This is a genomic window from Paenibacillus sp. JT22N1 (genome assembly GCF_059692155.1).
Genome location: NZ_JCAUAW010000006.1, coordinates 173,014 through 394,505 on the forward strand (window position 1 = coordinate 173,014; position 221,492 = coordinate 394,505).

The following is a 221,492-nucleotide window of genomic DNA, read 5'->3' on the forward strand; positions in this document are numbered from 1 at the left end:
TCTTGTTGATCGCCGCCGTCGTTGGGTTCGGCGAGACCGGCAGCACTCTTTCCCCAATCAATGCATTGGCGAAAGAGGATTTGCCGGCGCTGAAGGCGCCGAACAGGGCGATCGTGAACGTCCGCTGCCGCAGACGTTCCGATTTCTCGCGCATGGAGCGCGCGATTGACCTCATCGACGGCAGGCCCTCGATGAGGCTTGAGGCCGCCTGCAAATCGGCGGCCTTGCGCTCCATGCGCTTACCGTGTTCACCCGAGGTGAACGCGGTAGGCGCTGACGCTGCCTCCGCAGGGGCAGCTGTAGTGCCTGCGGCCGCCGATGCCGTGGCAGCGGCCTGCAGGATCGTGCCCATGGAGGTCACGTGTAGTCCCCCGCTCAGCGGGCTGGCTGCCGTCTCCTCCATGGCCTTGTACTGCTGCGCAGCCGGCAGCGCCGGCGCAGACGGTCTAGGCCAGCTGGCCATGCGCAGCAGCTGGGCCTCTGCCTCCGCCTCGGCTTCCTCGAGGCGCTGCAGTTCTCGACATGCGCTGAGGCGGACGCCCAGCGCCTCAAGCTCTGCGGCAAGCGCATCAGCCGCTTGCACAGACCCTTCGCGGACTGCAGCCGCGATCAGATCAATCACCGCAAACGCCTGTTTGCGGTACTGCTGTTTAATATCAGAGGACACCTGCTTCATGTAGTTGAGCGTATATTCACCACCGAAGGTTGCGCCAGCATTCACTTGTGCTGCAAGCCACTCTGTCGTTACGTCAAACTTCAGTGCTTCGATTTGCGCTGTAAGAGCAGGATTATGCTGCCCATACTCCTGAGCAGCCTTTTTCAAAGCATCCCTCAGATGCCAATCCAGCTGCGCTTCTACCTGCTCAGCCAAATCCGCCTGAAACGCACCTAAGCGTTTCTCCGTCTCCAGAGCTGTTTGCGCAGCTCGCGAGAAAAAGCCTACCTTGAACCCGGGCTTTCGGCTCTCCAAATACGCATGAGCCTGATCCCTGGTCAAAGCTGGTGTTATATTGGCATTCTCGATAATCATGCCAACTTCCTTACGGAGGGCTGCCGTTAACGCTTCGGGCCGTCCCTTCACTGCCGCAAGCTCTTCCTGCTTCGCAGCAGCTTGCGCCTGAACCTCCTGCACGTCACCTTCCTGGCTGATTTGCTCCATAAGCTCCGCTTTCTGCGGCTCATGCTGATCAGCCAACCACTTGCCGTGCTCTGCTGCAAGATAACGCGCGGATGCGTCGATGCTGAAGCTTCGCAGATCATCACCGCGCTCAATCAAACGACTTAGGAGCCATTGCAGCTTCGCATACTCATTATGCGGATGGCTCGGCTCCTTCATGGTCACGAACAGCAAATCATCCGGCTCGATGCCCCAACTCAAGAAAGCTTGCTTCGTCCCCTCCTGATACTGTGCAAAAGGCAGCTCCCATTCTTTGTGCTTATCAATCATATTTACAACCAAGTAGAGCGGCTTACCCCACTCCTTCATCTTCTTCGTAAACGCGAGATTGACTTCGGATTGAACATGGTTGTAATCCATGACATAGAAAACTACATCGGCAAGATGTAAAGCGGACTCCGTAGATTGATGATGAGCGTCATCCGTAGAATCAATCCCAGGAGTATCAAGCAGTGCCGTTTGACTGCCCAGAAATGGAATCGGATACGTAATTTCTACCGTTTCAATATCGGTACCGTTGACGCAATACGCTTCTAATTCTTCGAGCGCAATCGTTTTCGGTTTTCCCAGATTATTTGCTGTACCATCCTTCATGCGATGCGTAACATGAGCACCCGGTGATCCATTACGAATACTCACGATGTTTGCACTTGTTGGAATCGGGCTAGAAGGAAGCAAGGCGTGCCCACAAAGCTGATTAATCAGGGTCGATTTCCCCGCTGAGAAATGACCGCAGAACGCTATATTCATTCGTCCAGCGTCTATTTTATCAAGCAGCTGACCTAGCTTGCTTGCGTTGTCGTAATCCCCTTTTGCTTGCAGATTAACCTGCATGTTTCTGATCGCATCCGGCATGACCGAGATGCTTATATCCACCATTTGCGTCATTCGTCCATTCCGCTCCTTATGATCCGTTCTTCTATCCAAACATAACCAAGGATAAACGACTCCGTCGTCCTTCAGGACGAGAGCGTTTGTCAAGGTAGATGCGAAGCAAAAGTATAAAACTTATACTTTCTTATCTACAGAAAAAAATCTCCCAAAGGGAGATTTAGGTTTTAGGACATTACTGCATTTTCTTTTTCCGGCAAGAAAATCTCAAAGACATCGCGATGCTGCAAAATCGTAATGTCGGAGTCTTTTACTTTCATAACCACGACCTCGGATTTCGTTTTCATCTTGTCTATGTAATTCTGAGGAACTTCACCGGATTCACTGACTGTTACACCTTCAATGACTTTTTCCTCATTATCGGCTAGGGGCGTGTTAATTACTTGCTCATAAATATCGGAGAACAGTTCAAAGCTATTGGTGTATACGGCGATGCATTTCATTTCAAATCCCATCCTTTGTCTGCATATCATTTGTTTGTAATAGTTTTCCTAGTTGCACTTGGTTTCATACGTTTCTTGCCCTCACGACAATTGTCCAGCAATGGACATATCGTACACTGCGGGTTCTGAGCTTTGCAATGATACCGACCGAAGAATATAAGGCGATGATGCGTTTGTGTCCACTCTTCACGTGGAACCTTCTTCATCAGCTTCTTTTCAACTTCAAGTACCGAATCGTCCCAGCCAACTAATCCTAGTCTTTTGGAGACTCGCTCAACATGGGTGTCTACCGCAATAGCAGGTACCCCAAAAGCGTTCGATACGACGACATTTGCCGTTTTGCGGCCTACGCCGGGCAGTTCGACCAAGTGTTCGTGCTTCTCTGGAATTTCGCCTTCAAACTTGTCCAGCAGCAATTGACACAACTTTTGAATATTGCTTGCCTTATTTCGAAATAATCCGATCCGTCGAATGTCTTGCTCCAGTTCCGTAAGTGGAACGGCCAAGTAATCTTCAGGACGCTTATATTTCTGAAATAAATCCAATGTCACCTTATTCACGGTTTCATCGGTGCATTGAGCCGATAATAATACAGCAATCGTTAATTCAAACGGATTACTGTGGCGCAGCTCGCAATGTGCATCCGGAAAGAGCTCACCGATTGTATCCAAAATATGCCTTACTAACTTCTGTGTCATGTCTTTACTTCCTTAGGGTCGTAATAATCTCCAGTGTAGCGAATTGTAGCGTTAGAATCAATGCTTGAAAGCGTCAAAATGCGAACATTTTCTAAATAATTGCCATATTTATTTTTTTAATTAGAAAAAAAACCGCCTGCCTTAGAAGTCAAGCTCCTAATATACAGACGGATGAACTTAATTTTCGTTCAAATTTATTTCTCAATCTCAACAATTTTATCGTCTAACACATAAAGAGTTACTTGATCTCCAGCAGTAAAGGATGATGCCGACACAACATCAGTTCCTTTATGGAAATAGGCTCTTGGGAAAATACTATAAGCGGTTTTTTCTCCGGAGCTTGTAGCTTTGAAGTAAAATTGGTTCACGACGTTATTATAATTATCCACTTCCCGTTTAGATCCTACAGCTACTTGAATAAGAAGTTTGTCATTGGCGTCTTTCATCACTTGTACACGATCGCCCACTTTGATGGAAGTGAAACTCCATGCTACGCCTCCATTAAGTTTAACGTCATAATTGCTGCCTGCGTTAATCACTTGACTTTTTCCTGAGAAATCTTGAACGGTTAAGCTCGAGCTAGCCGCATTCACCGCTGTAACCTTACCTCGCACAGGACTGATCAGCTCTGCTTTTACAACAGCCAGACCTTTGAACGTCAGCTTCACATAATCATCAATAGCAAAGTCTGAAATAGAACCTACACTTTGATCCGCTTTGACGATTGGAACACCATCCAGGGAAATGACATACGAAGTGTTCGACTGATCCGTTACAGTAATTTGCTTGCTGTTCACATTAGATAAAATTGTTTTATAGAGTGCCGTTTTACTCGTTACAATTTTCGTGACAATCCCCTGATCGAAGCTTAGTAATAGACTAATATTATCTCCAACTTTTAGATCTGACAGTGTGCTGTTAGGCTTATTTGCAAGCTCAACCTGTGGAGCGTAGTTAAGCTTGAACGTCAAGCTTTGACCGCTGTCCGTTTTCAATGTTATATCATTCGTTTGTAAATTTAATTGCGTTAATGCGCCATCCAGTTGGGAGGACATTTTAATTTGCGTTACAGCATTTTTCGAAACTAATAAATCAACATACTTACCTGCTGTGAAGGTACTGTTGAAACTCGAAAACGGAAGTGTTGTTCCGGCATAGGAAATAGAAACAGTATCAGTCATTTTATAAACATGCGGATTACCAGTATTATCGGTCACGGTTAAGTATTTCGAAGTTGGATTGTAGCTATCAATTTTTGCGAAATATAAATTATCAATGGAACGATTCGTTACCGTAATTAATGTAACCTTATTATTCAGTACATCCAGCTTGAGTTGATCTCCAGGTGCAAGATCGTAAATGCTTGCTGTTGTTAAACCATTAATACGCACCTGAACATTGTCAGCTAATAAATAGGCAGCTAAAGACGCACCTGCCGACTTCGTGATGGTTAAATATGTTTTGTCATCACTCAAATCTTTGAGTGTACCCTCAACACTTACACCGACATCCGCTTGCTTTTTAATTACAATCTTCACAATTTCACTGTTCTTAACCGTATACTCTACCGAATCTCCAACGTGAAGTGAATTGATATCTACGAGGCTGTTATCTGGTAAAGTCGCAATCAAATTGCTTGAGAAACCATACGTTTCAGGCTGCCCTGATACGGTGTCAAGAAGCGTAATTTGCATGGCATCTTTATTAATCGTCTGAATCGTGCCATCTACTGTTTTATTAACGGGCACTTGCTTAACTATGATGGACGTATATTTATCGGATTTGACGATCTTGCTTTTGCGCAATTGAATCGTACTACCATTCACGATAGAAGCTAGGCTCAGGCCTCGTCCTTCCGTATCAGTAACAGCGACATCTGGCGCTAAATCATAGCTTTCAAAGTCATCCAATGTAGCCTTGAGGTTAGTCATATTCAATTTCAACAGTTTGCCCTCATGGATATCAAGCTGAAGCTCATCACTAATGATTTCAACATAATAGGCTGTTCCATTCACTTGAACGAGCGAAACTTCAAACGTTTCTTGCAGCATTTTTGCAGCTATCGCCGAATCACTTTTATTACCATAGAACACCGTGTTCGGTGAAAGTTTATATGTACTCGTATTCCCGTCTTTATCCATAAGGCCAATTGTGCCGCTCGTTAAGCTTGTCATATAGCCTTTCACAGCACGTGAAGGCAATGTAGCTAGCTCCTTTTGCGAGCGACTTAAAAAAGCTGCCATTTGAGCACGCGTGACTGCCCCTTTAGGTTGGAACGTGCCATCTTCAAAGCCATCAACTACCTTCAAAGCTACAGCTGCATTAACAAAGCCCAATGTTGAGCTGCTAATGTCATTATTATCTTTGAAAGCCGTTGGTGTAGACGATAAGCTTTGTGCGGTGGTTGCCTTACCGATAGCACGAATCACTACTTCAGCTACCCATTCTCTCGTTGCCTTCCGCTGGCCCCATTTATCTTTGGACTTATCACTTTGGCTTCTAACTTTCTCTTCCTCGTTGGAGATTAAGCCTTTCTGGAGAGCAATAGCTACATAATTACGCGCGTAGTTATCAACCAGCATGAAATCTGGAAACACCGTTGCTGTCGTCATTGCGTCTACTTCGCCTTGCAAGCCCATCATACGAGTAGCCATAATAAGGACATCTTGCTGTGAAACCGAGTTCTCTGCCCGATAAGCCCCATCCTCGTAACCTTCAATAATGCCTTCCAAAGCAAGTTTGGATATATGTCGAATACCCCAATAGTCCGATTTCACGTCAGGGAAAGAAAGCTTTACATTACTTGTTGATGTCGTATTTACTGACTCTGCTGCCAAAACTGGCGTCCCCGCCAGGCTTGTAATAATTAAAGAGCTAACAATTGCACTTGCTAATTTCTTGTTTCTCATCGTTGATTAAGACTCCTCTGCTACTACATTTAATTAGGTCGTTTAATTGGATACGGAAGCTCTAGATGCCCCATTAAGCTATCCACTTGTTTGCCGTTTTTCAGTACATATAAAGACTTCACTTCTGGAAATTGAAACACGGTTTTCTTCAAAGCTTGTAAGAATAACTCCTCACCCGGAGCGCCTAATTGCGTTTTGGGACCAAATTTGAGATCAAGCTTTAATTCACCCTTAGCTTTATCAAACGAAGTGCTTGTGAATGTAAGATCATCAAATAAAGGAATCGCTTTAGGATCATCACTCTTTTTGAGTGCGTTTAGTGCGGCTGCATACACGTCAGCGTCCTGTTTGTAGCTGATTGTGACTTCTTTTTCTATAAGTTTCATTTCGTCCTGATCACTGTAATAGGCTTTGACCTTTTTTTGCTTTAAAGGTTCTGGTGTTGCTGTTGGGGTTGGTGCAGGACTTTGTACCACCGTTGTAGGGGTCGGCGCAATCGTAGCTTGCGGTGTTGCTCCACCTACGAGTTGACCTTTCTGACCGCAGGCGGTTACAGACAACGTGATGGCACTTACAAGAAGCACCCCATGTAATAGGCGACTTGTTTTGGTCATCTCACTCACTCCTTAGCGTTTTGCCTAGCAAAACGAACTTCGAAAGCATACGTTTAAAGCTTTCGTCTCTTATTTGAGGTTCAGGTATTCTTTGATGGCAGCAACGATAGAAGCCGCTATTTTGTCTTGAAAAGCTTCCTTGTACATGGCAGATTCATCGTTCTTATTGGACAAATACCCCACCTCGACCAGAACAGCCGGCATTGTCGTTTTCGTGATGACCCTGAAATCAGCTTGGCGTACCTTACGATCAGGAAATCCAGCAGCGGCAACCACATTTTTGTGGATGACATTAGCAAAAGCTAAGCTTTCCGGTCTGTTATAATACGTTTCTGTTCCCGATACCGAAGCTTTGGCGCTATTCCCGTGAATCGATAGGAAAAGATCTGTTTGATTGTCGTTCCCGAAAGAAACCCGGTCATCCAATGGAATGAACGTATCATCAGAGCGAGTCATAAGGACGTTTACACGTTTGTCCTGAACAAGAAGCTTCTCTACCTTCTTCGCTGTAACGAGTGTAAAATCCTTCTCATGCTTGCCAGTAATGGATAATGCACCAGGATCATTATCCCCGTGCCCTGCATCAATCACCACGGTTAACTGATGCTCTACTATCGCGGCTGTCCATTGATTCGTAAGCTTAGAAGGCTGAACGCGATAGTCAGCTGGACCTTTCAAATCCAAAATAATTCTCACCGTAGCCGGGTTATCAGCAAAGTTAGAAAAGCGCACTTTCGCAACAAGAGGATGCTTAGATGGCAGCTCCCCCGCATTATTTACAAGTAATTTCTGGAGAGACGGATCTAAAGTTGTGTTAGGGAAGTCAAACACGATGCGATTCGGGTTCGATAATTTCATCATAGTCGGAACTAAAGAGCCGTCTTTCGCGGCTACGGCTAACTCCTTCTCAGATAGCACTATCGAAGTCAACAAATGGGCATTAGGATCGGGTGTAATCGTTCCTGGATCTGTACCTGTACCCGGCACCGGCGGTTTTGGAGGCGTTACTTCGCCATGATTGTTGTCATCTACAACATCGATGGGTCCTGTGACTGGTTTGGAATCGGAATCATCTTTTTTGAACATATGAACGGAAGAGGTTAAAGAGTCCCATTTAAATTCAATACCCAAAAGTTGACCAATGAAACGAAGTGGAAGCATCGTGTTGCCTTTTTCGATGATTGGCGCTACTTCCAAACTTTCCTTCTTGCCTTTAATCAGGGCCGTTTTACTGTCAATAACCAATTGAATGTTCATATCGCCTTTGACGATGGTTACCTTACGTGTGGGTTCATCCCAACTCACCTTGGCACCAATTTCTTCAACGATAATCCTTACAGGTACAATCGTATTACCACTTACTATACGGGGCTGGACTTCGTTAGAAACCAGCTTTTTTTCATTCATATAAAGCTTAATTCCACTGGGGGATTCGGCTCCCATCGCATAAGTAGGGAGAAGCAGCATGCAAACTAGCAGCATTAAACAAAATGCAGGAAATTTCATCATTCACCTCTATGTAATGTCGGAATTGGGGTCGTAAATTCATACTCTTTAAATCTATCTTTTAAAAACTACCAGCAACGTGTCCATTGTACCAATATAATCATATGCCCGACAGCAAAACCTCCGTCCAATCGACAATCTAGTAATCTATTAGACGCGGAAAACTGCCAAAAGTTGCAAAAAAAGAAGAATAAAAAAACCTAGCCAAAAGCTAGGTCTGAGTTCATACAACTAGAACAAAAAAGACGCAACCAATGCAAGAGCTCATTGGATTGCATCTACTATGATCACATATTATTTATAAGCCAAACGTTTTTGATGAGCTTGCTCATATGCTGTGATTTTCTCTTCATGTTGAAGCGTTAAGCCGATGTCATCCAAGCCTTGCAGCAGGAACTGACGACGGTGCTCATCCAAATCAAACTGAATTTTCAAGCCGTATTCATCAGTGAGAGTTTTGTTCTCAAGATCGACATTCAGCTTGTAGCCTTCATGCTTCGCTGTACGAGCGAACAAATCATCTACTTGCTCTTCCGTTAGCTTGATTGGCAGAATGCTATTTTTGAAGCAGTTGTTGTAGAATATATCCGCATAAGACGGCGCGATAATGACGCGGAAGCCGAAATCTTGAATAGCCCAAGGTGCATGCTCACGGGAAGAACCGCAGCCGAAGTTCGCTCTAGAGAGCAGAACAGAAGCTCCTTGATAACGATCTTGGTTTAATGGGAAGTTCTCGATAACCTTGCCCGCCTCATCCCATCTCCATTCGAAGAAGAGGAATTGACCGAAACCGGAACGTTCAATTCTTTTAAGAAATTGCTTAGGAATAATGGCATCTGTATCTACATTCACGCGATCTACAGGACCGACTAGGCCTGTATGTTGTTTAAAAGCTTCCATATTTTCATTCTCCTTAAAGTTTTGCTTTAGCAAAACTAGCATCGTAAGCATTGCCTTAATCAGCCCAAATTAAGCTTGTTGGTATTCTTTGATTTCCCAATCACGAACGTCGTAGAAATGACCTTTGATTGCTGCAGCAACAGCCATTGCTGGAGATACGAGATGCGTACGTCCACCGCGGCCTTGACGACCTTCGAAGTTACGGTTGGATGTCGATGCACAGCGTTGACCTGGTTGCAGAACGTCTGGGTTCATGGCCAAACACATACTGCAGCCCGCATCACGCCATTCGAAGCCAGCACCCTCAAAAATTTTGTCCAAGCCTTCTTTTTCAGCTTGAATTTTAACACGACCGGAGCCTGGTACAACGATTGCTGTAACGCTTGGATCTACCGTGTAACCTTGTGCAATTTTAGCTGCAGCACGAAGATCCTCGATACGACCATTTGTACAAGAACCGATGAAAACATAATCAACTTTAAGTTCAGTCATTGGTGTTCCTGGTGTTAAATCCATATATTCAAGCGCTTTTTCAGCAGCTTTACGTTCATTTTCTGTTTCAAAGCTTTGCGGACCCGGAACTAGTGATGTAATACTCGTCCCCATTCCCGGGCTAGTTCCCCAGGTCACTTGCGGAATCAAAGAATCAGCATCAAACTCCAGCACCCAGTCATACGTAGCGCCTTCGTCAGTAACAAGGTTAGACCATTCTGCCACTGCAGCGTCAAAGTCAGCACCTTGTGGAACGTATTCACGACCACGCAGGTAGTTAAATGTTGTTTCGTCAGGTGCAATAAGACCTGCTCTAGCTCCACCTTCAATGGACATGTTACAAACCGTCATACGCTCTTCCATGGAAAGACCACGAATCGCTTCACCGGTATATTCAATAACATAACCAGTTGCAAAATCCGTACCGTATTTAGCAATAACGCCAAGAATCAAATCTTTCGCAGTTACGCCTGGTTTCAGATTGCCTGTAATGCGTACTTCCAATGATTTCGCTCTGGATTGTTGCAGCGTTTGTGTAGCAAGAACGTGCTCCACTTCACTCGTTCCAATACCGAAAGCAAGTGCGCCGAATGCGCCATGTGTCGAAGTGTGGCTATCGCCGCAAACGATTGTTTTACCTGGATGTGTAAGTCCTAGCTCAGGTCCCATAACGTGTACAACCCCTTGGTCAAGGCTGTCTAGGTCGAACAACGTAACGCCGAAATCACGGCAGTTTTGTGAAAGTGTATCAATTTGTTGTTTGGAAATAGGATCTGTAATGTTGAAACGATCCTTTGTTGGTACGTTATGATCCATCGTTGCAAACGTAAGATCTGGTCTACGAACTTTGCGACCCGATAAACGAAGGCCTTCAAAAGCTTGCGGTGAAGTTACTTCATGTACCAGCTGCAAATCAATATAGATTACGCTGGGCTTGCCTTCTTCCTGGTTAATAACGTGATTATCCCAAATCTTCTGAAACATTGTCTTTTTACTCATATCCAGTCACCTCTTGTCATTATCCGCTCTAATTGTTAATGTCTTACCCTCATAACGTAGTTTAGCACGGAAAACGTCATAGTTCCAAGATATAATAACTATAAGCTTCATAGATTATTCCTATAGGATGATTCGAATTTATAAAAGGTGGTTAGTATCTTGCATAAGCAATTATGACAATTTGAAAAAGGATGTGTTACTATGCTTTGGACAATTTTCGTTGTAATTCTCGTCTTGTGGGCTTTAGGAATCGGGTTTGATATCGGAGGGAATTTAATCCATCTTCTGCTCGTTTTGGCCGTCATATCATTGGTATTCAACTTGGTTACAGGTAGAAGAGGCAGTTAACATTACATATTAGATAATCCTATTTAATTTAAAAAGCAGTTTGTGGATTTTGTCCGCAGACTGCTTTTGCTTGTACCTCTAAACACGGTTGCTCATCTATTGAGTGTCCTCGATCGGGGTTTTCTTATATCAAAGCTTAAAATCTGGTATATTATCTTTAGTGCTTTATAGGTTGTACCAATAAAACTAGCTATGATTATTACATATCAGGAGATGAACCCTACGATGGAATTACGTCAACTTCAATATGCGATTCAAATCGCGATCGAACGCAATTTCTCTCGCGCCGCGGAGAAACTTCATATTGCACAGCCTTCCCTAAGCCAGCAGCTATCCAAGCTAGAGAAAGAAATCGGCGTCCTTCTTTTCCAACGCAGCACCAATTCCGTTGAGCTTACTCACGCTGGTTCACTTTTTGTTGAAAAATCACAAAAAATCCTCGACATGGTCGAGCAGTTGAAGAAAGAAATGGAAGACATTTCGCAAATGAAAAAAGGGCGCCTTGTAGTAGGCAGTATGCCAATTACGGGCTCAACAATCCTGCCCTTCGTTGTTCCTGTCTTCCAAGCTGCTTATCCGGATATTGAAATCACACTCGTTGAAGAGACATCCTCTAACTTAGAAACACTTACGATGAATGGGCAAACCGATATCTCGCTGCTCTCCTTGCCTTTGCGAGAGGATTCTCTCGTTTACGAGACTTTGCTGGAGGAAGAAATCGTCCTCGCGGTACCTCCACTGCATCGATTAGCAGCAAGTAAGGAACCTATTCGAATCGAACAATTAGAGAAGGAAGCATTCATCGCTTTGAAAAAAGGGCAAGGATTTCGCAAGCTAACACTTGACCTATGCCAAAAAGCAGGCATAACACCCAATATTGTCTTCGAGTCCAGTAATATGGAAACGGTTCAGTCCCTCGTCGCTGCAGGCATGGGAATCGGTTTCGTCCCTTATTTAATTTCAAAAAGAAGCTTCAGTGAATTATCACCCATTCACCTTACCCTTGAAGGCAGACCTACTCGCACACTCGTTATTGCCTATCGTAAAGGCAGGTACATTTCTAAAGCTGCCGAAGCTTTCGTTTCCACAATGAAAGAGGTTATGCGAACAATCGGTTAGCACAAGGAGGTATTACCTGCAATGAACAAAACTCAACGGTTAATTCAGTTGATGATGGCAGTAAACGAACGTATGCAGTTCACGACAAAAGAGATGGCCGATGAATTCGGAGTCTCAGAACGCACGATGCACCGCGATTTACAGGAGCTGAGCGAGCTGGGTATGCCGCTGTATACCGAATTTGGCCCACATGGGGGATATCGCTTATTAAAGAAGCGGATGCTCCCTCCGATTCTGTTCTCCGAACAAGAGGCTGTTGCGATGTTCTTCGCCTTTCAATCGCTCCAGTATTATGGAGCGCTCCCTTTTGCAGCAGAATCGGCATCGGCTCTGAATAAGTTCTATCACTATCTCCCTACAGATACGAAGGTGAGAATCGATGCCCTTAAAGATCGAGTATCCTTCTGGACGCCTACGCGAACGCAAGGTTCCCCTTATTTGGAGCAGCTTTTGGAAGCTTCTATTGATGAAAGGCCTATACGCATAACCTACGCCTCCAAAGATGGGACCACAGAAAGAGTCGTGCAGCCAATTGGCATTTACGCGTCCAATGGTTACTGGTATTTCCCCTCCTATTGCTTTCAAAAAGATGGATTTCTCTTATTTCGCACAGATCGTATACGTAGCTTGGAACGAGCCGAAATCGAACATCCAAGTAAAAGTTTCAAACACTACACGATTGGTGACTGGCTATTAGCAGGTCATGAGCGTGAGGCAGGTCCTAAGACAATAAAGCTCCAGGTGAAGCTGACTCCAGCTGGTGTTAGATCTTATGAACGAAGCAATGGAATCGACGGTAACGTGGAACTACATGACGATGGCAGTGGACTATTAGTGACAGACATGCATCGAAGCAATTTATCGTACTTTTCGAAGTATTTTCTCAGTTTGGGTGCCGACGCCCTAGTCGAAGAGCCCTTAGAAATGGTGAATTGGATTCGGGAGCAAATTCGTGCCATGCAGTATGCATACGGCTATGAATTGACTTGAAATGCGGATTCAATTTATCCGTTGTGATGGTGGGCACCTTACATTCAGATGCAGATAGTGCATCTATTTTGCACTATTTCGGCGTAATCGAGAGTATATATGCAAAAAATACATATAAATGAGTGAATATATTGAAATTCTCTCGAAAATGGACATATTAGATGCACAAAATACATCAGTTCTGCAAAAAATGATCATTCAATCATTTTTTGATGTACTTTTTACATCTATTATTTTGAATCTTCTACATACCTTCTCATTTAAAACATCCTCTCCTTGAGTTGTTCAATACATCTCTCCAGCACGAAATACTATGACAAGAATTGTCGTAGATTCGATGTAACATTAAACTGAGCAGACGAAGCGAATGATGCTGCCAGTTTTTCTAATGAAAAACTCTAAGCTCATGCTTACGATGCCAGTTTTCTGGCAAAAAACTCTAAGGAGGCACAATTATGCAAACAAAAAACCTACAAGGAAGGATTGCCTTGGTTACCGGTTCCAGTCGGGGCGGCGGCCGCGGTATTGCGTTAGCACTTGGGGAGGCTGGAGCGACTGTCTACGTGACAGGACGCAGCACCAGAGCGAAGTCCACGAGAACAGATCTCACGGGTACAATTGAAGATACCGCTGAAGCCGTTACGCAGCGCGGTGGATTAGGAATCGCCGTTCGTTGTGACCATACCATCGACGCTAATGTCAAAGCTTTATACGAACGCATTAAACAAGAACAAGGAACACTCGATATTGTGGTCAATAATGCCTGGGGCGGTTACGAGGATTATGATGATGTCGATTTCTCCGTTCCCTTTTGGGAGCAGCCGATGACGCGCTGGGACAAAATGTTCGAGGCAGGACTGCGTGCTCAGATGGTTTCAAGTCGGTATGCGATGTCCACCTTTTTTCTCGAACAAAATCGTGGTCTACTGATTAATACAGGCGTCTACTCTGACATTGGCGGCGATTATCCTATCAATGTTTTTTATGACACGGTGAAACGAGCGGTCACGAATATGACGCGCGCCATGTCTCAAAATTTGAAAGCAAACCATATCGATGTAACCGCACTTACTTTAGCACCTGGCTGGATGCGTACGGAAGCCGTTTATAAGCATTATGGCTTAGAACCAGGTGATCCTGATTTCATGAAAGTCGATGCACTTCATACGACGGAATCTGTGGAATATATCGGTCGCGCCGTTGTCGCTTTGGCATCCGATCCTCATGTAAGTCAAAAGGCAGGTCAGCTTCTTGAGGTAGGTACCCTAGCAGAACAGTATGGCTTCACGGACATCGATGGCAGACGGATACCTCCGTTCCGGGTTTAAGCCGTTCGAATTCGATTACTTCATAAACCATTTTTGAATAAAATTCGGCGGTTGGATGCGGCAGTTGTGAAAAGCTGCAATTTTCCAATCGCCTTTTTCTTTTACTATCACATTCGTATTGATGGAATCTCTGTTCTTTGGCGCTTTTTTCTGCCATCTGAGTTTAATAGCACCAACACAATGAGCAACAGCTATGTCGGGGGATAGAAATCGGATTTGTATTGAACCGCCATCCACCATTGTTGAACCTCTTAACACACCATCAAACAGCTTCTGATGAATTTCCGTAATGTCTTGGCGCCCCTTTATATGCTGTCCGTTGAAGGTTACATAGTCAGCATCTTCTGTAAAACATTGCCCGAACGCTTGCCCATTATGCTCATTCCAAGCTTTGCCAAGCGCCTCGAAAATAACGAGTATTGCTTTCTTGTCTTGTTCCTTAACATCCACCATCACTAGCCTCATCCTCTCTTTAAATTTGTTCTCACTGTTTACCGAAACGCTTGCTTTTAGTGGGAAAGTCAATCCGTTCTTCGTTTCGTTTTACCGGATTCGGCACTTTCGCGGGACATCGGTCTGTTATTTGTTTCATTTTACTGGATTACGGCACTTTCACGGAACGTCGATCCGCTATTTGTTTCGTTTTACCCGATTACGGCCCCATTGCGGAACGTCATTCCGCTATTCTTTAAAAACCGAAGTATTTTCACCCCGTTTTGGCTAAATAACGACTCGTGGTTCCCTCTGGCGTGAAAAACGAGTATTTCTTAAGAAATAGCGCCCTCTGGTTCCGCTAAATAAATAAATAAATGAATGCATCCCACCACACAGCTCAATTTTGACATAACAACCTCTTAAAGAAATCGCTCTAGAGTAGGAAATAATCCCAGTCCACAGACCGATTACATAGCAAATTGATGAAATTCCAAAGATCCCCCTAACCCTTTGAGCTCCGAAAGCATATGATATATAAATAAAACTTATCCATTACCCAATAAAAAATGATAAAAAGATAGCATTGGCCCAGGAGGCGGAAACCATGACATTATTAAGAGCAATTGAGCAGACATTCTGTAAATTGCAAGAACCTTCATTAGAACAACTGAAAGCAGCTCTTCAATCCTTAGACAACTTACTTCATGAGGTACCTGTTTATAAAACAGAACCCAAACATTTACCCTATGGTCGGAATGTCGTTTATAGCACGAAAGATCTAGAAGTTATTGTGATTCACATACCTGCTTCGGAAGCAACGGCGATTCATAACCATGGCTCGTCCATCGGCTCCGCTTGTTTAGTTGAGGGAACGTTAGTCAATACCAAGTACCGTTTGGACTCAGAAGGCTATCCCGTCGCCCAAACAGATGACTATATTGGGTCAGGTGAATATTTTGAAGCTCCTTGCGAGCAAATTCATCAGTTAAGCAACCCTTTCCACGAGCCTGCTGTTTCCATTCATGTATATAGCCCGCCTCTCCAGGGAGTAACGCGCTACTTACCTTACAGCGAAATCTTGGATTATGTCATCTAAAAAAAAAGCCCCCTGTAATCACGTCAATCGACGTTCTCACAGGGGGCTTGGTATTAAAATTGAAGTGAATTCTCAATAAATGCTTTCAATTCGGAAATTGGCATCCGTTTTTGTTCCATTGTATCACGATCACGAACCGTTACTTGACCATCAGTCTCGGACTCAAAGTCGTATGTGATACAGAACGGTGTACCGATTTCGTCGTGGCGACGATATCTTTTACCAATAGAACCTGTATCATCATAATCCACCATGAAATGCTTCGCTAGATCGGCAAATACAGCCTGCGCGCCTTCATTCAACTTTTTGGAAAGCGGGAAAATAGCGGCTTTAATCGGTGCAAGTGCAGGATGGAAGTGCAGAACCGTACGACTGTCGTCACCTTCAAGCTTTTGCTCTTCGAAAGCATCGATTAGAAGCGCTAACGTAACGCGGTCTGCGCCAAGAGAAGGCTCGATGCAGTAAGGAATGTAACGCTCGTTTGTTTCTGGATCAATATAGTTGAAGTCCGCACCAGAGTGCTCCATGTGCTGTTTTAAGTCAAAATCCGTACGATCCGCGATACCCCAGAGCTCGCCCCAGCCGAACGGGAATTTGTACTCGATATCCGTCGTTGCATTGCTATAATGGGACAATTCATCGTCGTTGTGATCGCGAAGGCGAAGGTTATCTGCTTTGGCACCTAGAGACAACAGCCAGTTATGGCAGAAGCTTCTCCAGTACTCGAACCATTTCATGTCCTCGCCGGGCTTACAGAAAAACTCAAGCTCCATTTGTTCGAATTCACGTGTACGGAACGTAAAGTTTCCTGGCGTGATTTCGTTACGGAAGCTTTTGCCGATTTGGCCGATACCAAATGGCAGCTTTTTACGCATCGTGCGTTGAACGTTTTTGAAGTTGACGAAAATCCCTTGTGCTGTCTCAGGACGTAAGTAAACCACGTTGGTGCTAGCTTCTGTTACACCTTGGAATGTTTTGAACATCAGGTTGAACTGACGAATGTCTGTGAAATCCTTGCTGCCACAGTCCGGACAAACGATGTTGTGCTCAACGATAAGCTTCATCATATCGTCAAAAGTCATGCCATCAACGATAATTTCGATATCTTTCTCAGCCAGTTTATTTTCAATCAATTTATCCGCACGATGACGAGCTTTACAGCTTTTGCAATCGATCATTGGATCGTTGAAATTACCTACGTGGCCGGATGCTACCCAAGCTTGCGGGTTCATCAGAATTGCCGCGTCAAGACCCACGTTATAGGGAGATTCTTGAATAAATTTTTTCCACCAAGCACGCTTGATGTTATTTTTCAGCTCGACACCAAGCGGACCGTAATCCCATGTGTTAGCTAAACCGCCATACACTTCTGAACCTGGGAATACAAAACCTCTGTGCTTCGCTAATGCTACAACTTGATCCATAGTAACGCTCATTGTTCATTCGCTCCTTCAGCTTCTCGTTTATAGGTCAATGACCTTTGACGACCTTTTGGATATGAGCAGACGCAAAAAAAGCTCAGCATCCAAAGGCATCAAATAATGCCTAGGGACGAGAGCCTTACGCACCCGCGGTTCCACCCTAGTTGATACACCCATAAAAGAGCGTATCCCCTTTATCGTATTGGCTCCGGATAGCCTTTTCCTTGAGCTTCAATCTGGGCTTTCACCGTCCCCAGCTCGCTGAACTTGAAGTTGTTCAAGTACTATTCATCCTTCACAGCCACAATTGATCATTCAATTGGCTTTAGTTTACAGAAAAACCGACAAAAAATCAAATAGGTGCAGGTACATTTTTATTTAGACTAATACAAATGTGGACGGCGGTCTTCAAAGACCGGAATTTTAGCGCGAACACGCACAACTTCCGTCAAGTCGATGGTTGCATGCAAAATCGCTTCGCTCTCATCGCCTTCCACCAGTACTTCGCCCCAAGGATCAATAACCATCGAGTGCCCAAAGAAATTCGTCGTTCCACTAGTCCCAACACGATTACAAGAAACGACATACATCTGATTCTCAATGGCTCTAGCCATGAGCAGCGTACGCCAGTGGTGCAAACGTGGGTGCGGCCATTCCGCAGGTACGAATAAAATCCTTGCCCCATCCAGCGCTAATTTACGCGCAAGCTCAGGGAAACGAATGTCATAGCAGATCATCGCGCCAGCCGGAACGCCTTCAAGCTCAAATCGGCCAAGCTGGTCGCCGCTATGTAGATACTTTTCCTCGTCCATAAGACGGAACAAGTGGATTTTGGAATACTCAGCTGTTTCCGCACCTTCGCGATCAAACGCATAAATCGTGTTAAGAACATGATCGTCTCTTTTATCAGCAATGGATCCGCCGATGATATTGACACGATGGTTCCGGGCAAAATCACTCAAAAAGGCTTTCGTCCTAACACCGTTAGGATCAGCTAACTGCTGAATCTCGGTTAAGGCGTAGCCTGTATTCCACATCTCAGGAAATACGATCACATCCGGCTTTTGATCTCCACTAACCGCTTGATGTAGAAGCTTCTCCAATTGAGCAAAGTTCGTATCGGGTTCACCGATCAGAATATCCATTTGAATAAGTGCAATGTGAAGTAATTGTGATTCGGACATACTATGATGACTCCTTTCGGGCGGCAGATTACCAATATCTCTCTATAGTAGTCTAATTTAAGTTTGAACTCAATGAAACTCACGAAGGTTTGAACGCTTTGGACTGTCCTCTTGCTATACTTAAAGTCTCCCAATGATGATTGGCCCAATGTTTACTGAGAAGAACGATTTGCCCCACATGGTAACCGTAATGAGACACTTGGCGCTGAATGGCTTGCAGCACAGAATGCCCTTCCCCTCGAATTTGAACGGTCCTAAGAACATCATCCGGCGTGAGTGCGTGCAGTGTATCAAACAGAACCTTCCAGCCTTCCTCCCAAAAGGAAATAAGCTCATCCCGCGTGTATTGACTGCTTTCAAATTCATCGTCTCGCTGCCGTGTTTCTTTTTCCCCATCCGTTGTTAAAAAATCTGTCCACCGTGACAACATGTTCCCGTGCATGTGCTTAATCAACAATTCTAACGAATTCGACTCCTCATCTAACGTAAGGTAAAAATGAGCATCTTCCGTTTGCGCGAATGCTTTATCCGCTAGCTTCTTCATATTTTCAAATGCACGTATGGATTCCTGCAAAAAAACTTGCGTCACTAGTGTGTTGTCCGACATGGTCTTCAGCACCTTTCCGTAACTAATGAACTAACTTTATGATATTGACCGCTCGATGTAAAATCGATTATTTTCATCACTATGAAAAAAAGATTAATCATGTTACATTAAGGTTATTAATTAAAATCCCGACCTCCGGAGTGTGAATTAAATCGTGACAAAAACATCCCCAACAACAAGCCCATTTACGATACAGCCTGCTGAACGTATGAATGGACTTCCAACTCAATTTTTTGCAACACTCGTACGCAAAGCAAATGAGCAAATTGCTGCGGGTCATGACGTCATTAATCTCGGCCAAGGGAATCCTGACCGCCCTACGCCTCCGCATATCGTGTCATCCATACAAGAAGCGGCTGCTAATCCCTTGTATCATAAATATCCGCCCTTCAGCGGATTTCCATTTCTGAAACAAGCCATTGCTCAAAGGTATAAGGAGGATCACAACGTAGATCTTGATCCTGAAACGGAAGTTGCGATTCTTTTTGGCGGTAAAACAGGACTAATCGAGATAGCTCAATGCTTGCTTAATCCGGGAGATGTATGTCTGGTTCCTGATCCTGGCTACCCGGATTACTGGTCCGGGGTTGCTCTTGCCGGCGCCGAAATGGCATTCATGCCCTTGCGAGAAGAAAACAACTTTCTACCTGACTACTCACAGCTCAAAGAATCCGATTTGAACCGCGCGAAGCTGATGTTCATTAATTATCCGAACAACCCAACAGGTGCTACGGCTCCCGCTTCCTTTTATGAAGAAACGGTCGAATTCGCGCACAAACATGGTGTTGTCGTCGCAAGTGATTTCGCCTATGGTGCGATAGGTTTCGACGGTAAGAAGCCGGTCAGCTTCCTGCAGACCCCAGGTGCCAAAGAAGTAGGTATCGAGTTCTATACCCTCTCCAAAACGTACAATATGGCTGGCTGGCGTGTTGGGTTTGCCCTAGGGAACCGAGAAGTTATTCGCCTTATTAACTTGATGCAGGATCATTACTACTGCTCGTTGTTCGGCGGTATTCAAGTGGCGGCTGCAACAGCTCTCACAGCCTCGCAAGATTGTGTTACTGAGCTGCGTGATGTATATGAGAGCCGCCGCAATGCTCTTTATGCAGCTCTTTCCAATATCGGCTGGCATGCACGCCCTTCACAGGGGTCTTTCTTCTCTTGGCTGCCCGTTCCAAAGGGACACACCTCACAAAGTCTTGCCGATTTGCTTCTGCAAGAAGCGAAGGTTGTCGTCGCACCAGGCGTTGGCTTCGGAACGCACGGAGAAGGCTATGTAAGGCTTGGACTCTTATCCTCTGAAGAACGATTAGCAGAAGCCGTGCAACGAATCGGTAAGCTGAATCTATTTGGATAAGCAGAAAATATGGAGGCTGCTGCTTCTTTACAAACGCTTGTACAGCGTGCTATTCTAGATAGAACCAAAAAAGGAAGTCCTCAAAAACTTCTATATCGCAATGTTATGATGGGAATAGTAGGAACCGTTAAGCACGTAAACAGAGAGTAAGCTCCATAGACTGAGAGAGCTTGCCGTGAACCGACTCCGAACCCGCCCCTGAACAGTCAACGATGAGTTGAACAGTGCCCTGCTGTTATTTAGGGAATCTAGAGTTGGGTGCAGCCGCCATAGGTGTGCGCCAATCTAAGGTGGTACCGCGGAAGCTACAGACTTTCGTCCTTATGTTATGAGGACGGGAGTCTTTTTTGTATCTACATACATGTAAATCAAAGGATGGGATCGTTATGACTCAGCGAATCGTCGTTAAAATCGGCAGCAGCTCTTTAACTTCAGATACCGGTGGCCTCAATCCGGATAAAATACGTTTTTTCGCGTCGGAGCTGGCGCAATTGAAGCAGGACGGTCATCAAGTCCTGCTGGTCACCTCCGGCGCAGTTGCCGCAGGCTTCACCTCCCTTGGCTACCGCACGCGGCCCAAGGTATTGCACGAGAAGCAGGCCGCAGCCGCTGTCGGCCAAGCGCTTCTCATGCAGGCGTACCACGAAGCATTTGCGTCCCATGGCATCAGCGTGGCGCAAATTTTGCTCACTAGGTACGACTTCTCTAACCGCAAGCGCGTGCAGAACGCGCTGATGACGGTCGACGAGCTGCTGCAGCGCGGCGTTGTGCCGATCATTAACGAGAACGACACCGTCGCGGTGGATGAACTGAAATTCGGCGACAATGATACGTTGTCGGCCTTGGTAGGCAATTTGGTCAAAGCGAACAAATTGATCATCATTACGGATATGGACGGCCTATACACGGACGATCCCCGCAAAAACGCGAACGCGCAGCGTATCGATCGCGTGGACGCCATCAGCGATGAGCTGTTCAGCTTCGCTGGAGGCTCTGGAAGCGCAGTCGGCACCGGGGGCATGCGCTCGAAGGTCGAAGCCGCCCGCATCGCGATGCGCGGGGGCGTGCCAGTGTTCATCGGGCGCGTACTCGAGCCCGGTGATTTGCCGCATGCCGTGGATGGCAGCGGCAAGGGCACGTACTTCGACACGGCGCTGAACAACCTGCCGGTGAAGAAACAATGGGTCGGCTTCCACTCGCTGCCCCAAGGACAAATCATCGTTGACCAAGGCGCCAAAATGGCCTTGCTCAGCGGTGGCAAGAGCTTGCTTCCTGCCGGCATCACGGGCGCTGCAGGGGACTTCCACCCCGGCGACGTCGTCGAGGTGCTCAGTATCGAAGGCGCGCTGCTAGGACGCGGCGTAGTCAACTATGCGGCTTGGCAAGTGCAAGCCGCAGCAGGGCTATCGACCGACGAGGTCCAGAAACGTGTGGAAGTTGCCCGAATCGAAGTCATTCACCGTGATGAATGGGTTCCTTTAACCTAATGAAGAAAGCGAGGCTCTCCCAACTATGAGACAACAACGATTGCTTAACCCAACCCTACGTGACGTTCCGGGAGATGCAGAGGCCGCCAGCCATCGACTGATGCTGCGTGCGGGATTAATACGACAGCTCTCCAGTGGTATCTACTCCTATTTACCCTTAGGTCTTAAAGCCCTGCAAAACATACAACAAATTGTCCGAGAGGAAATGGACGCAGCGGGCGCACAGGAAATGCTAATGCCAGCTCTTCACCCTTCCGAACTGTGGAAGGCCTCAGGCAGATGGGACGTCTATGGTCCCGAGCTAATGCGTCTAGAAGATCGGAACGGCCGAGAGTTTGCACTAGGAGCTACCCATGAGGAAGTCATCACGACGATCGTGAAGGACGAGATTCATTCCTACAAGAAACTGCCTGTCACGCTATATCAGATTCAAACGAAGTATCGCGATGAACGTAGACCACGATTCGGTCTGCTGCGCGGACGAGAGTTCCTCATGAAGGATGCCTATTCCTTCGACCGTACGGAAAACGGGCTAGATGCTAGCTATCAAAGTATGTATAACGCTTATGTTAACATTTTCACACGATGCGGCTTGCAGTTCCGAGCGGTTGAAGCCGATTCCGGCGCTATCGGCGGTACAGATACCCATGAATTCATGGCCCTGGCTGATGTTGGTGAGGATACAATCGTCCACTGCACCGCCTGCCAATATGCAGCGAATATTGAAAAAGCAATCGGAACGGTACCGGAACAACGGAAATCCGAGCGAGTGGATACCATTTTACCTGCTTCGCAACCATTGAAAGTTCACACACCGCAAGTGAGTAGCATCAAACAGCTTAGTCAAATTCTACAAATAGATGCCAATCAGATTATTAAATCTGTTGCCTTACAAGCAGATGGAACGCCAGTTATTGTTCTCCTGCGAGGCGATTATGAATTAAATGAGATCAAGCTGAAGCAAGCCATTGGGGCTGCCCAGGTTTCCATGCTTTCCGAAGATGACATAGAGAAGTTAGGATCCATTGCCGGATTTATAGGTCCAATTGGACTCCAGAATGTGAGAATCTTCGCTGATTCTTCTATCAAGGGCTTGAAGGATGCTGTCGTCGGAGCCAATGAGCCAGATTTCCATTTGGTGAATGTGGAGGTCGAACGCGATTTAGGACCTATATCTTATCATGACGTACGCAATGTCGCCCAAGGTGAGTTATGTACCCATTGTGGGCACGAGCTCTCTTTTGCGAAAGGGATAGAGCTTGGCCACGTATTTAAGCTCGGCACCAAATACAGCAGTTCCCTTGGCGCAACATTCAGCGACGAGAACGGGGTTTCCGAGCCCATCATTATGGGCTGTTATGGCATTGGTGTCTCACGTGTGCTAGCTGCCATTATCGAGCAAAACTATGATGAACGAGGCATTATATGGCCTGAGTCCATTACGCCATTTTCCATTCATCTTCTGACCGTTCATGTTCAGGATGAAATTCAAATGAAATTATCCGAAGAGATTTATACAACGTTAATTAGGGCAGGATACTCCGTCCTATGGGATGATCGGGATGAACGTCCTGGCGTTAAATTCAATGATTCGGATCTGCTCGGCTTCCCTCTGCGAATAACAGTCGGCAAGAAAGCAAATGAGCGTGTAGTAGAATGTAAAGAACGCCGAGACGGCAGTCAATATGAACGATCTGTAGAGCATATACTTACGCATTGCCATTCCTTATTCCAAACAGGAGGTCGATCTTCCCATGAGTGAAGTCGTTCAAAAATCTAAATTAGCCAAACAAGCTGCCCAGACGATGGGTAATCTGACAACTGAACAAAAGAATGCGGCACTCCTCCTTATGGCAGATAGCCTTGTAACGGAGCAGCAGGCGATTATCGAAGCGAACGCCAAAGATTTGCAGCGAGGCAAAGAATTAGGTACAAGTGCTTCCCTACTAGACCGTTTAGCCCTAAATGAATCTCGCATCGCAGCGATCGCTGAAGGTCTGCGCCAAATAGCCGAGCTCCCAGATCCTGTTGGGGATACTTTGGAAGCATTTGAACGTCCAAACGGTCTGCGCATTCGCAAAATCCGTGTGCCCCTTGGCGTGGTTGGCATTATTTATGAAGCAAGACCTAACGTGACCGTTGATGCAGCTGGTTTGTGTCTCAAGACAGGCAACGCAGTCGTTTTGCGAGGCGGTTCTTCCGCTTTATTTTCCAATGAGAAAATCGTTGAGGTTCTACACGGTGCATTAAGACAATCAGCCATTCCCGCTGATGCACTTCAATTGATTCTTAGTGCAGACCGCAGTTCTGTAGATGAAATGCTGAAATTGAATGGTCTCATCGATGTGCTCATTCCAAGAGGCGGGCATTCACTTATTCAAAATGTTGTCAATAACGCCTCTGTTCCTGTCATTGAAACAGGTGCGGGTGTATGTCATACTTTTATAGATGAAAGTGCACAGCTCGATATGGCCGTTCGCATCGGTATCAATGCCAAAGCTCAGCGTCCTTCTGTTTGTAATAGCATGGAAACTTTACTTGTGCATGAGTCTACTGCAGAAAAGCATTTAAGTGCCATTGCAGAGGCTTTCAAAGGTGCTCATGTAGCGCTCAAAGGTAACGAAAGAGCTCGTGAGTTAGTACCTAGTATGCAAGTTGCCGAAATTGAAGATTGGAAAACCGAGTATGGGGACTACATTCTTAACATCAAAGTTGTGAAGGATCTCGATGAAGCCCTTGCTCACATTCGTGAATACGGGACGATGCACTCCGAATGTATCGTGACGGAAGATGCGGCCAATGCCGAAAGATTCTTACAGGAAGTTGATGCAGCGGCTGTTTATCACAACGCTTCGACTCGTTTCACCGATGGTTTTGAATTCGGCTTCGGAGCGGAAATCGGCATCTCCACCCAAAAGCTTCACGCTCGCGGACCGATGGGTCTACCAGCGTTAACTTCAACCAAATACCGCGTTCATGGAAGCGGACAAATACGCGAATAACGATTCTAAATTCAAGGAGGAATGTACGATGTCCACTACTTTATCCCAAACCAAAATTGCCTTTGTCGGCGCTGGTTCGATGGCGGAAGCGATCATCCGCGGACTCATTGAAACAAAAGTCGCTGATCCCCAAAATATATATGTGATGAATCGCTCGGATCAAGACAGGTTAGCTTTTCTAAGATCGGAATACGGTCTGCAGGCAACGTCAGACCCGTTAACGAAGGAAACCTTTCTTCGTGTTGCCGATGTCGTCGTTCTCTGCATGAAGCCTAAGGATGTGGAGAATGCCTTCGCCGAGCTGCAGCCGCTTTTGAACGAACAGCAGCTTCTCGTTTCGGTCATTGCTGGGCTCTCTATCGCAAAAACAGAAGCACTGCTGCAAACCAATATGCCGATTGTTCGCACGATGCCCAATACGTCCAGCACAATTGGTCTAGGCGCTACAGGAATGAGCTTCTCTTCCAAGGTCAATGCTACATTCAAACAAGTTGCTACTCAAATGTTTGAAGCCGTTGGTACTGTAACGATCGTGGAGGAAGAGAAATTAGAAATTCTGACAGGTGTATCCGGCAGCGGTCCAGCCTATGTCTACTATTTCATGGAAGCCATGATCAAAGCTGGCATTGAGGGTGGTCTTTCCGCAGAAGATGCACATCAATTAACACTTCAAACGGTGCTCGGAGCCGCGCATATGGTTCAGCTTACGCAAGAAAATCCTGCTGAGCTTCGTCGCAAGGTCACATCGCCAAATGGGGCAACGCAAGCTTCTATTGAAGCGTTAGATCGTTTTCAGTTTAGCGAAGCTATCTCACAAGCGGTATTTCGTTCTGCGGAGCGAGCCAAAGAAATGGGCGAACAAATTGCTGCGCCAAGCCCCGTAGTGAAATCCTCCTAATTTCAAGAGGTTTAATTCTATCTAAAGCAGGTGAATGTTTACGATGAACGCATATTGTCTAGCCACCTATCGGAGTTTCGATGAGAAAGCCGATTTTCATAAAAAAGCAACAAGCATCGCTGTCGGCCTTACGGTTGGCAGCTGGACCGAACTGCCGGAAGCGCAAAAAGCGCAAATGGAGAAGCATTTAGGGAAAGTCATTTCGGTTGAAGTCCATGAACCCGCTCTGGGAGAAACTATTTCAAACCGCTATGCCGATATCACAATCGCATATCCAGATATTAACTTCAGTAGGGACATCCCTGCCTTGTTGGTTACTGTATTCGGAAAACTGTCGATGGACGGCAAAATAAAACTAATTGACTTATCCTTCTCATCTGACTTCTTATCTGGCTTCTCCGGTCCCAAATTCGGTATGCAAGGTGTGCGAGAGCTCCTTGGTGTGCATGATCGCCCCTTATTAATGAGTATCTTTAAATCAGTTGTCGGGTATGAGCTTCCAGCCCTGCGCGAACAATTTTATTTGCAAGCAGCCGGCGGTGTAGATCTCATTAAAGACGATGAGATTCTATTTGAAAATCCATTAACACCATTGGAGAAACGGATCGAGATTTGCCTGGAAGCAGCTGCACAAGCCACCAAGGAAACAGGTCAAAAGCTGCTCTATGCTGTCAATATAACCGGACCTACATCCAAGCTTGCAGCCCAAGCCAAGAAAGCAATCGGAGCTGGAGCTAACGCTTTACTATTTAATGTATTAGCTTACGGTTTCGATACGCTGCATGAATTAAGCTCCGATCCAGAGATAACGATTCCCATCATGGCTCATCCTGCAATGGCAGGTGCGACTTATCCGTCACCGCACTATGGCATATCCGCTTCTGTGCTCCTTGGTAAGCTCATGCGTTTGGCCGGAGCAGATTTAGTGCTGTTCCCTTCTCCTTATGGCTCAGTCGTTATGCCTAGGGAAGAGAACATGGCAATTAAGCACGCGCTTCTAACAGATGATTTACGAAAAGATTACACCTATAACGCACCTGCCGATGTACAATTGAAACTAGCTTCAAGCTTTCCAGTCCCTTCCGCAGGCATTCACCCTGGACTTGTCCCGCTTATTCTGCGTGATTTCGGTAAGGATGTCATCGTCAATGCAGGTGGAGGCATCCATGGACATCCACTCGGTACGATTGCTGGTGGGCAAGCCTTCCGTCAGGCGATTGATGCAACTATGCAAGGAATTACACTTCAAGACTACGCCCGAACACATCCAGAGTTACAATCAGCTATCGATACTTGGGGGACTCCAGAATGAGTAAGGAACGCATTATTTTTTGCGACTTTGACGGTACCATTACCGTGAACGATAACATCGTTGCCATCATGAAGCATTTCAATCCAGCTGGTTGGGAAGCAATCGTAGAACGAATTTTGGACAAAACTATTTCGATACGCCAAGGTGTTGGTGAGATGTTCGCCCTCCTCCCTACTTCCCGTAAGGATGAGATTGTCGAATATGCGATCAATAACGCAGTGATTCGTGATGGATTCAAAGAATTCGTAGATTATTGCAAAGAACAGAATATCAAGCTTTTGATTACGAGTGGCGGCATCGATTTTTTTATCTATCCACTGCTGAAGCCCTTTGCTATCCCAAGTGAGCATATCTATTGCAATGCCAGCACATTTGAAGGAAACGCTATTGAGATTTTATGGCCAAATCGTTGTGACGAACATTGTAAAACTGACTGTGGGATGTGCAAAACAAGCATTATTCGCTCTTATGACGCTAATCAATATGAGCGAATTATCATCGGTGATAGTATTACGGATTTCGAGGGTGCTAAGCTGGTCGATACGATCTTTGCTCGCTCTCATCTCATCGATATGTGTAAGCAGCTAGACTATCCATATCACCCATTCGATACTTTCTTTGATATTATGAAGCAATTGGAGGCTGAACCTGTAGTATGAGTATTTTACTTGAAGAGAAGCAGCGTGCATTCGCTGATTTGCGTGATATTAAAGCTAATTTAGCGGCAAGAGGATGGTTTCCTGCAACGAGCGGCAATCTGTCTGTTCGTGTGGGCGGCTTCGAGCCTGACGCATTCACATTCGCTATCACCTCAAGCGGTAGAGATAAATCCGTTCAAACACCTGAGGATTTTCTACTCGTGAATGAGAAAGGGCAACCGACGGAAGCTACAAGCCTGAAGCCATCGGCAGAAACCTTGATCCATAGTGAAATCTACCGTTTAACAGGTGCAGGCGCCATTTTTCATGTACATACGATATTCAATAATTTAATCTCTGAACTGTACTGGGAACGTAAAAGCATACCCGTAGACGGTGTTGAACTTATTAAGGCATTCAATATTTGGGATGAAGAAGCTCAGATCGAAATTCCCATTTTACCCAATTATGCTGAAATCCCTCGCATCGCCGAGCTGGTGGAAGGTGCGATTGTTCCGCGAATTCCTGGTATCGTGCTGCGTAAGCATGGCATTTATGCCTGGGGAGCGAATGCTTTTGAAGCTAAGCGCCATCTCGAAGCGTTCGAGTTCCTTTTCGAATATGTATACCGCTCGCACTTGCTTCATAAAGGAAACTAATATCTTTTTTTGAATAAAAAATTAAAAAGTCAGATCCTAGCCCAAATGGGAGAGGTTCTGACTTTTTTTGTCTCATAGAATCACTCAAGATGGGTAAAACTACTTTTACTTGTTAAATCCGTTTGCAAAGGAATACACATACGCCTATGTTCTCAGTCATTAATACAAGTTTATTTCTGCTTCTATTCATCTCATATGTATATGTTAAAAAAAACATGAATCTCTTCGAGGTCTTAGTGTATTGGTTCTGGGTCTCACTGTTCGGAGAAGATTTTTCTGAAATTGTAGTAACCAATTTACAGTTGATTGTGCCTTATCGCACTTACCAAATATTTTGGGATACAATGTTCTATTATTTATTATTATTTCCTATGTCCATGATTTGGTTTCTGCATTTTTATTTAAAAATGAGCCGTAAGTGGCAGCGCCTGATTCTCACTAGTGTTTATACCCTTATATTAGCTAGCATGCATATCATTATGGAGCTTGCTGGTTATGTATATATCGTGCACTGGAAATTTTGGTGGTCTTTTCTTGTGTGGCTAACTTTTATCGTTTCTACAGTGGGACTCATGTACGTACTTCGATGGTTGAAAGGTAGGGACAAACAACCTGTATGATCTTAATTCCACCGATTACTTTTGATGCAAACGAAGGCTTTGCTACGATCATTATGATCGCTTTGATCCTGCTATATTGCATGCTTCCTAAGCGAATTCCACTTCCCATCTCACTGCTTATTATGATTTTCAACTCCTATTTGGGACGAGCCGTCGATAATATCTTGTCTTCCTCATACCCTTATAATGTGTATGATATTATGGATACCCCAAACTATGATTTGTTTGATTTTCTGCTTTACACGATTCCTTTTCCTTTAGTTGGCTATTTCTTTGTGTATTTTTATGACAAGTATCCAATTCGTGCTCCTTTTCAGTTTGTACATATCCTGGTTTGGTCGTTTGCCTCTGTTGGCTTTGAATCTCTTGCTGTCACCTTTTCGGTGTTTCAGTATTATGGTTGGCAGCTTATCTACTCGTTTCCTGTCTATCTCTTTGCCTTCGGTTTGAATACAGTCCTATTCACACTAGCTAAAAAGCATTACAAAAACTGGCAGCCCCAATAAAAAAACGTCCCATTTTCTACAGTTGAGAACTGTGAGAAAACTAGGACGTTTTTCTATTTTATCTAGATTGTCGAAATCGCTGCGAATATTCCTTGGCTTGGTCCACAGTCGCCACTCGATTGCGGCTCCATTCCAGTAATATCCGGTCAATATAACGGAAGTGTACTTTACCTGCAAATACAGCTTCTTTAAGAGCTGTCATAATGAGCTCTTCTTTGTACATATCCTTATCCAGCCAACCGCTGATTGTTTCCAGCTCCATTGGAGTTAATGGACGTGCAAATTCTTTTTCGAATGTTGTATAAATATTTTTGGCACTCTCATCAGACGGAATGGATGCGCGGATTGTGCTTAACTCAGCAATCTGCTGCTCGGCAACCCGTTTGGCTAATTTTTGGTATAACGGCGTAAGATTGTATCGTTCACTGCGTATCCCTGTTATTTCTGCTGTATCCTCATCGATCGCGATGAACTGCTCATGAATCAATTTCTGCAAGCTAGCAATGACCAGATCTGGTGAAGCTGACATGCGGAATTGAATCTCATCCGTGGTTGGAAAGTCGTTCTTTTCTTTTTCCAGAAATGATATCAAATGAATCAATGTCATGACTTCAATTTCACTCAACTGAAGGGCGCGGTAATTTTTGAGAAGAAGGCTTGGGACTCCAACATTCCCTTCCAGAAAGCCGGCCACAAGGACAGCTTCTATCTGCTGCTGTGTACTAGATTGTATACTCATCCGATCCCCTTTCTACCCATGGTCGATAAACCCAGTTACGGGTACAGACGGTATAAGAGACGAGGAAATGGAATCGTTTCGCGCACGTGATCCAAACCACAAATCCAAGCAACCGTACGTTCCAGTCCAAGTCCGAAACCGGAATGCGGCACAGTGCCATATTTCCGAAGATCAAGGTACCATTGATAGGCTTCTTTGGAAAGCTCATGCTCCTGGAAACGTTGCTCCATTAGCTCAGGATCATCAATCCTTTGGCTGCCTCCAATGATTTCTCCATACCCCTCAGGCGCAATCATATCGGCACAAAGCACGACTTCCGGACGGCTAGGATCAGGCTTCATGTAGAACGCTTTAATTTCTGTCGGCCAATGTGTAATGAAAACCGGTGTTTCATATTGAGCAGCAATCGCTGTTTCATGCGGAGCGCCGAAATCCTCGCCCCATTGGAATTCATGACCGTTCTTTTGTAAATAGTCTACAGCCTCATCATATGTAATTCGCGGGAAGCTGCCTTGAATTTTCTCCAACTTCGTTGTGTCTCTCTCTAAGGTTTCCAGCTCATCTCCACAATTTTTGAGCACGGTTTGAACGATATAAGAAACGAATTGCTCCTGTACTTCCAGATTCTCGACATGATCGACAAAAGCCATTTCCGGCTCAATCATCCAGAACTCGATAAGATGTCTGCGTGTTTTGGACTTCTCTGCACGGAATGTTGGACCGAAAGAGTACACACGGCCAAGTGCCATCGCGGCTGCTTCCATATAGAGCTGTCCACTTTGTGTAAGGAAGGCATCTTCATCAAAGTATTTGGTGTGAAATAAATTCGTTGTTCCCTCACATGAGGAAGGGGTTAGAATCGGTGGATCGACCAAATGGAAGCCACGCTCATTGAAAAATTGCTGAACGGCTTGAATAATTTGGGCACGAATCACGAGCACCGCACGCTGACGCGGACTCCTAATCCACAAGTGGCGATTATCCATCAAGAAATCAACGCCATGCTCTTTCGGTGTTATTGGATATTCTTCCGTCACTTGGATAATTTCAACGCCTAGGACATCAAGCTCATAGCCGCCTTTACTCCTCGTATCCTCTTTCACTTTTCCTGTTATGTAAAGCGAGCTTTCTTGCGTTAGCTTAGAAGCAGCTTCCCAGACGTCTTCACCTACATCACTTTTGACTACGACACCTTGTATATATCCGGAACCGTCTCTTAGTTGTAAAAACTGAATTTTACCACTTGAACGTTTCTTGTTTAGCCAACAGCCAATGGTAACCGACTCGCCGACATGATGTTTAACTTCGCTTATCGTACATTTCATTCTGCTTTTGAACCTCCTTAAAGTTTTCGTAAAAACCTAACTTCATACTTATATTCAATAAAATTCCGAAACCTCGGCCTACTGAACACTTCTATATTGTACACTATTTCCATGAGAAAACCTCTATCAAGACCATTCAAAATCAGACCGTTTGTGACTGAATGAGTCCAAATGTATCTCGAGCGATCACCCACTCCTCATTCGTTGGGATCACAAGCACTTCCACTTTCGACCCTTGCTTCGTAATCAGTCGCTCCAGACCTCGACCCTTGCGGTTCGCTTCTTCATCGAATTCAACACCGAGGAATGTCAGGCGTTCGCAGACCTTTTTACGAAGCAGCTCGGAATTTTCTCCGACGCCAGCTGTAAAAACAATCGCATCGATGCCATTCATAGCCGCGGCGTAAGCACCTATGTATTTGCGAAGCCGATACTCATACATCTCAAAAGCAAGCGCGGCGTTCTTATCTCCCGCCTCCAGTGCTTCAACGATCTCCCGCATATCGCTGGAGATCCCCGAGATCGCCTGCAGCCCGCTGTGCTTATTCAGCATGGAGCTGATCTCGCCCAGCGTCAAGTCCTCCTTGCCCATCGCATAGGGCACGATGGCCGGATCGAGATCGCCGCTGCGCGTGCCCATCATCAGCCCTTCGAGCGGTGTCATCCCCATGCTCGTATCCACGGACTTGCCGCCCATCACGGCGGCGCAGGAAGCTCCGTTACCGATGTGACAGGTAACGAGCTTCAACTGCTCCAGCGGGCGGCCTAGGAAGGCTGCGGCACGCTCGCTCACGTAGTTGTGCGAGGTGCCGTGGAAGCCATAACGGCGCACCTTGTGCTTCCGGTACAGGGCCATCGGTACCGGATATAGGTAGGCGTGCGCCGGCATCGACTGATGGAAGGCGGTGTCGAAGACGACGGCCTGCGGTACGCCCGGCATGTTCGCCTCCACCGCTGAGATGCCGAGCATATGCGCCGGATTGTGAAGCGGCGCCAAATCGAAGAGCCGCTTGATCTCCTTCTTCACCTCGTCATTAACGAGGACGGAGTTCTTGAAGGATTCGCCGCCGTGAACGACTCGGTGACCGACGGCGTCGATTTCAGACGTGGACGCCAGAACGCCGTGTTCAGGGTGCACCAGCAACTCAAGCACTTTGCGAATAGCTGTTGTATGCTCTAGAATCTCCCTAACTTCATGAACTTCTGCTTTCCCCGTCGGTTCATGTGTCAATATTGCCGTTTCCATCCCGATTCGCTCTACCTTGCCTTTGGCGAGAACGGCTTCATTTTCCATTTGGAAGAGTTGGTATTTAAGCGAAGAACTCCCTGCATTTATAACGAGAATATTCACAAACGATCACCATCCTTGTCATAACGGAAAAAGCCTTCTCCTGTTTTGACTCCTAGATGCCCCGCTCGAACCATTTGTTTCAATAGGAAGGACGGACGGTACTTCATGTCCCCATAATCGCGGAACATGCCTTCAAGTGCTGCATGTACCGAATCTAACCCGAATCGGTCACACATTTCCAGAGGACCATATTTGAAATCATAACCGATCCGCATGGCATTATCGATATCCTCAGCCGAAGCTACTCCTTCGGACAGCGTGTGCAGCGCTTCATTGATCAATGTGCAAATAAGCCTTGTTGTAATGAAGCCAGGCGACTCCGTGACCTTAATACTTTTCTTTAAAATAAGCTCGTCCACAAAACGGCGGGTTTGTTCGAAGGTTTCGTCCGACGTTTTCATCGCTCGGATAATTTCGACGAGATCAATTTTCGCCACGGGATGCAAAAAATGAAGTCCAATCACACGTTCGGGTTTCGTGGTAACCGCCGCAATCTCAGTCACGCTAAGGGTGGATGTATTCGTTGCTAAAATAATGGCTGGCGAACAAATTTGATTCAGTTGAAAAAATACATGCTTTTTAGCATTCAAATCTTCCGAAATCGTCTCTATAACCATATCGCAAGCAGCCATATCTTGTAGTGAATCAGCTTTTCTGATTTTGGCTAAAATCAGCTTTTTTTCCACTTCTGTCAATGACCACCGTTCTATTTGCTTATCTAAGCTGACCGTAATCTGTTCCATGGCTCGATCGAGCTTATCTGTTGTTTTTTCAACGAGTAATACGTCCAAACCACGGGCAGCGAGCATTTCTGCAATCCCCTGTCCCATCGTTCCCCCACCGATTACACCTATTGTTTTGAATACCATGCCACGTTTCTCCTTCTCCCACGCTGCGTTCTTAACCAACAACCCTACCTCATCTCGAAAACCCAATCATATCATACAATTTTTGTTCCCCAATTTCATTAGTATACACAAAACATTCGCCAGATTATCTCAGCTTTGACACAATTCCAGCACATCACAAACACATTATCGATATAACTTTGTACCAAGCAGCTCCCATCAAGGGGAATCCCAAGTTATCCACAACTAGTTATTGAGCATAATTACAATACGAAAAAAACCGCCGGCCACAAGGCCAACGGTCAACTTATGCACTCTTTGAAACAGAATCATCAAACAATTTTCGGAATGTGTCACCAGAAAGAACTTCTTCCTTCATCAAAATTTCAAAGGAATGTTCGAACACACTACGCTGCTGTTCTAACAGCTCCTTGGTGCGAATCATGAGGGCATCAAGGATGCTCGTATTCTCTTTCATGAGCTGATCCTTCGTCACCATATCGCGGTCAATGATACCGAGGGAAGTAAGTCCGGAATCCATCATATTACGAACCATGGAAAGTGACTGCTCGAAATCGTTACGCGAACCTGTACTGCGTCCACCATAGAAGATTTCTTCAGCCGCGGCGCCGCCGAGAGCGATCATGATCTGCTGCTCAATATAATCCTTGGTGTATAAATAATGATCTTTAGGCGGATTATGACGCACATATCCCAGCGCTTTCCCCCGCGGACTAACGGTAACCTGAGAAACAGAGCCAGGGCGAACAATTTCAGCAACAATCGCGTGACCTAATTCGTGATAAGCGACCCGCTCTTTTTCCTCTTGCGCCGTTTCCTTATCCGTTCTTTCCCCCATCATCACTTTATCAATCGCGGAAGCTAGATGGTGCTGTTCGATAGCCAGTTTATCTTCTCGCATGGCATAAATGGCGGCCTCATTCAGAACGCCCTCTAGCTGTGCACCAGAGAAACCAAAGGTTTGATCAGCGATCATATCCAAAGAAACGCCTTGAGCCAGCGGTTTATTTTTTACATGAATATCGAGAATGGACAGACGCCCTTTCTTATCCGGTAAGTCCACTTCAATATGACGGTCAAAACGGCCAGGACGCAATAAAGCACTATCGAGAATTTCTTTGCGGTTCGTTGCTGCAATGATCAAAATACGGGGAGCATCATTCGTATGAATACCATCCATTTCAGTTAATAGCTGGTTCAGCGTCTGATCGTACTCACGATGTTGACCGCCATCCCGTTTACCGCCGATAACATCAATCTCATCAATAAAAATAATCGCATTGTCTTTGCCTTCTTTAACAGCACGTGTTCTAGCTTCTTTAAAAAGGTCACGTACACGACTTGCACCGACACCGACGTACATTTCAACAAATTCACTACCTGAAGCAGCCATATAAACAGAATTCGTATAATGCGCGGCCGCTTTAGCCATTAACGTTTTCCCTGTTCCAGGAGGGCCAGTAAGCAGAATCCCTTTGAGTGGACGAATACCTAATTTCTTAATTTCTTCATGCTTGATCAGAAAATCAAGAGCTTCCATCAATTCTTTCTTAGCCCGATCCTGTCCGCCAATCTCATCAAACGTTAAATACGAAGGCGTCCGATTTTTGCTTTTACGATCTCCACCACCAGCAGATATCCCAGCACCGCCGCGGCTTTTAATCATATAAAACAAGGAAACACCCAATACACTAACAAACAGGATAGGTATCACATTTACACCTAGATAAGCTAAAAAGATCAGTAGAACCGGTATAAATCCAATCCCAATTTCTTTATAAATTTTACTCATTCGGCCACACTCCTATCTGGGAAGTTCTAGGTAGCATGATGAATTTGGTGGCATCACCATCTGTCAAACGAATATATACATAGGTTTGATCCATTTCACTATCTACTTTCATAGTTGGAACACCCTCAGCATATTTCTGCAGCGTTGTTGGAATGTCTGCATAATGCTTTGTCTCCATTGCTTGTGCTACCTCAAATAATGCTTTAGACCACCACTGATCCAGTTTCTCAGACGGGTTACTTTTCACATTTATATTCACAGAACGCTTACCGATAATGGATGCACCTTCTTTATGAATACGTTCGACTACATTTCTTAAATTGGCATCTGGGTTTAGACTAACTTCTATGTCAACTTGGTTATTGTCCAGTTTCATCGTTGAGCTCGTTACACCGGGAACCTTGCTAATGATATCAGATAATGGATTCTCCATAGCTAAACTTGTATAAGCGAACCAACCACCGAATAAAACTCCAGCAGATATAACAACACTCATGACGACAGGTAAGAGACGCAGCTTCATCAGTCAACGTCCCCCTTTCTATACGTATTTTATTGCCTCAATTGCTATACGATGAGTATATCACGCGATACACACATTAGCCTTATGAAATGAGTGGAAACAACAAAACTCAGCCTAATGCAGGCTGAGCCGGTACGTATCCATATAGAGTCCATCCTTGAATTTGTAATAATCATAGAAATAGCGTGTACCGCTGTTTTCATTCTTTTTATAGAAAACTTCCCAGACATAGTCATTACCAAGCTTACCTGGCAGCACACGTTCTATTTCAATCTCTGGAGCTTTTTTAAGCACGGTTTCTCGGACTTGCGCTTCGGTGAACGATTCAGCAGTCATCTCAGCGTGTATCCCTTTGTCTGAAACCCAAACGATAACGCCTTGCCCCAGCTTGTCTTCACCATAAACGATTTGAAGTGGTTCATCGCCATAGAAGAAATCCACCTTGGTTGCTTTCGTCATAATACTTTTCTCATAAGCTGTTTCTACCGCTTTGCGCTTATCATCCCAGTGCTCATTCTGAACATTTAAATAAAAGCGGCTAAGCACTACACCAAGTGTCAAAATAATAAATACACCGAATGCTATGATCCTTGTTCGCTTCGCATTCATGAACGCCGCTCACCTCCCCAGACGAACTTACAAGGAATCACTTAGCCAATGAGCTTATTAAAGCATTGTTCAAACTCACGCTTAATTTTTTCTTCATCAAGTGTTAAACATTCACCCTTGCGGACAATCCAATTTCCGTCTACACACACATCAACTACATCTTTTGCACATGCAGAGTAAACAATATGGGACACGAAGTCCGTCTTCGGAAGGAAATGAGGTTGGTCGATATCCAGTGCGATGAAGTCTGCCTTCATGCCAGCCTGCAGTAGGCCTACATTGTCTAACCATACTGATTCTGCACCCATCTTTGTTCCCATTAGAAGCGCTTCTGCCGCAGGCACAGCTAGAGGATCGCCAGAAACACCTTTGTGAATCAGCGCGGCGAGTCTCATTTCTTCGAACATATCCAAGTTATTATTGGAGGCTGCTCCATCCGTTCCAAGCGAAACCTTCACGCCTGCACGAAGAAGTTCAGGAACTCGGGCAACACCACTAGCAAGCTTTAGATTGCTTCCTGGGTTGTGGGAAATACGAACATCATACTTCTTAAGGATACTGATTTCTTCATCTGTGAGATGAACACCATGCGCGATGAGCGTCGGTCTGCTGAACACGCCATGCTTTTCTAAATGTGCAACGGGTCTCAAACCGTATTGATCAACATTCCCTTGAACTTCACGGCTTGTCTCCGACATGTGGGTATGAATGGGCAGGTTTAAATCATGAGCCACTTGAACAATCCGTTCTATATAATCTGGTGGACATGTATAGGGTGCATGTGGAGACATCATGGTCGTGATTCTTCCATTCGCACCGCCATGCCAGTTTTTTGCGAACTCGGTGGCTTCCTTCAATTTAGCATCTTGTACGTCCGGTGGACAAAGACCAATAATACCTCGGGTCAAAACACCGCGCATACCTGACTCTTCAACGGACTTAGCAACTTCGTTCATATGGTCATACATATCTACAAAAGTCGTCGTACCGCCTTTAATCATTTCTAGAATAGATAACTGCGTCCCCCATTTCACATCTTGGGCGCTGAATTTGGCTTCCATCGGCCACATTTTCTCTTCTAACCAAATTTGGAGAGCAAGATCGTCACCGTATCCGCGTAAAAGCGACATCGCTGCGTGACCATGCGTATTCACAAGACCAGGCATATAAAGCTTGTTCGTGCCGTCAATGACTTCGTCATAATTTTCTCGAGGTTCAGGTATTTCCTCACCGATGTATGTAATCTGGCTGCCCTCTATAACCATACAGCCTTTTATAGACGATTTCGCTTCATTATTTGAGATAAAAAAACCGTTCATAATTAATGTTTTTTTCATACTAAAAATCCCTCTCTATGCTCATTCTATTAATGACATTGCTTTTTAAACTTTACATCTTCGGGCTTGTAAAATCAAGGAAGCCAAGTGATGTTAAGAAATTGTAAAATGTCACTGAATTTTCGTTGCTTTCGATGCAATTGTTATGATACTTTTAACTTTGTGAGTTTTTTCTACCATTTGGTCTGTTTATCTTATATATTCGATCAAAAATTAGTACATATAGTAAAATATAGGAGGATTATATGACAACGTTATTCACGAAAAAGAACGAAGTCGATTTCTTGCAACTTCTCATCCGTGCTGCAGAAAACGCATTGCAAACTGCTCAACTATTTCGCACAGCCATGATGGGTGATAAACCGCCTATTGAGTATGTAAAAGCGATTAACGATTTAGAGCATGCAGGCGATTCCATTACTCACGAAATTTTTAAAGGTTTAAACAAAGTATTTATTACACCGATTGATCGTGAAGATATTATGGTTCTAGCCTCCAAAGTGGATGATGTAACAGATGGTATTGAAGCTACAATTGCTCGTTTCGACTATCTTTCTGTATCCCATACAGATTCTTATATGAAAGAGTTTTCTGCTGTCATTGTAGACTCTTGCCAGCATATGCTGGATGCGTTCAAGCTTCTGGCGAAGAAAAAATACATGCAAATTCCTGAGCATACGGTTGCTATTAATTCCCTCGAGAATGACGGAGACCGTTTGATGCGCGAAGGGATTCGCCAAATTTTCATCACACGTAAAGACCTGTACGAAGATTTTAAATTAAAAGAAATCTATGAGCGTTTGGAAGAAACAACGGATGCTTGTGAAGATGTAGCCAATATCCTTGATAGCGTTGTACTTCGTTATTCATAAGGCACATTCGTGTCCATGTTTACGAAGAAAGTTTTCCAAATGGAAAACTCTTAGGAGGAAATCATGTTAACTTATTTAATCGTTATCGTTGTGCTTGCCTTACTTTTTGATTTCATTAATGGATTTCACGATACGGCTAATGCGATTGCAACTTCCATCTCCACTCGTGCATTAAGTCCCCGTGTAGCCATCGCCATGGCCGCCACACTCAACTTTGTCGGAGCCATGGTTTCCTCTAAGGTTGCCAAAACCGTTGGAGGAAGCATAGCGAACCCAGCCAAAATTGAAAATGGCGTTGAAATCGTCATTGCTGCTTTACTTGCGGCTATCATTTGGAACTTGTTGACCTGGTATCTGGCGATTCCCTCATCTTCTTCGCATACACTCCTTGGTTCGCTAGCTGGAGCTGTTATCGCTGGTGCTGGGGTCCATTCGGTGAATTGGAATGGTTTTACTCAAATTATTATCATTTTAGTACTATCGCCCATTATTGCTTTCGCCCTAGGTTACCTAATTATGATTTTGATCAAGTACATCGTTATATGGTCTGGAAATACATCTAGATCGAAGCTAAATCGCATATTCCGTACCTTGCAAATTTTATCCGCGGGATTACTTTCATACTCCCATGGTGGGAACGATGCACAAAAAGCAATGGGGATTATCGTATTTGGTTTGGTCGCAGCCGGTGTTCAAACAGACCTGGAAGTACCTCTCTGGGTGAAAATTGCTGCCGCATTGGCCATGGGACTAGGAACATCCATCGGTGGATGGCGAATTATTAAAACCGTTTCCGGTAAGATTGTTAAAATCGAGCCGATCAATGGTTTTGCCTCGGACTTAACGTCATCACTCGTTATTCAGTTCTCTACTCATTTGGGTAAACCATTATCAACGACTCATGTTATTTCTTCCGCGATTATCGGGACAGGCAGTGTCATGCGCTTCCATGAAGTTCAATGGGGCACGGTTGGACGCATGTTGATCACTTGGGTTATTACGATTCCAATCAGCATCGCGCTCGCATTCTCGATCTACTTCGTTTTATTCAGATTCATTTTCTAAAAATAAAGGCACGCCCCAGGTAATCGGGTCGTGCCTTTTTCTAATCCAAATAATAAGCTAAACTTTGCAATTCTGTTGTAAAATCCGCATGATGCACACGCACTTCGGGAGGAACCTTAATAATAACGGGAGCAAAATTCAATATGGCTTCGATCCCGCATTCTACGAATTGATTGGCTACATTTTGAGCTTCATTCGCAGGAACCGTAATGATGCCGATGCGAACGCCTAATTCAGATAAAACACTCTTCATCTCATGCATCGGTTGAACAATAAGATTGTTGATCGATTCCCCAGCTTTGCTTGGCATTGCATCAAAAACTGCGACAATTTTCATATCATTGCGTAAGTAAGTATTATAATTGCATAAAGCGCGGCCTAGGTTACCCGCTCCAACAAGAGCAACTTGAATATGGCGATCCAACTTCAAGATCTGTCTAATCTTCTCAATTAGATAAGCAATGTCGTAACCGATTCCCTTTTTGCCGAATTCCCCGAAATAAGCCAAATCCTTGCGAATCTGTGCCGGATTCAGATCGAGTTTTTGACCCAAATCCTGCGAAGATACCGTCGATACATTTTTCATTGCAAGTTCATTCAGAAAGCGTAAATAAATGGGCAGCCTCCGAACGACGGCTTCCGATATTTTTTGTGTTTTCAACTCTACGCCTCCCCCATCCACTCTTCAATCCTAGGTAACATTTGCTCGGTCGTCATATGCTCTATCTTCGGACCAGGCAATGAATAAAGGAAGTGCTTGCCATAATACGTATCAATGACACGAGTATCGTAGATGATAACGATGCCTTTATCGGATGCACGTCTGACAAGTCGGCCAAAGCCCTGCTTAAATCGAATGACAGCCTGCGGTACAGAAAATTTCATAAATGGATTCTCATTGCGTTTCTTAATATTTTCACATTTCGCCTCGACAAGAGGATGATTTGGCGGTTGAAACGGCAATCGTATAATAGCAAGACAGCTTAGCGCATCTCCTGGAATATCGACACCCTCCCAGAACGAGCTGGTGCCCAGTAGGACGCACATTTTGTTATCTTGGAACATCCGGGTCAGTTTACTCCGATTGCCGCTGTCAACCCCCTGTCCGAGCACTGTAATTCCATGTGGCTTCAAGAGATCCTTCATGCCGGCATAAATTTGCTTTAGCATACGATTCGAAGTGCACAAAATCAACATACGTCCTTTGGTAATTCGCGCAACATCACTAAGCGACTCAATAAGTGCGTTAATAAAAACAGGATCTCCGGCACCTTTGATCGTCGGGAAGTTCCGAGGAATCACGACGAGAGCTTGCTCTCTATAATTAAATGGAGATGGCAATTGAACGGTTTTTAGCTTGCCCGATTCTTCATCCTCAGGAATGACTAATCCTAATTGATCCGCTGAATATTGAAAAGACTTATTAACAGACAAAGTCGCGGAGGTCAGAATAATACTGTCTTTGGTCTCAAAGAAATGCTGCTGAAGCAGCCCACTTACATCGGTAGGCACCGATACAAGCTGCAGCGACTTCGATTTCGCATAGGTACCCGCTTCCATCCAATACACATAACCCTCATCGGCCATTTTCATAAAAAAGTGCAGGGCATCTCGATGGTTGTACAGTTCTTTTACCGTGCCATTCAAATCGGTGACTAAACCTTGGACCCCAAAAACTTCCTGCATGTCCTTCACTTCATTTAACAATTTATCAAGCGTGCGGAGTAAATCATTCGCATTCAAATAAATATTGTCTTCCATGATCAGAAGCTCTCGCCACTCGGGTGGAAGCGTTTCGGGCTTCATCCGCAGTACGTATTGTGAGTTTTCCGATTGCGAAGGATCGCTCCTAGAAGATAACAGTTCATAGAGCGCTTCGCTGAGCCGATCCCAATCCTCTTTGATTTGCACGATTTTGGGAAAGAGCCCGTCAATGGTTTGACTCCAAGCGGCAGCGCGTTCCGGCTGCTCATCCGATTTCTGCAATCGAAACCGCAGCATCGGTAATTGGCCGCTGCGATTATCTTTATATAGCCATAGCAACGAATGATAAAATGCGGAAGAATGCAGCTCAATACCAAGATGCTTACTGGCCACTTCTTCGAAGTGATGAGCCTCATCAATGACAAGGTGCTTGTAAGACGGTAGAAGGCGGTTCTCAGCCTTCATATCCGTGAAGAGGAGGGAATGGTTCGTGATGATCACATCGGCCGTATTGGCGTCATTCCGAGCGCGATGATAGAAGCATTTCTTGTACCAAGGGCACATGCGATTCAAACAAGAATCGGTGTCACTTGCAACCGAATACCAGAATTGCGCACCCTTATTTCCAAAATGCAGCTCCTCTTCATCCCCATGCTCCGTCTCACTCAGCCATACAACCATTTGCGCTGCCGTGATCGGATCTTCCTTGCCATTCTCGTAATCACGTGTTGTTAGCTTTGTCTCGAATTTACGCAAGCATAAGTAATGACTTCTGCCTTTGAGTACAGCAGCTTTGAAAGGGATAGGGAAAATCTCCTTCAAGAGAGGAATGTCCCGCTCACGGAGTTGTTCTTGCAAGTTAATCGTATGCGTAGAAACAATCACTTTCTTCTCATACTTGATGCCATAATAAATAGATGGTATTAAATACCCTAGTGACTTCCCTGTTCCGGTCCCCGCTTCAATCATCAAATGCTGATCATGCTCGAGTGACTTTTCAACTTCCCGGATCATCTGCTCTTGGGATTCACGGTCTTCAAAGATCTCGAATTTTTCCCGTAAGGCTGTTTTCAAACCTTGATGGAACTCTGTAAAAGAAGAACCTAAACCATCCGCATCGGAGTCTTTGCGCGTATCTTCCTCATCGCCCCAATCCGTGACACCCAGCGTAAATTGCCTGAAATATCGATTCGTATCCAAATCCACACTGGTGATAGACTCTTTGTAGATGCATATTTCATCAAGGAACCAGCCTAAATCGCTGTTGCCGTTTTCGAAAATATGCTGCAAGCGTTGAATCGTTAGAAGTGGCAACCCCAGCAAGCGTTCCAAACAAATAATCCATATGGCTGCCGTTACTTCCGCATCACTATCCGCCTGGTGTGGCCTTTCATGATCAATACCAAATAAACCGGCTACCATGCTGAGTTGAAGACTCGAAATCGATGGAAATAGGATGCGCAGCAAATCCATCGTATCCAGCACACGTCCTGTGAATGGCGGGTATCCTGTTTTCGTCAGTCCTTTTTGTAAAAAGGATAAATCAAAAGCCGCATGGTGCGCCACAAGTACACTATCAAACAACAGCGGGAACATTTCCGCCATGACTTGGTCAAGTGGGGGAGCATCCGCAACCATGTCTTCCGTAATCCCTGTAAGTGTTGTAATCGAAGAAGGTATACTTATCCCTGGTTTGACCAGAGAAGTATACCTGTGAGTAATTTGAAATTGATCTATAATGACGAGTCCAACCTGAATAATTTCATCCGCAGGCTGACTTCCTGTCGTTTCAAAATCCAAAACTGCAAATTTCATGACGTGTATCTTCAATCCTTTCGTCCTGCACTTCTCCTAGCATACCAAATCTTATTAGGAAAAGGGAATACCCAGTTAGCCGCTTCCGTTTTAGGATTCGTCCAAATTGATCAGCGGCTCCATGCAAGAAGGATCAGTGTGATACGCTTTTTGAAAATATTCAAAGGCTTTTTCCATATTTTGATTTTGCACTTGTATGCAGCCCATTGCGTTGTAGGAAATGGCCTTCATCTTGGTATTGTCGGTCAAGGGCAGAAGGAACTTGAAGTGTTGATACGCTTCTCCAAACTCCCCTTTGCGCAAATGACCCATCGCTAAATATACCCTAGCTAGCAAGAAATCCGGCTGCCTTTGAATCAGCACTTGGAATTCTTTGATCGCTTGATCGTACATATAAAGCTTGTAATATCCCTGGCCCCGCATGAATTCATCCGTCTGCTTTCCCGACACATCTAGATCCATCAGCTCATCATGAAGGGTTTGGGTACTCATCGGTACGGCCCCATAAAACTTTCCCAACTTCTCCTCAAAAAGCAGCCACGCTTCGATGAACTCATCGCTCATCGTTTTCAACACCTGCAATTGTTCGTCGAGCTCCGCCTTTTTTTCCACGTCACTATTCGGATATTCTTTTTGGATTTCTTCCAAAACCTCGTTCATTGTGGAAAATAAATGCTTAAACATTTGGCATCCCACCTTTGCTTCGAAAGCTTATCCTCATTCTTTGTAAACAGAGCCGATTTCATGCATGGAAGTGATCCCTCTTAAAGGATGGTGGAATGCTCTTCTTCTTTGAGAAGCTGCGCAACTTTATTATTATCACCCATAATGGCAATCGTTGGTTGATGCTTCTTGGCTTCTTCTTCGGTCATCATCGCATAAGAAATAATAATAACCGTATCACCGGTCTGAACTAACCTAGCTGCAGCCCCATTTAAACAAATCACACCTGTGCCGCGCGGCCCTGGAATAATATAAGTTTCGAGACGTGCACCATTATTGTTGTTCACGATTTGCACTTTCTCATTCGGCAACATACCAACCAAATCGATCAAATCTTCATCAATCGTAATGCTTCCGATATAATTCAAATTCGCTTCCGTAACGGTTGCCCGGTGGATCTTAGCTTTCATCATTGTTCGAAACATGGAGGTCACTTCCCTACTTGTAAAATTAAATTATCGATCAAACGCGTTTTGCCGAATTTAACAGCCAAAGCAATGATAATAGAATTGGTATGATGGCTATTTTCAAAAGGTTCTAACGTCGGATAAGCTAGTACCTCTACATAATCAATAATGGCTAAAGGTGAAGAAGCAATATATTGGCTCACCAAGCCTTCAAGCTCCTGCGGTGTGAAAGTTGTATGTGATTCCACAAATGCCTTTGCTTTCTGTAAGGATTGAGACAAAACTAAAGCTTCCTTACGCTCTTCCACAGAAAGATACACATTGCGTGAGCTCATAGCGAGCCCGTCTGATTCACGCAAAATAGGACATGGAACAATCTCGATGCCGAGATTGAGATCTTGCACCATTTGCTCAATGACAGCAACCTGCTGGGCATCCTTCAGGCCAAAAAAGGCTTGATCAGGCTGAACAATATGAAACAACTTGCTAACGACAGTGGCGACCCCATCAAAGTGTCCAGGGCGTGATGCTCCGCAAAGTCTGGAGGTAAGACCTGTCACACTGACAGTAGTGCGCGTCGGTGACGGATACATTTCGCTTACTGATGGCATAAACACTACGTCAACGCCCGCGGCTTCGGCTAATTGCAGGTCCCGCTCCGTATTGCGCGGGTATCGCTCGAAATCCTCACCTGGACCAAACTGAAGCGGATTAACAAATATACTTAGCACGACAAGTCCACTTTGAGCACGTGCTTTGCGTAGCAAACTAGCATGGCCTTCGTGTAAATAGCCCATAGTGGGTACAAACCCAACAGATTGGTCGTTCTTGCGTCGATAGTCCCTTATGCGAGAACGCAAATCAGCAATTGAATGAATCACTTCCATTGTCTGGATCGCTTCCATGCTTCTCACTTCTCCTTATCGCCGTATAAGTATTCAACAACATCGTTGTCCATATGAAACGTATGCTCTGGCGCAGGGAATGCCCGTGCTTTCACTTCTTTCACATATTCCCCAATACCTGCACGAATAGTTTCCCCTATATTCGCGTATGCTTTTACGAACTTTCTGGCAGCACTGTCAGAACCATACTGGAGAAGATCATGATAAACAAGTACCTGGCCATCGCAATGAATCCCAGAACCGATTCCAATCGTAGGAATCGATAGCTGCTTCGTTATCCATTCAGCCAGTTCATCAGTCACCAGCTCTAAGACCACTGCGAAAGCTCCCGCTTCCTCAAGAGCTTTCGCATCACTGAGCAGTTTCTCTGCTTGTTCGGAGCTGCGTCCTTGTACACGGAATCCACCAAGTTGATGTACGGATTGTGGCGTTAAACCCAAATGTCCGACCACTGGCACACCCGCCTCCGTGATCGCTTTGACGGTTGCCGCAATCTCAACTCCGCCTTCCAACTTAACCGCCTTTGCTCCACCCTCTTGCATTAATCGGGCAACACCACGAAATGTTGAGTCCAAGCTTCCATGGTAAGTCAAGAAAGGCATATCCGCTACAATGAACGTATTTGAAGCTCCACGCACCGCAGCTCGCGTTTGGTAAACCATATCATCCAGTGTGACAGGCAGGGTTGAATCGTAGCCTAGTACTACATTCCCCAGAGAATCTCCTACAAGGATGACATCAATGCCAGCCTCTTCCGCCAAGCGGGCTGAGGGATAATCATAAGCAGTTACCATTGTAATGGGAACGCCATCTTGCTTCATTTTTCTCATCTTAGCTGTCGTAAGCGGCTTACGTTGTTCCATTGTTATCCCAACTTCCTCATATAAAATAAAAAACCTTTTAGCTAAGAGCTAAAAGGATCGCATGCAGAAAGAATCCAATGATCCCTCTGTCTCGGTCCCATAAGGCTCAGAGCAGAATCCAACATCTTGTTTCAAGTCCTATTCCTTTGTAAACAAACTACAATCGTCAAGCTGCAAGTGCAGTTCCTTTAAGGATACCGCCTTGTCTTGCTATTATACCAAATGTTGCTTCCATTTGATACCTTTACTTCAGTTCAATATCTCCGGAATAGATCTTTATTTTCTCTCCAGCTTGCGTTATTACCGTTAATGCACCTGAATCATCCAACGAATCAGCGATGCCTTCAATGACTCCTGAAGGTGTATATGTACGGATTGGACGCTTTAAAGTTACACTGAGAGCCTCCCATAGCAAACGGATTGGGGCGAAGCCTTTCTCCATATAAAGCGCATAGAGATCTTCAAACTCTAAAAGAAAAGCTTGTACCAAACTTTCTCTTGGGATGTCAGCGCCCGATTCAATCGCAAGTGAGGTCGCAATATTCCGAAGTTCCTCGGGATAATCTTCCCTTTTCAAATTTACACTGATGCCAATCCCTGCAACCACATACTTGAGCCGTTCATCTTCCCCACTGCTTTCAAGTAAGATACCACTTACCTTCTTGCCTTTAATAAGAAGATCATTAGGCCACTTAATCCCGATGTCTACCTGGCACACCTTCTGGATGGAGCGACACAGTGCTACCGCACTAAGCAGTGTTAATTGAGGCATGAAATAAACCGGAATGCGCGGCTTTAACACAAGACTCATCCAGATCCCTTTACCGGCCGGAGAATGCCACGCGCGCCCCATTCGCCCTCTTCCAGCTGTCTGTGCCTCTGCCAGCACAATCGTGCCTTCAGGAGCACCTGATGCAATGAGAGCGTGTGCTATCGTCTGTGTAGACTCGACTTCCCCGTAAACATGGATTTTCTGGCCAAGAACCTTGGTTTTCAATCCGCTCAACAATTCGTTCACTTGCCATGAATTAGGCTTGCTCAGCAATCGGTACCCTTTCCGAGGCGCAGCTTCAAATTCATAGCCTGCCGATCGAAGCTCTTCAATATGCTTCCAAATCGCGGTGCGGCTAACGTTAAGTCGGCGGCTGATTTCCTCGCCGGAAACGTAAGCTTCCGGGAACTCTTGGAACAGCTCTAATATACGTTTGTTCATACGAATTCACTCACGATCTATCGGGAATTTATTTGGATGTCAATTCATCTGGTAATACTGCAGTTGTTGTAGTTCGTGCAACATTTTGGAGGTAAATCAGTGTTATTCTATAATCTGTTGTACAATGTACAACAATTTGGTGCTATATAGGCCATTTCGCAACTAATGGGCTCGAAATGTTGTACAAACTGCAACTTCAAGTTGCGAAATAGCCTTTTGCGTGTAAATTGTTGTAGAAAATGCAACATTGGTATCCACTATAGCTATCAAAAGTAGAAAAGAAACCCTGACTTGTTGTACAAAATACAACATCGCTCGAGTGGACGGATACTTAATTCATCATTCAAATTATAAAAAAACCGCGCTGCGCTGCTACTTCGCAGCACGCGCGGCAAGTAAAAGTGATTCTCGCTCGTTCGGGATTTCACCGAGCGCGGTTCGTTCAAGCAGCTGCTGCAGCAGTATGCCCATCCATGGGCCCGGCTGCCGGCCAAGCTCCTCCGCCAAATCCGTGCCGGATATGGCGAGTTCCTTCAGGCTGAAGCAGGGAACCTCCTTCAGCCAAGCATCCCCGCGACGCAGCAGCTCCGGCGCGGTGGTCTGCAGGAAGCGCGCGAGCTCGCCGCGCTGCTCAAGGCTTTGCGGCAGCACGCTCAGCAGCCGCAGTAAAGCGCGGGCAGCGGCTTCGCCGCGGCGCACCGCGCCAAGCTTCCAGACCCGCTCCAGCGGAGCCGGGTCCTGCACTAACGCTAACGCGGCGTCCTGCGAAGCGCCGCTCGTAAGCTGCGCGGCCACAGCCTCGCGCAGGGTCAGCACCGCCACGACCGCTTCGCAATCGGCGCGGGAGAAGGTCAGCTCCTGGAGCGCCGTGCGGACTGTGTCCGCCGGCATCTCCAGAAGCATCAGCAGCATAGCCCAGCGGTCATGCTGCCCTTCAAGCGCGCTGACAGCGTCCAGCGCGTTATCCCACGCGAGCCAGCGCTCAAAAGGCAGCGGCAGCTGCTTTTTGAGGTGCGCCGTGAGGCGGCTCGCCAGCAGTAACCGCACAGCCCTTGCGGGGGCTGGGCCTTCGACCATGCGCTGCAGCTCGCTGCGCACGCGCTCCATAGCGATGTGGCGCAGCAGCGGAGCTTGCGCAAGCAGCGCTTGCCAAGTGCTCGATTCGACCTCCAGTCCATAGGTCGAAGCAAAACGAACACAGCGAAGCATGCGCAGCGCATCTTCGCCGAATCGCTCCCCTGCAGCCCCTACGCAGCGCAACACACCCAGTTCCAGATCCTTTTGCCCTGCAAAAGGATCCAATACAACGCCCGCCGCGTCCATTGCCATAGCGTTCATCGTAAAATCGCGCCGCTTCAAATCCTCCGTCAAATCCGAAATGTATTCGACAGATGTTGGGCGGCGGAAGCCCTCATACTCCGTTTCCTTCCGAAACGTCGTCACCTCATAAGTCCCCTGTGACAGGATGACGGTTACGGTGCCGTGCTGCAGCCCTGTCGGCGCCGTCCGCGGGAAGCAGGACATAACCTGCTCAGGCAATGCTGACGTCGCAATGTCGATGTCCTTTATCGGTCGGCCTAGCACAGCATCACGAACACAACCACCTACAAGATACGCCTCATACCCAGCTTCTGTAAGCTTAGAGAGAACTAAGGAAGCACCACGATCTATTACTTTTATTTTAACAACATCCGACATGTTACTCCTAACCTGCTAACATCCTCTTATTGACAGGACGAAGCTGTAATGCGATGAGATTCTGGAAGCTCTCTTCCCAGCACGCGATAATAAATTTCCTCATATTGAACCGTAGTTATATCATTACAAAATGTATGCCGAGCACGAGTCAAGCAATTCTGCGCCACTTGTTCGTACAATACTTGATTACTAAGCAAGTTAACGACATGTTCGGCCATTTTATCAGTATCCCCAACATCCGCTAAATAGCCGGTTTCACCGTGCGTAATGAGTTCGGGAATCCCGCCGGCATTGGAGCCGATCGTTGGCACCCCGCATGCCATCGCTTCTAGGGCGACTAGACCGAAGCTCTCTTTTTCCGATGGTAGCAGCATCACGTCAGCAAGGGATATCACCTGTGCTACATCATCCTGTTTACCACAGAACGTTACCTTATCTGTAAGGCCAAGTTCCTTTACCTTAGAAATCATTTTGGATAAATCAGGACCTTCTCCCACGAACAAAAGACGCGACGGAATCTGCTTGCTGACTTTTGCAAAAATATCAATAACATCCTGCACACGTTTAACAGGTCTGAAATTAGAAATATGAATAAGAATCTTCTCTTCCGGCCGGGCAAACTCGCCTCTAAGCTTCGAAATATCACGCGGGTAATACACCCGTTTATCGACGAAATTATAAGTTAGATCTATGTCACGGTCGATGTCCAATAATTCTCTTGTTTCTTTGATTAAATCTTTCGAAACCGCTGTAACCGCATCGCTTTCATTAATAGCATAGCGAATTAAGTCAGAAATCGATTGATCCTGTCCCAGAACGGTAATATCCGTTCCATGAAGTGTCGTGACAACCTTGAGCTTACTACCAACCATCTGTTTCGCCAGAAGTGCACATACAGCATGAGGAATGGCATAATGAACATGAAGTAAATCTAACTCTTCCATCTTTGCCACCTGCGCTAATTTACTGGCGAGAGAAAGGTCATAAGGCGGATACCGAAAGACATAATATTGACTGACTTCCACTTCATGATAAAAAATATTTTTATGAAATTTACCCAAACGAAAAGGCATACTGTGTGTAATAAAATGAACCTCGTGTCCTTTTTCGGCAAGCAGCTTGCCAAGCTCAGTAGCGACAACACCTGAACCACCTAAAGTCGGATAACAGGTAATGCCAATCTTAAGTTTATCTTTCATCATGCACCTCTTTTCCGATCAAACGAATCGATCTACCACCAAGGGCAGCTTAGAAACGAAACCTTCTGCATAAGTTAACAAGCGCTTTTGACCTAATACGCGATCTCGAGCTTCCACTCGTTCAATATAGCCTTGATTTAAGGGTGTGGCTACCGTACCTTGACCCGTTATAAATTGTGAGCGGTAAGCGCTCAGCGCTGCAATTTTTTCTTCATAACAATCGGTTACATCCACCATAAGATCAGCTTCATAAACGTCATTTATAAAATAAAAGTACATCTGCTCCACGTTCACAGGCTCAGAATCAGGCAAATACTTGCGAAGCTTAGCGTTAAAAACAGCTTCCTGAACCAACCCCGAACAGGCAACATGGTCTGGATGCCGATCCTGCCAGTAGGGTGCAAATACGATTCTCGGCTTAAATTTACGAATTTCTTGCGTAATACGCTCAATATTTGCCTGTGTGGCAAATAATCCTCGATCCGGTAGTCCCAGATTCGTACGAACCTTCACGCCAAGAATACTCGCAGCCAGTTCAGCCTCCTCGATCCTTGTTTCTACAGTGCCATTAGAGGACATTTCGGCATAGGTTAAATCACAAAGTCCAACCTTAAGCCCACGCTTGGTATGTTTGGCAATGGTGGCCCCCATGCCAATCTCAGCATCATCTGCATGTGCGCCAAATATAAGAATATCGAGAGATTCGCTCATCTTATTCAATACCTGGCTTATATTTATGTACTAACTCTCTCCAACCGAAATCACCGCGATCAAGCGCTCTGACAAGTAGTTCTGCTGTTGCTACATTCGTAGCGCAAGGAATCCCCTGAACGTCACATAGACGCAGCAGAGCAATAATGTCGGGTTCATGTGGTTGAGCCATTAATGGATCTCGAAGGAAAATAATAAAATCCATCTCATTTTGTGCTACCAATGCTCCAATTTGCTGGTCTCCCCCAAGTGGACCTGACATAAATCGATGTACGTCTAATTTGGTGCCATCCATAATCCGCTGTGCTGTCGTCCCTGTTCCATATAACTTATGACCCTCGAATACATGTTCATACGCTGTAACGAAGTTCACCATTTCATCTTTCTTACGATCATGGGCAATTAACGCTATCTTTAACATCTTGTCTTCCACTCCCCTAGGGCTCTTTAATCTATAAAATGCTCGAATCCATAAATCATACCGCTATATGTCATCACTTTACGTACAGCAATGGCAACGCCCGGCATATAGGCTGCACGATCATAGGAGTCATGTCTAATTTTGAGCGCTTGGCCTTGTTCCGCCATAATAACTTCCTGCTGAGCAAAAATTCCAGGCAGTCGGACGCTATGTATTCTAAATCCATTGTAATACCCACCGCGCGAACCTTCAATTGTTTCTTCTTCTTTCGGATTACCTTGACGCATCTCTCCTCTAACTTCGGAGATAAGTTCCGCGGTTTTCACTGCCGTTCCTGAAGGCGCGTCCAGCTTTTGATCCCCGTGATACTCAATAATTTCGAGATTTGGGAAGTATTTGGATGCTTGAGCCGCAAATCTCATCATAAGTATAGCCCCAATTGAGAAATTCGGAGCTATTATTCCGCCAATTCCACTTTCTTGACACTGCTTGTCCAATTCAGCAATAGCTTCCGGCGTAAATCCTGTTGTTCCCATTACTGGGCGAATTCCTAGGCGAATAGCCAAGTTTGTATGTGAAACCGCTGTTTGCGGTCCTGTAAAATCTACTAGAACGTCTGGCCAGGATTCTGTGAGAGCCTGTTCCAAATCATTGCTCATTATAACCCCACATTCTTCAAATCCTACCATCCTTCCCAAATCAATTGGGCCAGAGGAGCGGTTAACCCCCGCCACAAGTTCCATATCGGACTCTGTGAGAACGGTCTTCACGACCTCTCGCCCCATTCTTCCACTTGCACCAATAACGGCTACTCGAATTTTACGATCCATGTTTAGAATATCTCCTTTTTATATGTTTCAAGCCTATAATTTCATCTTTTGCTGATAGAGCGCCGCATGCTGTTTCGCAATTTCATGGTGAGGCTCCAAACGCACCGCTTCCATAATGGTTTGATAGGCTCTCCCATAATCCTTTCGAAAAGCAAAAGCTTCTCCTAGAATAAGATACGCTTCAATAGCCAGAGGATCAAGAGTAATCGCTTCTTTTAGTAAGAAAATCGCACGTTCCGCATGCTCAGACTCGGCACTTAGCTGTTTTTGTGCTTTTTCAACTAATTCTCTTGCATGCAGTACTTGCAGATGATAACGATAAACTTCATTATCTTTAACCAACTCTAATGCCCTTGAAGCATGCTCAATGGCTTTAAACAATTTGTTACTTCTTGCGAAAGTAATCGATAACTTGTAGTGATAGGCAGCATTGTTTGGTTCTTCAGATATCGCTTTTTCAAACCATTTAATGGCTTTTTCAAAATCATGACCAAGTATGGATTCGTACGCTTTCTGTATTTGATTTTCTCCATTCATCTGCCCATCCTCCTCCACCCGAAATCGAGTCTCCCGTTATTGGGGATGGTATAGTTTATGAAGCTTATTTAGTTTCGGTGTTAATTTTGGTCCATCGACCCGCGTCTCTCGTGTTGAATTTATGCATGATTTTTTCGTGTGCTTCCGTCAAATCAATGCCCAATGAGTTTGCGAAACAGATGGTTATGAAAAGAATATCACCGAGTTCGAGCTCAATTGAATTGTCTTCTTCTGTGCTTTTTTTCGGCTTTTCACCGTATGTGTGATTCACCTCTCGGGCTAATTCACCAACTTCCTCTGACATTCTGGCCAGCATAGCTAAAGGACTGAAATATCCTTCCTTAAACTGGGAAATATAAGTGTCAACCTCTTGTTGTATATCTTTAAGAGTACGTTCGGACATGTTCACCCTTCTTTCCATCATCTTCACCGAGCTATCATTACTATGTTAAACTATAGAAGAAAAGTTGACAAATTTTTTTGGTGATACCATCACGTATTTGGAGGAACAGGAATGAGATTTAAAGAACGGTTTGCTGATCGATTTACGAATGTTGTTGCAATTATGATCGGTACAGCTATTTATGCGTTTGGTTTGCACTATTTTGTTATTTCCAATGAGTTAATGGAAGGTGGGGTTACAGGTGTTTCCTTGCTGCTCAAATACGTACTAAACGTGCCACCTTCCCTATCTACGCTGTTAATTAATATTCCTTTGTTTTATATCGGATGGAAAAATTTTGGAAGAGGACAGATGCTATACACCATCTTCGGCGTCGTCTCGTTGTCTTTCTTTCTATGGATCATGGAGCTGCTCATTCGAAAAGAATGGCTGATCCCTTTTCACACCACGCAGGATTACTTTCTAGCGACTTTATATGCAGGTATTACACTCGGGACTGGACTGGGACTTGTCTTCCGTTTCGGTGGCACTACGGGTGGCTCTGATATCTTGGCTCATATCGGCAATAAGAAGAGAGGCTGGAGCGTTGGCCAAGTCATCCTCATTATTGACGTCATCGTCATTGGCTCTTCGTTAATCTATTTACCTAAAGAGAAGGTCTTGTATTCACTTGTTGCCGTCTTCGTAAGCTCTCGTCTCATCGATTATATTTCCGAGGGCGCTTACGCGGCCAAAGCATTTACCATTATTAGCGATCAAGCAACTCAGTTAGCACAAGCCATTACGACGGAACTAGACAGAGGAGTGACTTTATTCCCAGCTAGAGGCGCCTACTCCGGCAACAATAAGGAAGTAGTTTATTGCGTCGTCTATCGTCATGAAACCAGAAGGCTTCGTGAACTCATTCATTCAATGGATCCTAGCGCATTCATCATTATTGGTGATGTGCATGATGTTATTGGTGAAGGATTCAAACAAAAGTAACGCAAAAAGTGGGTCCAGCAGCTGTATAAGCATGCTCGACCCACTTTTATGTTTCACCTATTCTCACTATCTCGCGTTTGCTTAATCGGAACAATATGTCGTCCTGATTGATACATTCTCCATCCCACGAAGGATAGCACACTGACAATAATGAGACCAATACCTAACGACCAGATGATTGGTTGTCTAGGGTCCGTAATTGGCACGAAAGCGATCGCATCCTTGTTCTTCAGAAACAAATCATCCAAAACATGATTTAGATGGTCAAGCCCTGATTCCAATTGTCGAGTCGACATAGGTTGACTATTCAAATTCGTACGGATAAAAGCGAGCAGCGAATCAAGCTTTTCGACGGAAGCGGCATCTCGGCTAATCAGTAAGGACGGATGAATGATGGCAATATGCTGCGACAGCTTACCGAAATTCGCCAACGCCTCCTTCTGTTTATTCGCTTTAACGTCCTCGTTCAGGTTATTCGTATCATTTTGCAGCACTTTATAATATTGCAGCCACATAGGCTGGTTCTTATGTGTTAACGCATCGGTGGCTAGCCGAATTTTGGCGACAGCGACCTGCCCTTCTTCCGGTGAATAGGCTGCGGCATTATAGACCCTTTTCGCTTGTGTAATCGTCTCCGTTAAAGCATTTAACCCCTCAACAGATGTAATCCCCTCGAAATGAATCTTAGGAATCTGATCAGACATTTGCATCAGTTTATTTCTCGCTTCTGTGACTTGACCATCCATGGTTTGTTTGTACATATCATCAGCAATTTGGTTCAGAAACGCTATCCGCTCTACTTGTTCAGGATCTATTGGCTTAGCGGCTTGTCCGTTTGTACTCGTGCTAACTCCACAAGCTGAGCTTATAGTTATAACGGCTGCCAGCAGAAGTGTGGTCGTTAACCATTTCATACCGGAATAATTAAACATGGGACATCCCCTCCTTCACCATCATCATATGGAGGTTTGTCCCAATTTAGACCAGCTGCTATGCGGTTATGTACTTCTTTTATTGCGGATAAGCAGGCATACAATTGCTATCAATATGCCAGTCATGCTTAACCCTACTGTGAACCATTCTATCGTAAGTAGATTGTCATCAAGTTCTCGAGGTAATCGCGGAAAAATCCCTCTTTCATAATCCATGAAGTCGTTCCAAAATGTCCAGATGGCGACAATGATAATAGCCGTTAGCCTGTACCTATACCATCGAACGAATAGCAGCGCTTCCACAGCCATTGCCAAATGGGAAGCTGTCAGCATCCAACCATCCCAGTCGACTGGAACACCCTGCCACGCCCCTGTCCAAATCATGGCAACCGCCCAGATTCCATATTTAAATGAAGTAATCAATGCGAATGCTTCAACAAACCCGCGAATAGCTCGATAAAGCTTATTGGGTTGCTGGTCCAAAGAACGGTCTATAAGCAAGAAACCGATTGATAAAGTGAAAAACAAGCTGGCTGTTGGGCTGTCTGGAACAAAATATACGTACCAAACAGGATAATTAGCAATCGTATCGACCATTTGGGCCCAATACCATTCATAGCCATAAACGGTTCCTAAAAGGTTTGAAATGAAAAACGCCCACAACATCTTTTTGCTAAGCAAAAAATCCTTGCTCCAAAAATAGGAAACGGACAACCCTTGCTGCAAGTAAGCTCCTCCTCTTGTGCGAACTTATCTAAAAAAACCTGACCGCTCTCGCGATCAGGTTTCCTTTTTTATTGAGCTTTTTGTTTGGATAACCATTCAGCAAGTTTATTAATATCAGCATCACTTAAGCCTTTATCAATGTTAGCTTGATATTGCTTACCCATATTGCCTTTACCATTCTTGATAATGCCAAGAATCTCATCTTGGGGATGCTTATCACCAACACCAAGTAAGGCAGGTACACCAGAAGCAGGCATCCCTTTAAGTCCAGCACCGTGACAAGATAAGCAAGTTGCTTTCTTGTATATCTCTGCACCAGGATCATCAGCTGCAACGATAGCTGCGGATTTCTTCGTTTCCTTAGCACCGCCGCCACCAGCTGCACCTTTGTTCGCGTGCATCTCTTCCTCACGCTTAATGTGTTCTGGAACAATGTTTTTCTCTTTCAATTCTACTTGGTAATGAGACCAAGATGTGTACGTCAAATACGTACAAGCGATAAGAGATAAAATCATCAAGCTTGAAGCGATCGGTCTTCTGTAGAAACGGCGCTCTTTACCTGTATCCAAGAAAGGAGCAAGCAGCAAGCCGCCGAAAAGTAAACCAGGTACTACAACCGCACCAAGAACAACATAGTCTCCTGATGTATATGGGTATTTCAATAATTGATACATGAATAAGAAGTACCAATCCGGCATTGGAATGAACGCTGTGTTCTTAGGATCCGCAGGATATCCTAGCGGAGCTGGATCCGACATGACCAGTACTAGCATACCGACCAATACGACTACACCAACCATCCATTCTTTCAACAAGAAGTTTGGTATGAACGCTTCTGATTTCCCCGGATATGCAGAATAATCTTTAGGAATCAGTCGTTGCTCTTGTGATTTCTTTATTACGCGGGAATCTCCCACATAAACGATTTTTTCGTCAGACTTATGACCATGCGCCACGCATTGACCCTCCTTTCAATTATAGCGGTCCGGAAATACCTTGTTTGCGAATCATGAAGAAATGTCCAGCAAGCAAAGCTAGCAGAACGCCTGGCAGGAAGAATACGTGGATGGCAAAGAAACGAGTCAATGTTTGAGCGCCAACAATGCTTCCACCTTGCAGCAATGTTTCAATATATGGTCCCGCGAACGGTACCGCTGCTGCGATCTTCATACCTACTTGTGTAGCGAAATACGCTTTGTTATCCCATGGTAGCAGGTATCCGGTAAAACCAAGACCTAACATAACGAAGAAAATCAACATGCCTACAACCCAGTTCATTTCACGGGGTGCTTTATAAGAGCCTGTGAAAAACACGCGCAGGGTATGTAAGAACATCATCACGATTACTAAGCTGGCTCCCCAGTGGTGCATACCTCTGACAATAACACCGAAAGCCACTTTATGTTGTAAATAGTCAACGCTGGCATACGCGTTGATAATATCAGGTGTGTAATACATGGTTAAGAACATACCTGACAAAATTTGAATGACTGTAATGAAAAACGTCAATCCGCCGAAGCAATATACGAAAGCGGAAAAATGATGAGCAGGGTTTACGTGCTCTGGAACCTCGTGGTCTGCTACATCCCTCCACATTGGCGTAATATCAAGACGTTCGTCAATCCAGTTGTATACGTTTTTAAACATCTGATGCTGACGCCTCCTTATACTCTTGTGTTAGCATGTAGTTGACCCACATAAACGAAACCATTCTCTACTTTGGTCGTGTACTCATCCAAAGGCTTTGGTGCTACTGCAAGGTTCTTACCATCTTGCGTATAGTGAGCACCGTGACAAGGACAGAAATACTGATCTTTGTAAGCAGGATTATCGTTCCAGTTGACTGTACATCCAAGATGCTTACAAGTTGGATTCAACGCAAAGAGCTTGCCGCCGCTGTCTTTGGAAATCCATGCAACCAGTTCAGCATCGCTTTCGTACCATCCATCTACCTGATGAATTTGAAACGTAAACGCTTGTGGAACATTTGTAATTTTACTTTCTTCGACAACTTTAACCCAATCCGCTGCACTCTTCTTTTGAAGGACAGGATCAATAGCAAACCGTATCATCGGTATAATAATCCCGGCTCCCATGAATCCTCCAGCGCCACCAAGGGTGTAAGAAAGAAATTGTCGACGAGACATTTCGCGTTTGGTCCCGGGTTTCTTCCCATGCTGTTCTTCTTTGTGATTGTTATGATCACTCATTCTCAGGTCTACCCTCCTACATTGGCCGAAGTCCGAACCCTCTCGGACGTCAGTTACCTCTATCACGTGTCGTTCGACATTACACTACATAACTAGGACATTACTAATAATAGCCTACGTCTACTAGGTCGTCAAGAATCCATAACTCCTTTTCAGCGGTTGAAAACTCGGCCATTGGACAAATTTTAACGAAATTGTCACAACTTTTTGGAAGCTATAGAAATTAATTTCTCCCCTTATCCTGCACAACTTTTTTTCCATTAATACGCTTATCCGTTTAAAGTTAATCGTTCTGCTGCCATAATTCTTGTACTTGTTTGGAAATGCTTGATTTGATTAGTTCCGATTGGCTCGTCCACTGCTCCATATCGACAGCAATCAACAAATCCGTTTGTTCTGATTTCCAAAGTGCTGCTTCTGTATGTATAGTAAGACCGATTACATAACGGAACCCCATTCTTTTTAAATGAAGTGAGATGGTGTTCAACTGTTCTCTCATATCCGTACCCGTTATGTAGTGAAGCGCTGGATAAGTTACTACTCTGCCCTTGAAAGGAATTTCAATCGTTTCCAGAGCATCACGAAGCTGTTCTAACGCAAGTGTCACTTGTGCAGGATCTTCAAACCCCGCCAACCCCGTCAAAGGAAGTAAACAGGTGTCCAAATACGGTTTCAATTCTGGCCAATCTTGTGCTGATATATCGTTAAACTTCAACGAATCGTCCTCCCCTATTGTTTGCCAAATGTACGCTAGCTATGTAATGTCATGAATCTCATCTTGTACTTTAATCCGTCCTTATCTGACTGTCAATCTGCTCACTCGATTGTTGACCACGCAGCGCTCCAAGCGCTTCCTCCAGATCTTGCTGCTTCACAACCAGATAGGGACTCTCCCATTCACCTTTTAATTGGATGTAGCGAACGGTTGCCGGCTTCAAGTCACGGTAGGATTTCGTAAATGTACGAAGCTCATCAGCTGGAATATCCGTTTTAATGGATCCTCCAATGATGTCAAGTACACCCGCCCAAGCGGTCAAACCATTCAATGTGGTTAATTGATCTAGTAGCTGATTAAGTACTAGCTGTTCTCTTTGATTCCGCTCCATATCTGAGGATCCTGCAGTACCTAAATTGGATTTACGATAACGGATAAAATCTAACACTTGTTTGCCATTCAACTGCTGTTTTCCTTTATTCAGATGAATATCCGTTCCGTCACTATCATCCTGATAGCGCATATCCATATCTACTTCGACGTTCATTCCACCTAATTGATCGACGAGCTTCCGAAAGCCTTCAAAATTAATAACAGCCATATAATCAATTGGAACTTGATAAACATCACTGAACAATCTTTTGGTTTCAAGAAGGGCCGTGTCTCTATTTTTATTGTAATAATAAGCATAGAAATAATTTGCTTTATGAGATCCGTCTAATCCTGACTTATCTGATTCAATCTCCAGATCTCTTGGAATGGATACCACCGTACCTTGATGCGTTTTCGGATTAATACGGAACAGCATCATGACATCCGTATTCAGCGATCCCTCATTACCTTCTCGTTCATCTACTGCCGTTAGAAGGAACGTTAGCGGCTTTTCAATGGGATTGGTTGCTTGCGTAGGTACAATACTTTCTCCATTTAGATTTGATGTTGTCTTTGCTTCAGGCGCAGCAATATGATCCAGCGTCTGATTTAACTTGTTATATAGAAAAGCGGCATACACAGACGCTGCTCCTACAATTAGACCTGTGATCAAAAGAACGGATGTCATTACTTTTCGAATACGGGGATTTTTTATCATTTTTTTCATTCGTTGTCTCCTTATGTTTTGATATTATGTTCTTAATTAATGGACGCGTGGGTCGTCGAATTAGTTCTTTTTTCACTCGATATACAGCAAAAAAGACACGTGAATAAGATTCACATGCCCTTCTTTAACGTGTCTATGGCCGCCACCATATAAGTAATTAACCCAAAGATTGTAAGGTTTTAAGCTCAGATGTAAGAGCTAGGAACGTAGTTTGATCTCCCTTGGCTAAAGCGCGGTCAATCTCTTTGTAGAGATTTTCTTCTTTATATTTGCGTATGGCATTATCCCAAACCATTTCCGCGAAAAGTGCCAGCAGCGCATCGTTAGATACATTCATTTTTCCCATGAGACCTACCTCCAAATGTTGTCCGCGGTTTGTCAGGAGCTTCTTTTTCGCAAAAACATGTTAGTATGTTTCTTGGTGTATGCCAACCCCTTGTGTATGCCCCTACTCCATCATATTCACTCGGTACATTAGCGCTTCATTCAATAGCCCGATTCAATAGGAATGTGTCTTTACCTATCTACTTGAAGTCTTCTTTGAACCGTATACTTTCTTTATCCAGAAAGAGGACAACCTTATCTTCTTCAGCTACAAATGTTCCTTGAATCACTTTCGTTCCGATCTTGGTGACTTGAATAACAGCTCCATTCTCCTGATCTTCCCCGATCCGAATCAGGCCCAAATGCATCATCATTTGCAGAATACGTTGTTCCACGATCGATTCAGAACTATCATAATAGAAGGGTTTAACAAGCTTACAAAGTACGTCTCCTAGTGATGCCATGGTCACCCATTGCCCACCTAGACGGTCTATCCAAGCCACAATGCTTTGGACATTCGGAATCGGATTCTTATAAAGCCGCAGCCAGAACTTATACACTTCTGCTAGGTTTTCTTTCTTACCTTCTACCAGCCGCGCTTTACCCTCTTCAGTTAATCGAAGTGTTTGTGAATGCTCACTAATCAGTTGCCTGTAATAGCAATAATCATAGATGAAAGAAAACCGGTTCGGATACTCTTTAAACATGCGGCCATAGCCGAATCGCCATGTCCCTTTGGATACCATCTCTTCTTGAACCGATAATCGATTGAGAATTTGTTGAAGCTGTCTTTTGTACATAGACCCTTCCGCTGTGAGTGGTATCTCCTGCTCTTGAGAGATGTACGTCAAGAAATGAAATATGTCATCGACGATAAGTAATTGCTCATCACGATATACATTGGGTTCATTTGTTGTTTTCAGGTTTTGTTTAAACTGACCGGTTAGAACATCACTAAATCTACACTTCAGATCTTGCGGGACATGAAACAAAAACTTCGTTTGCTGTGAATAGCCGTTAAACAACCATCCAAGTTTCTTGAATTTAATGATCATATCCCGAGGATTCCATTCCTCCGAATCATCCTTCTGAAATCTTGATTGTTGAACTCTAGCGACAAGTTCTTCAATACTGAAAGCATTGCGAGGATCGAAAAGCAGCGAATTCAAAAACCGAATATCCTCCAAGGCTAAGCCCTGAATATGCTTTTCGAAAATCTCTCTGCGGAGCGCTGTGCTCAAAATCGATTGAATCAATTCATTCTTCGAATGACCATTACACTCACACTCGTAGGTATGAGCAATTCGGCCTAATTCATGGATATCGGCATAACTGAGCATATCCGCTAGGTTCATTTCCATCCTACATCCCCCATTTAGCGAAGCTTTCAGCTCCAAGGTTTCTAGTAACCATTATGGGATTTTTCACCGAAAATATTCCAATTGAAATAAAAAAACATGACTCTTTCAAAAAAGTCATGATTTACTTTATAGCCATTATTCAGTTATAGAATGTAAGTGAGTTAAACAGTTATATAATTGAAGCTCCCAGCCCTCTTCTTGACGAAGTAGAATAGTCAGCGATGTATTCTGTAGAAAATCTTCACTATCCATGCGAAGAACCCTAAGAATCTGTACGATAAATCCACCATGAGAAATTAATAATATTTTCCCATTCGGATAAGCCTTAATCAATTCTTCTTCTAGCTCTGTCCATCGTTTCCATAGATCATCATCCGACTCTTGACCTAGTTCCTGAAGCTTCCAATTGGGCCCCCAGCGCTCTTCTCTTTCTGCAACGGTAGTTCCTTCTACCTGCCCATATTTACGCTCCCTTAGCCTCTTGTCCGTGCGTATAAAGGGTATGCCAGATAAGTCTGAAACGATTTGGGCAGTTTCTCTTGCTCTCATCAGATCACTGCTTATAATACCATCCCAGGTTTCTTTTGCTAATCTTAGTCCAAGTAACCGAGCTTGCTCTCTGCCTTCCTCGGTTAATTCCGTATCTAGCTGCCCCTGCAGCTTTCCAAGACGATTCCATTCTGTACTCCCATGACGTATGAATCCGATTGTTGTCATTTGCTTGCCCCTCCATCATCTCTATAAAATAAAAAATGCTCCTACAGGAGCATTATGCTTTTGTTCGTGACAACCAATTCATAATAATGATTGTAGCAATTAGACCTAGTATCGAAACGACCAGTAAGTAATGTGGATACGAGTGAATAGGTCCTACGTGGAAGCGTAAAGGTTCCATGAAACTAGGATTCAGACTCGCTACCGCGTCTCCCATCTTATGACCATTCATCGATTCAGCACCGCTGGTCTTCAGGGCTTGCGGCGCTTGGAGATCAAACAGGGAGTTATCCGCAGTTGCTATTGAAGATTGCGGCGTTCCATCGTACACGATTGCAAATAAGAAGCTGAATACGAATAAGGCTAAACAAAAAGCAATAACAGCGGTAAGATTCCGTCTAAGCGTGTAAGAGATTGCATACATACGTTCAGAAACTGGAATTCGCCATGACTCATCTTCGTAAATTCGATTCATAACCTTGCCCGAAACCATTGGCTCATAATCAGGCAGCTCACTCTCGATTGCTGCAGTACGAATGAGTATCGTACTTTCTTCCCATATTTGAAATTCTTCTGCACATTCGGCACAAGTTGTTATATGCTCATCTACCGCGGCACGACGCAGGTCATCATTCGGCAAATCCCAATATACTCCAAATAATTCCTGGATCTCACTACACTTCATGCTCTTTCATCCCTTCGATTCTTCGAATATCGGTTCACTGAAATAAGGATCCAGTTGTAATTTAACGGATGCCCTTGCTCTAAACAAGAGTGACTTCACCGAGCTTACCGTTTGGCCTAAAATGTTCGCAATTTCCTGATAATCCATCTGATCGTACTCTCTAAGTATCAAAGCCGATCGTTGTTTCTCTGGTAAACTATTAATAGCTTCGCGAACCATAGACACTTTCTCATTACGCAGCATAGCTTGCTCCGGCATAGCATCAAAGGATGCATGTGGCATTAGTCCACTTTGTTCCAGCGAGACTTGAACACTTTTATTTTTGCGCAGCTCACTCAGAACCGTATTACGGGCAATCGTGTATAACCAGGTTGAAAAGGATGCCTCAATTTCACGGAAAGAATGCAAACTGCGATACGCTTTATAAAAAGTTTCGTTACACAGATCTTCAGCAATGGCTTCCATCTGCGTATTCTTTAACATATGAAATATAAATGCAAGGATTTTACGCTCGTAACGACGCATAAGTTCATTATAAAGTTGAACATTTCCATCCTTGATTTCTCTGATCAATTGGGAATCGGTCATTACGTGGCGGCCCTCCTAACGATCCCGGGTACCACTCCAACTGCTCATACATGTTGTACTGCGGCAGGAGTGAAAAGTTGCGGTTATTTGTAAAAGAATTATGAATTTATGTATGAATAAAATACGAGCCTATAAAACCTTCTTGATTCATCACGAAATTCCTGCTAGATTCGACAATTTGTTCGATAAATTTCAATTTGCAGAGTGTCTGATACACACAACAGACTGTCCTTCCCATTATATAATAAAATCAGAAAAATATGGTACATATGCACAAAAAAAAACCGCCGAATCGGCGGTTGCACTTATGGTGCGATTATCGGATAGGAGTGGAGAGAAACCATACTGTACTTTTATTATATGTATACGGTTTCATTCTGTCAATACTTATTTTGAAAACGTTTACCAACTCATTTTTTTAAGATTGAATGGGTTGTATTTGATGCCTCATGGCTTGTTTAATCAAATTATTTATGGAATGTGGTCGAATGAATGGACTGCCTGCATTGATCCGTGGGATTTGCATAGGATCCGTATCCTTCATAGTTATACCTGGTTTAGTTGTAAAGGCAAACTTAACTCCGGCTTCCTGAAGATATGTAATCGTATGATCATCATAGCTTCCGAAAGGGTACGCATAGGAATCGACGGACTTTGAGCCATTCACTTCAATGAGTTTAGTAAGGCCCGTATGAGTATCGTTCAGAACTCTTTGTTTGAATTCATCGTCTGTTTCTGTTAGACCGTTTTGCGTTATTTTGTTGGTCAACATCGGCTTGCCATTGCTCATTGCATGCAGCGCATCCGAATGACATTGAAAATCGATACCAGCGAACTCTTTTCTCATTTTCTTAATCTCTTCCCTAGACAAGGAAGGTAAAGGTGTTCCTCCTGGGTTGTCCAAATCTTTGGTAATAACGAAATTCACAGCAGGTATTCTCATTTTTTTGAGTATCGGAAAAGCATTGGTGTAGAAGCTTTTGTAGCCATCATCAAACGTAACAAGCACCGCATTATCGGGAATTGCCGTCCCATCTGACTTGAAGCTTTTAAACTCATCCATGCTAATAAAATGATAACCTTTCCGCTGCATAGCTTCCAACTGTTTTTCGAACAGCTTAGTTGAAATCGTAACGGAGCCCTGTACTTGATCATCGATATGGTGATATACCAGTACAACAACTTCATTTGAATAAACAACATCATTTGCTCTTACTAAGGATGGTAAAAAATTCATGAAAGCGATTAACAAAATAAGCATACTTTTCCCTATCAATTGGATCTTCATCACGTTCGCCCCACAATAAAATATGTAATATATATATGAACAGATGTCATTATATCACGAAGCTTTTTCTTTGAGAATCTGTTAACAAAAATAAAATAAGCTGATCCCTTCCCTCTTTTCGAATTACCCAAAAAAGGAAAGAAAACAGCTTATTTAACATACAACTATGAACCTTATACATGTACTGCGTACGGCCCACTGAGCAGCTCAGATGCCCGGTCGGCGTCTTCTTGATTTCGAAAAGAAAGACGCAGTACACCGGGGACATCTTCACGGCTTTCAATAATTTGAATATTGCTTAAATTGATTCTAGCGTTACCGAGTAAGGTTGTAATTTGACCAATAATACCAGGATGATCGGGAATATCAACATAAATATCGAATAAGGACGTAATCATCCCTTTTCTGCGTTCAGGCAATTGACTGCGGAACTCACCTGCAACACGGAATTGTTCAGCGATCCCTTCGCCGTCACTTTGTTCCAACAAACTAATGAACCGCGACATTTCTAGATTCCAATCCTTGAGCAGTTTAAGCAGCACTTCTTTATTGTTAACAAGAATATCGCGCCAAATCATCGGTTCACTGGAGGCGATACGTGTGATATCCCTGAAGCCACCAGCAGCGAGATTTTGATACAACGGATTCGTCTCGTTATAGCCTCTTACTTGATTAACCAATGCTACCGCGATAATATGCGGTAAATGGCTAATCGCTCCCACGATGTCATCGTGTTCACGGGCGCCTACTTGAACAATTTGAGCCTTCGTTTTCTTGAGCAGCTCTGTTAGACGATCAACCTCAGCTTGTGGTGTACCCTCTGCAGGTGTCAGGACATAGAACGCATTTTCAAAAAGGTGCGAGGAAGCTGCCTCCACCCCATGACGTTCGGAGCCTGCCATTGGATGACCGCCGATGAAATAGACGTTTTCCCTGACAAAGGATGCTGCACTCTCAGTGATTGAAGCTTTGGTACTACCTACATCTGTAATGATACAACCATCTTTGAGGGGGAGCTCCACTAACTGCTGGACATATTCCTCTAACATACCCACGGGCACACATAGAAAAATGTAGTCCGCTCCTTCTACAGCTTCAGCCATACTAGTTGTTGCCGTATCGACAACATTCCGTTTAAGAAGTTTTTCAACTGACTTCGGATTCGGTGAGTGACCAACGACTGTAAATCCAGGTTTTCCTTTATAGCATAAGGCGAGTGATCCACCGATCAGCCCTACACCGAATATCGCAATTTTCGTCATGAAATCAACCTTTATGATTTAAATTAGGCCTGAACAGCAACCTCAGCAAGCACCTGTGTTAGAGCGGCAATGAATTTCTCATTCTGTTCGCGCGAGCCAATTGTAACCCGAAGCGACGTTGGGAAGCCCAACATATGACCTCCACGAATGATGATACCTCTACGCAGCAAACCATTAAATACATCTGCAGCTGGCCGGCCAACATTCACCATGATGAAGTTACCATGTGCCGGAAATGCCGTCAGACCCATCTTGTTAAACTCTTCTGTTAAGTAATGTAAGCCAGCCGTGTTCGCTTCTCGGCAGCTTTGGATAAAGTCTTGATCTTTAATCGCAGCAAGCGCAGCGGCTTGAGCAAATCTGGTTGTGTTAAAAGGTTCTCGCACTTGATTAATCGATCGAATAACATCGGGATGTCCGATCCCATAACCAATTCGAAGGGATGCCAGCCCATAAATTTTTGAAAAAGTACGCAATGCTATGACATTGCGGTATTGACCAATTAGTTCAATGCTATCCGGGAATTCCCCCGTTGTGTTGTACTCGCAGTAAGCTTCATCAAGAACGACTAAAACATGATCTGGAACTTTGGCCAAAAACGCCTTAATCTCCGCATCGGTATTCATCGTTCCTGTCGGATTGTTCGGATTACAAATCCAAACAATTTTCGTACGTTCCGTAATCGCAGCAAGCATGCCATCCAAATCGTGTGTACCTTCTTTCAAAGGAACTTCAATGGACACAGCTCCTTCGATTTCACAGTTATGCTTATATTGGGGGAACGTATGTGTAGCCATAACTGATTCGTCACCTTGAACAAGGAAAGCCCGCGCCAGCATCAGAATAACCTCATCGGATCCTGCGCCAAAAATAAGCTGATTCGTTGCCACACCAAGGGACTCAGCAACTGCTTCTGTCAATTGCACAGCTCCCCCATCAGGATACAAGCTGATGTTGGATAATTCCGCTTCTATCGCAGCTTTTACCTTAGGCGAGGAACCGAAAGGATTTTCGTTAGATGCAAGCTTAATCACTTCTGTCAAACCTAGCTCGCGTTTCACTTCTTCAATAGGTTTACCAGGTTGATAGACAGGTAAATGTACAATCGTTTGTTTCGGTTTCATGATAGTCACCTCGTCAATTATATGTCCGAACGTTTTAATTGTCCCACAAAGTTACGAATTTGCAAGAGTCCTTCCGGGTGTGCAGCATCGGCCTCAAGATGAGACAGTACGTTCTCAATCGTTCGTACGATGGCACTTCCTACAACGACTCCGTCACAAAGCTTCTCAAAGCGCTTAACTTGCTCGCGATTGGAAATACCGAAGCCGACGACAATCGGAACACTAGCAGCTTCACGTACCGTTGCAAGGAATTCTTCAATGCCTCCGAAGAATTCGGCACGCTCACCTGTTACACCTAATGATGATACACAGTAGACGAATCCGCGAGCTCCAGCTGCAATTCGCTTAACGCGCTCATTGGATGTTGGCGCAACCAACGGGATAAGATGAATCCCATTAGCTTCAGCAATCGCTCTTGTCTCACTGTCTTCTTCCAACGGTAGATCAGGAATGATAATGCCGCTGATTTCATTCTCCTGCATCGCTTTGAAAATGCGATCGAGTCCAATTTGTAAAACTGGATTATAATACGTAAATAGAATGAAAGGCAGCTTAGAACCTCTGCTTCTCGCCTGACTAGCGACATCCATCACATCAAAGATAGAAATTTTGCGCTGTAAGGCACGTTCAGAAGAACGTTGAATAACAGGACCGTCAGCTAAAGGATCGGAATAAGGAACACCTAGCTCGATCAAGTCAGCACCAGCTCGTTCCATTTCCAGAATAAGCTCTAGAGACGCTTCAAGAGAAGGATCTCCGATGGTCAGGAAAGGAATCATCGCTGTTTCTCCTCGCTCTTTGAGCTCGGCAAATCGACTATCAATACGGTTCATCGCTTATTCCCTCCCCATGCCGAGATAGCTCATAATGGATTCAACGTCTTTATCGCCACGTCCAGATAGATTTACGATAATAATTTCATCCTTCGACATGGTAGGCGCTATTTTTACCGTTTGAGCAATGGCATGTGCACTCTCTAAGGCTGGAATTATTCCTTCCGTGCGGCTAAGCAGCTGAAGAGCATCTAGTGCTTCCTGATCCGTGATCGGATAATACGTTGCTCGTTCAATATCTTTGAGGTAGGAATGCTCCGGTCCAATACCGGGGTAATCCAAGCCTGCTGAAATTGAATGGGCCGGCAGTACTTGACCATACTCATCCTGCAGCAAATAGCTAAGTGAGCCTTGGAAAACACCGGGAGTTCCCTTGGTCATTGTAGCTGCATGTTCCTCGGTATGAATACCGCGGCCAGCCGCTTCCACGCCAATGAGTTTCACTGATTCATCTTGGACGAACGGGTAGAAAATACCCATGGCGTTACTGCCTCCGCCTACACAAGCAATTACAGCATCAGGCAATCTGCCTTCGGTTTCAAGGATTTGCTCACGTGACTCATCGCCAATGACACGTTGGAAATCACGCACCATCATGGGGTATGGATGCGGTCCTGTAACCGACCCTAGGATATAATAAGTATCCTGAACGTTACTAACCCAGTATCGAAGCGTTTCATTACAAGCATCTTTCAACGTACGTGTACCAGAGGTAACAGGAATGACATCAGATCCAAGCAATTTCATACGGAAAACATTTAACTGCTGACGCTTCGTATCTTCCTCGCCCATGAATACTTTACACTCAAACCCCATTAAAGCAGCTACGGTTGCTGATGCAACACCATGCTGCCCAGCTCCAGTTTCCGCAATAATCTTCTTCTTCCCCATTCGTTTAGCGAGAACCGCTTGTCCAATGGTGTTATTAATTTTGTGAGCACCCGTATGGTTCAAATCCTCACGCTTCAAATATATTTTGGCTCCGCCCAAAAGCTCAGAAAGTCGCTCTGCATAATAAAGCGGTGTTGGCCTGCCGGAATATTGCTTTTGTAAGTAGCGCACCTCGGCAATAAATTCAGGATCATCTTTATATTGTTCATAAGCTTCTTCAAGCTCAATCAGAGCATTCATCAACGTCTCAGGTACATAACGGCCGCCGAACTTGCCGAATCTGCCATGCTGGTCAGGTACTTGCGTCACTTTCGAGTCACCCTTTCCACAAATGCTGTAATTTTGGCTATATCTTTTACGCCATCGGTCTCAACGCCGCTGGAAACATCTACGCCATCGGGGTAATAGGCTGTTACTAATTGATCAACATTATCAGGTTGAAGCCCACCTGCTACAAGCAGCGCCACTCCTGCTGAATGCGCCCACTCCTGATAAACAGGAATGCAGTCCCAAGCAAAGGTTTTGCCTGATCCTCCACCATAAACAGGGTCGAAGGTATCCAGTAAAACAGCATCAACAGTCCCTATATAAGGGTCAAGCTGCGCGGCTATATCCTCCAAGCCCGGGATTTTGTTTTCTGTCTTGGAAATCGAAACGGATTTGAACACTTTCACCTGAAAATGTTCACGAACCCATCGGCAAAAATCAGGTGTTTCCTGACTATGCAACTGTACGACATCAAGTGGAGCCACCGCTAGAATGTCGGTTAGCTGATCCTTGCTCGGATTAACGAATACCCCTACGGTTAATGGGATAGATACCCCTTTAGCCTCTTCGGATTTCAAAAAGGAAATCAGTTCTCCAGCCTTCTCTGCCGTAACTTGCCGCTTGCTCGGTGCAAAAACAAAACCGATATGATCTATCGGCAAATGCACGATTGATTTTAACACTTCAACGCTTTGAAGTCCACAAATTTTTACCGTTGGAACCGTCCCCACAGCCATCAAATTCGCCTCTTTCTCCTTCAACTACTTCGCCCTATGAACCCTCGTACCCATCAGATCATGTACGGCCTGCTCAACAATAGGTTGGCGCATGAAATGCTCGCCGATTAAAACGGCTTGAGCACCAACTTGCTGTAAATAAGCCATATCTTTGACGGTAGAAATGCCACTTTCACTGACGACAGTTTTCCCTGCGGGAATGAATTGAATCAATTCCTCTGTCGTACCTAAGTCAGTAACAAATGTTTTCAAATTCCGATTGTTGATACCAATCAATTGAGTATCCAATTCCAGCGCACGTTCCAGCTCCTCACGATCATGGACCTCAACGAGTGCATCTAGTCCAAGATCACTAGCTAAATTGAGATACTGCTTCATTTGATCTGTCGTTAAAATGGCAGCAATCAGCAAAATAGCATCGGCGCCAATCAAGCGCGCTTCATAAATTTGCTTCGGATCAATTGTGAAATCCTTACGAAGTAACGGCACATTCACTGCTTTACGAACGGCCTTCAAGTACTCGTTACTGCCTTGGAAGTAGTCCGCATCCGTCAGAACGGAAATACAATCTGCGCCGGCCCTTTCATAGGCTTCCGCTAAAAGAACCGGTTCAAAATCATCACGAATCAATCCTTTGGACGGGGAAGCCTTCTTCACCTCGGCAATTAGACCCATCGCACGGTTTTTCCGTGTAGTTAACGCTTGTTCAAAGCCTAAACAAGGAGGCAGGTCCGAGATTAACTTCTCTGCATCTTTGATCGAAAATCCGCTCATCGCTTCAACCTCTGCCCGCTTGGTGGCAACAATTTTATCAAGAAACATGGCATAGTTCTCCTGTATATTGGATTAAATCGTTCAATTTTTGTTCCGCACGACCAGAATCAATGACATCAGCCGCTAATTTCACACCCTGTTGAAGGGTTCCGACTTGCCCAGTCACATAAAAGCAAGCCGCTGCGTTAGCAAGTACGATATCGCGATATGGCCCCTTCTCACCAGCAAAAATATGACGAATGATTTCAGCGTTTAGGATCGCATCTCCACCTGCTACATCTTTGATGCTATGTGCGCGTAAACCAAGATCATCCGGAGTAATGAAATAAGTGCTAATAGTGTTAGCCTTCAGTTCCGTTACTTTCGTAGGTGCCGAAATGCTGAATTCATCCAAACCATCCTCGCTTGCGACGACCAATGCACGTTTCAGTCCAAGGGCTTGCAGCGCTTGCGCAATCAGCTCGGTCTTCGTACTGTCGAATACACCAAGCACTTGACGATCAGCGCCCGCTGGATTCGTTAACGGCCCAAGCAGGTTGAATACGGTTCTGAATCCTAGTTCGCGCCTAGGTGCAGCCACATGCTTCATGGATTGATGATACGCTTGGGCAAACATAAAGCAGATCCCTGTTTTGTCTAAACATTTAGCTGCTTGCTCACCGCTTAACGTAATCTTCACGCCAAGAGCTTCAAGGACATCTGCGCTACCGCTTTTGCTCGACATCGCCCGATTGCCATGTTTCGCTACGCGAATCCCGCCAGCAGATGCGACAATCGCTGCCGTAGTGGAGATATTGAACGTCTCTGCGCCATCTCCGCCAGTTCCGCATGTGTCCAGCAGATCATTCTGAAGTACGTTGACCTGAACGGCTTTGCTCCGCATTGCTTCTGCGAAGCCCGTAATCTCCTCCAGCGTCTCTCCTTTGATGCGAAGTGCTGTAAGCAGGCTTCCGATTTGAGCCGGAGTCGCAGCACCATCCATGATTTCAGACATGACGCCGCGCGCTTCCTCACGCGACAAATGACTACCGCTAACAACTTTCCCTAGCGCTTTCTGTATATGAATAAGTCCACTCATGACTAGAGTCTCCTCTCCTTCTCTTCCTTAAGAGTTAACAAAATAATCTTTGTTAATATCGCTAACTGGTCTAGGCTCAGGGCTGAACATGGCCTCTGCCATCCGAATTGATTTCAGCAAAGCTGTCGCTTTATTAACCGTCTCCTGGTATTCACTTTCAGGAACAGAATCCCATACAATACCGGCTCCGGCTTGTACATAGGCTTTGCCATGTTTGAAAATAATCGTACGGATCGTAATACAAGTGTCCAAATTCCCCGAAAATCCTAGGTAACCAATCGCTCCGGCATAAGCACCGCGAGATTCTGGCTCCAACTCAGCAATAATCTCCATAGCCCTCAGCTTCGGCGCTCCAGACACCGTCCCTGCAGGCATACAGGAAAGAAAAGCATCGAAAAAATCTTTGTCCTTTGCAATTTTACCAGAAACGTTAGAAACGATATGCATGACGTGTGAATACCGTTCAATGTCCATGAATGTATCGCACTTCACAGTTCCGAATTCCGATACACGCCCGATGTCATTGCGACCTAAATCAACCAGCATCAAATGTTCAGCGCGTTCTTTCTCGTCTGCCAGCAATTCTTTTTCCAGAGCAAGATCTTCTTCTGGTGTCTTCCCTCTAGGTCTTGTACCCGCAATTGGGCGCGTCTCTACCTTCTCTTCTTCAACGCGAACTAACAGCTCCGGCGATGTGCCAACAACGACTTCATCATCCATTTTGAGCACATACATATAAGGCGAAGGATTCATCGTACGAAGTACTCGATACACTTGCAAAGGCGAAACGGTCGTTTCCATTTCAAAACGCTGCGACAACACGACTTGGAAAATATCACCGGCTCTGATGTATTCCTTCGCTTTATTCACGTTGGCAATATACTTTTCTTTCGTGATGTTGGATCGAATATCACCGAGATCCGGTTCCGATACAATCGGATTGTGAGTCATCGTCTCGGAGCCAAGCGGACGTTTGATCTTCTCGATTGTGGCATCAATTTTCTCACAAGTCGCATGATACGCTTTTACAATGTCAGCATCCGTTGCAAAAGGTTGTACATGCACATTGGCAATCACTTTGATCTGCTGTTTGAAATGATCGAAAACAATGACTTGATCGCAGAACATGAATTGAATGTCATTCATTTGTAAATCATCAATTTGATGAGCTGGGAGATTCTCATAGTACTGAAGCAAATCGTATCCGAAGAATCCGACGGCACCACCTGTAAAACGCGGCAAGTCCGCAAGCTGAGGACTGGAGTAGGATCTCAGATAGGCTTTCAACACATCGATTGGTTTCTCGTCCAAAACCTTATTCTCGGTTTGTGTTTCAACCATGGTTTTCCCATGCTTCGCTTTAATCATCAAGAAGGGATCGCTGCCGATAAAGGAATATCGGGCCCATTTCACGCCGCCCTCAACACTTTCTAAAAGGAACGCACGCGGTTCTTGGTAAAGATGTTGAAATACACGTATCGGGGTTTCAGTATCTGCTAATAAATGGCGCACAACAGGAATGAGATTATAATCTTTAGCCAAACGAATAACTTCTTGAATTTCAGGTGTATACATGGAAACATCCCCTCTCAGCTTGTGCAACTCGTGATCTCAGTGGTGCACAAAACTCTATTCGAATAACAAAAAAACCTCTACCGAAGTAGAGGTTGACTTTAGTACAGTAGAAGTTCAAGAAGAATATGATAAAAGAAGCCATGGCTATGTATGAACAAACAGACGCCCTCGAATAGAGTCGCACTTATCTTCACACAAACCTATGTTACCTTTTCTCATCTCAACTGGGCTAAGCTCTACTCAACTAAATGCTTCTCTACTTACCTAAACTCATCTACTCACACTATACTACCGTGTTGCTTCATTTGTCAATTTAACAATATCAGGTCGCAACGCTTTAGCTTCCTTCAAGTAAATATGGTTGATCTCTGCTTGGCTTTTGGTTGTGTTGACCTGCACCATTAATCGGATACACTTAGGCAATGAGTTCTCAACCGGAACTTCCAGTGAACACATTAGCGGGACAAGTTCCCAACCGATCATCGTGCGAATCGCCCGAGCAGGAAATGTAGCCGTAATATCCTCTGTTACTGTAATGAAAACGGAACAAATATCTTCAGGATGAAAATCATTGGCCTCTACAATTGCTGCAAGCAGTTCATTGGTAGCGGTTAAAATCTCCTGAGCCTCATTGTGTTCAACCGTCGTCGCACCACGAATTCCCCTTAAGAACATCGGCTAACTCTCCCCTTTTAAAAACTCAACAATTTGTCTGACTTGCTCTACCGTAACATCCTTACGGATTTCTACTTTGCCGATTTCCATCGGGATGATGTAGACCATTGTGCCTTCTTTGAATTTCTTATCGTGCATCATCGCGCCCAAGATACTATCCGTATCTAAATGAGATGGAATGCTTACTGGCAATCCGTATTTCTCGAATAGTCCCTTCGTCACCGTATGGATGTCCTCGGCATAACCGAACTGCTGAGCTAGCTTAGCAGCCCCCACCATGCCGATTGCAATCGCTTCACCATGCAGCAGCTCGCCATAACCGGCGACTGCTTCCAAGGCGTGACCAATCGTATGGCCGAGATTTAAGATGGCACGTAAATCATTCTCGCGCTCATCTTGGGATACAACGATAGACTTGACTTTACAACCTATATAAAGCGCATAACTGAGCGCTTCCGGATCTAAGGCCAGCAGCTTCTCCGCATTGTCGTCGCACCACTGCGTGAATTCAGCGTCCCAGATCAAGCCGTGCTTGATCACTTCCGAGAGGCCCGCCTTCACCTGACGCGGCGGCAATGTTAGAAGCAAGTCGATGTCGAAGAGAACGAGCTCGGGCTGGTGGAACGCCCCGATGATGTTTTTCGCCATAGGATGGTTGACCGCGACCTTGCCGCCGACGGAACTGTCGTGGGCAAGGATCGTTGTCGGGATCTGCACGAAGCGGATCCCGCGCATGAAGCTCGCCGCAGCGAAGCCGGCGAGATCGCCAACCACGCCTCCTCCAAGGGCGACGATCGCAGAACTGCGATCGAGGCCCGCCTGGAGGGCGGCGGTGACAATTCCCTCGAGCTGCGCGAGGGATTTGGAGGTTTCGCCTGCGGGCACGACGCAGGCTGTGGCGGCGAAGCCGCCCTCACGGAGCAGCGTCAAGACGCGCTCCAGGTGCAGCGGAGCCACCGTGTCATCGGTGACTACGAGTAAAGGCGATTTGTGGCTAAGCTTCGCCCGGTCAAATAGAGCCGTGATATCGTTAAGAATGCCTTGGCCGATATAAATAGGATAAGACCGTTCTCCAAGATCTACGGTGAGCTCTCTCATATTAGTAGCTCTCCACTTGGGCTAAGAAGTTGGTTAAATTCGCACGAATTTCCTCGATCGAGTCGCCGCCGAATTTATCCAAGAAAGCATTCGCTACTTCCCAAGCAATCACATTTTCCATAATTACGCCTGCAGCCGGGACCGCACAAGTGTCAGAACGCTCAACTTGTGCCGTGAATACTTCCTTCGTATCAATATCAACGCTTTGCAGCGGTTTGTAAAGTGTCGAGATGGGTTTCATCACACCGCGCACGATGATTTGCTCGCCCGTAGTCATACCGCCCTCAAAGCCCCCTGCGCGATTCGTTCTGCGACTAAAGCCATCTTCTTGCGTGTATAGAATTTCGTCATGAACATTGGAGCCTCTACGTTCTGCGGCCTCAAAGCCGATTCCGAACTCAACACCTTTGAAAGCTTGAATGGAGAGTACCGCCTGCGCAATTTTACCATCTAGCTTACGATCCCATTGGACATGGCTACCAAGTCCTACAGGAACGCCTTCAATGATAACTTCAACGATCCCACCAAGCGTATCGCCATCTTCTTTGGCTGCGTCGATCGCGGCGATCATTTTGGCTTCAGCCTCTTTATCAACCACGCGTACCGGAGATTCCTCTGTGATGCGAATAAGTTCATCAACAGTAAGCTCTTGACGCTCTACTTCCACTTCACCGATACGGATGACTTGTCCTGCCACTTTAATCCCGAACTCAGCCAACAATTGGCGCGCTACAGCTCCAGTTGCTACACGCATCGTCGTTTCACGCGCACTAGAACGCTCTAGAATGTTGCGTAAATCTTTTTGATTATATTTGAGTCCGCCGTTTAAATCCGCATGTCCTGGACGAGGACGGTTAACACGACGCTTGCCTTCATTATCCTCTTCAACCGGCTCAATCCCCATTACCGTTGTCCAGTGCTTCCAGTCGTTATTAACAACAACAAGCGCGATTGGAGCTCCTGTTGTTTTGCCATGGCGCACACCGCCTGCAATGGTCGCTGTATCTTTCTCAATCTGCATCCGACGACCACGACCATAACCTTTTTGACGTCTATGTAATTGGAAGTTCAAATCTTCAAAGTTTAAAGTTACATTACTTGGAAACCCTTCAATAATCGCAGTGAGCTGTGGGCCGTGCGTTTCACCTGCTGTTAAATATCTCACAATCTGTTACCCCCTATGAGTTTTGCGAAGCATCACTAGCTTCGTAAGCATACACTTTTTGAGTATTACGAAATCATACTAACTTCGTAAGTATTAACTATAAAGATTTGCTTAGCAATACTAACTTCATAAGCATCCGCTTTTGAATGGTTGCTTTTATCAAACACTTTAGCGCTTTGACGCGCGATTATCTTTTGTCATTATAGTATAGGTACTCGGGTTTGGCAACAGCACAAACGCAAAAACACGCTTCGCACATAAGGGATAATCCCCTTAGCGAGAGCGTGTCACCATCTAGTCATGAGCAAAGATTACCCGTGCATAGGCTGCTTTTGGACGACTCTTGGGAGTTCGGAGAGCTGTGGATCATTCATGAGTCCCACGATTTGTGAGGAATCGACTCCCAAAATCTGCGCACATTCCTGAATGGAGATCATTCCCCTGCGATATGCGGTAATCACTTTGCGTTTGTCCATAATTGCCTCCTAAGAGTTATTGCCTTAGCAATAACTTGCATCGTAAGCGTTACTGAGATTTCCGTAGCGTGAAAACTTGCATGATAAGCATATGTTTCTGCTACATCTTAGTATTGGAATATATGGAAGATCTTATACACCCTTTTTGCGATAAAAGAAAGTATCTGCTGGTTCTAGATCATATTGCCCTGGGGAGAAAATTTGCTCAGTAGAACCAACAAACAATAATCCACCTGGTTTCAGCGCTTTAGAAAATTTCTGGTACAGGACATGTTTTGCTTCTTCCGTAAAATAAATGATCACATTGCGACAAACGATGAGATCATATCCCGTATCAAATGTATCGACAAGCAGGTTTTGCTTTTGAAACTTAATGGATTTTTTCAGATCGTCCGTAATATGATACATCATTTGTTCTTGTCGGAAATATTTCTTTGCGTACTTTTCAGGCACATCTCGCAAAGAACGATCGAGGTAGACCGCTTTGCGTGCTTTTTCCAAGGCGCCATCATCAATATCCGTCGCGTGTAAATGAGCTTCATTAAGCGCTCCTTGTTCGGCCAAAATCATCGCTAGCGTATAAGGCTCTTCTCCCGTTGAACAAGCCGCACTCCATACTTTTAAGCGTCTGTTCTTCTTCAACATCTCGGGTACAAATTTCTGCTCAACGAGCTCCCAACGATTCGGATTCCTCCAAAACTCAGAGACATTAATCGTCATGCGATCCAAAAATTCATAGAATAGTTCTTTATCCTTCATCATCGCATCAAAAAAAGCGACGAACGTATTATAACCACGCTTCATCCGTAGAGTTGTTAGACGTCTTTTCATTTGCGCTTCTTTATAAAGAGCAAGATCAATGGACGTGTGTTCTTTTATCTTTTTAATAAATAACAAAAAATCTTGATCTTCCATGCTGTCCACCCACCCTGGTCAATTTCTGTTGATAAGAAAGTATACTTTTTATACTTTTGCTTCGCATCAACCTTGACAAACGCGCTCGTCCCTAGGGACGACGAAGTCGTTTATCCTGGAGTAACATACATTCTGTAAGCAAATACCAAAATCCTTTATAATACGACAAAAAAAAGAACCCGCATCCGGTAAGATGTCAGGTTCTTTGATTTTTGTGAACTAGATCCATTGTTGAATGACTTTATTGTATACAAATAGCTCGTCCGATTTAAAGAAATTGCCAATTTCGCGCTCAGCGCTTTCTGGTGAATCCGAACCATGAATCAGGTTTAAATGCGTATGTACGGCAAAGTCACCACGTATTGTTCCTGGAGCGGCTTCAAGAGTATTCGTTTTCCCAATCATCATTCGGGATAGAGGAATGACTTGTTCCCCTTGCCACACCATCGCGAATACGGGTCCGGACGTAATAAACGTCACGAGTCTTTCGAAAAAATCTTTACCTTTATGCTCCGCATAGTGAAGTTCGGCTTGCTCCCTCGAAATAACAGTTAGCTTGCTGCCGATTAATTGAAAGCCCTTCTGTTCAAAGCGTTTTACGATCTCGCCTACAAGGCCACGTTGTACGCCATCCGGTTTAACCATCAAGAATGTTTTTTCCATGTAAGGACTTCCTCCTTATAGTTTCCATAAGAAAACTTGTGCATAAACTTACTAAGGTACAATCTATGTATTCTCCACTAGTTTACACTTTTTGGCAGCTTTTCTCAAATCGAAGAACAATACATTAATAAGAACGATTTCCGATAAAATGTGCAATTTCAATTAGATCTTTTTTGGCTTGAACATTTGGCAGTTTGTCCAGTGAAGCTATAGCCTTATCAATATACTTTTGAGAAAGTAAATCTGCTTTATCTATACCTTCACTATTACGGATCATATCCAAGAATCGACTGACATCGGTTTGTCCATCCAGCTTATGTATTCGGTCTAGTTCCGACAAGATGAGCGGCTTTAAGGATGGGTCTTGCATAGCGATCAGGACAGGTATCGTTATGTTTCCTTGTTTGACATCGCTGCCAGGCGGTTTACCGATTTGCTTTTCCGTTCCAATTAAATCCAGAATATCATCCCGTATTTGAAACGCCATACCTACGTTATAACCAAAAGCATACAATTTATTGCTTATCCAGTCAGGTGCATCAGCCGCCATAGCCCCTAATTGGCATGAAATAGCAATTAACAGTGCTGTTTTACGTCTAATCCGTAATAAGTAATCTCGAATTGTTTGCTCTGAGTGGAAAAAGAAACGAATTTGTTCCATTTCCCCAATTGACATCTCCACGATGGCCTTAGACATAATTTGATGGACTGCAGGCTTATGAATTTGAGTAATGACTCCTAAAGCTTTGGCAAAAATATAATCCCCCGTGAACATAGCAATCCGATTATCCCACTTGGATCGGACCGTCAATTGTCCGCGTCTTGTGTTTGCATCGTCAATCACATCATCATGAACAAGCGATGCCATATGAATGAGCTCGAGCGGTACCGCGACATGTTTCATCGTTTGGAGCTGATAGCTCCCAAACTCGCCTGAAAGCAGAACAAAGACGGGGCGAATCCGCTTCCCTCCCGCTTTCAGTAAATGCATTGAAGTTTCTCGAAGCATCGCATGATCTGTGTACACGCTTTCCTCGAGTTCTTTTTCAATTGCAGCTATATCCTTTTTCTTTCTTGTATAGATTTCCATTAGATTTTTCATTCTGTCACCCGTGCGTTCTTTTTCTCTGACCATAACCCAATGCTTACCGGCTTCGGCAGGAAACCAAGCTCATAGCAGTACTTGTAATACGTAGCAAGGCCTTCCCATTGTTCCGATGCAAAATCATAACATAGCGTATGAAAATAATGATGCCAATATTGAGATGTCCCACCAACCGTACTTTGTGCTTCGCGTATCATCTCTTCCGGATTTTGATGTGCTTTGGATTTACTAGCCATGAAGGCCTCAAAAGCCGCTGCAACTAATTCCGGATACTTCTGGGTCGTCTCTTTACGAATCGCCCATACGGCAAATGACATCCACTGTCCTGTCCATTTGGCCCATTCTTGCCCAAGATCCGTAATCATATACGTTTTATTGCGCCAACTCTCTTTAATCGCATCGTCTCCGATCAATAAAGCCCCGTCCGCTTTCTCCATCATCTCTTCTAAATTGGGTTTCGCATACTCATAAGTCGGATTCCCATTATAGAATTTTTGGAGAATGACTTTGAGTAAATTCACCGACGTAGCTGAGGTAGTTGGCAACACAATGTGACCATTCGCAATTTCGCGTAACGGCTTTTCATGGAACAAAAGAATGGAATTCACTTCTCCATAGGCGCTAACTGAAAGATCCGGGTAGAGCACATAATTTTCAAAGGATTCTCCGTAAGCAAAGGAAGAAATGGGCCCCATATCGATGTTCCCAGCAGCCATTTCTTGATTAAGTGAGGTAGGGACTTGTTCAATAATGTCAACCTCAGAGCTATTCATAAGTTCGGGAAAATAATAGTAGATCGGCCAAACGTTTGTATAATTAATCCGGCCAATTCGTATTTTAGGGTCTAGGTTGCTCATTGTTATCTCCCCATCTTCGGTACAAGGAATGTTCAATGTCCATGCTATCCAGCACTTTACCCACCAAAAAATCGACCATCTCATCGATTGAGCGCGGACGATTATAAAAGGCCGGCATAGCCGGAAGCATGCGTACGCCCATTCTCGACAAGGTTAACATGTTCTCCAAATGTATGGCGTGTAAAGGCGTTTCCCTTGGAACCAGGATTAATTTTCTTCCTTCTTTGAGCATCACATCCGCTGTTCGCTCCAATAAATTATCTGATGAACCATGAGCGATCCCTGATAAAGTTCCCATTGAGCAAGGAATAACAACCATGCCCTTGGTCCGAAAAGATCCACTGGCAACGGTTGCCCCAATATCAGCAATTGGATGATAGTTGAAGGAACCTGCGCGTCCGCCAAAATGTTCCTGCAGCATATCTTGGCGTTTGCTTACGTTCCAATCCAATTCATCATGCAGCACTCTCCAGCCTGCATCGGTAACGATTAGATGTACACTTAAACCTTGATCCAGCATTACTTGGCAGAGCCGTACGCCATAGATAGCACCACTAGCTCCAGTGATTCCTACTACCCAGTTCCCGCTCATGAATGCTGACTCACTATCACATCAAGTAACGTGAAGGCAAACATCACTAAGCTCAGTACACCGTTCATTGTGAAAAACGCTGTGTTTAATTTGGATAAGTCTTGCGGTGATACAAGTCGATGTTCTTTATACAGAATAAAATAAGCGATAACGAGGCCAATTAAATAGAACCAACTCAAATGTGTAATGAAAAATAAAGTGACTAAACCAACGGCTGTGAGAACATGCAGGACACGAGCCGTATTCAAGGCAGCCTTGATCCCAAATCTGCTTGGTAAAGAATGCAGACCTTCATTCCGATCAAACTCGGCATCTTGACAGGCATAAATCAGATCGAAACCTGAGCTCCAACATACTACCGTCAAGTAAAAAATGATAGAAGACCATGTAAATTGACCGGTTACGGCAACCCAGCCCCCAAGTGGAGCTAACCCTAATGTCAAACCTAAGACAAAGTGGCAAGTCCATGTAAATCTTTTGGTGTACGAGTAAAAGACAAGAAAAAACACTGCAATAGGCAGCAGTTTCATTGATAAAGAGCTTAAATTAGAGGTTGCCCAGAAAAGCATTGCAAACGAAATAACAATATAAATAATGACCTGCTGAATGGAGATTAGCCCCGCGGGTATAGCTCGATTCTCCGTCCTTGGATTTCTTTTATCAATGGCTTTATCAATCACGCGATTCAAGGCCATCGCTGCTGTTCTCGCTCCAACCATGGCCAGTGTTATCCAACCGATCTGAGCCCAGCTAGGCAGATGTCCATTTAATACGACTGACCCTAGAATTGCTCCCATGAAAGCAAATGGCAATGCAAACACACTGTGTTCAAATTTAATCATTTCTAAAAATATTTTCAATTTAGTAAACATATGCTGACTACACTCCTGATTTCGTTTTCCCCTTGATACCCATATGCAAAGCTGCAACCCCACCTGTTAATGGGTACGCCTGTACATGTTCCAATCCTTGGTTCGTAAAAATAGCAGCCAACTGTTTATGATCCGGAAAATGGATTAATGATTCCGGCAGCCACTTGTACTGCTCGTACTTCTTTACAATTAGCTTGCCCAAAAAAGGCAGTACACGTTGAAAATAAAAATAATAAATAGACTTGAATGGCTGCCAAGTTGGTTTAGAGAGCTCTAAAGACACAACTAGCCCTCCTGGCTTAACGACACGCTGCATTTCACGGATGACTTGCTCCAAATCGGGAACATTACGAAGAGCAAATCCGATCGTTGCGTAATCAAACGTATTGTCGTCAAACGGAAGACTCATCGCATTACCTTGAATTAGCTCAATCTGCTGATCCAAGTGAAGCTGCTTGATTTTCTCTGCACCGTAATCTAGCATGTTTTGGCTAAAATCCAGCCCAACCATCTTACCGCTTCTACTCGCCTGTGCAAGACTGATCGTCCAGTCGCAGGTACCACAGCACAGGTCAATCGCAGTCTCCCCGGGCTTCACGTTCATTTTCTTCATAGTGAATTTGCGCCATGCTTTATGCCTACGGAAGCTTAGGATACTGTTCATAAGATCATATTTGGGTGCAATACTTTCAAAGACAGAGTGAACGAACTCTTCTTTGGTTTTGGGTGTTTTCGTGTTGCTATTTGTTTTTGTCATATTCATCTTTGATGTCACCTCAAATTTCTTCTAGCACTTTGGGCTGCTTTGCTGAGAATCGAAGAAACGGCTCTCCAATGTGAAACAGTTCACTTATTAGTTTATCCGATTCAAGCTGCTGTACCTTGGACTGTAGTTGCTTGCTGTGGGAGTCCAGCATCTGATAAAGCTGAGAAGTAATATTATATTTATGAATGAGTGTACGAAGTCTGGCTTGATCGGATTCTTCTGCATGCAGCTGCTTCCGTTCTTCTTTCGTACCATGCTGCAGAATATGCCAGAATCCCCAGCTGTCTCTGAAATTCGCCGGAGATTCGACGCGGAAAATTTCTTCAAATATTACCTCACACTTTGCATAACTTCTCAGAATATCAGGCCATGCTTGATCATAGACCTCAGACATAAATTCAGAGAAAGACAAAAACAGCTGAGATTTAATTTCCACGGTTAGGTGGATGTAATCTTCTGCCGTCAATTTCAATTGCTTCATTTTCATGTAAATGTTCATCTTGAGACGGTTGACTTCACAGATTGCGTTTGACAACTGTTTAATCATCTCGATCTGGCCTGCCTGAGCAAGGAGATTGTAAAAGCGGGAACTGAAATAATCCCCAGCAAGAACTTTTAGCTGTCTTGATCTTGCCGCCTTTTTCTCTTTGATATCATTGGATGCTGTAACCAAATCGTGGGTATCGAGCGCTAGTTGAACAAGCGACGTAGCTAGCGTATACAACTCGCTTGAAGAACTAAACTTACTGTTTCCGTTCAAGAATGCAAACAACAGACGTGTGCGAAGCACCGGAAAATCGGGCAAGTCTGTGTGAATTTGAATCATATCATACTCTGTGTATTGCTTAGCGATCTCTGGGATCCGATAAGAATTCATGCAAAAGCCTCCGTAACCGTGTGCCAAATCATTTATGTTCAAAACATGCTCAATTCAAGTCATTATATCATAACACGTACATAGAAGCACATTTAATTATAAGGGATATCTTTGCTGCCATTTAGAAGTGTATGTGATTCGAAAACGGTTTTGTAATTGCTGCTCAAGTTGAATTAGGCTGAGCTCATTCGCATTCTTCTCCATATCCTTCCCATTTTCACGCTGTGCAACCATCGCCAGCACAAGCTGTGTAGAAGTTGAATCTTTAACACCCGAATAATCAATGACACGAACCCATATTTGATTTACATTTTTCGTTTTCGTGATCATCGTTTGTGCGATTGTATACAAATCTCGATAGACGGCTGCAGAATCCGCGTTTTTCGGTAAGCTCAAATCAAGCGACATGCGGGAGTTGCTCAGCTCGACTTTGCGAATCCGCAGCTGAAGTGGAACTTGCACCAGTAAATCTACCATATTAATATCTGTGAGCTCCCCTGCGCGATTGCTTGACCAATTATAAGGCGAGCCTAACCCCGTGGATCGATCCATCTTTGGAAGTAAAGATAAACAAACGACCATAATAATAGATAGACCTAACGTCATCACAATACGCATCGACCACTTCATCGAACAAGCACCTCCTACACTTTGCAAGCACAAAACGAATTGACTAAGCTTTCGATAATTCCAAGCCCTATACACCATTCTACAAATAAAAAAAGCAGGCTATGCCTGCTTTAACAATTATAATTATTCTTCTGTGTCAATCGTACCGTACTTGGTCATAATAAGCGCCTTGCCTCTAACCTTTACTGCGGAGGTATGCTCTGTGAACTGAGCAATCATGACTTCGCCCTTGTCCAGCTTTTCTGTATGATGAAAGCGAGTATCTTGACCACGAGTTAGACCGATAACATGTACCCCATTATCCTTGGCTTTAACAACGAAATATTCATTGCCGTTCGTATTCGGATTATTTGATTTATTCGATTGTTCCATTTCCATCCTCCGTTCTTGCCCTAAACTACAATCCTATACTTCATCATGCCAAAAAAAGCATCGGGAAGTCAACCAGCCTCAAATTGTTAGTTCATTGGATGCTGTTTTCGTTCCTTTTTGGTAAAATTTCTTAAAGGTGGTTGGCAGCATGTTTTTGGATCCTAAGCGAATGAGAAAATCAGATAGCTTGACTGTGCCATAAGCAAATAGCATACCAGCGAATACATCAATCAGCCAATGAATTTGTAAGTACAGGGTTGAGAAAATGATTGCCGCGCAGTATGTGACCATCATCGTTTTGAATATACGGTCCTTTTCTCGCAGGGCGAGAAGAAGCATAGCAAAAGAGATAGATGTATGCATACTAGGGAAACAGTTCATTGTAGCGACAAGTAAAGAATTTTCATCCGCAAAAACTCGGTGTAATAAATCAGGCTGTTTATTCACATACCAGACTTCACGTAACAAAATTAAATTGTAGAAGGGCAAAATAAGTGGGAATTGCAGCATGTGACCCGATAATGCATAAGAAAGCATCTTTTTGATACTGCGTGTCCAGAAGCTCCGCACAATGCAGATCCACAAAGATAAAACAAAGCCGTAATTATAAATCCAAACCATCGCTTTATCTAGAAAAGGAGATGCAATCCATCTCGCCCATCCGCCCGTATTCAACGGAATTGCGTTCATATAATCATCCCAATGCCACGGATGTCTGTTATTTTCAAACATCCAATTTGCGACTCTCCACCAGAAACCATTTCCCGTCCCGTAGAAGTAATAAAATACGCCAAGTAATGGAATACCAAATAGGAAGAATCGTTTCCAATCCACGTCAACCTGGTCTTTGCGGACACCTAACAAACATATTAACAACAGGATCCAACATTCCTTACTCCAGTTCCCGACCGTACCGATGCGCCAAACCAAGTAAATAGAAGCGATAATGCCAAACATCGTCCAATCTTGCGATTTCACGAGCGCGTTCAGTTTCAACTTATACAAGACCGTTCCCCCTAAATCTTCTAAGAAGTTCTATCTGTTTTGGAACAAGCCTCTTCATGAGAAAAAGACATCGGACTTTCGATGTCTTTTTCATAATCGGAGTAACACGATTCGAACGTGCGACCTCACCCACCCCAAGGGTGCGCGCTACCAGGCTGCGCCATACCCCGTTTGTAGCTTAGGTTTACTTATTCACTTTTGTAATTATAGTAGGAGATTTTGGAATTGTAAAGGCATTTTCTATTAGCAATAAATAAAGCCGCGACAGCTATTAGCGGTCACGGCTTTGTTGTTATATAACGTTCAATAGTATGTAAAACGCGATTATTGAATGCCATCTTTAAGTGCTTTACCAGGTTTGAAAGCTGGAATTTTGCTTGCTGGAATTTCGATCTCATCACCAGTCTGTGGATTACGTCCTTTACGAGCAGAACGTTCACGAACTTCAAAGTTACCGAATCCAACTAGTTGTACTTTATCTCCGCCTTGCAGCGCTTCGGAAATTGCATCAAAAACAGCATCAACTGCTTTAGTTGCATCTTTCTTGGAAAGCTCAGAGGTTTCAGCAACCTTGTTAATCAATTCAGATTTATTCATGCCATTCACCTCCCCCCAAGATTTCTCACTTCCGTTACTTCCTGTTTTCACCGTTTCTTCAGAAAATATACATTATCCAATGAAAAATCGTTGATTTTCTTAGTAAAAATGAACTTCGAAAGCAGACGAATAAATTTATAGTAATACACTCCGACAGCAATTTCAAGTATCGCTTTCCAATTTATGTGGGTATTTGGGCTATTAAACGACAAAAAACACTCTTTTGAGTGTTTTTTGTCTACATATTTACAAAATTATTGCAATTAAACCGCCAGATCCTTCGTTAATAATTCGGCCAAGCGTCTCTTGAAGTTTATAACGAGCATTGTCCGGCATCTGGGCAAGTTTCCCTTGTATCCCCTCACGAACGATCGAATGAAGCGATCTTCCGAATATATCGGACTCCCAAATTTTAAGCGGATTATCTTCGAAATCCTGCATGAGATAGCGGACAAGTTCTTCACTTTGCTTCTCCGTACCGATAATCGGTGAGAATTCCGACTCTACATCCACACGAATCATATGAATAGACGGCGCTGTAGCCCTTAAACGGACACCGAACCTAGATCCTTGACGGATTAACTCTGGCTCATCCAAAGCCATCTCAGCGAGCGTCGGAGGCGCTATGCCGTAGCCTGTCGTTTTCACCATTTCGAGCGCCTCGGCGAATTGATCATATTCTCGTTTCGCATGCGTGAAATCCTGCATTAACTGAAGCAGATGATCTTTGCCGCGAATTTCTACCCCGACAACTTCGACCAGAATGCGGTCATATAACTCATCGGGCGCAAACAGGTCTATCTCCGCTACACCTTGCCCCATATTAAGTCCAGCCAAAGCGGCTTTATCAATGAACTCATATTCGGCGAATTGACTGACGACTCGATCAACGTCGCGCAAACGTCTAATATCTTGAACCGTATCACGTACGGAAGCTTCGAATTGAGTCCGCAGCCAATGATTCTCGTCCAGAACCATCACCCAGCTTGGTAAGTTCACGTTCACTTCATGAACAGGGAACTCGTAGAGCACTTCACGCAGCACAGAAACCATTTCTTCTTCGCCTGCGCTCGCTACACTCATCGTCACAACAGGGACGTCGTAGCGGCTTTGCAGCTCGCTTCGCAGCTCAAGTGCAGGTTCACTATTCGGTTTCTGTGAATTAATGATGACAATGAAAGGTTTGCCTACTTCTTTCAGCTCATTAATGACTCTTTCCTCTGCCAACACGTACGAAGACCTCGGAATATCAGAAATCGTACCATCGGTAGTTACAACAACACCGAGTGTCGAATGTTCCTGAATGACCTTACGTGTTCCAATTTCAGCTGCTTCCTGGAATGGAATCGGTTCATCGAACCAAGGTGTATTGATCATCCGCGGTCCGTTCTCGTCTTCATAGCCTTTGGCGCCATCGACTGCGTAACCTACACAATCAACAAGGCGAACATTCACATTCAGCCCTTCGGCCACCGAAATTTGGACCGCCGTATTCGGTACGAATTTCGGCTCCGTTGTCATAATCGTGCGGCCAGCAGCGCTCTGCGGGAGTTCATCGGTAGCCCGGATCCTATCCGCTTCACTTTGAATGTTAGGAAGCACTACAGATTCCACAAAACGCTTAATAAAGGTTGATTTTCCTGTCCGGACCGCTCCGACAACCCCCAGGTAAATGTCCCCTCCCGTTCGTTCTGCAATGTCCTTAAAGATATCCACTTTCTCCAAGAGAATCCCTCCTACAGTTTGGTCGTCAACTGACTCTTGTGACGGTAACAATTGACTACTCGTACATTCATTTGGACTAGTAAGAAATATATGTACTTTCGATAGAAATATGATAGATGCGTATAATCTTTTTTTACCGCTCATATTTTATGAAGCACATACGGCTTTCCTTATAGAACCATATTTAGGGGACCTTGACGCTAGATCAAAGTCTCACCACATTGAAAAAATATATGATTGACTTGTATGGGTTATTCTGAAAATTCGAAAAAACCTCTTACAGATTTCTGTAAGAGGTTTCGTCTATTGTTTATTCTGTGGCATAGGCTGATTATTTTGCCATAAATACGGGTAGCTGCGTATAGGTACGAAATACGATTTATTCACGAGAATATCTCGCAAATCCTGATCGGACTTTAAAGAGCTTTCTAACGAATTGCTTTGGATAAGCTGCATAATGTCCATCGCATAATCAATCGCTACATCACCCGTTTGCTTATTCACCAAATAGGATATGAAATTTTTACGATTGTAAACGGACTTGATCTCGGGAGATTTCATGCCAAGCTTATCAAAATCAACATAGTCAAAAGATTCATTAATAGCAATGCCCGAAGGCAGGTTACCATCATGCTTCACCTTATAATCATTGATCTTCTTCTGGACATCCTCCACACTTTGATAAGCAGATAAATCCATCAACTTAACCAATGGCTTTGTTTCCACATCGACCAACACGTAGATAAAAATGCCGCCGCTTTCGAACGCGTTTGCCGGAACTGTACTCAACAGATTGGTTTTTTTCAATTTGCCAAAATCGATCACGTATTTCTCATAGAGGGGCGTTGTCATATCACTATTCTTGATCGGAAGAACGCCGTTCTTTTCGTGGTAGAGATCAATGGCCTGCTGAACTACGGTAATGAACTCCGCCGGGTTAATTTGATTCTCTTTACGCATTTCCTTAGGGTACGCACAACCACTGAGCAGCAGGACTATACAAAGAGTGATACCTACCCATCTACCATGTAAAAGGTTTCGAGCTATTTTCACGACACAATCATCCTATCTTTTTTCTAAAATAAATCGTCTTCCTCCGCCTGCCTCGCAAGTTGAGCACGTATGGCGGCCTTAAGAGGATCTTCTGGCACCGTTACCTGTACGGAGCCAATCACACGGGCCTGACAAGCAAGTCTATAGCCCTCGTCAGCCTGGGTGCCTAGCTTTAACCGTTCATTCACATTCATAGGTGCAAGACCACTAGTATCACTAACCTTCACCTTACACATAAGGCAAGCCGCCTTGGCTCCGCAGCGGGTACGGATGTGAACCTTAGCTTTACGCCCTGCATCGAGCAAGGTCGTTCCAGTTCGAACACTTATTTTTTTGTCATCGGGCCAAAAATGTACTTCTGATCCATTCATCTTGTCCACCTTCTGATAGGCTATCTTCCTGCTATTTGCTTGAATCTATCAAACGTTCCAGCTTCTGCTCAAACTCGCTTCCCCAGCGGTTTCTTTGCATTAAATCGCTTAGCGCCTGCATATGCAGCTCTGGAAAAGCTTTCATGGTTTTCGCAATAGCCTCATACCGATCAGGACGATTACGAAGTAAATTAAAGAGGAGCTCATGGGCTAACGGCATCAATCTAACTTCCTGTTCGTCGATCGTGACCGAATGGCTATGATTTTCCCAAAGATACTTAGCTTCCACCTGGTATGAAGAATGCAGGGCATTAACCCTGAAATCACCAACGACTTCCACAGCATTTCCATCGATCAGATAATGACTTAGGATTGAAGCATAAATGGGGGTTTCACTATAAATCGGTGCATCCACCGAATAATCTACTAAGGAAGTATGTACAGCAGTTACATCGTTGTCATCTACATAGATGTCCAGATCTCTTGGACTTCTTCCAATATCTACGTTTTGTAAAAGCAGTCCGCAGCTTCCACCGATGAGCCATCGTACGTCTGGAACTTGCAATAATTGTGTATGGATGGTTGTAATCGTTGGTAGTAACGGCTCCAGCAGGACCAAGATGCCCACACCTTTCAGGCAGAAATTTTAGAAATAAGGCTTATGTGTAACGGAAATATTTCCGGATTGCTTCACTACACACTGGCAAGCTAACCGATAGCCCTGCTCGATCTCCTCAGGCTCCAAACGGCTCTCTTCTTCATCCGAAGGCAATGACAGCAGTTCCCGGCCTGATGCTACATAACAACGGCATCTAGCGCAAGTACCTCGTGTACACGAAAATCCCCAATCCAAATCTTCTTTGAGCGCGTGGTCCAGAATCGTTAATCCAGTAACCGGCTCTATCGTTTTCTGCGTTTTGCGTGTTTTTAATTCTAACATCGATATCTCGCCTCCAGGTTGCTAAAACAAAGATAGCAGCATGTAAAGTAAAATCGGAATAAATAGGAAAAAAGCAATCACGGATAACACAACACGAAGAACTCCTGTGGTTCGAGTCCTTGCGTAAGAAATTAATAATGACGCGACTACCATGAGTCCGATCGCCACGAATGATGCCCACATTTTGTCTAAACTTGACATAATCTTAACTCCTTATGTATGAAACATTCAAATTGATCACCAGTAAGTATAGCATAGGATGAGAAAAAAAGCATAAAGGGGAACGATCTCCCCTTCATGCTTTTTATTTCTTACCCATCATCATGTTCATTAATTGCTGCATATTGTTGGTATCCAGTTTACTGCTTTTGACCGCTTGAATGATATCATTGACAGTCTCTTCAGATACCTTCACGTTTACTAAACCAGAAACTTGTTTGATGAGTTGGCGAAGTTGAGCTTCACTTTGCAGGGTAGAAGGTTTCACACCACTGGCTAGCCTCTCAATATCTTTTGAAGTAACGGATTTACCCGTTTTCTTTTTCACCACATTTAATACGTCTTTCGAGATATCCTTATTCGACAAATGTGCCGCCTCCCTATACCTTGGATGACTGGATCTTCTAAGGTATAGTATGAATGCGGAAAGGATGTGGTGTAGGCTACTTTAACACATTTGTTGCTGAGCCACTGGCAACCTCTTCAATCTCATGGGTTCTGACGCGCCCCATCAGATCTTGTGCAGCTAGCTGAGGCGACTTCCCATCGAAGAGAACGTTGTATAGCTCATCTGTAATCGGCATGGTTACGTCAAATCTCCGGGACAACTCATAGGCCGCTTTCGTTGTCTTCACGCCTTCTACGACCATCCCCATCTCTTCAAGAACCTCGCCCAGGGGGATACCATTAGCTAATTTATTGCCAGCACGCCAATTCCTGCTATGCTGACTCGTACAAGTCACGATCAGATCACCAATCCCTGCTAAGCCGGAAAATGTTAGCGGATTGGCTCCCATTGCCGTGCCTAGACGAGCAATCTCTGCCAAACCTCTCGTCATTAGAGCAGCCTTTGCATTATCACCAAAGCCTAGACCATCGGTCAGACCTGCGCCTAGCGCAATAATATTCTTAAGCGCCCCTCCAACCTCAACACCGGCAACATCCGGATTCGTATAGACGCGAAAGTAGGAATTAATGAGCAAATCCTGTGCAGCTTCAGCCGCTTCCAGGTCCTGGGCAGCGACTACAACAGTCGTCGGACATTTACGAATAACTTCCTCGGCATGACTTGGTCCGGAAAGTACAACGAGGCGCTTGGGATCTATTTCTGGAAGTTCATCAGTAAGAACCTCAGTCATACGCTTTAGTGTTCCCGTTTCAAAGCCTTTGGTCGCATGAACCACTAAAGTATCCTTCTTCAAAAAAGGGCGCATCCGTGACGCTACTTCACGCATGCCAGATGAAGGTACGACCATAATGATCGCATCTGCATCCTCTACTGCTTCCTGCAGCGAGTTTGTCGCTACGATTAGCGGTGATAGCTCCACATCTTGAAGAAAGCGGCTGTTCCGATGCTTCTCATTTATTTCTTTAACCTGATCCTCATTACGAGACCATAAAAGCACTTGTTTCCCATTATCCGCCAGTACCGAGGCAAGTGCCGTCCCCCAACTTCCAGCTACTAGGACCGATACTTTGTTTGACAAGGTTACTCCTCCTAAAAGTTTTGCTTTAGCAAAACTGGCTTCGTAAGCATTACTGAGTTTTCGTAGAAAACTTGCATCGCAAGATTAACTAAGCCCTTTTCTGACCCAGCTTGTTCTCTTTACCTTGAATAAGCTTCACAATATTCGTGCGATGACGCATAAAGGCAAATGCGCACAGCAAAATGCTAATCCACAAAATTGGCAAAGGTCGGTCCATCCCCCAAATTAGAAAAGGTAAAAGTGCAGTTAGAATAAGGGAACCGAGCGATACGAATCTAGTGACCACAATGATGACGATAGCTGTTAAACCAGCAATTAACGTTGGAATGAAGCAAAGCGTGGCCATAACACCGATGGTGGTTGCGATACCTTTACCACCTCGAAAGCCGAAGTAAACGGGCCAATTATGCCCGACGATGGCTGCTAGCCCACATAATACACGAATCCAGATGTCATCGGGTCCGGGAGCTGCCCATGTTCCAATCCACACAGCAGCAACTCCCTTCAAGGCATCAAGCAAGAGAACTAAGATGGCAGGTCCCTTACCCAGAACACGGAGCGTATTTGTCGCTCCCGCATTGCCACTCCCATGTTTGCGGATATCAATGCCTTTGAACCATTTTCCGAATAAATAACTAAAGCTTATGGAGCCTAATAAATAACCCGCTACAATTGTTATTATCGAAAGCAATGCACAACATCTCCTATTCTTTGTCCGATGATTTCCTACGGCTTAAGATACGAATCGGGGTTCCTTCAAATCCGAAGGCAGCACGAATCTTGTTATCCAAGTACCGTTCATATGAAAAGTGCATGAGCTCAGGCTCATTCACGAAGAGCACAAAGACAGGAGGCTTAACAGCAACTTGCGTTACATAGTTAATACGCAGGCGTTTACCTTTATCCGTAGGAGGCGGATTGTAGGCTACAGCATCCGAAACAACATCATTGAGAAGATGCGTTTGTACACGAAGAGCATGGTTCTCAGCAACTTGAACAATGACAGGCAATAGCTTGTGCAAGCGCTGCGTCGTTTTGGCTGAAACAAACACAATTGGAGCGTAGCTTAGGAACAAGAAATGATCTCGAATGGTTTGTGTAAAATGCTGCATCGTTTTATCATCTTTATCGACGATATCCCATTTATTTACGACAATCACTATCGCTTTTCCTGCTTCATGCGCATAACCGGCAATATGCTTGTCCTGATCGATAATGCCCTCTTGACCGTCGATAACGACGAGCACAACATCAGCACGTTCAATCGCTTTCATCGCACGCATGACGCTATATTTTTCCGTGTTCTCGTAGACTTTACCTCGCTTACGCATTCCAGCCGTATCAATAATAACAAACTTTTGGCCATCCCGTTCAAATGGGGTATCGATCGCATCGCGTGTCGTTCCTGCCACGTCACTTACGATGACCCTTTCTTCTCCAAGAATGGCATTCGTCATTGAAGATTTCCCGACATTCGGGCGACCGATCAACGCAAATTTCACAACTTCCTCGCCGTATTCATCATCTTTTTTGTCAGGGAAAAGTGTACAAACGGCTTCAAGCAAATCTCCGATTCCGATACCGTGAGAGCCTGAGATTCCGATTGGATCACCGAACCCAAGAGAGTAAAATTCATAAATATCATCTTGACGCGCAAGGTTATCTACTTTGTTAACAGCAAGTACGATCGGCTTTTTGGAGCGGAATAGCAATTGGGCAACTTCTTCATCCGAAGGTGTTACGCCCGCTTTGGCATCCACCATAAAAACAATCACATCTGCCTCTTCAATAGCAAGCTCCGCTTGAATACGAACAGATTTGAGGATCGCATCCTCCCCATCAATTTCAATTCCGCCTGTATCAATGACACTGAATGACGTATTGAGCCATTCTCCTACGCCATATAATCGATCACGTGTAACCCCCGGTTTATCTTCTACAATCGCAAGACGATCGCCTACGATCCGATTGAAAATGGTGGACTTGCCGACATTTGGTCGGCCAACAATTGCAAGTACAGGTCTAGCCACTACTCATTCACTCCTTCGAATTCCATGATCAGCCATGGAAAAATACGCAACTTACATCATAACAAAAAAGACACGACTTGGCTAATCTCATTTGAGACTCCGCAAGATATAATGCGGGCACACCAGCTATTTCAGGTATGCTTGACCAAAATCATCGTGCCATTTTTCAAATCGTGAGCATTAGCATCCAATATCTTTTCTAGAGAGAAAGAGACCTTTTGAAGCTCATCTTCCTTATCCACAACGAAGATTGGAGCACCTCCGCCTATTCGTTCCTTCGTCAAGGTTACAATAGCAAGGATTTGCGACATCCTGATTTAGGCCTCCTTCTTTTTGTTAACACCCGCTTCAGACGGCATACGAACAGCACTTTCCAACACGGGCACCCGATGAAGAGCAATATACGTTTTCTCTACATCTTTCTCCTGCAGGAGAAGCAGTATGGCTAATGTGCCAGTATTCATATCCAGCTTAGCCATCGGACGCAATGAAGGCTCTCCTTCATCTCGGTAAGCACCAAACAGGGTTGAAATATCATGAAGAATAGCTTGTCTTTGGCCTAGATGAGCTAACGTTACGCGGGCATTGCGATTTTTGGGTTTAATTAAGAATCCTAGCCCGTGTTCAAGTATTTTGTCACGGGTGTCTGTGAGTCCAACGTTCATGATATAAACCGAGCCGACGAACAGATCCGGTCCATCCATACGAATATCGACAGGTTCGATCTCTGCAATTTTCGCTAGTTTGTTACCTGATTTAAAATAGTTAGCAATCCAAATGGATACAATCCCTGCAACGATCCCCCAATACCATGCAAACAAGATACTGAATAAAGAAGCAAGAAATGCAGAGAAAATAACAAGATAATTTCTCCCCTCGAACACCATTGCTATCCCTTCAATATATGCCGCTCCTCTTGGAACTAACTCTAACTCATCAACTTTGGATAGACTCTGTCTTTCCATATTGCGTACATCGCGAAACTGTTGAGCGGCTAACGATAAGAAGGTGACCGCCGTATAATTTTTGTCCAGCAAAGCAGGGACAGCCACGGCTCCTAGTCCTGCTGCGATGACACCTAGGGAAATATGAATAATCTTACCATGAGGATAGGTCGGATATTGCCTGTAGTCCGTTCTTAGCATATTCAGACGTGCCAGAATGCCAAAAATAACCCCGACGACGATACCTATCGTATAACGGTGCGAATAGAACCAATCCATTACTTCTTCCAGCCTCCTCTTCGGTCCATCCAGCTGCGAATGATACTTCGGCAGCCGTTATAAGCGGATTGAAGGATGATGGTCATCGTTCTTGCCGCAAAAACAGATAGCCACCATTGGTCTTGAAAAGTCGCCTTACCGACATGATGGTAGCCATCTACTGGATGAATTCCCGCCTGATACATATCTCCTAGTAAGTAGCCAATAGATAGTGCTGCGATCTGCTCCCATGCGCTGCGCTGTAAAACGAGAGCTACAACGGCAAGCAATAAGGCCGTATCCCATTCCGAGTTACGAACGATAAGTATGGGGTCCATCTCAAGCAGCTGCTGCAACAAGAAATGAAGGGAACCTAATAATAGGCCGATGGAAAGTAAATGAAGCTTATGTATGAATCCTTTTGTCTTATAGAGAATACCCAGACTGATGAGCAGAACACAGATATAAACGAGCCCCACTTGAACATGCTGGATTGTTACGGTAAATCTTGAAAAAACAATCCATGAGACAAAAAAAAGAAGCATGCCCTTGTGCGATATACTTCTGATGTACAGTTCTTTCCATCCGCTGGCGAATAAGATCAACGTGATACAAAGGAGAATTAGAGACAAATAACCGGAGTTCATAATTGGACCACCCTACCATACATAGGCGATCAGGTGACACACGCCACCGACCTGCCTGCGGATCTTCAGGCTTCCACTCCAACTTGACGAGGGAAGCACCGCTTGATCTATAGTATGGCAATATTTCAATTATTTACTCCGACTGGCTCTTTCTGCATATGAAGTTAAGTTAATACCTCTTGCCCGGCACCACTCTGCCGTTTCACCCATAATGACAACTGGACAATTTCCCAATGCCTGAATCGTATTAGCGCCTAGCGCTGTCATAATAAGAATAAGCCCTTGATGAAGCTCATCAGCAAAATGGTGGAGCGCATCGACTCCCTCGCTGCGCAAAACCCTCAAGAATGCGCCAGCCATACCAACCGCTGAAGCACCAAGGGTTAGAGCTTTAGCCGCTTCCAAAGCGTTCGTAATACCTCCAGAAGCAATAACTCCGCCTCGAGGATAAACCGAAAGTGCCTCTAACAAAGCGATGCTCGTTGGAGTACCCCAATCGTTCAACCATTCCAAAGCCGCTGGACGTCTGGCATTCTCAATGGCGGCGAAATTCGTGCCGCCCGAGCCGCCGACATCCAAAAAGCGGACACCGATGTTCTGCAATTGTTTGGCGTTATCCTTTAGGATGCCAAAGCCAACTTCCTTCACGATGACAGGTACCTGTACATGCCGCACAATAGCTTCAATACGGCTGAGCATGCCCACAAAGCTGCGATCCCCTTCCGGCATAATGAGCTCCTGCATGACATTCAAATGAATTTGAAGCGCATTCGCTTCAATCATATCAACGGCACGGACCGCTTGCTCGGTGGTCGCCTCGCTGCCCAAATTCGCGAACACGATCCCTTTGGGATTTTCGCGGCGAACAACTTGATAACTCGAAGCAACCTCACTGTTTTTAATTGCTGACATCTGGGAACCAACGGCCATAGCCATGCCCTTGTCCCTTGCCAAGATGGCCAAATCGCGATTAATACTTTCCGTCTCCTGAGCGCCGCCAGTCATTGCATTAATTAAAATCGGCGAACTCATAATGAGATCGCCGATTTCTGTAGTTAATGTTATATGATCCGTCGAAGTCTCAGGAAGACAGTTATGCACAAGCTTGATATCAGACAGCCCTTGCTGCCGTGATTGGCCAAGCTCCAGCGCGTAATGGACATGCTCCATTTTGCGTGAAATGCGCATTCTCATGGTCCCCCTAAGCGTCGTATCATTTACTTTTTGAATTTGGAAAGTTTATCGCCAAAACGCTCGCCAAGTGTCATGGACAGACCTTGATTGCTCAAGGACACGTTCTCATTACCAGCAATCTCTTTTTGGTGACTTGCGCTGTTTCCGCGGTCACGATCGCCTCTTGGTTGTCTTTCTCTGTCTGGTTTAGAAGCAGACGGAGCCGCTGCACCAGCCGGAGCTTCTGGAGCTTCTTCTGTATCTTTAATGCTTAAGCTAACGCGTTTCTCAGCCGTATTGATTTCCAAGATTTTCACTTGAACTTCTTGGCCTTCTTTCAATACTTCATGCGGAGTACCGATGTGACGATAAGCAATTTGGGAAATATGCACAAGACCTTCAACACCAGGAGCCACTTCAACGAATGCGCCGAAGGCTGCAAGACGTTTCACTGTACCTGTTACGATATCGCCTGCTTTGAATTCACGATCCACATTGGACCAAGGACCTTCTTGCGTTGCTTTGATGCTCAAGCTGATTTTATCATTGGAAGGATCAAGCTTAAGGATTTGCACCTTCACTTTATCGCCTTCTTTGACTACATCAGAAGCTTGTTCTACATGGTGCCAAGCTAGCTCGGAGATGTGTACAAGTCCGTCGATACCGCCGATATCAATAAACGCACCGAATTGTGTCAAGCGTTGAACAGTACCTTCCAGTACTTGACCCACTTGAAGACCTTCGATGATTTTCTTTTTGTTAGCTTCGAATTCTTCATCTAGAACATCTTTTTGAGACAGGATCACTTTGTTTTTCTCGCGATCGATTTCTTTCACACGAAGACGCAATGTGCGGCCTTTGTAAGAGGAGAAATCTTCAACGAATTGACGCTCAACCATGGAAGCAGGTACGAAACCACGTACGCCGATATCCACAACAAGTCCGCCTTTTACAACTTCAGCTACAGTAGCTTCAATGATTTCTTTGCTATCCAGCTGACCTTGTAGTGACTCCCATACTTTGCTGTTGTCAACAACACGTTTGGAAAGAACCAATGTTTCTTTCGCATCATTAATTGAAACAACTTTCAATTCAACTTCTTGTCCAAGCAATGTTGCTTCAGCATCGGAAGAAAGCTCACGAACTGGGATAATACCATCGTATTTGTAACCGATATCCACGAATGCTTGATCTGCGTCTACCTTAACGATTTTACCTTTAACGGTAGCGCCTTTCTTCAGCACAGCAACGTTATTAAGAGCGTGCTCAGCTTCTGCTTGCGATACGGCTGTTTCTTGTGTTTCTTGTACTTCTTGCGTTTGATCTTCAACTTTTACTTCATCTGACATGGGATTACCCTCCTCTAATTACAACCAACAATAAATAATTTATAAGTCACAAAGCAGTATTATAAGCTTCTACTCTGTTTCAAACAAAACAATAACTTCCATTCGCTTTAAAGATAGTATAATTCCAAGCTTTCGATTCCATACATTCTTGTTAACCTTTGCTATAAGCAGTATGTAATCGGCGAATTTCTTTCATAATAGCTTCCGTTGCCTGCTCCAAATCTTCGGAGCTTGCACCTGCATATGGACTTAGGTCAAGCGGTTTTCCATACACAATCGTCATGCGGCGGAATAAGGAATAATTGCCTATAATAGCCACAGGAACTACGGTAGCTTCAGATTTCAGTGCAAGACTGGCTGCGCCCTTCTTGCCCATCCCCCCGGCGTTGTTGCGTGATCCTTCTGGGAAAACACCCAACATGTTACCATCGCGAAGCAATTGTACCGCAAGTCGGATCGATTCTCTGCTAACGCCACCGCGTTTCACAGGGAAAGCACCGACTCTAGAAATGATGGAGCCCAACACAGGGATATCAAACAGCTCGGCTTTCGCCATGAAATGAACCATACGTTTAAGCGGAGTTCCTAACAATGGAGGATCCAACAAGCTGGTATGATTCCCGCACAGCACAACCGCACCATGTGTAGGGACATTCTCCATACCTAAGGCCCGCATACGGAAAAACAAGGTAAATATAAAACGAAATATGGCCCTGCCGATGCGATAAAGCATCTTATTTGCCACCTCCGACTTTGTCTTTGCAAAGCCCAAGGATTTCGTCCACAACTTCCTCGATGGTCATTGAAGTACTGTCCATTAAAACAGCATCATGAGCTCTTCTAAGCGGTGAAATCTCTCTATCCTGATCCAGTTGATCGCGACGAGCGATGTCCTGTTCGAGTTCAGAGAGCGTTAGGGTGCAAGTCCCGCTGTTTTGCATCTCTTTGAATCGACGCTCTGCTCTTTCCTTTACGCTAGCTGTCAGAAAAACTTTGATTTCAGCATCTGGCATAACATGAGTACCGATGTCGCGGCCATCCATGACTACGCCTTTGGATATAGCCATTTGCTTCTGAAGTGTAACCAGGAGCTGGCGTATAGCTCCGTAGCTAGCGATTTGGGAGACATGATCCGTTATGGCAGTCGTACGGATTTCTTTGGTCACATCGATGCCATCTACGATAACCTGTTGTCCTTCTTCGCGAGGAATGAGCTCAATCTGCATGCGATTCGCCAAGGCAGCCACTTCTTGTTCTTGATCAGGTAGCAGCCCTTCTTGCTGTACTTTCCAGGTTACTGCCCGATACATGGCTCCTGTATCCACGTAAACGAAACCAAGTGCCCCAGCAACTAGCCGCGCAATGGTACTTTTACCGGCTCCAGCAGGACCATCTATGGCAATATTGAACTTTTCCAAGCTGCTGTTCCTCCTAACAATACCTCACAGTACCTTACGAACAAAAAAGCAGGCACTGCCTGCTAATTAATTGAAATTATAGCACATTAAATAGGCATATGCAAAACATGGACGTATATTGGATTGCATCTAGATGTGCCTAAGAGCGCTCTCCCTTCCCATTTTGAGGCCATACATAGGGCTTTCCCTCAAGTGGTTCAACACGGGTAAAATGCTTACGAATGTAGGGAATTTGAAGCATCGCTTGAACACAAATAAGTAAAACGAAAAATACGAGCGTTGTCCGAATGATCACCTTTTCTACCTTCGCAGAAAAGAGGATAAACAGTTGCTCGTATGACTTTTGCTCCTGATCCCTTGACATGAGATGCCCCACCTGCTCATATTGACATATTGCTTGGTAGTATGCCCATGCAGGTGAAATCTCATGCTTACAAGCGGAGAGACTTTTGACTACGTCAAAAGGTCCCTATATTATATTATCTTTTACGGAAATCCATTTGTCGCTCGAAGCAAAAGCGAATTAATTTCTGACGTTCACGATCGGCTATATCAATAAATCTAATCATTGCCAATTGCTTGCCAGTCTCGAGCTGTTTAACGCGGACAACCTCACCAGTAAACGGAATATGCTCAATATTGCCATTCTTGAAGGGTGCAAGTACCCAACATGAAATATTGGCATTCATTCCGATTGGGATGTGTCCGTCACAGATAAATGAAATCCCGCCACCGCCGACATCTTCTGTCACACCAATAAATTGAATTTGATCTGACAATTTAACGGCAATTTCAAGTTCGGCCAGAACCCTTAGAAAACTTCTGCGTTGAACTTGCGTAATGGCTTCAGGCTCTGGTTTACGCAGTTCCACTAAGCGAATCACATCTTCTCTGAAACCTGTAACCGAAGTTGTGAAATAATGCTTTACGCCACCTTGACCTAAATAGAATGTGCTTAATTCATCACCTTGATAAAGCTTCTTGAGTCGGCCTGTTTTCTCATTCAGCGGGATCTCCACGGCAATCACGCTATCTGTTACGTCAGCTATTCGCGACTTGTACTCAATTTTGGATTCTTCATCGTCGATGCTATTCACTTGCATATGTAATATCTGGTTGACTTTAGGAAGCAATTTCTGCACCTCCGAGACGTAATATGTCTTAATTATACCAATGACCTATTAATTATGATAGCAAAAAAAAGAAGCTAGGATTGAACCTGCTTCTTCTCAATGATTATTTCTTTGCCTCAGCTGCTGCTTCTGCCTGTTCGGGGCGAATGGTCTCAATTTTCTCTTCCATCCCGTTCTCACTATTCATATAAACACGATAAAGATTGTTATTCATCTTCCCGATAAATTCATGGCAAAGCACTTCTTCGTCTAATTCATTTTTGATAATCGCCAAAGACTCGCCAGTCACTTCCATTTTCGGGCTAAGCTGCTTACGTGCTTCGGCTGCAGTCATTTTAGGCTGACCAACCGTTCGCTGTTTTTGACCAAATATATAGTCCGTTGCCTGCACGCCAGTAACTTCAAGAGTGTCCAAAGCTACTTTAACACTAACCTGTTGAGGATAAATCGTAACATCCTTTTCTCGCTTAGCGAAAATAATGTTAGCGATATTTTGATATTGATCATAGCTAACAGCGCTCATATCTTTATATTCATGTTGATCTAAGAACTCATTAGCAATATCTCGCGCATGTCTAAGATCAAACTTGGATTCTTTTACGGTTCGCGGTTTCATAAAATAAATGAGATGGCCGCCTTTTTTTGTAAAATCCATCTGAATATCATTTTCACTGCCATCACCGCCTGGAACTACAACACTAAAGCTTTGAAATTCTGGCGCATTGCCGCCATTCTCAACTACTTTCATATTGGTTGTATCATTTACTCCCAGAAACTGCGCTGCTTTTTGTTTAATTTGATCAGCCGTCATATCATTCCCTGACAAAGCGCTAACATCATTTCTTGAAAAAATACTTAAATTTCCAGGCCCCCAGTTTAGTTCCTCATAGGCTCCAACTTTTTTGTCAACGGTTGAAAAGCCATCAATAATCGCATTATCATGGGGTTCATTTTTAGAAGCTAGGGCGACCTCGACGTCCATCCATCGCAAATTTTTGGACAAAACCTTCTCCTGAACACCGCGTATTTCCTTTGTTATCTCGGAGGAATGATCGTAAAGCGCGTTCAACGTTTTTATTTCTTGCTCATTTAGAGGCTGCTTCGTCATGTCACGTACGGACATTCGATAAGAGAAATTAGCCATATTAGCTAAGAAATCTTCCGTTTTATTAAATGGCAGCAGCGTTAGCGGGAGCTGTGTAATATCGCTTTGCGCTTGGCTCGTTAGCCGCCACACATTCACCAGTCCCTTTCGGTAAGAAGGCTCCGAAGTTGCGTTAACAGCCAACGTATTACCAAGCTCTGTATGAAGCTTATCCACATGGAAAGAAAGATCATGGAACGCACGTTGATATTGATTCTCTGCTTTGATCAAAATCGTATTCTTCTCCTGGTGTTCCAAGTATCCCCACACTGAAGCACCAATCAAGGCAATCAAGAGGAATGGAAACATGATGATACTTAATCTTTTATACACGCGACTGCTCCTTTCGTACCCAAACTTGCGCTTAGTTTTTACGTGAGGAGACAGGTTTATACAAGATTGACAACAAAAAGAGGCCAATTCTTAAAGGAACGGCCTCACGCTAATCTTCAGTCTCTACTTCAAAGTCTTGCTCATTGCTACAAATGCACTGACGGAATCCCGTTTCAATTTTTCCTTTTTCTTTCTTGCCCTTCAGCACAAACTTTTCGCCGCATAACCGGCAGCGGATCTTTACTTTGACTCTTGTCGTGGACATGTACACCCTCCCGGTAGTTCCGGGCTTACAGCCAGGAATCGCCATCTATACTGTCCATTATGACCTATTTTAGCTCACTTTAATCTCCTCATCTGCTCTCGCGATGCGTAGTGGGGAATGAGCATTGGCACGGTCAACCCGCCAAATCGTGCGTATCCAGAGAAAAGACATGACTGGAATCATGATCCAAACCCAGTTCGTTTTGAAAATAAGCAAAATATAATCAAACAATCCATGCCACAAAATAGGCAGCAGCAAGGATATCCATAGATACCTCTGCGCTTTGTGTGGAATGAATTTAGCCTTACCCAAATAGTAACCCATCATGACACCGAACAAAGCATGTGCTGAAACAGGCAGCAGAGCGCGGATCATCAATGCAGAGAAAGACGACGCATTAAGGAAAGCATAGATGATATTTTCCAGAGTCGCATAACCTAAGCTTACGGCCACTGCATACACAATTCCGTCATATGGTTCATCAAAGGCTTCATGCCTAAAGATTAAATGATAGAGGATGAACCATTTCAGAAACTCTTCAACGCCACCAGATAGGAAAAAGGCTGAGAGAAACGTACCCTTTCCAAACTCTTCAATCAACGCATTCTGCAGTACCATCGTAGGGTATACAAGCAGAACACCGAACAAGAACATTCGGATAACTAAATGAATCGGTTCCGTTTCGTATCGGTCCTTCAAATAAAAGTACGTTAGCAATGAGAGACCTGGTGCTATGGCTGCCATAATAATTGGCAGAATTTGCAAATGCAGCTCCCCCTTTTCGTTCAATACCATGTAGAACTACAAAACGATTCCATGCGTAATATTAACATTATAGCATTTTCAAATGACTTTTCTATGTCTTATTCGGTGAACAACGCACGATCATTATGGAAAATGAGAGGGATATTCCCTGTTGTGCCATTTCGATTCTTCTTCAAAACAAACGATATGGACTGCTGTTGATCCTCTTCTGTTTCATTAGGCTGCATTATCATGACCACATCTGCTGAAGCTTGCACATTGTCTGGCACGTTATCTTGGCCAAGCTCTAAAGCAGTAGCAGCGATAATAGGGCAATTCCATTCTCTGGACCATTGTTTAAGCGTATAGGCGATAGCAACCTGCTGCTGTTCCCAAGTTAGCAGTGTTACCCCTTTAGCTGCAGGAATACGCTGCAAATGATCAATGAAAATCACGGGCTCTTTTCCAACAACAACTGCAATTCGTTCAATGGAAGCGGCTACTTGATCAAGCGTTGTATCCATCGTACACTCAAGCATCCAAAGCATTTTACTTATTTTTACATACTGCTTGTTAGCTTCTGCTACCAGTTCGGGCTCAACTTTGCCCCCGAGTACTATCTGTGGAGCTATCCCAATAATCCTTGCAATGCTGCGTGCCCATAGTTCGAAATTCGTCATATCCCATGACACAAAAATGACCGGATTCTGCTGAAAAGCAAGTTCATCAGCTATTTGTTTAAGCAGCATGCTCTTGCCAATGGAGCCTGAACCTGCTAGTAAATACAAGCCATTTCCAAAGCCGCCGAAAAGTAAATGGTCCAGCTTAGCAAAGCCAGTCCGAATACTTGCGACTTGACCGCGAAACCGTTTCATATATTCTTCTAAATAAACGGTGCTATTTTTGATATCTGGAGCTACAGGGGCTAGCCTTGTTTCCTCAACGGTTTGATTTACTAGTGCAAGAAATGTCTCAACCGGATTCTGAGCTCTAATGAACAAATCATTAATATCCCGAATGGTTTCGGGCAAATTAATGATATACGTCTCATTGCCCTGTTCCCTTAGTAAGGCTTCTATACGTGTAGAATCCCTTCTTCCGGCCTCATCATTCCCCATGCAAATATAAACCCGTTTACCAGCAAGTAATGACATATGTTGTTCTTTAAACATACCGTTATCTGGTACACAAACAGCTGGCATCTTGGCTTGAGTTAACGTTAGGACATCGAAAATCCCGTTGCAAAGAACGACTTCATCTGAATCTTCAAGTGAGGAATAATTAAATAGATACTGATCTAAACCGTACAAGGGTTTATATTTGGGTTCTCTATTGTCTATCGAGCGTCCGATTAAGTCGACAATTTCGCCATCGTAGTTCCGAATAGGCACAATAACTCTATGCTCGAAGTAATCACCTAGCTGATTCTGATTTACATAGAATCCTATCTTGCCAATTTCAAAGCCGATGCGGTACTGTATAACCGTTTCTTCCGTTATCCCTCTTTTTTGCAAATAAAAATAAGCCTCCTCGCGGAGCTGTTTTTGGTAATAGGCTAATAACCCGTCCAAATCAACAGCAGCCAGAGCAGGCGCCAGTCGTTTGCGATCTATACTAGTCATCTAGGTCTCCCCCATTATCTCTTCGCTAGGTTGATAAATGATCACGATAACCAACAAAACAAGCATCCACAAAAACAATCGTTTTTGAAAATGCTTGTTTCATTCTACATCAAAAAGTAAGGAAGATGACCTTATTTGAAATGACGACAGAGCACCTTAACTGCATCATCTGCAATGATTGTCTTTCCATACTCTTCAAGCACAGCTTGTGTAACGGAAGCGGCTTCGCCGAATTCAGATAAGACAGCAATTAACGCCTGGTATTTCGTTTCTTCGAGGTCAACAGGCTCGAGTTGTAAAATATATTTCCCTTTGTATGAATAAAGGGTACCGCCTTCCATGAGAAGGGGATTAATTACTTTGGATACACGCACTAGGTCTTCAAAATCACGGAAAGCATAGGAGACTAAATCGCTTTGTTCAAGCGTTACTTCCATTTCATACACTTCTTCAGCTTCGTGATCGTCATATGCATCTGAGTTTGCATACAAATCAAGCTTACCTCTGGTCACAATAACAACCATTCCTTGTGCTGGAAGTGCAAACACCTCAACAGCAAGCGGGCCGGACGGGTCAAATCCGAGCTCTGAATAGGCTTGATCCATCATTTCACTAAATAATTCGTGTACTTTGGGAATTTCTCTCCACATGTCGTCCTTTTGAATACCGCGTTCAGTTAAGTCATCGAATGTTAGGAAAATCCGTATCTTATCCTGACTTAAGCGTTCTATTTTCATGATAGGATCCTCCTTTGAGCTTTCCGACTGGAAAGCTTGCATCGAAAGCATGGTCATCTTATTAAAACAGAATATGATAAAAAAACAAAAAGGTGAACCTTTGAGAACGAAAATGGACATGCATCTTGCTTTCGTTTTCACCTATCATGTTAACATTAATTGCGTCCAATTGCACGCGCAAGTTATGTATAAAAAGAAAAGCACAGCCTGAACCTTGAGTAGGCCAGACTGTGCTTAATACTTATGTTCATTGGATAGTCGATGAGCTTTCTTTATTTTCACGCATGATTTCATTGACAGTTGCCTTCAAATGAGGATCTTCTTTCACAATTTTTTCAACTTGATTCAGACCATTCGAGTTTGAAGTCGAGAAACTTTTGGCTGATGAATCTTGAAATGATTTGTTCACAAACGAGTCCTTAGCTTTATCAACCACTTTACCCATCGATTCACTAGACGAGCTGAATGCTGAGAACAACATTGATTTACTTTTACGATTGAGATATATAACCGCCGCCGCACCGGCAATACCGCCGAGCATAAATGTACCTATCTTCATTGGGTCTCCCTCCATGTCAAGTAGTATGAATCCTTCATAGGTTATGCGAGTTTCTAAGAGCGCATACGTTAAGACGAGAGGAAAACAAAGGAGATATGTTATCTGCGAAATGTGGTACTATAAGATATGACCTACAAGTATAAAGACCTGAGGAGAACGAAGGATAATGAACAAAAAAGCCAGTGTACTAATGATGAGTGTCATGATCTTATTAGCTGCCTGCAGTGCGAACCAAACAAAAGTAAGTCCAATCGCAACAACGACGAGCTCTACACCAGTAGCTGTCGCCACAATTACACCGAGCCCTGTACCTTCGGCAACACCCGTTTCAACTCCCGTCCCAACAGCGACAACGCCTGCTCCAGAGGTCGTCAAAAAAGAATATCATATGAACAAAAACTATGACATTGTACCAAACGATCCCAATGGAAACAAAAAGATCGTCCTTTTAACTTTTGATGACGGTCCTAAGGAACAAGCCATGAATCAGGCATTAATCGACATTCTAAAAAAACATAATGCCAAGGCAATCTTCTTCTTGAATGGATATCGAATCAAACAAAAGCCCGAACTTGTCAAACTCATTCATAACAGCGGTAATCCCATCGGTAACCATGCCTGGGACCACGAAAACTTGAAAAGCATGACGAATGAAAAGATTGACCAACAAGTTGATGATGTCCAGAAAATAGTAAAAGAATTAACAGGCGAATCGCCTGTATTTTTCCGACCTCCTTTTGGTTCGGGCAATGATTATTTGAAAGCTAAAGTGAAAGACAATAAGATGCTTTATATGACATGGTCCAATGGTTCATTAGACTGGGATATGACCAATAAAAATAACGATTCCGGTAAAGTGATCGAGAATGTGATGAAACAATTGCATGGCGGTAGCAATATTTTGATGCACGAGCTGCCTTGGACAGTGAAAGCCTTAGACACTTTGCTCACTAAACTTGAGGAACAAGGATATTCTTTTGTAGATCCGAATGCCATTGAGCTAGAAATGAAATGAATAAAGAGCCTTGCATTTCCTACACGTTAGGTGTCGGTGCTGCAAGGCTCTTGTTTGTTTATTAATAACTAATATTCACTGTTCTTGTACTTTCCTCATAGGTCACTTTCGCTCCAAGAGTTTCAGAAAGCAGCCGGACCGGAATCATAGTTGTTTCATGGATGAGCTTAGCAGCAGATTCTGTCGTATGCTCTACACCATTCAAACTATACGCATTTCGGTTCGTATAAAAGATAATCGTCTTGTCTTTCTTTTTATAAACAGCAGCTTTCTGATTGTCGTCCCATTCAACAGTTGCACCTAGTGCCGCGGCAAGGTCTCTAATGTAAAGATACGAAGTTCCCTCTTGAATATATGGCTTTTGCTTCATTGGATACTGGATTAGATCAAGTAGATACTTGTCGTCATTTAATCCAAATGAAACCATGTGAGTGCGGTTTAGCCCGAAATTAGCCATTTGCAAAGTGTAAGCAACAGCATCCTTATGAAGTTTAAGAACACCAACACCAACCCGAGGCTCCGTGCGGAATGTCCATTCTTTCGAATAAGGTCTTGTACTTCCATCTTCCATGATAGCTGTCAATTTGATTTTGGCTTTATAGGTTGTATCCAATTCCAATGGTTTCGAAGGCATTACGATCACTTCGGTATCCAGATGATCATCTTTACCCGGCTCATTCTTCAGTAGTGTCACTGAATTACCGCTCTCATCTTTTAACTCCGCCTCTACCAAACTCACCTTTTTTACTCCGGGCCCGTTTAAGGAAGCCATGATCGGATAACCAACCGGATATTCTGCCTCTGAATGAAGGCGAATCGGATCCGGGGTCTCATGACCATCAAAAACAGTTGGTACGTACACATCATTGCTTCCTGGAGAAACGACCAGTTCTGGTGCAATCCCGTCTGAGAAACCAAATTCAATAACATGATAATCACCGTCTCTAAATACACCGATTTCCACGAGCCCTGGCACCATGAATGGTGAACGATGGTAAGGAGCATCAAACAGACTATCTATAGCCTCAACTAGGGTAACCCGATTATAAGCTACATCCTCACTGCTTGAACGAGAGTAACCGATATATTGTACCCGCTCTCTTAATGACTTACCGATGTAACCAGGCAGCGCTGGGTCCTCATCATGCAAAGAAACAGACGTCCGAATAGGATCGATTTTATTTCGGGATAAATACTGCGCATGCTTCTGTGCCGCTGTATTCAAAGCATTGCTGAATTTAACCTTCGACAGTCCCAATTTAGCCCGATAATCATTGATCGCCCGAAGTCCATCCTCCTGTTCTTTGCTCGTTTCAGACGTTAACGAAACCGCACCATTAATAATAGTAAATTTCCAACTAATTGTAATAGGTTGATAGCCACTGAAAGACAACACTAAACGAGCATTATAGTTCCCAGGTAGTAAATCAGCCGTGGGACGATATACAAATTTAACGGAAACGGGATCGTAGCTAACATTTAATTCTTTATCGTTTAAATAAAAATGATAGCTTTCAGGCGTTTTCCCTTCACTCAGCTCAAGCGTTACTCCAATGTCTGGACGCAAGAGTCCAACATCGCCTTGTGGATAAGACAAGGTTCCATAAGACAAAGCATATGACGGTTTCGCTGACCAAAAGATACTTGAAAATAACACAAATATAATAGCAATTAATTTCACATTAAACATCCATCTTGATATTTGGTTCAACTTCATATCGCTGCATCCTCCTGTTAAAAAGAAACTCTGATGAGAAAACCTTTATTGAGGCCATTCAAAGATGAGCGACCGCGTTTAGATGTAGGTTTTATCGCCAATAAGAAAGCAGTTTTCGGGAACCGAAAACTTATACTTTCTTATGTGGTAAAAAATGAAAGAAACTATGAAACTATCATAGCTTCTCACTTCTTTCATACAACTTAGGCTGATCGGTATATTTTAGTCGTCTACGAATAATATTTAATGCCCCAAACCGTTAAACTAACCACAAGAATAATGAATAACCACAATAAAGTTAGATAGAATATACGCGTCCACTTTACTCGCTCAGAGGGATGCACAGCATTACGCGGCGGTAAATACGTATCGTCCTCCTTTACCTCTATTGGCCTCCGATCAGACCGTAAAGGTGATCTTTCCCCTACACTCATGTGCCCTGTTCTTCCTCCTTGCTGTATCGAAGTATGCAGCCCATTACAAAATCAATGATAAAATGAGCGATTATCGGGGTCCATAGACTCCCGGTTTGAATGTAAATCCATCCCAGACCATAGCTTATACTGAAAACCATTCCTGTCATTAACCAATGCTGCAAATACCGAATATGGATTGCTGCAAACAAGATACTAGTCCAATAAGGGCCCCATGCATGCTGAATCGCCCCTCGAAACAGCACTTCTTCACAAATCGCAACGATGAGAGAAATCAAAGCGATATGCCATACAGGTCGATTCCCGAATAACATTTGATTAATTCCACCGTCGTCTGACACTTCTTTGGGTACCCATCTAGAAATCAAAACATCGATCCCGAGGACAAGTAGAGCAAACAAACTTCCCCATATGAGAATCTTCCAGCCCCCATGAATGGTAAACATGGAAAGAATCTTATGATTGCTCTGAAATAATAAGATGATAATACCGATAATAAGCGTAAGAAGCTGGGTTATGTAAAGATTAAGCAATAATGTTCGGTCATTTAATTCATTTACATCAACTTTCCCGAAGCGAATGTTCTTAAAATCGAATTTTTTCAAGGAAGCAGCCTCATTTCCTCACATATTCCCTTTTATAGCTATTTCCCCTATACTAAGTTAAAAGAAAAAGAGAGAATAAGGAGCTTTAATTATGGATAAACGTCTAACCCGCACTGATTATTTATTCGCCCTCATGTTTATCTTTATGCTTGTTTGTATACTTGGCGCCTTTTTCTATGGTTTAAGAGTCGGCCAGGAGAAATCAGATCAAAAATACGATAAAATATTGCACGCTGACAAGGCTGTCATTCAGGAAATTGGAGCCTACGACCAACAAGTACTCGTATCTTATTACCATACCATCTTTTTGCCCTTTAGGGAATTTCAGAATAAATGGTTTGAGTTGATGAGTCAAATCGAACTAGGCAACTCTACAGTAGATGCCTCTGCCGTTCTTAAAGAGTTGTACAAGCTCGCTGATGAGAAATACAATGAGTTGCAAAAAAAGAGTATGCCGGCTTCATCACCGCTGCTTGTGCAGTCTCACCAAGGTTATCTCAAAAGCCTTAAGCTTTTTGCTGATACATTAAAAAGTTATCAGAACAAGGCCAATGGATTAACTAGCCCACAACTGCTCGATGTCATTCAGAAGGATGCCTACTTCTTGGAAGCGAAAACACAAGCGTTGACGGCTCAGAAAAATTATTTTGATTCCATCGTTGCTTGGAACGGAACGATCGATAACGATATTGAAAATTTTGATCCAAACAATAATGCCAATTTGGATCAATGGCGTGCGATGAACATTAACGTCAAAAATCATTACATAACAGCAAAATTACTTAAAAATAAAGCATTTACTCCTTTTTACCCACAGGATTTGACGATACGTATTGATGAATTCATTGCCTCAGGTCAAGCTAAGAAAATGAACGTGAATGATGTCAATCAAACGATGGATCTGCTGCTAAGTACAAATGCCGTTCGTCCAGGAGACTTTGTCAAAGGGAAATCAAAGTGGTATGCCAACGAACTGCTTCCACAGCTTCCATTTTTCTCAGATGTGAATTAAATGAAAAAGCCGGGCGCAGTTGCGCTCGGCTTTTTCATTTAATCATATTGGAAACCGCGAAACATGGCGACCGCTGCCATCCCTCCATCTACATTAATGACACGGTCAAATCCGTTCTCAAGCAAATACTCAGCAACGCGATAGCTGCGTACACCATGTGCACATACGAGATAAATATCCCGATCCTCTGGCAGCTCACCTAACCGATGAGGAATTTGCTGCATCGGTATAAGCTGTGCTTCTTCAAGATGATAATACTCCCACTCATGAAGTTCCCTTACGTCGATTATGATGCTATCTTTCAGTTCCTGTTGATCCAATGCTTCTAGGAATTTATTTGGATGAATACTCGTTATGTCGATGTCGGCACTTCCTTCCTTACTTGCTGCAAGAGCAATATCTATTTAACGAGTACAATAGCGAAAATCAGGCTAAAATACAAGTGAAATAGCATTGCTTTCTAAGCGTCCTTGCTTTAAAATAAACGAAAAGCATAGGAAAATCAGTCGTTCAAATATCAATTATGACTTTCATGTGAATTTGATTCGACATGTATTGACACGATTTCAAACGCATGGTAATCTAATGAAAATTCTATATCACAGTACAGCGTTGACGGAGCCAAGCAAGTAAAGTAGCTTTCAGAGAACCGATGGTAGGTGCGAATCGGTAGCGAACATTTTGCGGAGCACTCCAGAGTTATTGCATTGAATGAAGTAGATGCAATCGGGATAGGAACACGTTACAGTTCCAGGTCGCAAGACCAATTGAGGCTTCCCGTGCGAATGGGCAGCGAACTAGGGTGGTACCACGAAAGCAATCTCTCGTCCCTTTGGCTACAGACATACGTGTCTGTACCTGAGGGTTGGGAGTTTTTTTTATGTTCATATTCTAAGGAGGGTTCGAATTATGTACAAAGTTCTAGTATCCGATCCAATTAGTGACATGGGAATTCAAATGCTTTATGATGCAGCCGATGTTGAAGTGGTTAAGCAATCTGGTTTATCCGAAGATGAGCTCATTTCCATCATTGGCGACTATGACGCGCTTCTAGTTCGCAGCCAAACCAAAGTAACTGAGAAAATTATGAATGCGGGCACGAAGTTAAAAGTTATTGGCCGCGCAGGTGTCGGTGTTGACAATATTGATTTGGAAGCAGCAACTAAACGCGGTATTATCGTCATCAACGCACCGGACGGAAATACGATTGCTACTTGTGAGCTTACATTTGCCATGATGATGTCAACAGCACGTATGATCCCGCAAGCATACAAGAAAACAGTTGGCGGCGAATGGGATCGGAAATTTATCGGTGTTGAGCTTCGCAACAAAACGCTCGGTATTCTCGGTATGGGACGTATCGGCAGCGAAGTAGCCAAACGGGCTAAGGTGTTCGGCATGGAAGTAATCGGGTATGACCCTTTCTTGACGGAAGAACGCGCTGAGAAAATTGGCGTTAAGCTTGGTACTGTCAATGAAATTGTTGCAAAAGCAGATTTCATCACGGTTCATACACCACTCACACCAGAAACGCGCCACCTGATCTCCAAACCGCAATTCGATATTATGAAAAAAGGTATGCGCCTTATCAACTGTGCACGCGGCGGTATTATAGATGAAATGGCAATGGTTGAAGCGATTGATCAAGGAATTGTAGCCGGAGCGGCTTTCGACGTGTTCGAAGTAGAGCCTCCTCAAAAGGATCACCCTTTCTTGAACAACCCTAAAATTATTGTGACCCCTCATCTTGGTGCATCTACTATTGAAGCTCAAGAAAACGTAGCGATTGACGTTTCTGAAGAAGTTCTTCACATCCTGCGTAATGAACCGTTCAAAAATGCAGTTAACTTGCCGCCTGTACCAGCCAATGTATTGAACAAACTTCAACCGTACTTTGGACTCGGTGAAAAAATCGGCTCCATTCTTGGTCAAATCGCACAAGGCGCTGTTTATGAAATCGTTGTAAACTATGCAGGTGATTTGATTGATGTAGATACAAGTCCATTAACACGTTACATTGTAAAAGGTGTGTTCGAGAACCAACTAGAATCCATTAATATCGTGAATGCCATGCATTTGGCTAAATCACGTGATGTGAATATCGTTGTTCAAACGTCAAACACATCCAGCAGCTTTACAAATCTAGTTACCGTTACCGTAAAAACGAAGCAAGAAGAGAAAACACTTGCTGGCACTTTACTGGCTGGTTACGGAGAACGTATCGTTCGTATCGATCAATATCCAGTTGATTTCGCTGCTGAAGGTAACCTGTTGTTGATTTCTCATAACGACAAACCAGGTATTATCGGCCGCGTTGGTACGCTTCTAGGAAGCAATAATGTGAACATTGCAACGATGCAAGTAGGCCGTAAAGTCATTGGTGGCTCGGCGATCATGGTCCTAACCATTGATAAATCTGCTCCTGCTGAAGTATTGGCTGACCTTACTACACAAGCCGAAATCGTGAATGTTCGTGCACTAACGGTATAACCTAGTGCGATTAGGTAACAAAGTGTTTCACGAACAACAAGATTTTATCTGAATATTCTACAAATTTAAAGGCGTTTGCTGTGAGTTTTCTCAGCAAACGCCTCTTCTTATGTCGAATTTCGTTATTTATAGCTTATTTAAGCTCACACGGTAAAAGTAAAGTAAAGGTTGTTCCCTGTCCTAAAGCACTTTGTACAGTTACACTGCCGTGATGCGCATCTACGATATTTTTCACGATGGCAAGTCCAAGCCCTGTACCACCCGAAGAACCGCGCGTTCGGGCCTTATCCGCCTTATAGAAGCGTTCAAATATGAACGGCAGGTCGTCGGCAGGAATCCCCTGCCCCTCGTCGGAGACCTCAATGCGGATCGCCGGCTGATCCTTGTAGACGGCGGTCTCAGCCTTAATGGCAATACTTGCCCCTGCGGCCGTATGCCGAAAAGCATTGTCGAGCAGATTCGTTAACACCTGCTCAAGCCGATCCTCATCCCCCCGTCCAAGGATGAGGGGCTCCTCAGGCAGCGCAGCGCTTAGCGTGATGCCGCGCTCTTTGGCCATCACCGCGAATTTGCGGTGCATGCGTCTCACCAGGGAGTCGAATTCGACCTCCCCGAAGATCAGCTCGAGATGGCCGGCTTCCATCCGCGCCAGATCGAGCAGGTCACGGACGAGGCGCCCCATGCGGAGCGACTCGTCGTGGATGACCTGCACCAGCTCCAAGCGCTCTTCCGGCGTGGAGGGGATGTCATCAAGCAGGGCTTCGCTGTAGCCCTGCAGCATCGAGATCGGCGTGCGTAGCTCGTGGGACACGTTCGCCACAAAATCCTTGCGCAGCTTATCGAGGCGCTCCTCCTCCGTGACATCACGGAGGACGGCCACGGCGCCGCGCACTTGATCGCTCGTATATAACGGTGTCATCGCGACGGACCACACGCCGTTTTGCACGTGAAGCTTCGTAGCGGCTTCCGATGATTCGTCCACGACCGCTTCAAACAACGGAATCAGCGGCACAGGAATCGGACTCGAGTATGGATTGCTGTAGCTCATTAATCCCCAATCTCCAAGCGCCGTATCCGGTTTGCGGAAGCGCCTCGTCTCCTCATCATCCTCGGACCATTCAATCTTGCTCCACTCTTGCACAATCTTCTCACCTTGCGGATTTGTCAGCATGACAGATCCATTCGCATCTAGCGTGATGACCGCATCGGTCATGCTTCCCAAAATACTGGATAAATGCTCTTTTTCCTGACTAAGAGCTCGGATGCTCTCCTGCATCTTCTCGCCCATGTGGTTAAACGTTTTGGCCAGCTCGCCAATTTCATCCTTGGACTGAATTGGAACGCGGGTACCATATTCCCCCATGGTGATGAAATCAGCTGCTTTCTTCAACTGCTGGAGCGGTCTAGTAATTCGAGAGAATAAGAAGAACGCGAAGAAAGTAGTCATAAGGAAGCCGACTATGGATACATAGATAAACAATCTCAACATGTAGGACTGCGTTGCTTCTAATGATTGTAGAGATTGATACAGCAGCGTTGCACCCACGATGGAGCCTTGAAGATTTCTTAACGGTACGGCAACAACGAGATACTCAGCCCCTGTTTTAATTCGCCCTGTACCTGACTTATTGACTTGTTTGGCTTTCGTCTGCCCTGCGAATACTTGACGGAGCTCCGCTTCCGTGAAAAAATCGGTTACATGGAAACTAGCCAATTCACTCCCCTGTATCGATGGAATAACCATTTCCTTCATATCGGTGGAGATCACCAGCATTTTAGCATCTTGGAAGCTTAGCAGTTCATTACTCAATTCGTAAAACTGCTCATCATACATGTGATGCGAAGCTTCTTCCGAGAATTTGACGGCCATATTCTTCATATTTTTCGTCTGATCATTGGCTTGAGCGAAATAATTTTCCATGTAATTGACAAGAAAAAGACCTAGTATGAGCAGAACAACCCCAACTAGGCCAATAATTGTTAACCAGAGCTTACCTACGACACTTCTGAAAATAAACACGTTATTTGGGCACCTCTAGCTTATAGCCTACTCCCCATACGGTCGTAATCATTGCCGCAGCATCCGGGGATACTTTGTTTAATTTTTCACGGAGTCTTTTTACATGGGTATCAACGGTACGTAGGTCTCCAAAAAATTCATAATTCCAAACGTCCTTAAGTAGTTCTTCACGAGAGAACACTTTATCCGGAGATACGGCCAAATAATGCAGCAGCTCATATTCTTTCGGAGTCAAAGCTACTTCCTGTCCTCCTGCAGTTACCCGATGCGCATCATGTTCGATGATTAGGTTAGGAAATACAATATTGTTGCTCGAACTCGCATCCTTGGACAAGTACGCTGTCGCAGAAGAACGACGCAGTATCGCTTTAACCCGGTAGATGACTTCTCGCGGTGAGAAAGGTTTGACGACATAGTCATCTGCGCCTACTTCAAAGCCGCTAACTCGGTTCGTCTCTTCACCTTTGGCTGTCAGCATAATGACAGGCGTGGACTTCACTTGACGAAGCCGTGCGCAAACTTCAATTCCATCAATACCTGGCAGCATCACATCGAGCAGCACTAAGTCATAGTCAGTATCTGTGGCCATCCGCAGCGCGGTTTCACCGTCTTCTGCCTCTTCAATGATATAGCCCTCTTTTTCCAAATACATTCTGAGAAGTCGACGAATACGTTCCTCATCATCAACAACGAGTATGCTAGCTTTCATTTCCATGGAGCTTCACATCCTTATCTAATTAAGTTCGTATGATTTATACACCTGCATAGGAGTGAAGACCTGCAATGACAAGGTTCACACCCACTAATGTAAACATAACAACAATAAATCCAATAACAGTCAACCAAGCTGATTTCTTACCTTGCCAGCCCTTCGAGAGACGAAGATGTAAAAACACCGCATAGAACAACCAAGTAATTAAGGCCCAAACTTCTTTGGGATCCCAACCCCAGAAACGGCCCCATGCTTCTTGAGCCCAAATCATCGCAAAAATCAATGCGCCTAATGTGAAAATCGGATAGCCGATCGCAATAGCACGATAGCTGATTTCATCCAGGTCTTCCGGGTCCATCCCTTTGACGATGGGTCCTATCGCTGCTCCTAATGGCTTACGCGCAACAACACGTGCGAGTCCATAGAGCAGAAGACCTCCAAGTATCGACCAAATGACCGTATTCAGCTTACGCCCTGCACTTGCACCCTCCATCCAAGATGGAGCAGCAAATAAAGGCTCTGACATACCCAAGAATGGCTTCATTTCTACAAGCTTCGTATCATAAGGCTTAACAATTGGAGGCAATACATAAGTTTCGTTATGAATGCTCGTTTCTTGTTGGCCTTGCGCATTGATCGTGATGACTTCTTTGGAGAAAACGGCTTTATAGCCAGAACCATTAAATGTAAAGATGGAAGCAATGAAGGCGATTAACATTAGAATGAAAAAGATCGTAAGTTCCACGCCTCTTTGTTCACGCTTATCCACTTTGGATGTGCCTTTGTAATCGACAGCACGTAGCAGATACATCAGTCCGCCAGCAAAGCCAACTCCGAAGAAAGCTTCTCCTGTAGCTGCGGTTGTTACATGGATCTTGAGCCAGTAACTTTGCAACGCCGGAATTAAGGGTTGTACTTCACTCGGGAAAACAGAAGCATAAGCAATGATGATAAAGCCAATGGGTAATGCGAATACACCAAGGACAGGTGTGCGATAAATGAGATACACGATCAAGAAGGCAAACATGATCATCATACCTAGAAAAGTCATGAATTCGTACATATTCGATGTCGGAATATGATTACCTTCCGCCCATCTGGTAAAAAAGAAAGTCACGTGACACGCAAATCCAACTAGTGAAGCAATGAAAGCAACAAAGCCCCATTGCTTCGTATGTTGTTCTGGGTCCCGGTTACTCCATTTCCTACCGGTTATCGAGAGGACAAACAATAAAAATGCAGCGAGGTAAACGAAAAAAGCTATAAGTAAAAAGGTGCTGCTCAGTGAGTTAACATTCACCCCTGGTCCCCTCCAATATCTAATGATTTCGGTGAAACTTCCATATTGTTCTTCTTGAGTGCTGCTGCTACTTCATTCCGAAGTCCAAACCAGTTCTTATTCGTATGACCGCCCAAAGTTAACTTCCCGCTATCAATTCGAATCCAGATGCGGCGATGCTGCCAATAGAAGCCCATAATCACACCAATCATGAATATCGCAGATCCTACCCAGATATACGGCATAGCCTTGTCTACGCGAATATTCAGATAGGTTGTATAATTGGCAAATTGAACACCTTCCATGGAGCCAACAGCAAGCTTCAACTTTTGGCTTATTGGGCCGTTAATTGTGTCTTGAGAGAACGTTTCTTTATCTATTTGTCTTGGGAAGTACAGGTAAGGTACACCGTTAGCTGCTAGATCGGGACCTGTGATGCTAAATATAAATGCAGGTGCTTTGGGCTCATTCGACTTGCTGATGGGCTGTCCCTTTTCAAGACCAAACTCGGGGAAGTACCCTTTCAGCATCAGCTTGTAAGGACCTACTTGATATTCTTCCTTAGGATTATTCATCGGCAATTCAAAACTTCCATAAGACTCACCTGTTGCAGGATTGCTGAGTGTGGGCTTCACGGAGATGAGCATTGGTGTAGATTTATAATCGAATTGATAAGCTTGAAGGCCTTTGTAATCAAGCGGATGATTCACGATGATGTTTTCTTTGTGCACTTCGGTAAGTACCGGTTCTTTGGATGAATCGTCACAATTCGCGGAACAATGATACAAAACTGCCTGAGTTTCATAGGTTTTCGGGACAATTTGTCCCTTAGCCTTAATACTTTCTGGCAAATCTTTCTCGTCATAAAGCTCCAACGTGAATTTTTCATTTTTGATGAAATAGGAAGTGTGAGGGATTTGCTTGGTTTCCCCTTCCAGAATACCCATGTACTCATCCATATGCCAGCCTGGAATGCTTCTCATTAACACACCGATCAGAAAAATAATGAGACCAATATGATTGATATAGGGGCCCCAACGGCTAAAACGGTATTTCTCAGCTAGAAGCGCTGTTCCATCTGTATGTACACGGTAATTTTTTTTGCGTAAAAACACACCTAGCTTATTTGTCCATTCTTCCTCATCCGTACCCGGCGGCAGTTCGGCGACAAGAGTCACTTTCTGTCTCGTGAGAAAATTCAAGTGCTTACGAATTTGCTGCTTAGATAACGCGCGATATAATGGCAACACCCGATCCAAACTACAAATGACTAGAGATGTTCCTATCATGAATAGCAGCGTGATGAACCACCATGAACTAAACGTATGGGAGAAGCCTAGAAAGTGATAAATGGTCCCAAGTGTACCATAGTTTTGCGAATAATACTGGGCAGGATCCATATCTAAGAACGTATTTTCTTGTGGAAAAATAGTGCCTACGGCAGATGCGACGACCGTCCAAATAATGATCCATACCGCTATTCTAACCGAGGAAAAGAAATTCCAGACTTTATCCAGCAAAGAAGGGTTGGATTTCTGAGAGCGACGGGCCATACCGTCGTATCGCATTTCCAGTATATCTCTGCCCTCCGTGTCAATCAGCGGATTACCACAAGATTCACAAAGCGTAGTACCTGTGGGATTCTGATGACCACAATCGCATTTGGTGTTGTAGAACATGATGACCTCCTGAAAACTTTAAGCATTCGTTCATTTTAAGATTTGTTAACTAACTTAGCGATCGATTCATCGATAAAAGTCTCAGTCATCTGGCCGATTTTTTTGACGCTCACTTTGCCGTCTGCACCAATAAAGAAGGTTGTCGGATAATCCATGACGCCATACTGCTTACGTACGACTTCTTTGGCATCCAGGAGCACTGGCATATTCAACTTATACTGATCCATAAAGCTTTGAACCGTTACTTTATTCTTATCAACGTTGACCTCTAAGAAAACCACGCCTTCTTTGCTCCATTTATCATATTGCTTTTGGAGAGCAGGCATTTCTTCTTTGCACGGCGGACAAAAAGTTCCCCAGAAATTAATCAAAACCGGTTTCCCTTTATAATCCGATAATTCATGCGTTTTACCATCTAATCCGACCAAGGAGAAATTCGACGCTTTGTCGCCTGTTTGGGGATACTTCTTGCTGTCAGAAGCCGACAAATTCGTAATAATGGTAAACACGCCAATAATAAGCACGACCGCAAAAATCCCAATCTGTACCCATTTCTTATTTGGTCCCACGTATAATCACCTTCGCTTTTTTAACAATGTTAGTTTTTTCACATAGGTTTATACCTTATATTATAACGAAAAGAAGGCCAATTCTTATTGGCCTTTTTGAACGTTATGTGTCTTGAGAGCCTCGTTCCTAAGCTCCTCAACCTCTTTAGGCGTCAAGTGACGATACTTGGCTCTTGGCAAGCCAGTTAAAAAGATTGGACCGAATTTAATTCGTTTTAATTTGATCACTGGAAAGTTGATTGCCTCGAACATACGTCTGACTTGTCGATTCCTGCCCTCGTAGATCGTAATTTGGACGATAGACTCATTCTTCTCCATATTCACATCCGCATATTCAACCTCAGCAGGAGCCGTCATGCCGTCCTCTAACTGTATGCCCGTTTTTAGCTTGTCTAATAACGTTCCGTGCGGTACCCCTTTTACAGTGGCTTGATAAGTTTTAGGCACGTGATGTTTAGGATGCGTGAGTAAATGTGCAAATTCACCATCATTCGTCAGAAGGAGTAACCCTTCCGTATCATAATCCAATCGTCCGACCGGATAAACGCGTTCTCTAATCCCAGGTAAGAAGTCCGTTACTACTTTACGGCCCTCTGGGTCCGTAGCACTTGTAATAACACCTTTGGGCTTATTCAAAATCACATAGATCTTCTTTTGTTGACCAATAGCACGTCCATCAACTCTAATTTCATCTTCTTCCGTGTTTACTTTCACGCCAAGCGTGGTGACGACTTCACCATTCACTTGAACACGTCCCGCTGTGATAATTTCCTCACATTTCCGACGGGATGCGATCCCCGCTTCGGCTAATACTTTTTGCAGTCTTTCCATGATCCGCTTTCACCTCAAGCTAATGATAACGGAGTTCCATGTAAATCTCAAGAGCGATGACATATTGAGATTGTCATTCGTTCACGAGGCACGATGGAATAGTCATTTTAAGTGAAAACTAAAAAGCAAATGATGATAGAAGCTACAAAGCCGACAAAGTCAGAAATAAGTCCTACTTTTAGCGCATACCCAGCTTTCCGAATGCCGATAGCACCGAAATATACCGTAATCACATATAACGTCGTATCCGTACTCCCTTGAACCGTCGAAGCAATGCGGCCAATCATGGAATCTGGGCCAAACTGCTCGATTAGATCTGTTGTAAAAGCAAGCGAGCCCGCTCCAGTAATCGGACGCAGAATGGCCAATGGCAGCACTTCGGTTGGAACGCCAATGCTTTCAAAGAATGGTCGCATCCAGCCGATTAGTAAATCCATCGCACCGGAGGCACGGAAGACAGATATGGCTACCATCATCCCGACTAGATGGGGGATGATTTTGATAGCTGTATCAAAGCCCTCTTTTGCTCCGTCAACAAACGATTCGTAAACAGGCACCTTTCGGTAGGCCGCGAATAAAGGAATGAAGACGATCATGATAGGGATAGCCCATGCAGAGATAAGTGAAACGAAGGCATACATTCGAAATCATCCTTTCAAAGGAGGGATGGGGGAGCGTGACCTTCGATACCATCGATCCACAAAAATAGCCGCGGCCGTCGAAATGATAGTGGCAATGAGCGTTGTGCCAACGATTTCCGCAGGATTTAAAGAATTGTAATTCATCCTAATGGCGATTAACGTCGTAGGAATAAGTGTAATGCTTGAGGTGTTAAGCGCTAAAAGTGTACACATAGCAGTGCTCGCCGTGTCTTTATCGGGATTCAACTTTTGCAGTTCCTGCATCGCCTTAATGCCCATAGGTGTGGCCGCGTTCCCGAGACCAAGGATATTGGCACTCATGTTGGACATGATGTAACCGATGGCCGGGTGATTCTTAGGAACACTAGGGAATAAGAAACGAACCGCCGGCTGCAATAATCTCGCAAGTTTGCTAAGAAGACCAGCATCTTCAGCTATCCGCATCATTCCCATCCAAAAGACCAGCACACTAATTAATCCAAAGCAGACCGTTACTCCGCTCTTAGCACCATCGAAAGCTGCTTGTGTGACAGTTTCTATATTCCCATTAAATGCAGCCACGCCGAACCCAACAACTATAAAAAATAGCCAAATCCAATTCACCATATCGAATGGCCTCCTAAGAGTTTTGCTTTAGCAAAACTGGCATCGTAAGCATAACCTTGAGTTTTGCTTTAGCAAAACTAACATCGTAAGCATAAGCTAAGTTTAATCCGCCCATTGTGATTCCGAGACTGTAAACAGGCTCTGTACTAACAATCTGCATATGTATCCGTAGTGTGAAAGCCATGTTTCTTGATACGCATTACCTTCTTTAAAGGAGAATGTGGATTGACTGGTGGTTTGCAGTAACGGACTTGTAGTATCATAGATGGGTACTGTTTGAATTGACTTCTGGTTGAGTGAAAATTGCAGCGTCCCTCGTTCTGCTAGCCGGTATTCCATAGATGCAGGATCGACTAGTGTTACTTTCCGAGTCAGTTGCGCAGCTTCACCTTCAGCTAATGGATAGGAAAACGTCCTCCCCACGACCAACGGAGTGCCTTCCACGAAATCACCCTTCTTGACAATCGTTTGTAAAGGATAATATTTAAAACCATATTGAAGTAACCGAGCATGATCCCCCCAATCATCCGGATCATTCAGCGTAACAACGGCGAGATGCTGGCCGTCTCTGGTGGCTGATGAGACCAAGCAGCGCTTGGCAAGCTTCGTATAACCCGTTTTCACACCGTCGGCACCTTCAAAGAGAGACAGCATCTTATTCTTATTAAGCCATGAATAATCCCAAGCTTCATTCGGGTTCGGTACTTTCTTGATTTTCGTGGAAACAATGTCTTGAAATACGGAATTTTTTAGGGCATATGCCGTCAGCTTAGCCATATCGTTCGGACTGGAGCGATGACCTTCTCCCTCATCGAGGCCCGAGGGATTCGTGAAATGCGAATGATCCATACCGAGCATCTTCGCCTTCTCATTCATCAAATAGACGAATCCTTCCACACTTCCTCCTATATGCTCGGCGATAGCGGTTGCTGCATCATTTCCAGAGCGCATCATCAGACCATACAGCATGTCGTGAAGACGCATTTCTTCCCCAAGCTTTAGATAAATAGACGAACCTTCTTTGCCAAACGCATTTTTACTAACCTTGACTTTATCCGTCAATTTGCCTTCTTCTATCGCAATGATAGCGGTCATAATTTTGGTCAAGCTGGCTATTCGCATAGGCGTGTCCCCTTTTTCACTATAGAGGATACGGCCTGACTCCACATCAATAAGGGAAGCACCCACTGCATTCGTATGGATGCCAGGCGGTGCTGCCTCCACTTGTCCAAATGGTGCCCACAGTAAACTAATAATCGCACTCCATAATAGGATTAACCTGATTCTTATCTTCATCGTTTTCCCCCTACACAAAAGAACTTGTACCTTTTTGACTAGACAAAACTTTGTACAAGTATATGCTTATGGAATAGGGATATGTCCAAGTCTTCTTATTTACAAAATAGAAATCAGTCGGTATAATGGGAACTAATTTCATACGGAGATCACCGGAGGAGCCTGCCACTGCAGGCTTCTTTTTGCGTTTTTTGGGGTTCTCCTTGAATTTGGACATAATAATTTTTACTTACAAAGTCAGTCAAGCAAAAGCTTACTGCGAGGAGGAATACATGCTAACTTGGGTTGCCTTACTTATTTTTGTAGTGACTTATGCGCTTATTATTTCTGAGAAAGTTAATCGAGCGGTCATCGCCTTACTCGGTGCTGTGATCATGGTATTTGCCGGTATTCTAGATGTTCACAAAGTATTTCAACAATATATTGAATGGGAGACCATCACTCTTCTTATTGGAATGATGATTCTCGTAGGAATTACAAATCAAACGGGTGTATTTCAGTTCGTCGCCATCCGTGCCGCGAAAGCTGTGAAGGGGGATCCCCTGCGAATATTACTCGTACTATCCGTTTTAACTGCTATTGGCTCAGCCCTCTTGGATAACGTAACAACCGTTTTATTGGTCGTCCCTGTCACCATTGCGATTACTCGGATCCTGGAAATTAATCCCGTCCCTTTCTTGATGTCGGAAATCATTGCTTCTAATATAGGAGGTACTGCTACACTCATTGGAGATCCTCCCAACATCATGATTGGATCTGCCAACCCGCATTTAACTTTTAATGCCTTTCTGCTCAATTTAGCACCTATTACGATCCTTATATTCGGTGTAGCTCTTTTCATGCTATATATGATGTATAGAAAGCAGCTGCGACCTAATCCTGCTCTGCAAACTAAACTCTTAGAGCTGAATGAACGCAATTATATCAAGGATAAGCTGCTCATGAAAAAATCTTTACTAATTTTATCACTGACTATTATCGGATTTATGCTTCATGCCATTATTCATGTTGATGCCGCAGTTATCGCCATATCTGGCGCAATTTTACTCATGCTTTTCGGTCTCAAGGAACACGATGTCGAAAAAGCTTTTGATTCTATTGAGTGGGTAACGATTTTCTTCTTTGCTGGCCTTTTTAGCTTAGTCGGAGGTTTACAAGAGGTTGGATTAATTAAATCTCTAGCCATGAAAGCTCTAGATGTAACGGAAGGAGATATCACCACAGCTTCATTATTGATTCTCTGGGGTTCTGGTCTTGCATCAGCGACCATTGATAACATTCCATTCGTTGCTACGATGATCCCTTTAATTAAAGACATGGCCGTAGGGCTTGGACTTGCTGTAGATTCAGAGCCTATCAATATCCTATGGTGGTCGCTTGCTTTAGGGGCTTGTTTAGGAGGAAATGGTACAATTATCGGCGCTTCCGCCAATGTTATCGTTGCCGGACTCGCCGCCAAAGAGGGCAAAGGTTTTAGTTATATAGAATTTCTGAAGGTGGGGGCACCTATAACCCTTGTGTCTCTGGCATTAGCCCATGTTTATATCTATATCCGTTATCTGCTATAAGGGGATAAGACATGAAAAAAGCTGCCCACAAAGGACAGCTCAAACGAAGGCCAATCACTACACAATGAAATTTTGATTCTCGATATTGGTTACATTTGTTCCACTCGTGCCTACAGTGCTGGCAGGTGTCTTGGCTCCTAAGCCTTTGATCATGCTTTGAATTCTGTCAACCACTTGCGGTGCGGAGTCAATGAGGCGTTCAAGAATATGTGTTTGGTTGTCCAGTGGAACAACCTTCACGCCATTCTTGCCCACGACGAGGAAAGCAATAGGTGTAATGGATACCCCTCCGCCGCTACCGCCGCCGAAAGGAAGGGCAACCTTCGCATTCAGCGCATCGCTTCTACCTGCAGAGCCGCCTTCGATTTCAATTTCGGAATCTGTCACGAATTCGCTGCCTCCTGCGGCAAAACCGAAACCAACTTTGGATATCGGCATTATAACACTACCGTCCGGCGTTTCAACAGGATCACCGACAATCGTGTTAACGTCGACCATTTCTTTAATATTTTCCATGGCGACTTTCATGAGGCCTTGAATCGGGTGTTCGGACATGATCGTATTCCTCCTTAGAATTTTTAGCCAGATAAACTGGCATCAAAAGCACAAGCGTCAAAAAGCAATAATGGTTCATTTGTAGAATGCCCTTAGTGGAATATCGTTATGTACAGTTCAAGAAGCCGTTTTAACTCGCGACCTTATCTTCAGTGTCTTCAAAACGATTTGAATCCATGTACGAATACCACCTTTTACTTTGGCCGCTCTGCTAATCAAACGTACTCCTGCAACGACTACAAACCATACGCGGATACGTCCTACAAAACGAAAATCGGTTGAAAATTGCTTTTCATTATATTGCGGAATAACATCGATGTGTGGTTTCGCCGTTAAGTTCACATAGCGAATGGAAAAGCCAAGCAGCGAAGACTTGATTCCCCATATAGCCCCTGTTGTAATCGCTGTTTCAGGTGCATCACCTACGCCTATGCGAGTTATCCATTTCAAATCGGTACACTCGACTTTCGCTAATGTCTGCTTCATCCAATCATAAAGGTTTAATGTATGTACAAGTGCTTCCTTTGCTTGATTGTAAATGTAGAGTATTTTCTCTTTCGTGATATGATCCTTGCTTTCATCTTTAAGCTCGGAACTGGATTTGGTCACGATTTCCGATTTAATCAAAATCCCCTTTGTAAAGCCTTTGAATTGTATGATTGGAATGACATATCGATAGCGTATAAGCCCGAATAACGCCCGCATTTCCACTGATAACGTATCGTTGTCTTTCACTCTGGAGAAGCTGAATTCGCCACGAATGAAACTGGATAAGAGAACGATGATCGCAAAAATGATAAAAAGAAATACAATCCCCAGCCACAACAACTTGGAATCCCTCCTAATATAGGGATCTTTGAGCTATGCTCAAAGTCTCTCTGCTTTGGGATCTTTGAGCTATGCTCAAAGTCTCTCCGCTTAACAAAAAACTCCACCTGCAAGAAAAAGTCTTCTCGTAGGTGGAGTTAGTATGACCTTAAAAAGGAAATGAAATGCATGTGCGGGTACTCATTCAGTTTCATCACTTACATCTTCAAGAGTAATCTGCTTCTGATCTCCGCCTAATCGGTCAAATAATAGACGTGTCTCTTCTTCCAGATCGAAATTCCCTTGGAAGCTCGCCGAATCCGGCAGCTCCGTAATCGAACTAAGCCCGAAATATTCTAGAAATTGCTTAGAGGTTCCGTACAATATCGGTCTACCAACCGCGTCGGCCCGTCCGACTTCCGTTATCAAGTCTTTACCGGTTAAGGTTGCTAAGGCCCGATCGCATTTCACGCCGCGGATCTCCTCAATTTCGACTCTTGTAATTGGTTGTTTATAAGCAACAATGGATAAAGTCTCTAACGCGGCTTGCGATAAGGATGATCGTGAAGGTGAATAAGCTAGTCGTTCATAATAGGGAGCATGCTCAGCTAAGGTTGTTAACTGATAGGCTCCAGCTACTTCCACAATCTGAATGCCACGACCCTTTCGTTTAAACTCCGTTCTCATATCTTTGAGCAGATCACGAACCAAATAAAGATCAAGCTCCATGACTTCAGCCAATTGCTTGGCATCCAAGCCTTCGTCGCCAGAGGCAAAGAGCAGTCCTTCAATAATTGATTTCATCTGTTGGAAATTGAGTGTCAATGTCAGAAACCTCCTCTTTCGCTTGGATGACGATGTCTTCAAATAGCTTGTACTGATAACAAATAACTTTTTTCATTTTCATTAATTCGAGTATGGCTAAGAAAGTCACGACTATTTCTTCACGTGTCATTTCGTAATCGAATAGCTTCGAGAAAAGCAGCTTGCCGCCTTTAACTTTAAGTAAGTCGACTACCTCTCTAATGCGGTCTTTGACGGATATTTCATCTCTTCGAATTCTTGTAACGACATTGCGGTTAGCCAGCTTCCGTAAAGTCCGTTGAAAGGCAAATAAGAGGTCTGCGACATCAAGCCCCTCAACAGGATTCTCGTGAATATCAGGCAGGTAAGACGTTAAATCCTCAGGTTCACGCGTATACACCAGACTACGTTCTACTTCTTTATCCCTAAGCATATCGGCAATCGATTTGTACTTCCGGTATTCAATCAGCTTCGCAACAAGCTCTGCGCGAGGATCTAGAGAGTCGTCCATATCATCAAAATATTCATCAAATTCAATAACAGGAGGCTTAGGCAATAGCATTTTGCTCTTGATAGAAAGAAGTGTTGCTGCCATCACAAGAAACTCACTCGTAATATCCAGCTCTAATTCATGCATTGCTTGCACATAACCCAAGTACTGGTCTGTAATTTCTTTGATCGGAATATTATAAATGTCGAGTTCATTTTTATCGATAAGATGAAGCAATAGATCAAGGGGGCCTTCAAATGCTTCTAACTTATAGGTTACTTTCATTTAGTTCTCCCCCTTGTCATATTGAAAATAGATTCATCACAAACTGCGCGGCAAACGGATAAATATGGCCGAGCGCCCATTGACCAACCGGTGTAATCAGTAAAACAATAACTAGAATAAGTGCATAACGTTGATTACGTGTAAACCAGCCCTGCTTTTTGTAAGGAAAAAGTCCTTTCAAAATATGCCATCCGTCGAGCGGGTAAAGGGGCAGCATATGTATAAGACAAATCATTAAATTGACGATGACGCAGTACTGCAAATAGACTCGCCACTGTTCCACGGTTATGGACTCAGTCCCTCCTCCTACCAAAGCCGGAAGAAAGAAATAGAGCCACCAGAAGAACAAAACGAGCAGCAAATTCGTAAAAGGACCCGCTAAATAAACAAGCGTGTTGGATAGCCTCGGGCTTTTCTTAAATCGTGATTCATCTACCGGTAATTTCTTCGACCAACCATACGGCCCGAAGATGATCATAGCTAGCCCCAAGGCATCTAAATGTGCCAAGGGGTTTAGCGATAACCGTTTGCTTTCTCGAGCTGTACGATCTCCGAGCAGCCAAGCTACCCCCGCATGAGCTGCGTCGTGCAGCGTCATTGCGATCAGAAAAGCGAACAACCTGGGCAGCAGTGTTTCCAGATGATAATAAGAAAGCATTACGAAGTGAATTGCTTCGTCAAATTCGCCATTTCAATCGCTGTTACGGCAGCTTCCCAGCCTTTATTCCCAGCTTTGGTACCCGCACGTTCTACCGCTTGCTCAATGGAATCTGTTGTTAAAACACCAAAAATCGTAGGAACGCCTGTTTTCAGATTAATAGCAGATACACCCTTCGCTACTTCGCTGCACACATAATCAAAATGCGGAGTTGATCCTCGGATTACGGCACCTAGTGTAATAACTGCATCGTACTTTCCGCTTTCAGCCATTTTTTGAGCGATTAGCGGAAGTTCAAATGCGCCTGGTACCCAAGCGATATCTACTTCATCTTCATTTACGCCATGACGTTTCAGAGCGTCCTGTGCGCCACCCAACAATTTGGATGTAATAAATTCATTGAAACGACCTACAACGATACCATATTTCAAGTTTTGCGAAATTAAATGTCCTTCAAAAATGTTAGCCATGGTGAGATTCTCCCTTTCCTATTTGAACAAGTTATTTGATTTAATTAGATTTAAATACCGCTGCCTGAGTCATGAAAACTCAGCATATGGCCAAGCTTGTTTTTCTTCGTTTGTAAATAACTGAGGTTATCAGCTTTACTATCCATTTGAATGGGAACCCGCTCAACCACTTCAAGGCCGTAGCCTTCCAGACCTTTAATTTTGCGTGGATTATTCGTTAATAGACGAAGCTGCGTGATGCCAAGATCTTTCAAAATTTGCGCTCCAATCCCATAATCCCGAAGATCTGGAGCAAAGCCTAGCTTAATATTCGCTTCTACGGTGTCTAATCCCTGCTCTTGCAAGGCATAGGCCTTCAATTTATTGATTAAACCGATTCCGCGACCTTCCTGTCGCATATATAATAATACACCATTGCCCTCTTCATCAATCTGTTTTAATGCGGCATCGAGTTGTGGACCGCAGTCGCAGCGATGAGAATGGAAAACATCCCCAGTCAAGCACTCGGAATGCACGCGTACCAACGTTGGTTTAGAAGGGTCTATTGTCCCTTTGACAAGGGCCACGTGTTCTTTGTTATCAAGCAGGTTCGTATAAGCAATAGCCTTGAAAACGCCGAAGTCGGTAGGAAGTTTAATTTCAACCTCACGTTCAACTAATTTCTCCTGCTGATTCCGGTAATGGATTAAGTCCTGAATCGTGATAATGCGCAAGTCGTGTTTCGCTGCAATTTCCATCAGGTCCGGTACACGTGCCATCGTCCCGTCTTCCTTGATGACTTCACAAATGACTCCTGCTGGGTAAGAGCCACACAAGATAGCTAGATCTATCGTCGCTTCCGTATGTCCAGCTCTGCGAAGGACACCGCCCTTCTTAGCAATCAGAGGAAAAATATGGCCAGGTCTGCGGAAATCCTGCGGTTTTGTTGCGGGATCAATCAAACCCATAATCGTTCTAGAACGCTCATGCGCAGATATCCCTGTGCTTGTATCCTCATGGTCAACTGAAACGGTAAACGCTGTTCCATGATAATCCGTATTCCGAGCGACCATGGGAGGCAGCTCAAGTTCTTGTGCACGTTCTTCCGTTATAGGTGCACAAACGAGTCCGCGTCCCTCTCTGATCATGAAATTGATGACCTCTGGCGTAGTTTTATCAGCAAGTGCGATAAAATCGCCTTCGTTCTCACGATCTTCATCGTCTACTACAATAATGACTTTACCTAGCTTAAGATCATTCAGCGCTTCTTCTATGGTGTTGAAGATTATTTGTGTCATATTCACCTCTCCTTAGAGCTTTGCTTTAGCAAAGCTTTCTTCGTAAGCGTAACTAGAGTTTTGCTTTAGCAAAACTGACTTCAAGTTCCTACATAAAGCCGTTATCGGCAAGAAAGCTCGCGGTTAGCGTACTTTTCTTTTTCCCGTTTCCATCCGAAGATTCAGATGGGCCGAACTTTAGAAGACGCTCCATATATTTGCCTAGCACGTCACATTCTATGTTGACCGTATCCCCGGCCTTTTTATCATGTAGGACCGTTTGAGCAAGAGTATGCGGGATGATGGAAACCGCCACTTCACGATCATTGATATCAACAACAGTAAGGCTAATGCCGTCAATTGTGATGGAACCCCCGGAAATGATATATCGGAAAATGTGATTATTCTCCGGTTCGAACCGGTAAACGACCGCATTTTCTTCGGGTATTCGTGAAAGGATCGTTGCGGTTGCATCCACATGCCCTTGAACAATGTGCCCACCGAACCGGCCATTCGCTGCCATCGCTCGCTCCAAATTCACGCGTGTGCCTGTTTGTAGTTTGCGAAGATTCGTCTTACGGTATGTTTCTGGCATAACGTCCACGGAAAATGAGTCGTTATCAAAGGCTATGACCGTCAAACAGACGCCATTTACAGAAATACTGTCACCAAGGTGGACATCTTCAAGCACTTTCTTGGCGTTAATGGTCAACACCATCGCTTGCCCTTGACTATGAATGCGGCGCATGTGGCCGATTTCTTCGATAATTCCGGTAAACATGCAAGTCCTCCATTCGTTAGCTCTTATAATTCGGATAGCCGGTTATGCAAATATCCGGTCCGAACTGCTCGACCTTGAGTCGGTCGAGCGTAATCGCATCATCCATCTTCGCGAAGCCATCGAAGTTGATGTTTACAGGTGCTGCAGAGCCGCCGCCGATTATTTTCGGCGCAAACATCAGCACCAACTTGTCGATCAGGCGCTGCTCCAGCATGGCGCCGTTGAGCTTCCCTCCACCCTCTAGGAGGATGGAGCCGATCTCGCGCTCGCCAAGCTGCCGCATGGCGAGCGTCAGGTCCACCTGCGGGCCGTCCCCGCAGGTGAGGACCGTGATGCCGTGCGCTTCCAGCGCGGCACGCCGCTCTGCGGGCGCCTTTGCGGTCGCGAGCAGGATCGTCGGCTGACGATCCTGCTCCGTGAGCACCCGGGCGCCCAGCGGGACTCGCAAGAGCGAGTCCGCGACGATCCGTACCGGCTGTACAGCCGGTACGTCGCCGCGCGCGCTCAGCAGCGGGTCGTCGGCGATGACCGTGCTGACGCCGACCATGATCCCCTGGTGCCGATGGCGCAGGGTATGAACGAAGGCACGCGACGCTGGCGACGTGATCCACTTGCTGTCGCCGGTCTGCGAGGCAATGCGGCCGTCGAGCGTGCTCGCAGTCTTCATCGTCACATAAGGCATGCGGGTGACGATGTATTTGTTGAAGACCTCATTCATTGCCGCGGCCTCCTCTGCGAGCAGCCCAACCGCCACGTCGAGACCATGCTCACGCAGCTTAGCGATGCCTGTCCCAGCAACCTGAGGGTTTGGATCAGTTCCAGCGACGACAACCCGTGTCACTCCCGCCTCAATGAGTCGGTCGCTGCACGGTGGCGTCTTGCCAAAGTGACTGCACGGCTCTAATGTCACATATGCCGTGCTGCCCTTAGCTTCCTCGCCTGCCATTTGCAAGGCGAGAACCTCGGCATGGCCATGTCCGCGCTTTAGGTGCGCTCCCATGCCAACAATGCGTCCATTTTTCACAAGGACACACCCTACTACGGGATTAATTCCCGTCTGACCAAGAGCACTTTCTGCCATTTGCAGAGCCAGTCTCATGTAGGCTTCGTCATTCAGTACATGCACGAAGTTCACCGCCTTTCAAGTTCATTCCAAAATTTGAATGCAAAAAGGCCCCACCGTGTATCGGATAGGGGCCAGAGATTGTCTAGATAACACGAAGAAGCTTCATCTATCCATACTTGCCGCATTTTTGATCAAATCAAACAACAACGACGTATCTGCTTCAAAAGACAGACCTGCCGAATTTTTGTTTACGTGAAAAAATGTACAAGCATGCATAGCGAAATCAAATGTTCGCGTTTTCCTTCTCCCATCCAGACTATACTGTCGGTTCCGGAATTGCACCGGATCAGCCGTAGCGAAGCTGTGTGTCAGGTACCGCTAGCTTCAAAACGGGTCACGGACTTATCGAAATCATGTAACGGGTACATGCTATCGAATCACCGCCGGTGTGGAATTTCACCACGCCCCGAAGGTTTTGCATACATATAAAAGTAACTTACAACTAAGAACTAGCTAAAATTACTTTGGTAATGAAAAATTTATCACTCACACTTACAAAAAGCAAGTGCTTTTTTCCTTTTCACATTAATTTCTTACTTTTTCTATGAATTCACTCGGGATTAATTCAAAGAAAGAAACCTATTGATAATAATCAACAGGTTTCTTTTCGATTATGGCAAATTATACTTCTACAACTTCAACTTTCTCCATCAAATCTTTGCCTTTGAAAGCATCGACTAACTCCATACCTTTGGATACTTTACCGAATACGGTGTGCCCACCATCCAAATGCGGTTGCGGTTGGTAAGCGATGTAGAACTGGCTTCCACCTGTATTTCTGCCTGCATGAGCCATAGCCAAGGAGCCGCGCTCATGTTTGTTTGGGTTGATTTCACAGTTGATTTGGTAACCAGGGCCACCAGTTCCTGTTCCTGTAGGACAACCACCTTGTGCTACGAATCCTGGAATAACACGATGAAAAACAAGTCCGTTGTAGAAACCGGAGTTTGCTAATTTTTCAAAGTTAGCAACGGTATTCGGTGCATCGTTTTCGAAAAGATCGATAACAACTTCGCCGCCACCTGCTAGTTTAATTTTTGCTTGTTTGGCCATTTGTGGTCCACTCCTTTAGGAAATAATATCTTATTCTACTATGAAAACTTCCATTTCACAAACTGCACTATATTTCTAACATAATTCTACCCCGACCATGTCCTGTTTGACTGTGAATATGCGCATCCCGCGCTGCGTGAAGTGGATAAGAATGGCTAATAATTGCTTTCACATGGCCATCGGCCATAACCTGTGCGATTTCCTGCGTCGCTTCTGCAGATAGCAAGGTATTGGAAAATTCAGCTCGAATACCTAGCTCACGAGCCTTTTCGGGTGATATTTGTCCTGCGAAGGACAAAAGTACGCCGCCTCTTTTTACAACGGCATAAGAACGTTCTAACGTGTCACCACCGACCGTATCCAATACCATATCCACGTCCTGAACAATGTCTTCGAACTTACACGAAGTATAGTCTATAACTTCATAAGCTCCTAATGCCTTAACCATTTCCACATTCGCTGCGCTGCAAGTCGCTATAACTTGAGCCCCTTGCCATACAGCCAATTGTACAGCGAATGAACCAACGCCCCCTGCAGCACCATGAATCAACACTCGTTGACCCTTCTGGATATTACCATTGACAAATAAAGCTTGCCAAGCCGTCGTTGCCCCTCCAGATATGGAAGCTGCTTCTGTGAAGCTAAGCTCTGGCGGTTTGATAGCTAACCGTTCGATGTCCGTCGTGATGTATTCTGCATACGCACCAGCCGAGCTGCGCCCAAACACTTCTTGCCCTATTTGAAACTTCGTTACATGCTTGCCTACATCTTCAATAATTCCGGCTATCGCCGACCCCGGTATATAGGGGAACTGCATGGGTCGCAGATGTTTGAAAATCCCCTGCCGCTGCTTCCAATCAATAGGTAATACGCCTGCAGCATGCACTCTAATCAGTACCTCATAGTCACCCGGTCTTGGACTTTCAATTGACTCCAATTGCAATTCTTCGACTCCTCCATATTGATGTACGCGTATGGCTTGCATCTTTGACGTTTTCATCCTTATTTATCCCCTCTCTGGTCATGCGCGCTCTTATTTACTTCCTTCTTCTCCTCATTGTAAAATGAAAATTATATAAAATATAATATATCTTTAGTTATCTATTCATATCTTTAAGTATATGGATTAGGGGGCGATATGTGATGGAGATGCTGCAGCTTCATTATTTTCAAACGGTTGCAAAGTTAGAGCATATGACGAAAGCAGCGGAGATTCTCCAAATTGCTCAGCCAGCACTTAGTAAAACCATAGCTCGTTTGGAGTCCGATCTGGGTGTGCCATTGTTTGATCGGCAAGGTCGACAAATTAAGCTTAACCAGTATGGTAGAGCCTTTTTAGTCAAAGTAAATTCGTCTCTTCGTGAACTGGAGGAAGGCAAGCGCGAAGTTGCCGATATGGCTGGTCTGGAGCATGGGCAGGTTTACATCGCGACGACGGCAATAAGCCGTTTTTCGGATCTCTTCGGCTCCTTTGCCACTTCATACCCGTCCATCAATTTTAAACTTACTCAAGCTGCCTCTGAAGAGTCCAAGATGCATCTGTTACTACATGGCGAAGTCGATCTCGCCATCACGTTTTGCTTACCTTCCGACTCCGAAAGCATGGGAATTACAAGTATGCCTTTCTTGACGGAACAATTGTGGTTAGCTGTACCACCAGGTCACCGGCTTATTGGGCGTGAAAGTATTCACTTACAAGAAGCAGCTAATGATGCATTCATCGTTTTAAAGGAAGGACATCGCTTTCGACAGAAAACAGATTCATTGTGCAATCAAGCTGGATTTTCACCTAAAATCATTTGCGATGTTAGTGACTATTCCGCGATAAGCAGCCTGGTTCAGGCGGGAATGGGAGTTTCTTTAGTGACCTCATCTTCAAAAGGTAAAGAAAACGCACCCCATTTACTTCGTATCCACGAGCCTATTTGCGAACGTACTTTTCAGCTTGCTTGGCTGCAGCATCGGTACCTCTCGAAAGCGGCCCAATTGTTCCGTGACTATGTCACCACTTATTTTCCGGACAAAAAGCCTCGAAACTCGAACTGACATTCCATTTCAAGATGAAAAAAACGCAAAGAAGGAAACCCCGTGAAAACTGAGGTTTCCTTCTTTTTTATTTAAACCAATTTAAACGGTCTCACTCATCTGTTTCATTCTTGCAGGAATGATGTCATTACCAACGATGTTATCGAACGTTTCGCGTTTCACGACGAGATCACTTTGACCATCTTTCACAAAGACAACGCCTGGACGGCGGATACGGTTATAATTGCTAGCCATTGCATAATTGTAGGCACCTGTACAAGATACAGCAAGAACGTCACCTGAACTTACTTTTGGCAGGTTCAGATCCCAGATCAACATATCGCCGCTCTCACAGCATTTCCCTGCAATAGATACAATCTCTGTCGGTTGCTCTGTAGCGCGGTTAGCCAACATCGCCTCATACACAGCCTCATACAAAGCAGGACGTGGGTTGTCAGTCATGCCGCCATCTACAGCTACGTATTTCCGCACCCCTGGAATATCCTTTGTTGTACCTACTGTATATAGCGTAGTTCCCGCGTCACCAACGATGCTGCGGCCTGGTTCAACCCAGATTTCAGGCATTGGAAAATCATTACTGCCGAAGTTGTCTTTAATCGCGTCTGTAATAGCTTTAACATAAACAGCAACCGGAAGTGGGCTATCTTCGCTCACATAACGAATTCCGAAACCGCCGCCAAGGTTAATGACCTTGAACGTAACGCCTATTTCTTTACGAACTTGAACGGCAAAGCCAGCCACTTTCTCAGCTGCCATGCGGAAGCCTTCCACTTCAAAAATTTGGGAGCCAATATGGGAATGAACGCCCAATAGTTCCACATTGCTTAATTGCGAAGCTTCTTGAACAGCGCGGAAGGCCGATCCATTGCCCATGTCGAAACCGAACTTGGAATCCGTTTGGCCTGTAGAAATATATTCATGCGTATGTGCCTCAACACCCGGCGTAATACGCAGTAAGATCTTCACCTTTTGGCGCTTCTCTCCGGCAATCGCATTCAACATTTGAAGTTCGATAAAGTTATCTACGACGAAACAGCCGATTTTGGCATCGATCGCCATTTCCAATTCTGCGATTGTTTTGTTATTGCCATGGAAATGAATTCGGTCCGCTGGGAAGCCTGCTTGTAGCGCCGTATACAGCTCACCATCGGAAACAACGTCAAGTGACATTCCCTCTTCATCTACAATTCGGCACATAGCCATTACGCAGAATGCTTTGCTAGCATAAGCCACTTGGAATTTCAGACCGGATGCTTTGAAAGCTTTTACGAATTCACGGCAGCGCCCACGTACTAACGCTTCGTCAAATACATATAAAGGTGTGCCGTATTCAGCAACCAATTTCGTTGCATCAACACCGCCGATTTCGAGGTGGCCTTGGTCGTTTATCTTACTAGTACCATGTAAATACATAGCTTTATTTTCCTCTCTCCCTGAACCATCTTCTTGCTATATGCTGCCAAAGAGGTTAATGTACATTACTATTAAAAGTACCATATGGCATGCGCTTTTGACAATACACGCTTCGACATAAAATCAAAAAAGGACAGGAGAATTCCCTGTCCTTTTTTCTGTTATTTGGATTTTGGTTGACGCGTGCCGTCGATCGGCTTGGTAATACTTAGCCGCGTTTTGCCAGCTAACACCGGACGACGAACCAGGATGGCAAAGAAGCTTTTGGCGTTAAATGGAATAAAGGGCCACATATAGGGTGCATTAAAGGATTTCCTTGTGGCCAACAAAATCAACCATAACGTTGAGCCCACTACAAATCCGGGGACATGGAAGATCGCTACGATGATTAAGAGAGCCAATCTTACTATTCGATTAGCTAGACCCAATTCATAGCTCGGTGTCGCGAACATCCCTATAGAGGCGAGTGCCAAATACAGGATAACCTCATTGATAAAGAGTCCTGTCTTTACGGCGATATCTCCAACAAGAATAGCTGCCACCAAACCCATTGCGGTAGCGAGAGGTGTAGGTGTATGAACGGCTGCCATTCGCATGAGATCAATCCCTATATCCGCTAACAAGAACTGAACCAATAGCGGCAGGGTTCCTTCCTTCTGCGGACCAAGGAATTCTAGTCCCGGCGGCTTTAAAGAAGGATCCATAACCATCATAAACCAAAGTGGAAGCAGAAAAATCGAAGCCATAATGCCTGCAAAACGCACCCACCTTAAATAAGTACCAATGAAAGGCGTTTGTCGATATTCCTCAGCATGCTGCACATGATGGAAAAACGTGGTCGGTAGAATCATGACGCTCGGTGATGTGTCCACAAAAACACATACATGTCCTTCAAGTAAATGAGCGGAGACAACATCCGGCCGTTCCGAATACCGAACCATCGGGTAAGGGTTCCAACCCTTATTCACAATCGCTTCTTCCAGCTGTTTTTCAGCGAGAGGAAGTCCATCGATTTCAACATTCTTTATTTTATCTTTCACGGCTTGAACCAAGTCCGCGTCAGCAATATCATTGATATAAGCCACACAGATATCCGTCTTGGTTCGTTTGCCGATTTGCATGATTTCCAGCTTAAATCTCTCATCGCGAATTCTTCGTCTGACAAGGGTCACATTCAATAAAAGGGTTTCGACGAAGCCATCTCGAGAACCTCGGACAACCCGCTCCAAGTCAGGTTCAGCGATCGAGCGAATGGGAAAACTTTTGGCATCAACCGTAATGCCTGCTGTCTCCCCTTCAATGAAAAACGCCGTTCCGCCCATCAATACTTGTCCTACGATTTCAGACATTTTCTTGTAGGTCTTAACTTGAATGTGCGGAATTAATTTCTCAATGAATGCTTCCAATGTATGATGTGAGACGGATTCTTCATCCGCATAAGTTAGACGTGTAATGATATCGGTTAACACCGTATCTTTGGCAAATCCATTGCAATAGAAAATACCTACTCGCTTGGATCCGAACACCATTTCTCTGAGGACGAGATCAAAGCTTCGATCGAGCCCTACTCGTTCTTCCAGCACCCTTCGAACTTCTCGAATACTTCTGGGGATATCTTCCTGAATTTTGAGTGCCTTCTCTTCCGGCGTCATGTCTGTTATTGGATTGTAAGCAGATAAATTCCCTTCCTCATCTATGGCCAGTTTCTCATTCTGTTCCTGTGGTTTGTTCGATTTGTTCGATTCGATTGATTCATTCGATTCGTTTGGTTCGTTCGAGTCATTCTGATCGCTCCCGTTTCCTTTTTTCACAATAAACTTCACTTGAGCGCCTCCTTCAGCACAGTTAATAAAATAACCATTCAAACAAGGATCCAAATACTTTACCGAAAATCATCGCCATTAGAAGCAAAATCATATAGGATCCCATTCCAACACGCTTGGCAAGAATGGGCAGCACGTTAATGATTTCCGTTAGCGCAGCCGCTAGCATGCCAACAAAACAACCGGCAAATATACCTACCACTGCTGTTCCCATCGGAAAGAGGTGCAATTTAACATCGCTGAAATCAACCCATGTAAATAAGAGTGACCCCATCACAACAGCCGCTTCATAAGCATGTATTTTTGAAAACGAACGTGTGATCTGGGCAAGTCTTGGAATAATATCTAGCACCACGAGAAAAGCGACCATACCGCTGCCAACAGCGATTCCACCAGCTAGCCCGATAAAAGCTGCCAAGAGGGCTTCCCCAAATAGGGTAATCACGCCCGGTCTCCGTCCTCATGAATTTTGATATATTCTTCTGTTATCACATAATGGTTTATATTTTCCTGGTACATGAACATTTCCACTTCCAGCGGGCTTGGTTCTTCATTGAATTTCTTCTTGAACAGATGGTTGAAAAAAATGACCATTCCAACACCAATCCCTAGGGAATAAGGAATTTGCAAAATGAGCGGATGCTCTACTTTTTTCCCTGTCATCAATTCATAAATGCGTTGGTGAACTTCCAACATGGAAACATCCGCATGAAAATTCATGATGGCCAGTCCCGAACCGATGAACAAGAGCAACCAAACCAAGCCGATAAGTATTGGACTTGGCTTTCTTGGATCGGAAATAATCTCGATAAGCACATGAGGTTCTCCGAAATGCTCAATTTGCAGGTGTGGATAAAGATCTTTCACTTTACGAACGATCAGCATCATGTCAATGAGAACGCGATTACCATCCTCTTGTTGAGGATGATGAATGATCATCTCATTCAGCGCTTGCTCATATTCAGGCTCCACGAAAATCTGAGCGATATGATGTAAATACACAACATTCCCTTTGCGAACGCTAGCTTTTCGACGAAGTCGGATGTATAGATATGGTTTTCCTTCCTGGATCATGGTTTCACTCCCCTCAGTGCTTTACCGTGAATCATCCATGTATAGGAGTAGTATGCAAAATCTTTCCTTCCCATAAACACCTGATAAGATGGTAAATTCTCCAGGAATAAAGCGATCTTCGTTAAGGCATAGTAAGATTGAATAACGATAACTTATTCCATATAAAGAAGGTGATAACATGGCAAAATTCGGGTTAACACTAGTTATTATTGGTGCGCTGAATTGGCTCTTGGTTGGGCTTTTCGAGTGGGATTTAGTTTCTGCTTTATTGGGAGGAGATTCTCATCGTGAATCTTCCGGTCTAAGCCGCATCGTGTATACACTTGTCGGCTTATGCGGAATTTACTGCGTGAGATTTTATTCAGACGACAGGCACTCTGCCCGATAAACATGTTCGTGATCGAAAAAGCCGCAAACTACCCAGTGAAGAATTAGGGTAATCAGCGGCTCTTTTTTTTATGCGGTGCGGACTTATCTAACTTGTTCAACCATTAAATATTTTCCGTCTCTATATAGACAAATAACCGTTCCTCCTAGGAGGAACGGTTATCTGTCTCAAAAACCTGTCATTGAGCAATCTGATCTTTAATCGATTGCAAAATTTTCTTTTCCAATCGTGACACCTGCACTTGGGAAATACCTAATCTACTTGCGACCTCGGATTGCGTTTGATCCCGGAAATAGCGGAGATAAACAATGAGTCGTTCTCGCTCCGAAAGCGTTCCAATGGCTTCATTAAGAGCAAGCTTCTCGAACCACTTCTCGCCGGACTCATCCGAGATTTGATCCATTAGCGTAATAGGGTCACCATCGTTCTCAAAGACGGTCTCATGGATGGAAGAGAGAGGTTTATTCGCCTCTTGCGCGAAAACAACTTCCTCCGCCGTTATCATAAGCTCCTCTGCGACCTCTTTGATCGTTGGCAATCTGCCCAGCCGCTTCGACAGTTCGTCCTTCGTCTTGCGAATCTTATTCGCCAATTCTTTGAGGGAACGGCTTACTTTGAGTGTTCCGTCATCTCGAAGAAAACGTTGAATTTCACCGATAATCATCGGTACCGCATAGGTTGAAAACTTCACATCATAAGATAGATCGAATTTGTCTACGGACTTCAGCAGTCCGATACAACCGATCTGGAACAAGTCTTCGGCTTCGTATCCCCGGTTCAAGAAACGTTGAACCACAGACCAAACCAATCGGATATTGCAGCTGACAAGTGTTTCTCTGGCGAGTCCATCTCCGGATTGGCTGAGGGCGATTAACCGTTTGACTTCCGAATCGTCTAAATAACTATGAGAAGCATGTTTCAGATCGACATCCATAGATCAAACCCCTAATTGTATAAAGCTTTTTTAGATTCAATTCGCTTCAACATGTTTATTTTGGTTCCGATTCCGACGGCCGTCACAACTTCTACTTCGTCCATGAAATTTTCCATAATCGTGAAACCCATGCCAGAGCGTTCCAACTCTGGTTTGGATGTATATAGTGGCTGTTTCGCCTGTTCTAAATCAGCAATACCTGAACCCTTGTCTTCGATCGTAATCCGAACCACGTCGTCATCAATTTGCGTCGAAATGGTGATAACACCGTCCGTTCTATTGTTATAACCATGAATAATCGAATTCGTAACCGCTTCAGAAACAACCGTCTTGATATCGGTCAATTCATTCAGCGTAGGATCCAATTGAGAGACGAAAGCAGCAACGGCTACACGAGCAAAAGCTTCATTCTCCGAGCGACTGGCAAACTCAAGTGTCATAAAGTTATGTTCACTCATAATGCAACCTCCAAACTGGACATTGCATTGCGTTCGTTGTCCTGTATAGATACAATCTTGAACATTCCAGAAAGCTCGAACAAGCGGTAGACAGCAGGAGCAACGTCACAAACGACCATTTTGCCGCCTTTACTCGTAATCTGCTTATAGCGGCCGAGAATGACGCCAAGACCTGAGCTGTCCATGAAGGAAAGATCCTTCAAACTAAGGATTAAATGGCGCGTATGCTCTTTGGCAATCGCTTCCTCCATCCTCGCCTTCACAACATCGGCTGTGTGATGATCCAACTCGCCTTTCAATCTAACAATCAGCGCTCTTCGGCCTTGCTCGAATTCAATTTGCAGGCTCAACATGTTCACTCCTCTCAGCTGAGAGACTTTGAGCTTACTCAAAGATCCCGTCATGAAACTTAAGTTTCTACAGCTGAGATGGAATCTCCTGCACCCCGACAAAACTAGAAGAAAACTGCTAAAACTAGAAGAAAACTGCGCTTATTCGCGAATTCTCACCATTAATCCGTATGAAACAGATTCGATGTGGTTCGCTTAAATAGCTTCCACCAAGACGCTTTATCTACTGCAACAGGAGACTCGAGTGGGTATTCAGCAAGCAAACTCTCGCCATTGTAAACAACAATTCTTCCGATAGGTTGCCCCATTGAAATCGGTGCTTTTATGTTTGGATCGAGTTTCAGTTCATGTCGAATCTCCCCAGTCACGGTGCCCTTTTTCATTAAAATACTATAATTTTGCTTCGCAACTAACGGCACTGTCGAAACCTGGCCTTTATTAATCGTAAAATTTCCAAGACTGTCGCCTGACTTAAACAAAGGATAGTTCGTAAATTGTGCAAAAGCGTAATCAAACAGCTTCGTTACTTCAGCATTTCGTGTTTTTGTATTCGGTTCACCAAGCACCACGGCAATGACGCGTAAATTTTCCCGTTTGGCCGTTGCAGATAAGCAGAATTTCGCTACGCTTGTGTATCCTGTTTTCAAACCATCTGCACCGCTGTAGAAGCGCACCAACTTGTTCGTATTAACGAGCCAGAACGGAGATGCCGTTTCTTTTCGTAGATAGTCTTGGTAGGCTCCTGTAAATTTAGTAATCCCCTCATGCTTGAGCAGTTCTCTCGACATGACGGCAATATCACTCGCTGTTGTATAATGATTGGCTACAGGCAGTCCGTTGCAGTTTGAAAAATGGGTGTTATTCATACCTAACTGCTGTGCACGCTCGTTCATCATTTGCACAAAATTCTCTTCCGAACCAGCGATTTTCTCGGCCATTGCCACAGATGCATCGTTGCCAGAAGCCATGGCAATCCCCTTCAACATTTCCTCGACCGTCATCTCTTCGCCAGGCTCAAGGAAAATTTGCGATCCACCCATGGAAGCCGCATATTCACTAACCTTGACCTTCTCATCCATTTTAATGTTGCCTTTGTCGACAGCTTCCATAATGAGCAGCATCGTCATTATTTTCGTAATACTGGCCGGAGGAAGCTTGGCATCCTTATTCTTTTCGGCAATGACCGTGCCCGTGTCTGCATCCATTAACACTGCGGACAGTGCATTCGGTGTCAAATCGACCGAAGGCGCCTTCTTTTCTTCCGCATACGCGGCCGGTATGAGCAGCATCAAACATAGCTGTAAACAGATTAAACTCATTAGCCCTTTTTTTCGCATAGCAATTGTACCCCTCCTGTGATGTATGAAGTGAAAGCCTGACACTTGCAGCTTGAATGACTGCTAATCAGTCTTGACGATTTCCACACAAAATATTCCAAAAGGATGAAAATAAAAAAGGCACTTCCCATGTGGAAAGTGCTTAGGCAATCGTTTGGCATTAAACGATGACATCATAAATTAATTGAACGGGAGCAGGCTTGCTATTCTCGATGCGATAGGCTCCTTGAATCATGGTCTCAACTTCCTTCACATCCTGTTGATTCGCATGAATGGTACAAATGGATTCCCCAACCTGTACCTCGTCACCGATTTTCTTATTCAAAGTAAGACCTACTGCATAATCAATCTGATCTTCCTTCTTGGCACGACCAGCACCAAGCAGCATCGCGGCAATACCGATTTGTTCCGCATTGATCTGATTAATAAAGCCATCTTTCTCAGCGAGCACTTCGAAATGATAAGCTGCCGTCGGAAGGAACTCTGGTTGGTCTACCACGTTCGGATCGCCGCCCTGGCTTGCTATGAAGCGTTTGAATGTCTCTAAGGCCTTACCATTCAAGACAATATCGCGGACAGCCACCTGAGCCTCCTCGAAGCTCTCAAACACTTTCCCTAGCAGCGACATGTAGGCTGCAACCGAGATCGCTACCTCGGTTAACTCCTTATCACCGGTACCGCGGAGTACTTCAATGGATTCACGAATCTCATTTGCATTCCCGATTTCACGTCCGAGCGGCTGCTCCATGTCCGTAATCATGGCGATCGTGTTACGCTTCAATTGCGTTCCGATATCTACCATCGTACGAGCCAAGGCTCTTGCATCGTCCACTGTTTTCATGAAAGCGCCTGAACCGATTTTCACGTCCAACACGATGGCATCAGCTCCGGAAGCAATTTTCTTGCTCATAATGGAGCTAGCGATTAAAGGAATCGAATCTACCGTTGCTGTTACGTCACGAAGTGCATACATCTTCTTGTCAGCAGGAGCTAAGTTACCACTCTGGCCAACGATGGCAATTTTATTTGTATTTACCGCATGAATAAAATCTTCTTTAGACAATTCAATCTGAAAGCCTGGAATCGACTCCAGCTTATCTACCGTACCACCTGTATGTCCTAATCCTCTGCCTGACATTTTGGCAACAGGAATTCCAAGCGATGCAACAATTGGTCCAACGATTAGGCTAATTTTGTCCCCAACCCCACCTGTTGAGTGTTTATCCACTTTAATCCCAGCAATCTCCGATAGATCGATCATTTCTCCTGAGCCTGCCATGGCTAACGTGAGTGCAGAGATCTCTTCACTTGTCATCCCATTGAAGAAAATAGCCATCAGTAAAGCTGACATTTGATAATCCGGAATATCTCCACGTGTATATCCGCTAACGATATACGTAATTTCTTGCTCACTTAGCACTTCACCAGAACGTTTCTTATGAATTAAATCAACCATTCTCATGTGCATTCCTCCTTAAGATTACCTAAGAGTTTTCGTTAGAAAACTTGCATCGTAAGCATGCTCTTCAAAATCGAAAAAAGGGAGCTGCTAGAGCCCCCTCTGATACTATCCATTATTGATTAAGAAACAACTAATTTGGATTTCATCTTAGCATGACCTTCACCACATGGAAGGATACAAATAATTTCATATGTACCTGGTTTGTCAAAAGTTACTTGTTTCGACGGGTTTTCTTTATCAAGCTTAATATCCAACCCTTGAATTTCAATCGCATGAACGCCTTCTTTTAAGGACAAGGAAACTTTTGTAGGCTCTCCACTTTTAATCGTATAATCTGCTGCATCGAACTGCCAGTTAGAAGCTACAATTTTAAGCTGTTGACTTTTGCCAGCGGCAGCCTCTGCTTCCTTAGCCACTTGGCGGTTAGAAATATCTTGAAAGAGGACTCCCAGCCCCAATGCGCCCGCAAGTATAAATAACACAAAGAAAATCCACTTTTGCATGCATATCCCCCTCATAATGTGTTCACTTCATCTATTCTACCTAACATCTTCAGACAATCCCATACATAGTCAGTGGCAAATCCTTGAATATTTTGTGACAAAATTGTGAATGAGTCTATCGTAAAAACATCCCCCTCAGCGGGGGATATCATCATTACTATTGCCCATTTTGTTATAAATTACACACCACTAAGTCTTTCACGTATTTGGAAACCGCCAGCTGATACTGTTTGTTTTTCTCTAAGAAGCGGTTGAAAAGATCGGTCTTTCTCTTTCAGTTCTCTAATATCCCGATTAATTCGGTACATGCAATCCGGGCACAGCTTTTGCCCACGAATCGGTTTCGAGCATGAAGCGCAGGGATAGTTCAAATTCGGATAATCCGAAAGCAGCAGCTTTCCCTCTTTGATCCAAGTATGCATTTGCTCTTGTGAAACACCTGTAGCTTCGCTGAATTGCATATTTGATGAGCGATGATTTTTACGTAGAAATTCAAGACTGCTCGTGAGCATGGAGTCCATGCTTCGGCTGCAATCTGAACATTGGTTTCGCAAATTTTTCTGGAACACTTTCCCGCATCTAGGACAGTTAGCGACCATTAATTGTTGGACTAACATGCTCCATCACATCCTTGTTATGGAATGGGTATCCGTAACTACGGAACCCTCTAATATAGTTCTAATTAACTATATATTAGCATGACTCCCTCCGAATTAATAGGTCTCCAGAAGCTTATTTTCATTAAAAGTTCATAAAAAATGTAGCCAAATTATCCCAGACGAACCTCGCGAACAAAGGCTTTAACAAGAGCGATGAACTTCGGTTTCGTCCGATTGGCTACAGCCACAACCTGCTCATGCGTCAATGGTTCCAGTTCTTCGCCTATCGCCATATCGGTAATGCACGAAATCCCTAATACCTTAAGACCTGCATGCCGTGCTGCAATAACTTCTCCCACAGTTGACATACCAATTGCGTCGCCACCAATTCGAGCTAACATCGTAAGTTCAGCTGGCGTACAGTAGGTTGGTCCTGTAATCCCTGCATAGACCCCCTCCTGCAGCTTCAGCGGCACGCCATCTTCTCCTACGACCGTTTGTGCCAGCTCAAGAGCCAGCTTGCGGTATTCGCGGTTGTACGCTTCCGACATGTCCGGGAAACGAACACCGAGATCAGAATGGTTAGGCCCGATAAGCGGGTTATCGCCGGTCATATTCAAATGGTCGCTAATGACCATAAGATCTCCGGCTTTGAAATCTCGATTCATGCCGCCTGCCGCGTTCGTCATCACAATCGTCTGAACGCCAATTGCTTTCATGACGTAAACAGGAAATACAACCTTTTTCATATCGTAGCCTTCATAATAATGAAAACGTCCCTGCATAACGATGACTTGCTTGCCTTCTAGTGTACCTACAACAAAACGACCTTCATGACCTTCAACGGTTGAAACGGGAAAGTGAGGAACCTCGCTATAATCGATGGCTATGGGCTGCTCAACCTGATTAGCCATATCTCCCAAGCCTGATCCCAAAACTAATCCAATAACAGGCTTAACACTGCCTAAACGCTGCTCAATAAAGCTCGCTGCTTCTTTGATTTTCTCTATGTAAGTCAGTTCCATTTTGTTCTCCTCTTCTAGTTAAAGTGCTTCAATAATGCCTAGTACTAACTTCAAAAACTTAGGCTTTACTTTCTCCGTCGTTTCCATGACTTCTGCATGGGAGAGAGGCTGGTCCAAAATACCTGATGCCATATTCGAAATACAGGAGAAACCAAGCACTTCGATTCCTGCATGACGTGCTACAATCACTTCGGGTACCGTCGACATACCAACGGAATCGCCACCAAGTGTGCGGAACATGCGAATCTCAGCAGGAGTTTCATAGTTAGGACCGAGGAGTCCCACATAGACGCCTTCTTGTAAGTGGAAGTTCTGCGAAGCCGCCACTTCATGCGCTAATTTACGTAGACGTTTGCTGTATGCTTCCGACATATCCGGAAAGCGAACACCTAAAGCAGAATCATTCGGTCCGATAAGCGGATTCCGGTATGTCAAATTCAAATGATCACTTATGACCATAAGATCGCCAACCTGATAGGATTCATTAATTCCTCCAGCTGCATTCGTCACTATCAACGTTTCTACACCTAGTTCTTTCATAACTCTTACTGGAAAAGAAACCGTTTCCGCGCCATAGCCCTCATAAGCATGAAAGCGACCTTTCATTACCAGTACTTGCTTGCCTTGAATAGTACCAACGACCAATTCGCCAGCATGCCCTTCCACGGTAGACACTGGGAAATGAGGGATTCTCGAGTAATCTACAACGATAGGCTGTTCAATAAGATCAGCAAGAACGCCAAGGCCTGAACCTAGAATCAGACCAATTTGGGGTTTAATGTTCGTTTCCTTGCTAATAAAGGCAGCTGCTTCTTGAATCTTTTGAATCATGGACGTATCGGACATGGATAGATTCCTCCTAAGCGATTTCAGTTCACATAAACTGAGTATTTCGTAATCATTTATTTTAAAAGATGTAAGAAGCTCTCTCCTTGATCGGGTGCACTCACGCTGAAATTATCTGCGATAGTTGCTCCCAAATCAGCGAAGGTTCCGCGGATACCAAGCGAAGCAGGTGACTGGAAGCTTGGGCTGTATAGCAAAATAGGCACGTATTCGCGCGTATGGTCAGTACCCGGATGCACGGGATCATTGCCATGATCCGCTGTAAGAATTAATAGGTCCTTCGGTCCTAGACCCGCTTTGAGCTGAGGCACATAAGCATCAAATTCCTCCAGTGATCTTCCATAGCCCTCAGGATCACGACGATGCCCAAACAGCGAGTCAAAATCTACAAGATTCGTAAAAGCCAGTCCTTTGAACGAAGAGCCCAGTACCTCTATTGTCTTCTGAATACCATCTAAATTACTTTTTGTTGATGTGGCTTTTGTAACACCTTCACCATCAAAAATATCATTAATTTTCCCTATCGCAATCACATCAAATCCAGCATCCTTCAAATGATTCATAACCGTAGGCGCTGGCGGCTTCACGGCATAATCATGGCGATTCGGAGTACGTTTGAAAGCACCAGGCTCCCCGAGGTACGGTCTTGCAATTACTCTGCCAACAGCAAACTCATCCTGCATGGTCAACCTTCTGGCAATCTTGCATGCCCGATACAGCTCTTCTAGTGGAATGATATCTTCATGCGCAGCTAATTGAAATACACTATCGGCAGAAGTATAAACGATCCAAGCCCCTGTTTTCATCTGCTCTTCTCCGAGCTCATCTAAAATTTCAGTGCCTGAGGCCGGCTTATTTCCAATGACCTTACGTCCAGTCTCCTGCTCAAATTGAGAAATCAATTTTTCTGGAAATCCATCGGGGAATACATTAAATGGTGTAGTAATTCGAAGCCCCATCAATTCCCAGTGTCCAGTCATTGTGTCTTTCCCAACAGACACCTCAGCCATTTTTCCATAATAGCCATCTGGTGAATCTGTTGCAGGAATCCCTTTAATATCAGCTATGCTCCCTAGTCCCATTCGTTGTAAATTAGGGAGTGCAAATCCGTTTACTTTCTCTGCAATATGTCCTAGTGTGTGAGCGCCACTGTCGCCAAACTGCTTGGCATCCGGTAATTCGCCGATGCCTACGCTATCCAATACAATTAAACATATACGTTCAAAGCGCACTCTTGTCCCTCCAAATCAATTCCTAATGTCATCCACCCTCGATTATCTCACTTCCACCCTATGAATGCAAAACAGCAGCTTCCCCCTAGGGGAAATGCCGCTGTGAGGTTATAATCTCGCTCTTGGGTGTGCAAGGTTGTAAACGTCTTTCATTTTGAGCTTGGTGACTTGAACATACATTTGTGTCGAGGAAATATCGGAATGTCCGAGCATTTCTTGAACAGATCTTAAATCTGCACCATTTTCAATTAAATGGGCAGCAAAGGAATGCCTTAAGGCATGAGGTGTTATCTCATTTGCGATATTCATCTCATTTGCATATTTTTTCAAAATCTTCCAAAACCCTTGCCTTGTCATCCTGGTTCCCAAATGACCGATAAATAAGGCTGCTTCATCCGCCGTTTTTTTTAACAACTTCATCCGATAATTATGTATATAAGTCGTTAAACACCGAATGGCGATTGAACTTATAGGAATATTACGTTCTTTATCCGCTTTCCCCATACAACGGATAAAGCCCATCTGCAAATTGATATCCGTTACATTCAGAGATATGAGCTCTGATACTCGAATCCCTGTCGCATAGAGCAATTCCAGCATAGCCTTATCACGCGCGCCGCTTACAAGCTCAGGCTGCGGTGCTTCGAGGAGCTTCTCTACCTCTCCAATCGACAGCACTTTAGGAAGCTTTTTTTCCAACTTGGGGGCATCCACATAAATACTTGGATCTGAATCCATTACGCGTTCTTTCACTAAATATTGATAAAGTGCTCGAATGGAAACCATATTGCGAGACAAGGTTGCTGATGCTCGTCCGAGCATTTTCAACTGTGATAAGTATCCTGTAATGTGAGCTTTGCCTGAATCTCTCCAAGCTGTGATGCCTTGATGCTGTAGATATTCAACAAATTGCTGTAAGTCTCTTTCATAGGATTCCAGCGTATTCCGCGATAGTCCCCGTTCAACTGACAAAAATCGGATGAAGGATTGCAGGTCATTCGTCATCATGCCGATATACTCCTTCGTTATCATGCCATATCTTCATACCGAATAGCATTCAACGATTCCAGTGAGAAATCCTCTTTTTTACGCTTTCTTTATTCCCCATACCAATAAAATAAACGTAAACGGTCACTCATTTTACCTGTATCCGAAACCGCAGCATGCTCGTGTTGGCCAAACACCTTAACGGACTTTCCCGATGGTGTTCTGTACTTGTTCACAGGTTCAATCCAACCCGTTAGTACAAGCATAACTTGATATAGAATCACAGTCAAAGTCATAAAAAGTAAAATAAAGCGCAAGCGAACAACTAGTTTTCTATATGAAAATATCATAGCCAGTCCTCATTTCTATCCCCTTTTTATGATCAGGATATGAGGCTTGGTCTCTGATTATGACAGATCGGACAACTTCACATATGGCATGCCTAGAGCTTCAGCCACTGCTGGATGCGTTACGCTCCCCTTGTACGTATTCACGCCTAATTGTAGTGCGTAATTAGCAGCTATGGCCTCTGTAAAACCTTTATTGGCAAGCTCCATTGCATAAGGTATCGTCACATTGGTTAACCCCAATGTTGAAGTTCTCGGAACGGCACCAGGCATATTGGCAACTGCATAATGAAGTACACCATGTTTCTCGTAGGTGGGATTGCTGTGCGTTGTCACACGGTCAATCGTTTCAATCGATCCACCTTGGTCCACGGCAACATCCACAATCACAGCACCTGGCTTCATGCTTTGAACCATAGCTTCCGTTACTAATCTTGGAGCTCTCGCTCCAGGGATAAGAACAGCGCCAATTAATAAATCCGCCTTCTGCACAGCACTCGCAATATTATGAGGATTAGACATCAATGTTCGCAGTCTTCCCCCGAATATATCATCCAGAGCTCTCATCCGATCTGCACTCCGTTCAATAATGACAACATTAGCTCCAAGACCTAGCGCCATTTTGGCCGCATTCGTTCCAACGATGCCTCCGCCCAAAATGATTACATCGGCTGGCGGCACACCGGGTACGCCACCCAATAAAATGCCGCGTCCCCCATAGAACTTTTCCAAAAAGTGGGCGCCTATTTGTACCGACATCCGGCCCGCGACTTCACTCATCGGTGTCAAAAGCGGAAGTGAGCCATTTGGAAGCTGAATCGTTTCGTAGGCAATCCCTGTCACTTTCTTACTAAGCAAATGTTCAGCCAAATCTCCTGCTGCAGCCAAATGCAAATAAGTGAACAGCATCTGCCCCTCCCGGAAATAACCATATTCCGCAGGTAATGGTTCCTTGACTTTCATGATCATATCACTGAGCGCCCATACCTTAGCTGCATCCGCGACAATAACGGCGCCTTCTCGAGCATAGTCCTCATCCCCGAAGCCGCTGCCAACTCCAGCTCCAGACTCAACAAGCACTTGATGTCCTGCCACCAAGAGCATACCCGCTCCCCCAGGCGTTAAAGCCACTCTGTTTTCATTGTTTTTGATTTCTTTAGGAACCCCGACTACAATTGGTTGCTGAGTCATAGTTGCTACCTTCTTCCTTTTTATCACTAAACATAATGTGCCATGCTTCTGAGCTAATTATGTGAGTAAATATCCGACTTTCTTATTACCTAGTATATGAAAAGAACACAAAAATGCCTGTATGCACAAGGTGTGCTTACAGGCATTTTCATTGTATAAACAGCTTCTATTCAGAAACTGTTATTTTAGATTTGTCCAATGAGTCCGGTTTTCCTCGATCGTTACAGCGATAGCAAATACCTTGAAAATCAAGTCGATGATCTAGCACTTGAAAATGAAAATCTTGCTCTAACCGTTCTTCCAAAGGTCCGAGCCAATCTTCCATAATTTCATCCACGGATCCGCATTGCACGCAGATTAAGTGATGGTGATGATGACGTGTACTGTCGTCACGTAAATCATAACGAGCGACACCGTCGCCAAAATTCATTTTCTCCAAGATATGCAGCTCACTCAGCAGCTCTAAAGTTCGGTAAACTGTCGCCAGTCCGATCTCTGGGGCCTTGTCCTTCACAAGCATAAACACATCTTCAGCACTTAAATGATCTTGTTCATTCTCTAAAAGTACGCGTACTGTCGCTTCCCGTTGAGGGGTTAGTTTGTACCCTTGGGATTGCAATTGCTGCTTAATCTTCTCGATCCTTGCTTCCATATGCCTCCCCCTCAGAAAGGTGGGCATCCAAGCCCAGTTTTAGCCACTCTTTTTATTATAGGGGGTGCTGACTGACAAAGTCAAACAGAAACATAAGTGGATCTGTTATCCATATAGACCAACAAGCATAGGAGTTACCCATCTCATCATCAATTGCGACATATATCCTTCCCAAAGCGCTGCTCCAAGAAGGAAAACCCCCATCAGGAGAGTAAGTGTTGTATAACGCATAAAGGGTTGGTACATGTTTCCATTCCGACTCATAAAGCGATTTTTGATCATATAGATTGAGAACGCCATAGCCGCTACGCTGCAGAATAGGATAGCCGGAATAACAATCAGATTCTGAGGCGCAACGGAAACAAGTGCAAATAACATGCCCTTCCATGACATTTGGCCGACTAGATATCCAACCGTAAACCCAATTAGCACACCTTTTAGAAAATCCAAAACGAGAATCAATGGCAGCCCGACAACAGACAAACCAAAAAGCCATATCAACAAAATCCACTTCATATGCATGCCAAAAGCTTGAACGAACGATTGCCTGCTGTCAAACTCAGCGCCTTCATTAATTTCATGAAAGAAACTACCCAAATGACGAGTCATTTCTTGTTTTTGTTCCAAAGAAAGTGCATTCACCATCACGGCGCCGAACACGACCCCTATGATGAAAAGTACGGAGACGAATATAAATAGCGGCAAATTGTCCTTCATATATTGTTTCATCGTTAGGTTCCTATTCATCTCGCAGCTCCTTCCTTGTGTCAACCTCTACAAAGACAAGCTTATGAGCGAGAGCTGGAAACTATGAACGATTTTTAACTTTGCCGTACCTACCCCCGCCGCCAACCTCAAGCTGTAAGGTGCCTTCTCGCGCTTTTATAATATAAGATGCAATTTCCTCACCAATTTCACTTGCAAGCTCATCTGGTGTTGTGCGATGCAGTACATTCATTTCCGTTCCGAAACGGCGAAGCAGTTGATCAAGTTTTTTAGGCCCTAGACCTGGGATAAATTCTAGTGGAACTTGAAAATGATACGGAGGTCGATAAGGCGGGAGGTAAGCCATTTCACGGTCCGCTATGTTCAGAATTCGATCCATGACTCCTCTGACGATTTTATTGCTGCCACAGTCGGCACAGCGCTCGGCAGTCGTTTCACTTTCATCCAAAACGGATTCGCATAAGCTGCAATAGGTTCGGTGGTATTTACCTAGACGAGGATTAAGGCCGTAGTTGGCTATTATACCGCGTTCCTCTTGACGATGCAGCGCTTTAACGAGCTCCTCATACGTAGGGGCAGCCAGCCTCATCTCGTTATACTCACGTCCGATTTTACCAAGAGAGTGTGCATCTGAGTTCGTGACGAATGTGAACGGATCAAGCTCTGAAATTAAACCGGCCATATCGGAATCAGCACTTAGACCAAGCTCAACACCAGAGATGCCCTTAAGATCAAGAAGGTGCTCCATCTTAGAAGACGCACTTCCGTACACACTTTTGTGCGGAGTGAAAATATGCGCGGGTATAAGGATACCACCCCTACCAAGCACCTCATCTTGAAGTACACGAGCAGGTACATAAATGCGCTGAGAGCTTAGCTCCACATTTTTCATGTGACCCTTCATCCATTGAGTGAACCCCTGCATCGCCGTAAGATTAGGCATATAGGCAAGCAAATGGGCCGGGCCCATGCCTGGATCGCGCACCTCTATCTCACTGCCCAGCATAATCGTCGTGTCCTGATACCGGATGCCGCCGCCCTCCAACTCCACCATCTCACCCCGATCCAAGTACGTCATGATGTCATCCTGTACAGAAGGCGAGTGACAATCGATAATACCGATGATCTCCATTCCTTTTCTGACGGTAGCTTCCTGTGCAATATTGAAGAAAGTCAGGTCATTCGCAGCACTGATCTTCACCGCTTGTCCCTTCTCTGTTCGACCTATGTGAATATGGAGATCAACATAATAAGCATTCATTTAGATTTGACCCGTTAAAAGATACAACTGCCAGGCGTAGACAGCCATAATCGTCTTAGCATCGCTAATTCGCCCTTCACGTATGTACTGCTGAGCCTGTTCCAAAGTAATCGCTTCACATTCCAGGAATTCATCCTCATCTGGATTCGCATCACCCTTCACTAAATCTTCTGCGATATAGAGATGAATGATTTCATCCGCAAAACCTGGCGAGGTATAGAAGGAACTGATCAGCTTGATATTTTCCGTCCGAAAGCCCGTTTCTTCCTCTAATTCGCGTAAAGCTGCCTTAAGCGGCTCTTCACCGGCATCCAGTTTGCCAGCCGGGATCTCGACCTGACTTTTCTCAAGCGGTTTTCGATATTGTTCCACAACGATCATTTTATCCCCTAGCAAAGGAATAACAGCCACAGCGCCAGGGTGCTTTACGATTTCACGTGTTGCGGTTTCCCCATTAGGTAGTCGAACATGATCCACCTGCAGCGAAATGATTTTACCTTTGAAAATAGGTTCGGTCTTAATGGTTATTTCTTCGAATTTTTTGTGTAATATCATACGAACACCTCATCCTTGTTAAAGTTGGTCTAACTTGTCCCATTCACGCATATCGTTCATTATATCAAAATTTTACCTGAAAAGAGGAAAATGGATATGAAGAGCTATGTAACCGACCGTCAAATTCGACTTGTAGGGAAAGCCTGGGAAATCAAACGTCAATTGCAGCTCATGCTGCAGCAAGGTGGAAATACAATTACATTAATGGATTATGTAACTGGCTTGCACAATCCGCAGCCGCACAAATCGCTTGGAAATAAGCCGGGTCCTGCGATAATCCCCTTCCCATCGAGGTAATGGGCTGTGGATACATGGAAAAAGCTTCAGTGATTTCTGCAATCGATGGACTCGGCATGGCTACAATTCGGTGCAGCTGCAGATTCTGCGCTTGTTTCTGTACAACAGCATTTTCTATCGGATCCAAAAGTGGAAGAGGCACTACAGCCGGACATCTCGCTGCCAGCTGCAGCGCAGTAAGCGTATGATGACTAATGCCCTGATGCCGAATCCTCGAATCAGCAAAAGAAATTCTTGGAATGACCACTGGAATCCCACCAAGAGCGTATACAGCATTTACGAGTTCACCAACCTCAAGACCTGAAAAACCGTATCGGGTATTCGTTCCCACGATGCCTGGCCCCATGGTTACAATGCTAATATCTGCTTTGGCTACATGCTTTGCGGCAACTAATGCGCTAAATTTGTTTACCGCCTCCACCTTACCTCCATAGGCTTGACCATAAGTAATCGTGGTTTTAAGCCATTCCATCCCCTCAAGTATGGCCACATGCTCACTCCATGAGAGTGGAAGAGCACCCCCATCTGTCATGATATAGGCTACCTCCAAAGCACGATCAGATGATTTTCTTTGTTGATGTCGATATCTAATCCAGCACATCACGACAGGCAGCATACTGTGCAATTCTCCCAGTAAGACGGGCATCCCCTCTAGATTCATGTCACCTTGAAACACAGAATGAAACGAGCTGGCAGGCTCTTCAATAGCGAACACACTTCGCTGCATCGGGGTATATTTGAGCTTCATGATGTGTCCATTTGAAGGTTTAGATGCTGAATGGTGATCCGATTTTCGGTCAAGAATTGATATTACGATATGAAATCCCCCTGAACCTAACCTCAACTTCATGGCTGTTACATTTAAATTAACCACGTCCCCAGGACTTAACAAAGGCATAATATCGGTGTAGTGTACAGCGCGCTCAAGCGCACCGCTCCGCATCCATACAGTAACTATCTGAAGTCCCTCTCTGACCGAAATAATATCCGCAACCGTACCCTCATCCCGTATCATCAAGCCAGTTTCCCCTTCCTGGACGTGTCTTACTCGAAGCATATGTGGATTGATTTAGTTTTACCCCACTATATCGGGTGAGTGAATAAAAAAACCGACCAGCCATGCCATGACATTGGCAGACTAATCGGTTCTCTAGAAAATGGTGAATTAAACTTTCGCAGCTTCCTTCACGAGAGCAACGAGTAATTCAGCCGTTTTGACTAAATCACTAATGGCAATATGTTCTTTTGTTGTATGGATTTCATGATAACCAACAGCGAGATTAACCGTTGGTATGCCCATTCCGTTAAAGATATTCGCATCACTGCCGCCACCGGAGTGGAATGTTCGAGCCGTCAATCCCATTGTTGAGAGTGCTCTAGCGGTCAATTGTACAATTGGAGCAGAGTCATCATGCATATAGGAGGCATATACAATATCCGCATTAAACTCACAAGTGGTGCCAGCATCAGCTGCTGCTGATTCGCAAGCTTCTTTCATCGAGGCGATTTGCGCTTCCAGCTTGTGCTGAACGATACTGCGTGCTTCCGCCTCCATTTTCACTTTATCGCATACCACGTTCAAAGGACCTACGCCTGAGAAACTGCCAATATTCGCAGTAGTTTCGCTGTCAATTCGACCGAGCGACATACGCGAAACCGCTTTACTCGCTACTTGGATGGCACTGATGCCATCTTCAGGATTAACGCCGGCATGAGCTGACTTTCCGTGGAAAATAATTTCAATTTCTGCGCGTCCAGGCGCTGCTGTTGCGATATCGCCAATGCTGCCGTTCGAATCAAGTGCGAAGCCAAACTCAGCTTCCATAACACTGCGATCCATGGCGCGGGCGCCTTTCAAGCCGCTCTCTTCCCCTGCCGTAATAACCAATTGAACGCGGCCATGTGGGATGTTTTGCTCTTTTAAAACCTGTATGCCTTCTATCATCGCCGCGATACCGGCTTTGTCATCGCTGCCAAGGATCGTCGTTCCGTCGCTGCGGATATAGCCATCTTCGCCAATTTGCGGCTTGATACCTTTCCCAGGAGCTACCGTATCCATATGAGAAGTAAAGAAAATGGTCGGAATAGCTGCATTGCTGTCAGTTGCTTCAAGTGTACAGATCAAATTTCCTGATCCATGGCCGCTTTTCGCCATCGAATTATCTTCCACGACATGCAACCCTAAACGGCTAAACTTTTCTTTAAGAACGACACAAATCTCCTGCTCAAATCGCGTCTCGCTGTCTACTTGCACAAGGGAGATGAACTCTTCCACCAATCGATTTTGCTGAATCATGTACTTTCCTCCGATACACACTATGAGTTACAATAAAACTGTACAAGCTTTTTTACGAAAAAGGAGTGAATCTTCATTGTTACAGAATAAGCGTTGGTTTAAAATCGTGATTTACCTTATGCTGATCACGATGGTGTTATCAAGCATATTGTTTACTGCGGGATTATTTTTTGATTCATAGTTTAATAAATCTTTGTATCCGCGTTATAGCTTTCTAAATTTTCTTTCACTCTCTGTAAGAACCTGCCACAGATGACACCATCAAGAATACGGTGATCCAGTGACAAACAAAGGTTAACCATCGAACGAACCGCAATCATATCTTGAATAACGACAGGCTTCTTCACAATCGATTCGAAGGTCACAATAGCTGCTTGCGGGTAGTTGATGATCGGATAAGACAGAATCGAACCGAAGGAGCCTGTATTATTCACAGTAAATGTCCCGCCAACCATATCATTCAGCGATAATTTCCCCGCGCGTGTTTTCTTCGTCAATTCATCAATTTCTCTGGCTAATCCTGCGATATTTTTTTGATCCGCTTTTTTGATGACTGGCGTCAAGACCGAATCTTCCGTTCCTACGGACAACGAAATGTTAATATCGCGTTTCACGATAATTTTATCTACGGCCCAGACGGAGTTGATGATCGGGTAATCCTTAATGGCATTGACGACCGCTTTCAGCATAAATGCTAAGTACGTTAAGTTTATGCCTTCTCGGCGCATAAACTCGTCTTTCACTTTATTCCGCAGAACAACAAGATTCGTTACATCGACCTCAATCATTGTCCAAGCATGCGGAATTTCTGTTACACTCTGGCGCATTTTTGAAGCAATGGCATTGCGCATTGGCGTGACATCGATGAAATGCTCATTGCGAGCGTCCAATGAATGTCCTTCCGCTTCAATCAGCGGCGTTTGCGGATTGGCGGATAAATGGATGCCAGAGCTGCGAACAGGCTGGTGAGCCTGCTGCGAATCAACGGGTGGAGCGGTTTGAGGAACAACAGCAGCTGCCGGTTGATTCGTTTGCACTGCGGCAGGAGCTGCATTCGCTCCACCGGAGGCGATGAATTGCTCAACATCCTTACGCGTAATCCTTCCGCCAAGCCCCGTCCCTGCAACACGTGACAAATCTACACGATTGTCTTGCGCAAGCCTGTGCACAGCTGGAGAATAACGACCACGCATGCTTTGGTCTGAGTCTTCCACCAGCGCGGCTCCAGCATGACTAGCAGTTGCAACTCCTACGTTTGATGCTCCGTTAGCTAAAGCTGCACCCGGCTCTTCAATCAAACAAATGGCTTCGCCAACAGCAGCTGTCTCGCCATCGCCGACAATAATTTTTACAAGTGTACCTTCAATTGGTGAAGGCATTTCCGTATTCACTTTCTCAGTGAAAAGCTCACAAAGCACATCGTATTGTTCGATATAATCGCCAGGCTTCTTGAGCCATTTGCCTATTGTAGCCGAAACGAGGCTCTCCGCTAGATGCGGAACCGTAACCTCGGTTAGTCGGCTGTTCGTTTGGTTCATGGGTGTACCTCCTAAGTTCAGGAAATGAGATCTGTAAATTAGAACATAGCAAGCTGGTGCATAGCATCCTTCAGCTTATCTGCATTGAGCAGGAAAAATTTCTCCATGGGTGGATTGCTGCCCACTGCCGGAACGTCTGGACCACAAAGTCTTGCAATAGGCGCATCTAACTCGAACAACATTTCTTCGGCGATAATCGCCGACACTTCTGCTCCAACGCCGCCTGTTTTGTTGTCTTCATGGGCAATGAGCACTTTGCCTGTTTTCCTTGCGGCCTCCAAAATAGCCTCTTTGTCAAGTGGCTGTAGGGAGCGCAGGTCAAGTACGTGTGCGGAAATGCCTTCCTTCGCAAGCTCTTCAGCTGCTTGTAATGCATAATTTACAACCATACCGTAGGCAATGACCGTAATGTCCGTACCCTGGCGCTTGATGTCAGCCTTGCCGATCGGCACGATATAATCGTCATCTGGCACGTCCGCAGATAACGCCAGATAGCATTTCTTGTGCTCGAAGAATAACACAGGATCTGCATCTCGGATTGCTGCCTTCAGCAGACCCTTAGCATCATATGGATTCGAAGGCGCTACGATCTTAACACCCGGCGTGCCAAAGAAAACAGATTCCGGACATTGGGAATGGTATAAGGCACCTGCTCCGGTCGCTCCGTATGGAGCACGAATGACAATCGGGCATGTCCAGTCATTATTAGAACGATAACGAATCTTAGCCGCTTCACTAAGAATTTGATTCGTTGCTGGAAAGATGAAATCAGCAAACTGAATTTCGGCGATCGGTTTCATCCCATACATCGCCGCACCAATTGCCACACCTACGATAGCAGACTCTGCTAGCGGCGTGTCTAGAACACGCTCTTCACCAAACAAATCACGCAGCCCTTTGGTCGTGTTCAAGACACCACCTTTACCAACATCTTCACCTAGTACGAAGACGTTATCATCCTGCTGCATTTCCTCCTGCATGGCAGAGCGGATTGCTTCCAAATATGTAATTACAGCCATAATTTATTGGTCATCTCCTTCCGCGTAAACATGAAGGAGCGTATCTTCCGGTTTTGGATAAGGCGCGAGATCTGCATACTTTGTAGCTTCATTAATCTCTTGCTTTTGCCGTTCCTGAAGGTCACTATCTTGATTTTCACTCCATAGTCCGCATTCCATTAAATATTCTTTGAACTTAAGGATGCCGTCTTTTTGACGGTTCTGTTCAACTTCTTCTTTCGTCCGGTACAGCATGTCATCATCCGACGTTGAATGAGGCATGAGTCGATAGGAAATCATTTCGATGAGCGTTGGACCTTCGCCACGAGCTGCTCTTTCTCTTGCTTCCTTTGTCACCCGATACATTTCTAATACATCACTGCCATCTACTTGAATACCTGGGAACCCATACCCCAGCGCACGATCAGCGATTTTCCCTGCCACTTGTTTATGAAGAGGAACGGAAATCGCGTATTGATTATTTTCACAAACGAAAATAACAGGAAGTTTATGAACACCCGCGAAATTACAGCCTTCGTGGAAATCCCCTTGATTACTTGATCCTTCACCGAAGGAAACAAATGTGACGAAGTCTTGCTTTTTCATTTTGGCAGCAAGCGCGATACCAGCAGCATGCGGCACCTGGGTCGTAACAGGGGACGACCCTGTGACTATATGATTTTTCTTATCGCCAAAGTGACCAGCCATTTGTCTTCCACCGCTGTTGACGTCTTCTGCTTTACAAAAAACCGCAAGCATTAAATCCTTCACAGTCATGCCTACAGATAGTACAAACGCATAGTCACGATAATAGGGTAAGAAATAATCTTTTTGCGCTTTCATCGCAAATGCCATCCCTACCTGACCGGCATATTGTCCCATTCCAGATACGTGAAAAGGTATTTTACCTGCGCGTTGAAGCATGAAAGCTCGCTCATCATATTTAGCAGCAAGACTCATGACTGTATACATACGAACGGCTTCGTCGTCAGACAAACCTAAACTTCTATGTTTATATAGTTGACCAATAGACATGGAGGTTGCCTCCTTTAGAAATTTTAGGTACCACATAAATTTATTACCTGGTCCTAGTACTTGACTCTATATGCTTATTATAAACGCAAATGTTTATGATTACAATTTTTATCCGCTAATTGCAATCCCATCGACAGCCAACATCGCTTCTCCTAATGCTTCCGACAAAGTAGGATGTGGATGGATGGTTTGGCCCACTTCCCAAGGCGTCGCATTCAGTACCTGGGCAAGTGCTGCTTCGGATATGCTGTTAGTCACATGCGGTCCAATCATGTGCACACCCAGAATGTCATTCGTTTCGCTATCTGCGATTACCTTTACGAACCCATCTGTATCTCCATATACAAGTGCTTTTCCAATCCCTTTGAAACTGAATTTGCCAATTTTCACTTTGTGTCCTTGGTCGACAGCCTGTTGTTCGGTCCAACCAACACTAGCTATCTCCGGTCTTGTATACGTACATCTTGAAACGAGATGCGCTTGCAGCTCATGCGGAGTTTGACCGGCCAGGTGTTCAGCTGCCAAAATCCCTTCATGACCGGCCATATGAGCCAGCATGAGTCCTCCAATAACGTCGCCAACCGCATAGATATGTGATTCTGTCGTTTGCATGAACCGATTCACACGAATTGTACCTTTATCTATTTTAATATCTGTATTTTCAAGCCCGATTCCCTCAATATTGGCTACGCGCCCAACAGATACAAGTACCTTATCTGCCGTTAATTCAACAATCTCTCCTTGCTTGTCCGCTTGTAAAGTAACACTGCCTTCCGTCACCTTCACGGAATCAGGAAGTACTTTTGCACCAGTAACCAGGTTAATGCCGCGTTTCTTAAACAAGCGCTCCAGCTCTTTGGAGATATCCGCATCTTCTAAGCTCACTAATCGTTTATCCAGCTCAACTATGGTAACCGCCACGCCGAAATCGCTCAGCATCGAAGCCCATTCTACACCGATCACACCGCCACCGACAATAATGATTGACTTTGGAAGGTTCTCCATACGCAAAGCGTCTTCACTCGTTAAAATATGGGTACCATCGATCTCTAATCCTGGTAAACTACGCGGTCTGGAGCCTGTAGCAATGATCAAATTACTCGATAGAAGCGTTTCGATATCCCCGTCTTCCTTCTCTACAGAAACAGCACCGCTGCGTGGTGAAAAGATAGAAGGTCCAATTATGCGGCCATTGCCGTAATGGACCGTGATTTTATTTTTCTTCATCAGGAATTGCAGTCCTTGATGCAGTTGATCAACAATACGTTGCTTACGGTTCAGCACACTGTCAAACTTCACTTCAATGGATTCCGCAGAAATGCCATATTCCTCACTTTTCTTCATTGTTGCGTATACTTCAGCACTCCGAAGGAGAGATTTACTTGGAATACAACCTTGATGTAAACAAGTGCCTCCAAGCTTGTCCCTTTCCACGACAGCCACCGTTTTCCCTAATTGTGCAGCCCGTATAGCCGCGGTATAACCTCCAATACCACCACCAAGAACTACGACATCATATCTATGTTCACTCATTATGTATTTCCTCCCTATTAAACGATTACTACCTCATATGTGTACACTTCTCTCTATTATATTACCCTTTTTTGGTTACCAAATCATAGTCTTATTTGTGAATTAGACACACTAACAGATTCAGAGTATGATGATAGAAAAACATGTATCATGCAAAGTAAGGAGCAGCTATGAGAGCACCATTTTATCGATTTATTGCTATTCTTCTTCTCGTTATTCCCGGTTTGACAGCGACCTATGGATTCCTTGCCATGAAGGACGCCTTTTTCGCTCAATTCGATACGGACGGTCATATCCTGTGGGGAAAATTTATCCTTGGGCTTATTTTGTTTCTTCTAGGTGTTGCTTTTATTGGGGGATGGACGTTTTTCCGTGATCGTAAACGAAATTATGTAGCACCAAGATTTAAACCAAATCGCCGCAAATAGACCGAACTTTCAAGTCCGGCCTAAACGATCTAACCAATGAAGGAATCGGTTCTGTTCTATCATTTGCGTAATGGAACTCACCTCCGCTTGTTTATGAAGGAAGCCGATTACAGCAACAATCACACATTGTGCTTCCCAAGGCAAGATCATGATGATTCCATAACCTAATGTAAAACCAAGTAGATTCGATCCGGCATCACCAAGCATCCCGAAGCCTCGAATATCAAGGCTATAAAGGATCAATCCACCCATGCATACCGGGATCATTGGAAAAAGCACACTCATTTCCAAGTCCAAAAAATACAAGCCCACAAACAATACCACACAAGAACTACCCAAAAATGCTTTTAATGAACGACCTGGACGAACGTCAAGCAAGTTCAAGGTATTCGTCATTAGTATCAGCAGTATAAGCTCTACCCCCATCTGCCAGATAGGGGTTTGATCGTTTCCGACCGCTACAACAAGCCATGCGGCAATTGTTAATGTGCCTAACGCCTTAACGGCTCCCATCGATAAAGTCTTTGACTCCATCCAATATTGGAAGTGTCCCTTAAGACCTTTTACGGCTTTACTACCTATTAAATCATCTGTCCAACCTAATAAAAAAATGAATGTAGCGGTAAAAGTGAATACTCGATTATTCACTTCAAGGGAACTAAGCTCTTTCAGCAATGCGTTTTCGCCCATCAAGCCTGAAGATTCTAACCTTACAGCACCTTGAAGAACCAGCTCCTGAAGCCATAAGAGCAACCAAAGAACGACCCCCATCCCGCGAGGGATGGTATGGCCAAGATAGTTCGGCCCCACCTGCCCGTGGGCCTCCAGAAAGCGCCTTACATGCGGCAGCATCCACCACCCTGCCGCTCCAAGCACAATCAGATCGAAGATCGATCCGATGAGAACCATACCCGCTTCCTCCCCTTCCAGCGAGTCAGCAGCGTCAAACCGACCTCGGCGAACTGCTTGCCGCGGTGCACGCACCCGTGCCAATCCCGCCCCGTTTCACGGTGCGTGATGGGCACGTCCAGCTCAACGATGCGCAGGCCATGCCGCACCGCATCGATCGTTAGCGCGACTTCCACGCCGAAGCCGTGCGCGAACCCTCCAAGCTCCCGCAGCCGATCAGCACGCACCGCGCGCTGTCCCGACAAGGGAGCTTCGGTCTTATAGCCGCTGAGCCTGTGAATACCGCGGCGAGCCAAGCCCTTGACCAAGCCGAAGCCTGCTTTGGCGGTGGACGGCGGCAGCTTCGCTATCGCCATATCCGCTTCGCGCCGCAGCAGCGGCTCGATGAGGATGAGCGCCTCTCCGGCTGTATGCTGCAGGTCGGCGTCAAGGAAGAGCAGCAGGTCGCCGCGTGCCTTGGCGACACCTGATTGCATCGCCGCTCCTTTGCCGCGGCGGCGATCATGCTTGACCAGCTTGTCCACCCAAGGCCAAGCAGCCTCGTAGGTATTATCGATGCTGCCATCGTCGACCACAATAATTTCGAATCTCATGCCCGCCCCCCTAATGAAGTCGGCCTGATTCAACAGATGTTGAAGTGTACTCGGAATCGTGCTTGCTTCATTCCAAGCTGGAATAATGATGGATAGATATGGCTTCATCCTTCACCTCCAAGCTTCCAAACAACGTGAGTAACTCGTTTTAAAATCCAGTGAAGCTGAAAAAGCCCTAAAGCAATAAAGAAAAGTGAAAGAAAAACAGTGGTACCTGCCTCTTTCGTCCATAGATATGGCTGCTTATACAGGGCGCCTATACTTTTGATATCAACCAAACGCGCCCCTACCTTCATCCGAACAAGAAGCGTACTTCCCATGCCTTCCCTTCCTTTTTCCAGAAAATCAATCATGTGGGTATGTGCACCAACCGTAACTAGCCACTCCCCTCGCTGCTCAAAGGCAAGTAAGAGCGCCGCATCCTCACTGGTTCCGAAGCAAGGCAGTACGTGCGCGAATAACCCTAATGCAGTCAATCGAGCCATTCCCGGTGCCGTTCCATTCGGGTAAGCATGGACAATTAGCTCCGCGCCGCATGAAAGTGCTTGATCCGTCACACTATCCATATCGCCTACAATAAGATGCGGCTGATAACCGCACTCCAGCAGTGCGTCGGCTCCCCCATCCACCCCAATCAGAATCGGCTTGACCTTTGAGATAAATGCTTTTGCGGCTAGTAAATCCTTCTTATATCCTTTCCTTCTGGAAACAACCAACACATGCTTACCCTCACAATTCACCCTTAGGGGTAATGAGGGCAGTGGCTCCATAAGAGCTCGCTTCTCCCGAATTGCATAGGTTAACGTATTATCAATAAATTGCTCTAATAGCCTTGTCGATTGATCATTCGCAAGCTGCTGCAAGCTAATCCAATTCTCACGTGTAAATGCGGTACAGGAGATATGCTGATTTTCGACGATAATTCTATCCTCATAAATCGCAATTTCCTTATTCGATTCAAAGACTTCGAACGCCGACGACTCCACTTCCCAAATCGGTATATGCTGCTGCAGCAACAACAGGGGTCCTTGGGTCGGATATGTGCCACTCATCGTTTGGTGGCAATTAATGATCGCTTTGACTTTACGATCGATGAGCTCCTGTGCAATGACTTCATCTAGGTCACGGTGCTGAAGAACAACGATTCGGCCTGGCGGCAAATCACGCAGCAATACTTTCGTAATCGCCCCTACGCTAATCTTCCCTTTGCAGAGCGGCAGCGGCTTCGAAGAAAACAATGACAACGAGGGCCAATTCATGATAGACACCGACTTTCCTTTCGTCTCTTGGCCTACTTATTTTGCCCTTTGCCACTATATTCTATGTATATTTTACCCATCCAATGGCAAGTATTGGGTTATATTCTTATTGAAAGGAGATGAAACATCCATGGAGCTAAACATGAGCGCAGACGAAGTGTTAGGCCACATTGTACAGCTTCACAACACCGGGGAGTCGCTAGCCAAAAAAAATGTGAAGAAGCTGCATCCTGACCTTATGAAAAACGCCCTGTATTACTACCCTAGCTGGGAGCACGCCTTGCAAAAGACAGGAGTGGGCAACATCATTCACTAAACATACATAAAATTGCACACAAAGAGCTCCGAAGGGGATTCATCCTCTTCGGAGCTCTATTCAATCAAAGTTCCATGCTTCGTTATTCAAGAACTTCCCATTCAACTTGCACCATGCGATCTACCCATGTGCGGATTTTTATTTCAATCGCACTTTCGATTTCTTCGTCTGTCATTTCACCAAGTTTATATTCCGCTATTTCAAGTACATCCTGCTTAACCATTTCGCCTGACACGGCTAGTTGAATTTGAATACGCAAAGCTATCACCCTTTTCTAAAATGAGTTGAATTTATAAGTTATAAGAAAACTTTCCATTGCTCCAGGCCAAATGATTCTTTAAAATTAACTTGAATGACAATCAAATTTATAAGAGGAAAAGAGGAATCCTAATGTCACGAACTCAAGCACAAAAAAATCGACAACGAAGTTTACGCGAAGGCAAGCTCGATCCTGCTATCCATCGACTGCATTGGCATGGAGTCAACCCATTAACCAAAACGACGCCTACACTGAAACAATTGCTAACTAAACAAAATCATAAACACAAATCAAGGAATTTGAACCATTCGCATGGTGACGATTCCTTTTTTCATGCTTCATTAAGCTCATGGATCGTGATTCCTTGTTCGGCTGCATAACGGACTAACGCTTCTCTTTCCACAGGACGAAAGGTATAGTTACAATCAAACCCGTTAAAGTACAGCTTCCACTCCCGTACAACTCCGTTTTCTCCTAGCTCTAACTCCGCTACATATAAGGAATCTGGCTCATCTTCAAATTGAAGGCCGATGTGCAGCTGTACCTTCCCTTCAGTCATTTCCTGCTCACAATAGTCCATAATCACGAGTGTAGGCCCTCCTATTGAATTAAATCTTTTTTATTTATATAATATACTAATGCGCACAAGCTAAACAACGAGGTGAGACTTTGATCGCAGGTCAGAGATCCCTATACGAAAATGCTAGTTTATGCTTAAGCTTACGTAGAAAGTTTTGCTAAAGCAAAACTCTTAGGAGGAATTACCATGGCATACGATCCGCAGGTAGTAGATGCAACAATAGTTAGTGATAACAAAAAAAATGGTCTTTTCGAAGTCGTTGTCTCACTGAAAGACCGCAATAAATGCCGTCTTTTCTTCGAAAGAGATTCCGAAACCGGTATCGGCAAAGTGACTGATTTGAATAGATTGATGAAAGAACCTTGCCCGATCTGTCGCAAAGATTACCTTTGCAACTGTCTTGACCGTTACAAATATTCAATTGCGGATCAAGCTCTTACATTCATAAAATAATGGCATGACGAAACCCCCTAGCTAACTCAGCTAAGGGGTTTCATTGTTAGTTACGACTTTGTTGATACTTCTTACACGCTTGAATCCATTCCTTCACCATGTTCGGATTAGATGCGAAATGCAAATGTGTATAACCGGCAACAAGATTCCCGGTGAGATACCCATCTGCTTTGGTTCCAAGCCTACCCTTCGATTGAAAGGCAGGCTTCACATCCGCACCCTCATTAGCTTGAAAAGTTGAATAATGAAATTCATGGCCGCGAGCCTGTTCACCTGCTGGCAGCAAGAAGTTTTCCTCTACACCTGTAGCCTCGCGGTAACCTAGAGCTGCTAACTTCGTCTGCATGGTGACTTTTCCGGGGATCATGCCAACCATTGGAAATTCATTTCCTGTAGTATCTACAATTTGTTCCGTGAGGAACATAAATCCACCGCATTCAGCGAGTGTCGGAATACCTTCCTCAATTCGGCTGCGAACTGAGGCCTTAACCACTTCTTCGGCAGCTAATCGCTCTGCGAATTCCTCAGGAAACCCTCCACCAATGTAAAGTCCATCCGCATCAGCAGGAACCTCTTCACCTGCAAGCGGCGAAAAGAATACACATTCCGCACCTTCTGCCTCTAACAGTTCCAGATTTTCCGGATAATAAAAGTGGAATGCGGCATCTTTGGCGATCGCGATTTTAACCCGTTTAGGTGCCTCAAGTTGATCATTGCTTGTAAACAAAACGGACTTACAATCTATTGGCTCAGCTGCGGCTAAATCCAACAATAGGTCCAAATCTATATGTGCCGTCACTTTGTCAGCCAAAAGCTCAAAGAAAGGTCGAAGTTCGCCTCGCTCAATCGACGGAACCAGACCTAAGTGCCTTTCGGGAAGTTCAATGTTCGCGTCACGTGGCAAATACCCAAGGACAGGAACATCGCATTCCTGCTCGATAGCTTGCTTAACCATCTTATAATGCCCTTCGCTGCCTGCTCGATTGGCAATGACACCTACAATGTTATCGCCTTGACCAAACTGCTGAAAGCCTTTCACGATCGCAGCGGCGCTTCTTGCCATACTGGCAATGTTGACAATTAACACGATCGGAGCACCTAGAATGCGTCCTATATCCGCGGTACTGCCTTCGTCAGTCATTGGGTTTTTGCCATCAAACATCCCCATTACACCTTCGATAATCGATATATCTGAAGCTTGACTTCCGCGCTCAAATATTTCCTTCACCGCTTCACGCCCAGTCATCCATGAATCCAAGTTGCGTGAAGGCCTTCCCGTAACTGCCGAATGATACGTTGGATCAATATAATCGGGACCACACTTAAATCCCTGAACCGTAATTCCTCGTTTCTGTAGAGCGGCCATAATGCCGATGGTCAAGGTGGTCTTCCCTACACCACTGCCTGTACCTGCAATGACAATCCGCCGAGCCATCACAAGTCACCTCGTTCGAATGGAGCAGAACCAATAAAGTCGAGCAATCCCACGGAAATTGTGACATTTCCTGATTTTTTCTTAACTAATGCTAGTTTGTCTTGGCCCGTGTAAAGCTTAACAGCCGGCTCACTTACCGCATACGCCCCTGTAAACTGATACACAGTCTCGGAAGGTGCCTCGACGGTCACGGTGTTCAACTCTTCAGGTGTATAGGTAATGAACTCCCAGCCGTAATTACGGGTAACCTCGAGCAAACCTACTTCGTCCTTCTTCAAATCGATCGTGCAGACTGCTTTCACGCTTCGTATTGAAAATGACAGCTCTTCAAGTGTTACTTGTATGACTTGTTCAATTTCATCCGCTGAAGTTCCCCGGTTACAGCCTATTCCGAGAATGATAACTTTCGGTCTGTACATCACACCGTTCGTTAGAATGCTTTCCTCTTCTGGTCCCAGAAGACGATGTGTGATGAGCAGGACAGCATTCGGCTCGCTTGCTCGACCATCCGAAATCGATGTGAACCGCTTAATATTATCGGGTATGGGTCGCTCGTGCGTCCACCAGTTCGGTTCACCCGACTCCTGAATAACAGCAATTCGCTCTTCATTGACGACAGCAGCGCTGACTGGGGTCAGTTTATCTGCCGAATCCCAAACCCAGCCGAAACGGCGGCCGAAGAGATCAACAGGAATCGTTTTCTGAACATCCGATGCCGTAGTAATAACTGCCCTTGCATCAATAGCAGCTGCAACCTCGTGGGTTAGCTCATTAGCCCCGCCCAAATGCCCAGAAAGCATGCTGATGACATGCTCCCCGTTATCATCAATAACAACAACACCAGGATCTTTCTTCTTATCCTGAAGTAAGGGAGCGATCATACGCACGACGGCACCTAGTGAAATAATGATAATAAGTCCATTGTATGCAGGAAATAAGGCAGGAAATAGTAACCGAACACTTCCTGTAAAAAGTTGAATCGAGCGCTGCTCTTCATCACCTTTGACGAATTTGCTCATGTAATATACATCCGTGCCGCTCATTCGCTCATTCAACTTGCGTGCGATCTCGACACCATGCTTCGTTATAGCTACGATCGCATAGTCATTTTGTTGTCGTATAACAGGAATGACTCCCTCTTGAAGACTAATCGTCATGGCTTCACACCTCTGCGGAAGCGGTGAGTAAATGATTTATCGTATAACTTGGAGCGATACTCCTCTTTGCCGTGAATTTCCGGATCCAGCGCCCAACCTGCCAAGATCATCGCATGCGAACGGATACCATGGCTTCGCATATCCTCTTCCAGCTTTCCTACCGTTGTACGAACGATTAGCTGATCCGGCCAAGTAGCACGCTGAACAACCGCAACAGGTGTCTCCTCGCTCCAACCTGCCTCAACAAACTCACTAACGACTTTCTTGATTAAAGTAGCACTCAGGAACAAAGCGATTGTACAATGATGTGCAGCAAGATCGCGCAATTTCTCAAGCTCCGGTACCGGCGTACGGCCTTCCGCTCGAGTTAGAATAACTGTTTGGGTAAGATCTGGAATCGTGAGCTCTGCGCCAACAGCCGCGGCTGATGCGAAAACGGAGCTTACGCCTGGAATAATTTCATAGCCAATGTTTTCTTTACGCAGCAGAGCGATTTGCTCCATCGTTGCACCGAACATAGCCGGATCTCCGGTATGCACACGCACGACCATCTTCCCCTGTTTAAGGCGGTCGACGATGATACCAACCATTTCCACCAACTCCATGCCGGAGCTTTTCAGTACTTCTGCTTCAGGCTTCGCCTTAGCGATCAACTCTTCATTCACAAGAGAGTCAGTATACATCACAACATCAGCTTGTTGAAGAAGCTTTAACCCTTTCACTGTGATCAAATCCGGATCTCCTGGTCCCGCGCCAATAATATAGAGTTTCATCTATTTTCTCACCACCATTAGGGTTAAATATTCTAATTCTCGTCCTTGCAGCTCTTCCACATTACGCCAAATTTCTTCCTCCGAGGAAGTGACTTTGGTTAAAACGGATGCTTTATTTACGAGTCCGAGATCGCGAAGTACAGATAGCATCAAATCTATCACTTTAGCGACCTTGATAAACACGACACAATCATGTTCTTCAATGGCCTTACGCATCTTGTTATAGTCGTCCATAGCCGGGACGATGGCAATTTGCTCATCTCCATCCGCTAAGGGGATGCCCAAACGGGAAGCAGACGCGTTAATCGAAGAAATCCCTGGAATGGAGACGGCCTTTACTTCAGGATGGCGTTCATTCATAAGACGCATCAAGTGAATGTAGGTGCTATAAATCATCGGGTCGCCCTCCGTCACGAAGGCAACATCTTTCCCTTGCACCAAATGTGTCCAAACACTTTCAACAGTTTTCGTCCACTGTATTTCAAGCGCTTCTTTATCCCTTGTCATTGGAAAAGTGAGCCCCATCATCTCTTTTTGCTCCGTATTCACGTACAGCTCCGTAATCGCGAGCGCATAGCTCTTGGCTCCACGCTTCTTTCTTGGGTAAGCGATGACCGGGCATTCTTTTAACAATCGAAAAGCCTTAACCGTAATTAATTCCGGATCGCCTGGGCCAACACCCAAACCATAAAGCGTACCGAGATTACTCATCGCCTGTTCCTCCCTCTATTACTGTCTGCTTGCGCTGTGCTGTGATGATGTAGATCGGATTCAGTGCGTCGAATCGTTTCATATGAAGAATAGGCTTGCTGCGCGATACTTGTACAAGTGATATCTGCGTTGTAAAACCAACCTTCTCAAACGTCTTATCAGCCTCGTATAACGTCTCTATTGTTGCTGCATTCAACACAATCCTGCCATTCGGCTTCAGTCTAGCTGCACATATCTCTAGCAGCTCTTGCATCTCTCCACCGCTGCCGCCAATAAAGATGGCATCCGGATCTGTGAAGGTATTGAGACCTTTTGGTGCTCTGCCATGCACGGCTGTAAGATCAACACGAAACTTTGCGCTGTTTTCCAGACAATTTTGAAGATCGTCTTCGTTTTTCTCGATGGCAAATACGGCACCTTCACGAGCTATGCGTGCCGCCTCAATGGCTATAGAGCCTGTACAAGTTCCAATATCCCATACGACACTATCCACTTGTAAAGCTAATTGACTGATGCTTAATACGCGAATTTCTTTTTTCGTGATTAACCCTTTATCCGGTTTGCGTTGGGCGAACTGATCATCTTCAATGCCAAGCGGCCAAACAGGACCTGGAGCTTCTCTTTTCAAAATAACCACATTAAGTGGTGAGAATGTTTCCGTGACCAACTGGTCCAAATCGTACCAACCACAGCGTTCTTCGGCTCCGTCCAAATTCTCTGCCACAAAGGCACGATATTCGGTCATGCCAAAAGAAAGCAAATAAGCCGCAATCGCACTCGGTGAATTCGTTTCATCCGTTAGCAGGGCCACTTTGTCTTTCCCGTCTATTCGCTGCGCCAAGCCTTTGATGCTCCGTCCATGAACACTTGTGATATAAGCATCGTGCCAGCTTTCCCCCATCCGGGCAAAAGCCAGTTGAATTGAGCTAACAGCCGGGTAAATTTGTACACCTTCCAGCTTCTTCTCTACATAACCGCCAATCCCATAAAAGAGCGGGTCGCCCGAAGCCAAGATGACAATGGAACGTTCTTCTTTCTGGAGTTTACTCATGAGCTCTGGCAAGCTGCCTTTTATGACGATTTTCTCGCCTTTATATTCAGGAAAAAAGGCAAGATTCCGCTCTCCGCCTACAAGTACTTCACTTTCATTAATCCATTTGATATATAAAGGGAGCAGGCTCCCTATACCGTTATCGCCGATACCAATCACTTTCACACTTCTACTCATTCGTATGTCAACTCTCCATTCTCGCTTCGCTTCACTATCGCCGATTTCCCTAAGAGTTCGGCTTTCATCGAAATGATCACTGTTTCTATGAAATCAAACCCGTCTCTCGCAACCTCTTCTAGTCCAGCTAAGTTGCAGCGCTCGCATAACCGCTCAAAATAACGCAAATTTCCCGTAGATGCCATTAAATCTCCAACCTGCGAGGCTGTGTTGGCACCTCTGATTTCTTCAACAAGCGCATCGGACGCTTCCGATTCGATCGCGACTTGCGCAAGAAACCCAAAATCAACCGGAGCGCTCTTCGAATGCACCATCATCACACCTTGTGCCACCTTAGAGAACTTGCCCATCATGCCGACCAACGTCACCTTACGAATGCCTTGTCTTTGGGCTTGTATCAGAGCAAACCCGACGAAATCGCCCATCTCGATAAAAGCTTCCTCCGGAAGCGCGGGATACATGCCAATCCCGAATATTTCCGTCCGGCCGCCGGTCGAGAGCACCAGATGCTTGCAGCCGCATTTCACGGCTACGCGAATCGCTTGTGCGACACTGGCCTTGTAGGCCGCACTCGAAAATGGCACCACCGTGCCACGGGTGCCGAGAATCGAGATGCCGCCGAGGATGCCAAGACGCCCATTCAGCGTCTTCTTGGCGATTTCTTCGCCGGCGGGCACAGATACGAGTACGTCTACACCGTGCACGATCTCGTAATGGTCAAGCACTTCCTGCACGGTTTCGCGGATCATTTTCCGCGGAACCGGGTTGATCGCCGCTTGACCGATCTCTATCGGCAGGCCGGGCTTCGTCACGCGCCCGACGCCAATGCCTCCATCGATGCCAACGCCAGGCTCGGCACGGAAGCTTACGCGCACGATGATCTCCGCACCGTGTGTCGCATCGGGATCATCGCCGCCGTCCTTGATGAGGGCGGCTTCGCCCCACAGCTGCGTGAATGCGCAGCTGTGCAGGGCAAACTCAACTGTCTCCCCGATGGGGATACGGATGTGCACGTGCGTTTGTGGCGCTTGCTCGATGAGCGCCACTAGAGCTGCTTTGGCTCCTGCGGTTGCGCAGGAGCCGGTGGTGTAGCCGTGGCGCAGGGGCTTGCCCGGTACTTCCTCCATAGGCGCTACTCCTTACGCGCCGCCATAATCGACAGCGCGTTGACTGCTGCAACGGCAACGGGACTGCCGCCTTTGCGGCCAATGTTCGTGATGAACGGGATGTCCAGCTTGGCCAGTTCATCCTTCGATTCCGCTGCGGAAACGAATCCAACAGGCACACCGACGATCAGCCCCGGCTTCGCGATTCCTTCTTTGACGAGTCGAATCAGCTCCAGCAACGCTGTCGGTGCGTTCCCGATGGCATAAATAGCTCCATCCGCTTCCTTAATCGCTTTGCGAATGGAAATAATCGCCCGTGTCGTGTTCAGACGCTTGGCTTCCTCCATGACATCCTTATCCGAGATATACACTCTAACATCGCCGCCGAATTGCTCAATACGCGGCTTACTAATGCCGACTTGTACCATCTGAACGTCGGCCACAACGATTTTGCCAGCTCGAATGGCAGCAATACCCGCTTCGATTGCTCTCGGATGAAAGACAAGACTGCGTCCTAATTCAAAATCCGCTGAGGCATGAATCACACGCTGTACAACAGGGTATTGCTCCGGAGTAAATGTATGCTCGCCTAATTCTTCTGTAATCATCTCAAAGCTTTTCTCTTCAATTTCTTGCGGTTGTACCGTTAACGGTTTAAAATCCGTGTGAAAATCCATCGTATTTAGCCCTCCTTATGAATGCTATCGTTTATAAATTGAATAACGCCTTGAAAGTCAGAATAAAGCGTCCCATATTCAAGTTCCGGTCTACCTATGACAATACTCGGAATACCCATTTCCAGCGCTGCTTCGAGCTTCTCATCCACAGCACCGACTTTCCCGCTTTCTTTTGTTATCATCAAAGTAACTTTGTAATGGTCATAAAGAGCTTTATTTAACTCTTTGGAAAAAGGGCCTTGCATAGCCACAATATTTTTCTGCTCAATACCCAGTTCTTCGCATTTCTCCATATTATCTTGGCGTGGAAGCATCCGTGCAATGAGCCTCGTATCAGGAAGCCCAATCAGACGATCAGCAAAAATCTTCAACGTTTTGCTGCCGGTTGTCAGCATAATGCTGCCACGCTTCTCAGCCGCTAACTCTGCAGCTTGTTTATAATCTTCAACGGTCGTTACAAGTGTACTTTGCTCGATGGACAAGCTTTGACGTTCGAAACGCACATAAGGTACTGCTGCCAGTTTAGCAGCCGCCATCGCATTCTTCGACGCTTCCTCAGCAAAAGGGTGGGTCGCATCAACAACTACGCGAAAGCCCTTATCTTGAATTAACTGGTTCATATCTTCCGCGGTCAGGCGACCTATGAGTACCGGAAGCCCTTCCGCTTCCATGCTCTTCGCTGCGCTTTCGGTCACAACCGTTGTGAGTACAGCATAACCTGCTGCGCGAATTCCTAACGCCAGCTCCCTAGCGTCACTCGTACCTGCAAGAACAAGAATCATCGTTTGTCACCTCTTGAATGAGCATGGTCGTGATCATGGTCGTGATGATCGTGATCGTGGTCGTGTTTATGCTCATGGTCATGATGGTCGTGATCGTGGTCATGCTCGTGTTTATGATCGTGCTCATGTTCGTGATGATGATGATCGTCATGATCATGATGGTGATGATGATCGATATGCTTCATCGCCTCTAGACGATATTGGCACATGTCGCAGTTCATCTTCACTTCATCTTGAAGCGCTTCCTGCGCGCGTCCAATCAGAATCTCTTGAAGCAGCGGATGGAAGCCGAAATAAGGAGCCATCTGGAATTGTTTATCTGGATATGTTTCCCGATACCCTTGAACCATTTGTTCCATACGTTGAATCAAAACGCCTGTGAACAGGAAATACGGCAAAATGATTACCTTCTTCGCGCCGAGCAGCAAACAGCGCTCAATCCCAGCATCCATCAGAGGTGCTGTAACTCCGATAAAGGCCGTTTCTACCCATTTCACCTGAAGCTTCTCCCAAAATAAGCGTGAGATTTTAAACAGATCGCTATTTGCATCTGCATCACTGCTTCCACGCCCAACAATAAGTAAAGCTGTTTCACCTAAGTCCTCTTTCACTTGAACTCCGAGATCTTCTACCCTAGAGGATAAAATATCGAGAATTTGTTCATGAACCCCAATAGGTCTACCGTATGTAAATTTCACCAAAGGATATTTTAATTTCGCATCATCAATAGCAGATGGGATATGAATTTTCGCATGCCCAGCCGCAAATAAGATAATCGGAATGACCACAATATGAGTAGCCCCTAATTCTACACAGCGATCAATTCCTTGCATGATCGTTGGTTGAACAAATTCCAAGAAACAGGTCTCCACAATTTGCTCTTTCATCTTACTCGCTATTTCTGAAACAAAAAGGCGAACTTCCTCATTCCCGCCTTCTTCCCGACTCCCATGACCCACAAATAAAACAGCATTCATCCTTTATTTCCCCCTAATTCTAATCGCCGCAAATGGCATTTTCGATAACGAAACCTACCATTTCTTGATGGCGGTAGCCTTCAATTTCTTTGACACGCTTGAAAAATTTATGAAACCGCTCGTTCGGATGTCCTTCTTTTTGGTAACGTTCTACGATCCTGCCCACTAATTCGACAAGCTCCTCAGGATCAATTCCTTCTGCAACAGGCTGAGCCGCATGTGCATTTCGACCTACTGTTTTTCCGCCAAGAAATAGATCAAATTTCTCTTTGCGGTAGACGATGCCGATATCTTGCTGAACAGCCCCATAACAAGCCATGCCACACCCGTTGAACCCAATTTTCAACTCTTTAGGTACTTCTAGATTGCCAATCCGATGATGGATGGCTTCCGCATAAGGAATAGATTCACCTTTTTCCAAATTACAAAAGTCGCATGCTTTGATCTGGGCAACATCACCAATCGGTGATAATAATAAACCAAGTGCACTTAGTTCGGTTGTAATCTGTTTAGGGTTATTGGTTTGCACACGAACAATCAGTTGATGATGCGGTGAGTATTCAATATCTCCACGATCTCCAATAATCTCGCCTAACGCACACAGTTGGGCTGCTGTTAACTTTTTATTCGCGATACCTGGGCTTACTGCAAACTCAAAGATAGATTGGGTCGCAGTCAGCTTCTCATCAAATTCAAATGGCACCTCTTCATTCCCTTTGGATACTGATACTAGCTGCAAGGCTTCCATTGCAAGCTGTAAGGAGTTACTAGGCGACAAATTCGGCGATGACTTCAGCTGGGAAGGTTCTTTCATTTCTGTGACCTCATCATCTAAGAGTTCATCTTCTTCATCGAACTCCTCCATGGATTCATCCCAATCCTGCTCATCCAATTGTTCCAAAGCCCAGGGCTCAGCCTCGGATTTCAACCTTTGATGTGGTTTGAGCGGCTGTGTTTCAGCCCCTAATGTGTATTTCCGCTGATAACCGCGTGGTGTAATCATGAGACCGTCATACAGCTTGGTTGCGGAATTACCAATAATGATAGTCGTTAACATGCCAATATCATGATTCAGCATATCAGCAAGCGTCGTCACAACAACATGTTGACGATCTCGATACGCGCTTTTGACAATCCCAACAGGGGTTAAAGGAGAACGGTACTTTAGGAGGATGCGCTGAGTCTCAACAATCTGTCTGGTCCGTCTACCGCTTCGCGGGTTATATAGGGCAATAACGAAATCTGCCATCCCCGCTGCCTCCACCCGCTTCGCAATCAGCTCCCATGGCGTAAGATGATCACTTAAGCTGATTGTGCAAGAATCATGCATAATTGGCGCTCCTAACAGAGATCCAGCCGAATGAACAGCTGAAATGCCAGGAATCACTTCTACTTCAACGCCTTTCTCACGGGTCCAGCCTTGTTCCATCAATACCTCATAGATAAGACCGGCCATCCCATACACGCCGGCGTCTCCACTGGAAATAACGGCAACTTTCTTCCCCTGCTTCGCTTGCCGCACAGCCTCTTGCGCACGACTCACTTCTTCCGTCATGCCTGTTCGAACTACTTGCTGTTCGGTTAACAGACCTGCGATAAGATCCACATAGGTGTTATATCCGATGATAACTTCACTTTCCCCAATCGCTTCCCGTGCACGCTTCGTAATATGTTCAAAACTCCCCGGCCCAAAGCCGATAATGAGCAGTTTTCCTGACAATTTGTATCACCCTTCCCCATAATTACACAAACAAAAAAGCATCCCTAACATTAAGTCATGTTAGAAATGCTTGGTAAATTACTACAGTTAATAAAACCAGAAGTAACCGCTCTCTAACACTCCCTAATTCCTCGTAGGGTTATTGTGTTGTTGAATTAGGCAGGTCTCCTGACTTAATCATCCCCTTGCACCTTCCCAGGTTGTTACCCAGTGGCATGTTGCAAGGAGTTACCGTAATAAACGGCGATTTTTACAGTGGCGGGTCCGTGCCGGTATTTCACCGGTCTTCCCTTTTAACCATACACCCGAATGGATCTATGGCACCTAATTCCTATGATATGCAATTACGATCATCCTACCATCTATCGATAGGGTTGTCACGTATTTATTCATAGATGGCCTGGTAGAGTCCTTCCATCAAACTCTGGTAACTGCTTGGATTATAGGTCACTTCGGCAAAAGAAACTTGAATGACCTTGTTGATCGTTTTAACGATAAAAAAACTATCCTCCCCACGCTCCGGGTCAATATAGGTATAGCACTCTAAGTGACTGCTTCCCGTTTTTTGACGTAAAAATTCCGTTGCTTCCGCACTTAAATTCGCATATTTAGGCATAGTTAGGTTCCTTTCAATTAAACGAAGTGATGTTAACTATTATAGCGTATTTTTACCCTTTGATTCCTATCAAAACGAGAAAGTATTTCTTTAATTTTCAGAATTTTCGTACTATAATGAATCTATCAAGATAACGCTTTCATTATATGAAGGAGGAATTGATATGAGCAGTCATGAAACGAATGGATTGGTGTTTGTCTTTACTGGCACTAGCGGTTCTGGTCGTAAAACAATTGCCCATCACATTGCCAAAGAGCTTGGTTTCTCATCTGTCGTCTCCTACACAACTCGAACACCTAGACCCAAAGAAATCAACGGGAAGGATTATAATTTCATCTCACGCAAAGTGTTCATCGATAGTGACATTGCAGGTGAATTTTTTCAAACTGTTGAAATTAATGGGAATTTCTATGGTATTAAGAAAGCGGACATCGATGAAGCGCTTCGCAAAGACGGACTTATCTATGTCATTGTGAATCGTTATGCAGCTAATCGTTTCAAGTATACATTTGGAGAAAGAGCTATCCGCTTGTTCATCTATGTCAACAAACAAACCATCATGGAACGTATGCTTGCTCGAAATACGCCTACTGACGTCATTGACCACTACATGAATCACTACATAGAGGAAGTCTCCTACCGCAAGGATTGTGAGCATGTTTTTGAGAATATGAATTTACAAGAAACGATCGACAAGGTGAAGGCAACCATGCTCGCCCACATGGCAACTACAACTAGTTAAATGTGCTATTAACGCCAAGAGACCCGGTGATCGACATCACCGAGTCTCTTTTTTACGATCCAACATTCATTTTAATGGGGCTTTTTTCCTCTTCAAGGCCACGAATCCGCCTAATAATGAAATCGGTACGATGACGATAAAGCCAATCAACTCATACCATAACGGAATGCTATGATTGGTTAACATGGAATCAAATCCGATTGCAGCGCCGATGACACCAATAATGGCCGCATTGAAATATTCGGCACGCTTCGCAACCTTAGCGGCGATGTATCCGCCAAGAAACGACCAGAACAAACCAACTACCAAAAGCAAAAGTAATAGGCCTACATTCGAATATATAACATTTACATCCTGCTCATCCACCGGGCGATTAGCAAAATATATACCGCCAATTAACGCAGTCGATATCAAAGTCCCCAAGTTATCAACCGCTACACCAAGCAGTACACCCAGAAAATGAAATTTTCGTTCACTTTTTTGTTCAACCATAGATTCTTCTTCTCTCCTGATCACTTCGATCTACCAGCCTTATCCATAATACCATGTGGCCGCCTTAGTATCCAGTTCTTACCTTGGAGACCTTGCAGAGTTCGCTGTCTCTTCGGCAATCTTCTTCACGTAGTAATTGCGCTTTTCAAGAAATCGAGTCATATATTTTGCTAAAAACAAGTGATCGACAAGCTTCCCCAATCCTCCAAAAGGTGAGGTGTAATCGAACGTATCCACCATCAAAGTGCCTTGTTCTACAGCTACAAATTCATGTGTATGATGAAATCGCTTGAACGCCCCTCTTACCATTTCATCTACAAAGTAATGCGGCTTATCCATCTCAGTAATCTGGGCAGTCAATTGCTGCTTAATACCAAAATGGTAAGCTTCCCAAGTCACTGTTTCTCCACGCTCAATCAACCCCTGTGTCCTGCCTGCTATCGCTCTTTCCTTCGTATGGGAGGTTGATTCCTCATGGATATCTATACTCCTTGCCAAATCAAAACACACCTCGATAGGTGCATGAATAAGTAACTCCTGTCGTATAGTTGGCATGGCCCCCTCTACTTCCACCAAGTTTCTATCGGGTGATCCGCGGCGTTCACGATAACAGTTTGCCCTATTTTCGGTGTGACAATTGACACTTTGTTATCATGTGCGGCCCTTGTTGCACGCTCTACCGGATCTGTCCAGTCATGTAAGGTCAGCGTGAAAGCTCCCCAATGTATCGGTATCATCAGCTTCCCTTTCACATCCATATGGGCTTGAACCGTTTCTTCCGGCATCATATGAATATCAGACCAGCGATCATCGTATTGACCGCACTCCATCAGAGTAAGATCGAACGGACCATATTTAAGCCCAATTTTTTTGAAATGAGAGGAATACCCACTATCACCACTGAAGAAGATGCTGGACTGCTTTCCTTTGATCACCCACGAGCACCATAAGGTTGCACCGCGATCCGTCATGCTTCTCCCCGAAAAGTGTGTGGCAGGAGTACAAGCCAACGTTAAACCTTCAAACGTAAACTCATCCCACCAGTCATACTCTTCGATCTTCTCAGGCTGCACACCCCATCTGATCAGATGACCACCAACCCCAAGCGGGACAAAAAACTTGTTCACTTTATGTTTTATTTTCATTATCGTTCCATAATCCAAATGATCATAATGGTCGTGTGACAGAATAACGGCATCAATCACTGGCAGCTGCGCAATTTCAAAAGGCAATCCCCCGCTATATCTTCCCTTCCCGAACCACGGAAACGGCGAAGGCGCTTTGCCGAGCATGGGATCTAATAATAAGGCTTTTCCATCGATCGTAAGTAAGGAAGCGGAATGACCAAACCAAGTCACTTTCGTTTCCAGATCCTTGATCAAATTGGGGGTTTCCATCGCAAATTTCGTCTTTGGACGTCGATTAGGACTGCTTTTCGCAAAATCGAGCAAGATCCCCACGGTATTCATGAAGCCCATATTCATCATAGTAGGAACTGGGTTTTCGAATTTCCCATTCAAATACTGAGAGGATCGAGAAAATGCCAGAGCCTTCTCCTTCGAAGGTCTCCGTCCAAAAACAGGATAAACATTTATAAAAAGAACAATAACGCACACAATTCCAACTACTATACTCGTCAATATAAGTAACAACTTCTCTGCCTCCATGTTTAAACTTATTGAAATAGTCATTTATGACTAAATGTATTAACGTAAATCCGTATCGTATGGTTCCAAGATTTGATTAACACCCCAATTCCCTTCGTCTAGATAACTAAATTAACGGGGGCTATGATTACATGATTAGCATGGGCAATGCTCCTTAATCGTCTAGAAAGTCTCGATTTTTTCAAGAATAGGGACAATAGCACAATCAATCGATTCGCCCAAACATTCCTCAAAAATAGTCATAAGCTATCTCGAAACACAAATCACTTTCAGTTGGAGGTTGATTCGGATGAGTTGTGGAACTGGCGTAGGTTATACTTCTTCAGCAGCAATCTTGGTACTGTTCATTTTACTGGTTATCATCACTAGCGCTTTTGTTTGGTAATTTAGAAAACAAATACAGAAGGGCTACCTATCTGCATAGGTAGTCTTTCTGTGGTCAATTATATCAAAGAATTTTTCATTGTAAGTCAACTAAAAAAGAACGCTCTGGATAAGAGCGCCCTCTTTTTAATATATAGTACAGCCATCAATTCAAAACGTTGGACTCGATCGTGACCAATTCATACAAATCATTCACATCACACCCCAGGGTGTCAGCGATAGATATAGCAGACTTAAGCGGCATGATTCTTTTGTTTTCAACAAAGTCGGTAATCCGCTCTGGCTTGTAAAGTAAAGTTCGAGCGAGTTCAGAGGCAGTCATGTTGGATTCAAGTAATCGCTCACTAAGTAGGCAGCGACCGAGCTCATATTTCATTCTGATGACCTCCGAGACACTATAAAGATTCTAACCCTCTCAAGAAACCTTATGCTCGATACGAAGCTTATCTGCAACCATCGCGATGAACTCCGAATTTGTCGGTTTCGACTTCGAGATGTTAATCGTGTAGCCAAAAATAAAGCTAATACTGTCGATATTGCCGCGCGTCCAAGCGACTTCAATCGCATGACGGATGGCGCGCTCAACGCGGCTAGGTGTAGTCTTGTACTTCTCAGCAATAGCTGGGTACAAAGTTTTGGTGATCGCACCAAGGATTTCGATATTGTTGTAAACCATCGTAATCGCTTCGCGAAGATATTGATATCCTTTAATATGCGCAGGAACGCCGATTTCATGTATGATGCTAGTGATATTTGCATCTAAGTTTTTACCTTTAGGCATATGTACAATATTTGCTCGTGATGTTGATGTGGTTGCGGATGCTTGATTGTTACCAACCAGCTGGCGAATACGGTTCGTTAGCGTATCCATGTCAAAAGGCTTGAGAATGTAGTAAGAGGCTCCAAGTTGCACAGCTTTTTGAGTGATATTTTCTTGCCCAAAAGCGGTTAGCATGATGATTTTCGGTTGTGTGGGAAGATTCATCTCACGCATTTTCTCAAGTACACCCAGACCATCCAAGTGAGGCATAATAATATCTAAAATGAGTACATCCGGCAAATCACGTTGTTGTTCAAGAAAACGAAGAACTTCGTTACCGTTGTACGCCACTCCTACAATTTCCATATCCTCTTGCTCACCAATGAACTCTGATAATAAATGGGTAAACTCACGATTGTCATCTGCTAGTAACACTTGAATTTTTTGCAACTTAAAATCCTCCTTTAGCTACTCATACAAGTTGGTGTTTCTCTCTTAAGTAAAGGTATTCGACACCCCAACTTAAATTCCTTCTGTCGAATATTATTTTTCTTTTCTTTTAATTCACTTTCTTATATAATAATATATTTATCTTCGATTTCCAACATTTTTCGACAAATTCACATAAAGCCGTGTTTTTCCTTGTAGAATGAGGTTAAAATAAAATAAAGAATCAAAGGCTTCTAGCTCGCCTTTGATTCTTTGTAAGAGGCTCCTGAAGAAGGTCTAAGGATAATACCTGAGTCCTGAAGCATCCATTCTATGAAACAACCGTAACCACTTGTAGGATCATTCACAAATACGTGTGTAACGGCTCCGATTAACTTGCCATTCTGGATAATAGGGCTGCCACTCATCCCTTGAACAATACCGCCTGTTTTATCTAACAAACGCGGATCCGTGATTTTAATCACCATACCCTTTGTTCCTGGAATGTCCTGTTTGGAAACATGGACAACTTGAATGTCAAATTTCTCAACCTTCTGTCCTTCCACGACTGTATAAATTTGAGCAGGTCCTTCTTTCACTTCTTCAGCGAAAGCAACAGGTATAGCTTCTTTATCCAAGCTGTGGTCAGGAGCAGCATACATTTTCCCAAAAATACCGAATGCTGTGTTTCTTTCGATATTACCAATGACTTTACTATCTTTGTACAAGGTAGCATGTTTCTCACCGGGATCTCCATTATGACTCTTAGAAATAGAGGTTACATTGGAGTACACAATATCGCCGTCACCAACGATGATTGGCGTTTGGGTATCCATATCCGTGATAACATGTCCCAGTGCCCCGTACACGCCTTGATCTGGTGCGTAGAAGGTTAGAGTACCAACACCCGCAGCTGAATCCCGAATGTACAGACCTAAGCGATAGGACTTATCTACGATGTCATAGACAGGCTGTAGCTTCACAATAATCTGTTCATTGTTACGAAGGATTTTTAGCTCCAGCGGTGTTTTGCTTTCTCCGGATTTGGCTACAAGATCAGCAACCTTACTAACATCCTTGGAATCTTTGCCATTGATCTTAGTAATTAAATCACCTACTTGAATTTTCGCTTCTTCACCAGGTGAAACTTTTTGGTCTTGGGCAACAGTTACTAAATGATGACCTACAACCAAAATACCGGCAGACTTAATTTTCACACCGATCGTTTGACCACCTGGGATGACTTTCAAATCCGGCACTACATTGACCTTAACTGTCTTGATGGGGATTGCACCGAACAGCTTGAGCTTCATTTCTGTTTGCCCAGAGTGATCGGATTGCAAAGAGATGGGTTCTTTCAAATTAACTTGAAATGAGTGCTTGGCATTGCCATTTACCTTTACAATATCCGTATCTTTTACCGTGACTTGGGCGTTGACCGGCATTGTTAATTGGAGCTGCTTCCCCTGACCGCTGAATAAGCGAAGTTCCTGAGGGAAGGAGGCAAAGCTTTGAAAAGGCGGAGACAAACTTACCATACAAACGAAGAAGACGAGCAGGAGTCCGAACAATCTTTTTCTTTTGCTGGATTGCAATATCTTCACGCTCCTTCACACTTCCTTGAGCCCTGACGATTGTCGTCGTCAAATGCGTACCTTTAAGTTAACCCCACTCTCCCCGTTTTATAACTGAAAATGCTGACTATCTATACTTTCATGCCCTTGCTTTCTTATTTCTTGCCATGGCAAGCATTTCCCCTGCATGATGCAGGGTGGTTTCCGTCACTTCAACACCGCCAAGCATTCTCGCTAATTCCTCAATTCGTCCAGAATCAGGCATATCTTGAACACGTGTAAACGTTCGTTCTTGATCCACTTCTTTCCGAATATAGAAATGAACATCAGCGAAACTAGCTACTTGAGGTAAATGCGTAATCGAGAAAACTTGGCAGTTTGTCGACAAAGCGGACATTTTTTCTGCAATAGATTGCGCCGCGCGGCCACTTACACCTGTATCTACTTCGTCGAAAACAAGTACAGGAATTTGATCAATGCGTGCAAATATGGTTTTCATAGCGAGCATAATACGGGAGAGCTCCCCGCCAGAAGCAATTTTACTAAGGCCTCGTAAAGGCTCTCCAGGATTGGGTGCCATGAGAAACTCAATTTGATCGATTCCTTGCCGTGAGTACCGTACTTTGTTTCCTTCAACAAGAATGCCTCGTTCGTCAAGTGTTTGTTCCACTTGAACACGGAACTGCGTGCGTTCCATCTGCAGATCACGAAGTTCATGCTCAATTTGACCCGCAAGCTGTTCAGCAATTCCTTTGCGCAAATTGGAAAGATCCAAAGCCGCCACGCCCAACTGCTTTTCTTCAGCCGCAAGCTTGTCCTCTAATTTACGAATATGCTCATCTTTATTTTCAATGGTATCAACTTCACTTTTAATTTTATCCAAATAACCGAGTATTTCTTTAATATTCTCTCCATATTTCCGCCTTAGAGACGTGATCATATCTAATCTTTGTTCAATAAAATCCAAACGCGAAGGATTAAACTCGATGCCATCTCGATAATCACGCAGTTGATAAGCTGCGTCTTCCATCTGATAATAAGCGGATTGCGCCTGCTCGAGAAGCGGACTTAGCTTTGTTGGATCAAGTTGAACGATATCCTGCAGTCTGGAAACCGCCTTCCCGGCTGCATCTAAGCCACGGTTCGTCGCATAAAGGAAATCATAAGCCTCGGAAGAGCTTTGAAATAATTTTTCCGCGTTAGCCAGTTTTCGCTTCTCTTCAATTAAGGTCTCATCTTCCCCCATTTTGAGCTTTGCAGCCGAAATTTCATCGATTTGAAAACGATATAAATCTAGCATTTGAAGCGCCTGTTTACTTGTTTCTTGAAGCTCTCGCAGCTCTTTTTGCAGCTTCATATATTGATCATAGCTAGCTTGATAGTTTTTTTTCGCAGCTTCAACTTCAGAATCACCGAATAAATCTAGAGAATGAATATGTTCATCTACATTCAGCAGGGATTGATGCTCATGCTGACCATGAATATTAACCAGCCACTCTCCCGTTTTGCGAAGCATTGTCAAGTTGACAAGTTGACCATTAATCCGGCTAGAGCTTTTACCCGTTGCGGTGATTTCTCTACGAATGAGCAAATGCTCACTGGTATCTGCACTTATACCGAGTTCTGTAAGCGTATGCCAAACCGGATGCGTGGATGGTAATTCAAACATTGCTTCTATCTCTGCTTTGTCTGCACCGTAACGTACCAACTCGGAAGATCCTCTACCGCCAACAATGAGTGTTAAAGCATCAATAATGATCGATTTACCTGCGCCTGTTTCTCCTGTTAGGACATGAAAACCAGCTTTGAAACGAATATGTACATGTTCAATAACAGCCAAATTACGAATCGAAAGTTCTGTAAGCATGTGCTCCTCCTGAAATTAAGATAGTAATGACATGACATCATTCACAAAAGTGAGGCTGTTCTCTTTGCCGCGGCAAATCACAAGAATGGTATCATCTCCGCAAATCGTCCCCATGACACCGTTCCATTCTAGATTATCAATAAGTGCGCAAATCGTGTTGGCTGTACCTGGCAAACATTTCATCACGACAAGATTGTCAGTATGGTCAATGCTAACAAAATGATCACTCAAAGCTCTACGCAGTCTTTGCATCGGATTAAATCGCTGATCGGCCGGCATGGAATACTTATATCTGCCATCATCCAAGGGCACCTTAATCAGATGAAGCTCTTTGATATCACGTGAGACTGTCGCCTGTGTGACATGAAAGCCAGCTGCCCGAAGAGTCTCCACCAATTCATCCTGCGTCTCAATCTCGTGGTTCGTAATAATCTCTCTGATTTTTACATGCCTTTGACCTTTCATCGTTACACCTCTATATGAAATGTGATTTTTTTTATTTTGTTTAGAGCCATATCCACATAAAGCACGCCATCAGCTTCTGGATATATCAGACTATAGGCTAGCAGCATATCGCGAACTGCGCTTCCTGTCATTTCAAGCGGTTTACGTTCCTTCGCTACTTTCACGAGGTAAATTTGTTCATCTTTCTGGGCAAAATAGTCGATGAATAACCGGCTTTCCAGCTGTTCTCTTTCATTGATCGTCATGATGATGGGAATTTTGGTTTTACCGGCAAGCACATCGAAGCCAGCCCCTTCAAGCAGCTCCACGACTTCATCCTGTGGTATTTCGGAGTGTCTAGGAATCCTTCTTCGCTTCTTATTCGGTCCGTCTAGCCACCTTTGGAATCGCCAAAAGATAATGCCTACAACTATGATCAGGATTAACAAAATGACTTTAACATCGCCTTGTTCCATGTCCTTCACCTCGCCATAGTATTCGCGGATTTACCCGGAAAATCCTTTTTTATGAAGCAAGGATAAACAATTCCATCGTCCCTTAGGGACGAGTTCGTTTGTCAAGGTAGATGCACTGCAAAAGTAAAAAACTGATACTCTCCTATCTACTGAAAAAACCCATCTCTGGGCCGCAAAAAGGCGTTCTCAAAGATGAGTTTATTTGCCATGCAATTTCTGTGCTTCTTTGACCGTCCCTGCAATCAAATCTTTCAGAGAAGAAGTGTCAGCAAGAGAAGTGTCCTCAGCTGTATCACTAGACCAATAGGCAAGGAATTCAATATTCCCTTCCCCTCCTGTGATTGGTGAGTATGTCAATCCTTTCAAGCGAAAGCCTAACTCTTCTGCAAAAGTTAAAACAGTGGTCAGCACATCCACATGCACATCGGGGTCGCGAACAACACCGGATTTACCAACTTTCTCTCTACCTGCCTCGAACTGAGGTTTAATGAGGGCAACCACTCGACCCTGATCTAACAAGATCTCTTTCAGTGGAGGTAAAATAATACGCAACGAAATGAAAGAAACATCAATGCTTGCAAATGTAGGCCGTGGACCGTTCAAATCCTCCATTTTCGTAAAGCGAAAATTCGTTCTCTCCATAACATGAACACGTTCATCATTTCGAAGCGACCAGTCCAATTGATTATAGCCAACATCGACAGCGTACACAGAGGAAGCGCCATTTTGCAGAGCACAGTCTGTAAATCCGCCTGTCGAGGCTCCGATATCAAGCATAACCGCTCCATTTAAATCGATATCAAATTGTTTCAATGCCTTCTCTAACTTAAGGCCGCCTCTACTCACATAAGGATGAAGCGCACCTTTCACTTTCAATACAGCTTTCCGGCTGATCTTCATACCCGCTTTATCTACAGGTTCTTCATCAGCAAAAACAAGGCCTGCCATAATGGCGGCCTTTGCCTTTTCTCTGCTTTCGAAATAGCCTTGCTCAAGAAGCAATAGATCTAATCGTTCTTTATCCGATGACATTGTGTTTGTGTTACTCCTATTCTTATCATCCATAGCTTAAGCTCGTTGTCTTTTACGTGGCACTAGCTTCTTCACTTCAGTGATTAAGTTTTGTGTGGTAAGTCCAACTTCTTCACGTTGTTCCTTCACGCTTCCATGCTCAACGAAGTAATCCGGGATACCCATTATTTGCACGTGTAAGCCAACGACACCTTTGGCTGCGTAGAACTCTACTACGCTGCTGCCAAATCCGCCTTGGATTGAACCCTCTTCCATCGTGATGATGGGAATAGACTCACTCGCTAGCTGAAGTAAGTAGGCTTCATCAAGCGGTTTAATGAATCTTGCATTGACAACGCGAAGATTGATGCCTTCCTTAGCTAATTGTTCGGCTGCCTCTTCGGCAACCTGCACCATCGGTCCAACAGCAAGTACAGCAGCATAATCCCCGTCACGCAATGTCTCCCATGTACCGATTGGAATCGCTTTTGGCGCTTCAACGATACTCGATCCCGTTCCACTGTTTCTTGGATAACGGTATGCGATAGGTCCATCATTGTATTCAAGAGCAGTCTGCATCATATCTCTTAATTCACGTTCGTCCTTAGGCATCATAAGCACCATGTTCGGCAGCGTCCGTAGAAATGAAATGTCGTATGCACCATGATGCGTCTCGCCATCTGGACCTACAAACCCAGCACGGTCAATAGCAAATGTAACATTCAGCTTAGGACGGCAAATGTCGTGGACGACTTGGTCGTAAGCTCTCTGAAGAAAAGTGGAATATACCGCAAATACGGGTTTCAAGCCTTCACTCGCAAGACCTGCACATAGTGTTGCCGCATGCTGCTCCGCAATCCCGACGTCAATCATCCGATTGGGGAACTGCTTCGCGAATTTCAGTAACCCAGAGCCTCCAGGCATAGCTGGAGTAACAGCAACAATTCTTGAATCCTTCTCAGCAAGCTCAATCAACGTATTCCCAAAAATTTCTGTATACATGGGAGGACCTACGGATTTAAGCACCTGACCTGATTCGATCTTGTAAGGTCCTGGCCCATGCCAACTGTGCGAATCCTGTTCGGCTGGCGTATACCCTTTGCCTTTGGTCGTTACGACATGAACAAGCACAGGACCGTTGACTTTCTCGGCCTGTTTAAGCGTATCGAGCAATACCGGTAAATTATGTCCGTCTACAGGCCCAATGTAAGTGAACCCTAATTCCTCAAACCAAACACCATTTAACACAAAATATTTCAGACTGTCCTTCAGCTTTTCCGCGGTTTTGGCCAAGGTGCCGCCGATGGCAGGAATTTTCTTAAGTAAATGTTCAACTTCTTCTTTGGCCTTCAAATAATGACGATCCGAACGAATTTTGCTCAAATAATTATGAATAGCCCCGACATTGGGCGCAATCGACATTTCATTGTCATTCAGAATGACCATAATATTTTTCTTCTCATGACCAATGTGGTTCATTGCTTCTAAAGCCATACCACCGGTAATCGCCCCATCACCAATAACGGCAACAACTTTATTATGTTCACCTTTTAGATCACGGGCCATCGCCATTCCCATTGCAGCTGACAGCGAAGTACTGCTATGCCCGGCTTCCCAGACGTCATGTTCACTTTCAGAACGTTTCACGAATCCACAAAGTCCCTTGTACTTGCGTAGGGTATCGAATTTATCTTTGCGACCGGTTAAAATTTTGTGTACGTAAGCTTGATGACCCACATCAAAAATAAATTTATCATACGGGCTGTGGAACAAGGTATGTAAAGCAATGGTGAGCTCAACCACACCTAAATTGGAGGACAAGTGTCCACCTGTAACGGACAGCTTCTCAATCAGAAATTGACGGATTTCACCAGCCAATGTCTCAAGCTCCGTCAAGGATAAACGCTTTAAGTCCTCAGGCCGATTGATTTGTTCGAGCAGCACGCTTGTTTCCTCACTTTCAATGTGAAAATGCTAAGATTTCACCATTATATCATAGTTTTGGGTATTTCGTGTAAAACGACAAAAGCGCAAGGGGAATAATTCAGGCAATTAAGGATTAATGATCCCTCTGCATTAAGTAATCCGCCAGTTGGAGAAGCCTCTCAGGGTGCGCAATCTTTGCACGAAGCAGTGCTTCTTTGGCTTGAATCGTTAAATCCTTGACCTTCTGCTCCGAAGCTTGGATCCCGATAAAAAAGGGATAAGTTACCTTCTGCTGCTTCTCATCGCTCTTCACAGGCTTACCTAACTTCTTCTCATCACCGATAATATCCAAAATATCATCCTGAATTTGAAAAGCAAGACCAATCGCACTGCCGAATTCACTAAGTGCACAAAGTTGCGATTCCGTTGCGCCGGCAATATGACCGCCTGCACGTAAAGAGAAAACAATGAGATCACTCGTCTTATGCGTATGAATGAAAGCTAATTCTTCAAGCTTTGTAATGCCTTGCTCCCCGAGCATATCAGCGGCTTGACCGCCAACCATCCCTCTCGCGCCTGCATAAATGGCAAGTTCTTCTGTGATGGAGAGCACACGTTCTGCTGGAATACCATGGCCTTTATGGGCCTGCGTAATGCTGAAGAATGCTTGAGTCAGCAATGCATCGCCAGCTAGAATGGCCATGGCCTCACCGTATACCTTATGATTCGTCAGCTTGCCTCGGCGATAATCATCATTATCCATTGCTGGCAAATCGTCATGAACCAGGGAGTAAGTATGAACCATCTCAATGGCTAAAGCAACAGGCATCGCTGCTTCTAGGGAACCCCCGAGCACTTCAGCTGCTGCTAGCACCAGAATGGGGCGCAAGCGCTTGCCTCCAGCCATTAGGGAGTAGTTCATGGACTCACGCAGAGATCCAGGAACATCCCAGGCTGCAGGCAGCGCCTGGATTAAAGCCGCTTCAACCATATCTGCATGGGAAGCTATATATTCATGAATGGTAGACGTCTTATTCAACCTAATTCCCCTTATCTTCTAAGACAGGTTGGAAAGGCTTCCTGCTCACAGCGCCCGATTCACCTTCAACCAGCATCTCAATTTTCTTCTCCACTTGTTCAAGCTTCACACCGCACAGATGGGAGAGCCGAACGCCTTCCTGATATAGCTCAATGGCTTTCTCCAAAGGCACATCGCCGCTTTCCAATTGGGCAACTATGCGCTCCAACTGTTCAATGGCATGTTCAAAGCTAACTTCCGTTTCACTCGTTGACATCTTTGTTCTCCTCCATCCCCGATACCTGACAATTCAACCTTCCGTCCTTGAGACGAATCTTAACGAAATCTCCAACCTTTACTTGGGTGACTGAACGAATGAGCTCCTGCTCTTGTTCGTCGTACGCCAAGCTGTAGCCCCGCTGCATGACCTTCAGCGGGCTGAGGGCGTCCAAATGACGGACGCCGGACTGCCACTCCTGCTTCTTCGTACGCAGGAGGGTCTGCATGGCCGTGAGCATCTGCCGCTTGGAAGTATCCAAGCGCCGCCTTGCGGACACGGCCTGCTCTTTGGGATTGAAGCTGGATAAGCGGCGCTCCAGCTTCAATCGCCGTTCCGCCAGCAGCGTTAGGCGCTGGCGCATGCGGTAACCGAGCTGCTCCACTAGCCGGTCGAGTCGCTCCACAGGCTGCATCAGCAGCTGCCTGCGTGGGTTCGTCAGGAACGGGGAGCGCTTCGCGCGCTCCAGCCGTTCCTGTTTGCGACGCAGCTGCTGGAGCAGCCCATAGTGCAGCCTCTGCGCTAGCTGCGATAGCTGCTGCTTCAGCTCGAGGTGGTTCGGCACCGCGAGCTCAGCCGCCGCCGTAGGCGTCGGCGCTCTCAGATCGGCGACGAAGTCCGCGATCGTGAAGTCCGTCTCATGGCCGACGGCCGAGATGACGGGAATCGCGGAGGCGCAGATAGCCCGCGCAACGGCTTCCTCGTTAAATGCCCAGAGCTCCTCGAGCGAGCCGCCGCCGCGACCCACGATGAGCACGTCAGCTTCACCGAGCCGGTTCATCGCTTCGATCGCCTTGACGATCGAAGGTGCAGCTTGCGCACCCTGTACCAGTACCGGGTACAGAAGAATCTGGACCGACGGGTAGCGGCGCTGCAGCGTGATGATGACATCACGCACAGCGGCTCCTGTCGGAGACGTAATTACGCCGATCGCGCGCGGAAACCGAGGAATCGGTTTCTTGCGCTCCGCCGCGAACAGTCCTTCCCCTTCGAGCTTCTTCTTGAGCTGCTCGAAGGCCATATACAAACTGCCGATGCCATCTGGCTGCATCGCCGTCACATAGAACTGATAAGCTCCGTCTCGTTCATATACGGAAATATTACCGCGAGCGATCACTTTCGTTCCCTCTTTCGGTATAAAACCGAGCTTCTGGTTATGAGAAGCAAACATGATGCTTTTTAGCCTGCCATCCGCATCTTTCATCGTAAAATACATATGACCGCTGGAATGGTGAGTGAAATTAGAGATTTCCCCACGAACCCAAACATCCTGCAGACGGGAATCGCCCTCTAGCATGAGTTTAATATACCGGTTCAAGTCCTTGACAGATAAGATCTTCGTCTCGTTTCTCGCCATACTCCTTATTAAACGCTCACATTCGCTTTAGCTGCGCGGCTAGCTGCATCAACCGTGTTGCGAAGCAGCATGGTAATGGTCATTGGACCTACGCAACCAGGTACGGGTGTGATTGCACTTGCAATCTCTTTAACCGCTTCGAAATCAACATCTCCTGTCAGTTTACCGTCAGCAGGACGATTCATCCCCACATCGATAACGACAGCACCAGGCTTCACGTGATGAGCTTTAATCAAATGCGCTTTACCAACAGCAACAACAAGAATATCCGCTTGTTTCGTGATTTCCTCCATATTCGGAGTACGAGAGTGAACAACAGATACCGTCGCGTGCTCGCGCAGAAGCAGCATAGCCATTGGTTTGCCTACGATGTTGCTTCTTCCTACAACAACAGCGTGCTTGCCAGCTATTTCGACTCCTGTGCGTTTTAGGATTTCGATAACACCATGCGGTGTACATGGCTTCATCCCATCTTTGCCAATCATCAAGTTACCGACATTAATGGGGTGGAAACAATCTACGTCCTTAAGCGGATCAATTTCATCAACAACAGCCTCTTCATTGATATGCTTAGGCAGTGGAGATTGAACAAGAATGCCGTTAATTCGGTTATCGCTATTAAATTTATGAATAAGTCCAATTAACTCTTGTTGCGTTGTATTTTCCGGTAAACGATGTACTTCGGAATAAATTCCTACATCATCACAGGCTTTCGCTTTGTTTCTTACATATACCTGTGAAGCCGCATCTTCTCCCACAATAACAACGACAAGACCAGGCTGGTTGCCTTGCGCAGTAAGCGCGGCCGCATCCGACCTGATCTCCTCACGGATGGAACTCACGAGTTCTTTCCCATTAATAACTTGTGCAGACATGTTATTTCCCCCTAAGAGTTTTGTGAAAAACGTTTGTTATGGCTATATATAAATGGTTGAATAATCAATGTTAATTAGGACGGTGTTACTTTGCCCTTTAAATCTTCAACTTCTTTAATCATTTTACCAAGTACACCGTTAACGAACTTACCTGACTCCTCCGTGCCATAATGCTTGGCCAAATCAATCGCCTCATTGACGACAACTTTAGGTGGAACATCATCTCTGTACAGCATTTCATAAACAGCCAAACGCAACACTTCACGATCAATCCGTGAGAGCCTGTCCATCGCCCATCCCTTTAAGTACTCTTCAAGCAGTTCATCAATTCTAACTTTGTTACTGTATGTACCCTCAACGAGTTCAATAATGTATAGAGGGTCAATTTTATCTCCGGAAAAATTCAACTCTGTTTCATTATCATGCTCTGCTTCATGAATCGCAATTTGGACAGCTTCCTGAGGTGTAGCCTCATTCATCTGGATTTGGTAAAGGCTTTGTACGGCAATTTCTCGTGCAACTCTGCGTTTCATTGTGGTCCTCCTAAAAGTTTTCGCCAGAAAACTGACTTCTTAAGCAATCATGGATGTAACTCGTCCTAAAAAACTCTTTTTACTAGTATACGTCATATTGGAATGAATCCAAACAAAAAAATCCATGGTAGAACCAGGGATTTTAGCGAAACATTCTCCATTTTTGCGTGAGATAGCGCCAAATGTCTTCAAGAATGACGAAACTTTCTTTCCGATCCAATTTGTTTCCTACATAAAAACCGAGCAGAACAATGAATCCAAAGATCAACATATCCCAAAAACCAAAAAATAAATAAATGAAGCCGAAGAAAACGCCTGCTGCCACTCCGATCACTTTGCCCCTATGGGACTCCCACAGTTCATTCCACATGAGTGGGTTCACCTCTATTCGACTCGGCTTTTAAAAGTTGGGGCTGATTGCACGATGTTCGCTACGAATACGGTTACGGAAGCTACAGGAATGCCAGTAATATCTTCGATGTAACTTTTCACAGTACTTTGCATCTCTTCAGTAAGTTCAGGAATCGAACTTTCCCCATCCACAATGGTTCTGATCGTAATTTCTAGACCTGATTGATTCACCCTTACACGTGCACGTAAATCTTTGGCACCTTTGGTACGACCAGCAGCTTTCAAAGATAAATTCTCAACCGTTTCTATCGAGATACGAATATCTCCGAAATCCGTTCGTTGGTCGATGGATGGCGCTTGAGAACGACCTCGACGCAGCGTTAAAATGAGGAAACGAACTGAGATCAACAGCATGATCAAGCTGATGATAATCGCTGGGTACGCAAAGTTTTTTTCGAAATAAAAATTACTTAACATCTGACCTGCTTGTTCTAACGGGATCCAGCTTGAAGCTGTGAACAAAACAACGATAGAAGCAATTAGAATAATTAGGCTATAGAGAAGTAGCAAGAGCCTGTCCACAATTTTACCCACGTAAGCTTGTCCCCTTCCTATAGTTAGAGGAAACCCCCTGCAACCTGTAGGGGGTTTCAATTGATCCATATGGATTCAGCAGTTCCGCCTATTTCACCCGATGGGCAGCTGCTGTTTCTTCTTCAACCGGTTTATCTGCCAGTTTAAAATGAACATCATGAATATGAACATTGACTTCAACAACGTTTAAGCCTGTCATCGATTCAATTGCCTGCTTCACATTTTGTTGAATGTCGCTTGCAACTTCAGGAATTCGATTGCCATATTCAATAATGATGGAGACGTCAATGGCTGCTTCACGTTGTCCGACTTCTACCTTTACGCCTTTGGACAAATTCTTACGTCCAAGCAACTCAGCAATGCCGCCAGCTAATCCGCCACTCATCCCCGCTACTCCTTGCACTTCCACCGTTGCCAAACCGGCAATGATTTCGATAACTTCGGGGGCAATTTGGATGCTGCCCATGTCTGTTTTGACGTAATCCGGAGCGATTGTGCTCATTGTGGCACCTCCTTAGAGTTTTGCGCCAGTAAAACTGGCGTCGTAAGCATTAACTGCGTTTGTGAAACAAACTTGTTTCATAAGCATTCCCTTGCTTGATCCATGGTTTGGATAAGCCATCTTAATTTATTACTATACCATTTCGCCAAAAATATGACAAATGTTTGTCTAAGATTCTGGATCGTTGACATCATGCTCTTCCAAGAACTTAATATCATGGTCACCCTTGATAAATTTCTTGTGCTCAAGCAGCTTCAAATGGAATGGAATCGTCGTGTTCACACCATCCACCGCAAACTCGGTGAGCGCTCTTTTCATCCGGGCAATCGCTTCTTCACGCGTATTTCCCCAAACAATAAGCTTAGCGATCATGGAATCATAGTGTGGCGGGATTGTGTAACCCGGATATACCGCGCTGTCAACCCGAACGCCAAAACCACCTGGCGGCAAGTAAAACTTCACTTGACCCGCTGAAGGCATGAAGTTCCGATTTGGATCTTCCGCATTCACACGACACTCGATAGCCCATCCATTGATGCGGACGTCTTCTTGTGCAAAAGATAATGGATTGCCTTCTGCTACACGAATCATCTCTTGGATGATATCAATTCCTGTAATCATTTCGGTTACGGGATGCTCAACCTGGATTCTCGTGTTCATTTCCATGAAGTAGAAGTTACCATCAGGACCGAGTAGGAACTCAAGTGTTCCTGCACCGGAATAATTAACGGCTTTCGCTGCACGAACGGCCGCTTGCCCCATTGCTGTCCGTGTTTCAGCTGTTAGAATTGGACAAGGAGCTTCTTCAACAAGCTTCTGTCTACGGCGCTGTACGGAACAATCACGCTCACCTAAGTGAACAACATTACCGTGTTTATCCGCTATAATTTGAATCTCAACATGCTTCATGCCTGTCAAGTATTTCTCCAAATATATACCTGCGTTGCCAAAAGCATTTTGTGCTTCTTGCTGCGCTGCCGTAATCTGCTGTACGAGTGTTTCCTCGTTCTCGGCAATACGTATACCTTTACCGCCGCCGCCTGCTGTCGCTTTAATGATGATCGGGTAACCGATATCTCTAGCAATGACGATCGCGTCGTCAATGTTCTCAACCAAACCGTCTGAACCTGGAATGATCGGTACTCTCGCTTCTTTCATCGTTTGCTTGGCAACCGCTTTATCACCCATTCGGCTTATCGCATCTGGGGATGGACCGATAAATGTAATATTGCAGCTCTCGCAAATTTCTGCGAAGTCCGCATTTTCTGCTAAGAAGCCATATCCTGGATGGATCGCATCACATTCTGTTAGCGTAGCAACACTCATCAGATTCGTGAAGTTTAAATAGCTGTCCTTGGAGGCAGTTGGCCCAATACAATAGGCTTCGTCGGCTAGACGCACATGAAGCGCTTCACGATCAGCTTCCGAATAAACAGCCACTGTATAAATGCCAAGCTCACGACAAGCTCGGATAATACGAACAGCAATTTCTCCGCGGTTCGCTATTAGGATTTTATGAAATTTCATTATTTTTCCTCCTAAGAGTTTTCCGTTAGGAAAACTTGCATCATAAGCGTGTACTGAGTTTTGCTCAAGCAAAACTGCGTCATAAGCAGAAGCTTACTAATCGCTTACTCTGGTCTAACTAAAAATAAAGGCTGTCCGTACTCAACAAGCTGACCGTTATCTACGAGCACTTCAACGATTTCACCTTTAATTTCAGCTTCGATTTCATTCATCAATTTCATAGCTTCCACAATACAGACGACGTTTTTGTCGCCTACTTTGGAGCCAACACTTACGAAAGGAGCAGAGCCAGGAGAAGCAGATTGATAGAAGGTTCCTACCATCGGTGAAACTATCTTATGTAAAGATGAGTCCTCTTGCTTAGCATGTCCAGTAGTCGCAGGGATAGATGCTTCGAGAGCGGCAGCAGGTGCTGTATTAGCAATGTTTCCTTGACCGATCGGAGCATACGTGTGTTGAACGGGGGCCGTTACATAGACAGACTCCGTTTTATTCGGCTTGCGAATAGAAAGGCGTGCACCTTCATTTTCGATTTCAAGCTCTTGTAAAGAGGATTGATCGACGAGTTTGATCAACTCTTTGATTTCACTCAATTTGAACATTCATGTCACTCCTTCAAGGTTGGTGAACCAGTAAAAAATGCGGTTTCATAGCCGCAACGTATGTATTATACCCATAAACGCAAGAAATGGAAAGAGTCCAGTTTGTCCGGACCCTTTCCATTGTCATCCTGGGCAGGCTAATCTCACCTCTTTTTACTAAGGACGAACATATTGAATCTTAATATTTTCCGGACCTGTACCTAGCTCTTTCATCACCATATCAACAATTGTTACACCTTGGCTTTTCTCTAATTTATCGCTTTGAACTGTCACTTTCCACTTGTTTCCATCTTGATTAATGATGGCTTGCGGGAAGTCTTTCATAAGCACATCTTGTAAATTTTCTACTTTCTCTTGAATATCTGTCAGTTTCGCTAAGTCATTTGTCGCTTTGGCTACAGCTTCAGGTGTCTTCTTAGAATCGATAATGATTTCCATTAAATCAGAGGATGTTTTGCTGAAATAATCTCTTTGTTTCATTTGCTCATTCGTGAAATAATCGCTAGCTGATGTTGTTCTCGCTTGCTCTTCAACCATCTTCAGAACTTGATCATCTGTTTTGGCAGTATTTGGTGTAGTTGCTTTGGAAGCATCTTGCGTTGTTGTTGTTGTTTTAGCATCCGTTTTCGCATCTGTTTTAACATCGGTTTTCACGTCTGTTTTTGTTGAATTTTGCGGAGTTACAGCTTTTGTGTCTACTTTTGCATCTCCACCTGTTGTCGCTTTCACATCAGTTTTGGCTGCATTCGCAGGGTCAACCTGGCTCATATCAATCTTCACTTCTTGTGTTTTATTGATCGTTTCTGTTGATGCTAAATCGAGCTTATTGACATCCTCAGTGAACAGATAATAGGCGGAAAGCACCACCATTAAACTAAGCATAGAAACGAGCCAAATTGTTTGTCTTTTCGCATTCATTGAAATTCCTCCTCAATTTTGATTAACTTCCACATTCATCCCCCAGTTTTGCGGGGTAAAATAGAGATCCTACTCGCTTGCACATCAAGTCCTCGCTCTACAGCTTCTGTAATCATTTTTTTCACCGTGAGATTCTCGGCGCCTTTGGCGACAACGATGACGCCTCTGATTTTCGGTTTAATGTATTTGAGCACAAGCGGTTTCTGGTCACCGGAAACTTGATAGACAACCACTTCACCACTCCGCGTTACCTGGGATATATTCCGTGTCGCTCCACCATTGTCGCGTTCTGTCGTCATTTGCTGATTGTCATTATAATTTTTGTCGACTGTCATTTCCTCCGTCGACTCAATTGTAACGAGCACTTCAACATCGCCTACGCCAACAATTTTCTGCAAAATCTCCTTCAACTGTGTTTGGTAGGCCGATTCATAATCGTGAAAGGTAGAATTTTCTTTGGATGTACTGTTGAGAAATGTTTCTTTGCTGGGCTGCGGAGAAGCTCTGCCCGCATTGATGGGATCAACATCTTTTACAGTCATAAATGCATTCATAATCATCAGCGCAGCTCCCAAGAGTCCAATCATAACGACCCACAAGAGAGTGTTCTTACGTTTGGGTCCTCCCGGACCTCCGCCGAATTTGTGCTCCATCCATTGCAGCAATGTTCCCATCGATTCACCTCGCAATCCTTCCATTCCGTTGTTTCAATTGGATATCAATCTGTGCAGGCTCCACGATCCAGTCACGCACGATTTTTTGCTTGAGATGGTCAACCTCTTGCTCCATTCGTGACGATAACTTAGGCAGAGCAGCTGCTTCTTTGTCACTTGGGTTACTTCCCTGCAGTTTCGTTGTTGGTTCGATCCGTATCGGATCAATTGGCTTGACTGGCTCCATGACAGCTATGCTTTTGGAGGCTGACGTTGATTTTACTTGTTTCGTCGTTTCTATATCATCAAGGGTTACCCTGACTTTCGTTATAGCGGGTTTCCCGTTATTGTCGATTTGCGCCAGCACCTGAACGTCTTGGATGATCAGCTCTGTTTGCTTCTGTAAATCCTCTTTCATTAACTCAGCCAGCTGTGCTTGAATCATTTGCTGTGATTGTTTTTGTCCTGCTTCTTGAAGCTTTTGGGCATCCTTCGTAATCACATCGAGCGATTTCATAAATGGATTTCCACCGCCGCTGCTCGCAAGCATTGTTTTCTCGTTTTGCCGCTGCTCCGCTTGACCGATCAATTGATCGATGTCCCAATCCTTCTGAAACAATTGAAGTACTGGAGATAACAGCGTAAGTAAGATGAATAAACTCATAACTGTTTTGACATATCGCTGCATCGTATTACTGGGAAGTAGTAGATCAACAAATGTAGCCAACATAATGACCATAATGACGCTTTTTAGCCATCCCGCTAACCAATCCATAGCTGCCTCCTTTCACCGCATCATTACGGAGACATTACTGATCGTAATCATGATCGTTAGAGCTAGAAAGAACATTAAGCTGACGGCTGCCAGTGCCGCAAACACATAAATTAAGCTCTTACCTATCGTTTGCAAGCAAGCGATAATCGGACTATCTCCCAAGGGCTGCATGATCGCTGCGGATAAGTTATAGATGAAAGCTAGCGTTAAAATTTTGATAGCCGGAAACGCACACAACAAGATTAGAATGACAACCCCAACGAGTCCAATTGCATTTTTCACAAGCAGCGATGCCCCAATCACTGTCTCAGTTGCATCCGAGAATAAGCGGCCCACAACGGGGACAAAGTTTCCGGTAATGTACTTTGCCGTTCGAATCGCAACACCGTCTCTAACCGCTCCCGCAGTCCCTTGAATCGATATAACGCCGAGGAAAACAGTGACAAATACGCCCAGCATACTTAAACTTATTGTGCGCAGCAGGTTCGCTAGCTGGGTGACTTTGTATTTCTCACTTAGGGAGCTTACGATGTGCAGGACAGCCGAAAAGAACAACAATGGGAATATAAACACGTATATCGCTGTACCAACTGAATGGATCATAAACACAATCAGAGGATGTAAAATCGCCACAGAACTGACATTTCCCATTGATGCCAAAAGAGTTAAGAGCAAAGGAACAATGGCAATCATGAATTGAATCATGGACGAAATAGCCGTTTTGGCGTAACCGATTGCTACGCTGAAACTGTTGATAGCTATAATGATCAAAACCATATAGGTAATTGAATAACCAAGCTTGCTGACCGTGTTCCTTTCAAAGGAGCTTTGCAGCGTTTCGAGAATCATACTGAAAATCGTCAGAATAACGATCGAAGCAAGCAGCTTTCCATTAATGATGATTTCGTGGAACACATAGCTAAGCAGCCCTTTGAAAATGCTCTTCATGCTAATGCCTTTGGTTCCAAGCAGCAATTCCATGAAGGTTGGCGTCTTACTTTCTGGGAAGTAACCGCCGTAATCCTTCATGAGCTTATCCCAATATTGCTCAACAGGTTCCGTGTTCAGATGGTTGGCCTGCTCCTTGATAATGATATCCGTAGGCGATTCAGCGGCCATATTTCCCGTCAATCCAAGCCATAAGCCCATTGTCATTATGAACAAAATGATCCAGCGGTTGTTCAGCTTCTGGTGCGAATAAAGTAGATTCATATAGGTCACTCCTCATGGATCATCCTAAGCAGGGAGCAGTTTAACAACGGTTTCTATGATGACGGTTATGATCGGAATAGCCATTACCATAATGAGCACTTTCCCGGAAAGCTCGATCTTGGAGGCAATGGATTCTTGACCGGCATCTCGCACGATTTGAGCACCGAATTCAGCGATGTAAGCAACACCAATGATTTTCAGAATCGTTTTGAGAAAAACCATATTGATGCTTGACTTTTGAGCTAAATCCTCGAGCACCTGGATGACAGAGGAAATTTTACCGATCAGGAACAAGAAAATCATGATGCCCGTAAATGCTGCCAGCAAGAAGGCGAACATTGGCTTCTGCTCTTTGATGATGAGCGTTAATATCGTAACGATGAGTCCTAAACCTACGATCTGGATGATTTCCATCAGGCCCACCTCATTGGAATAGGAAGATCGTTTTGATTTCTTTAAATAAATGATCGAGCATACTGACGACCATAAAGAGCACGACCACGAAGCCAATGACCGTGACCCAGTGTGCCATATCCTCTTTGCCCATCTGCTTGAGCACCGAATGGATCATCGCGATGATGATGCCGATGCCGGCGATCTGGAAAATGGCATTCACATCTACGTTCATTCCAGGCACCTCACTCTGTTGACAAGGAACTCACTTGTACGGCCAAGTATCCCTTGCTACCATTAATACATCAATATCACGATCAATGCTCCGATTAAGACACCGAGGCTTTTCCACATTTTCTCGTAACGCCTCTGCTCTTCCCTAGACTCGGTTTCTTCCGTTTGAAGTTGGCTAATAGCGAGCCGTAAATGTTTGATTTGATCACTTCGATCTGTGAGTCCAAGAACGGCTCCCAGCTGCAGCACCACTTCTTGTTCCGCTTGCTTCATCGAAGTTCTTGTCCATACATCATTGACACTCCATTGCCAAATCTCACGGGTAGATTTACCGTCATTCTTCAATAAACGCTCTGAAGTTATTCGAAATAAGGAAGAGAGTGGTTCTGCGACCTGCTTGCTGAGTGAGGCGAAAGCTTCAGGCAGCGGTGTGAGTGCGTACATGATTTCCGTCTCCATTCTCCCTAATGCACTGATAAGGCCACGGATTTGCTTGGGACGCCTTATATAGTGAGCAGCCTTTAGGAAACCAAACAATGTGGCAGCACCGATAACAAGAACCCCTCCGACAAATTTCAGCATCTAACATCACCCTTTACGCATAGGATAGAGTTCCAAGGGCTTGCCCTGACAATCTAAGACGCGATGCGTTGCCATTGCACCTTTTCTTCTATACAGGATGACATACCTTGTGAATACACCCTCTTCCAACAGCTGCTTCAGAACCGGCCTCCTGCGTACATCCTCATAATCAGCACCATGCGCAGTGGCTACGACGCGAATCCCGGTGTGAACAGCCTCATGGATGGCGATTGCATCTTCTGGACGCCCAATCTCATCCACAATCAGGACATCTGGTGATAACGACCGAATCATCATCATCATGCCTTCCGCCTTCGGACAACCATCCATTACGTCAGTTCGTGGCCCCAGATCGAATCTAGGCACCCCTTTGACACAAGCAGCCAGTTCTGATCGTTCATCCACGACACCCACTTTCTTACCAGCCGTCGATACGTTATTCCCCCCCCATTCTCCTCGGCTAATCAATCTAGCCAGATCGCGTATGAGCGTTGTTTTCCCGTGCTGCGGAGGTGAAATGATGAGCGTATGATGGATGCTTCTCAGCAAAGGATCGAATAGCTGCGGTAACACCTCTTGGCCGACACCTTGGATCTCGCGGGCAATCCTTATGTTGAAAGAACTCACATCACGTATTTGTTTGACATGTCCCTGATCCAAAACGGTTCGCCCTGCTAGTCCTACTCGATGACCTCCAGCAATCGTGATATAGCCTCTACGCAGCTCTTCCTCGAAGGTATACAAGGAGTGATTCGTGAGCATCTCTAGCAGCGTAAGACAATCCTGCCTTGTTGGCTTGTATGCCTTCGTTTCCTGAGTCACCATCTCCCCCCGTTCACCGACAAAGGTATAACGATCACCCCAACTAATCTCAAGGGGTCGTGACTCTCTCACCCTTATTTCTTCAACACTAGCTTGTACGTCCGGCGGCAGTCCTGCTAAGAGAGATCGAAAAGTTTGAGGTAGTAAGTGCACAATCGAATCGAGCATAGGGAGACATCCCTCCAAGTTGTCCAGTCTTCTATACTCATTTCTATGCTTAATAGAAAGAAATATGACCGATTACTTTTTTAAAATACCAATAAAGAGACAACTTACCCCCGCAATCACCCAGAGCATTTTGCCATATGATAGTTTCTCTGCTATTCCTACTAATCCAATCGTCGTTGTTGCTAGAAGTACTAGAGGACCTACTAGAGCCAGCCCTGAGTTCACCAGCAGTGCTTTCTCCACCGTCGCCAGTCTCAGCATCACAATGGCTGCGATAATCTCAATGCTCCCTGACATCATCCTCAGCGATGCCATCGTTAGGACAATTTTGTTCATTTCTTTCTACTCCTCCCTTAAAAAGTAATAGCTCTTTTGAACAATGCAAAGTTACTCAGCGTAGAAATCTTATAAAAGGCTGGAAGAGCGACTTTTGTAAAGCTGTTCCTCCCAACCAAAGGCCAATCCAATAAAGGGAACAGCTTTACAATGGAGCCTAGAAGTTTTTATAAGATTGCGGAGCACTCGAATGTAACTTAGGAATGTTCAACAACAGCTCACTCTTTTTACCCTACCTTATGCAAGCTCGTCTGATTTTAGGCATGCTGGGCACCTCCATTTGTGAAGATGCATATGCTGAACACAGAATTGAACCTTCAAAGGACAGTGAGGAGAATTACCGATGGAAGTGACCTCTCATTTGAAATGGAACCCCGTTCTAGCCGACCCCACAGGACAAAGGCAGGCTAAACCAAGAACGCTGGGTAAAACGATGGTGATGGATAAAGGATTAGGCTTGAACGCTTTTCAAGATCTGCTCAGCACGTCAAGCAGCCATCTGGATATGATCAAAATTGGCTTCGGTACCTCGCCGCTTTATCCGTTACAAATACTTAAAAGTAAGATTAACTCAGCAAAAGAAAACGGCATATGCATTTACCCGGGTGGTACCTTTCTGGAGGTCGCCATCAGACAGAATGCAGTAAGATCTTTTTTTGACATGCTTATCGCACTTGGTTTTAATGGCGTTGAAATTTCCGACGGGACGATTGAGATGGAGCGCAGACTCAGAAATGAGCTTATTGCCAGAGGATTGGATGAGGGTTTCGAGGTCATTACCGAATATGGTAAGAAAGGCTGGGGATCCTCCATTGAGTTGGAGGAATTAATTGAAACGGTCTTAATCGATACGGAACTCGGGGCAAAACTGGTTACCATAGAAGCCCGAGAATCGGGAATGGGCGTTGGGATTTTTGATCATAACGGAAAATGTAAGGACGACGAACTGCAAAGAGTACTTTCCGCAATTCCTGGACAGCAGCTCTTATGGGAAGCACCGCTCAAAAGTCAGCAAGTGCATTTAATTAGCATGCTAGGCCCAGACATCCACTTGGGTAATATTTCACCGGATGAGTTGATGGCGTTGGAAGCGTTACGGAGAGGACTCCGTTCCGATACGTTGTCTTTGGGTACCAGAAAGGATTAAAAGATGCATATCGAGGTTGTCGCCAACATCGGCGAAGCTAGAAGTGACGAATTTCTTCATAAAACCGTCATTGTCGTTGATGTTTTACGTGCAACTAGCACGATCATCACCGCACTGATTAACGGTTGCAAAGCCATTGTTCCTGTGGAAACAGTCCTGAAAGCCAAAGAGTTATTTCGTGAGGGTGACTTGCTTGGAGGCGAGCGTTTTTGCAAAAAAATTCCTGGTTTCGATTTCGGTAATTCGCCACTGGAATACACGAAAGCAGCCGTCCAAGGCAAGCGAATTATTCTCACAACCACGAATGGAACAAGAGGCATTCAGAAAGCGATGAAAGCCGATCACGTGTTAGCGGGAGCCCTATTAAACAGCAAAGCCTGTGCGAGGGCCGCGGTCGATTTCAAACGGGATACTGTTATTTTGTGTGCAGGAACCCAAGATGTTTTCTCATTGGAAGATGGGCTTTGCGCAGGTCTTATTCTTGAGGAACTATCGATACTGCTCGGTGACAAAAATATGGCAGTCAATGACTTCGGCATGGCGATGCGGGGATGTTATTTGCAATCAAAGGATACTTTGTTTGAGACCATATTAGCCTCTAGTAATGGAAAGAAAATGAATAAGTCTGGTTTCCAGGCTGATTTGATTTTGTGCGCCAAACCGAATACCGCAGATCAAGTTCCCATACTGGAACGAGAACAGATGGTACTGATGCATCTTTGACAGACACGCCTTCGTTCTAAATACAAGCCCTTCTCATAAACTAAGATTGAAGTTATGAGGACGAGGGGTTTTGATTATGAATGGCGATTTACTCTTAGTTATTCTCATTATTATTGGACTCATTGGCCGATCACCAATTATTACTACCGCGGCTTGCATTTTACTTGCGATTAAGCTTATTGGGTTAGACCGTTTTTTCCCTACGATGGAGCGCAGAGGTTTAGAACTCGGGTTATTGTTCTTAACGATTGGGGTCCTGGTCCCCTTTGCCAGCGAGCGCATCTCCTTGAAGGATATCCTGTCGGTATTCACCACTTGGCCGGGCATCATCGCTCTACTTGGCGGAGCCATTGCTACCTATATGAATGGAAAAGGGTTGGAACTACTAAAATTAGACCCACAATTAATTGTGGGTCTTGTGATTGGTTCTATATTTGGCATTATATTTATGCGCGGAATTCCGGTTGGCCCCTTAATGGCAGCCGGAATAACGGCTTTTTTATTAAAGCTGGCTTATTTTATTTCGGATAAGTTGCATTAATGTTTCGATTATCTGCGATCTTCTGGCCCACCAACAAATGCTTGCTCTTTAGTGTCCAAGCCGTATGCTGTGTGCAGAGCGCGGATAACTTCAGTAAGGTTCGTGTTGTCAACGACACAGGACATTTTAATCTCCGATGTACTGACTAACGAAATTGAAATACCAAGATCAGAAATCACCTTGAACATCGTTGCAGCAACGCCTGGTGTACTTACCATACCTGCGCCAACTATGGACACTTTCACAAGATTCACTTCAGATGTCACTTCACGGTATCCGATGTCACCGCGAATTTTTTCAATGACGGTCAATGCTTTTTCGCGATCTGCAAGGGTCGTTGTGAAAGAGAAATCAGCCGAACCGCTGATCACACCGCTTTGTACGATGATGTCGACATCAATTTGCTCTTCGGCAAGCGCAATAAATACTTTCGCCAGCTGTCCCGGTTTCTCAGGTACACCTAGAATACTAATTCTTGCCACATTCTTATCGTAAGCGATGCCTCGAACGACGATTCCTTGCTCCATCACTGCTTCCTCCTTCACGTTGGTACCTTCATTGTAAGTAAAGCTGGAACGCACCACTAAGGTAACGTTATAATTTTTGGCATATTCTACAGCCCTTGGATGCAAAACTGCAGCCCCTAAATTAGCAAGCTCCAACATCTCATCATAGGAAATCTCATTTAGCTTTCTCGCAACCTTCACGATGCGCGGATCTGTCGAATATATCCCATCTACATCGGTATAAATCTCACATAGATCTGCTTTAATTGCAGCAGCAAGCGCAACAGCCGTTGTATCGGACCCGCCGCGGCCTAGTGTGGTAATCTCACCCGCTTCGGTCATACCTTGGAAGCCTGCAACGATGACGACATTGCCTTGTTCTAGAGCTTTCAGTACACGATGTGGCTGAATATCCGTAATTCTTGCCTTACCATGAACCGGTTCTGTATAAATACCACTTTGCCAGCCAGTATAAGAAACCGCCTGCTCACCTAAATTATGTATCGCCATCGATAAGAGAGCTACCGATACCTGCTCTCCTGTCGTTAACAGCATATCCATTTCACGAGCCGGAGGGGCTCCATCGTAAATTTGCTTAGACAGGTCGATCAAATCATCCGTTGTATCTCCCATCGCCGAAACGACAACAACGCAGCTATGTCCTGCTTGTTTACGCTCCACGATTCTTTTTGCAACACGCTTCATTCGCTCTGCATCACCGACAGAGCTCCCGCCAAATTTCATCACTATAAGAGACAAAGCTGACCCACTCCCAACGCATACTAGTGCATAACAATTCAATATTATAGCATAAAAACACCTTGCTGTGGTAAGAAATCCACGTGAAATGAAAAAAAGCCTTTTGGACTCCAAAGAGTCTGAAAGGCTTTAGTCATTAGTTGCTCGCGCGTGAAAGGTATTTTCCATCATCTGTATCAACGGAAAGAATATCGCCTTCGTTGATGAAAAGTGGCACCATCACATTAAGACCTGTTTCCACTTTCGCATTTTTCAAAGCACCTTGAGCTGTGTTTCCTTTAACGCTTGCATCGGTTTCGATAACTTTCAAGTCAACGCTCTTCGGAAGGTTAATCCCAAGAATTTCACCTTGATAGCTCATGATTTTGATGTTCATGTTTTCTTTCAGAAAGTTCAATTCCCATTTCAATTGTTCCTGGGAAAGGGAAATCTGATCATACGTCTCTGTATCCATGAATGTGTACTCATCGCCAGCTGCGTACAAGTATTGCATTTCACGGTTTTCGATGTGCGCTCGTCCAACGTTCTCGCCAGCACGGAATGTACGTTCAACGGTATTGCCGTTACGTAGATTCTTAAGTTTGGAACGCACGAATGCAGCGCCTTTACCTGGTTTAACGTGTTGGAAATCTAGAACGGTGAAAATATCGTGCTCAACTACAATCGTAAGACCTGTTTTGAAATCGTTAACTGATATCACTTGTGAATCCCTCCGCTAGTCAATAATAAGAAAATCTTTGGTAGAATGTGTAAGTATTTTAATGCCGGTGTCAGTAATTACTGCGTCATCCTCAATTCGAACTCCGCCAAAGTTGGGGAGATAAATGCCGGGTTCAACCGTAACCACCATACCAGGTGTTAAAATCATATCCTCGGTTTTCGACAAGCGTGGATTTTCATGTACCTCCATGCCTAAACCATGTCCGGTACCGTGACCGAAGTAATCGCCATAGCCATGCTTTACGATAACATCACGTGCAAAAGCATCGCCCTCTCGGCCAGTGATACCTGGTTTGAGATTGGCTAAACAGTTTAATTGGGCTTCCAATACAATGTCATAAATTTCTTTATGTTTGTCTGTCGGCTTACCTAGCATAACCGTTCTTGTGATATCTGAGCAATACCCTTTATAATACGCTCCAAAATCCAATTTGACAAATTCGTTTATTTGGAGCACGCGATCACTTGCTTTGCCATGAGGAAGCGCAGATCGTTCTCCAGAGGCTACAATCGTTTCAAACGATGTAGAAGTCCCCCCATTTTTGCGGATAAACATCTCAATCTCAAGAGCAATGTCCTTCTCCTGCACACCTGGCTTGATGAAAGACAGAATATGTGAGAACGTTTGATCAGCTAGATCGGCGGCTTCTTGCATAATCTGTAATTCCGCCTCATCTTTAACCATTCGAATCAACTCAACAACGCGCGATGTAGGCACCAATTCGATACCCGCTAATCCTACTTGATAGCTTAGGAAATCGCCGTAGGATACATCCACTTGCTCGAAGCCAAGCTTCGTGATCCCTTGCTGCTGCAAAAGTTCCTTCACGGTTTCGATTGCTTTAGCTTTATGCTCAACAACTTCAAATAGCTTAGCTTGCTGAGGAGCTTGCGTCATATAACGAAAATCAGTTAACAATAAAGCACGGTCTAACGTTATAAGGACATAGCCAGAAGACCCAGTGAAACCAGATACATATGTACGGTTGTATGCGTTCGTAATGAGTATTGCCGGTAAATCTTGCTGTTGCATAACCTTGCGAAGACGTTCAATACGTTTCTCCTGCATTGAGATCACCAATCCTTCTTAATTGATAAAGAAAGTATATGTTTTATACTTTCGCTTCGCATCAATCTTGACAAACGCACTCGTCCCTGAGGGACCAAATGTCGCTTATCCTAGCAAATGGGGCAATAATGCTCTTAAACCAAGTTCATAGCTTTGTGCACCGAAACCACTGATTTGACCGATAACGACAGGCGCAGTAACCGAATGATGACGAAACTCCTCGCGCTTATGAATATTCGAAATGTGAACTTCAACAGTTGGTAATTGAACCGTGGAAAGTGCATCGCGAATGGCATAACTATAATGCGTGAATGCTCCTGGGTTGATCACAATACCATCTTTTGTGCCGAACGCTTCATGAATTTTATCAATAATATCGCCTTCATGATTCGATTGAAAGCTCTCAAGCTCGATTGACAGCGTCTCAGCTAATTCATTTAAACCTTGAATAATCGTTGAAAGCGAAACCGTTCCGTACACGCCAGGTTCACGTACGCCGAGCATATTTAAGTTCGGACCATTAATGACTAGAACCTTTTTCAACAGGAAATCACTCCCAAGCATTTTTCATTGAAAAATGGGCTCTACAAGCCTATTTAACCTTGATATTTTACCATAACTTTCATGTCTTGTGTATAGGTTGTCTTGTTCTTGCATCCGTGTATTCAATAGAAATCGAATAACCAATAAACATCCCCCATAACAAGAACAAACAAAAATCACTAAGAATGGTATCTAGATCTAGATCCTGAATCCAATAGGTCATCCCCGATAAGGGACCAATGAGTAAATATATTATTGCCCACCATAGCGCTCCATACCCTAGCCCCCACCAAGGCCCCAGAAGCTTCCACATCGTGACCATATAGATGAACGCAGCAATGATTGAAAATACGGTGAAGAAACCCCAACCAACGAGCGTTCCCTGCCAAGTATGCAGAAAATCATGTTTGAAAAAAGGCTCTACAAGAAAACCGATTACAATCTGGGAGAACTTTAAATAATGCTCAACAATTTTGATTGCTCCCCATATGAATCCTGCGAAAAAACCGATGTAAAGGGCAAATACCCAACGATTCGTTAGGATTTTATCTTCCTTTTTATCACTTGTCATCCAGTGTCTTCCTTTCTCTACACATATTGCTTGTCTTTCCTTAGGTAAGAATAGTATGTTCTACCGCTATCGGTAGCATTCAATCTACGAATCCGTTACAATAAGAAAGTACAAATAACCGAATTTGAGAAAGATAAGAAGGTGGATCTTGTGGCAGAACAAAACAGTATATATGGAGGACAAGCCGTCATTGAAGGCGTCATGTTCGCAGGAAAAAATGTGCATGTAACCGCTGTGCGCAAAAAAGACGGTTCCCTTGATTACTTAGAAGTACCGAAGAAAGTGATCCCTTGGGTCCAAACACTCAAGAAAATTCCTTTTATACGCGGTATTGTGGGAATCATTGAATCAAGCGCTAAAGGCGCGCAGCATCTAAATTTCTCAGCTGAATCCTTCGCGGAACAAGAAGGCGAGGATGCTAACAGTGCCAAGAAAGAAGAAAAACCAGGCTTCTTTTCCAATATCTCGATGATTCTTGGCGTAGCAGTTGTAGGTGTGATTTCTTTTCTATTTGGGAAATTCGTATTCACACTGGTTCCAGCTGTCATTGAACAGTTTTTGTTTCAAAATGTATTTAGCAATCAATTTCTTCATAATCTTATAGAAGGTGTTATTAAGATTATTTTACTTGTCGGATATATTTATTTCATATCTTTGACACCTATGATCCGCAGATTGTTTCAATATCATGGCGCTGAGCACAAGGTCATTAGTGCTTATGAGGCTGGCGTAGAACTTACGGTAAGTAACGTACAGAAATTCAACACGCTTCATTATCGTTGTGGCAGCAGCTTCATCGTTTTCACCGTTTTGATTGGGGTTGTCATTTACTCATTCCTACACTATGACGGATATGTCGAACGCATCGTGCAGCGTTTAATATTGCTGCCTGTAGTCATTGGTGTTTCTTACGAGGTATTACGATTTACCAATTCGCTTCGTGAAGTTCCTGTGCTTCGTTACTTAGGTTATCCTGGACTATGGCTTCAACTGCTTACGACCAAGGAACCTGAAGACAGTCAAGTTGAGGTGTCGATTGCTTCTTTCAACCGCATGCGTGAAGCAGAACAACGAATTTTGGAGGGACGGGCATGAGAAGAAAATTTTCCCCGATCGAGGTCGCCATTGCGATTTTGATTGCGATTGGTTTGCTGGTAAGTTTGCGAACTTTATTCATTCCTATTCTCGTGTTAGGGATTATTTTTCTTCTATACAAATTCCCACCTTCTCGTTGGAGAAAGACTTCGATTGGTCGGGGGCCAGCCAAAGGGAAAAGGAAAAACGCGAAGTTCCGTGTTATCAACGGAAGTAAAGATTCTGATTCGGATGATTTACCCAAATATCATTAATACCAGCGTTATTGGCGTCGCAATACTAACTTTTCGTAATTCTGTTCATATGTTTCAGCGGACCAATTGTTGAAGTAGTCATTGGAAGCTTTAAAGCCAGAGTCGTATAAAGACATACTGAGTTCCTTCGATAAGTTAAACTGCGTATTTCCCACACCTAACGTAGGGATTTTGACCGTACGGAACCGATTTTTTTGCTCGATGTAGCGCTCATCATGAGCGCTCAGCATCGTTCCAAATAACGCTTCCAACATGGTTATCGGTCCTTTAATTTTACGTGTGGGCATATCGCTTTTACCGACTAATTGGAAACCAATAACAGGTATGATATCCTCACGATCCGTTTCCTGGTCGAACACCCAAAGTGGATAGTTACTTAACAATCCACCATCTACAATATAATAAAATTGCTCTGCGAAAGGCGCTGCCTTTGCAGAGCTTTTTATTTTGCTCCGAATCATGACAGGATCGAAGAAATAAGGAATGCTTGAGCTCATCCGAACGGCTTTGGCGATAGAGAATTTACGTGGATCGATCCCATATTGCGCAATATCATCAGGTAAAATCAAAAGCTTACCTTGCGTAATATCGGATGCAATAACGCGCAGCTGATTGTGTCTCAAGTCACCAAATGTACGAATTCCTTTGGCTGCCAATTGTTGACTTACCCAATCCTCTAACGCTCCTCCGGAGTACAAGCCTTTTTTGATGAACAGTCGCGCGGCCGGACCAATAATTTTCGTATTAAAAATAGGCGAACGCTGCATAAACGACCTGAAAGGTGCTCTCAGGATCATTTCTTTCATGTCTTCTCCTGTATAACCTGCGGCCAAAAGAGCCGCTACGATAGCCCCTGAGCTTGTACCTGCGACTTCATTGAAGACATGCCCCTGCTTCATCGCCGCGCTAACACCACCAGCCAGTGCAATCCCCTTTACGCCTCCGCCTTCAAACACTCCGTTGATCTTCAAATCGACACCCCTCCTAGTTTATCGACTATAGGGCTTCCATTGTTATGTATGCGGAGGCAGTATGTTTATATACCCAAAAAAAAGACAGAATACCGCAAATTGCGGTCTCTGCCTAGCTTTCAGCTTCTAAATCTTTACGAACATTCATTAGATCATCCATCCGATTCGGTTCTCTTCGAAAATATTCTAATAACGTTTCAATACAAGTAATGGAATCCCAGCTTAGATGATGCTCAATTCCTTCTACATCCTTATATATATTGTCCTCTTGGACACCAATAGTCGTTAAGAAATTTTCTAGAAGTTGATGACGCTCCACTAAACGCTTCCCCATTTTCTTCCCTTTGGGAGTTAACATGAGTCCGCGATATTTTTCATAGATCAAATAATTATCTTTATCCAGTTTTTGAATCATTTTAGTTACAGAAGAGGGGTGCACCTCAAGCCCTTCAGCAATGTCGGAGACACGAGCGTAACCTTTCTCGTCAATAAGCTTGTATATTCTCTCCAAATAGTCTTCCATGCTTGGCGTTGCCATTGCTTTATTTCCCCCTGCTTTTCCTTTATTTCCTGCCTACTGCTTAACTATCATAATGCATCAACCTAGATGCGGTCAAATATCCCATGGTTCATTAAGTTATGACGAAAGGAGCAAGCAAACGCACTAAGGGAATTTATCACAGAGCAAATCTTTGATAAATTCCCTGATGCGAAGATCGAATATTTCACGTAACTAGAACTTTAACCAATCAGGAGTTATGGAGTTTAACCAAAGCGTGATTTGCGTCATTTTGCCTGTATAGAGCAGAACCGCAATGACGATCATCAAGCCCCCTCCTATTTTCATAATCACGTTTGAATAGCGAAGTATCCATTTCGTAGATCCAATAAAAAAAGATAGTACAAAAAATGGAATCGCAAAGCCAAGCGAATAGGCAGTCGTTAATTGAAACCATGTACCAGGTTCCGTTGTAGCCAGCGCAAGGATGGCGGACAGAATCGGACCAACACAAGGCGACCATCCTGCTGCAAACCCCATTCCAACAAGAACAGAACCAATATAACCGGCAGGACGAAATTTGATTTGTAATTTGCGTTCCTTCATTAACCATTGCGGTTGGAAAATGCCAAGCAGGAACAATCCCATGATGAAAATTAATAAAGCTGCTATTTGTCGAAGCAAATCACGATAATCAATAAAAAAATTGCCTAGGAAGCCCGCTGTTAAGCCTAACGCATAAAAAATGATCGAAAACCCAACGATAAAACTTAACGTATGAAGCATCGTTTGACGCCGAACTGCCGAAGAAGATTCCCCTGATTTCAATTCACTAACTGAAATTCCCGTTATGTAAGAAAGATAAGAAGGATATAAGGGCAAACAACAAGGTGATATGAAGGAAGCAATTCCCGCCCATAAAGCAATCCACAAATTTACAGAATCCATATTAAATCCTCAATCCTCTTTTCAAAATGATCCCGCTCAGTATCGCTATAAGAGTGAGTACAACTGTTCCACCAGGAGCAAGATCCCATACACCCGCAACGACAAGACCAATGACCACAGCAATTTCAGAAAATAGTATCGCTAAAAAGACGGAGTGCTTAAAGCTCCGAGCGATCAATAAACTGCACGCTACCGGTATCGTTAATAACGAGGACACTAGCAGTGCTCCGACAATTTTGATAGCGACTGATATCACAAGAGCCGTTAGCATTGTAATCATCATATTATAATATTTAAGTGGAAGTCCACTTACACTCGCAGCATCTTCATCAAAGAACATAAGAAAGAACTCTTTGAAATGGGCGGCGATTACACCAACAACGAGTACACAAACACCAAAGACAACCCATAAATCGGTTGAATCCAATGTGTAAATACTGCCGAACAAATAACTCATGACGTTCATATTAAAGCCTTTGCCAATAGTAAAAAGGAGAGTCGCCAGTGCAACCCCGCCTGACATAATAATGGCGATGGAAAGCTCAGCATAAGTCTTGTAGGCTTTGCGTAAACGTTCAATGGCAAATGATGCAAGCAAAGCGAATACGAGGCCAACACCCAAAGGATACACGTTAATGAGAAATCCAAGGGCAACACCTGCAATTGAAACATGCGCAAGTGTATCCCCAATCATGGATAACCGTCGAAGGACAAGAAAAACGCCCATTAAAGGCGCAGTAAGCCCAATCAGAATGCCACCAATTAATGCACGTTGAAAAAAATATTCCGTAAATATGTCCAAAATGCCCGCTCCTAATATAGGGATCTTTGTTCGGAGAACAAAGTCTCTCCTCTTTATTGAACTCCGATCATCTCACGAATCTGGCCGATTGAGTGTGTCAAATTCGTCTCACGGCAATCCTCCGGATCATGGGTATGCTTTACATAAAACTTAATGCCGCCACTTACCTTTTGCGGCTCTGTACCTAGATATGACTGCATCATGTCCATATCATGGGATACCATGATGAAGGTCATATGATGATGCTGGTGCATATGACGGATCATTCGGAAAAATCCGACCTGCGTTTCAGCATCGATGCCTACCGTCGGCTCATCGAGAATGAGCAGCTCTGGGTTGTTTACGATCGCGCGTGCAAGGAAAGCACGCTGCTGCTGTCCGCCCGACAGCTGACCAATGCGTCGGTCAGCCAAATCCTCGATGCGCATTGCAAGCATCGCGTCTTCAGCCTTTTGAAGATCGGCTTTCGTCAACCGGCGATAAACCCGCTTCTTGCTATACATACCAGATAAAACAATTTCCCTGACTGTAGCTGGGAATAAGGGGTTGAACGCATTTTTTTGAGGAACATAACCAATACGTTCCCAATCTTTGAATTGACTCAGCGGGCGATCAAACAGCCTGATCTCTCCAACTGTTGGTTTCAACAGACCGACAAGCATTTTAAGCAGTGTGGTTTTTCCAGCACCATTGGAACCAATGACACCCACAAAATCACGTTCAAGAACATCGAAATGAAGCTTATCTATCACTTTCTTATTATCATAAGAGAATGAAAGGTTATCAATAGATACTATGCTCCGATGGCAAAAGTTTTTACTGTTATTCTCCATCTTCTTACTCCTGACTCACTAAAGAATGGAATTACTCTTACCTTATTGTAAGGCAATTACTAGGTTTTTCAAATTTTCGTCCATGATCGAGATATAATCTTTGCCTGCCTTCATCTGATCATCCGTTAATCCCTCAATCGGATTAAGTACCATTGTGTCCACTTTAGCATCTTTAGCTAACGTTTTGGCTAATTTATCAGATACCAGTTCTTCAAAGAAAATATATTTCAAGCCATGTTCTTTCAAAAACTCATTCATTTTCTTCAAATCCTGAGCCGTCGGCTCAGCATCCGGCGATAATCCCATTATTGACATTTGTGTCAAGCCATAATCCCTACATAAATAAGCAAAAGCGTGATGAGAAACTGCAATTTCTTTCTTCGAAGTACCAGCAATTTCCTTTTTGTACCGTGCATCCAAATCGGTCAATTTCGCTGCATATTTCGTGTAATTTTGCTCAAAAACATCCTTGTGAGCAGGATCCGCTTCAATCAGAGCTATTTTAATATTATTAGCCATTTTCACTGCGTTTAACGGGCTTAACCAAGCATGAGGGTCATATTCCTCTTTATTTTCCGTCGTTTTTATTAAATTTGCCCCTTTACTGGCCTCAACTACCTTTAAAGTCGAGTCTGCTGACAAGCTACCCAGGAAGTCCTCTACCCAACCTTCAAATCCTGCTCCTTGATACACAAAAATCTGGGCTTGGGTCATATTTTTGATGTCTCTGCTCTTTGGCGACCAGTCATGCGGTTCTACGCCAGCCGGGACCAAATTGATCGCATTCACATACTCCCCACCAATATTGCGAGTAAATTCATAAAGAGGATAAAAACTAGTCACCACATTGACTTTGCCTTGAACCATCTTAGCTTTCGAACTAGCAGTACTTCCACAACCAGCCATGATAACAGTTAAAATAGCCAACAAGACTATGTAAAGAACTCTCTTATTTCTTACCATCATAATTAACCACCCATTTTCTAAATCGTAATAATTTTTATTAACGAATTGATTATACGAGTCCCTTTAATTGAAGTCAATACATCGAAGTGCAAAAAACAAAAAAGCCAGCTGTCGAATTCACAGCATGGCCCCATCTGTAACAAGTTATTGGTTTGTTTTGTTATTTCGATTGACCTCCACCACCATCTGTCTTGTTCGAACTACCTGAATCTCCCTCCTTCGACCCACCTGTATCCTTTTTACTTTTATCCCCACTTTCCTTAGAATCAGATGGTTTATCACTTTCCTCTTTTAACTTCTTATAACGTTCTTCTGACTGTTTAATAAGCTTTTTATCCTGTTCAATCTTATATTGAAGAATCTCATTGTACATCTCGTATTGCTTTTTCAACTCTTGATTAATAATACTTTCTTTCCCTTTTGTACTCTGTGCTTTAGATTTCGATTGATCCTTTTTGGCATCCTCCTTCTTCTTACTTGAGTCGCCACCGAAAATCGAACAAGCCGAAATAAGAATAACCATTCCTGTTATACCCATTAATTTCACAAGAAACCGAACACTCATATGCCTCACTCCGTGGTTAGTTTCCTTTATCATGCCCCACTCACATTAAAAACACCCATACTAACACAAACACCCCATCCCGGAAAAATAAGGGATGAGGTGTTTGTTCGTTTTGGCTCCTATTATTTCACAATTGCTCCATTAGGCATCGAATCAGGGACTGTAGCAAGAGTAAGCTGGTCGCCATGTGAAGCAGCGAGAATCATACCTTGTGACAGCTCGCCGCGCAGCTTGACGGGCTTTAAATTCGTGACGCAAATCACTTTGCGTCCAGCAAGCTCTTCGGGCGAGTAAAACTTCGCGATGCCCGACACAACCTGGCGCTGCTCGTATCCAAGGTCGAGCTGCAGCTTGAGAAGCTTATCGGCGCCTTTCACAGGCTCCGCCGATAGCACCTGAGCTACGCGCAGCTCCACCTTGGCGAAATCGTCAATCGCGATTTCGTCCTTAGCCTCTGGCGCGGGCACTGTGTTGGCAACAGCTGCAGGTGCAGCCGCTGTCGCTTCTTCGGCGCTAGATTCAGCGCCGCCTCCCATGGCCTCGACGATGTAGGCGACTTCTGCCTCCACGTCCAGTCGAGGGAACATAGGCTCTCCCTTCTGCACCTTTGTGCCAGCAGGGAGATGCCCGAAGGTTTGCACACTCTCCCACGCCGTCAAACGTGGCAGGTCCTCTGCAGCTAAGCCGAGCTGCTGCCAAATCAGTTGCGGCGTCTTGGTCAAAAACGGACGCAACAACACGGATGAAATGCGCTGGGATTCTGCCAGCACATACATTACGGAGCCAAGTGTCTCGCGCTTGGCTTCATCCTTCACCATCGACCAAGGCTGCGTCTCGTCGATATATTTATTCGTGCGGCTGATAAGCTGCCACACAGCTGAAAGCGCAATGGAAAATTCCATCTTTTCCATTGCTTCCTCGTACTTCGCTACCGTAGAATGAACAGTCTCCAAGAGACTTTCGTCAAATTCGGTAGCCCCTGCAACATATGCGGGAATCTTGCCCACAAAGTACTTATCGATCATCACGATCGTACGGTTCAATAGATTCCCGAGATCATTGGCGAGGTCATGATTGACTCGCTCAACAAAACTTTCTGGCGTAAATGTTCCATCCGCCCCAAAAGGCACTTCGCGCATGAGATAGTAACGCAGCGCATCTAAACCATAACGGTCGATCAACGTAACCGGATCGACAACATTCCCTTTGGACTTCGACATTTTGCCGTCCTTCATGAGTAGCCAACCGTGCGCAAACACCTTTTTCGGCAAAGGTAAGTCAAGCGCCATCAACATAATCGGCCAATAAATCGTATGGAATCGAACAATCTCTTTACTCATTAAATGAACATCCGCAGGCCAATATTTCTTGAAGTTACTTTCATCTTCAGAACCATAGCCAAGTGCGGTAATGTAGTTGGAAAGCGCATCGATCCAGACATAAATGACATGCTTCGGATCCCCTGGAACTTTGATTCCCCAGTCAAACGTCGTTCTGGATACAGCCAAATCCTCAAGACCTGGTTTAATGAAGTTATTCAGCATTTCATTTTTACGAGATTCTGGGTGGATGAAATCTGGATTATCCTCATAATACTGCACTAAGCGATCGACGTACTTGCTCATCCGGAAGAAATAAGTTTGCTCCTTCATTTTCTCCACAGGTCGCCCACAATCTGGACATTTCCCATCTACCAGCTTACTCTCCGGGAAAAAAGATTCATCGGGAATACAATACCAGCCCTCATACTCCCCTAAATAAATATCACCTTGATCCAGTAATCTTTGAAAAATCTTACCAACGGCATCTTTATGACGATCTTCGGTTGTTCGAATAAAATCATCATATGAAATATCCAGCTTCGCCCAAAGCTCTTTGATTCCTGAAACAATATGATCAACAAATTCTTGAGGCGTCGTCCCTTTCTCCTGGGCCTTACGCTCGATCTTCTGACCATGTTCATCCGTACCTGTTAAATACCTGACATCAAAGCCGCGCAGTCGCTTGTAACGTGCCATAGCGTCACCCGCTACCGTAGAATAAGCGTGACCAATATGCAGCTTATCACTCGGGTAATAAATTGGTGTTGTAATGTAAAATGTTTTCGATTGCGTTGACATCGTTCGTTCCTCCTAGCAAATAGTAGAAAACACAAAAAACCCTCATCCATCTTGGGACGAGAGTTGAACTCACGCGGTACCACCCAGGTTCCCCCGCCTTTCACAAGCTCGGGGCTCAGTAAGTCGATTTTCGACTTGCCCATTAACGCTGGGACACGAGGCCAGCTTACTCCCATTTTGCCATTTGCTTCACAAATGCAAACTGGGTAGCTCGAAGGCCTATTCTCCGGGACCATATTCCAAACCTACTCCTATACCGGCTTTCACCTAACCCGGCTCTCTGTTTATAGGCATCCGTTTGTACTTATCCGTTCATCGAAATCATATATATACAACTTAAGGCAAATATATCGAAAAAATGAGCTGCCTGTCAAGCAGACTGATCGTTATGAGATAAATTTTCCGCTCGTGCCGGCACATGATCAACACCACCTGGATGAAAAGGATGGCATTTACAAATTCGTTTCACCGTTAACCATGATCCCTTCAACGCACCGTGAACTTCAATTGCTTCTAATGCATATTGCGAACAAGTGGGATAGAATCGGCAAGTAGGCGGCTTCAACGGAGAAATAAACTTCCGATAGAAATGAATAGGTACTTGTAAAGTCTTTTTCAACCTAGCCTCTCTCCCTACTCCATTGTTTTTCAAAACATACTGCTCATCCATCATGCCTGAAAAAAAGGACAGAGTCAATTCAAGCCGTTGTGCTAAGTAGAGAGTTGAAAACACTTAAGAAAAGTAGGATATAAATAGACCGATATAAACGTCTTAATCCATTTATTAAATGTAAATCCTGATCTATTCTTATTATGCAAATATTTTTGGTATTCCTTAGGCAAAATACTCCGTATCATCAATTTGGAATTGAGTCTATTGATTTTGGATTCTAAGTATGAGTGCAGATTCCACTCGTTAGGGGAGTTTTGGTTTAAATCGGTTTGAGGCGTTTCTTCATTAGATTCCTGATCATTATATATTGGAGCGTTAGAGACTGATTCTCTTACGTTCTGAAACAAATTAAGCCTATTTTCTTTAACCAAATTTGCATAATGAATTTTCTGAAGCATCAATTGAGCGCTTCTATAATTAATTTCAAGGATATGTGATAAAGAACTCGCCGTATACTCTTTGCCTTCTTGCAATAGCAGTTGGATGCCACGGAACCAATGGAGTAATGAGAGCTTGGATTTATGCATAATCGTCCCAGCAGTTATAGAGACCTGCATTCTGCATTCCTTGCACTCTAATAATCTCCGTGTACGGATTCTAAAAGCTTCATTATTATCACAGCGAGGACAACAAAACCCATTAGACCAGCGCATCTTCATTAAGAAATTCTCACATTCCTCTTCGGTTAGAAACGTAAGAGATTGCACATCGGTAAATTGCAGTTCCATATCCTCACCCCTTCTCCATTTTCGAACATTTGTTCTTATTTACATTATACCAAACAAATGTTCTCTTGTGAAGTTCTTTTATAAAAAGAACTCTCATTGTAAAGAGTAGAATTCAGGCTACTTGAGCTAGCAATATACTTGGTAGAAATGAAATTCTGAGACATATACAAAAATGCCATTTAATTAACTCTGTAACTCCGTAGCTCTGATACTCTGTAACTCTTGTAGCTGATAGCCCCGATAACTCTAGTAATTCTACTAGCTCTGATGACTCTGCTAACTCTAGTAACACTGATAACACTTGTAACTGCGGTAACACCGCTAGTTCTGATAACACTGGTATTCTGTTTATTCAGGTTGTTTTAGTAGTCAGTGTAGTCCATGTTGAACGAGTTGTTGAGTTGGATGATTCAGTTGAAGTTGGTATAGCTTGATATATTATGGAGGAATTGCTTTAAATTTGATTTTGTAATCAGATATCAGATTTGTTACAAGTTATTATTGGTTATTAGTTATTTGTTGTTGGATGTTGGGCGTTGGCTGTTGGCTGTTGGGTGTTGGGTTTGGGGTTTGGGGTTTGGGGTTTGGGGTGTTGGGTTTTGGGTGTTGGGTTTTGGGTTTTGGGTTTTGGGTTTTGGGTGTTGGGTTTTGGGTTTTGGGTTTTGGCGTTGGGTGTTGGCTGTTGGCTGTTGGCTGTTGGCTGTTGGCTGTTGGCTGTTGGCTGTTGGCTGTTGGCTGTTGGCTGTTGGCTGTTGGCTGTTGGCTGTTGGCTGTTGGCTGTTGG

245 protein-coding genes, 1 tRNA gene, 2 riboswitches and 1 other annotated feature (1 of these 249 running past the window's edge) are annotated in these 221,492 nt (G+C 44.5%); of the genes, 37 read left to right on the plus strand and 209 right to left on the minus strand.

Annotation, left to right across the window (positions count from 1 at the left end; genetic code table 11):
* The 8 genes from AC58UU_RS13790 to leuC all read right to left on the minus strand — a co-directional run.
* Window positions 1-2,104: the 5' portion of a dynamin family protein gene (locus tag AC58UU_RS13790; RefSeq protein ID WP_497316465.1), read on the minus strand. It extends 1,631 nt beyond the left edge of the window; only the first 2,104 of its 3,735 coding nucleotides appear in the window; it begins with the start codon at window positions 2,102-2,104; the stop codon falls past the left edge of the window.
* Window positions 2,105-2,235: 131 nt separating this feature from the next.
* Window positions 2,236-2,511, minus strand: coding sequence for an NAD/NADP transhydrogenase alpha subunit (locus tag AC58UU_RS13795; protein WP_171649338.1), 276 nt, complete (start codon window positions 2,509-2,511; stop codon window positions 2,236-2,238).
* Between the two features lie 26 nt (window positions 2,512-2,537).
* Window positions 2,538-3,209, minus strand: a complete 672-nt coding sequence (gene nth / locus AC58UU_RS13800; RefSeq protein ID WP_057301741.1) for an endonuclease III — start codon at window positions 3,207-3,209, stop codon at window positions 2,538-2,540.
* Window positions 3,210-3,403: 194 nt separating this feature from the next.
* On the minus strand, window positions 3,404-6,118 hold the full coding sequence (locus tag AC58UU_RS13805) for an S-layer homology domain-containing protein (protein ID WP_497316468.1): 2,715 nt from the start codon (window positions 6,116-6,118) through the stop codon (window positions 3,404-3,406).
* A gap of 29 nt (window positions 6,119-6,147) precedes the next feature.
* On the minus strand, window positions 6,148-6,732 hold the full coding sequence (locus tag AC58UU_RS13810) for a GerMN domain-containing protein (RefSeq protein WP_497316470.1): 585 nt from the start codon (window positions 6,730-6,732) through the stop codon (window positions 6,148-6,150).
* Window positions 6,733-6,801: 69 nt separating this feature from the next.
* Entirely contained in the window at window positions 6,802-8,139 is a 1,338-nt protein-coding gene (locus AC58UU_RS13815; RefSeq protein ID WP_497316472.1) for an N-acetylmuramoyl-L-alanine amidase family protein, read from the minus strand.
* A gap of 393 nt (window positions 8,140-8,532) precedes the next feature.
* Window positions 8,533-9,138, minus strand: coding sequence for a 3-isopropylmalate dehydratase small subunit (leuD, locus tag AC58UU_RS13820; protein ID WP_497316474.1), 606 nt, complete (start codon window positions 9,136-9,138; stop codon window positions 8,533-8,535).
* Between the two features lie 69 nt (window positions 9,139-9,207).
* Complete coding sequence (leuC, locus tag AC58UU_RS13825; protein ID WP_497316476.1) at window positions 9,208-10,629, minus strand: 3-isopropylmalate dehydratase large subunit; 1,422 nt, start codon at window positions 10,627-10,629, stop codon at window positions 9,208-9,210.
* Between the two features lie 201 nt (window positions 10,630-10,830).
* Here leuC and AC58UU_RS13830 point away from each other — a divergent pair, with 201 nt between their 5' ends.
* The 4 genes from AC58UU_RS13830 (at window position 10,831) to AC58UU_RS13845 (ending at window position 14,414) form a co-directional block, all read left to right on the plus strand.
* Entirely contained in the window at window positions 10,831-10,977 is a 147-nt protein-coding gene (locus AC58UU_RS13830; protein ID WP_156389871.1) for a lmo0937 family membrane protein, read from the plus strand.
* Between the two features lie 225 nt (window positions 10,978-11,202).
* On the plus strand, window positions 11,203-12,096 hold the full coding sequence (locus tag AC58UU_RS13835; protein ID WP_171692672.1) for a LysR family transcriptional regulator: 894 nt from the start codon (window positions 11,203-11,205) through the stop codon (window positions 12,094-12,096).
* Window positions 12,097-12,117: 21 nt separating this feature from the next.
* Entirely contained in the window at window positions 12,118-13,086 is a 969-nt protein-coding gene (locus tag AC58UU_RS13840; protein WP_497316478.1) for a helix-turn-helix transcriptional regulator, read from the plus strand.
* 455 nt (window positions 13,087-13,541) lie between these two features.
* Window positions 13,542-14,414 (plus strand): SDR family NAD(P)-dependent oxidoreductase, encoded by an 873-nt coding sequence (locus AC58UU_RS13845; protein WP_497316480.1) that lies wholly within the window; start codon window positions 13,542-13,544, stop codon window positions 14,412-14,414.
* A gap of 15 nt (window positions 14,415-14,429) precedes the next feature.
* Here AC58UU_RS13845 and AC58UU_RS13850 read toward each other — a convergent pair whose 3' ends face one another.
* Window positions 14,430-14,867 (minus strand): SgcJ/EcaC family oxidoreductase, encoded by a 438-nt coding sequence (locus AC58UU_RS13850; protein ID WP_497316482.1) that lies wholly within the window; start codon window positions 14,865-14,867, stop codon window positions 14,430-14,432.
* 586 nt (window positions 14,868-15,453) lie between these two features.
* Between AC58UU_RS13850 and AC58UU_RS13855 the strand changes: the two genes are divergently transcribed.
* Window positions 15,454-15,945 (plus strand): cysteine dioxygenase, encoded by a 492-nt coding sequence (locus AC58UU_RS13855; RefSeq protein ID WP_497316484.1) that lies wholly within the window; start codon window positions 15,454-15,456, stop codon window positions 15,943-15,945.
* A 53-nt stretch (window positions 15,946-15,998) separates the two neighbouring features.
* Here the strand turns inward: AC58UU_RS13855 and AC58UU_RS13860 are convergent, their stop codons facing one another.
* From AC58UU_RS13860 to AC58UU_RS13870, 3 genes are all read right to left on the minus strand, one after another.
* Window positions 15,999-17,381 carry a glycine--tRNA ligase gene (locus AC58UU_RS13860; protein WP_497316486.1) on the minus strand — a complete coding sequence of 461 codons (1,383 nt, stop codon included), beginning with the start codon at window positions 17,379-17,381 and terminating at the stop codon, window positions 15,999-16,001.
* Between the two features lie 368 nt (window positions 17,382-17,749).
* A complete protein-coding gene (locus AC58UU_RS13865) occupies window positions 17,750-18,550 on the minus strand; it encodes a carbon-nitrogen family hydrolase (protein ID WP_497316488.1) in 801 nt (266 codons plus the stop codon).
* A 79-nt stretch (window positions 18,551-18,629) separates the two neighbouring features.
* The gene (locus AC58UU_RS13870; RefSeq protein WP_497316490.1) at window positions 18,630-19,157 is read right to left on the minus strand and encodes a DUF1572 family protein; all 528 of its coding nucleotides are present in this window, start codon (window positions 19,155-19,157) and stop codon (window positions 18,630-18,632) included.
* Between the two features lie 154 nt (window positions 19,158-19,311).
* On the opposite strand from AC58UU_RS13870, the gene AC58UU_RS13875 reads away from it, so the two are divergent.
* The 9 genes from AC58UU_RS13875 to AC58UU_RS13915 all read left to right on the plus strand — a co-directional run bounded on the left by AC58UU_RS13875 (window position 19,312) and on the right by AC58UU_RS13915 (window position 29,636).
* On the plus strand, window positions 19,312-20,514 hold the full coding sequence (locus AC58UU_RS13875; protein WP_497316492.1) for a pyridoxal phosphate-dependent aminotransferase: 1,203 nt from the start codon (window positions 19,312-19,314) through the stop codon (window positions 20,512-20,514).
* 386 nt (window positions 20,515-20,900) lie between these two features.
* On the plus strand, window positions 20,901-22,001 hold the full coding sequence (proB, locus tag AC58UU_RS13880) for a glutamate 5-kinase (protein ID WP_497316494.1): 1,101 nt from the start codon (window positions 20,901-20,903) through the stop codon (window positions 21,999-22,001).
* Between the two features lie 25 nt (window positions 22,002-22,026).
* Window positions 22,027-23,763: a proline--tRNA ligase gene (locus tag AC58UU_RS13885; RefSeq protein ID WP_497316496.1), complete on the plus strand. Its 1,737-nt coding sequence runs from the start codon at window positions 22,027-22,029 to the stop codon at window positions 23,761-23,763.
* Window positions 23,756-25,003 (plus strand): glutamate-5-semialdehyde dehydrogenase, encoded by a 1,248-nt coding sequence (locus AC58UU_RS13890; protein WP_497316498.1) that lies wholly within the window; start codon window positions 23,756-23,758, stop codon window positions 25,001-25,003. The genes AC58UU_RS13885 and AC58UU_RS13890 overlap by 8 nt, the downstream gene beginning before the upstream one ends.
* 28 nt (window positions 25,004-25,031) lie before the next feature.
* On the plus strand, window positions 25,032-25,901 hold the full coding sequence (gene proC / locus AC58UU_RS13895; RefSeq protein ID WP_497316500.1) for a pyrroline-5-carboxylate reductase: 870 nt from the start codon (window positions 25,032-25,034) through the stop codon (window positions 25,899-25,901).
* Between the two features lie 43 nt (window positions 25,902-25,944).
* Window positions 25,945-27,213: a 2,3-diketo-5-methylthiopentyl-1-phosphate enolase gene (locus AC58UU_RS13900; RefSeq protein WP_497316502.1), complete on the plus strand. Its 1,269-nt coding sequence runs from the start codon at window positions 25,945-25,947 to the stop codon at window positions 27,211-27,213.
* Complete coding sequence (locus AC58UU_RS13905; RefSeq protein ID WP_497316503.1) at window positions 27,210-27,872, plus strand: 2-hydroxy-3-keto-5-methylthiopentenyl-1-phosphate phosphatase; 663 nt, start codon at window positions 27,210-27,212, stop codon at window positions 27,870-27,872. The genes AC58UU_RS13900 and AC58UU_RS13905 overlap by 4 nt, the downstream gene beginning before the upstream one ends.
* Window positions 27,869-28,510: a methylthioribulose 1-phosphate dehydratase gene (gene mtnB / locus AC58UU_RS13910; RefSeq protein ID WP_047674306.1), complete on the plus strand. Its 642-nt coding sequence runs from the start codon at window positions 27,869-27,871 to the stop codon at window positions 28,508-28,510. The genes AC58UU_RS13905 and mtnB overlap by 4 nt, the downstream gene beginning before the upstream one ends.
* 616 nt (window positions 28,511-29,126) lie before the next feature.
* On the plus strand, window positions 29,127-29,636 hold the full coding sequence (locus AC58UU_RS13915) for a hypothetical protein (RefSeq protein ID WP_497316505.1): 510 nt from the start codon (window positions 29,127-29,129) through the stop codon (window positions 29,634-29,636).
* A 58-nt stretch (window positions 29,637-29,694) separates the two neighbouring features.
* Here the strand turns inward: AC58UU_RS13915 and AC58UU_RS13920 are convergent, their stop codons facing one another.
* From AC58UU_RS13920 to AC58UU_RS13955, 8 genes are all read right to left on the minus strand, one after another.
* Window positions 29,695-30,375, minus strand: coding sequence for a DnaD domain-containing protein (locus tag AC58UU_RS13920; RefSeq protein ID WP_497316507.1), 681 nt, complete (start codon window positions 30,373-30,375; stop codon window positions 29,695-29,697).
* A gap of 35 nt (window positions 30,376-30,410) precedes the next feature.
* Window positions 30,411-31,700, minus strand: coding sequence for an asparagine--tRNA ligase (asnS, locus tag AC58UU_RS13925; RefSeq protein ID WP_497316509.1), 1,290 nt, complete (start codon window positions 31,698-31,700; stop codon window positions 30,411-30,413).
* A gap of 142 nt (window positions 31,701-31,842) precedes the next feature.
* The gene (locus AC58UU_RS13930) at window positions 31,843-33,051 is read right to left on the minus strand and encodes an acetate/propionate family kinase (RefSeq protein WP_497316511.1); all 1,209 of its coding nucleotides are present in this window, start codon (window positions 33,049-33,051) and stop codon (window positions 31,843-31,845) included.
* Complete coding sequence (locus tag AC58UU_RS13935; protein WP_497316513.1) at window positions 33,048-33,920, minus strand: 3-hydroxyacyl-CoA dehydrogenase family protein; 873 nt, start codon at window positions 33,918-33,920, stop codon at window positions 33,048-33,050. Before AC58UU_RS13935 ends, AC58UU_RS13930 begins: the two co-directional genes overlap by 4 nt.
* Before the next feature lie 286 nt (window positions 33,921-34,206).
* Entirely contained in the window at window positions 34,207-35,712 is a 1,506-nt protein-coding gene (locus AC58UU_RS13940) for an AAA family ATPase (protein ID WP_497316514.1), read from the minus strand.
* The gene (locus tag AC58UU_RS13945) at window positions 35,705-36,235 is read right to left on the minus strand and encodes a hypothetical protein (RefSeq protein WP_497316515.1); all 531 of its coding nucleotides are present in this window, start codon (window positions 36,233-36,235) and stop codon (window positions 35,705-35,707) included. The genes AC58UU_RS13940 and AC58UU_RS13945 overlap by 8 nt, the downstream gene beginning before the upstream one ends.
* Before the next feature lie 114 nt (window positions 36,236-36,349).
* Window positions 36,350-36,844, minus strand: coding sequence for a cell wall elongation regulator TseB-like domain-containing protein (locus tag AC58UU_RS13950; protein WP_171643348.1), 495 nt, complete (start codon window positions 36,842-36,844; stop codon window positions 36,350-36,352).
* A gap of 41 nt (window positions 36,845-36,885) precedes the next feature.
* Window positions 36,886-38,181, minus strand: coding sequence for an amidohydrolase (locus tag AC58UU_RS13955; RefSeq protein WP_497316517.1), 1,296 nt, complete (start codon window positions 38,179-38,181; stop codon window positions 36,886-36,888).
* A gap of 245 nt (window positions 38,182-38,426) precedes the next feature.
* Between AC58UU_RS13955 and AC58UU_RS13960 the strand changes: the two genes are divergently transcribed.
* Both AC58UU_RS13960 and AC58UU_RS13965 read left to right on the plus strand, forming a co-directional pair.
* Window positions 38,427-39,053, plus strand: a complete 627-nt coding sequence (locus tag AC58UU_RS13960; RefSeq protein WP_057301770.1) for a DUF47 domain-containing protein — start codon at window positions 38,427-38,429, stop codon at window positions 39,051-39,053.
* 63 nt (window positions 39,054-39,116) lie between these two features.
* A complete protein-coding gene (locus AC58UU_RS13965) occupies window positions 39,117-40,118 on the plus strand; it encodes an inorganic phosphate transporter (RefSeq protein WP_497316519.1) in 1,002 nt (333 codons plus the stop codon).
* A 40-nt stretch (window positions 40,119-40,158) separates the two neighbouring features.
* Here the strand turns inward: AC58UU_RS13965 and AC58UU_RS13970 are convergent, their stop codons facing one another.
* The 14 genes from AC58UU_RS13970 to AC58UU_RS14035 all read right to left on the minus strand — a co-directional run bounded on the left by AC58UU_RS13970 (window position 40,159) and on the right by AC58UU_RS14035 (window position 53,547).
* Window positions 40,159-40,779, minus strand: a complete 621-nt coding sequence (locus tag AC58UU_RS13970) for a redox-sensing transcriptional repressor Rex (RefSeq protein ID WP_497316521.1) — start codon at window positions 40,777-40,779, stop codon at window positions 40,159-40,161.
* A gap of 2 nt (window positions 40,780-40,781) precedes the next feature.
* Entirely contained in the window at window positions 40,782-43,637 is a 2,856-nt protein-coding gene (gene dinG, locus AC58UU_RS13975; RefSeq protein WP_497316523.1) for an ATP-dependent DNA helicase DinG, read from the minus strand.
* Window positions 43,638-43,727: 90 nt separating this feature from the next.
* Window positions 43,728-44,321, minus strand: a complete 594-nt coding sequence (locus AC58UU_RS13980; RefSeq protein WP_171692343.1) for a tetratricopeptide repeat protein — start codon at window positions 44,319-44,321, stop codon at window positions 43,728-43,730.
* Window positions 44,322-44,401: 80 nt separating this feature from the next.
* A complete protein-coding gene (panD, locus tag AC58UU_RS13985) occupies window positions 44,402-44,785 on the minus strand; it encodes an aspartate 1-decarboxylase (RefSeq protein ID WP_497316525.1) in 384 nt (127 codons plus the stop codon).
* 5 nt (window positions 44,786-44,790) lie between these two features.
* Entirely contained in the window at window positions 44,791-45,654 is an 864-nt protein-coding gene (panC, locus tag AC58UU_RS13990) for a pantoate--beta-alanine ligase (protein WP_497316820.1), read from the minus strand.
* A gap of 23 nt (window positions 45,655-45,677) precedes the next feature.
* On the minus strand, window positions 45,678-46,535 hold the full coding sequence (panB, locus tag AC58UU_RS13995; RefSeq protein ID WP_497316527.1) for a 3-methyl-2-oxobutanoate hydroxymethyltransferase: 858 nt from the start codon (window positions 46,533-46,535) through the stop codon (window positions 45,678-45,680).
* 244 nt (window positions 46,536-46,779) lie between these two features.
* Window positions 46,780-47,754, minus strand: a complete 975-nt coding sequence (locus AC58UU_RS14000; RefSeq protein WP_497316822.1) for a biotin--[acetyl-CoA-carboxylase] ligase — start codon at window positions 47,752-47,754, stop codon at window positions 46,780-46,782.
* A gap of 366 nt (window positions 47,755-48,120) precedes the next feature.
* On the minus strand, window positions 48,121-49,446 hold the full coding sequence (locus AC58UU_RS14005; protein WP_497316529.1) for a CCA tRNA nucleotidyltransferase: 1,326 nt from the start codon (window positions 49,444-49,446) through the stop codon (window positions 48,121-48,123).
* A 26-nt stretch (window positions 49,447-49,472) separates the two neighbouring features.
* Window positions 49,473-50,645 carry an N-acetyl-alpha-D-glucosaminyl L-malate synthase BshA gene (bshA, locus tag AC58UU_RS14010; RefSeq protein ID WP_497316824.1) on the minus strand — a complete coding sequence of 391 codons (1,173 nt, stop codon included), beginning with the start codon at window positions 50,643-50,645 and terminating at the stop codon, window positions 49,473-49,475.
* 18 nt (window positions 50,646-50,663) lie between these two features.
* Window positions 50,664-51,356 (minus strand): bacillithiol biosynthesis deacetylase BshB1, encoded by a 693-nt coding sequence (gene bshB1, locus AC58UU_RS14015; protein WP_497316531.1) that lies wholly within the window; start codon window positions 51,354-51,356, stop codon window positions 50,664-50,666.
* Between the two features lies 1 nt (window position 51,357).
* The gene (locus tag AC58UU_RS14020; protein ID WP_261301091.1) at window positions 51,358-51,777 is read right to left on the minus strand and encodes a methylglyoxal synthase; all 420 of its coding nucleotides are present in this window, start codon (window positions 51,775-51,777) and stop codon (window positions 51,358-51,360) included.
* 26 nt (window positions 51,778-51,803) lie between these two features.
* Window positions 51,804-52,607, minus strand: coding sequence for a 4-hydroxy-tetrahydrodipicolinate reductase (gene dapB / locus AC58UU_RS14025; protein ID WP_497316533.1), 804 nt, complete (start codon window positions 52,605-52,607; stop codon window positions 51,804-51,806).
* A 33-nt stretch (window positions 52,608-52,640) separates the two neighbouring features.
* On the minus strand, window positions 52,641-53,144 hold the full coding sequence (locus AC58UU_RS14030; RefSeq protein ID WP_497316534.1) for a tetratricopeptide repeat protein: 504 nt from the start codon (window positions 53,142-53,144) through the stop codon (window positions 52,641-52,643).
* Window positions 53,145-53,208: 64 nt separating this feature from the next.
* On the minus strand, window positions 53,209-53,547 hold the full coding sequence (locus AC58UU_RS14035) for a nucleotide pyrophosphohydrolase (RefSeq protein WP_497316536.1): 339 nt from the start codon (window positions 53,545-53,547) through the stop codon (window positions 53,209-53,211).
* Between the two features lie 111 nt (window positions 53,548-53,658).
* Between AC58UU_RS14035 and AC58UU_RS14040 the strand changes: the two genes are divergently transcribed.
* Entirely contained in the window at window positions 53,659-54,531 is an 873-nt protein-coding gene (locus AC58UU_RS14040) for a YitT family protein (RefSeq protein ID WP_497316538.1), read from the plus strand.
* Between the two features lie 53 nt (window positions 54,532-54,584).
* Here the strand turns inward: AC58UU_RS14040 and AC58UU_RS14045 are convergent, their stop codons facing one another.
* From AC58UU_RS14045 to AC58UU_RS14360, 64 genes are all read right to left on the minus strand, one after another.
* The gene (locus AC58UU_RS14045; RefSeq protein WP_497316540.1) at window positions 54,585-55,463 is read right to left on the minus strand and encodes a sporulation protein YpjB; all 879 of its coding nucleotides are present in this window, start codon (window positions 55,461-55,463) and stop codon (window positions 54,585-54,587) included.
* Window positions 55,464-55,529: 66 nt separating this feature from the next.
* Window positions 55,530-56,189, minus strand: a complete 660-nt coding sequence (locus tag AC58UU_RS14050) for a DUF1405 domain-containing protein (protein WP_497316542.1) — start codon at window positions 56,187-56,189, stop codon at window positions 55,530-55,532.
* A gap of 68 nt (window positions 56,190-56,257) precedes the next feature.
* Window positions 56,258-57,145 carry a menaquinol-cytochrome c reductase cytochrome b/c subunit gene (locus AC58UU_RS14055; protein WP_171643365.1) on the minus strand — a complete coding sequence of 296 codons (888 nt, stop codon included), beginning with the start codon at window positions 57,143-57,145 and terminating at the stop codon, window positions 56,258-56,260.
* Window positions 57,146-57,164: 19 nt separating this feature from the next.
* A complete protein-coding gene (qcrB, locus tag AC58UU_RS14060; RefSeq protein WP_029193037.1) occupies window positions 57,165-57,836 on the minus strand; it encodes a menaquinol-cytochrome c reductase cytochrome b subunit in 672 nt (223 codons plus the stop codon).
* A 17-nt stretch (window positions 57,837-57,853) separates the two neighbouring features.
* Window positions 57,854-58,399 (minus strand): QcrA and Rieske domain-containing protein, encoded by a 546-nt coding sequence (locus tag AC58UU_RS14065; RefSeq protein ID WP_497316545.1) that lies wholly within the window; start codon window positions 58,397-58,399, stop codon window positions 57,854-57,856.
* 283 nt (window positions 58,400-58,682) lie between these two features.
* Complete coding sequence (locus AC58UU_RS14070) at window positions 58,683-59,114, minus strand: DUF2487 family protein (protein ID WP_497316547.1); 432 nt, start codon at window positions 59,112-59,114, stop codon at window positions 58,683-58,685.
* 70 nt (window positions 59,115-59,184) lie between these two features.
* The gene (locus AC58UU_RS14075) at window positions 59,185-60,213 is read right to left on the minus strand and encodes an LCP family protein (RefSeq protein WP_497316549.1); all 1,029 of its coding nucleotides are present in this window, start codon (window positions 60,211-60,213) and stop codon (window positions 59,185-59,187) included.
* A gap of 157 nt (window positions 60,214-60,370) precedes the next feature.
* Window positions 60,371-60,559, minus strand: a complete 189-nt coding sequence (locus AC58UU_RS14080) for an IDEAL domain-containing protein (RefSeq protein ID WP_047674234.1) — start codon at window positions 60,557-60,559, stop codon at window positions 60,371-60,373.
* Between the two features lie 178 nt (window positions 60,560-60,737).
* Window positions 60,738-61,892 carry a hypothetical protein gene (locus AC58UU_RS14085; RefSeq protein WP_497316826.1) on the minus strand — a complete coding sequence of 385 codons (1,155 nt, stop codon included), beginning with the start codon at window positions 61,890-61,892 and terminating at the stop codon, window positions 60,738-60,740.
* A gap of 141 nt (window positions 61,893-62,033) precedes the next feature.
* Window positions 62,034-62,615, minus strand: coding sequence for a histidine phosphatase family protein (locus AC58UU_RS14090; protein WP_497316551.1), 582 nt, complete (start codon window positions 62,613-62,615; stop codon window positions 62,034-62,036).
* A 52-nt stretch (window positions 62,616-62,667) separates the two neighbouring features.
* The gene (locus AC58UU_RS14095) at window positions 62,668-63,297 is read right to left on the minus strand and encodes an anti-sigma factor family protein (RefSeq protein WP_171643370.1); all 630 of its coding nucleotides are present in this window, start codon (window positions 63,295-63,297) and stop codon (window positions 62,668-62,670) included.
* 6 nt (window positions 63,298-63,303) lie between these two features.
* A complete protein-coding gene (locus AC58UU_RS14100; RefSeq protein WP_497316554.1) occupies window positions 63,304-63,885 on the minus strand; it encodes an RNA polymerase sigma factor in 582 nt (193 codons plus the stop codon).
* 418 nt (window positions 63,886-64,303) lie between these two features.
* Window positions 64,304-65,122: a polysaccharide deacetylase family protein gene (locus AC58UU_RS14105; RefSeq protein ID WP_497316556.1), complete on the minus strand. Its 819-nt coding sequence runs from the start codon at window positions 65,120-65,122 to the stop codon at window positions 64,304-64,306.
* Between the two features lie 224 nt (window positions 65,123-65,346).
* Window positions 65,347-66,435 (minus strand): prephenate dehydrogenase, encoded by a 1,089-nt coding sequence (locus tag AC58UU_RS14110; protein ID WP_497316558.1) that lies wholly within the window; start codon window positions 66,433-66,435, stop codon window positions 65,347-65,349.
* A gap of 23 nt (window positions 66,436-66,458) precedes the next feature.
* Window positions 66,459-67,559 (minus strand): histidinol-phosphate transaminase, encoded by a 1,101-nt coding sequence (gene hisC, locus AC58UU_RS14115; RefSeq protein WP_497316560.1) that lies wholly within the window; start codon window positions 67,557-67,559, stop codon window positions 66,459-66,461.
* Between the two features lie 17 nt (window positions 67,560-67,576).
* Window positions 67,577-68,392 (minus strand): tryptophan synthase subunit alpha, encoded by an 816-nt coding sequence (trpA, locus tag AC58UU_RS14120; protein WP_497316562.1) that lies wholly within the window; start codon window positions 68,390-68,392, stop codon window positions 67,577-67,579.
* 3 nt (window positions 68,393-68,395) lie between these two features.
* On the minus strand, window positions 68,396-69,592 hold the full coding sequence (gene trpB / locus AC58UU_RS14125; protein ID WP_171692359.1) for a tryptophan synthase subunit beta: 1,197 nt from the start codon (window positions 69,590-69,592) through the stop codon (window positions 68,396-68,398).
* Window positions 69,589-70,287 carry a phosphoribosylanthranilate isomerase gene (locus tag AC58UU_RS14130; protein WP_497316828.1) on the minus strand — a complete coding sequence of 233 codons (699 nt, stop codon included), beginning with the start codon at window positions 70,285-70,287 and terminating at the stop codon, window positions 69,589-69,591. Before AC58UU_RS14130 ends, trpB begins: the two co-directional genes overlap by 4 nt.
* Before the next feature lie 24 nt (window positions 70,288-70,311).
* Entirely contained in the window at window positions 70,312-71,109 is a 798-nt protein-coding gene (trpC, locus tag AC58UU_RS14135; RefSeq protein ID WP_497316564.1) for an indole-3-glycerol phosphate synthase TrpC, read from the minus strand.
* On the minus strand, window positions 71,099-72,139 hold the full coding sequence (gene trpD / locus AC58UU_RS14140; protein WP_497316566.1) for an anthranilate phosphoribosyltransferase: 1,041 nt from the start codon (window positions 72,137-72,139) through the stop codon (window positions 71,099-71,101). The genes trpC and trpD overlap by 11 nt, the downstream gene beginning before the upstream one ends.
* A gap of 27 nt (window positions 72,140-72,166) precedes the next feature.
* The gene (gene trpE / locus AC58UU_RS14145) at window positions 72,167-73,714 is read right to left on the minus strand and encodes an anthranilate synthase component I (RefSeq protein ID WP_497316567.1); all 1,548 of its coding nucleotides are present in this window, start codon (window positions 73,712-73,714) and stop codon (window positions 72,167-72,169) included.
* Between the two features lie 288 nt (window positions 73,715-74,002).
* On the minus strand, window positions 74,003-74,389 hold the full coding sequence (gene aroH, locus AC58UU_RS14150) for a chorismate mutase (RefSeq protein ID WP_497316569.1): 387 nt from the start codon (window positions 74,387-74,389) through the stop codon (window positions 74,003-74,005).
* Window positions 74,390-74,392: 3 nt separating this feature from the next.
* Window positions 74,393-75,487, minus strand: a complete 1,095-nt coding sequence (aroB, locus tag AC58UU_RS14155) for a 3-dehydroquinate synthase (RefSeq protein ID WP_497316571.1) — start codon at window positions 75,485-75,487, stop codon at window positions 74,393-74,395.
* A 1-nt stretch (window position 75,488) separates the two neighbouring features.
* Entirely contained in the window at window positions 75,489-76,652 is a 1,164-nt protein-coding gene (gene aroC / locus AC58UU_RS14160; RefSeq protein WP_497316573.1) for a chorismate synthase, read from the minus strand.
* A gap of 311 nt (window positions 76,653-76,963) precedes the next feature.
* Window positions 76,964-77,128 (minus strand): hypothetical protein, encoded by a 165-nt coding sequence (locus tag AC58UU_RS14165; RefSeq protein ID WP_164826741.1) that lies wholly within the window; start codon window positions 77,126-77,128, stop codon window positions 76,964-76,966.
* Window positions 77,129-77,260: 132 nt separating this feature from the next.
* Window positions 77,261-78,043 carry a CheR family methyltransferase gene (locus tag AC58UU_RS14170; RefSeq protein ID WP_497316575.1) on the minus strand — a complete coding sequence of 261 codons (783 nt, stop codon included), beginning with the start codon at window positions 78,041-78,043 and terminating at the stop codon, window positions 77,261-77,263.
* A gap of 219 nt (window positions 78,044-78,262) precedes the next feature.
* Window positions 78,263-78,706, minus strand: coding sequence for a nucleoside-diphosphate kinase (ndk, locus tag AC58UU_RS14175; RefSeq protein WP_497316577.1), 444 nt, complete (start codon window positions 78,704-78,706; stop codon window positions 78,263-78,265).
* A 124-nt stretch (window positions 78,707-78,830) separates the two neighbouring features.
* Entirely contained in the window at window positions 78,831-79,808 is a 978-nt protein-coding gene (locus AC58UU_RS14180) for a polyprenyl synthetase family protein (protein WP_497316579.1), read from the minus strand.
* Entirely contained in the window at window positions 79,805-80,668 is an 864-nt protein-coding gene (locus tag AC58UU_RS14185; protein ID WP_497316581.1) for a menaquinone biosynthetic enzyme MqnA/MqnD family protein, read from the minus strand. Before AC58UU_RS14185 ends, AC58UU_RS14180 begins: the two co-directional genes overlap by 4 nt.
* Complete coding sequence (locus AC58UU_RS14190; RefSeq protein ID WP_497316583.1) at window positions 80,649-81,260, minus strand: UbiX family flavin prenyltransferase; 612 nt, start codon at window positions 81,258-81,260, stop codon at window positions 80,649-80,651. Before AC58UU_RS14190 ends, AC58UU_RS14185 begins: the two co-directional genes overlap by 20 nt.
* On the minus strand, window positions 81,257-82,132 hold the full coding sequence (locus AC58UU_RS14195) for a UbiA-like polyprenyltransferase (protein WP_497316585.1): 876 nt from the start codon (window positions 82,130-82,132) through the stop codon (window positions 81,257-81,259). Before AC58UU_RS14195 ends, AC58UU_RS14190 begins: the two co-directional genes overlap by 4 nt.
* A gap of 7 nt (window positions 82,133-82,139) precedes the next feature.
* The gene (locus AC58UU_RS14200; protein ID WP_497316830.1) at window positions 82,140-82,889 is read right to left on the minus strand and encodes a demethylmenaquinone methyltransferase; all 750 of its coding nucleotides are present in this window, start codon (window positions 82,887-82,889) and stop codon (window positions 82,140-82,142) included.
* A gap of 19 nt (window positions 82,890-82,908) precedes the next feature.
* Window positions 82,909-83,775, minus strand: coding sequence for a heptaprenyl diphosphate synthase component 1 (locus AC58UU_RS14205; RefSeq protein WP_497316587.1), 867 nt, complete (start codon window positions 83,773-83,775; stop codon window positions 82,909-82,911).
* A 96-nt stretch (window positions 83,776-83,871) separates the two neighbouring features.
* Entirely contained in the window at window positions 83,872-84,405 is a 534-nt protein-coding gene (locus tag AC58UU_RS14210; RefSeq protein WP_497316588.1) for a hypothetical protein, read from the minus strand.
* A 123-nt stretch (window positions 84,406-84,528) separates the two neighbouring features.
* A complete protein-coding gene (gene mtrB, locus AC58UU_RS14215; protein ID WP_171643390.1) occupies window positions 84,529-84,777 on the minus strand; it encodes a trp RNA-binding attenuation protein MtrB in 249 nt (82 codons plus the stop codon).
* Window positions 84,778-84,855: 78 nt separating this feature from the next.
* Complete coding sequence (locus AC58UU_RS14220) at window positions 84,856-85,782, minus strand: phosphatase PAP2 family protein (protein WP_497316590.1); 927 nt, start codon at window positions 85,780-85,782, stop codon at window positions 84,856-84,858.
* 96 nt (window positions 85,783-85,878) lie between these two features.
* Window positions 85,879-85,952 (minus strand) — tRNA-Pro (locus AC58UU_RS14225).
* Window positions 85,953-86,106: 154 nt separating this feature from the next.
* Window positions 86,107-86,379: an HU family DNA-binding protein gene (locus AC58UU_RS14230; protein ID WP_029193008.1), complete on the minus strand. Its 273-nt coding sequence runs from the start codon at window positions 86,377-86,379 to the stop codon at window positions 86,107-86,109.
* Window positions 86,380-86,625: 246 nt separating this feature from the next.
* Window positions 86,626-88,104: a stage IV sporulation protein A gene (gene spoIVA, locus AC58UU_RS14235; protein WP_056614411.1), complete on the minus strand. Its 1,479-nt coding sequence runs from the start codon at window positions 88,102-88,104 to the stop codon at window positions 86,626-86,628.
* 303 nt (window positions 88,105-88,407) lie between these two features.
* Window positions 88,408-89,157, minus strand: coding sequence for a YphF family lipoprotein (locus AC58UU_RS14240; RefSeq protein ID WP_497316592.1), 750 nt, complete (start codon window positions 89,155-89,157; stop codon window positions 88,408-88,410).
* A 23-nt stretch (window positions 89,158-89,180) separates the two neighbouring features.
* Complete coding sequence (locus tag AC58UU_RS14245; protein ID WP_497316595.1) at window positions 89,181-89,528, minus strand: 2Fe-2S iron-sulfur cluster-binding protein; 348 nt, start codon at window positions 89,526-89,528, stop codon at window positions 89,181-89,183.
* A 31-nt stretch (window positions 89,529-89,559) separates the two neighbouring features.
* Window positions 89,560-90,156 carry a nucleotidyltransferase family protein gene (locus AC58UU_RS14250; protein ID WP_497316597.1) on the minus strand — a complete coding sequence of 199 codons (597 nt, stop codon included), beginning with the start codon at window positions 90,154-90,156 and terminating at the stop codon, window positions 89,560-89,562.
* Window positions 90,157-90,174: 18 nt separating this feature from the next.
* Window positions 90,175-90,468: a 2Fe-2S iron-sulfur cluster-binding protein gene (locus AC58UU_RS14255; RefSeq protein WP_171692374.1), complete on the minus strand. Its 294-nt coding sequence runs from the start codon at window positions 90,466-90,468 to the stop codon at window positions 90,175-90,177.
* A gap of 21 nt (window positions 90,469-90,489) precedes the next feature.
* The gene (locus AC58UU_RS14260; protein WP_047674167.1) at window positions 90,490-90,669 is read right to left on the minus strand and encodes a DUF2768 family protein; all 180 of its coding nucleotides are present in this window, start codon (window positions 90,667-90,669) and stop codon (window positions 90,490-90,492) included.
* A 103-nt stretch (window positions 90,670-90,772) separates the two neighbouring features.
* Window positions 90,773-91,054 (minus strand): stage VI sporulation protein F, encoded by a 282-nt coding sequence (locus tag AC58UU_RS14265; RefSeq protein ID WP_497316600.1) that lies wholly within the window; start codon window positions 91,052-91,054, stop codon window positions 90,773-90,775.
* A 76-nt stretch (window positions 91,055-91,130) separates the two neighbouring features.
* Window positions 91,131-92,174 (minus strand): NAD(P)H-dependent glycerol-3-phosphate dehydrogenase, encoded by a 1,044-nt coding sequence (locus AC58UU_RS14270; protein ID WP_497316602.1) that lies wholly within the window; start codon window positions 92,172-92,174, stop codon window positions 91,131-91,133.
* A gap of 88 nt (window positions 92,175-92,262) precedes the next feature.
* On the minus strand, window positions 92,263-92,865 hold the full coding sequence (gene plsY / locus AC58UU_RS14275) for a glycerol-3-phosphate 1-O-acyltransferase PlsY (protein WP_497316604.1): 603 nt from the start codon (window positions 92,863-92,865) through the stop codon (window positions 92,263-92,265).
* Between the two features lie 13 nt (window positions 92,866-92,878).
* Window positions 92,879-94,204, minus strand: coding sequence for a ribosome biogenesis GTPase Der (gene der / locus AC58UU_RS14280; protein ID WP_171643397.1), 1,326 nt, complete (start codon window positions 94,202-94,204; stop codon window positions 92,879-92,881).
* A gap of 131 nt (window positions 94,205-94,335) precedes the next feature.
* Complete coding sequence (locus AC58UU_RS14285; RefSeq protein ID WP_171643398.1) at window positions 94,336-94,515, minus strand: capping complex subunit for YIEGIA; 180 nt, start codon at window positions 94,513-94,515, stop codon at window positions 94,336-94,338.
* A 6-nt stretch (window positions 94,516-94,521) separates the two neighbouring features.
* Complete coding sequence (locus tag AC58UU_RS14290; RefSeq protein ID WP_497316605.1) at window positions 94,522-95,427, minus strand: YIEGIA family protein; 906 nt, start codon at window positions 95,425-95,427, stop codon at window positions 94,522-94,524.
* Entirely contained in the window at window positions 95,427-95,951 is a 525-nt protein-coding gene (locus AC58UU_RS14295; protein WP_497316607.1) for a YphA family membrane protein, read from the minus strand. The genes AC58UU_RS14290 and AC58UU_RS14295 overlap by 1 nt, the downstream gene beginning before the upstream one ends.
* A gap of 231 nt (window positions 95,952-96,182) precedes the next feature.
* On the minus strand, window positions 96,183-97,241 hold the full coding sequence (gene fni / locus AC58UU_RS14300; RefSeq protein ID WP_497316609.1) for a type 2 isopentenyl-diphosphate Delta-isomerase: 1,059 nt from the start codon (window positions 97,239-97,241) through the stop codon (window positions 96,183-96,185).
* A gap of 29 nt (window positions 97,242-97,270) precedes the next feature.
* Window positions 97,271-98,575: a 30S ribosomal protein S1 gene (rpsA, locus tag AC58UU_RS14305; protein WP_497316611.1), complete on the minus strand. Its 1,305-nt coding sequence runs from the start codon at window positions 98,573-98,575 to the stop codon at window positions 97,271-97,273.
* A 151-nt stretch (window positions 98,576-98,726) separates the two neighbouring features.
* Window positions 98,727-99,308: a lysophospholipid acyltransferase family protein gene (locus tag AC58UU_RS14310; protein ID WP_497316613.1), complete on the minus strand. Its 582-nt coding sequence runs from the start codon at window positions 99,306-99,308 to the stop codon at window positions 98,727-98,729.
* Between the two features lies 1 nt (window position 99,309).
* The gene (gene cmk, locus AC58UU_RS14315) at window positions 99,310-99,993 is read right to left on the minus strand and encodes a (d)CMP kinase (RefSeq protein WP_497316615.1); all 684 of its coding nucleotides are present in this window, start codon (window positions 99,991-99,993) and stop codon (window positions 99,310-99,312) included.
* A 139-nt stretch (window positions 99,994-100,132) separates the two neighbouring features.
* Entirely contained in the window at window positions 100,133-100,357 is a 225-nt protein-coding gene (locus AC58UU_RS14320; protein WP_171692384.1) for a hypothetical protein, read from the minus strand.
* A gap of 115 nt (window positions 100,358-100,472) precedes the next feature.
* Window positions 100,473-101,135, minus strand: a complete 663-nt coding sequence (locus tag AC58UU_RS14325; RefSeq protein WP_497316617.1) for a flagellar brake protein — start codon at window positions 101,133-101,135, stop codon at window positions 100,473-100,475.
* Window positions 101,136-101,229: 94 nt separating this feature from the next.
* Window positions 101,230-102,603, minus strand: coding sequence for a germination protein YpeB (ypeB, locus tag AC58UU_RS14330; RefSeq protein WP_497316619.1), 1,374 nt, complete (start codon window positions 102,601-102,603; stop codon window positions 101,230-101,232).
* A gap of 109 nt (window positions 102,604-102,712) precedes the next feature.
* Complete coding sequence (locus tag AC58UU_RS14335; RefSeq protein ID WP_162257309.1) at window positions 102,713-102,868, minus strand: hypothetical protein; 156 nt, start codon at window positions 102,866-102,868, stop codon at window positions 102,713-102,715.
* 69 nt (window positions 102,869-102,937) lie between these two features.
* Window positions 102,938-103,633, minus strand: a complete 696-nt coding sequence (gene prsW, locus AC58UU_RS14340) for a glutamic-type intramembrane protease PrsW (RefSeq protein WP_497316832.1) — start codon at window positions 103,631-103,633, stop codon at window positions 102,938-102,940.
* 98 nt (window positions 103,634-103,731) lie between these two features.
* Window positions 103,732-105,234, minus strand: a complete 1,503-nt coding sequence (locus AC58UU_RS14345; protein ID WP_497316621.1) for a DnaB-like helicase C-terminal domain-containing protein — start codon at window positions 105,232-105,234, stop codon at window positions 103,732-103,734.
* A 131-nt stretch (window positions 105,235-105,365) separates the two neighbouring features.
* A complete protein-coding gene (locus AC58UU_RS14350; protein WP_029192986.1) occupies window positions 105,366-105,971 on the minus strand; it encodes a genetic competence negative regulator in 606 nt (201 codons plus the stop codon).
* A 247-nt stretch (window positions 105,972-106,218) separates the two neighbouring features.
* Entirely contained in the window at window positions 106,219-106,530 is a 312-nt protein-coding gene (locus tag AC58UU_RS14355; RefSeq protein WP_171643409.1) for a hypothetical protein, read from the minus strand.
* Between the two features lie 117 nt (window positions 106,531-106,647).
* Window positions 106,648-106,905, minus strand: a complete 258-nt coding sequence (locus AC58UU_RS14360; RefSeq protein ID WP_497316624.1) for a hypothetical protein — start codon at window positions 106,903-106,905, stop codon at window positions 106,648-106,650.
* A gap of 13 nt (window positions 106,906-106,918) precedes the next feature.
* Here AC58UU_RS14360 and AC58UU_RS14365 point away from each other — a divergent pair, with 13 nt between their 5' ends.
* Window positions 106,919-107,545 (plus strand): polysaccharide deacetylase family protein, encoded by a 627-nt coding sequence (locus AC58UU_RS14365; RefSeq protein WP_497316626.1) that lies wholly within the window; start codon window positions 106,919-106,921, stop codon window positions 107,543-107,545.
* A 61-nt stretch (window positions 107,546-107,606) separates the two neighbouring features.
* Here AC58UU_RS14365 and AC58UU_RS14370 read toward each other — a convergent pair whose 3' ends face one another.
* On the minus strand, window positions 107,607-109,262 hold the full coding sequence (locus tag AC58UU_RS14370) for a stalk domain-containing protein (protein ID WP_497316628.1): 1,656 nt from the start codon (window positions 109,260-109,262) through the stop codon (window positions 107,607-107,609).
* A gap of 430 nt (window positions 109,263-109,692) precedes the next feature.
* Window positions 109,693-110,301 (minus strand): CPBP family intramembrane glutamic endopeptidase, encoded by a 609-nt coding sequence (locus tag AC58UU_RS14375; RefSeq protein WP_497316629.1) that lies wholly within the window; start codon window positions 110,299-110,301, stop codon window positions 109,693-109,695.
* 91 nt (window positions 110,302-110,392) lie between these two features.
* Between AC58UU_RS14375 and AC58UU_RS14380 the strand changes: the two genes are divergently transcribed.
* Window positions 110,393-111,313, plus strand: coding sequence for a hypothetical protein (locus tag AC58UU_RS14380; protein ID WP_497316631.1), 921 nt, complete (start codon window positions 110,393-110,395; stop codon window positions 111,311-111,313).
* A gap of 38 nt (window positions 111,314-111,351) precedes the next feature.
* Here AC58UU_RS14380 and AC58UU_RS14385 read toward each other — a convergent pair whose 3' ends face one another.
* Window positions 111,352-111,633 (minus strand): rhodanese-like domain-containing protein, encoded by a 282-nt coding sequence (locus AC58UU_RS14385; protein WP_497316633.1) that lies wholly within the window; start codon window positions 111,631-111,633, stop codon window positions 111,352-111,354.
* Between the two features lie 283 nt (window positions 111,634-111,916).
* Window positions 111,917-112,148: a binding site (T-box leader), on the plus strand.
* 74 nt (window positions 112,149-112,222) lie between these two features.
* Between AC58UU_RS14385 and serA the strand changes: the two genes are divergently transcribed.
* A complete protein-coding gene (serA, locus tag AC58UU_RS14390; protein ID WP_497316635.1) occupies window positions 112,223-113,803 on the plus strand; it encodes a phosphoglycerate dehydrogenase in 1,581 nt (526 codons plus the stop codon).
* Window positions 113,804-113,936: 133 nt separating this feature from the next.
* Here serA and AC58UU_RS14395 read toward each other — a convergent pair whose 3' ends face one another.
* From AC58UU_RS14395 to AC58UU_RS14435, 9 genes are all read right to left on the minus strand, one after another.
* A complete protein-coding gene (locus tag AC58UU_RS14395) occupies window positions 113,937-115,823 on the minus strand; it encodes an ATP-binding protein (protein ID WP_497316637.1) in 1,887 nt (628 codons plus the stop codon).
* A gap of 1 nt (window position 115,824) precedes the next feature.
* A complete protein-coding gene (locus AC58UU_RS14400) occupies window positions 115,825-116,538 on the minus strand; it encodes a response regulator transcription factor (RefSeq protein WP_307441725.1) in 714 nt (237 codons plus the stop codon).
* A 37-nt stretch (window positions 116,539-116,575) separates the two neighbouring features.
* Window positions 116,576-117,835 (minus strand): cytochrome c biogenesis protein CcsA, encoded by a 1,260-nt coding sequence (ccsA, locus tag AC58UU_RS14405; protein ID WP_497316639.1) that lies wholly within the window; start codon window positions 117,833-117,835, stop codon window positions 116,576-116,578.
* A complete protein-coding gene (gene resB, locus AC58UU_RS14410; RefSeq protein WP_497316641.1) occupies window positions 117,832-119,493 on the minus strand; it encodes a cytochrome c biogenesis protein ResB in 1,662 nt (553 codons plus the stop codon). Before resB ends, ccsA begins: the two co-directional genes overlap by 4 nt.
* Window positions 119,494-119,528: 35 nt before the next feature.
* On the minus strand, window positions 119,529-120,062 hold the full coding sequence (locus AC58UU_RS14415) for a redoxin domain-containing protein (RefSeq protein ID WP_497316643.1): 534 nt from the start codon (window positions 120,060-120,062) through the stop codon (window positions 119,529-119,531).
* A gap of 84 nt (window positions 120,063-120,146) precedes the next feature.
* Window positions 120,147-120,893 carry a pseudouridine synthase gene (locus AC58UU_RS14420; RefSeq protein ID WP_497316644.1) on the minus strand — a complete coding sequence of 249 codons (747 nt, stop codon included), beginning with the start codon at window positions 120,891-120,893 and terminating at the stop codon, window positions 120,147-120,149.
* A 107-nt stretch (window positions 120,894-121,000) separates the two neighbouring features.
* On the minus strand, window positions 121,001-121,534 hold the full coding sequence (locus AC58UU_RS14425) for a spore maturation protein (protein ID WP_171643420.1): 534 nt from the start codon (window positions 121,532-121,534) through the stop codon (window positions 121,001-121,003).
* Window positions 121,535-121,540: 6 nt separating this feature from the next.
* Window positions 121,541-122,140, minus strand: coding sequence for a nucleoside recognition domain-containing protein (locus AC58UU_RS14430; RefSeq protein WP_171643421.1), 600 nt, complete (start codon window positions 122,138-122,140; stop codon window positions 121,541-121,543).
* A gap of 102 nt (window positions 122,141-122,242) precedes the next feature.
* The gene (locus AC58UU_RS14435) at window positions 122,243-123,436 is read right to left on the minus strand and encodes a D-alanyl-D-alanine carboxypeptidase family protein (protein ID WP_497316646.1); all 1,194 of its coding nucleotides are present in this window, start codon (window positions 123,434-123,436) and stop codon (window positions 122,243-122,245) included.
* Window positions 123,437-123,561: 125 nt separating this feature from the next.
* On the opposite strand from AC58UU_RS14435, the gene AC58UU_RS14440 reads away from it, so the two are divergent.
* A complete protein-coding gene (locus AC58UU_RS14440) occupies window positions 123,562-125,004 on the plus strand; it encodes an ArsB/NhaD family transporter (RefSeq protein WP_497316648.1) in 1,443 nt (480 codons plus the stop codon).
* Window positions 125,005-125,061: 57 nt separating this feature from the next.
* On the opposite strand, the gene ytfJ is transcribed toward AC58UU_RS14440, so the two are convergent.
* The 9 genes from ytfJ to ribD form a co-directional block, all read right to left on the minus strand.
* A complete protein-coding gene (gene ytfJ / locus AC58UU_RS14445; RefSeq protein WP_497316650.1) occupies window positions 125,062-125,559 on the minus strand; it encodes a GerW family sporulation protein in 498 nt (165 codons plus the stop codon).
* 117 nt (window positions 125,560-125,676) lie between these two features.
* Complete coding sequence (locus tag AC58UU_RS14450; protein WP_497316652.1) at window positions 125,677-126,387, minus strand: DUF2953 domain-containing protein; 711 nt, start codon at window positions 126,385-126,387, stop codon at window positions 125,677-125,679.
* Between the two features lie 180 nt (window positions 126,388-126,567).
* Window positions 126,568-127,170 carry an SMC-Scp complex subunit ScpB gene (scpB, locus tag AC58UU_RS14455; protein WP_497316654.1) on the minus strand — a complete coding sequence of 201 codons (603 nt, stop codon included), beginning with the start codon at window positions 127,168-127,170 and terminating at the stop codon, window positions 126,568-126,570.
* Window positions 127,154-127,945, minus strand: coding sequence for a segregation and condensation protein A (locus tag AC58UU_RS14460; protein WP_171692401.1), 792 nt, complete (start codon window positions 127,943-127,945; stop codon window positions 127,154-127,156). Before AC58UU_RS14460 ends, scpB begins: the two co-directional genes overlap by 17 nt.
* 16 nt (window positions 127,946-127,961) lie before the next feature.
* Window positions 127,962-128,603, minus strand: coding sequence for a site-2 protease family protein (locus AC58UU_RS14465; RefSeq protein WP_497316656.1), 642 nt, complete (start codon window positions 128,601-128,603; stop codon window positions 127,962-127,964).
* Window positions 128,603-129,073: a 6,7-dimethyl-8-ribityllumazine synthase gene (ribH, locus tag AC58UU_RS14470; protein WP_029192962.1), complete on the minus strand. Its 471-nt coding sequence runs from the start codon at window positions 129,071-129,073 to the stop codon at window positions 128,603-128,605. Before ribH ends, AC58UU_RS14465 begins: the two co-directional genes overlap by 1 nt.
* Before the next feature lie 50 nt (window positions 129,074-129,123).
* On the minus strand, window positions 129,124-130,350 hold the full coding sequence (locus AC58UU_RS14475) for a bifunctional 3,4-dihydroxy-2-butanone-4-phosphate synthase/GTP cyclohydrolase II (RefSeq protein WP_497316658.1): 1,227 nt from the start codon (window positions 130,348-130,350) through the stop codon (window positions 129,124-129,126).
* 88 nt (window positions 130,351-130,438) lie between these two features.
* Window positions 130,439-131,110: a riboflavin synthase gene (ribE, locus tag AC58UU_RS14480; protein ID WP_497316660.1), complete on the minus strand. Its 672-nt coding sequence runs from the start codon at window positions 131,108-131,110 to the stop codon at window positions 130,439-130,441.
* Between the two features lie 16 nt (window positions 131,111-131,126).
* Window positions 131,127-132,236, minus strand: coding sequence for a bifunctional diaminohydroxyphosphoribosylaminopyrimidine deaminase/5-amino-6-(5-phosphoribosylamino)uracil reductase RibD (gene ribD, locus AC58UU_RS14485; RefSeq protein ID WP_497316834.1), 1,110 nt, complete (start codon window positions 132,234-132,236; stop codon window positions 131,127-131,129).
* A 37-nt stretch (window positions 132,237-132,273) separates the two neighbouring features.
* Between ribD and AC58UU_RS14490 the strand changes: the two genes are divergently transcribed.
* A complete protein-coding gene (locus AC58UU_RS14490; protein WP_497316662.1) occupies window positions 132,274-132,432 on the plus strand; it encodes a hypothetical protein in 159 nt (52 codons plus the stop codon).
* A gap of 39 nt (window positions 132,433-132,471) precedes the next feature.
* Window positions 132,472-132,654, minus strand: a riboswitch (FMN riboswitch).
* Window positions 132,655-132,857: 203 nt separating this feature from the next.
* Here the strand turns inward: AC58UU_RS14490 and AC58UU_RS14495 are convergent.
* Both AC58UU_RS14495 and AC58UU_RS14500 read right to left on the minus strand, forming a co-directional pair.
* Window positions 132,858-133,289, minus strand: coding sequence for a peptidylprolyl isomerase (locus AC58UU_RS14495; protein WP_171643430.1), 432 nt, complete (start codon window positions 133,287-133,289; stop codon window positions 132,858-132,860).
* Window positions 133,290-133,356: 67 nt separating this feature from the next.
* The gene (locus AC58UU_RS14500) at window positions 133,357-134,289 is read right to left on the minus strand and encodes an NADP-dependent oxidoreductase (protein ID WP_497316664.1); all 933 of its coding nucleotides are present in this window, start codon (window positions 134,287-134,289) and stop codon (window positions 133,357-133,359) included.
* A gap of 143 nt (window positions 134,290-134,432) precedes the next feature.
* On the opposite strand from AC58UU_RS14500, the gene AC58UU_RS14505 reads away from it, so the two are divergent.
* Window positions 134,433-135,335 carry a LysR family transcriptional regulator gene (locus AC58UU_RS14505; protein WP_497316835.1) on the plus strand — a complete coding sequence of 301 codons (903 nt, stop codon included), beginning with the start codon at window positions 134,433-134,435 and terminating at the stop codon, window positions 135,333-135,335.
* Window positions 135,336-135,416: 81 nt separating this feature from the next.
* On the opposite strand, the gene lysA is transcribed toward AC58UU_RS14505, so the two are convergent.
* From lysA to AC58UU_RS14525, 4 genes are all read right to left on the minus strand, one after another.
* Window positions 135,417-136,748 (minus strand): diaminopimelate decarboxylase, encoded by a 1,332-nt coding sequence (gene lysA / locus AC58UU_RS14510; RefSeq protein ID WP_497316666.1) that lies wholly within the window; start codon window positions 136,746-136,748, stop codon window positions 135,417-135,419.
* A 161-nt stretch (window positions 136,749-136,909) separates the two neighbouring features.
* Window positions 136,910-138,571, minus strand: a complete 1,662-nt coding sequence (locus AC58UU_RS14515; protein ID WP_497316668.1) for a spore germination protein — start codon at window positions 138,569-138,571, stop codon at window positions 136,910-136,912.
* A gap of 22 nt (window positions 138,572-138,593) precedes the next feature.
* Window positions 138,594-139,016, minus strand: a complete 423-nt coding sequence (locus AC58UU_RS14520) for a stage V sporulation protein AB (RefSeq protein ID WP_497316670.1) — start codon at window positions 139,014-139,016, stop codon at window positions 138,594-138,596.
* Window positions 139,013-139,645 carry a stage V sporulation protein AA gene (locus AC58UU_RS14525; RefSeq protein WP_497316672.1) on the minus strand — a complete coding sequence of 211 codons (633 nt, stop codon included), beginning with the start codon at window positions 139,643-139,645 and terminating at the stop codon, window positions 139,013-139,015. The genes AC58UU_RS14520 and AC58UU_RS14525 overlap by 4 nt, the downstream gene beginning before the upstream one ends.
* Window positions 139,646-139,823: 178 nt before the next feature.
* On the opposite strand from AC58UU_RS14525, the gene AC58UU_RS14530 reads away from it, so the two are divergent.
* A complete protein-coding gene (locus AC58UU_RS14530; RefSeq protein WP_497316674.1) occupies window positions 139,824-140,033 on the plus strand; it encodes a DUF378 domain-containing protein in 210 nt (69 codons plus the stop codon).
* 178 nt (window positions 140,034-140,211) lie between these two features.
* Here the strand turns inward: AC58UU_RS14530 and sigF are convergent, their stop codons facing one another.
* From sigF to AC58UU_RS14615, 17 genes are all read right to left on the minus strand, one after another.
* Window positions 140,212-140,967, minus strand: a complete 756-nt coding sequence (gene sigF, locus AC58UU_RS14535) for an RNA polymerase sporulation sigma factor SigF (protein ID WP_029192952.1) — start codon at window positions 140,965-140,967, stop codon at window positions 140,212-140,214.
* Window positions 140,968-140,978: 11 nt separating this feature from the next.
* Window positions 140,979-141,425: an anti-sigma F factor gene (gene spoIIAB, locus AC58UU_RS14540; protein ID WP_171643436.1), complete on the minus strand. Its 447-nt coding sequence runs from the start codon at window positions 141,423-141,425 to the stop codon at window positions 140,979-140,981.
* A complete protein-coding gene (spoIIAA, locus tag AC58UU_RS14545) occupies window positions 141,422-141,775 on the minus strand; it encodes an anti-sigma F factor antagonist (protein WP_047674049.1) in 354 nt (117 codons plus the stop codon). The genes spoIIAB and spoIIAA overlap by 4 nt, the downstream gene beginning before the upstream one ends.
* A 161-nt stretch (window positions 141,776-141,936) precedes the next feature.
* Window positions 141,937-143,112, minus strand: coding sequence for a D-alanyl-D-alanine carboxypeptidase family protein (locus AC58UU_RS14550; RefSeq protein ID WP_497316677.1), 1,176 nt, complete (start codon window positions 143,110-143,112; stop codon window positions 141,937-141,939).
* Between the two features lie 160 nt (window positions 143,113-143,272).
* Window positions 143,273-144,574, minus strand: coding sequence for a pyrimidine-nucleoside phosphorylase (locus AC58UU_RS14555; RefSeq protein WP_497316679.1), 1,302 nt, complete (start codon window positions 144,572-144,574; stop codon window positions 143,273-143,275).
* 119 nt (window positions 144,575-144,693) lie between these two features.
* Complete coding sequence (locus tag AC58UU_RS14560; protein WP_497316681.1) at window positions 144,694-145,077, minus strand: cupredoxin domain-containing protein; 384 nt, start codon at window positions 145,075-145,077, stop codon at window positions 144,694-144,696.
* Between the two features lie 179 nt (window positions 145,078-145,256).
* Window positions 145,257-145,694, minus strand: a complete 438-nt coding sequence (locus AC58UU_RS14565; protein WP_497316683.1) for a flagellar protein — start codon at window positions 145,692-145,694, stop codon at window positions 145,257-145,259.
* A 152-nt stretch (window positions 145,695-145,846) separates the two neighbouring features.
* A complete protein-coding gene (locus AC58UU_RS14570; protein WP_497316685.1) occupies window positions 145,847-146,701 on the minus strand; it encodes a purine-nucleoside phosphorylase in 855 nt (284 codons plus the stop codon).
* An 18-nt stretch (window positions 146,702-146,719) separates the two neighbouring features.
* Window positions 146,720-147,547, minus strand: a complete 828-nt coding sequence (locus AC58UU_RS14575) for a purine-nucleoside phosphorylase (RefSeq protein WP_057306372.1) — start codon at window positions 147,545-147,547, stop codon at window positions 146,720-146,722.
* 56 nt (window positions 147,548-147,603) lie between these two features.
* Window positions 147,604-148,779 (minus strand): phosphopentomutase, encoded by a 1,176-nt coding sequence (gene deoB / locus AC58UU_RS14580; protein WP_497316687.1) that lies wholly within the window; start codon window positions 148,777-148,779, stop codon window positions 147,604-147,606.
* 108 nt (window positions 148,780-148,887) lie between these two features.
* Window positions 148,888-149,784 carry a site-specific tyrosine recombinase XerD gene (xerD, locus tag AC58UU_RS14585; protein ID WP_497316837.1) on the minus strand — a complete coding sequence of 299 codons (897 nt, stop codon included), beginning with the start codon at window positions 149,782-149,784 and terminating at the stop codon, window positions 148,888-148,890.
* A 92-nt stretch (window positions 149,785-149,876) separates the two neighbouring features.
* Window positions 149,877-150,116: a DUF4227 family protein gene (locus AC58UU_RS14590; protein WP_497316689.1), complete on the minus strand. Its 240-nt coding sequence runs from the start codon at window positions 150,114-150,116 to the stop codon at window positions 149,877-149,879.
* Between the two features lie 57 nt (window positions 150,117-150,173).
* A complete protein-coding gene (gene ald / locus AC58UU_RS14595; RefSeq protein WP_497316839.1) occupies window positions 150,174-151,289 on the minus strand; it encodes an alanine dehydrogenase in 1,116 nt (371 codons plus the stop codon).
* A gap of 181 nt (window positions 151,290-151,470) precedes the next feature.
* Window positions 151,471-151,956, minus strand: coding sequence for a ferric iron uptake transcriptional regulator (gene fur, locus AC58UU_RS14600; RefSeq protein WP_497316691.1), 486 nt, complete (start codon window positions 151,954-151,956; stop codon window positions 151,471-151,473).
* 105 nt (window positions 151,957-152,061) lie between these two features.
* Complete coding sequence (spoIIM, locus tag AC58UU_RS14605) at window positions 152,062-152,703, minus strand: stage II sporulation protein M (protein ID WP_497316693.1); 642 nt, start codon at window positions 152,701-152,703, stop codon at window positions 152,062-152,064.
* A 61-nt stretch (window positions 152,704-152,764) separates the two neighbouring features.
* Window positions 152,765-153,943 carry an endonuclease Q family protein gene (locus AC58UU_RS14610; RefSeq protein ID WP_497316695.1) on the minus strand — a complete coding sequence of 393 codons (1,179 nt, stop codon included), beginning with the start codon at window positions 153,941-153,943 and terminating at the stop codon, window positions 152,765-152,767.
* The gene (locus tag AC58UU_RS14615) at window positions 153,944-154,498 is read right to left on the minus strand and encodes an NUDIX hydrolase (protein WP_497316697.1); all 555 of its coding nucleotides are present in this window, start codon (window positions 154,496-154,498) and stop codon (window positions 153,944-153,946) included.
* A gap of 90 nt (window positions 154,499-154,588) precedes the next feature.
* Here AC58UU_RS14615 and mciZ point away from each other — a divergent pair, with 90 nt between their 5' ends.
* A complete protein-coding gene (gene mciZ / locus AC58UU_RS14620) occupies window positions 154,589-154,795 on the plus strand; it encodes a Z-ring formation inhibitor MciZ (protein ID WP_442952730.1) in 207 nt (68 codons plus the stop codon).
* Here mciZ and AC58UU_RS14625 read toward each other — a convergent pair.
* The gene (locus tag AC58UU_RS14625) at window positions 154,695-155,810 is read right to left on the minus strand and encodes a DUF3866 family protein (protein ID WP_497316841.1); all 1,116 of its coding nucleotides are present in this window, start codon (window positions 155,808-155,810) and stop codon (window positions 154,695-154,697) included. The two genes, mciZ and AC58UU_RS14625, sit on opposite strands and share 101 nt — an antisense overlap.
* Before the next feature lie 150 nt (window positions 155,811-155,960).
* Complete coding sequence (locus AC58UU_RS14630; protein WP_497316700.1) at window positions 155,961-157,091, minus strand: M20/M25/M40 family metallo-hydrolase; 1,131 nt, start codon at window positions 157,089-157,091, stop codon at window positions 155,961-155,963.
* A 22-nt stretch (window positions 157,092-157,113) separates the two neighbouring features.
* Between AC58UU_RS14630 and prli42 the strand changes: the two genes are divergently transcribed.
* Window positions 157,114-157,272 carry a stressosome-associated protein Prli42 gene (gene prli42 / locus AC58UU_RS14635; RefSeq protein ID WP_497316702.1) on the plus strand — a complete coding sequence of 53 codons (159 nt, stop codon included), beginning with the start codon at window positions 157,114-157,116 and terminating at the stop codon, window positions 157,270-157,272.
* Window position 157,273: 1 nt separating this feature from the next.
* On the opposite strand, the gene AC58UU_RS14640 is transcribed toward prli42, so the two are convergent.
* The 4 genes from AC58UU_RS14640 to lpdA form a co-directional block, all read right to left on the minus strand.
* Window positions 157,274-158,629, minus strand: a complete 1,356-nt coding sequence (locus AC58UU_RS14640; RefSeq protein WP_497316704.1) for a dihydrolipoamide acetyltransferase family protein — start codon at window positions 158,627-158,629, stop codon at window positions 157,274-157,276.
* Window positions 158,630-158,667: 38 nt separating this feature from the next.
* Complete coding sequence (locus AC58UU_RS14645; protein WP_057306382.1) at window positions 158,668-159,648, minus strand: alpha-ketoacid dehydrogenase subunit beta; 981 nt, start codon at window positions 159,646-159,648, stop codon at window positions 158,668-158,670.
* 3 nt (window positions 159,649-159,651) lie between these two features.
* Window positions 159,652-160,662: a thiamine pyrophosphate-dependent dehydrogenase E1 component subunit alpha gene (locus AC58UU_RS14650; protein WP_497316706.1), complete on the minus strand. Its 1,011-nt coding sequence runs from the start codon at window positions 160,660-160,662 to the stop codon at window positions 159,652-159,654.
* A gap of 108 nt (window positions 160,663-160,770) precedes the next feature.
* A complete protein-coding gene (lpdA, locus tag AC58UU_RS14655; RefSeq protein WP_497316708.1) occupies window positions 160,771-162,195 on the minus strand; it encodes a dihydrolipoyl dehydrogenase in 1,425 nt (474 codons plus the stop codon).
* A gap of 170 nt (window positions 162,196-162,365) precedes the next feature.
* Here lpdA and AC58UU_RS14660 point away from each other — a divergent pair, with 170 nt between their 5' ends.
* A complete protein-coding gene (locus AC58UU_RS14660) occupies window positions 162,366-162,623 on the plus strand; it encodes a DUF2627 domain-containing protein (protein WP_029192929.1) in 258 nt (85 codons plus the stop codon).
* A 9-nt stretch (window positions 162,624-162,632) separates the two neighbouring features.
* On the opposite strand, the gene AC58UU_RS14665 is transcribed toward AC58UU_RS14660, so the two are convergent.
* From AC58UU_RS14665 to steA, 3 genes are read right to left on the minus strand one after another with little or no spacing between them, the layout of a single operon-like run.
* The gene (locus AC58UU_RS14665; RefSeq protein WP_497316711.1) at window positions 162,633-163,532 is read right to left on the minus strand and encodes a hypothetical protein; all 900 of its coding nucleotides are present in this window, start codon (window positions 163,530-163,532) and stop codon (window positions 162,633-162,635) included.
* Entirely contained in the window at window positions 163,502-164,233 is a 732-nt protein-coding gene (locus tag AC58UU_RS14670) for a glycosyltransferase family 2 protein (protein WP_497316713.1), read from the minus strand. The genes AC58UU_RS14665 and AC58UU_RS14670 overlap by 31 nt, the downstream gene beginning before the upstream one ends.
* A complete protein-coding gene (gene steA, locus AC58UU_RS14675; protein WP_497316715.1) occupies window positions 164,230-165,384 on the minus strand; it encodes a putative cytokinetic ring protein SteA in 1,155 nt (384 codons plus the stop codon). Before steA ends, AC58UU_RS14670 begins: the two co-directional genes overlap by 4 nt.
* A 130-nt stretch (window positions 165,385-165,514) precedes the next feature.
* Here steA and AC58UU_RS14680 point away from each other — a divergent pair, with 130 nt between their 5' ends.
* Window positions 165,515-165,700: a hypothetical protein gene (locus AC58UU_RS14680; protein WP_171643455.1), complete on the plus strand. Its 186-nt coding sequence runs from the start codon at window positions 165,515-165,517 to the stop codon at window positions 165,698-165,700.
* Between the two features lie 82 nt (window positions 165,701-165,782).
* Here AC58UU_RS14680 and AC58UU_RS14685 read toward each other — a convergent pair whose 3' ends face one another.
* On the minus strand, window positions 165,783-165,968 hold the full coding sequence (locus tag AC58UU_RS14685) for a hypothetical protein (protein WP_497316717.1): 186 nt from the start codon (window positions 165,966-165,968) through the stop codon (window positions 165,783-165,785).
* Window positions 165,969-166,090: 122 nt separating this feature from the next.
* Between AC58UU_RS14685 and brfA the strand changes: the two genes are divergently transcribed.
* Window positions 166,091-166,339 carry a ribosome rescue factor BrfA gene (gene brfA / locus AC58UU_RS14690; protein ID WP_497316719.1) on the plus strand — a complete coding sequence of 83 codons (249 nt, stop codon included), beginning with the start codon at window positions 166,091-166,093 and terminating at the stop codon, window positions 166,337-166,339.
* Here the strand turns inward: brfA and AC58UU_RS14695 are convergent.
* Window positions 166,291-166,545, minus strand: coding sequence for a hypothetical protein (locus AC58UU_RS14695; RefSeq protein ID WP_497316721.1), 255 nt, complete (start codon window positions 166,543-166,545; stop codon window positions 166,291-166,293). The genes brfA and AC58UU_RS14695 overlap by 49 nt on opposite strands.
* A 180-nt stretch (window positions 166,546-166,725) precedes the next feature.
* Here AC58UU_RS14695 and AC58UU_RS14700 point away from each other — a divergent pair, with 180 nt between their 5' ends.
* A complete protein-coding gene (locus AC58UU_RS14700; RefSeq protein ID WP_029192924.1) occupies window positions 166,726-166,992 on the plus strand; it encodes a hypothetical protein in 267 nt (88 codons plus the stop codon).
* A 46-nt stretch (window positions 166,993-167,038) separates the two neighbouring features.
* Here AC58UU_RS14700 and AC58UU_RS14705 read toward each other — a convergent pair whose 3' ends face one another.
* The 11 genes from AC58UU_RS14705 to AC58UU_RS14755 form a co-directional block, all read right to left on the minus strand.
* Window positions 167,039-168,427, minus strand: a complete 1,389-nt coding sequence (locus tag AC58UU_RS14705) for a cobyrinic acid a,c-diamide synthase CobB (protein ID WP_497316723.1) — start codon at window positions 168,425-168,427, stop codon at window positions 167,039-167,041.
* On the minus strand, window positions 168,427-169,584 hold the full coding sequence (locus tag AC58UU_RS14710; RefSeq protein WP_497316724.1) for a cobalt-precorrin 5A hydrolase: 1,158 nt from the start codon (window positions 169,582-169,584) through the stop codon (window positions 168,427-168,429). The genes AC58UU_RS14705 and AC58UU_RS14710 overlap by 1 nt, the downstream gene beginning before the upstream one ends.
* Window positions 169,581-170,357 carry a precorrin-4 C(11)-methyltransferase gene (gene cobM / locus AC58UU_RS14715; RefSeq protein WP_464645454.1) on the minus strand — a complete coding sequence of 259 codons (777 nt, stop codon included), beginning with the start codon at window positions 170,355-170,357 and terminating at the stop codon, window positions 169,581-169,583. The genes AC58UU_RS14710 and cobM overlap by 4 nt, the downstream gene beginning before the upstream one ends.
* On the minus strand, window positions 170,358-171,068 hold the full coding sequence (cobI, locus tag AC58UU_RS14720; RefSeq protein WP_497316726.1) for a precorrin-2 C(20)-methyltransferase: 711 nt from the start codon (window positions 171,066-171,068) through the stop codon (window positions 170,358-170,360). It abuts the gene before it with no gap.
* On the minus strand, window positions 171,061-172,296 hold the full coding sequence (gene cbiE, locus AC58UU_RS14725) for a precorrin-6y C5,15-methyltransferase (decarboxylating) subunit CbiE (RefSeq protein ID WP_497316728.1): 1,236 nt from the start codon (window positions 172,294-172,296) through the stop codon (window positions 171,061-171,063). The genes cobI and cbiE overlap by 8 nt, the downstream gene beginning before the upstream one ends.
* Window positions 172,293-173,423: a cobalt-precorrin-5B (C(1))-methyltransferase gene (locus AC58UU_RS14730; protein WP_497316729.1), complete on the minus strand. Its 1,131-nt coding sequence runs from the start codon at window positions 173,421-173,423 to the stop codon at window positions 172,293-172,295. The genes cbiE and AC58UU_RS14730 overlap by 4 nt, the downstream gene beginning before the upstream one ends.
* 5 nt (window positions 173,424-173,428) lie before the next feature.
* Entirely contained in the window at window positions 173,429-174,079 is a 651-nt protein-coding gene (locus AC58UU_RS14735; RefSeq protein WP_171643464.1) for a precorrin-8X methylmutase, read from the minus strand.
* A gap of 5 nt (window positions 174,080-174,084) precedes the next feature.
* A complete protein-coding gene (gene cobK, locus AC58UU_RS14740; RefSeq protein WP_497316731.1) occupies window positions 174,085-174,861 on the minus strand; it encodes a precorrin-6A reductase in 777 nt (258 codons plus the stop codon).
* Entirely contained in the window at window positions 174,858-175,838 is a 981-nt protein-coding gene (locus AC58UU_RS14745) for a sirohydrochlorin chelatase (RefSeq protein ID WP_497316733.1), read from the minus strand. The genes cobK and AC58UU_RS14745 overlap by 4 nt, the downstream gene beginning before the upstream one ends.
* 19 nt (window positions 175,839-175,857) lie before the next feature.
* Window positions 175,858-177,558 (minus strand): precorrin-3B C(17)-methyltransferase, encoded by a 1,701-nt coding sequence (gene cobJ / locus AC58UU_RS14750; RefSeq protein WP_497316735.1) that lies wholly within the window; start codon window positions 177,556-177,558, stop codon window positions 175,858-175,860.
* Window positions 177,559-177,699: 141 nt separating this feature from the next.
* A riboswitch (cobalamin riboswitch) is annotated at window positions 177,700-177,901 on the minus strand.
* A gap of 42 nt (window positions 177,902-177,943) precedes the next feature.
* A complete protein-coding gene (locus tag AC58UU_RS14755; protein ID WP_029192914.1) occupies window positions 177,944-178,174 on the minus strand; it encodes a hypothetical protein in 231 nt (76 codons plus the stop codon).
* A 163-nt stretch (window positions 178,175-178,337) separates the two neighbouring features.
* Between AC58UU_RS14755 and AC58UU_RS14760 the strand changes: the two genes are divergently transcribed.
* Window positions 178,338-178,916, plus strand: a complete 579-nt coding sequence (locus AC58UU_RS14760; RefSeq protein WP_497316737.1) for a guanylate kinase — start codon at window positions 178,338-178,340, stop codon at window positions 178,914-178,916.
* A 66-nt stretch (window positions 178,917-178,982) separates the two neighbouring features.
* Here the strand turns inward: AC58UU_RS14760 and AC58UU_RS14765 are convergent, their stop codons facing one another.
* The 3 genes from AC58UU_RS14765 to AC58UU_RS14775 form a co-directional block, all read right to left on the minus strand.
* Window positions 178,983-179,408: a hypothetical protein gene (locus tag AC58UU_RS14765; protein WP_497316739.1), complete on the minus strand. Its 426-nt coding sequence runs from the start codon at window positions 179,406-179,408 to the stop codon at window positions 178,983-178,985.
* Between the two features lie 78 nt (window positions 179,409-179,486).
* Complete coding sequence (locus tag AC58UU_RS14770; RefSeq protein ID WP_497316740.1) at window positions 179,487-179,963, minus strand: SRPBCC family protein; 477 nt, start codon at window positions 179,961-179,963, stop codon at window positions 179,487-179,489.
* A gap of 8 nt (window positions 179,964-179,971) precedes the next feature.
* Entirely contained in the window at window positions 179,972-180,928 is a 957-nt protein-coding gene (locus AC58UU_RS14775; protein WP_497316742.1) for an MBL fold metallo-hydrolase, read from the minus strand.
* Window positions 180,929-181,364: 436 nt separating this feature from the next.
* On the opposite strand from AC58UU_RS14775, the gene AC58UU_RS14780 reads away from it, so the two are divergent.
* Window positions 181,365-181,460, plus strand: coding sequence for a YjcZ family sporulation protein (locus AC58UU_RS14780; protein WP_082615175.1), 96 nt, complete (start codon window positions 181,365-181,367; stop codon window positions 181,458-181,460).
* Between the two features lie 144 nt (window positions 181,461-181,604).
* Here AC58UU_RS14780 and AC58UU_RS14785 read toward each other — a convergent pair whose 3' ends face one another.
* The 27 genes from AC58UU_RS14785 to AC58UU_RS14915 form a co-directional block, all read right to left on the minus strand.
* Complete coding sequence (locus AC58UU_RS14785; RefSeq protein ID WP_171643474.1) at window positions 181,605-181,835, minus strand: helix-turn-helix domain-containing protein; 231 nt, start codon at window positions 181,833-181,835, stop codon at window positions 181,605-181,607.
* Between the two features lie 39 nt (window positions 181,836-181,874).
* Complete coding sequence (spo0A, locus tag AC58UU_RS14790; protein ID WP_497316745.1) at window positions 181,875-182,669, minus strand: sporulation transcription factor Spo0A; 795 nt, start codon at window positions 182,667-182,669, stop codon at window positions 181,875-181,877.
* Between the two features lie 233 nt (window positions 182,670-182,902).
* Window positions 182,903-184,243: a SpoIVB peptidase gene (gene spoIVB / locus AC58UU_RS14795; protein ID WP_497316746.1), complete on the minus strand. Its 1,341-nt coding sequence runs from the start codon at window positions 184,241-184,243 to the stop codon at window positions 182,903-182,905.
* Between the two features lie 118 nt (window positions 184,244-184,361).
* A complete protein-coding gene (gene recN / locus AC58UU_RS14800; protein ID WP_497316748.1) occupies window positions 184,362-186,089 on the minus strand; it encodes a DNA repair protein RecN in 1,728 nt (575 codons plus the stop codon).
* A 15-nt stretch (window positions 186,090-186,104) separates the two neighbouring features.
* The gene (ahrC, locus tag AC58UU_RS14805; protein ID WP_057306407.1) at window positions 186,105-186,554 is read right to left on the minus strand and encodes a transcriptional regulator AhrC/ArgR; all 450 of its coding nucleotides are present in this window, start codon (window positions 186,552-186,554) and stop codon (window positions 186,105-186,107) included.
* 2 nt (window positions 186,555-186,556) lie between these two features.
* Window positions 186,557-187,009 carry a hypothetical protein gene (locus tag AC58UU_RS14810; protein ID WP_497316751.1) on the minus strand — a complete coding sequence of 151 codons (453 nt, stop codon included), beginning with the start codon at window positions 187,007-187,009 and terminating at the stop codon, window positions 186,557-186,559.
* 198 nt (window positions 187,010-187,207) lie between these two features.
* Entirely contained in the window at window positions 187,208-188,041 is an 834-nt protein-coding gene (locus AC58UU_RS14815; RefSeq protein ID WP_497316753.1) for a TlyA family RNA methyltransferase, read from the minus strand.
* A 36-nt stretch (window positions 188,042-188,077) separates the two neighbouring features.
* Entirely contained in the window at window positions 188,078-189,964 is a 1,887-nt protein-coding gene (gene dxs / locus AC58UU_RS14820) for a 1-deoxy-D-xylulose-5-phosphate synthase (protein WP_497316755.1), read from the minus strand.
* A gap of 115 nt (window positions 189,965-190,079) precedes the next feature.
* Window positions 190,080-190,937, minus strand: coding sequence for a polyprenyl synthetase family protein (locus tag AC58UU_RS14825; protein ID WP_497316843.1), 858 nt, complete (start codon window positions 190,935-190,937; stop codon window positions 190,080-190,082).
* A gap of 49 nt (window positions 190,938-190,986) precedes the next feature.
* Window positions 190,987-191,241, minus strand: a complete 255-nt coding sequence (gene xseB / locus AC58UU_RS14830) for an exodeoxyribonuclease VII small subunit (protein ID WP_497316757.1) — start codon at window positions 191,239-191,241, stop codon at window positions 190,987-190,989.
* Complete coding sequence (xseA, locus tag AC58UU_RS14835; protein ID WP_497316759.1) at window positions 191,228-192,598, minus strand: exodeoxyribonuclease VII large subunit; 1,371 nt, start codon at window positions 192,596-192,598, stop codon at window positions 191,228-191,230. Before xseA ends, xseB begins: the two co-directional genes overlap by 14 nt.
* A gap of 8 nt (window positions 192,599-192,606) precedes the next feature.
* Window positions 192,607-193,473: a bifunctional methylenetetrahydrofolate dehydrogenase/methenyltetrahydrofolate cyclohydrolase FolD gene (folD, locus tag AC58UU_RS14840; RefSeq protein ID WP_497316761.1), complete on the minus strand. Its 867-nt coding sequence runs from the start codon at window positions 193,471-193,473 to the stop codon at window positions 192,607-192,609.
* A 74-nt stretch (window positions 193,474-193,547) separates the two neighbouring features.
* Window positions 193,548-194,006 carry a transcription antitermination factor NusB gene (gene nusB / locus AC58UU_RS14845; protein ID WP_047673943.1) on the minus strand — a complete coding sequence of 153 codons (459 nt, stop codon included), beginning with the start codon at window positions 194,004-194,006 and terminating at the stop codon, window positions 193,548-193,550.
* A gap of 142 nt (window positions 194,007-194,148) precedes the next feature.
* Window positions 194,149-194,376, minus strand: a complete 228-nt coding sequence (locus AC58UU_RS14850) for a DUF2273 domain-containing protein (RefSeq protein ID WP_171643485.1) — start codon at window positions 194,374-194,376, stop codon at window positions 194,149-194,151.
* A 14-nt stretch (window positions 194,377-194,390) separates the two neighbouring features.
* A complete protein-coding gene (gene amaP / locus AC58UU_RS14855; RefSeq protein ID WP_497316763.1) occupies window positions 194,391-194,951 on the minus strand; it encodes an alkaline shock response membrane anchor protein AmaP in 561 nt (186 codons plus the stop codon).
* Between the two features lie 88 nt (window positions 194,952-195,039).
* Window positions 195,040-195,453 carry an Asp23/Gls24 family envelope stress response protein gene (locus tag AC58UU_RS14860; protein WP_171643488.1) on the minus strand — a complete coding sequence of 138 codons (414 nt, stop codon included), beginning with the start codon at window positions 195,451-195,453 and terminating at the stop codon, window positions 195,040-195,042.
* Between the two features lie 168 nt (window positions 195,454-195,621).
* Entirely contained in the window at window positions 195,622-196,980 is a 1,359-nt protein-coding gene (accC, locus tag AC58UU_RS14865) for an acetyl-CoA carboxylase biotin carboxylase subunit (RefSeq protein WP_497316765.1), read from the minus strand.
* 104 nt (window positions 196,981-197,084) lie between these two features.
* A complete protein-coding gene (gene accB, locus AC58UU_RS14870) occupies window positions 197,085-197,582 on the minus strand; it encodes an acetyl-CoA carboxylase biotin carboxyl carrier protein (protein ID WP_497316767.1) in 498 nt (165 codons plus the stop codon).
* 156 nt (window positions 197,583-197,738) lie between these two features.
* Complete coding sequence (locus AC58UU_RS14875; protein WP_497316769.1) at window positions 197,739-198,500, minus strand: SpoIIIAH-like family protein; 762 nt, start codon at window positions 198,498-198,500, stop codon at window positions 197,739-197,741.
* 35 nt (window positions 198,501-198,535) lie between these two features.
* Window positions 198,536-199,198 carry a stage III sporulation protein AG gene (gene spoIIIAG / locus AC58UU_RS14880; protein WP_497316771.1) on the minus strand — a complete coding sequence of 221 codons (663 nt, stop codon included), beginning with the start codon at window positions 199,196-199,198 and terminating at the stop codon, window positions 198,536-198,538.
* Window positions 199,179-199,928 carry a stage III sporulation protein AF gene (gene spoIIIAF / locus AC58UU_RS14885; RefSeq protein WP_497316773.1) on the minus strand — a complete coding sequence of 250 codons (750 nt, stop codon included), beginning with the start codon at window positions 199,926-199,928 and terminating at the stop codon, window positions 199,179-199,181. Before spoIIIAF ends, spoIIIAG begins: the two co-directional genes overlap by 20 nt.
* Window positions 199,929-199,940: 12 nt before the next feature.
* On the minus strand, window positions 199,941-201,140 hold the full coding sequence (gene spoIIIAE, locus AC58UU_RS14890; RefSeq protein ID WP_497316775.1) for a stage III sporulation protein AE: 1,200 nt from the start codon (window positions 201,138-201,140) through the stop codon (window positions 199,941-199,943).
* Window positions 201,141-201,164: 24 nt separating this feature from the next.
* Window positions 201,165-201,554, minus strand: coding sequence for a stage III sporulation protein AD (gene spoIIIAD / locus AC58UU_RS14895; protein ID WP_057306424.1), 390 nt, complete (start codon window positions 201,552-201,554; stop codon window positions 201,165-201,167).
* Window positions 201,555-201,564: 10 nt separating this feature from the next.
* Window positions 201,565-201,768, minus strand: coding sequence for a stage III sporulation protein AC (gene spoIIIAC / locus AC58UU_RS14900; protein ID WP_029197158.1), 204 nt, complete (start codon window positions 201,766-201,768; stop codon window positions 201,565-201,567).
* Window positions 201,769-201,830: 62 nt separating this feature from the next.
* On the minus strand, window positions 201,831-202,349 hold the full coding sequence (gene spoIIIAB / locus AC58UU_RS14905; RefSeq protein WP_497316778.1) for a stage III sporulation protein SpoIIIAB: 519 nt from the start codon (window positions 202,347-202,349) through the stop codon (window positions 201,831-201,833).
* Between the two features lie 6 nt (window positions 202,350-202,355).
* A complete protein-coding gene (gene spoIIIAA, locus AC58UU_RS14910; RefSeq protein WP_497316780.1) occupies window positions 202,356-203,339 on the minus strand; it encodes a stage III sporulation protein AA in 984 nt (327 codons plus the stop codon).
* A gap of 72 nt (window positions 203,340-203,411) precedes the next feature.
* Complete coding sequence (locus tag AC58UU_RS14915) at window positions 203,412-203,675, minus strand: YqhV family protein (RefSeq protein WP_057306427.1); 264 nt, start codon at window positions 203,673-203,675, stop codon at window positions 203,412-203,414.
* A gap of 343 nt (window positions 203,676-204,018) precedes the next feature.
* Between AC58UU_RS14915 and comA the strand changes: the two genes are divergently transcribed.
* From comA to AC58UU_RS14930, 3 genes are all read left to right on the plus strand, one after another.
* The gene (gene comA / locus AC58UU_RS14920) at window positions 204,019-204,822 is read left to right on the plus strand and encodes a phosphosulfolactate synthase (protein ID WP_497316782.1); all 804 of its coding nucleotides are present in this window, start codon (window positions 204,019-204,021) and stop codon (window positions 204,820-204,822) included.
* Between the two features lie 3 nt (window positions 204,823-204,825).
* Entirely contained in the window at window positions 204,826-205,545 is a 720-nt protein-coding gene (locus AC58UU_RS14925; protein WP_497316784.1) for a 2-phosphosulfolactate phosphatase, read from the plus strand.
* 76 nt (window positions 205,546-205,621) lie between these two features.
* On the plus strand, window positions 205,622-206,086 hold the full coding sequence (locus AC58UU_RS14930; RefSeq protein WP_056837856.1) for a DUF441 domain-containing protein: 465 nt from the start codon (window positions 205,622-205,624) through the stop codon (window positions 206,084-206,086).
* 8 nt (window positions 206,087-206,094) lie between these two features.
* Here AC58UU_RS14930 and AC58UU_RS14935 read toward each other — a convergent pair whose 3' ends face one another.
* The 5 genes from AC58UU_RS14935 to AC58UU_RS14955 form a co-directional block, all read right to left on the minus strand.
* The gene (locus AC58UU_RS14935; protein WP_497316787.1) at window positions 206,095-207,351 is read right to left on the minus strand and encodes an aspartate kinase; all 1,257 of its coding nucleotides are present in this window, start codon (window positions 207,349-207,351) and stop codon (window positions 206,095-206,097) included.
* A gap of 136 nt (window positions 207,352-207,487) precedes the next feature.
* Window positions 207,488-208,051: an elongation factor P gene (gene efp / locus AC58UU_RS14940; protein ID WP_171643508.1), complete on the minus strand. Its 564-nt coding sequence runs from the start codon at window positions 208,049-208,051 to the stop codon at window positions 207,488-207,490.
* Window positions 208,052-208,066: 15 nt separating this feature from the next.
* On the minus strand, window positions 208,067-209,140 hold the full coding sequence (locus AC58UU_RS14945) for a M24 family metallopeptidase (RefSeq protein ID WP_497316789.1): 1,074 nt from the start codon (window positions 209,138-209,140) through the stop codon (window positions 208,067-208,069).
* Window positions 209,141-209,245: 105 nt separating this feature from the next.
* A complete protein-coding gene (gene aroQ, locus AC58UU_RS14950; RefSeq protein WP_497316791.1) occupies window positions 209,246-209,683 on the minus strand; it encodes a type II 3-dehydroquinate dehydratase in 438 nt (145 codons plus the stop codon).
* Window positions 209,684-209,762: 79 nt separating this feature from the next.
* Window positions 209,763-210,254, minus strand: a complete 492-nt coding sequence (locus AC58UU_RS14955) for a YqhR family membrane protein (RefSeq protein ID WP_497316793.1) — start codon at window positions 210,252-210,254, stop codon at window positions 209,763-209,765.
* Window positions 210,255-210,455: 201 nt separating this feature from the next.
* Here AC58UU_RS14955 and AC58UU_RS14960 point away from each other — a divergent pair, with 201 nt between their 5' ends.
* Entirely contained in the window at window positions 210,456-211,349 is an 894-nt protein-coding gene (locus AC58UU_RS14960; protein ID WP_171692547.1) for a DUF1385 domain-containing protein, read from the plus strand.
* Window positions 211,346-211,603, plus strand: coding sequence for a hypothetical protein (locus tag AC58UU_RS14965; RefSeq protein ID WP_497316795.1), 258 nt, complete (start codon window positions 211,346-211,348; stop codon window positions 211,601-211,603). Before AC58UU_RS14960 ends, AC58UU_RS14965 begins: the two co-directional genes overlap by 4 nt.
* Window positions 211,604-211,611: 8 nt before the next feature.
* Here AC58UU_RS14965 and AC58UU_RS14970 read toward each other — a convergent pair whose 3' ends face one another.
* The 10 genes from AC58UU_RS14970 to AC58UU_RS15015 form a co-directional block, all read right to left on the minus strand.
* Window positions 211,612-212,574, minus strand: a complete 963-nt coding sequence (locus AC58UU_RS14970) for a patatin-like phospholipase family protein (RefSeq protein WP_497316796.1) — start codon at window positions 212,572-212,574, stop codon at window positions 211,612-211,614.
* Window positions 212,575-212,686: 112 nt separating this feature from the next.
* Complete coding sequence (gene mntR / locus AC58UU_RS14975; RefSeq protein WP_047673922.1) at window positions 212,687-213,112, minus strand: transcriptional regulator MntR; 426 nt, start codon at window positions 213,110-213,112, stop codon at window positions 212,687-212,689.
* A gap of 195 nt (window positions 213,113-213,307) precedes the next feature.
* Complete coding sequence (locus AC58UU_RS14980; protein ID WP_497316798.1) at window positions 213,308-214,021, minus strand: cytochrome c biogenesis CcdA family protein; 714 nt, start codon at window positions 214,019-214,021, stop codon at window positions 213,308-213,310.
* Between the two features lies 1 nt (window position 214,022).
* Entirely contained in the window at window positions 214,023-214,823 is an 801-nt protein-coding gene (locus AC58UU_RS14985; protein ID WP_497316800.1) for a metal ABC transporter permease, read from the minus strand.
* Between the two features lie 53 nt (window positions 214,824-214,876).
* Window positions 214,877-215,656 carry a metal ABC transporter ATP-binding protein gene (locus tag AC58UU_RS14990; protein ID WP_171692467.1) on the minus strand — a complete coding sequence of 260 codons (780 nt, stop codon included), beginning with the start codon at window positions 215,654-215,656 and terminating at the stop codon, window positions 214,877-214,879.
* A 42-nt stretch (window positions 215,657-215,698) separates the two neighbouring features.
* Entirely contained in the window at window positions 215,699-216,622 is a 924-nt protein-coding gene (locus AC58UU_RS14995; protein ID WP_497316802.1) for a metal ABC transporter substrate-binding protein, read from the minus strand.
* A 160-nt stretch (window positions 216,623-216,782) separates the two neighbouring features.
* A complete protein-coding gene (locus AC58UU_RS15000; protein ID WP_497316803.1) occupies window positions 216,783-217,187 on the minus strand; it encodes a hypothetical protein in 405 nt (134 codons plus the stop codon).
* A gap of 122 nt (window positions 217,188-217,309) precedes the next feature.
* A complete protein-coding gene (metG, locus tag AC58UU_RS15005) occupies window positions 217,310-219,307 on the minus strand; it encodes a methionine--tRNA ligase (RefSeq protein ID WP_497316805.1) in 1,998 nt (665 codons plus the stop codon).
* 370 nt (window positions 219,308-219,677) lie between these two features.
* A complete protein-coding gene (yidD, locus tag AC58UU_RS15010) occupies window positions 219,678-219,980 on the minus strand; it encodes a membrane protein insertion efficiency factor YidD (RefSeq protein WP_497316806.1) in 303 nt (100 codons plus the stop codon).
* Window positions 219,981-220,018: 38 nt separating this feature from the next.
* A complete protein-coding gene (locus AC58UU_RS15015) occupies window positions 220,019-220,708 on the minus strand; it encodes a transposase (protein WP_497316808.1) in 690 nt (229 codons plus the stop codon).
* Between the last annotated feature and the right edge of the window lie 784 nt (window positions 220,709-221,492).

Excerpts from the sequence above, each read along its gene's own strand:
- AC58UU_RS13795 (WP_171649338.1), bottom strand. The coding sequence starts at position 2,511 with ATGAAATGCATCGCCGTATACACCAATAGCTTTGAACTGTTCTCCGAT.
- nth (WP_057301741.1), bottom strand. The coding sequence starts at position 3,209 with ATGACACAGAAGTTAGTAAGGCATATTTTGGATACAATCGGTGAGCTC.
- AC58UU_RS13805 (WP_497316468.1), bottom strand. The coding sequence starts at position 6,118 with ATGAGAAACAAGAAATTAGCAAGTGCAATTGTTAGCTCTTTAATTATT.
- AC58UU_RS13810 (WP_497316470.1), bottom strand. The coding sequence starts at position 6,732 with ATGACCAAAACAAGTCGCCTATTACATGGGGTGCTTCTTGTAAGTGCC.
- AC58UU_RS13815 (WP_497316472.1), bottom strand. The coding sequence starts at position 8,139 with ATGAATGAAAAAAAGCTGGTTTCTAACGAAGTCCAGCCCCGTATAGTA.
- leuD (WP_497316474.1), bottom strand. The coding sequence starts at position 9,138 with ATGGAAGCTTTTAAACAACATACAGGCCTAGTCGGTCCTGTAGATCGC.
- leuC (WP_497316476.1), bottom strand. The coding sequence starts at position 10,629 with ATGAGTAAAAAGACAATGTTTCAGAAGATTTGGGATAATCACGTTATT.
- AC58UU_RS13830 (WP_156389871.1), top strand. The coding sequence starts at position 10,831 with ATGCTTTGGACAATTTTCGTTGTAATTCTCGTCTTGTGGGCTTTAGGA.
- AC58UU_RS13835 (WP_171692672.1), top strand. The coding sequence starts at position 11,203 with ATGGAATTACGTCAACTTCAATATGCGATTCAAATCGCGATCGAACGC.
- AC58UU_RS13840 (WP_497316478.1), top strand. The coding sequence starts at position 12,118 with ATGAACAAAACTCAACGGTTAATTCAGTTGATGATGGCAGTAAACGAA.
- AC58UU_RS13845 (WP_497316480.1), top strand. The coding sequence starts at position 13,542 with ATGCAAACAAAAAACCTACAAGGAAGGATTGCCTTGGTTACCGGTTCC.
- AC58UU_RS13850 (WP_497316482.1), bottom strand. The coding sequence starts at position 14,867 with ATGGTGGATGTTAAGGAACAAGACAAGAAAGCAATACTCGTTATTTTC.
- AC58UU_RS13855 (WP_497316484.1), top strand. The coding sequence starts at position 15,454 with ATGACATTATTAAGAGCAATTGAGCAGACATTCTGTAAATTGCAAGAA.
- AC58UU_RS13860 (WP_497316486.1), bottom strand. The coding sequence starts at position 17,381 with ATGAGCGTTACTATGGATCAAGTTGTAGCATTAGCGAAGCACAGAGGT.
- AC58UU_RS13865 (WP_497316488.1), bottom strand. The coding sequence starts at position 18,550 with ATGTCCGAATCACAATTACTTCACATTGCACTTATTCAAATGGATATT.
- AC58UU_RS13870 (WP_497316490.1), bottom strand. The coding sequence starts at position 19,157 with ATGTCGGACAACACACTAGTGACGCAAGTTTTTTTGCAGGAATCCATA.
- proB (WP_497316494.1), top strand. The coding sequence starts at position 20,901 with ATGACTCAGCGAATCGTCGTTAAAATCGGCAGCAGCTCTTTAACTTCA.
- AC58UU_RS13885 (WP_497316496.1), top strand. The coding sequence starts at position 22,027 with ATGAGACAACAACGATTGCTTAACCCAACCCTACGTGACGTTCCGGGA.
- AC58UU_RS13890 (WP_497316498.1), top strand. The coding sequence starts at position 23,756 with ATGAGTGAAGTCGTTCAAAAATCTAAATTAGCCAAACAAGCTGCCCAG.
- proC (WP_497316500.1), top strand. The coding sequence starts at position 25,032 with ATGTCCACTACTTTATCCCAAACCAAAATTGCCTTTGTCGGCGCTGGT.
- AC58UU_RS13900 (WP_497316502.1), top strand. The coding sequence starts at position 25,945 with ATGAACGCATATTGTCTAGCCACCTATCGGAGTTTCGATGAGAAAGCC.
- AC58UU_RS13905 (WP_497316503.1), top strand. The coding sequence starts at position 27,210 with ATGAGTAAGGAACGCATTATTTTTTGCGACTTTGACGGTACCATTACC.
- mtnB (WP_047674306.1), top strand. The coding sequence starts at position 27,869 with ATGAGTATTTTACTTGAAGAGAAGCAGCGTGCATTCGCTGATTTGCGT.
- AC58UU_RS13915 (WP_497316505.1), top strand. The coding sequence starts at position 29,127 with ATGATCTTAATTCCACCGATTACTTTTGATGCAAACGAAGGCTTTGCT.
- AC58UU_RS13920 (WP_497316507.1), bottom strand. The coding sequence starts at position 30,375 with ATGAGTATACAATCTAGTACACAGCAGCAGATAGAAGCTGTCCTTGTG.
- asnS (WP_497316509.1), bottom strand. The coding sequence starts at position 31,700 with ATGAAATGTACGATAAGCGAAGTTAAACATCATGTCGGCGAGTCGGTT.
- AC58UU_RS13935 (WP_497316513.1), bottom strand. The coding sequence starts at position 33,920 with ATGGTATTCAAAACAATAGGTGTAATCGGTGGGGGAACGATGGGACAG.
- AC58UU_RS13940 (WP_497316514.1), bottom strand. The coding sequence starts at position 35,712 with ATGAGTAAAATTTATAAAGAAATTGGGATTGGATTTATACCGGTTCTA.
- AC58UU_RS13945 (WP_497316515.1), bottom strand. The coding sequence starts at position 36,235 with ATGAAGCTGCGTCTCTTACCTGTCGTCATGAGTGTTGTTATATCTGCT.
- AC58UU_RS13950 (WP_171643348.1), bottom strand. The coding sequence starts at position 36,844 with ATGAATGCGAAGCGAACAAGGATCATAGCATTCGGTGTATTTATTATT.
- AC58UU_RS13955 (WP_497316517.1), bottom strand. The coding sequence starts at position 38,181 with ATGAAAAAAACATTAATTATGAACGGTTTTTTTATCTCAAATAATGAA.
- AC58UU_RS13960 (WP_057301770.1), top strand. The coding sequence starts at position 38,427 with ATGACAACGTTATTCACGAAAAAGAACGAAGTCGATTTCTTGCAACTT.
- AC58UU_RS13965 (WP_497316519.1), top strand. The coding sequence starts at position 39,117 with ATGTTAACTTATTTAATCGTTATCGTTGTGCTTGCCTTACTTTTTGAT.
- dinG (WP_497316523.1), bottom strand. The coding sequence starts at position 43,637 with ATGAAATTTGCAGTTTTGGATTTTGAAACGACAGGAAGTCAGCCTGCG.
- AC58UU_RS13980 (WP_171692343.1), bottom strand. The coding sequence starts at position 44,321 with ATGTTTAAGCATTTATTTTCCACAATGAACGAGGTTTTGGAAGAAATC.
- panD (WP_497316525.1), bottom strand. The coding sequence starts at position 44,785 with ATGTTTCGAACAATGATGAAAGCTAAGATCCACCGGGCAACCGTTACG.
- panC (WP_497316820.1), bottom strand. The coding sequence starts at position 45,654 with ATGGAAGTGATTCATTCAATTGCTGATTTGCGTTCTCGCATAAGGGAC.
- panB (WP_497316527.1), bottom strand. The coding sequence starts at position 46,535 with ATGGAACAACGTAAGCCGCTTACGACAGCTAAGATGAGAAAAATGAAG.
- AC58UU_RS14005 (WP_497316529.1), bottom strand. The coding sequence starts at position 49,446 with ATGTCGGATGTTGTTAAAATAAAAGTAATAGATCGTGGTGCTTCCTTA.
- bshA (WP_497316824.1), bottom strand. The coding sequence starts at position 50,645 with ATGAAAGATAAACTTAAGATTGGCATTACCTGTTATCCGACTTTAGGT.
- bshB1 (WP_497316531.1), bottom strand. The coding sequence starts at position 51,356 with ATGAGCGAATCTCTCGATATTCTTATATTTGGCGCACATGCAGATGAT.
- AC58UU_RS14020 (WP_261301091.1), bottom strand. The coding sequence starts at position 51,777 with ATGTTAAAGATAGCGTTAATTGCCCATGATCGTAAGAAAGATGAAATG.
- dapB (WP_497316533.1), bottom strand. The coding sequence starts at position 52,607 with ATGGATCGTAAAATTCGAGTAGCCGTTATTGGTGCAAGTGGAAGAATG.
- AC58UU_RS14030 (WP_497316534.1), bottom strand. The coding sequence starts at position 53,144 with ATGAATGGAGAAAATCAAATACAGAAAGCGTACGAATCCATACTTGGT.
- AC58UU_RS14035 (WP_497316536.1), bottom strand. The coding sequence starts at position 53,547 with ATGTCCGAACGTACTCTTAAAGATATACAACAAGAGGTTGACACTTAT.
- AC58UU_RS14040 (WP_497316538.1), top strand. The coding sequence starts at position 53,659 with ATGAGATTTAAAGAACGGTTTGCTGATCGATTTACGAATGTTGTTGCA.
- AC58UU_RS14045 (WP_497316540.1), bottom strand. The coding sequence starts at position 55,463 with ATGTTTAATTATTCCGGTATGAAATGGTTAACGACCACACTTCTGCTG.
- qcrB (WP_029193037.1), bottom strand. The coding sequence starts at position 57,836 with ATGTTTAAAAACGTATACAACTGGATTGACGAACGTCTTGATATTACG.
- AC58UU_RS14065 (WP_497316545.1), bottom strand. The coding sequence starts at position 58,399 with ATGAGTGATCATAACAATCACAAAGAAGAACAGCATGGGAAGAAACCC.
- AC58UU_RS14075 (WP_497316549.1), bottom strand. The coding sequence starts at position 60,213 with ATGAAAAAAATGATAAAAAATCCCCGTATTCGAAAAGTAATGACATCC.
- AC58UU_RS14080 (WP_047674234.1), bottom strand. The coding sequence starts at position 60,559 with ATGGGAAAAATGAATGTATCTAACGATGCGCTGCTGGCACTTTTCGCG.
- AC58UU_RS14085 (WP_497316826.1), bottom strand. The coding sequence starts at position 61,892 with ATGAACCTAGCGGATATGCTCAGTTATGCCGATATCCATGAATTAGGC.
- AC58UU_RS14090 (WP_497316551.1), bottom strand. The coding sequence starts at position 62,615 with ATGACAACAATCGGATTCATACGTCATGGGAGTACAGAATGGAATCGT.
- AC58UU_RS14095 (WP_171643370.1), bottom strand. The coding sequence starts at position 63,297 with ATGAAGTGTAGTGAGATCCAGGAATTATTTGGAGTATATTGGGATTTG.
- AC58UU_RS14100 (WP_497316554.1), bottom strand. The coding sequence starts at position 63,885 with ATGACCGATTCCCAATTGATCAGAGAAATCAAGGATGGAAATGTTCAA.
- AC58UU_RS14105 (WP_497316556.1), bottom strand. The coding sequence starts at position 65,122 with ATGAATTTTTTACCATCCTTAGTAAGAGCAAATGATGTTGTTTATTCA.
- AC58UU_RS14110 (WP_497316558.1), bottom strand. The coding sequence starts at position 66,435 with ATGACGAAAATTGCGATATTCGGTGTAGGGCTGATCGGTGGATCACTC.
- hisC (WP_497316560.1), bottom strand. The coding sequence starts at position 67,559 with ATGAAACCGAAACAAACGATTGTACATTTACCTGTCTATCAACCTGGT.
- trpA (WP_497316562.1), bottom strand. The coding sequence starts at position 68,392 with ATGAACCGTATTGATAGTCGATTTGCCGAGCTCAAAGAGCGAGGAGAA.
- AC58UU_RS14130 (WP_497316828.1), bottom strand. The coding sequence starts at position 70,287 with ATGGCTGTGGGGACGGTTCCAACGGTAAAAATTTGTGGACTTCAAAGC.
- trpC (WP_497316564.1), bottom strand. The coding sequence starts at position 71,109 with ATGTTTCTTGATAAAATTGTTGCCACCAAGCGGGCAGAGGTTGAAGCG.
- trpD (WP_497316566.1), bottom strand. The coding sequence starts at position 72,139 with ATGAGTGGACTTATTCATATACAGAAAGCGCTAGGGAAAGTTGTTAGC.
- trpE (WP_497316567.1), bottom strand. The coding sequence starts at position 73,714 with ATGTATACACCTGAAATTCAAGAAGTTATTCGTTTGGCTAAAGATTAT.
- aroH (WP_497316569.1), bottom strand. The coding sequence starts at position 74,389 with ATGTTCTTAAGGGGAATTCGTGGTGCGACGACGGTTGAACACAATGAG.
- aroB (WP_497316571.1), bottom strand. The coding sequence starts at position 75,487 with ATGAGAGAGCTCACCGTAGATCTTGGAGAACGGTCTTATCCTATTTAT.
- AC58UU_RS14165 (WP_164826741.1), bottom strand. The coding sequence starts at position 77,128 with ATGGACAAACGCAAAGTGATTACCGCATATCGCAGGGGAATGATCTCC.
- AC58UU_RS14170 (WP_497316575.1), bottom strand. The coding sequence starts at position 78,043 with ATGGAAGATCAAGATTTTTTGTTATTTATTAAAAAGATAAAAGAACAC.
- ndk (WP_497316577.1), bottom strand. The coding sequence starts at position 78,706 with ATGGAAAAAACATTCTTGATGGTTAAACCGGATGGCGTACAACGTGGC.
- AC58UU_RS14180 (WP_497316579.1), bottom strand. The coding sequence starts at position 79,808 with ATGAAAAATCTAATGGAAATCTATACAAGAAAGAAAAAGGATATAGCT.
- AC58UU_RS14185 (WP_497316581.1), bottom strand. The coding sequence starts at position 80,668 with ATGAGCAACCTAGACCCTAAAATACGAATTGGCCGGATTAATTATACA.
- AC58UU_RS14190 (WP_497316583.1), bottom strand. The coding sequence starts at position 81,260 with ATGAGCGGGAACTGGGTAGTAGGAATCACTGGAGCTAGTGGTGCTATC.
- AC58UU_RS14195 (WP_497316585.1), bottom strand. The coding sequence starts at position 82,132 with ATGTTTACTAAATTGAAAATATTTTTAGAAATGATTAAATTTGAACAC.
- AC58UU_RS14200 (WP_497316830.1), bottom strand. The coding sequence starts at position 82,889 with ATGACAAAAACAAATAGCAACACGAAAACACCCAAAACCAAAGAAGAG.
- AC58UU_RS14205 (WP_497316587.1), bottom strand. The coding sequence starts at position 83,775 with ATGAATTCTTATCGGATCCCAGAGATCGCTAAGCAATACACAGAGTAT.
- AC58UU_RS14210 (WP_497316588.1), bottom strand. The coding sequence starts at position 84,405 with ATGAAGTGGTCGATGCGTATTGTGATGACGTTAGGTCTATCTATTATT.
- mtrB (WP_171643390.1), bottom strand. The coding sequence starts at position 84,777 with ATGGAACAATCGAATAAATCAAATAATCCGAATACGAACGGCAATGAA.
- AC58UU_RS14230 (WP_029193008.1), bottom strand. The coding sequence starts at position 86,379 with ATGAATAAATCTGAATTGATTAACAAGGTTGCTGAAACCTCTGAGCTT.
- AC58UU_RS14245 (WP_497316595.1), bottom strand. The coding sequence starts at position 89,528 with ATGAATGGATCAGAAGTACATTTTTGGCCCGATGACAAAAAAATAAGT.
- AC58UU_RS14255 (WP_171692374.1), bottom strand. The coding sequence starts at position 90,468 with ATGTTAGAATTAAAAACACGCAAAACGCAGAAAACGATAGAGCCGGTT.
- AC58UU_RS14260 (WP_047674167.1), bottom strand. The coding sequence starts at position 90,669 with ATGTCAAGTTTAGACAAAATGTGGGCATCATTCGTGGCGATCGGACTC.
- AC58UU_RS14285 (WP_171643398.1), bottom strand. The coding sequence starts at position 94,515 with ATGTCGCAAATCCTTGCTATTGTAACCTTGACGAAGGAACGAATAGGC.
- AC58UU_RS14290 (WP_497316605.1), bottom strand. The coding sequence starts at position 95,427 with ATGGATTGGTTCTATTCGCACCGTTATACGATAGGTATCGTCGTCGGG.
- AC58UU_RS14295 (WP_497316607.1), bottom strand. The coding sequence starts at position 95,951 with ATGCTTCTTTTTTTTGTCTCATGGATTGTTTTTTCAAGATTTACCGTA.
- fni (WP_497316609.1), bottom strand. The coding sequence starts at position 97,241 with ATGCGCATTTCACGCAAAATGGAGCATGTCCATTACGCGCTGGAGCTT.
- rpsA (WP_497316611.1), bottom strand. The coding sequence starts at position 98,575 with ATGTCAGATGAAGTAAAAGTTGAAGATCAAACGCAAGAAGTACAAGAA.
- AC58UU_RS14310 (WP_497316613.1), bottom strand. The coding sequence starts at position 99,308 with ATGCTTTATCGCATCGGCAGGGCCATATTTCGTTTTATATTTACCTTG.
- AC58UU_RS14320 (WP_171692384.1), bottom strand. The coding sequence starts at position 100,357 with ATGTCAAGGGATCAGGAGCAAAAGTCATACGAGCAACTGTTTATCCTC.
- AC58UU_RS14335 (WP_162257309.1), bottom strand. The coding sequence starts at position 102,868 with ATGTCCACGACAAGAGTCAAAGTAAAGATCCGCTGCCGGTTATGCGGC.
- AC58UU_RS14345 (WP_497316621.1), bottom strand. The coding sequence starts at position 105,234 with ATGACTAGTATAGATCGCAAACGACTGGCGCCTGCTCTGGCTGCTGTT.
- AC58UU_RS14350 (WP_029192986.1), bottom strand. The coding sequence starts at position 105,971 with ATGAAAATAGAACGCTTAAGTCAGGATAAGATACGGATTTTCCTAACA.
- AC58UU_RS14355 (WP_171643409.1), bottom strand. The coding sequence starts at position 106,530 with ATGAAGATAGGTACATTTATGCTCGGCGGTATTGCCGGTGCGGCGGCG.
- AC58UU_RS14365 (WP_497316626.1), top strand. The coding sequence starts at position 106,919 with ATGAACAAAAACTATGACATTGTACCAAACGATCCCAATGGAAACAAA.
- AC58UU_RS14370 (WP_497316628.1), bottom strand. The coding sequence starts at position 109,262 with ATGAAGTTGAACCAAATATCAAGATGGATGTTTAATGTGAAATTAATT.
- AC58UU_RS14380 (WP_497316631.1), top strand. The coding sequence starts at position 110,393 with ATGGATAAACGTCTAACCCGCACTGATTATTTATTCGCCCTCATGTTT.
- serA (WP_497316635.1), top strand. The coding sequence starts at position 112,223 with ATGTACAAAGTTCTAGTATCCGATCCAATTAGTGACATGGGAATTCAA.
- AC58UU_RS14400 (WP_307441725.1), bottom strand. The coding sequence starts at position 116,538 with ATGGAAATGAAAGCTAGCATACTCGTTGTTGATGATGAGGAACGTATT.
- resB (WP_497316641.1), bottom strand. The coding sequence starts at position 119,493 with ATGTTCTACAACACCAAATGCGATTGTGGTCATCAGAATCCCACAGGT.
- AC58UU_RS14420 (WP_497316644.1), bottom strand. The coding sequence starts at position 120,893 with ATGGAAAGACTGCAAAAAGTATTAGCCGAAGCGGGGATCGCATCCCGT.
- AC58UU_RS14425 (WP_171643420.1), bottom strand. The coding sequence starts at position 121,534 with ATGTATGCCTTCGTTTCACTTATCTCTGCATGGGCTATCCCTATCATG.
- AC58UU_RS14430 (WP_171643421.1), bottom strand. The coding sequence starts at position 122,140 with ATGGTGAATTGGATTTGGCTATTTTTTATAGTTGTTGGGTTCGGCGTG.
- AC58UU_RS14435 (WP_497316646.1), bottom strand. The coding sequence starts at position 123,436 with ATGAAGATAAGAATCAGGTTAATCCTATTATGGAGTGCGATTATTAGT.
- AC58UU_RS14440 (WP_497316648.1), top strand. The coding sequence starts at position 123,562 with ATGGGAACTAATTTCATACGGAGATCACCGGAGGAGCCTGCCACTGCA.
- ytfJ (WP_497316650.1), bottom strand. The coding sequence starts at position 125,559 with ATGTCCGAACACCCGATTCAAGGCCTCATGAAAGTCGCCATGGAAAAT.
- scpB (WP_497316654.1), bottom strand. The coding sequence starts at position 127,170 with ATGAAATCAATTATTGAAGGACTGCTCTTTGCCTCTGGCGACGAAGGC.
- AC58UU_RS14460 (WP_171692401.1), bottom strand. The coding sequence starts at position 127,945 with ATGAAAGTAACCTATAAGTTAGAAGCATTTGAAGGCCCCCTTGATCTA.
- AC58UU_RS14465 (WP_497316656.1), bottom strand. The coding sequence starts at position 128,603 with ATGCTTTCTTATTATCATCTGGAAACACTGCTGCCCAGGTTGTTCGCT.
- ribH (WP_029192962.1), bottom strand. The coding sequence starts at position 129,073 with ATGGCTAACATTTTTGAAGGACATTTAATTTCGCAAAACTTGAAATAT.
- AC58UU_RS14475 (WP_497316658.1), bottom strand. The coding sequence starts at position 130,350 with ATGACACAAATAATCTTCAACACCATAGAAGAAGCGCTGAATGATCTT.
- ribE (WP_497316660.1), bottom strand. The coding sequence starts at position 131,110 with ATGTTTACCGGAATTATCGAAGAAATCGGCCACATGCGCCGCATTCAT.
- AC58UU_RS14490 (WP_497316662.1), top strand. The coding sequence starts at position 132,274 with ATGCAAAAAGGCCCCACCGTGTATCGGATAGGGGCCAGAGATTGTCTA.
- AC58UU_RS14495 (WP_171643430.1), bottom strand. The coding sequence starts at position 133,289 with ATGGCCAAACAAGCAAAAATTAAACTAGCAGGTGGCGGCGAAGTTGTT.
- AC58UU_RS14500 (WP_497316664.1), bottom strand. The coding sequence starts at position 134,289 with ATGAAAACGTCAAAGATGCAAGCCATACGCGTACATCAATATGGAGGA.
- AC58UU_RS14505 (WP_497316835.1), top strand. The coding sequence starts at position 134,433 with ATGGAGATGCTGCAGCTTCATTATTTTCAAACGGTTGCAAAGTTAGAG.
- lysA (WP_497316666.1), bottom strand. The coding sequence starts at position 136,748 with ATGTATTTACATGGTACTAGTAAGATAAACGACCAAGGCCACCTCGAA.
- AC58UU_RS14525 (WP_497316672.1), bottom strand. The coding sequence starts at position 139,645 with ATGATCCAGGAAGGAAAACCATATCTATACATCCGACTTCGTCGAAAA.
- AC58UU_RS14530 (WP_497316674.1), top strand. The coding sequence starts at position 139,824 with ATGGCAAAATTCGGGTTAACACTAGTTATTATTGGTGCGCTGAATTGG.
- sigF (WP_029192952.1), bottom strand. The coding sequence starts at position 140,967 with ATGGATGTCGATCTGAAACATGCTTCTCATAGTTATTTAGACGATTCG.
- spoIIAB (WP_171643436.1), bottom strand. The coding sequence starts at position 141,425 with ATGAGTGAACATAACTTTATGACACTTGAGTTTGCCAGTCGCTCGGAG.
- AC58UU_RS14550 (WP_497316677.1), bottom strand. The coding sequence starts at position 143,112 with ATGCGAAAAAAAGGGCTAATGAGTTTAATCTGTTTACAGCTATGTTTG.
- AC58UU_RS14555 (WP_497316679.1), bottom strand. The coding sequence starts at position 144,574 with ATGAGAATGGTTGATTTAATTCATAAGAAACGTTCTGGTGAAGTGCTA.
- AC58UU_RS14560 (WP_497316681.1), bottom strand. The coding sequence starts at position 145,077 with ATGCAAAAGTGGATTTTCTTTGTGTTATTTATACTTGCGGGCGCATTG.
- AC58UU_RS14565 (WP_497316683.1), bottom strand. The coding sequence starts at position 145,694 with ATGTTAGTCCAACAATTAATGGTCGCTAACTGTCCTAGATGCGGGAAA.
- AC58UU_RS14570 (WP_497316685.1), bottom strand. The coding sequence starts at position 146,701 with ATGGAACTGACTTACATAGAGAAAATCAAAGAAGCAGCGAGCTTTATT.
- AC58UU_RS14575 (WP_057306372.1), bottom strand. The coding sequence starts at position 147,547 with ATGTCCGATACGTCCATGATTCAAAAGATTCAAGAAGCAGCTGCCTTT.
- xerD (WP_497316837.1), bottom strand. The coding sequence starts at position 149,784 with ATGACGAATGACCTGCAATCCTTCATCCGATTTTTGTCAGTTGAACGG.
- AC58UU_RS14590 (WP_497316689.1), bottom strand. The coding sequence starts at position 150,116 with ATGATATTTTCATATAGAAAACTAGTTGTTCGCTTGCGCTTTATTTTA.
- fur (WP_497316691.1), bottom strand. The coding sequence starts at position 151,956 with ATGGAAGCAAGGATCGAGAAGATTAAGCAGCAATTGCAATCCCAAGGG.
- spoIIM (WP_497316693.1), bottom strand. The coding sequence starts at position 152,703 with ATGAATAGGAACCTAACGATGAAACAATATATGAAGGACAATTTGCCG.
- AC58UU_RS14610 (WP_497316695.1), bottom strand. The coding sequence starts at position 153,943 with ATGAATGCTTATTATGTTGATCTCCATATTCACATAGGTCGAACAGAG.
- AC58UU_RS14615 (WP_497316697.1), bottom strand. The coding sequence starts at position 154,498 with ATGATATTACACAAAAAATTCGAAGAAATAACCATTAAGACCGAACCT.
- mciZ (WP_442952730.1), top strand. The coding sequence starts at position 154,589 with ATGGATATGAAGAGCTATGTAACCGACCGTCAAATTCGACTTGTAGGG.
- AC58UU_RS14625 (WP_497316841.1), bottom strand. The coding sequence starts at position 155,810 with ATGATACGGGATGAGGGTACGGTTGCGGATATTATTTCGGTCAGAGAG.
- AC58UU_RS14630 (WP_497316700.1), bottom strand. The coding sequence starts at position 157,091 with ATGATTCAGCAAAATCGATTGGTGGAAGAGTTCATCTCCCTTGTGCAA.
- prli42 (WP_497316702.1), top strand. The coding sequence starts at position 157,114 with ATGAGTTACAATAAAACTGTACAAGCTTTTTTACGAAAAAGGAGTGAA.
- AC58UU_RS14640 (WP_497316704.1), bottom strand. The coding sequence starts at position 158,629 with ATGAACCAAACGAACAGCCGACTAACCGAGGTTACGGTTCCGCATCTA.
- AC58UU_RS14645 (WP_057306382.1), bottom strand. The coding sequence starts at position 159,648 with ATGGCTGTAATTACATATTTGGAAGCAATCCGCTCTGCCATGCAGGAG.
- AC58UU_RS14650 (WP_497316706.1), bottom strand. The coding sequence starts at position 160,662 with ATGTCTATTGGTCAACTATATAAACATAGAAGTTTAGGTTTGTCTGAC.
- lpdA (WP_497316708.1), bottom strand. The coding sequence starts at position 162,195 with ATGAGTGAACATAGATATGATGTCGTAGTTCTTGGTGGTGGTATTGGA.
- AC58UU_RS14660 (WP_029192929.1), top strand. The coding sequence starts at position 162,366 with ATGAGAGCACCATTTTATCGATTTATTGCTATTCTTCTTCTCGTTATT.
- AC58UU_RS14665 (WP_497316711.1), bottom strand. The coding sequence starts at position 163,532 with ATGGTTCTCATCGGATCGATCTTCGATCTGATTGTGCTTGGAGCGGCA.
- AC58UU_RS14670 (WP_497316713.1), bottom strand. The coding sequence starts at position 164,233 with ATGAAGCCATATCTATCCATCATTATTCCAGCTTGGAATGAAGCAAGC.
- steA (WP_497316715.1), bottom strand. The coding sequence starts at position 165,384 with ATGAATTGGCCCTCGTTGTCATTGTTTTCTTCGAAGCCGCTGCCGCTC.
- AC58UU_RS14680 (WP_171643455.1), top strand. The coding sequence starts at position 165,515 with ATGGAGCTAAACATGAGCGCAGACGAAGTGTTAGGCCACATTGTACAG.
- brfA (WP_497316719.1), top strand. The coding sequence starts at position 166,091 with ATGTCACGAACTCAAGCACAAAAAAATCGACAACGAAGTTTACGCGAA.
- AC58UU_RS14700 (WP_029192924.1), top strand. The coding sequence starts at position 166,726 with ATGGCATACGATCCGCAGGTAGTAGATGCAACAATAGTTAGTGATAAC.
- AC58UU_RS14705 (WP_497316723.1), bottom strand. The coding sequence starts at position 168,427 with ATGGCTCGGCGGATTGTCATTGCAGGTACAGGCAGTGGTGTAGGGAAG.
- AC58UU_RS14710 (WP_497316724.1), bottom strand. The coding sequence starts at position 169,584 with ATGACGATTAGTCTTCAAGAGGGAGTCATTCCTGTTATACGACAACAA.
- cobM (WP_464645454.1), bottom strand. The coding sequence starts at position 170,357 with ATGAAACTCTATATTATTGGCGCGGGACCAGGAGATCCGGATTTGATC.
- cobI (WP_497316726.1), bottom strand. The coding sequence starts at position 171,068 with ATGAGTAATCTCGGTACGCTTTATGGTTTGGGTGTTGGCCCAGGCGAT.
- cbiE (WP_497316728.1), bottom strand. The coding sequence starts at position 172,296 with ATGAGTAGAAGTGTGAAAGTGATTGGTATCGGCGATAACGGTATAGGG.
- AC58UU_RS14730 (WP_497316729.1), bottom strand. The coding sequence starts at position 173,423 with ATGGAGGAAGTACCGGGCAAGCCCCTGCGCCACGGCTACACCACCGGC.
- AC58UU_RS14735 (WP_171643464.1), bottom strand. The coding sequence starts at position 174,079 with ATGGATTTTCACACGGATTTTAAACCGTTAACGGTACAACCGCAAGAA.
- cobK (WP_497316731.1), bottom strand. The coding sequence starts at position 174,861 with ATGATTCTTGTTCTTGCAGGTACGAGTGACGCTAGGGAGCTGGCGTTA.
- AC58UU_RS14745 (WP_497316733.1), bottom strand. The coding sequence starts at position 175,838 with ATGAATGCTGTTTTATTTGTGGGTCATGGGAGTCGGGAAGAAGGCGGG.
- AC58UU_RS14755 (WP_029192914.1), bottom strand. The coding sequence starts at position 178,174 with ATGCCTAAATATGCGAATTTAAGTGCGGAAGCAACGGAATTTTTACGT.
- AC58UU_RS14760 (WP_497316737.1), top strand. The coding sequence starts at position 178,338 with ATGAGCAGTCATGAAACGAATGGATTGGTGTTTGTCTTTACTGGCACT.
- AC58UU_RS14765 (WP_497316739.1), bottom strand. The coding sequence starts at position 179,408 with ATGGTTGAACAAAAAAGTGAACGAAAATTTCATTTTCTGGGTGTACTG.
- AC58UU_RS14770 (WP_497316740.1), bottom strand. The coding sequence starts at position 179,963 with ATGCCAACTATACGACAGGAGTTACTTATTCATGCACCTATCGAGGTG.
- AC58UU_RS14780 (WP_082615175.1), top strand. The coding sequence starts at position 181,365 with ATGAGTTGTGGAACTGGCGTAGGTTATACTTCTTCAGCAGCAATCTTG.
- AC58UU_RS14785 (WP_171643474.1), bottom strand. The coding sequence starts at position 181,835 with ATGAAATATGAGCTCGGTCGCTGCCTACTTAGTGAGCGATTACTTGAA.
- recN (WP_497316748.1), bottom strand. The coding sequence starts at position 186,089 with ATGCTTACAGAACTTTCGATTCGTAATTTGGCTGTTATTGAACATGTA.
- ahrC (WP_057306407.1), bottom strand. The coding sequence starts at position 186,554 with ATGAAAGGTCAAAGGCATGTAAAAATCAGAGAGATTATTACGAACCAC.
- AC58UU_RS14810 (WP_497316751.1), bottom strand. The coding sequence starts at position 187,009 with ATGGAACAAGGCGATGTTAAAGTCATTTTGTTAATCCTGATCATAGTT.
- AC58UU_RS14815 (WP_497316753.1), bottom strand. The coding sequence starts at position 188,041 with ATGTCATCGGATAAAGAACGATTAGATCTATTGCTTCTTGAGCAAGGC.
- AC58UU_RS14825 (WP_497316843.1), bottom strand. The coding sequence starts at position 190,937 with ATGGTTGAAGCGGCTTTAATCCAGGCGCTGCCTGCAGCCTGGGATGTT.
- xseB (WP_497316757.1), bottom strand. The coding sequence starts at position 191,241 with ATGTCAACGAGTGAAACGGAAGTTAGCTTTGAACATGCCATTGAACAG.
- xseA (WP_497316759.1), bottom strand. The coding sequence starts at position 192,598 with ATGGCGAGAAACGAGACGAAGATCTTATCTGTCAAGGACTTGAACCGG.
- folD (WP_497316761.1), bottom strand. The coding sequence starts at position 193,473 with ATGTCTGCACAAGTTATTAATGGGAAAGAACTCGTGAGTTCCATCCGT.
- nusB (WP_047673943.1), bottom strand. The coding sequence starts at position 194,006 with ATGAAACGCAGAGTTGCACGAGAAATTGCCGTACAAAGCCTTTACCAA.
- AC58UU_RS14850 (WP_171643485.1), bottom strand. The coding sequence starts at position 194,376 with ATGTGGAATGAACTGTGGGAGTCCCATAGGGGCAAAGTGATCGGAGTG.
- AC58UU_RS14860 (WP_171643488.1), bottom strand. The coding sequence starts at position 195,453 with ATGAGCACAATCGCTCCGGATTACGTCAAAACAGACATGGGCAGCATC.
- accC (WP_497316765.1), bottom strand. The coding sequence starts at position 196,980 with ATGAAATTTCATAAAATCCTAATAGCGAACCGCGGAGAAATTGCTGTT.
- accB (WP_497316767.1), bottom strand. The coding sequence starts at position 197,582 with ATGTTCAAATTGAGTGAAATCAAAGAGTTGATCAAACTCGTCGATCAA.
- AC58UU_RS14875 (WP_497316769.1), bottom strand. The coding sequence starts at position 198,500 with ATGAATGCGAAAAGACAAACAATTTGGCTCGTTTCTATGCTTAGTTTA.
- spoIIIAG (WP_497316771.1), bottom strand. The coding sequence starts at position 199,198 with ATGGAAGGATTGCGAGGTGAATCGATGGGAACATTGCTGCAATGGATG.
- spoIIIAF (WP_497316773.1), bottom strand. The coding sequence starts at position 199,928 with ATGGATTGGTTAGCGGGATGGCTAAAAAGCGTCATTATGGTCATTATG.
- spoIIIAE (WP_497316775.1), bottom strand. The coding sequence starts at position 201,140 with ATGAATCTACTTTATTCGCACCAGAAGCTGAACAACCGCTGGATCATT.
- spoIIIAD (WP_057306424.1), bottom strand. The coding sequence starts at position 201,554 with ATGGAAATCATCCAGATCGTAGGTTTAGGACTCATCGTTACGATATTA.
- spoIIIAC (WP_029197158.1), bottom strand. The coding sequence starts at position 201,768 with ATGAACGTAGATGTGAATGCCATTTTCCAGATCGCCGGCATCGGCATC.
- spoIIIAB (WP_497316778.1), bottom strand. The coding sequence starts at position 202,349 with ATGCTGAAATTTGTCGGAGGGGTTCTTGTTATCGGTGCTGCCACATTG.
- spoIIIAA (WP_497316780.1), bottom strand. The coding sequence starts at position 203,339 with ATGCTCGATTCGATTGTGCACTTACTACCTCAAACTTTTCGATCTCTC.
- AC58UU_RS14915 (WP_057306427.1), bottom strand. The coding sequence starts at position 203,675 with ATGAACAAAATTGTCCTAACGATGGCATCGCTGAGGATGATGTCAGGG.
- comA (WP_497316782.1), top strand. The coding sequence starts at position 204,019 with ATGGAAGTGACCTCTCATTTGAAATGGAACCCCGTTCTAGCCGACCCC.
- AC58UU_RS14925 (WP_497316784.1), top strand. The coding sequence starts at position 204,826 with ATGCATATCGAGGTTGTCGCCAACATCGGCGAAGCTAGAAGTGACGAA.
- AC58UU_RS14930 (WP_056837856.1), top strand. The coding sequence starts at position 205,622 with ATGAATGGCGATTTACTCTTAGTTATTCTCATTATTATTGGACTCATT.
- AC58UU_RS14945 (WP_497316789.1), bottom strand. The coding sequence starts at position 209,140 with ATGCAGGAGAAACGTATTGAACGTCTTCGCAAGGTTATGCAACAGCAA.
- AC58UU_RS14955 (WP_497316793.1), bottom strand. The coding sequence starts at position 210,254 with ATGACAAGTGATAAAAAGGAAGATAAAATCCTAACGAATCGTTGGGTA.
- AC58UU_RS14960 (WP_171692547.1), top strand. The coding sequence starts at position 210,456 with ATGTTCGCAGGAAAAAATGTGCATGTAACCGCTGTGCGCAAAAAAGAC.
- AC58UU_RS14965 (WP_497316795.1), top strand. The coding sequence starts at position 211,346 with ATGAGAAGAAAATTTTCCCCGATCGAGGTCGCCATTGCGATTTTGATT.
- mntR (WP_047673922.1), bottom strand. The coding sequence starts at position 213,112 with ATGGCAACGCCAAGCATGGAAGACTATTTGGAGAGAATATACAAGCTT.
- AC58UU_RS14980 (WP_497316798.1), bottom strand. The coding sequence starts at position 214,021 with ATGGATTCTGTAAATTTGTGGATTGCTTTATGGGCGGGAATTGCTTCC.
- AC58UU_RS14990 (WP_171692467.1), bottom strand. The coding sequence starts at position 215,656 with ATGGAGAATAACAGTAAAAACTTTTGCCATCGGAGCATAGTATCTATT.
- AC58UU_RS14995 (WP_497316802.1), bottom strand. The coding sequence starts at position 216,622 with ATGATGGTAAGAAATAAGAGAGTTCTTTACATAGTCTTGTTGGCTATT.
- AC58UU_RS15000 (WP_497316803.1), bottom strand. The coding sequence starts at position 217,187 with ATGAGTGTTCGGTTTCTTGTGAAATTAATGGGTATAACAGGAATGGTT.
- metG (WP_497316805.1), bottom strand. The coding sequence starts at position 219,307 with ATGTCAACGCAATCGAAAACATTTTACATTACAACACCAATTTATTAC.
- yidD (WP_497316806.1), bottom strand. The coding sequence starts at position 219,980 with ATGATGGATGAGCAGTATGTTTTGAAAAACAATGGAGTAGGGAGAGAG.
- AC58UU_RS15015 (WP_497316808.1), bottom strand. The coding sequence starts at position 220,708 with ATGGAACTGCAATTTACCGATGTGCAATCTCTTACGTTTCTAACCGAA.